Consider the following 230,686-nt stretch of genomic DNA (forward strand, 5'->3'; position numbering starts at 1 on the left):
TGGACGTGTCGTCGTCGGCGATCTTCGCCATGTCCTGCACCGCGTGTCCATACTCGTGGGCGAGGAGGGCGGCGATCGAGGTGTCGCCGAAGAACTGCTGCCCAAGGGGAACCAGAACACCGCGGTCCCAGGCGATCAGGTGGTCCGGCGGACAGAACAGGGCGTTGGGGTTGTCGTACGTCTCGTCGCCGCAAATCTCGGGGCTGGACGGGCTCTCGGAGTTGTAGGACACCAGATCGTCTACGGCGCGGAATGTTCCGTCGAACGTCTGCGAGTAGTTCTGTTCCCAGAACTCGGCGACGTCGTTGACCCCCAGGGTGGCGAGCTTGTCGGCGTCGCCACCGTCACCGTCGTGCACCTCACCCTCGGGTGCTGGACCGCCCGCGCGGATGCCACTGGGACCATCCTGGGCGGGCAGCCCTCCGGCCCGGAACGGGTCGTAGAGCGGCGAGACCGCGAGCCCCTGCGTCGTCGACCCGCACGCGGCGAGCAACACCGCCACGCCCGCCGCCGCCAGCGCCGCCTTCAATCCGCCCATTGGTTGCCGTCCTGCTTCGTCCACGCGGTGAGATCCAACGAAAGGCGAGGGTATACCGGCCCGCAGAACTACGAGAGAACTCCGCGGAGCACCATGTGGGCGAGGTCGTCGGCAGCACGGTCGACGTCGGCAACCCGCCGCACGCACACGGCGTACCAGGCAGCGCCCGCGATCGCGTCCATGACGGTGTCGGCACCGACCTCACCGCTCGCGATGCCGTTCGCCACCGCGTCGTCGAGTTGAGCGGCGAGCTGACTGCGCGCCGCGGCCTCTAGGCGGTCGCTGATCACCCGCCGCAGCCGACGGTCGGACCGCAGATCGACGAGTAGGCCCGGAATTGCCTCGCGCACAACGGGATCGCTGTACATCCGCATGGCGCCGCGACACAAGCGCATGATCTCGGCGGTCAGCTCGCCCTCCGCGGGCTCGGGGCCCAGATCTGGAAAGACCGCCTGGTGCACCAGCTCGGCCTTCGAGCTCCACCGGCGGTAGACGGCGGGGCGGCTCACCCCGGCCGTGGTAGCGATCAGATCGACCGACGTGGCCGCGTAGCCGCGCTCGACGAGCAGCAGGCGGGCCGCCGCGAGCACGGCCGTGTCGATGGACGGATCCCGCCGCGACCCCTGGCTGTGCCTTCGCGCCGGCGGTGCGGACTTCACGATTCGTCTCCTCCGGCCGACCCTTGGTCGATACAGTGTGTCACGACAACCATGGAGGAGGTCTCGGACGGCGGTCCCGTCGACGCGGCAGCTGGCAGGCACGGGCCAGGACGGACTCCACCTCTACACCTGTCCACTGTGTGAAGCCATGTGCGGCTTGGAGATTCAGGTCGTCGACGGCCATGTCGCCAGCATTCGCCCGAACCGCGAAGACACCTGGAGCCGCGGCCACATCTGCCCCAAGGGCGCGTCGCTGGGCGCCCTCCACGAAGACCCCGACCGCATTCGCACGCCGATGATCAAGGTCGACGGCGAATGGCAGGAGGTCGGCTGGGACCAGGCGTTGCGGCGGTGCACCGAACTGCTCGCGCCCATCATCGAGGAGTACGGCATCAGCGCGGTCACCGCGTACACGGGCAATCCGCTCGCGCACTCGTTCTCGTTGGCGCGGTACGCGGGCATCCTCCTCGGCCTGTCCGGGATGCCGATCACGTACTCCCCGGGAACCGTCGACCAGTGGCCCAAGAACTTGTCGTCCCACCTGATGTACGGGGGCTGGTGGAGCTTCCCGGTGCCCGACATCCAACGCACCGATCTGCTGGTCGTGATGGGCGCCAACCCCGCCGCCTCCCAGGGTTCGCTGCTCGCCGCACCGGACGTGATGGGCATCCTGGGCGCAATTCGCAAGCGCGGCAGGGTGATCGTCATCGACCCGGTCCGCACGGCGACGGCCGAACGCGCCGACGAATGGCTGCCCATCACCCCCGGCACCGATGCGGCGTTGCTCCTCGGCGTGACGCACACGCTGTTCGCGGAGGACCTCGTCGACCTCGGCGTCGTGGCGCCGTACCTCGAGGGCGTCGACGCGGTGCGCGACGTCGCCGCCGACTGGCCGCCGGAACGGGTCGCGGCGGCCACCGGAATTGCTGCCGAGCGCATCCGCGAGCTGGCGCGGGAACTCGCCGCCACGCCGCGCGCGGTCGTCTACGGCCGGATCGGCACGTGCAACCAGGAATTCCGCAGTCTCGCCAGCTGGCTGGTCGACGTCGTCAACATCCTCACGCGCCACTTCGACGTGCCGGGCGGCAGCATGTTCCCGACGCCGGCCGCATGGTCGATCACGGTGCAGCCGATCCCGGGTCTCGAAGACGGAGCCGCCGACTTCGGCCGCTACCGCACCCGCGTGCGCGGCGCCAAGGAAGTGCTCGGCCAGGTTCCGGTGTCGTGTCTGGCCGAGGAGATCGCCACCCCCGGCGAGGGTCAACTCAAGGCCCTGATCACCGTCGCGGGCAATCCCGTGCTGTCCACCCCGGGCGGGCACAAGCTCGACGAGGTGCTGCCGACCCTCGAGGCAATGATCTCGATCGACCTGTGGCTCAACGAGACAACGCGCCACGCCGACGTCATCCTGCCGGGATCGTCACCGTTGGAGCAGCCGCACCACGACGATCTCATCCTCAACTTCGCGATCAACAGCATCGCGAACTATTCGGCTCCGGTGTTCGCCAAGGCGGACCCGGACGCGCCGGACGAGTGGGAGCTGTTGATCCGGCTGACCGGGCTGTGTACCGGAACCCCCGCCGAGGACGTCGACGTCGCGGCGATCGACGACGGCTTCTTCGACTACATGTGCTTCACCCAGGGCCTCGACGGCGCGGAGATCCGGGCGCACTACGACTCGAACGGTCCGGCCGGCGGACCGGAGCGCACCCTCGACCTGACGCTGCGGACGGGCCCGTTCGGGGACCGGTACGGCCAGATTCCCGACGGCCTGACCCTGGAGAAGTTGAAGACCGAACCCAACGGCATCAACTTCGGTCCGATGGTGCCCAGGGTGCCCGAGGTACTCGGCACGGCCGACCAGAAGATCAGGTTGGCGCCGCAATATCTCCTCGACGACCTTCCCCGGCTGGCCAAGCGCCTCGAGCGTGCCCCCGAGGAGTTGGTGCTGGTCAGCCGCCGCCACCTGCGGTCCAACAACTCCTGGCTGCACAACGTGGGGCCGCTGATGAAGGGCCGCGACCGCTGCACGCTGCTGATGCACCGCGACGACGCCGAGCGGCGCGGCCTGGTCTCCGGTGACGTCGTGAAGGTCCGCTCGTCGGGTGGTGAGATCCGGGTGCCGGTCGAGGTCACCGACGCGATCAAACCGGGCGTGGTGTCGATGCCGCACGGCTGGGGCCACGGCCAGCCCGGCACCAGGATGACGGTGGCCAACGAGGCGCCCGGCGTCAACACCAACGTGCTGTCACCGCCGGACTTCCTCGATGAGCCGTCCGGCAACGGTGCCCTCAACGGCATCCCGGTGACGGTCATCGCAGCGCAGGCCTGATAGGGATACCGGATGGGTAAGAACGAACGCTCGAAGATCGTGATGAGCGACGACGAGATCGTCGAGTTCATCGATCACAGTCGCACCGCGACCATGGCGACGCTGTCGGCCGCGGGCAGGCCGCACCTCGTCGCGATGTGGTACGCCGTCCTTGACGGTGAGATCTGGTTCGAGACCAAGGCCAAGTCTCAGAAGGCGGTCAACCTGCGTCGCGATCCCCGCCTGACGGTGATGATCGAGGACGGCTCCACCTACGACTCCCTCCGCGGCGTGTCGATCGACGCTGAGGCCGAGATCGTCGACAGCGACCCGGATCTGCTTCTGCGCGTGGGGATCAGCGTGTGGGAGCGCTACACCGGTCCCTACACCGACGACATGAAACCGTTCGTCGACCAGATGATGAACAACCGCATCGCCGTGCGCGTGGTGCCGAGCCGGACGCGAAGCTGGGACCACCGCAAGCTGGGCATGCCGGAGATGCCGCTGTCGGGATCGACTGCGCAGTACCTCGGCTGACTAGGTCGGGGCGAGAACGACTGCCGTTGAAGACGATGGGACATCCCCCGGTGTCACACGCGCCCGTTGCGCTGGTCGTATCGGCGCGCCCGTTCCGAGCGGCCCGCCGGATCGCCGTATCCCCCGCCGCCGGCGGTCTCCACCCGCACGACGGTTCCCGGTTGCAGCGTCAGCGAGGCCTTCGCGGGAAGCCCCGTCATCTCGACGCCATCCGGACCGATCACGGTCACCTTCGTAGCCACCGCGTCGCCGCCTCCCCCTGCACCGCGCGGGACGAAGTCCTCATGCGTCTGCTCCGAGTAGAAGGTGACGCGCTGCGGAGAATCGATGATCTGGTACTCCCGGCGCAGGCCGAGGCCACCATTGTGGGTTCCCAAACCTTGTGATGCCGCTATGAATTCGGTCTTCAGGACCCGGACGCTGTAGTTCGTCTCGACCACCTCGGTCGGCATCACCCCGACATTGGACATGTAGGTGTCGACGCCGTCGATGCCGTCCGACGTCGGCGTCGCCCCGGTGCCGCCGCCGACGACGTCGGCCATCACCGAAGGCTGGCCGGTGACCGGGTTGACCGAGCCGACGTTGATGCAGAAGAAGCTGACGGTGCTGCTTCCGACCCCCTTCTCCGGCCAGATCGCCGCCATCGCCCGGATCAGCGTGTCGGCAAACCGCTGACAGGTGTTGTGTCGCACGGACACCGCCGCGGGCGGCTCGGGGTTCAGCACGATTCCGAGCGGAGCGATGACGTCGACGGCACGCAACAAGCCGTCGTTGGCTCCGAGGTCGGGTGCCACCACGGCGCGTACGGCGTACACGATGCCCGCGCGCGCACTCGCCCACGGCACGTTCATCGCGCCCGCGACCTGCCGGTCGCACCCGGATAGGTCGATGGCGAGGCGGTCCGCCGACTTGCGCACCGTCACATGCACGCGGGTGGGCCGTCCGCCCCGGCCGTCGTCATCGAGGAAGCCCTCGGCCTGACCCTCGCCGTCGGGCAACGCCGCCAACGCATTTCGCACACCGCGCTCGACGGTGTCGAGCATGCGGTCCATCACCTCGAGAACGACCGACGTGCCGTACTGCGATGCGAGTTCTCGTACCCGTTCGTCCCCAAGCCCGCAGGCTGCCCGCTGGGCACGTAGATCACTGACCGTGCTCCGAGGATCTCGGATGTTCTCGGTGAGGATTGCGACCAGGTCTTCGTTCTCGACCCCGGCGATCGACAGGCGCACGGGCGGAAGAACCAGTCCCTCACCGAAGAGGTCCTGCAGTTCCGGGCCTTCGCTGCCAGGGTTCACACCCCCCACGTCGATGTGGTGAGCGGCGGTGCCCGACCAGGCGACTAGCTCGCCGTCCAGGAAGATTGGCGCGATGACGTTGACGTCGGGCAGATGCATGGCGCCCATGTAGGGGTGATTGGAGATGAACGCGTCACCTGGGTTGATCCGGTCGCACCATCGGTCGATGGTCGCCTTGACCACCAGGGACATCGCACCCAACTGGGCGGGGATGTAGTCCGCTTGCGCGACGAGATCGCCCGAGGCTGTGAACAACGCGCAGGAGAAGTCGTCCATGTCGCGGATGATCGGGCTGTAGCTCGACCGTTTCAGGAGCGTCCCCATCTCCTCGGCCGCGGACTGCATCGCTGCGGCGATCACCTCGAAGCTGACGGTGTCGACCGTGTGGCGCCGATCGGTCATTGCCGTGGTCCTTCCGTGATGAGGAGATCGCCGCCCGCGACGACCTCCGCGCGTTGGCCGCCGCACAGCACGGTCGTCGAATCCATCTGCGCGACGATCGCGGGTCCGTCGAACGTGTCGCCGAACTGCAGGAGCGACCGCTCATAGACCGGTACCTCCCGTGCCTCGAATCCGGGAATGCGCACCACCCGGCGGATCACGACCGCCCGTTCGGCATCGAGGTCACTCTCCAGTTCGTCGGGTGTTTCGGGCCTACGGTTCCCGCCCACCGCGGCGATGCGCAGGGTGACGACCTCGACCGGCTCGCCCCTGTTGGCATGCCCGTAGAGTTCTTCGTGTGCACTGTGGAAGAGGGCTGGAATACGTTGAAGCGCATCGTCTTCCCAGCCATCCAGGGTGACATTGAGCTCGAAGCCCTGGCCGAGGTAGCGGCAGTCGGCGGATGCGGCCACCGCGACGTCTGCGCCGGATGAGGCGTCTGCCTCGATCTCCCCGGTGATCCGGTGCGCTGCGTCTCGGAACCACTCGCCAATGGTCTCGACGGCCCCGTCGTCGAACTTGACCAGAACGGTCTGCGCGTCGTCGAGGCGAAGACCGGCGACCAATAGACCGTCGGCGGAGAACAAGCCGGGACGACTTGGCACCAGCACACTGCGCAGACCCAGGTGACGGAGCAGCAGTCCGGCGTGCAGGGGGCCCGCACCTCCGAACGGGACGAGGGTGAACTCGCGCGGATCGAGGCCACGTTCGACGCTGACCTTGCGCACGGCGCGCACCATGTGTGCGAGACCGATCGCAAGAATCGCCTCCGCGGCCTCCTCGGTGTTCGTGCCCAGGGCCGCACCGATCTGGTCCACCGCCGTGATCGCCGCCGCACGGTCCAGTACCAACTCGCCCGCGAGCTGTCCGGTCCCGAGCGTCCCCAGGACAACGTGCGCATCGGTGATCGTGGGCTGCGTCCCGCCGCGCAGATAGCTAGCGGGGCCGGGTACCGCACGTGCCGACTGCGGCCCCACCCGAAGTCGGCCCGTCTGATCCGTCCAGGCGATGCTGCCTCCGCCCGCCCCAATCGTGTGGATGTCCACGGCGGGCGCCAGCAACACGTGATCGCGCAGGGCCTGGGTGGTCGTGAACGGCATGCGGCCGTCGCGCACCAGGCAGACGTCTGTCGAAGTGCCCCCCATGTCCAGGCTGATGACGTTGCCGAGCCCGTGCCGGGAAGCGTTTGCCACCAGCCCCGCAACACCGCCTGCCGGCCCGGACAACACCAGCCGATGGGCGTTCTCCTCGGCCCGTGCCGCGGGCACGCTTCCCCCGTTCGACTGCATGACCAGGAAGGGTGCCGTGACTCCGGACTCGGCGGCAGCCTTCGCGGCTCGTTGCATGTACCCACCGATGACCGGTCGAAGGGCCGCGTTGATCACGGTCGTCGCAGTGCGTGGATACTCGCGAAACTCCCGGGCCACCGCACTCGACAGCGTGACGGGGACTCCGGGCAATGCGCGGCGCAGCGCGTCACCCAATCGGCGTTCGTGTGAATCGTCGAGATAGCTGAACAGCAGGCTGACCGCCACCGCATCTACGTTCAGGGCAGCGACTGCCGCCACGACCCGCTCGACCTCGGTGTCCTCAAGCGGCACGAGCACCTCGCCAGTGCTCGTCAGCCTCTCGGTCACCTCGATGCGGGCGCGGCGCTCGACGAGGTCGTCGGGCCGCTCCGGGGTGAGGCTGTACACAGTCGGCCGGCTGGACTGGCGGTAGCCCATGACATCGCGGAACCCCCGCGTGGCGAGCAGGGCCACCGTCGAAAGGTCGCCCGTGAGAATCGCATTGGTGGCCACGGTGGTGCCGTGACAGAGCAGCCCGACATCGCCGACCGGCATGCCCTGGACCGCGAGGGCGTCGACCGCGTTCGCCAGACCCCGCGACGGGTCATCGGGGGTGGACGCCACCTTCGCCACCAGGACGCGGCCGTCATCAGAGCGCGCCACCGCGTCGGTGAAGGTACCGCCGGCGTCGACGCTCACGGTCCAACGGGGTCGATCCACCTCGGGTACTCCTCGCCCACCACGCGGCCGGATCGCCGCACACCCAGTACACCCAGAGGGCGCGCGGACGTCATGCGTCATTCGACGGACGGGCGGCGTTACGTCGAATGACGCATGTCCCGACAACCACGCCCGACGACAATCACCCAAATGTCAGCAGGATCGAAGAGGGAATGGCCTGGTGGCGCTCCGTTCGCCGCCAGCATCACGTTCGACTTCGACGCTGAAGAGGTATGGCTGGGAGAGGACCCGGCCAACGCGAATCGGCCGGGTGTGCTGTCACAGGGCACCTACGGGCCGAAGGTCGCCATCCCGTTGCTATTGGAGTTGTTGGAGCGCCACGGTGTCACGGCAACGTTCTACGTCCCCGGTGGTGACGCCGAGCGCCATGGCGATCGGGTCCGCGAGATCCTGGCAGCCGGTCACGAAGTCGGTCACCACGGCTATACCCACCGGTCCCCGACCGCCCTGACTCGCGACGAAGAGGAGTCCGAACTGGCGCGCGGCCTAGACATTCTGCGCGGCCTGGGGGCTGAAGTGGTCGGCTACCGTTCGCCGTCGTGGGACTTCAGCCCGCATACCCTGGACTTGTTGTCCACCTACGGTTTCGAGTACTCGTCGAACCTGATGGACGACATCAACCCCTACCGACATCCCGGTGGCATCGTCGAGGTGCCGGTCTCCTGGATCCTCGACGACGCGCCGCACTTCTGGTTCGCCGGCGACACCTGGAACAAGACGATCCGGACGGTTGGCGAGGTGTACGCGCTCTGGAAGGACGAACTCGACGGCATCGCCGCACTCGGTGCGCACTACATGCTCACCATGCATCCGCAATTCATCGGTCGCCCATCTCGGCTGGTCTTGCTCGACCGGCTACTGAACGACATCTCCGCGGCCGGAGCATGGGTCGCGCCCACCCGCGACGTTGCGCGGGTGGTGTCGTGACCACCGACTCACACCGCTGCGCCATCGTCACCGGCGCGGCGCACGGCCTCGGTCGCAGCGTCGCGGCACGCCTGCTCGCCGAGGGCTGGTGCGTCGTCGCCGCAGACGTGAGCGACGACGTGGGCGAGCACTTCGGGGCTGGCGCGTTCGACGGCCGGGTGCGTGCCGCGATTGCCGACATCGCGCTGCCCGACACCGCCGAGGCGCTTGTGCGCACGGCGATGGCGTCGTACGGACGTCTCGACGCCGTCGTGAACAACGCGGGCATCGGCGGACCCAGCGGCGACCTCGACACCGTGGCAATACAGGACGTGGTGCGGACTCTCGACGTCAATCTGCTTGGGCCCGTGCGATTGTGCCGCGCGGCGATCCCGCACCTGAAGGCGCGGGGGTCCGGCCGAATCGTCAACGTCGGATCATTGTTCGCCGACCAGCCGGTCGTCGGTGGAAGCGCCTACATCATGTCGAAGGCCGCCTTGCGCAGCTTGACGCACTGCCTGGCGCTGGAACTGGGTCCGAGCGGTGTCACGGTGAACACCGTCGCTCCGGGCTACATGATGACCCGCATGCACAAGGAGGAGGTCGCGTCGCAGGCCCGCGCGGCGGGGATCGGTCCCGACGACAGAATGTCGCAACTGCGCGAATCCGTACCGCTTCGCAGACACGGCAACGGTGACGACGTCGCAGGTGCGGTCGTCTGGTTGTTGTCCGACGACGCCGCATACGTCACTGGCCAGACGATCGGTGTCAACGGCGGGATCCAGGTCAGCTAGATGACGCGCCGATTGATCGTCACGGGCGCGGCATCCGGGATCGGAGCGGCCGTCGTAGACCACGCCCTTGACGCGGGTTGGTCGGTGATCGGAATCGACCGCGCGTTTGCGTTCCGCACCGAATCACGTCACCGCACGATCACCGCCGACGTCGCGGAACCGGGTGAGGTGACCGCCGCAGTCGATGCCGCGATCACCGGATGGGATGGACCGCCCGACAGTTTGGTGCACTGCGCCGGGATCTACCGCGTGACGCCGAGCGCGACCGCCGACGCGGCGGGATGGGATGACGTCGTCGGCGTGAATGCCAGGGGCAGCTTCCTCATGGCCCAGGCGGTCGCGTCAACGATGATCCATTATGGGACAACGGGTTCCATCGTCCTGCTCGGTTCGGTCGCCGCCGGACGCGGCGATAGGGGCGAGCCGAGTGCGGCCTATGCCGCCAGCAAGGGGGCGGTGTCGTCGATGGCACGCCAGCTCGCCGTCGAGTGGGGTGGGTCGGGGATCCGCGTCAACTGTGTGGTTCCAGGCGTCATCGATACGGCCATGACGACTGTCACCTCCGACGCCGGAGCCGCCGTCGCGCTGCTTCGGCGACTACCGTTGGGACGTCTGGGCACCGCCGGTGAGGTGGCCGCCGCGTGCCTGTTTCTCGCAGGAACCGAGAGCTCCTACATCACCGGAACCGAAATCCTAGTCGACGGAGGTTATCTCGCGTCATGACCGACCACGAACTACCCGTCATCGGTGTGAGCGGCGGCGCCCACGATCGTGGTGCTCAATATGGTGAGCGAGCCGCCTCGCGGGTCCGTCGGACGCGCGACGCCTATGCCGAGGTCTATGGACACTTCGCCACCTGGGATTGGGATCGGGTCCGCGACGAGGCGCGGGCCTTCATCGACCCCATCGAGAGGTTCCATCCGGCGTCACTGTCTGAGATGCGCGGGATTGCCGAGGGCAGCGGTCTGGAGTTCCTCGACGTCTTGGCAATGAATTTGCGTACCGAGATCCTGTTCGCCGCCAAGGTCAGATCGGCGGGAAAGCTCCCGCCCGTCCTGGAGTGCACGTCGTTCTCCTCGCTCACCGAGTCCGGTGAGCGACTTATCGGTCAGACCTGGGACTGGCTCACGTTCTCGGCTGACACTGTGGTGCTCCTCGAGTCAGAGCCCGACGACGGGCCGAGTTTCATGACGGTCGTCGAAGCGGGCCTCCTCGCGAAGTTCGGCATGAACTCCGCGGGTCTGGTCGTGGCCACCAACGCCTTGGTCTCCGGCATGGACGCTGGCGCACCCGGCGTGCCGTACCACGTGATGCTCCGCGCGCTGCTGGGGTGTCGCACGCCGACCGAGGCGGCGACCATACTGCAGTCGGCACCCCGATCGTCGTCGGCCAACTACGTGATCGGCAGCGGCGACGGCCTCGTCGTAGATGCCGAGGCGCGGCCGGGCGGATTCGACGCCATCTCTTGGCAATTGCCCGACGACCGCGGTCTTCTCCTGCACACCAATCACTTCTCCGTGGCTCCGCTGCGCGACCTCGGCGGCACCGACGTGGGCATCGCGCTGATGGCCGACTCGCTGTTCCGGCTGCAGCGCGTCCGAGACCTGCTGCGTGCCACGCCCGATCCCGGGGTCGGCGACTGGCAGCGAATCCTGTCGGACCACGCGGGGAATCCGTCGGGCATCTGTTGTCATCCCGATCCTGACGCGATGCCGTTGGACCAGTGGACGACCGCGACCGGTGTCGTGTTCGAACCCGCCAAACGGCGCGCCCACATCTCCGTGGGAAACCCATGCGAGGGCCGCTGGATTATGCGCGACTACGTTTCGGCCTGGGCGTAGACTCTTCGCCACTGCCTCTCCCGCCGGCCCTCCGCTACGGTCACCAGGGCTCGAAGCGGCGCAAAGGAGATGGATGTCCAGGGTCGTCGCCGAACTCGTCCTCGAGGCGGGGGCGCGCTCACACGCGGCGCCCGAGAACGTTCCAGGGGACGTGCTCCGCTACGCACGGGCGTTCTTCCAAACCACCCGAGACTCCTTGCGATTCCTGTGGCGGCGCGATGACACATGGCTCGCGGTCCACCTCGTCCGTACCCGATACGACCCCGAATTCCCTGCGGCCGTGCGCCGCTCGTCGGCATGGGCGGCCGGTGAGCGGGTTTCGGTGCGGATCGCGGAGGTCGACATGCCGCGTGGCGTCACCGTCCGCGAAGTGGACGTCCTGACCCTCTTGGCGCTCGGGTTGACCAATTCCGGTATCGCCGAACGGCTCGGCACCAGTGCGCGCACGGTCTCCACGCAGATCGAACGGCTGCTGACCAAGCTGGATCAGGGCACCCGGGGTGGGCTGGCGGCGCTCGCAGTCGACTCGGGGTTGTTGCGCCTGCCGATCCCGGGAGGCGTCGACGGCACGCCGGGCATCGGGGTGGTCGAGTTGGAGGCGATCGTCAACAAGGTCCCTCGGGCCGAGGTCGCCCCGCTGCGACCGGCGTATCCACGCAAACGTCCCCTGGTCGTCGGAGCGCTGATCCCGGCCGGAGCCGCCGCAGCCGACGGCGTTGAGGTCTTGCACGGGTCGACGTTGGCGGTCGAGGAACTCAACGCCATGGGTGGTGCGTCGGGACGGCCGGTCGAATTGGTGACCGCCGAAGTGGATCTGTTCAGCTGGGACAGCGTGCAACGCGGTCTCGGCCGACTCTTCGACCTCGAGGTAGACGCGATCACCACCAGCTATGCCAGCGCCGAGAACTCGGCCGTCATCGACATGGTGGCCGACTACGGCAAGCCGTTTCTCCACACCGCGACCTTCGCCGAGCAGGTGGAGCAGACCGAGGCCGACCCGGCCAGATTCGGCGCGGTGCTTCAGACGTGCGCGTCGGAGACGTTCTACGGCGTGGGCCTGGTGCGTCTGCTCACAGACCTCGAACGGCGCGGTCTGTGGCGCCCGCATGGCCGCGGCATCGTCAGCATCGAAGCCGCGACGTCGAGCACCAGGGTCACGAACGAACACTTCTTGGCGACCGCGGGGCGGGCCCGATGGTCGGTGGAGGACCTCATCCGTGTTCCGGTCAGCACCACCGACTGGGCCTCCGTTGCGGCCAGGGTGGCACGGTCGGAACCCGAGGTCGTCATGGTCACCCACTTCCTCGATCAGGAGGTGGCGGCATTCCAGCGAGCGTTCGTGGCGACGGGATTGCCCGCCCTGGTGTATTGCGTGTACGGGCCGTCGATCCCGCGCTTTCAGACCGCGCTCGGCGCTGCTGCCGACGGAGTGATCTGGTCGACGACGACGGGCACATACGACGACGCACTCGGCAGGCGCTTCCGTGGCCAGTACACCGCCAGGTTCGGCCGACCACCGGGATGGTCACAGGCAGGTGCGGCGTACGACCAGGTCAACCTGCTGGCGGCTGCCTGGTCGGCGACGGCCACCCGGGGCACCGAAGACGTCATCCGCTACCTGCGCCGGTGGCCGCACCGCGGGGTCAACGGGGTGTACTACTTCGGCGAACACAAGCACTCGACGCTGTCCTACCCCGACTCGACGCCGGACGCGTCGATGGGCCAGGCCCACATGATCTACCAGATCCAGGACGGCACCCACCACGTGCTTTCTCCTGAGCCGTTCGGGAAGCTGTCGCGGTTCCGGTTGCCTTCGTGGTGCCCGCCCGCCCTGTCGGCCTGAGCAAAGCGAGAGGGGTATCCGTCAATTGACGGATGCATCCCCTGCTGGCTGGCCGATGTACTGACACATACCGGTACGGCGATGCAAAGGAGCACCACGATGCCAGAAACGCCAGCCAAGGACAGACAGCGCGGCGTCTCTCGGCGCAACTTCGTCACGGGGGTCGGGGCAGCGGGCGTAGGGGGCTTGGTGGTCGGTGGCGCGGCCGGGTGGGCCGTCAAGCCGTCGAATGGGGGTGCTTCGACTGCCGCGTCCTCTGGCGACTCGATCAAGATCGGCAGCGTCGCTCCGATCACCGGACCCTATTCGGGTGACGGCGAGGAGATGGTGCGCGGCGCGCAGATGGCGGTCGACGAGGTCAATGCGACGGGCGGTGTCGCCGGCCGCAAGCTCGAGTTGGTCACCGCCGACATCTCCGACCAGGCACCCGAGAACTTCATTCAAGCCGCACAGCGACTGGTGTCCCAGGAGCAGGTTGTCGCGGCGTTCTCGGGCTACACGTCGACGACGTCCGCCGAGTACGGTATCTACGGCGACGCGGGCGTTCCGCTGTTGCACACCAACACCCTTCAGGCCAACACCGATTTCGTCGTCGACAACGGCATCTCGAACGTCTTCCAGTGCTGTCCGACCGAGATTTGGTACGCCGAGGGCTTCATCCAGCTGATGCAAGAGTGGATCCGCACCAAGGCGTGGACGCCGCGCACCAATACGGTCGCCATCATCACGAGCAACGACTCCTACAGCATCTCGATTGCCACCGTCTTCTCCGACGGCATCAAGAAGCTCGGCTGGAACGTGACTCTCAATGATCAAGTCACGGCGCCGAACGCGGACTGGGGCCCACAGCTGGCCCGGATCCGCTCCAATCCCCCCGACCTGATCTTCATCACCGACTACCTCGCCGGTGATCTCGCGGGCTTCGCCACCCAGTTCGCCAGTGCCCCAACGCCGTCACTGCTCTATCAGCAGTACGGTCCGAGCGTTCCGGAGTATCTCGATCTCGCCAAGGGCGCCGCCAACGGAGTGCTCTGGTCCACCACGATCGGCACGCTGCCCGACGAGATCGGCGTGGACTTCCGCGAGCGTTACCAGGCCAAGTTCGGCGCGCCAGCCGGTCTCAGCCAGTCGGGTGCGCAGTACGACACCGTGCGACTCTGGGCCCGCGCTGCTGCGCAGGCCGGTGACCCGACCGACTTCAAGAAGGTCAGTGAGTTCCTCAAGGCCAGCGTGTTTCGCGGGGTCGTCGGCACCTACCGCTTCGACCAGAAGGAACTGACCGCCCTGCCGTACCCGGACAAGGTCAACGATCCCAGTCTGGCCATGCCCCACCTGACCTATCAGATCCAGGACGGCAAGCAGGTCTTGCTCTCACCGCCTCCGTACGCCCAGGGGTCCTTCGTGCTTCCGGCCTGGATCCGCTGAACCCGTGACGGATCCGCTGTTCCAAACCGATGCGTTGACGAAGCGATTCGGTGGCCTGACGGCGGTTGACGATGTCTCGATGTCCGTTCTGCCCGGACAGGTCTTCGGCATCGCCGGACCGAATGGCGCGGGTAAGACGACCTTCTTCGACGTGGTGACCGGCATGACTCGTGCGACGTCGGGCGATGTGAGATTCCGTGGCGAAGTCCTCACCCGTGCCAGCGTCACGCAGATCTGTCACCGCGGTATCGCCAGGACCTTTCAACACCCCGTGGTCTTCGACACGGAGACGGTGCTGGCGAACGTAGTGGTTGGCGCCCACTTCGGTGGCGGGCGACGGTGGTGGAGGGCGATGCGCAAGGACCGTCAAACGCTCGAACGTGCTTGGACGGAACTCGAGTTCGTCGGTCTGGCGGGGCAGGCAGGTGTGAACGCGGGTCCGCTGCCGGTGTTCGACAAGAAGAAGTTGATGATCTCGTCCGCCCTGGCCACCGATCCCGAAATGCTGTTCCTCGACGAACCCTTCGGCGGACTGAGCCTCGCCGAGACCGACGAGCTCATGGTGCTGCTGACCAACGTCAGGGAGCGAGGGGTGACGATCGTGCTCATCGAGCACGTGATGCGGGCGCTGATGGCGTTGTCTGACCGCGTGCTGATCATGAACCAGGGCAGGACGTTGTTCGAGGGCACGCCAGCCGAAGTGGTCGCACACGAAGACGTGGTGCGCGTCTATCTCGGCGAGAGCATGGTCACCACCACTGACGATGGGGCGAACGATGCCTGAGGCCGTCCTCGAGATCAGTGGCCTCCACGCGGGCTACGGGGCAGCCACGGTGGTTCGGGGTGTCGACCTAGTGGTCGCCTCTGGTGAACTCTCGGTGGTGATCGGGCCGAATGGGCACGGCAAGACCACCATCCTGCGCGCTGCCAGCGGACTGATCACCGCCAGCTCTGGTCGAATATCGTTGTCCGGCAAAGACATAACTCGGCTGAGTCCGGAACGAATCGCCGGTCGCGGCCTGGTTCACATCCCGCAGGGCGATTTGCTGTTCCCGGACATGACGGTCCTCGAGAACCTGACCCTGGGGGCGTTCCTCCGCAAGGGTGGCCGCGCTGAACGCGTCGACCGGCTTGACCTGGTGTATGGAATCTTTCCGCGATTGGCGGAGCGGCGGGGGCAGCAGGCCCGCACGTTGTCCGGCGGCGAACGCCGAATGCTCGCGCTGGGACGCGGTTTAATGGCCGACGCCACGATGATGATGATCGACGAACCCAGCCTCGGACTGGCGCCCGTCCTGGTGGACGAGGTGTATCGGCAGATCGTCGAGATCCATCGCTCCGGCATGACGATCCTGCTCGTCGAGGAGAACTTCTCCCGGGTGCGCGACGTCGCCGACCACCTGACCCTCATCGAAAACGGCACAGTCAGAGCGGGCGGCACCGTGGACGCCGTGTTGTCCGATCCTGCGGTCGCCGCCACGTATCTGGGGGTGGAGTCGTGAACCTCGCTCTGCAGACTCTGGTCAGCACCATCGTCCAGGGCTCGATCCTCGCGCTGATCACGATTGGGATGAGCCTGGTGTACGGCACCCTGCGCGTGCTGAACATGGCCCAGGGCGTGATGGTCATGGTCGGCGGCATGGCCGCGTACGTGTTCGTCGCGCAGTGGGGCCTTCCCGTCTGGGCGTCGTTGGCCTTCGCCGCCCTCATCACCTTCCTGCTCGGCATCGCGACGTTCTACGCCGCGGTGCGCCCGCTTCTCGGACGCGCAGGCGTCGACTTCGAGATGACGGCGTTCATCTCGACGTTCGCCATCGCCACCATCATCCAGAGCATCGTGTTGGCAGTCTTCGGACCGCGGCAGAAGCCGTTCCCGGAACTGACCTCCGGCCGTCTCGACCTCGTCGAGGGCGTCTCGATCACCTACCACTCGCTGCTGATGGCAGTGGTGGCGATCGTCGCCCTCGTCGGCCTAGGTATCTTCCTCAGCCGGTCGCGGTACGGCCTCGCGATCACCGCCGTTGCCCAGAACATCGATGCGGCAAGGCTGATGGGGATTCCTGCTCGTCGGGTGTACGTCATCACGATCGGCCTGGCGGCAGCCCTGGCAGGCATTGCGGGTGTGTTGTTGGCACCCATTTACTTCGTGTATCCAAACTCCGGGGACCTCCCGTTGCTGCAAGCCATGATCGTGGCGATCTTCGCCGGGCTTGGCAGTGTGCGCGGCACCATCATCGCCGCCTACATCATCGGATTCATACAAGCGGGGGTGTCGATCTACTGGAGTTCGACGTTCGCACTGCCCGTGCTCTACGCCGTGATCCTCGCCGTTTTGATCGTGCGCCCGTGGGGCATCGACGGCAAGCCGCAGGAGGCTCGTCTGTGAGCATCGAGAACGCGCCGCTCGTCGCGCCAACCAGAAGCTGGTCGGCAGCCGACATGGGCTGGCCGCGCCCACAGTGGATCGCGCTGACGGTGGGGCTGCTTGCCGCCGTGGCACTTCCCTTCGTCGTGCCCAACAGCAGCTGGCTGGTCACCGCAACGCTCGGGGCCATCTGGCTGACCCTGAATCAGAGTTGGAATCTCGTCCTCGGATTCTCGGGCATTTGGCACTTCGGCCAGCTTGCGATCTACGCGATCGGCGCTTACGTGGCGGCTCTGCTGAGCCTGCACACGGCGTTACCCGCGGTGGCGACGATCCTCCTTGGTGGGTTCGCGTCACTGCTGGTGTCGATCCTGCTCGCCCTGCCCGCGTTACGCCTTCGGGGAATCTACGTGGCGCTCATGACATTCGGGTTCGGCGAAGTCGTCAGGCTCCTCATCATCTCCGATCAGACGGGGCTCACCGGAGGGTCCTTCGGGCTATCGGGCTATGCCGGTTTCGGACTTGCCGGCACGAGCGGCCTCGCGAAGGACCGTGCGTCGTACTGGATCGCCCTCGGCGTGGCGGTGGCGACGGGGGTCGTCCTGTACCTCGTCGTCCGTTCCCCTCTCGGCAGCGCACTGGTTGCCCTGCGGGATAATTCGGCGCTCGCCGCGGCGCGCGGAATCAGCCCGCGTACCTACCAGATGGTGGTGTTCGGCCTTTCGGGTTTCTTCGCGGGTATCGCTGGCACGCTGTACGCCTTCGTGTTCGGAGTCGTGTCCCCCAGCATGATGGGCCTGGCGCCGATGACTCTTCTCGTCACGATGCTGGTCGTCGGCGGCCTCGGCACTTTGACCGGGCCGATCGTCGGCACGGTCATCATGACTTTCGTCCAGACGCGGCTGCAGAGTTGGCCCGACTACCGGCTGATCGTGCTAGGCCTCATCCTCCTGCTGATGATCGTGGCGGTGCCGCGCGGTCTCGTCCCCGTGCTGGCGAGCGCGAGGGGCAGGCTCACCGCCTGGATGGACGGGGACGAGGAACCCGCCGATTGAGCGCGGACCCTATGTCGGAGGCCATCATCGAGGAGCTGCAAATCGACGGCCGCCGATCCTATGGCGACATCGGGAAGGCAGTCGGGCTGTCGGAGGCCGCAGTCGGCCAGCGCGTGCGGCGCATGGTCCACACCGGCCTCGTGCAGATCGTCGCGGTCACGGATCCGATGCAGCTCGGCTTCGCACGTCAGGCGATGATCGGCATCCGCTGCACGGGAGACACCAACGATGTCGCCGACGAGCTCGCGGCCGTCGACTCGGTCGTGTATGTGGTGCTGACGGCAGGTTCCTTCGACGTCATCGTCGAAGTGGTCTGCGTGGATGACGACCACCTGGTCGACGTGCTCAACACAGAGATCCGCGCCATCCCGGGGGTGATGACGACCGAGACATTGGTCTATCTCAAACTCGTCAAACAGCAATACGATTGGGGCAGTCGGTAGCAGCACTCCGACGTCCGCGTGACTCGTCTACGGCCACCATCGAGCACGCCGGCATGGTGCGCAGCCGTGCCTCCCGAGTGGCCCATGACCACCGACAAGACGGGTGCGCAGACCACCGTCGTAGGTGCGGCCGACGAAGTTCCACCACATGATCGGCTCCTCGCCGAACGGCGGCCCGCCCTGGAGCAGCACCCGCGCCGGGCCCTGGCCGGTGTTGGTGAGCGCGACCGTGTCATGGCCGGGCGACTGGTACCACAGGTCGGCCACGGCCAGGGCGGTCCCGCCTGCGTCAGGCAGTCAATTCAGCGTTCGCGGGCTGAAGCCCGAGTTGGCGAGGGTCGTGGCGGTGGCCGTGCCAATCTGTCCTCGCTGATCGAACAGGACGGCCGTGCCCGTCGCGATTCCATCGTGACCGGTGAACGTCAATGCGGCGAGGCCGATGTCCGTGCCCTCGGGTAGCCGGCTCAGTGCCAACGTGTAGTCGGCATTGATGTACTGCAAACCCGTTGTGCCGTAGTGAGTCAACGAGCTGGCAACGTCCCCCGCCATGGAGGCGCGGGTGAACGGTGTCGTCGGCACGCCGTCGATGAGTGGCACCAGGTCACGGACCCAGACGAACTTCGGGCCATCGTGCTGCCACTCATTCAGGTCGAAACTGCGGCCCGCGACGTCGGGATCCCGGCCGTAGGCCCAGACGAGCAGTGGTACGCCGGCGGCCAGCTTCGCCGGGGTCGGTGGCACCGCCGGCATCCGCAGCGGTGAGGTCCAGATTTCTCCGGGCGGCTGGTCGCCCCGTCGCAGGAACAACGCCGTCGCCCGCGCCACGGCCCTGTCGTCCTGCAGGAGTTCAGCTTCGACGAGGGTCAGCCGCTTGCCCTGCCGGACGATCGACGACCGGGCGAGCAACGTCGCCATGGCGGCGGGGCGCAGCAGGTCGACGGTCAGACGCGCGGGTTGCAGGCCGGGGTCCTCGACGGCGCGCTCCAGAACGTGGCCCAGGATGCCCCCGACGAAGTTGCCGCCGATCGTGGAGCCCCACGGGCCGTTCGCCATCGCGGTGGGCGCGAAGCCGTCCCCGTCGAGGGTGAAGAACGCCGGCGCCAGTGGTGTGCTCATCGCGACCGACGATATCCGGGTGTCAGACCGTATCGGTGATGTCCTCGTATTCGGGGTGGCGGTCGATGTAGTCGGCCACCATCGAGCACGCCGGAACGATCCGCAGGCCCGCCTCCCGCGTGGCCTGCAGCGCCTCGGCGACCAGGATCGTGGCGAGCCCGCGGCCCTGGAACGCCCGGTCCACCTCGGTGTGCGGGAAGGTACGTCGGCCGTTTCGGTCGGAGTATTCGGCGAGCCCGACGGTCTGACCGTCGACGGCGATGGTGAAGCGGTCGGCCTCGGCCGCGACGATAGTGTCCGCACCCGTCTTGTCGGTGGTCATGGGGCTCCTCGGGTCAGGGGTTGGGTCGGGTCAGGGGTTGGGGCGGGGAAGCACGGTGGTGTTCGGCAGGGGTGGCGCGGACAGGCGTCTACCCGGATAGCCGTCGACGGAACCAAAGCGGTCGTCGTGCTCCTCCCACTGACGGCGGAGCGGACGATCTCGTCGTGGGTCCGGCCGACGAAGTTCCACCACATGATCAGCAGCGCGACCCACAGCTGCACCCCGTGCAGGATCGGCGCGCTGGGGCTGGACACCTCGGAGTGGCAGATTCCGGCGCCCGCCGTCATCAGGTTTGAGGTCACCGGGCAGGACCGTCGCGCGGCAGCGTCCGTCGAACCCGGAGGGCGCGAGGACCACCGAGGGGTACGTCGCGGGGATGCAGCACACCGGTGAAACGCGAAGCCCGACAAGCGACTTGGTCGGGTGCCGCCTCGGTGTTGCTCACCCGGCCAGGGTATCGGGCGTCACCCCGTCATCGCGGTGCGGATCACGTCGAAGTCGTGGTCGTCGATATCGAAGACACCGAACCGGAAGCGGTATCCCCACTGCGCCGGGTTCTCGATGAAGTCGAGCTGCTCGATGAGGGGTCGGATCGGCGTCTCCCGGCAGGCCAGGAACTCGACCCGACGACGCCACGGCTGAAACTGGGGGTCGAAGTCCTCCTGATACACCTCGTCGTCGGATACCCGACCGATCGCCGTGAACGCCTGGAGTGGGTCGCCATCGGGGTAGTCGGTCTTCGGCGAGTAGAAGATGATCCAGTCGTCGCGGGCCATTCTGCGCAGCATGTGGGGCTTGCCGTGGTTGGCCTGGGTGAAGCCACCCGCCACGCCGCGCTGTACATGGCCGCGGCTGACGGTGTTGATCCATTTCGTCATGGGGTCACGGTAGGAGCGGCCCCCGACAGGCGCCGTAGGTTATCCACAGGCCCGGAAAACCACGAAGCCGCCGATGCTAGGCATCGGCGGCTCGGGCGACGGTACCGCCATGGCGCCTCACGGCAAGTGGTCGCTCTAGGCGACGAATTTAGTTGGTACCCGGGGCATGTCCAGCACCGTCGACAACAGTTTAACCGCACACCCGCCCTCGGGTATTCCGAACCGGCGACCCCTCGACGCCGGAAACCGGCCACTGCGCGCCAAGCCCCACGTCAGGGGTCAGGCAGATTCCAGGAAATGCTCGACGAAGATGCGCCGGGCGCGGACGGGATAGCCGTTGCGTTCGGCCAACTCGCGCAGCTGGCGCAGCGCGTGCCCCCGGCCTCGGCCCGCCTCGGGCACCACGATGCCGGCCCAGAGCCCTTCGGCGCGCGGCAGCTCGACGGCTTCTCGGGCGCAGGCCCATCGTCGCGTGCACGCCCGGCAGATGGACTTGGCGTCCTCGTCGGCGGCGGTCGTCCATCGTTCGGGATCTCTGGTGCACTCGCCGAGCGGGAGGCCGTCGAGGCCGATTGGCGTGGTCTCCGCTGGTCTGTTCCCCGCTGCCTTCATGTCGTCACTCCTCGTCGTTGCTTGCGCAGTGGGTGCGCCGCGTTGAGGCGAATCTATATCACTAACCGTAGCGACGCAACGGTTCGAACTGAAGCACCGAGATGTAATTCGGGTTGCCTTGGCAGAGACGATGCCCCGATGCTGCCGGTCGCGCCGTGCCAAAGCCGCCGAGCAAATGGTGAATTTGCAGCTCAGGCACACTCTAGGCACGATTGGGATGCCGTGCGGATGGCCTTGACGTGCTTCCGTAGCGATGAGATGGTTTCTGGGTGGACCGCAGGTCGTCGTGCCGTGCTGCTACGGTTTTCCCTGCAGCCAAGCCATAGCAGTGCATCGAGGGACCAGCAGAGATGACGACCGACGCGCACGACGATGCCGAGCCGCTGGATCCCGGCATGGCCCGGGCGGGTGCGGCCGCCGCGGCCCGTCGGCGCGAGCTCGACATCAGTCAACGCAGTCTGGCCGCCGACGGGATCATCAACGCCGGCGCGCTGATTGCGTTCGAGAAGGGCAGGAGCTGGCCGCGCGAGAAGACCCGGGCGAAGCTCGAGGAAGTGCTGCAGTGGCCGCCGGGAACCATCAACCGGATCAGGACCGGCGCCGACGAGCCGGCGGACGCGGTGCGACGGGAACGGGCCGGTGACGAGGGCTCGTTGATTGCCGAGGCGGTGGTCGCCGCCGTCAACACCCTCGGCTCGACGATCGATTCGTTGCCGCCCGCCGACGACCCCGACTTCATGCCGCGGATCACCACGATCCTGTCCGATCTGCGTCAGCTCGAAGCGGTCACCGCACGGGCGACCCGCATCGGCAGGGTGACCCCGACGCTCATCCGAGCGCTCAGCACGGTGCGGCGGCGGATGGACGAGTTGACGATGTTGGCGGCGACCGCGCCCCGCGCCACCCTGGGCCAGCGACTGTATGCCGCTCGCCGCACCGCCAACCTCACGATCGGCGAGACCGCTCAGGCTGCGGGTGTCGCCGACGACGACGTCGCCCGGGCCGAGGCCGAACAGCCCATCTCGGCGTCGGCGGTGGCCGCCATCGAGACGCTGATCGGACAGCTCGCCTGACGCCGACCCCGCCTACCGGTCGCGCCCGCGATCGTCATTGGCCGGGAAGTGCTCCGCGAGCGCGGCCGCGATCTCGATGAACTTGCGCCGCGTCGGGGCGGACATCTCGGAAGTGCCCTCGATCACACCGCCGGGGCGAAGGTGCGGATCGAAGGGCACCTCGACGACGACCTGTCCCTGACCGGCGAACTGCTGCGCCAGAATCGCGCGAGTGCGCTTGTCCGCGTGACCATCCGAGTCATTGAGCACGACGACCGTGCGACGCAACAGGTTGGTCAGCCCGCGATTGGCCAGCCAGTCCATCGTCTGCCCGGCCGCCGCGGCACCGTCGACCCATGGCGAGGAGACGACGACCAGCGCGTCGAGATCTCGAAGCACCTCCTGGGTGACGGGCGTGTCCATGGTGGAACTGCAGTCGACGATGGTGATGGAGAAGTAGCGGTCGAGGCGAGCGGCCGCCTCCCGGTAGATGGCGGGATCGAGTACCCGCCTGCGGGCGGGGCTGCCCTCACCGGCGAGGACGAACAGTCCGGCGGAGTTGTTGCCCACCCGGCTCCGAACGTCGGCGAACGTCTCGAGGTGCTGGTCGCCGGCCAGCTCCCAGTACGACCCGACGGCCTTCGGATCGACGCGACTCCCCAGCTTTCCGAACGCGGTGTCGGCGTCCAGCGCCACCACGCGGTCCTCCTGCCGAAGCTCGGCGAACACCGATCCGATGCTGGCCGACACCGTCGTCTTGCCGACGCCGCCCTTGCCCATCACGCCGACCTTGTAGTGACCCCGCAGAGCCACCTTGATCCGCGCCTCGAGTTGCGCCTGCCGAATCTCCTCGGGTGACTGACCGGGGTTCACCAGTCCGAATGTCATCTTGTAGACCATGCGGCGCCAGCCCTTGGCAGGCACGATGCGACGGCTGGGCACCAGATCATCGGCTCTTATCCGGTCGGCATAGGACCCCGTCGGTGGGGGCGGTGGGACGCGCGGATCCGGGCCGTACGGCTGCCCCGGCCATTGGCCGTACTGGGGCGCGCCCGGGGGCGGCGGGTTCGGTCGGGGTGGGCGGCCCTGCGGCCACATCTGCTGCGGCGGACCGGGTGGCGGTCCGCCCCACGGCTGCAGCGGCTCGGTCGGGCGGCTGCCCTGCGGCGGTGGCGGTGGACCGAAGCGCTGCGGCGGCGCCGGCGGGGGCGGGGGCGTGAACTGCTGAGGCGGAACGTCCGCGTCGGCGGCAGGTTCCTGCGGTGCGTCCGCAGGCACGTAATCGACGGGAGGGCGCGACGGTGGCGGCGTCGCCGCGGGGGTGACCGTCGGCTCGGCCGGGGAAGGTTCGTAGTCGGATTCCTCTGGGCCGGTCCACCCGAGTTGCCTGCGCAGGGCGTCGTCGCGATCACTCACGGCACCAGGGCTCCATTCCATTGATCAGACGACGCGCCATTCGGCATGCACCCCAGTATCAACCACTGACGACGGTTGCCACCCTGGCGTCGATCGCCGCGAGCCTCTCGCACGTCGCCAGCAAACGAATGTCTAGGTCGCGCACATCGACCGCCGCCGGGGCGGTCTGCGCTGCGTTCGTCGGTGGCCCGTACCGGGGGCCGGCTCGGACGCCGCTGGCGATACGCCGTCGTCAGCGCAGTTCATCCCAGGTGCGATTGCCGCGGAATTGGTGTATCAGAGGTTCTGAAACCGCTGGTACCCTCGTATCGAGCAGAGCTCGGGGACGGTGACGGTCGGCCCCATCACGTGTGGCCCGCGGGCAAATCTCGACGGCCGTCCCCACCCCCACGGTTCCGCGGGGGTGGGTGCCCTAGGAAGATCGGGTAAGAGGGGTTATCGACGTGGTCGGCGAAGTGCGAGCGGGTGTCGTGGCCATCGAGCGGAAGGGGAGGTAGCCGTGTCGGTGCTCTCCAACGGCAGCACCCACATCGACGACGTCGTCGCGGTCGAGGTCACGATCGACGGGATGCTCGTCATCGCCGACCGGCTGCACATGATGGAGTTTCCGCCGTCGCTCGGCATCCGCCCCAACATCCCGCAGCTCGAATTGCGCGACGTCGTCTGGGAGCAGGTCGCCCGCGACCTGACCGCGCAGGGCGTGCTGGACGTGTACGGCACGCCGCATCCCGAGGTCTCCGCGATGGTCGACACGTTGAGCCGCCCCGACCGCACCCTCGAGGGTCGCTGGTGGCGACGGGACGTCGGCGGCAAGATGGTGCGATTCGCCGTCTGCCGCAAGGGCGACCGCCATGTCATCGCCGCGCGTGACGGCGACATGATCGTGCTTCAGCGAATTGCTCCCCAGGTGGGGTTGGCCGGCATGGTGATGGCCGTCCTGGGCTCGGCCATGCCCGCCGACGTCGAACCGCTCACCGGCGTCGCCAGCAAGTTGGGGCAATCGACGACCGCGAACCAGCTGGCCCAGTTCGGCATCGATCCGCCCTCGGCCAGGTTGTACGCGGAGATCACCGCGACCCCCAGCAGCTGGGTAGAGATCACCGCGAACGAACGTCACCCGGGTGGGACCTCCACCCAGGCCGACGTCGCCGCGGGGGTGCTCGACTCCCGTCACGGGCGGATCGTGTCGATACCCCGCCGCGTCAACGGCGAGTTGTATGGCAGCTTCCTGCCGGGTACGCCCGAGAATCTGCAGCGTGCCCTCGACGGTCTGATGGAGTTCCTGCCATCGAAGGCGTGGTTCGACGAGAAGTCCGCCGAATTCGATGGCAGCCGCCCGGACTGAGGAAGGTCTTCTCCTGGTGGACGACTCCACTGCGCCACACGACGCCCCCGAGATCGACTCGGTGACGTTCACCGTGACGAACCCGCCCGCGACGGTGACCGTCTCGGCGTTCATGGACGGACGTGTCCGCCGGATCGACCTTGCACCGCAGGTGATCGCGATGACCGAGACCGACCTCGCCGACGAGATCGTCGTCATCGCGGGGTTGGCCACCAGCGATGCCAGGGCGGCGCAATACGTCCATGTCCTCGACGGCATGAGGCGGCAGGGTCACGACGAGGCCGCCACCCGCGACTTCCTCACCAGAGACCTGGACCTGCCGTCGCCGGAGGAGGCCAGTGCCGCACGCGCGCAGGTGTTTGCGATGAGGTACGCAGGTGACCATGACTGACCAATTGGCCGCCCTCTTCGGCAGCGCCGTCGGCATGCTGCCCACCGCACCTGCGCGCTCGCTGCAGATGTTCACCGAGATCACCGCGATCGACGAGACCGCGTGCGACGCCTGGGTCGGCCGGATCCGTTGCGGTGACACCGACCGGGCCACGTTGTTCCGGGCTTGGTACTCGCGGGGAGGGTTCGGGCAGTTGGCGGGCGCCGCCGAGATCTCGATGAACGGACTCGAGGCGCGCATCGAGATCGGCGGACAGTTCGGCAACATCACCTACCCGATCAATTCCCCGCTGGCCATCACCCTCGGCTTCGCGGTCAACGAGGCCGCGGTCGGCAACTACGCCGACGCCATGGAGGCCCTCGAGGGCGTCCAGGCGAGCGGCGCGGAACACCTCGTCGCCTGGGCCAAGGCGGTCGTCTACGGGGCGGCCGAACGCTGGACCGACGTGACCGACGAGGTCCGCGGGGCGACGACGTGGCCGGACAAGTTCCTCGGGGCCGCCGCAAGCGTCGCGCACGGTGTGGCCGCCGCTCACCTCGGCTTGTTCAACGAAGCGGAACGGCGTCTGACGGAGGCGAATTCGTCACCCGCCGGGGAGGCGTGCGGTCTGGCCATCGCGTGGAACCTCGCCATGACGCGACGCAGTCTGGGCAACGAGGAGTCCGCGGTCGTGCTGCTGGAGTGGTTGCAGGCCACCCATCCCGAGCCGAAGGTCACCGCGGCGCTGCGGGACCCTAGCTACCGGCTCGTCACCACCACGGCCGAGAAGATCGCGTCGCGTCGGGACCCGTGGGATCCCGCCAGCGTGGAGGCCGACACCACCGGTCGGGCCACCCTGCTAGCCGACGCCCAAGCCGAACTGGACCGGCAGATCGGCCTGAGCCGCGTCAAGGAACAGATCGAAAGATACCGGGCGGCAACGCAAATGGCGAAGGTGCGGGCGGCCCGCGGGATGAAGGTCGCCCAGCAGTCCAAGCACATCATCTTCACCGGCCCGCCGGGTACCGGCAAGACCACGATCGCCCGCGTGGTGGCCAACATCCTCGCAGGCCTCGGTGTGATCGCCGAACCGAAACTCGTCGAGACCTCCCGCAAGGACTTCGTCGCGGAGTACGAGGGGCAGTCGTCGGTCAAGACCTCGCGCACCATCGACCGTGCGGTCGGAGGCGTCCTGTTCATCGACGAGGCCTACACCCTGGTGCAGGAGCGCGACGGCCGGGCCGACCCATTCGGCACCGAGGCGCTCGACACCCTGCTGGCGCGGATGGAGAACGACCGCGACCGCCTCGTCGTCATCATCGCCGGGTATAGCGCCGACATCGACCGGCTGCTGGAGAGCAACGATGGCCTGCGGTCCCGCTTCTCCACCCGGGTGGAATTCGACTCCTATGACGCGGACGAAATCGTCGACATCGCGAAGGTGCTTGCAGAGAACAATGATTCGACCCTCAGCGAGGAGGCCGCGAAGAGGGTGCTCGAGGCGGCCACCCTGCTCAGGCAGCGCACGCTGAACGGCAAGCCCGCGCTCGACATCGCGGGCAACGGTCGCTACGCCAGGCAGCTGGTCGAAGCCGGCGAGCAGGCCAGGGACATGAGGCTGGCCCGGTCGGTGGACTTCGAGAGCCTGGACGATCAGCAGCTCAGTGAGATCGACGGTGACGACATGGCGGGTGCCATTCAGGCCGTGCACGCCCGACTGAGCATCGGCGACTGACGCATGGCTGGGTTCCGGTTGACCACCAAGGTCCAAGTCAGCGGCTGGCGGTTCCTGCTGCGGCGCGTCGAGCATGCGATCGTGCGGCGCGACACCAGGATGTTCGACGATCCCCTGCAGTTCTACAGTCGCGCAGTCTCTCTGGGCATCGTGATCGCGGTCGTCATCTGTCTAGGCGCCGCCCTGCTGGCGTACTTCAAGCCGCTGGGCAAGCGCGGGGGCGACACCCTCCTCGTCGACAGGAGCACCAATCAGCTCTACGTCGTGATGCCGGGGAACGGCCAGCTGAGGCCGGTCTACAACCTAACGTCGGCGCGTCTGGTGCTCGGCAACGCCGGCACCCCGAACGCGGTGAAGTCCGAGGAGCTGGACCGGATGCCGAAGGGCCAGCCGATCGGCATCCCGGGTGCGCCCTACGCGACACCCGTTGCGCGCGTGCCGGAGTCGACGTGGACGTTGTGCGACACCGTGACCAAGCCCGAGAGCGTCGCGCGCACCGTGCAGACCTCGGTGATCGTGTTGCCGCTCGTCACCGACGGGTCCGTCGGGCCCATGACCGCGGGGCAGGGGATGTTGGTGTCCTACCAGGATCGGGATTGGCTGGTCACCGACACCGGGCGGCATGCGATCGACCTCTCCGACCGCGCAGTGACCTCGGCGGTGGGCATTCCAGTGACCGCCAAGTCGACGCCGATCTCGGAGGGCCTGTACAACGCGCTGCCGAATGCGGGGCCGTGGATCCTGCCGCAGGTGCCCGCGGGCGGTGCACCCAATACCCTCGGGCTGCCGGCGAACCTGGTGACCGGCAGCGTGTTTCAGACGGTGACGGATTCGGCCGCCCAGCAGTACGTGGTGCTGCCCGACGGCGTGGCGAAGGTCAACGACCCCACTGCGGCGGCGCTGCGGGCGTCCAATTCGTACGGGCTGATCTCGCCGCCGTCGGTGGAGTCCAGCGTCGTCGCAAAGATCACCGAGCAGGTGTTCGGCTCGCCGCTGCCGGATACGCCGCTCGACGTCTTGCTGCGGGAGGACTCCCCGACGCTCTGCTGGGCGTGGCAGCGGGAGCCGGGTGACCAGTCGCCCAAGACGGTGGTGGTGACCGGTCGGCATCTGCCAATCGCCGCGGCATCGATGAACACGGGAATCGACCAGATCGGCGGCGACGCAATCGTGTTCATCGCGGGCGGGCAATACGTACGATTGCAATCGCCGGATCCTCGCTACGGCGAGAGCCTGTACTACGTCGACCCGCAGGGTGTCCGGTACGGCATCCCCAACGAGGATACGGCCAACAAGCTGGGCCTGTCCGCACCGGCGACCGCGCCCTGGCAGGTGGTGGGCCTGCTCGTCGACGGGCCGGTCTTGTCGAAGGAGGCGGCGTTGCTCGAGCACGACACCCTGCCCCCCGATCCCGATCCACGGAAGGTGCCCGACGGCAACCAACCCGTGGGGGCGGGGACGGGGGGCGGCTCGTGACGACGCGGAAGTTCACGCCGATCATCAAGCGCGGGCCGCGGTTGACCCCGGGGGAGATCAACGTGACCCCGCCCGACGACCTCGGGGTGGAGATCCCTCCGTCGGGGATCCAGAAGATCTTGCCGTACGTCATGGGCGGCGGCATGCTCGGCATGATCGCGATCATGATCTTCACCGGCATTCGGCAGCTGTCGCCGTACATGCTGATGATGCCGCTGATGATGGTGATGGGGACCGTCGGATTCATGGCGGGCGGTGGGCCCGGCGGCAAGAAGGTTCCCGAGATCAACGCCGACCGCAAGGAGTACCTGCGCTACCTCGCGGGTCTTCGGACGCGGGTGACGTCGTCGGCGTCGGCGCAGGTGGCGTTCTTCAATTACCACGCACCACATCCCGACGATCTGCTGTCCATCATCGGCAGCAACCGGCAGTGGTCGCGGACGTCGAATGCGGACTTCTACGCCGCCGCGCGCATCGGCACCGGGACCGAGGCCGCCGTCGACCGGCTGCTCAAGCCCAACGTCGGCGGTGAGCTCGCGGGCCCCCAGGCGGCGCCGCAACCTCACCTCGAACCGGTCAGCCACATGTGGGTGACCAAGTTCCTCCGCACGCACGGGCTCATCCACGATTGTCCGAAACTCGTTCAGCTGCGGACGTTTCCGACGATCGCCCTCGGCGGCGACCCGGCAGGCGCGGCTGATCTGCTCCGCGCGATGATCTGCCATCTCGCGGTGTTCCACCCGCCGGATCTGCTGCAGATGCGCGTGCTGACCGACAACCCGGAGGACCCGGACTGGGCCTGGATGAAGTGGTTGCCGCACGTTCAACACCAGACCGACACCGATGCGGCGGGCGCGACGCGACTGGTGTTCACCCGTCCGGACGGGCTCTCGGATCTCACCGCTCGCGGACCGCACACCGCGGACTCCGCGCCCAGCGGGCCATACGTCGTCGTCGTCGACCTGACGGGGGGCCGAGCCGGCTTCCCCGTCGACGGCCGGGCCGGGGTCACCGTGCTCACCCTCGGCAACCATCGATCGGCCTACCGGATCAGGGTCGACCAGGACGGTACTGCCGACGATCGGTTGCCCAATCTGAACTTCCGGCGGGTCACCAGCGACTCCGACCGGATGACCCCCGGTCAGGCGGGCCGCATCGCGCGGAAGCTGGCCGGCTGGTCGATCACCGGCACCATCATCGACAAGAGCACCCGGGTGCAGAAGAAGGTCGCGACGGAGTGGCACCAACTCGTCGGGGCCCAGACCGTCGAGGAGGTCACGCCGAGCCGGTGGCGGATGTTCTCCGACCTCGATCGCGACCGGCTGCGGATCCCCTTCGGTCACGAGCTGAAGACCGGGGAGATCCAATACCTCGACATCAAGGAGGGTGCGGAATTCGGTGCGGGTCCGCACGGGATGCTCATCGGCACGACTGGTTCCGGTAAGTCCGAATTCCTTCGGACCCTCATTCTTTCGCTGGCCGCGACAGACCATCCCGATCAGGTCAACCTGCTGCTGACCGACTTCAAGGGCGGTTCGACGTTCCTCGGCATGGAGAAGCTGCCGCACACCGCAGCGGTCGTCACCAACATGGAGGAGGAAGCCGAGCTGGTCAGCCGGATGGGTGAGGTCCTCTCCGGTGAGCTGGACCGCCGCCAGTCGATCCTGCGTCAGGCGGGCCTTCAGGTGGGTGCGGCGGGCGCCCTGTCCGGCGTCGCGGAGTACGAGAAGCATCGTGAACGTGGGGCCGACTTGCCGCCGCTGCCAACGCTATTCGTGGTGGTCGACGAGTTCGCCGAACTGTTGCAGAACCATCCGGACTTCATCCAGCTGTTCGACCGGATCTGCCGCGTCGGCCGGTCGTTGCGAGTCCATCTGCTGCTCGCCACGCAGTCGTTGAATACCGGTGGCGTCCGCATCGACAAGCTCGAACCCAACCTCACCTACCGCATCGCGCTGCGGACCACCAGCTCGGCGGAGTCCAAGGCGGTGATCGGAACGCCTGAGGCGCAATACATCACGAACAAGGAGAGCGGCGTGGGCTTCCTGCGGGTGGGCATGGAGGACCCGGTGAAGTTCCATAGCGTCTTCACCGGAACCAACTACGTGCCGACCGTGCTGGACGCCGATGTCGGGGACTCGGCGCCGAGGCATACGGCGCAGAGCCCGCTGCGCATCCGGCCGTTCACCGCGGCACCGATCGCGGCGGGAGTCGAGACATGACGGTCCAACCGGAACAACGGGTGTTACGGGAAGTCGTGCTGTCGCAGCTCGGCACGGGTGAGATGCGCGCGTATCGAATGTGGTTGCCCCCGTTGACCGATCCAACACCGGTCAACGAACTCGTCGCACGGGATCGTCGTCAGCCGCTGCGCTTCGGGCTCGGCATCATGGACGAACCGAGGCGCCACCGCCAAGAGGTGTGGGGTATCGACGTGTCGGCCGCAGGCGGCAACATCGCGATCGGCGGCGCGCCGCAGACCGGCAAGTCGATGTTCCTGCAGACGCTGGTGCTGTCCGCGTCGGCGACGCACACGCCGCGTCAGATTCAGTTCTACTGCGTGGACATGGGCGGCGGCGGCCTGATGTACCTCGAGGACCTGCCGCACGTCGGCGGGGTGGCCACGCGGTCCGAACCCGACCGCGTCAACCGGGTGGTCGCGGAGATGAAAGCCGTTCTGCGCCAACGTGAAGCAACGTTCAAGCAATACCGTGTCGGCTCCATCGCCGCCTACCGGCAGATGCGCGAGGACCCCACCAGCCCGGCCGCCGCCGACCCCTTCGGTGACGTGTTCCTGATCATCGACGGCTGGCCGGCGTTCGTCGCGGAGTTCCCCGACCTCGAACCCGTCGTGCAGGATCTAGCTGGTCAGGGTCTGGCCTATGGCGTCCACACGATCATCTCGACCCCGCGCTGGACGGAGCTCAAGTCGCGGGTCCGGGATTACCTCGGCACCAAGGTGGAGTTCCGCCTCGGCGACGTGAACGAAACCCAGGTCGACCGGATGACCCGTGACATCCCCGCCAACCGTGCCGGGCGCGCCATCTCGATGGAGAAGCACCACCTGATGATGGGCGTGCCGCGCTTGGACGGCTTGCACGGCGCCCACGACATCGTCGCCGCAATCTCGGCGGCCGTCGAGCACATCGGGTCGTTGCACACCGATCAGGCGCCGCAGGTCCGCGTGCTGCCGGAACGGGTGTACCTGCACGAGCTCGACCCGAGCCCGCCAGGCCCGGGAAGCGACTACCGCACGCGGTGGACGGTGCCGCTCGGACTGCGCGAGTCGGACCTCTCGGTGGCGTACACGCCGATGCACACGACGCCGCACCTGTTGATCTTCGGGGCGCCGAAGTCGGGCAAGACGCGCATCGCGCATGCGGTGGCGTCGGCGATCTGCGCGCGGAACGACCCGTCGGAGGTCCGGTTCATGCTGGCCGACTACCGGTCGGGCCTGCTGGACGCGGTCCCACAGAGCCACCTGCTGGCCGCTGGTGCGGTCAATCGCAACAACGCGAGTCTCGAAGAAGCAATCAAGGCGTTGGCAGTCAACTTGAAGAAGCGCTTGCCGACGCCGGAGCTCACGACTGCCCAACTGCGGTCGCGGTCCTGGTGGAGCGGGCCCGACGTCGTGCTGTTGGTCGACGACTGGCACATGATCGTCGCGGCGAGCGGCATGCTCTCGCCGATGGCCCCGCTGGCGCCGCTGCTTCCCGCGGCCGCGGACATCGGGCTGCACATCATCGTGACGTGCCAGATGAGCCAAGCGCACCGGGCGACGATGGACAAATTCGTGGGCGCTGCCTTCGGTGCGGGTTCGCCGACCATATTCCTCTCCGGCGAGAAGGCGGAGTTCCCGACGAGCGAGTTCAAGCTCAAGCGTCGACCGCCTGGTCAGGCCCTTCTCGTCTCGCCCGATGGCAAGGAAGTCATCCAGGCGGCGTACGTGGACCCCCCCGACGAAGAAGTGTTCGTACCACCTCTGACGGCCCGGTAATATTCACGTATACGTTCAGCAACGCAGCGTGCAATCCGCTAGCAAAGGAATCGCACCTGATTCCACGGGGGAGCAAGTACCGCTCCGTGTGGGCCATCGGCCCAATTGCATTGGTTAGCAATACGTAGGGGAGTAGTCGCAAATGCAACCACTTGAGCACAACCCGGGCGCCGTAGGAGTCGGGTCGGAGGTCGTCTCGAACGGCGTTCGCGGTCTGGCTACGGGAACTGCCGCAGGTGCCGCGGTCAGCGCACTTGCACCGGCCGGAGCCGAGGAGGTGTCGCTGCAGGCGGCCCTCGCGTTCGCTACCGAGGGCATCCAGGCGATGGCCATCAACGCCCTCGCGCAAGAGGAGTTGTCGCGCGCCGGTGCGGCATACGTCGAAGCCGCCGGCATCTATACGGCGGTCGACGAATCCGGCGCCGCCACGCTTTCGTAAGAGCCATCAGCGAACTTCCGAGTCGACAATTAGGTCCAGCAAACTATGTCCGCAGTGCCCGCAATGCTGGCGATGTTCTACGGAGCATTGCCACCTGAGGTGAACACTGCGCGGCTGATGGCTGGGGCCGGCATCGAGCCGATGTACCAGGCCGCGGCCGGCTGGGAGGCACTGGCGATCTCGCTGGAGACGCAGGCCGAGGAGCTCGCCGGAAGCCTTGCGGCACTTCAGGGTTCATGGCAGGGGTCGGGTAGCGAGCGGGCCGTGCAGGCGACCACGCCGATGGTGGCCTGGCTGCGCACGACCGCGATGCAGGCGCAGAAGCGGGCGATGCAGGCCATCGCCCAGGCGACGGCGTACACCTCCGCGATGGTGACTACCCCGCCGTTGCCGGAGATCGAGATGAACCACGTCACGCACGCGACACTGGAGGCCACGAACTTCCTCGGGGTCAACGCGGTGCCGATCGGGGTCAACGAGTCGGACTACTTCGTGCGCATGTGGAATCAGGCCGCCGGCGCCATGGAGGGTTACCAGGCGGAGACGACGCTCAACACGCTCTTCGAGCCCATCCCGCCGATGACCCCGATCGTCATGCCCGGCGTGGGGGAGAGCACGGTGTCTGGGGCGGTGGCCCAGAACGCTGCCCTGCTGCCGGGGTCGATGATGCGCGAGACGGCGTTCGCGCACGTTACGGCCGACGGGCAACTCCAGTCCGTAGCGCTCAAGGCCGGCAACCTGGCCAGCCAGGGCAACATGGCCGCCCAGCGCGGCGAGGGCCAGGCGCAGAAGGCAGAGAACGCCGGTCAGCAGGGCCAGGGCATGCAGCAGGGTGTCCAAATGGCCACGCAGATGGCCTCGCAGGGCGTCTCGATGATCGGGCAGTTGCCACAGCAGGCGATGCAGCCCATGCAGCAGCTCACCCAACCGCTGCAGCAGGTGACCCAGCTCTTCAGCCAGATGGGCAGCAGTTTCGGCTCGGATAAGGCGCAAGTCGGTCTTATCGGGGCGAGCCCCGTGTCTAGCCACCCGTTGGCTGGCGGGATCGGTGCCAGTTCGGGTGCGGGCCTGGTCCGGGCGGCGTCGCTGCCCGGAATGGGTGGCACGTCGACGCGAAGCCCGTTGATGTCGAGCCTGGTGGGTCCGTCCACGGCACCTCCCTCGGCGGTGCCCGGCGCCGCGGCGGGATTGGGAGGCCCCGGTCTGGCGCCGGTGGGTGGCGGAGGCGGTGGCCCGATGGGCGCGATGGGGCAGAACGGCAAGAGCGGCGGGAGCAGGACGGCGTTGAAGGTCCCCTCCCCGCTGCCGTTGGACGAAGACGACGAAGACGACTGGTAAGCCGTCTGCGCAAAAGGACTTTCCGGCCGGAGGGGGCTGGAAGACTCGCCAACACCTTGGTGAGGACACAGGAGAGAAAAGGTAAACAGCGATGCCCCAGATGAATACCGATGCCGCTGTCCTCGCCAAAGAGGCCAGTAACTTCGAGCGCATCTCCGATGAATTGAAGCAAGTGATCGCCGCGGTCGACATGACCGCCAATTCCCTGAAGGCGCAGTGGACCGGTCAGGCCGGGGTCGCCGCGCAGATGGCTCTGCAGCGTTTCGACGCCGCTGCCGCGACGCAGATTCAGGAGCTCAACGACATCTCGAACAACATCCACACCTCTGGTACCCAGTACACCTCGACGGATGACGACCAGGCCGGCAACCTCGCCCACTTGATGCAGCTCTGACTGCACACAAACGGAATACGGAGAATTTAAATGACTGAACAGACTTGGAATTTCGCGGGAATCGAAGGCGGCTCGGGCGAGATCATGGGCGCCGTCGGCCAGACCGCCGGACTGCTCGACGAGGGCAAGGCCTCCTTGGCGTCGCTCGCCGCGGTATGGGGCGGCACCGGCTCGGAGGCGTACCAGGCGGTGCAGGCCAAGTGGGACCAAACCTCCACCGAGCTCAACGCGGCGCTGCAGAACCTGGCGCAGACCATCAGCGAATCCGGCCAGACGATGGCCCAGACCGAAGCCGGCGTGACCGGGATGTTCACCTGACATCACCTCCCACGATGGTGGGCGGGCCGAGTCCTCGCGCCCGCCCACCGCGTGAGCGCCGGGGTATGCGAAAGTCCCTGGCGCACCCAATACTCAAAGTTGAGAGGTAATCCATGTCGGCCGACTATGACCGGCTCTTCCATTCCTCGGAGGCAGCACAGGCCGGCGAGGAGACCGCGACGGTAGACCGAGACCCGTTGTCTCCGGCGGCTGCGGCACCCAAGTCTCCCGCGCATGGTCGCGACGAGTCGCCGTCCGGCCCGCTTCCGGTCGCGCCCACGCAGGCTCAGTCGGCTCCTGCCCCGACCACGGCGCCGCCGCCCCGGCCCACCGAGGTGACGATGCAGATGCCTCCCACCGCACAGCGGGTGCAGAACGGGATGATGCGCGCGCCGCAGTCCGCGGCACCGACCGGGGCGCGGTACGAGCAGAGGCCCGCTACGCCGGCGCCGCAAGCCCGTCCCACCTCCGCACCGGTGCCGTCGCAGCTGTACGCCGAGGGACAAACGGCGTGGCCGCCGCCACCGCTGCTTGCAGGGCAACCGGCGCCGACCTCCGCAGCCACCATCGGCAACCATCGCGCCATCGATGCGCTGTCCCATGTCGGCGTGCGATCCGCGGTGAAGATGCCGCCGCAGCGCGGCTGGCGTCACCTGATCTATCTGCTGACGCGGATCAATCTGGGGCTGTCGTCCGACGAGCTCTACGAGATGGATCTGCACGCCCGGATCCGCCGGAACGCCCGCGACTCCTATCAGATCGGCGTGTTCGGGCTGAAGGGCGGCGTCGGCAAGACGGCCCTGACGGTGGCGCTGGGCTCGTCGTTGAGCAAGATTCGCGGTGACCGCATCCTGGCCGTCGACGCCGATCCCGATGGTGGCAACCTCGCCGACCGAGCCGGGCGTCAGTCGGCAGCGACGGTGGCAGATCTGTTGTCCGACAAGGACTTGAGCCGGTACAACGACATCCGCGCCTACACGAGCATGAACGGTTCCAACCTCGAAGTGCTCTCCTCGGAGGAGTACAGCGGCGCGCGGCGCGAGTTCAACGACGAGGATTGGAAGGGCGCCGTCGGCATCGTGTCGCGGTACTACAACCTCGTCCTCGCCGACTGTGGCGCCGGTTTGTTCCAGCCCGCCTCGCGTGGCGTGCTTGCCACGGTGTCGGGCCTCGTGATCGTGGCGAGTGCCTCCATCGATGGGGCCCGGCAAGCCGCGGTCACCATGGACTGGTTGCGGCAGAACGGGTATCAGGATCTGCTCGGCCGTTCGTGTGTCGTGATCAACCACGTCGTGCCGGGCAAGCCGAACATCGACGTCGACGACCTGGTGCAGCAGTTCGAGCGCCACGTTTCCGCCGGCCGCGTCATCGTGCTGCCGTGGGACAAGCACATCGCTGCGGGCACCGAGATCCAACTCGACCTCCTCGGCGGGCAGTTCCGCAGGCGCGTCACCGAACTCGCCGCGGCACTGTCCGACGACTTCGACAGGCTCGAACGTCGTTGACCGCCACGGCCGCCGCACCTAGCACGTCGGGCGTGACGCCCGGCAGGCCCGCGACGACCCGGGTGACCATCCTGACCGGGCGGCGCATGACCGACCTCGTGCTGCCTGCGGCTGCGCCGGTCGAGACGTACATCGACGAGACCGTGACGGTGCTCGGCGAGCTGCTGGAGGACACGCCCGCAGATGTGTTGGCAGGGTTCGACTTCAAGGCCCAGGGGGAGTGGGCCTTCGCCCGGCCGGGAGCGCCCCCGCTGAAGGCGGCCGAGTCGCTCGACGACGCTGGCGTCGTGGACGGCTCGCTGTTGACGTTGGTGTCGGTGAGTCGCACGGAGCGGTACCGACCGCTCGTCGAGGACGTCATCGACGCGATCGCCGTGCTCGACGAGTCACCGGAGTTCGATCGCACCGCGTTGAACAGGTTCGTGGGGCTGGCCATTCCCGTCGTCACCGTGGTGGTCTCGATCATCGGACTGGTGAGCTGGTCGAAGACGGGGCACGGCTGGTGGTGGACCCTGGCGCTCGGCCTGCTCGGTGTCGGCGTCCTCGTCGGCAGCATGGTGGCGCGCAATCGATATGACAACCTGAACACTTCGGAGAGCCTGCTGGTTGCGGCGCTCGCGCCCCTCGCGGCGGCGGCCGCGTTGGCGGTTCCTCTGCCCGCAGGCATCGACGGACTGGGCGCACCCAACGTCGCGGGTGCCGGTGCGGTGATCCTGCTAATCGTCCTCGCGACGCGGGGCGGTCCGCGTAAACGTGCGGAGATGGCGTCGTTCCTCGCGATCGCGGCCGTCGCAGTCACCGCGGCGGCCGTGGCCTACGGCTACGGGTGGCAGGCCTGGGTGCCTGCAGGCGCCATCGCCTTCGGCATGATCGTCGTGACCAACGCCGCCAAGCTGACCGTCGCCGTCGCACGGATCGCGCTGCCGCCCATCCCGGCACCCGGTGAGACTGTCGCGAATGATGAACTGCTCGACCCTGTCTCGACCAACGATGCCTCCGACGAGGAATCCCCCACGTGGCAAGCGATCATCGCGTCCGTGCCGGAATCGGCGGTACGTCTGACCGAGCGCAGCCATCTGGCCAAGCAGCTCCTGGTCGGTTTCCTGTCCGCGGGCGCCTCGGTGCTGGCCGCCGGCGCGATCACGGTGGTGGTGCAGGGGCACTTCTTCGTTCACAGCCTGATCGTCGCGGGGCTGGTGACGACGGTGTGTGGCTTCCGCTCCCGGTTGTACGCCGAAAGATGGTGTGCCTGGGCGCTTCTGGCCGCGGCCATTGTCATTCCCACCGGTGTGATGGTGAGGCTCAGCGTGTGGTACCCAGACACCGCCTGGCTGGTGCTGAGCATCTACGTCGCGGGTGTGGTCATTGCGCTGATCCTGGTGGGCGCGACCGAGGGTGTGCGCAGGGTGTCGCCGGTGACCAAGCGCATTCTCGAACTGCTCGACGGTGCGGCGATCGCGGCGGTGATCCCCTTGCTGCTGTGGATCGCGGGAGTCTATGACGTCTTACGGAACATTAGGTTCTGAGCGGAGGGCATGGAATGGGAACGGGTCCTGGCGGACAGCCGCCACTGAAGGTCGATCCAGAGCTGCTGGGTAAGTACGGCAACCAATTGCTTACGGCGGCTGGCGATCTCCCCGATGCGCCCGCCCCGTTCACTGTGGCTGGTGCTGATGCCATCAGTCAGGCCATCGCCGAGAAGCTACCCTCGCTGGAGGGCGCCATCCAGGAGGCGTTGCCAAAGCTCAAGAATGAGGCGTCCACCACGGCGTCCAACGTCGTCGAGGCCGCTGGTCGCTATTCGACCACCGATGCCCAGCTCGCCGCGGAATACGAGAAGCACCAGTTCGATTCGGCGGGCAGTGCCGGTGGCGGTCTGGCGTCCGGCGCGTCGGCTTTGGGTGGGGGTGGCGATTCGATGGGCCAACTGGGCCAGATGATGAGCATGCCGATGCAGATGGCGAGCCAGGCCACCCAGATGCCCGCGCAGGCGATGAGCGCCGTTGGCCAAGTGCCACAAGGCATCATGCAGGGCGTGGAGCAGATCGGTCAGATGGGTGGCGCTGGCGGTGGGCAGGACGCCCGCGACGAAGCGGCGGCGGGCGATGCGGATGCGGAACGGGCGCCGACCGAGGCGCGCGCCGCGACCATAGCGCCGGATCGGACCGTAGACCTATGACCGGACCGGTCCTAAGGGTCGATCCGACGGTACTGCAGGACGCGGGTGCTCGCTTCGGTGAGGCGGGCGACGGACTTGCCGGAATGGCGTCCGGTCAATCGCTGGACGCTGCGGCGGCCGGGGTGTCGCAGCTGACGACCGCGGCAGCGTGTCGGTCTGCGCAACAATCGATTTCGGCAGAGATGAGGGCCGCGGCGGATGGTGCCCGGCAGTTCGGTGTCAGCCTCACTGCGGCCGCCGACCAGTACCTTCGGCAGGACCAGGCCGCGGCGAGCGCCGTCGAGGGTGTCCAGATCTAGGTCGTCGCTCCGTGGCTAGACGGTGGCGTCGGCGCTGATCGCGTCCGACATGAGCACACTGAGGTGCTGCCAGTAGACCCAATCTGCGATGGCCGCGCGCTGAACCTCTGCGTCAAGGGCGTTGTGCGCCTTGTGAAGTGCTAGTTCTTGGGCGTGGTCGGCGTACTGTACGAAGGCCTCGAGGTGCGTGAGCCCGCGGTTGGATGCGGTGCTCATTAGCGGTTTGGTGAGCTCGAACCACAGCATCGCCGACCGGTCGTCGGGCGGTGTCGAGTCGGCGGGGGCGACGGGCAGCAGATCTTGGAGTGCGCCGTCGGCCACGGAGGCGAGGCGGGCGGCGGTCTCGGGGGCGATCACCTCGAGGCGGTTGCGCCCTTCCATCTTGCCGGTCTGCGGGATGTCGTCGCGCTGCAGAACGACTTTCGCGATGCCCGGATCGAAGCTGGCGAATTGTTCGGCGGTCGCGATGACGGCCCGCAACTTTTGGTCGTGTGCCTGCGCCCAGCCCTGGATCGCGAGGATCGGGTAGGTGGCCCACTTGGCGCGTTCGGTCGGTGCGATGGATTCGTCGGCCGAGGCCATCGTGACCTGCGGTGGTAGTTCGACGCCGTCGGGGATGTAGCCGATGCCGTAGCTGTTGGCCACCACGATCGAACCGTCGGCGGTCAGGCCCGTCACCCAGAAGAAGCCGTACTGCGGGGTGCCCATGTTGAGCGCCGCGGCGATGCGGCGTGCGTGAATCAAGGCGGCACTGGAGTTGCGTCGTTGTCGTTGCATGGCTCCCGCGGTGGATGCCGAGGCGACGGTGTCGCGTTCCATGCGAGCCGCCGAGACGGGCATCGGTGCCACTCCCGCGGCGGGGTCGGTCTTGGCGGTCGATGCCGGATTGACCCCGGGGCCCGTGCCGGCGGTTGCGGCGGACTGAGCGGACCCGCTTCCTAGCGGGGGTGGCCCGGCGGGCGGTGGGGTCGCCGGGGGTCCGAGCGGCATGGGTGGTGGTGCGGGAGCGCCGGCGTTCGGCGCGCTGACGGCACCGCCACCGCCGGTGCCACCGCCGGGGACGCCTCCGCCGCTGGATCCCCCCGTGGACCCGGCCGAGTGCTGGACCGGCGCGGCGGCGCTGTGGTCGGGCGTCGGTGTCACGGGTGCGACGGGAGCAGCCGTGGCGGCCGCGGGCGACATGCTGGGTTGCGCACTGCTCTGCGTCGCCGCCAGGCCCTTGGCGAACTGCTCGGTGGGCGCCTTCTCGCCGCCGCCGCCGGCCCCTGCTCGCGCCTGCGCGTTCTTCGGTTCTGCCGCTTCGGCTTTCGTTTGTTGGAAGTCCGACGGAGTCGACGGCTTGGCGCTGGACGATCCCGCGTTGGCCGCCGCCGGGCTAGACGAGCCGCTCGAGGGGGAGGCGCCTCCGGTAGACGGTGCGCCCCCGCCGCCGCCCATGCTGGGCGCGCTCGGGGTGCTCGGGTTCATGGGGCGCGCGGTGGAGGGTGGGGTGGGCTGAGGCGATAAGCCAGCGCTACGGACATTCTGAGGTGTCCTTTGGGCATCAAAGTTGGCGCGTGGCGCGCCTGGCTGATCAGGCGGTGCAGCTGTCGCCGCGCCGCGAGCGGACGTTCCCTCGTCGGCGTTTAGCGGCTGAGCACCCCCCGATGGTTCGGCTGTGCGCACAGCGGCGGCATCGGGGCTCGTCGTTCCCGAGTCCCCTGTGTTGAGCTTGGGAGCGCTGGTGGGTCCATTCATACCGCCGCTCACCGCCCGTTGGACACTCGAAAAGCCCGGAACGTTCTCGTCGAAATTGGGGACGTCGTAGTCCGACACGGGCGGGAATACTTGCCCGGCTGTCACCGCGGTGCCAGCGGCACTTACGACTCCCGTGTTCGCTTGAAGCGCCTGCTCGACGACCGCTTCGATGGCGTCCTCACGCTTCTGCTGGTCGTCCTTGTTCGACAGTGATAGCGAATTTAACTGGTCAATTACTTCTTGAGCAGCATCGCAGTTCGCAAGGATCCGCTCTTTGGCGTTCATAATTGACATGTACGCATTTCGATGGAATCGGATGGCGTTGCCAAGCAATTCGCCGATCGCTTGCATACGCTCCGACGCGCTCAGCACCTTGCTCTTCCCGGCCTCTGATGCCCGTCCTAACCAGGTATGCCCGTCGAAAATCGACGTGTGGGTCTGATCCCATGAAACCGCTGCTTCCGCGAGGTGTAAGCCAATCTTGAGGAGTTCGGCGGCACGCTGCGAATGGATATCTTCATCAGCCTCAGGCCATGCCTCCGGAGGTATAGTCATTTGGCTCTGGTACTTGCCAGTTGGCCTAGGGATGGTCATAGCTTCTCAGCCGACCGCCGCTCGACACGCTCCGAGTACGAGTTGATTTAGCTTCACCGACACGTATGAAAGCCAGCTATCGGCGCTTGTGTAATTGTCGCCGACGGCTACGTAGGCTCGAAGGTAGACGGCCGCCGTCGCGCTAAAATCTTCGAGAACCGGATTTTGGCTGCTTCGCCCGACCTGCTCCATATCGCTTGCCCAGCTACTGAGAAACGGCATCGCGGCTCGTTGAAGGGATCTCTGTTGGGGCGTCCATTGAGCCGCAGAAATGTCGGAATCAAGCTGTTGCCACTCGGCAGTGTCCTCATTGAACTTGTCGGAAAGCTGCTGAAATGATGAGCACGCTTGCTCGTTAGCGGTAATGAATCGTGTGGGGTTACCGGGGTCGCTTACTTCCGCAGGATTAAGTGGCGGTGAAGCAGGGTCTACGGCTAACGAGCGGCCAGCGGACCCGTACGTAATGGCGTTGCAAATTCCGACCAGAGCCGAACTGGCGTTAACGTTCGCTGATGCTAGGCCATTATCGGAAGGTGTGTAGTTTGCCACGTTGTCCGCATAGGCACGGCCGAAGGCAATAAACTGCTGGTATAGCTCGCGAACCACGCGGTGCGGCGTTTGTCTAACGAGTCGAATCATCTGATCGGCCGCATTGCGCGTCGCATTCGCCACTGCTTCAACTTCAGTACGTTGATCTGGGGTCCACTCTGCAACTGGCCCTAGCGCGTTTCGCTGGGCTCCCCAGCCATTCCCCTGAATGTCCGCAAGGCTGTTGTTGATGCCGACAAACGCATCGCACGTCGGCTCGTCCGTAATGATGGTGACCGGCCCAGTGTCATTCGCACTGGCGATATCGCTCGGCGCGCCCGACGTCGAGGTCGTGGTACCACCGCCACCGTTATCTCGGGTAAAGAGAAGCGTCGCGCCGACGGTGATGCCGATGACCAAAAGCACGGCGACCGCGACCAAGAGCCACTTCAGGCTGCCGCCCTTCTGCGGAGGCGGTGTCGGCTGCGGCGACCACGCACCCTGCTGCCAGCCCGGCGGTGGCTGCTGGGGGTTGTATTGCGGCCCGAATGGTTGACCCTGATTGGGCGGCGGACCAGGTTGATTGGGCGGCGGCCAGCCACCCTGCGGAGGCATGCTCATGCGCACCTGCCCGTGGATGGCAAATGCATTACCGCACCCCCGCAAGATCCACTGATCACGCACCGAAGTTTACCGACGCACCTACTGAATGAGCCTAGGACAGAAATCGTCACGCCCCGCGCGGCAGTTTCGCGCTTCAATCGCTACGCCAGCATGACGACGACGGCCGCGGCGATGATCACGACGACCAGCACCACGATCCCGATCAGAAGCAAACGCCCGTTACCGGCCGAGGGCACGGATTCGCCATGGCTGGTCCACGTTCCCTGCTCCCACCCCGGCGGCGGCGGTTGCTGCTTCGGGCTGGACACCGTGGGGTCGAATGGCTGACCGTATGGCCGACCCTGATCGGCCTCCGTGGTCTCCCGATGCTGCGGCGTCGACCACCCGTCTTGAGGAGGCGTGCTCATCCGCGCGCTCCCCCACCTAGCCACTTCATTCGCGCACCCCCACAACGGTCACTCACACGTCGTCTCCACCGTAAGTCCCCGATCGGGGCATCCGGTGCACCAAAACGAGCTCAGTTCCGGTTCTACTCGTTGGCATCGTTGAGTTCCGAGGTGATTTCTGCGACCACCGAGTCGATCCGCTCGCGATCCGCCTCCATCGACGCCGCCGCGCTCGCGCCTGCGTTCTGCAGAGCCTCGTTTACCCTCGCCTCGACCGTCTCGGCGCCCAGCCGCAACAGGCCCTCCTCGATGAACACCTCGGTCAACCAGTGATGCCCGTTCAACGTGACCTCGACGGTCTCGGTCTCGTCGGTCGCGGTGAACGATTCACCGGCCATCTTCTCGAGCTGATCGTCCATCAACGACTGCAGACGCTGCGCCTGCTTCAGCACCGAGGCCACCTGCGGGTGCATGTCCTCGGTCATTTCGAATCCTTCGAATCCTGAACGGTTCTGCGCTTGCGGTCCCCGATGACCTCTTCGGTGTAGTCGCGGTCTTCGACGTAGAGGTCCTCATCCGGCGAGAGCCCCGGCGTCCGGCGCTTCTCCTTGCCGCCCTGGGCCTGACCACCATGCGCGCCACCCATGCCGCCGCCCATCGCGCCGCCCGGTCCGCCTGCCCCAGCGGGCCCGCCACCCGTCCCGCCTGCCGTCGGGCCCGGCGCCACCGACACACCACCAACGTTGGGCTGCAGCGGGATCGACCCGGCGCCTCCGCCCCCGGCGCCACCGCCCGAACCGCCCCCGGCGCCACCGCCTGCGTCAGCCGACGCAGGGTGCAGGCTGGGATCGTCGAGCAGCGCAGGCATGTCCTCCGGTCCGCTACCGGGCAGGCTGGGCATACCGCCGCCCGGTGCTCCGCCGGACGGCGCTCCACCGCCAGACGGTTGGCCCCCGCCAGCACCGGCGCCAGCGCCCGCCGGGGACTCCCCCGTCTGAGGCGCTCCGCCGCCAGCTGGATCCGCACCAAGCGGCGACGCGGTGGGTGGCGACATCGACGGCGGCTGACCACCGCCACCCCCTCCGCCGCCTCCGGTACCACTTCCCGGCGGCGTCTGGAAGTCCGAGCCGGGGCCGGACTTACGCGGCTTGCCGTTACCCGTCACCGGCACGGCCGGCACCCCGCTCGGGGGTGGCGTCGGCGGTGTGACCCGTTGCGGGGCGGCTTCTTTCGAGTAGCCCTCGATGATCTCCTCGGACTGGCGCTGTAGCTCCTCCATCTCGAGGCCGAGGGTGTGCGCGGCACTTCCGCCGTTCGCGATCGCAGCGATCATCTGACTCTTCAGCTGCTCATAGTTCTGATAGACGGGCGTGTGGTTGAGGAGCGCCTTGACGTGGGCGTCCGATATCCGCATTGCCTCGGCCGCCAGCTTCTGCCAGGACTCCCCGAGCTGCGAGAGCCATTCGCCGTAGCTGACGAACTTCGCGTAGGCCTGGTCGGCGGCATCGCCCTCCCAGTTCTCGATCTTCACCTTGAACTGCTGGGACGACGCCTGAAGCGCGTTCCCGTTGGCCATCCACTGCGCTGCCGCTTCGCGCAGCGAGGCGCCATGGTCTCCCGCCGACAGCTGCTGCTGGGCCACTTCGACGTCGCCGATCTCGTCGGCCGTCAGGCCGAGTGGACTCCCCATGGGAGCGGGCATCGTCGGCGCGGGGATGGTGTTCAGCTTGGGCGTCTGAGGGGCGCCGATGCCGTCGATGTTCGCCGCGGCGGAGGCGTCGGCCAGGTCGTAGGCTTCGGCGACCGACTGCAGGGTCTCCGCCAAGCGATCGCCCTCGCGGTCGCCGTAGTCCTGGTTGCGATAGAGGAAGCTGGCGTTCTGATTCAGGTTGTCGACGGCGGTCTTGGAGAGCGTCAGCTGGTCTGGTGGGATCACGAGCGGCTTGCTCATCAGACCGCTGAACTGAATGTTCTCGATCTCGACCGCTTTGGTGCGTAGATCCTGCGTGATGACCTTCACTTCGTCGGCCACGAGCGTCTCCCGTTCATTGCCCCAGCGCCATCTGGTACCGACTCTCCTCGCGCGGGTTGATCAGTCGGATCGGCAGCTGGCGATGGCGGGGGGTGTCGATGAAGTTGTGTCGCAACACGACTCGGCCGACGCCGGGGTGGGGCCCAAGGTAGGTTGTCGAATTCGGCCAGGCGATCTTGGCGACGGATCCCACGCGGGCGTTGATGAACGCGGCGAACTCACGGAACTGCGGGCCGAGGGTGACGATCGCGCCGGCGGCCGCCGAGCGGATGACGAACTGCGTGAACAGCCGGGCATCCCCCAGATTGATGCTGACGTCCACGTCGTCGAACGGCATGTACACCGGATACCGATCGGCCGTCTCGCCGACCAGGACCCCGGCCGAGCCGATCGGCAACTCGTAGTGCCGGTCGGTGGTCGGGCTCTCGCCGTGCAGGGCGGCGCGTTGACCGCCAAACAGGCACGAGAAGCCGCGCGGCGTCGAGGGAACGCCCAGCGTCGTCAGCAGCACCGTCGTCGTCGGGGCGGTGCCGGGACGCACTCGGACGCGGGTGATGGTGTGGTCGGCGCGCGCCGACCACCAGAGGTCGGGCCCTCCGGGCGCGGTGTACGCGGCGGTGAATGCGCTGCGACCCTTGATCAATGACCACGCCTCGCGCTCGAAGCTGATCTCGGTCGCCCGGTCGAAGTCGTCGAAGCTACGACCGCACCGCGCGTCGATGCCCGTGCTGGCCAGGTGATCCGCGATGCGCGTCGTCGACGCCACCAGGTAGCGGGCCAGCCCCGCGACGCCCGCCTCGCGACGCAGGGCCGCCCGACGAGTCTCTTCGGGCTTGGCGCGCAACACGATCCAGGTCCGCCGGTTGGCCGGCGCCGGGTACGGGCCCACGACCTGCTCGTAGAGCGCGACGAGACTTGACGGCGCCGTCTTCCCCACGCGGTAACCCGCCGACACGACGTCGGCCTCGAGGTCGGGGCAGTACGTCGAGATCAACTGCTCGACCAGTTGGGTGTCCATGACGTCGTCGGTGAACGCCTCACCCGAGACGATGACCGTCGGCGTGAACGGGCGGGCGACGAGTTCGATGAGGGAGACGAGGTGCTCGCCCTGCCAGCGCACCGCTACGTGATCGCCCGGCATCACCGTGGCTCCCACCGCCGGTGTCGACGGCGCGGCGGGCGCCACCTGGTGCCGTCGCCGCCAGGAGAACACTGCCGCGACCCAGCCGGTGGCGCGCCGGCCTCGCACGGTGAGAGTCGTTGCGAGGGCGATCAATACGGCCAGCAGGATGCCCAGCCACATGAGGTCCAGATGGGTGAAGAAGACCACGCACGCCGGGATCAGGACAGCTGCCCAGAGTAGATGGCCCGTCGTGATGCGGAGTCCGAACATCGAGAATAGCTTCTTCATCGGCGCCTCAGTGCGCGCCGGGCCAGCGCGATGATGCCGAGCGCGACCGCCAAAACGACCCCCGTCACGACGACCATGGTGATGGGGCCGCGGTCGGGCGGTGGGACGAATACGGGCGGCGGAAGCTGCTGCACCTTGTACGACACCGTCTTGGGCCCAGGTGGGACGTCCCACGTCAGCGCGGCGACGGGGTCGATCACCCCGGCGCCGACGTAGTTGTCCACTCCGCCACCGGGATGCCTTGCCGTGGCGGTGATTCGGTACATGATCTGCGCCGGAGTCAGGTCGGGGAACCGCTGCCGGAGCATCGCGGCCAGGCCGGACACATATGCCGCGGCGAAGGACGTCCCGTTGAGCGGGATGGGCCCGTCCTGGCCCTGCAACGCGTTGACGGGGTTGCCGTCGTAGCCCAGCGCCACGATGTTCTCGGCGGGTGCGGCGGCGCCGACCCACGGTCCGGACATCGAGAAGGTGCTGGGCTGCCCGGTCTGCCCGATGCCGCCGACGGTGAGCACCAGCGGTGAGTACCAGGCCGGGGACACGATGGTCTGGACCTGCTTCCAGCCGCGCGAATCGGCGGGCGTCGCCGCGTCCGGGGGCGGGTTCTGGGTGCAGTCCTGGCCCGTGTTGCCCGCCGCGACGATGATGACCGCACCCTTGGCGTTGACCGCGTATTCGACTGCGGCGCCGAGACTCTTCTCGTCGATCGGTCGGGTGATCTTGTAGCAGGCCGCTTCACTGATGTTGATCACCTGGGCGCCCAGGTTCGCGGCGTGCACGATCGAGCGGGCGAGGCTGCGCAACGAGCCGGCGGTCTGGGTGGTGTTGGGGTCGTTCGGGTCGGTTCGCGCACCCACGGGCTGATAGTTGTCCGATGTCTGCCGCAGCGACAGCAGCCGGGCGTCGGGCGCGACGCCGACGAAACCGTCCGTCGGAGACCGCCGGCCAGCGATGATCGACGCGGTAAGCGTGCCGTGGGAGTCGCAGTCGTTCATGCCGTCACCGGCCTTGTCGACGAAGTCGCCGCCGGGCAGGGCGGGCACGCGAGCCGAGCCGTTCACCCCGGTGTCGATGACGGCGACCGTGACGCCGGCGCCGGTCGCGAACTTCTGCGCGTCGCTGATCCGGAGATAATCATTGGGCCACGGCTTGTCGGCGAAGTTGGCGCCGGGGAAGCTGATTGGCGACGAGCAGACGCGGCGCAGCTCGGTGGGGGAGTCCGGGCCCGTCTCGTCGGGTGGCAGCGCCGCCGGATCGATGGCGGGGGGTTCGGCGGCGAATGCCGGTGGGGCGCTGAACACCGCCAGGAACAGCACGGCCAGCAACATGACGATCTTGCGCATCACCGCGCGTGCCCCTCGCCGAGGCGGACCCGAGGGTCGTGGTCAACGGCGGGGAGCAACACGAGAGCCACCCCCTGGGCGGCGTATCGCCTCACGTCAAGCCCCCTGACCACGTGCACTCCGCAATCCTACGGTGCACCAGAGGTGCCTCATGCACCTTTCTGAACGCGCCCGGAGGAGGCGCACAGTGGCGCCTCCCCCGAGTCGAACGTGCAGGTCTACCTAGGCATCGAGGTCCTGCTGGACGAGGTCGGCGATCAGGTCGAGCGCGGCTTGATCGTCTGAGGCGACCGTGACCTGGGCACCGTTGCCAGCGCCGAGCGTCATGATCATCAGCGCCGAGCCGGCGTCCACCGGGTCACCGCCGTCCAGGGCGAGGGTCACCGGAGCCCCGGCGTTCACGGCGGCTTCGGCGATGATCGCCGCCGGTCGGGCGTGCAGGCCGATCGACGATCCGACGGTGACGGTCTTGGCGGGCATGAGAGTTCTCCTTCTGGTGGTGGGTCGAGGATGTCAGGCGGCGACGAGCTCGGGAGTGGAATCCGCGTCGGTCTTGGGCTTGGCGAGCTGCTTCGCGGTGATCACCGCAAGGGCCGCCACTGCGGTGCCAGCGGCGAGCGCGACGACGAACCACAGCAGGTTTCCAATCGCGAAGAACACGAAGATCCCGCCGTGCGGTGCCTTGAGTGTCACGTCGAACGCCATGATCAACGCCCCGGTCACCGCGCCACCCGCCATCATCGAAGGGATGACCCGGAAGGGGTCTGCGGCGGCGAACGGAATGGCGCCCTCCGAGATGAACGAGAAGCCGAGAAGCCAAGCACTCCAGCCGTTCTCGCGCTCGGGTTCGCTGAACAGGCCCGGACGCAGAACGGTCGAGGCCAGGGCCATCGCCAGCGGCGGCACCATGCCGGCCGCCATCACGGCGGCCATGATGCGCAGTGACGAGGGGTCCGCGATGTTGAGGCCGGCCGTGGCGAACGCGTACGCCGCCTTGTTGACCGGACCGCCGAGGTCGAAGCACATCATCAGGCCGAGGATGACGCCCAGCAGGATGACCGAGCTACCGGACAGCCCACTCAGCCAACTCGTCAGGCCCGAGGTGATGGCGGCCAGCGGACGGCCGAGCAGCAGGAACATCAGCAGGCCGACGACGAGGGACGCGATCAGCGGGATGATGACGACTGGCATCAGGCCCCGCAGCCATCGCGGGACGGTGATGCGGCTGATCCACAGCGCGGTGAAGCCGGCGATGAGGCCACCGACGATGCCGCCGATGAAGCCGCCCCCGACGAAGACCGCGACGGCGCCCGCCGTGAAACCCGGTGCGATGCCCGGGCGGTCGGCGATGGCGAACGAGATGTAGCCCGCGAGCGCCGGGACCAGGAACGAGAACGCGAGCCCGCCGAGAGTGAACAGCACGGCGCCCAGAAACTGGACGAAGCCGCCCGGCGGCAGGTTGGTCAACGAGTTGGTGGTGGCGATGATGTTGCCGAGCGACTGGGTCGCGCCGTCGGGCTTGTTGGCGATGTCGTAGCCGGCGAGCAGGAAGCCGAGGGCGATGAGCAGACCGCCCGCGGCGACGAACGGGATCATGTAGCTGACGCCGGTGAGCAGGATCTGCCGGGTGCGGGTGCCCCAGCCGACGCCGCCCGACGCAGAGGGGGCGGCTGACGAGGCAGCGCCCGCCGTGCCCTCCACCCGAGCGGCGTTCGGATTGTCCGCCGCGGCAAGCGCTTCGGTGACCATCTTGTCGGGCTCGTTGATCGCTCGCTTGACGCCGGACGCGATGACCGGCTTGCCCGCGAATCGGCTGCGATCCTTGACGCCGACGTCGGTGGCGAAGATGACGGCCACGGCCCCCGCGATGGTTTCGGGGGGTAGCGGCGTGCTGCCCGAGGAGCCCTGCGTCTCGACCTGCAGATCGATGCCGGCCTTCTTGCCCGCGGCGACCAACGAGTCTGCGGCCATGTAGGTGTGGGCGATGCCGGTGGGGCAGGCGGTGACCGCGACGATCGTCGTGGTCTTCGCCGGCTCGGCGGGTGCGGCAGGCGCGGCGGGTGCAGCGGACGCGGGAGCCGGGTTGACGACGCCCTCGACGAGTTCGACGACCTCGGCGGCCGACCCAGCGTTGCGTAGCGATTCGACGAACTCCTTGCGCACCAACGCCCGCGCCAAGCTGGACAGCAGCTTCATGTGCTCGGCGCCGCCGGAATCGGGTGCGGCGATCAGGAAGGCGAGATCGGCCGGGCCGTCGGGTGCGCCGAAGTCGACCGGAGGGGACAGCCGGGCGAACCCGATGGTCGCCTGGTCGACGTAGGGGGAGCGGCAGTGCGGAATCGCGATGCCGCCGGGGAGGCCGGTGGCGGACTGCGCCTCGCGGGCCATCGCGGCGGCGACGAGGCCGGCACCGTCGGAGGAACGCCCGGCATCGGCGAGACGAGCGGCGAGCAGACCGATGACGGCCTCCTTGTCGCCGCCTGCGTCGACGTCGATGGCGACGAGCTCGGTGGTGATGATGGACATTCTCTTACTTCCTCTTGTTGGTTACGGACGACTGGATGCGGGTGAAATGGCATACACCCGAACGGCATTGAGGTCGATCTGGGACGGGGTGGGGAGTGCGGAGCCGGGTAGGGCCGCTGCCGCGCTGCCGTAGGCGACCGCCATCTGCAGGCGACGCGGAGGCTCGGCGCCGCCGACCGCTGCCCGAACGTAGCCGGCGAGTGACGAGTCACCAGCGCCGACGGTGCTGCGCGGTGAGATCGGCGGCGGTGCGGCCATCCAGCTGCCGCAGGCGTCGACCAGGATCGCGCCGGCCGCGCCCAGCGTGACGAGGACGGTCTTGGCGCCGCGTTCGATGAGCTGGTTCGCGGCCGCGACCACCGGGGTCGGATCGCCCTGAGCGGCAGCTGCTTCCAGCTCTTCCGGTGACGCGCCGACGAGGCCGGCAAGTTCCTCGGCGTTGGGTTTGATGACGTCCGGTGCCGCCGTGCCGAATCCCGCGGCGAGGGCGGCGAGTGGACGCTCGGAGGTGTCGACCGCGATCTGGCAGGACGCCGACGCGAGCCGCGCGACCACGTCGGCGTACCAGTCGTCGGGAACACCCGGTGGCAAGGAGCCGGAAAGCACGACCCACGAAGCGTTCTCGGCATGCGCGACGACCGTCTTGGTCAGGGCGGCCAGTGCGTCGGCGTCGAGGTGGGCGCCCGGTTCGTTGAGTTTGGTGGTGGTGCCGTCGGCTTCGGTGATCGCCAGGTTGGTCCGCACCACGCCGCTGACCGGCACGGACTCGAAGGTGACACCCGCCATGCGGAGGGCGGTGAGCATCGGATCGTCGTCGGCGGCGGGGAGCACGGCGACCGCGTCGAGGCCCGCGAGGATCAGGGCGCGAGCCACGTTGACACCCTTGCCGCCGGGCTCGCTGATGGCGGAGGTGACACGGTGTACGGCGCCGCGGGTGAGCGGGGTGCCCAGTGCGACGGTCCGGTCGATGCTGGGGTTGGGGGTGACGGTGACGATCATTCGGCGCCTCCCGTCGCGATGACCTCGACGCCGTGGTCGGTGAGGATGCGACGGTCCGCATCGGAGATCTCGGCGTCGGTGATGAGGGTGTCGACGCTGGACAGCGGGGCGAAGCTGACGAAGTCCTCACGGCCGACCTTCGTCGAGTCCGCCGCGACGACGACGTAGTTGGCGCTCGCGACCATGGCGCGTTTCACCGCGGCCTCCTCGCTGTCGGGGGTGGAGAGTCCGTGCCTTGCGCTGATGCCGTTGGTGCCGATGAAGGCGATGTCGACGCGCAGGTTGTCGAGCACGCGGAGCGCCTGTTCGCCGACGGCGGCCTGGGTGATGCCCCTGACCCGGCCGCCGAGCAGTTGCAGGGACACCGTCGGGACCGATGCCAGCCGGGCGGCGATCGGCACGGAGTTGGTCACGACGACGAGTTCGCGATCGGTAGGCAGCAGGTTGGCGATCCGCGCCGTCGTGGTTCCGGCGTCGAGGAGGACGCTGGCGCCGCTCAGTGGGAAGAACTCGCCCGCGGCTTCGGCGATGGCGTCCTTGTAGTCGGCGCGTGTGGTCTCCCGCTCGCCGACGCCCGGTTCGACGAGGTGCAGCGCCCGCGTCGGAACGGCGCCGCCGTGCACGCGGCGAAGCACGCCGGCGCGGTCCAGGACCGCGAGGTCGCGGCGCACGGTCTCGGTCGTGACGTCGTAGGTCAGTGCCAGCTCGGCAACCGAGGCGCGGCCCTGGCTGATCACCATTTCGGCGATCGCTTGCTGGCGCTCCTCGGCGTACATGACACTCCGTCTGTGTGGGTATGTGGTTTTCGAATGTTGATATCGTTGGTTTTACCCCTGAGTGTGTTGACTTGTCAATGTTTTCCTGTAACCTGGTTCACATGAGCACGACATCTTCTGCCACGTCACTCCGATCCGCGGATCTCGCGCCGCCCTCACCAGGAACCGTGCTGCAGGGCATTCCGGCCGTGGGCGGGGTGCAGTACGCCCCCGTGATCCGGCCGGGCACGCGGCCGAGCGTCGACGATGCCACGACCGACGGTGACCTCGCCGATGCCGAGCGGCCCGGTGAGGTCGAACGCTTCACGGCTGCGGCCGCCGCGGTGGCGGACAGGCTGCGGGAACGTGCGGCGAACGCGTCCGGCGCCGCGTCGGAGGTGCTGGCGACCACCGCGAGCCTGGCGCAGGACCGGGCGTGGATCGCAGCCGCCGAGAAGCGGATCTCCGGCGGCAGCCCCGCCGTGCGGGCGGTGACTGGCGCGGTCGAGCAGTTCGTCACCATGTTCACGCAGTTGGGCGGGCTGATGGCCGAGCGGGTGACCGACCTGCGGGACATCCGCGACCGCGTCATCGCCGAGCTCAGCGGCCTGCCCGAGCCCGGCGTCCCGGTCCCCGAGGTTCCCTCGATCCTGTGCGCCGAGGATCTGGCCCCCGTCGACACCGCCGGGCTGGACGCCTCGTTGGTGGTCGCGCTCGCGACGACCCTGGGTGGCCCGACCAGTCACACCGCGATCATCGCCCGCCAACTCGGCATCCCGTGCGTGGTCGCGGTCGACGGACTGGACTCCGTCGCCGCGGGAACGATGGTCATGGTCGACGGCACGGTCGGCACGGTGACGGTGTCCCCGGACGAAGCCGCCGCGACGCGCGCGGTCGAGCTGGCGCGGGGGGAAGCCGACCTCGCGAAGAGCTGGAGCGGTCCCGGTGCCACCGCCGACGGGCACGTCATCGCGATCCTGGCCAACGTTCAAGACGGTGCGGCCGCGCGGTCGGCGCGGGAGACGCCCGCGGAGGGCGTCGGCCTGTTCCGCACCGAATTGTGCTTCCTCAACCGCTCCACGGAACCCTCGGTGGAGGAGCAGGCGCAGATCTACGGCGAGGTGCTCGACGCGTTCGCCGGACACAAGGTCGTCATCCGGACCCTCGACGCCGGATCGGACAAGCCGCTGAAGTTCGTCGGCCATCCCGAGGAGGCGAACCCCGCGCTGGGCGTACGCGGGATCCGCATCGCCGCCGGCAACCCGGGCATCTTGACCAGGCAACTCGAGGGGATCGCGGCGGCGTCGAAGGCGACCGGCAACGCGCCGTGGGTGATGGCCCCGATGATCGCCACGCCAGCCGAGGCACAGGCCTTCGCGGAAGAGACTAGGGCGTACGGACTGGTACCCGGCGTGATGATCGAGGTGCCCGCGGCGGCACTACTCGCCGACCGGATCCTCGAGCATGTCGAGTTCCTGTCCATCGGCACGAACGACCTGACCCAGTACACGATGGCCGCCGATCGGATGTCGGCCGAACTGGCGACGCTCACCGATCCCTGGCAGCCCGCGGTGCTGGCGCTGGTGGCGATGGCGGCGAGGGCTGGCGTGGCGGCCGGCAAGCCCGTCGGCGTCTGCGGTGAAGCAGCCGCCGACCCGCAACTGGCCTGCGTGCTGGTGGGTTTGGGCGTGTCGTCACTCTCGGCAGCCGCAGCGGCCGTCAGCGGCGTCGGGGCCAAGCTCGCCAAGGTCACCCTCGCGCAGTGCCGTGCGGCGGCCGACGCCGCGCTGGCCACGGCCACCGCCGCCGATGCGCGGGCGGCGGCAAGCGCGGTCCTCACCTAGCGCGAGGAATCATTCGGACCGCAGTCCGGTTGATGAGGGTATGCCCGCCATCACCGCCGACACCCTGACTCTTACCCGCATCACCGGGCGCGGCGCGACCGACACCTCGCGTCCGGTCCGGTCGGTGACGACCGGACCTCGGGGTTACGAGGGCGAGGGCTTCCCCGTCGTCCGTGCGTTCGCGGGCGTCAGTGCCGCGGCGCTCGACCCCTTCGTTCACATGGACGAGATGGGCGAGGTCGAATACGAGCCCGGCGAACCGCGCGGCACCGACTGGCATCCGCACCGCGGCTTCGAGACGGTCACCTACATGATCGACGGCCGCTTCGCCCACCAGGATTCACACGGCGGTGGCGGACTCATCACCGACGGCGCCACGCAGTGGATGACCGCCGGCTCGGGCATCCTGCACATCGAGACCCCGCCCGCCGAACTCGTCGAGAGCGGTGGCACGTTCCACGGCATCCAGCTGTGGGTGAACCTCCCCCGCAAGGACAAGTTCGCCACACCGCGGTACCAGGCGATCGAGGGCGGACAGGTCAAGCTGTTGTCCTCCGACGACGGTGGCGCGCTTGTCCGGATCATCGCGGGTGAGATCGACGACCAACAGGGTCCTGGCTCGACGTATACGCCAATCACGTTGGCGCATACCACCATCGCGCCGGGGGCACGCCTGGACGTGCCGTGGAACCGTGACTTCAACGCGCTGGTCTACGTGCTGGCCGGCGAGGGTGCGGTCGGCCCGGTCGGAAAGCCGATTCGGGCGGGTCAGCTCGCGGTCATGGGCCCGGGCGACCGGATCACGGTCGCAGCCAACGCCTCGCAGGATTCGCGCACACCCGCCATGGAGGTTCTGCTGTTGGGCGGCAAGCCCATTCGCGAACCCGTGTTCCACTACGGCCCCTTCGTGATGAACTCCAAGGCGGAGCTGATCCAGGCGATGGAGGACTACAACGCAGGCAAGTTCGGCACCATCCCGCCCAACGCGTTGATGCCGCACACCTCGCTGCGCTAGGAGGCATGCACCGGCTGCGGGTAGAGCAGCTCCAGCTCGCCGAGGTTGGCAGCCACCGTGACCAGCGCCAGCGCAGCCCTGATCGCCAGCTCGTCGTCGATGGCCTCGGCGCGCAGAGCCAGCACGAAGTCGTCGCTGATCGGCCCCAACTCGTGCACCGGGCGTCTGCCGTGCAGACGATCACGGATCGCGCCGGTATGGCGCTCGAGCACGTCGCGCACCTGCGGGTACGCGGCCAGCGGTGGCGGCACCACGTCGGCGATCAGCTCTGCGGCGGTCCGCACCCGGACGGCCTGGTTGGCGGCGCGAATGACCGGCGCACGCTGGTCGGTCGATCCGCCGCTCTCCGAAAGGTATTGGCGGACGGCATCATCCAGCGTCCGTGTGGCCGTCATCGCGGAGTAGCCCAACGAGGAGATGCGGTCGTTGGCCGATTCGGACGCCCCCCGGGTCACCCGCTTGACCGCCGCGGTCAGGTACGTCGCCCCGGCCGCGACGGCGGCGTCCACGGCCCGTGACACCCGTGCGGCCGCGCCCCGGGGCCACAGGAGCAGCGATACGACGGCGCCCACCAACGCGCCCACCACGACGTCCTCCACCCGGATCAGTCCCACCTGCCAACCGCTGGGACTGATCACGTTGAAGATGATCAGCACCATCATCGTGAACATCGCCTGGCCCGCCACGAACGACGCGACCTCCGGCACGTAGGCCGAGCCGAAGGCGACGAGGGGCAACGTCATCCACAGCACGATGGGTTCGACGCCCATCAATTCGATGAAGACCACGCCGAGCAGGAAGCCGATCGTCGTGCCGACGACGGCGCGCACCACCCTCGTTCCCGTGGTCAGTGCACTGCTGCGCAGGACGGACATCGCGCCGAGGACTACCCAGAATCCGTGCTGCACGGGGAAGACGTGGGTGACCCCGACCGCGAGTGCGAGGCCGAGGCCGGTGCGGACGCTGTTGCGCACGACGACGGCCCTGGTGGCAAGGAACCCGCCGAAGAAGGAGGTGAGCGCCTGAGACTCGGACAGGACCCGTTCGGCGGCTCCCGCCTCGGGTAGCCCGCGGCCGAGGACGCGAGCCCAGACCGGGCGAGCGTCGGCCGCGGCGGCGATGCCGATGACCCGGCCCGTGGTCCCCACGCACCCCGATATGGTGCGCCTGGTCAACAATTTTCGCCCCACGCCAATGGCGGTGGCGTCTCGTGGTTCGGCGATCATCTCGATGATGTCGTCGCGGTAGCTGCTCTGCGCGATCAGCCGCTGGAACGCCAGCGCGTCGGCGAGGTCGGCGCGGTGCGCGTCGCGGTCGGCGACTTGGGCGTCTAGGACCAGCGTGCTCTCGCGCAGCACCCGAACGACGGGGTCGCGCATCTCGGCCAACAGATCGCCGCTGGCGTCGGTCACGCGATCGGAGAGCCACTGCAGATCGTCGACCACCCGGACCAGTGCGCGACTCCCCGCGGTCAACCCGACCGGCCGGAAGTCGGCACCGAGGAAGTTGGCGCGCAGCGCACCCATCGCCGACGCCAGATCGTCGGCCGTGGCCCTCCCCTCGAGCCGGTCGGCCAGCGTCCGGCAGACGGCGGCGGCGTGCCTGCGGAGCTCGCCGTGGTGTCGCGGCGGGAGGAGGAACAGCGCGGCGGGCACGGCCAGCGACAGCGCGATGGTCCAGCCGAGGAGGCGCTCCGGGATGGGACCGGGGGGCGTGCACGCGGGCAGCACGAAGGTCAGCAGGGTCGACCGCTGGCCCGCGGCAACGCTCTCACTGAGCACGCCCGAGAACGTCACCGCGACCCCGAGCAGGAACATCGTCAACACGGCCAGCCAGGGGATCGGTGCCACCAGGGATCCCAGGGTGATGAGGATGAAGCCGTTGACCGCGAGGCCGCCGTAGGACAGCGCCCGCGCGGGCCGGTTGCCGGGGAAGTCGACGGTGATCAGCAGTGCCACCGAGCCGAAGATCGCGAATAGCGGTGTCTGCGAACCACTTCCGACCGCGAAGCCGACGGCTGCGGCCAGCGGCAGCACGATCGCCGCCCGTACCGCACGCCGTGCCGCGTCGTGCTCCGGATCGCGTCGTGCGACCCGTTCGACCGCCCTGCGCCAGAGAACGGCCGGGGTCAGCATGCCCCGGATGGTAGACCGCCGGATCAGTCGACGTCCGGCACCGATGCGAACCTGCCGGAATCGAGGGCGGCGAGCATCTGATCGGCCACCCATCTGAGGCCGACGGTGTCGCGGGGCAGCGTCGACTGCTCATAGCCGATCAGCAGATACATGCCCCACGAGGCGAAGACCTGGGCCTGGTGTTCGTGATGCAGAATCTCCTGCGCCGCTTCACGCAGGACGTCGAACCGCCGCCCGTCGACGGTGGACTGCACCGCGAACACCCCCGGGTCGATCGAGCTCCACACGCGGATCGCCGCCTCGGCGCCGTGGGGCAGGGCAAGGGCATGCGCGATGATCGTGTCGATGCGCCGTCGCGGATCGCGTTCGGCGTACGCCACGGCCATCCCCTCCACGCGCTGCTGCAGCCAGTAGTCGACGAGCGCCCTGGTGAACGCCGACCAGCTGGGGAAGTAGTGGTAGAAGGACCCCGTGGTGACGCCGAGGCGTTGACATACGCCGGCGAGTTTGAGGCCGCCGTACCCGAGGTCGGACAGCACGTCGAGGCCTGTCTCCAAATAGGACTCCCGAGACACCGCACCCGCCATGCGAGAACCCTAATGGCCGAAGCCCGAGCGGGCGCTCCGCTGGCGAACGCTGGGGGCGTCCTACTTCCGTAATATTCGCTAGTCCGCGGCGATTGACGGCGCAGTAGGTTTGCTGGATTGCAGGGATTTACGCGCCCGCAACATTTGGGCTTCTGCATCCCTGGACCCGTGTGGCACAATTTGACCGTGCCGTATACCGCAACACGAGGACCTGGCCGCCCGCCTGCAGCGAAGGCGGCTGAGACCCGCGAGCGCATTGTGCGAGCCGCGCGCGAAGTTTTCAGCGAACTCGGTTACGACGCAGCAACATTCCAGGCCATCGCGATACGCGCGGATCTGACGCGCCCGGCGATTAATCACTACTTCGCGAGCAAGCGTGTGCTGTACGGCGAAGTGGTCGAGAAGACCAACGAAATGGTGGTTGCCGCGGGGATGGCCAAGGCCGAGGGTCAGACCTCGCTGCTGAAGCGCCTCTCGGCCTTCTTCTCGGCGGCGATGCAGGCCGAGACGCGTGACCGGTCCGTGGCGGCGTTCCTGGTGACGTCGGTGCTCGAATCCCAGCGTCACCCCGAGCTCAGCCGCGACGAGCACAACTTGCTGAACACCTCCAGGGCCTTCGTCACCTGGGCCGTCACCGATGCGCTTCAGCGCGGCGAGCTCACGACCGATACCGACGTCGCGACCCTCGTAGAGATGCTGGTCGCGGTCATGTGGGGGATGGGTTTCTACGCCGGCTACGTCGGCGGGCACGACGAGCTCACCGCCATCGTGGACAAGCTGGAGCTCCTGTTGGCGAACAAGTTATGGAAGCTCTCCGAGTAGCTCCCTCCGTGGCGGCAACCTTTCGCAGTGACGTAGGCCACACTGCCGTCTAGCACGACTAACATTCTCGGTAGCATTGCGAACGATCATCGACGGCTACCAAACGAACGGCACCCATGAGCTCCTTGCGCACGGACGACGACACCTGGGACATCGCCACCAGCGTCGGTTCCACCGCGGTCATGGTGGCCGCGGCGCGGGCCGGAGAGACCGAGCGGGACACGCCGTTGATCCGGGACCCTTTCGCCAAGATGCTCGTTGCCGGGGCCGGCACGGGTGTCTGGGAGTTCATGCTCGATGACTCCTTCGTCGAGAAGGTTGCCGAGGCCGATCCCGAAGCCGCAGCCGTCTTCGAACACATGGGCAGCTACCAAGCGGTGCGCACGCACTTCTTCGACGCGTACTACGCCGACGCCGCGGCGGCCGGGATCCGTCAGGTCGTGATCCTGGCGTCGGGCCTGGACTCGCGGGCGTACCGACTCGACTGGCCCGCAGGCACCACGGTCTTCGAGATCGACCAGCCCAAGGTGCTCGAGTACAAGGCGACCACCCTGGCAGACCACGGCGTCCGGCCTGCGGCGCTGCTGCACGAGGTGCCCGTCGACCTGCGCGACGACTGGCCGGCCGCGCTGGGGGACGCGGGCTTCGATGCCTCGGCACCGACGGCGTGGCTCGCCGAGGGGCTGCTCATGTACCTACCCGCCGAGGCCCAGGACCGGCTGTTCGCGCAGCTCACCGAATTGAGTGCGCCAGGAAGCCGAGTCGCCGCCGAGACGGTCGGAGTGCAGGCGGAGGACCGGCGGGCCGCGATGCGCGAACGGTTCAAGTTGATCGCGGACAAGTTCGGCATGGAGGACGCCATCGACGTGGGCGACCTGATGTACCACGACGAGGATCGGGCGGACGTCACCGACTGGCTGAACGAGCACGGCTGGTCGGCGTCGGCGGTGACCTCGCGGGACGAGATGCGTCGACTGGGCCGCTGGGTGCTCCCGGAGGACGCCGACCAACGAGCATTCTCCGACTTCGTGGTGGGCGAACGCGGCTGACCGAGGTCTGGTCGCCAACCGGGTGGTTGGTTAGGATCGACCGCATGACCACCGAAGCGCCTGCTCCACCCAGCTCGGGGACCGCCCCGGTCGACATCCCAGCTATCGTCGCCCGCCTGCGCAAGACGTTCGCCACCGGCCGCACCCGCGACGTTGCCTGGCGCAAGCGGCAGCTGGAAGGGTTGGAGAGGCTGCTGACCGACAACGAACCGGCCATCGCCGCGGCGCTCGAACGGGATCTGGGCCGCAAGCCGTTCGAAGCCTGGCTGGCCGACATCGCCAGCACTGCGGGCGAGGCGGCCGACGCCGCCAAGAACGTGGGCAAGTGGACCAAGCGCAAGCACCGCAGGCTCGAGTTGGCCCAGCTGCCCGGCCGCGGCTGGGTGGAGTACGAGCCCTACGGCACGGTGCTGATCATTGGCGCGTGGAACTTCCCGTTCGCGCTGACGCTCGGCCCGGCCGTCGGTGCCATCGCGGCGGGAAACACCGTGGTGCTCAAGCCTTCCGAGGTTGCCCCGGCATCGTCGGCCCTGATGGCCGAGCTGGTGCCCAGGTACCTCGACAACGACGCGATCTCAGTGGTCGAGGGCGACGGTGCGGTCAGCCAGGAGCTGATCGCCCAGGGGTTCGACCGGCTCTGCTTCACCGGTGGCACCGAGATCGGCCGCAAGGTCTACGAGGGTGCGGCCAAGCACCTGACCCCGGTCACCCTGGAACTCGGCGGCAAGAGCCCGGTGATCGTCGCGGCCGACGCGGACATCGCCGTCGCCGCGAAGCGGATCGCGTGGACCAAGCTGATCAACTCCGGCCAGATCTGCATCGCACCGGACTACGTCCTGGCCGACGCCACGATCCGCGACGAGCTGGTCGCCAAGATCGGTGACGCCGTGACGGCCTTCGAGGCGGGCGGCTCCGGTGGCAAGCGCATCGTGAACGAACGCCACTTCGGCAGGCTGACGACGGCACTGGCCGCTACGAAGGGCAACGTCGCCATCGGAGGCGGCTCCGACGCCGCGACCATCGAGATCCAGCCGACCGTCGTCGTCGACCCCGCCCTGGACGAGCCCTTGATGACCGATGAGATCTTCGGGCCGATCCTGCCGATCGTCACCGTCCAATCCATCGACGAGGCAATCGATTTCGTCAACGCGCGGCCCAAGCCGCTGGCGGCCTACCTGTTCACCAAGAACAAGGACGTCCGCGAGCGGGTGATCAAGCAGGTCTCGGCCGGCGGCATGTTGGTCAACCACCTGCTGTTCCAGTTCTCGACCACCAAGCTGCCGTTCGGCGGTGTCGGACCGTCCGGGATGGGCGCGTACCACGGCAGGTTCGGCTTCGAGGAGTTCAGCCATCGCAAGTCGGTGCTGACCAAGCCGACCCGACCCGACTTGAGCGCCATGATCTACCCGCCGTATACAGAGAAGGCGTGGAAGCTGGCGCGCAGGCTCTTCTAGTTCCTCGCCGGCACGACGCGTCAACGACGATCGAGAGAGTAGGAACGCAATGCCCGGAGTGCAGGATCGCGTCATCGTCGTCACCGGCGCCGGTGGCGGTCTCGGCCGTGAGTACGCCCTGACCCTCGCCCGTGAGGGCGCCAGCGTCGTCGTCAACGATCTCGGCGGATCCCGCGACGGGTCCGGTGCCGGGTCCGCGATGGCCGATCAGGTGGTCACCGAGATCAAGGAAGCCGGTGGTCGGGCGGTCGCGAACTACGACTCCGTCGCCGAGGCCGAGGGCGCCGAGAACATCATCAAGACGGCGATCGACGAGTTCGGGGCCGTGCACGGCGTGGTCAGCAATGCGGGCATCCTCCGCGACGGCACGTTCCACAAGATGACCTACGAGAACTGGGACGCCGTCCTCAAGGTGCATCTCTACGGCGGGTACAACGTGCTGCGCGCCGCGTGGCCGCACTTCCGCGAGCAGAGCTTCGGCCGCGTGGTCGTCGCGACGTCGACCAGTGGGCTGTTCGGCAATTTCGGCCAGGCCAACTACGGCGCCGCGAAGCTGGGCCTGGTGGGCCTGATCAACACGCTCGCCCAGGAAGGCGCCAAGTACGACATCAAGGCCAACGCCGTCGCGCCGATTGCGGCCACCCGGATGACGCAGGACATCCTGCCGCCCGAGGTGTTCGAGAAGCTGACGCCCGAGTACGTGGCGCCGGTGGTGGCGTACCTCTGCACCGAGGAACTGCCCGACACCGATTCGATCTTCATCGTCGGCGGCGGAAAGGTGCAGCGCACGGCGCTGTTCCAGAACGACGGCGTGACGTTCGCAGAAGTTCCGTCGGTCGACGACGTGGCCGCCAAGTGGGGCGAGATCACCGACCTGTCGGCAGCGCAGTCGGCCAGCTTCAAACTGGGCTGACCCGGTGAAGGCGCTTGTCGCGCAAGAACTCTCGGGACCGGCCGGTCTGGTCTACACCGACGTGCCAGACCCAGCCGAGCAGGCCGGCGACGGCATGGTCGTCGTCGACGTCGGTGCCGCCGGGGTCAGCTTTCCCGATTTGTTGCTGATCAAGGGCGAATATCAACTCAAGCTCGATCCGCCGTTCGTGCCGGGCACCGAGGTCGCGGGTGTCGTGCGTTCCGCCCCCGCCGACTCCGGTTTCGTCGTCGGCCAACGGGTCTCGGCCTTGACGATGCTCGGCGCGTGGGCCGAGCGGGTCGCGCTGCCGGTGACCAGCGTGACGCCCACGCCCGACGGCGTCGACGACGGATCCGCGGTGGCCCTGCTCGGAAACTACTACACCATGTACTTCGCACTGGTCCGCCGCGCTGCGCTCCTCGCCGGCGAGACGGTCCTGGTGCTCGGGTCGGCGGGTGGCGTCGGCACGGCCGCCGTCCAGGTCGCAAAGGCGTTGGGCGCCAGGGTCATCGCGATGGTGCACCGGACGGGTGCCATGGAGTTCGTGAACTCGCTGGGTGCCGACGCGGTGCTGCCGTTGACGCCGGGATGGGCGCAGGCGGTGCGCGACCTCACCGACGGCCGCGGGGTGGACGTGGTGGTCGATCCCGTCGGCGGAAGCGTCTTCGATGACGCGGTCCGGGTACTGGCGACCGAGGGCCGGCTGCTGGTGCTGGGCTTCGCGTCCGGCGGCGGCATCCCGACCGTCAAGGTGAATCGGTTGCTGCTACGCAATGTCAGCGTGGTCGGGGTGGGCCTCGGCGAGTTCCTCAACCGGGTCCCCGAAGCGCGGGCGGAGATCGGACTGGGGCTGGGCAAGCTCGTCGACGCGGGGCTGCGGCCACCGCCGCCGGTGCGACGTCCCCTCTCCGAGGGGCGGGCGGCGCTGGAGAGCCTGGCGTCCGGTGGCGTCCGCGGCAAGCTGGTGCTCGAGCCGTGACGAGCGCTTGCGCGAGGAACAGATGACACTGACGAGCGCTTGCGCGAGGAACCGATGGCTCTGACGAGCGCTTGCGCGAGGAACCGATGACACTGACGGCGCCTCGGGTATTGGCGTTCGACGTCTTCGGAACGGTCGTCGACTGGCGCTCCAGCATCATCGGTGAACTCGAGATGTTCGGGGAACGGCACGGGGTGGCCGAGGATTGGGCGCGCTTCGCCGATGACTGGCGGGGCGGGTACCCCGCGGCGATGGAGCGGGTCCGCACCGGTGAACTGCCGTGGCTGAAGATCGACGCGCTGCACCGGCTGATCCTCGACGAGCTGCTGGATCGAGCGGGCATCGGAGACATGCCCGACGCCGACGTAACCGAACTGAACCTGGCCTGGCACCGACTGGATCCGTGGCCGGATACGGTGGCGGGTCTGACGCGGTTGAAGCGCCAGTTCGTCATCACGACGCTGTCCAACGGAAACGTCTCCCTGCTGACCAATATGGCCAAACGGGCCGGATTGCCCTGGGACTGCGTGGTTTCCGCCGAGCTGTTCCGCCACTACAAGCCGGACCCCGAGGCCTACCTCGGCTGTGCCGAGCTGCTCGACGTGGCGCCAGGAGAACTGATGCTCGTCGCGGCGCACCCCAGTGACCTACGGGCTGCGCGGGACGCCGGGCTGATGACTGGCTACGTGGCGCGGCCGCTGGAACGTGGACCAGGCCGCCGTCCGCCGCGGGTGGAGGACGGCGAGTTCGACGTCATCGCCGAGGACTTCGTCGACCTTGCTGCCAAACTGGAGGCATGACCACCCTCGAGACCCTGCTCGTCGCGATGGTGATCGCCGTCGGTTTGGTGGGCATCCTGGTGCCCCTGTTACCCGGCAGCGTCCTGGTGTTGGCGGCAATCGCCGTGTGGGCGTACGTCGAGGGGACGACGATCGCGTGGGTGACGTTGGGCGTTGCGACCGCGATCCTGGCGGCGACGCTGCTGGTGAAGTACCTGTGGCCGGCACGCCGGATGAAACGGGCCGACGTCGGCACCTGGAGTCTGTTGGCGGGGGGTGTGCTCGGCATCGTCGGGTTCTTCGTGGTCCCCGTGGTCGGGCTGGTGCTGGGCTTCGTGCTGGGCGTCTTCCTCGCAGAGTTGGCGCTGCGAAGCAACACCAGACTGGCCTGGGCGTCGACCGTGCACGCGATCAAGGGCGTGGCGCTGTCGGTGGGCGTCGAGCTCGCGGGCGCGCTGCTGGCGACGATGGTCTGGGTGGTCGGTGTGCTGCTGGTCTGAGTCGGCCGGGCTTTCCGTCGGGCTCCCAGCAGACGTCCAGCTTGGACCGGCCCGCGGAGTCCCGCGCCGTGGGAACATGCGCAGGTGACGTCGCCGGAGGACCCAGAGCAGCGGATCGCCGAGCTGGAGAAGCAGGTCGCCGACGCACGTCGCATCGCGGATCTCGAAGCGCAACTCGCCGAAGCCCGGTCGCGGCAGATGCCGGTGGCGGGTACGGATCAGATGTCCGATGTCTTCGCCGCGCTCCGCCGTCTTCAACCCGGCATGGGCCGCACCACCGCCGGGCCGCCGGACACCCGTCTGGTCGACCCGCCGCGCCGAATTCCCGTGCGCGTCATGCTGGCCGAGCTGCTGCCGTTCCGGTGGTGGTACGTGTTCGCCCTGTTCATGGTGGCCATCCCGCCGATCATCGTGTGGATCACCAACCCCGAACTGCTGGCCCCGGCGGCGGTGGCCGTTCTCGTCGTGATCTACGGCATCCACTTCTGGACGGCGCGCACCCGCCTGGCACTGCTCAGATGGGGACGCGTCGCGCAGGTCACCGGCGCTGAGGTCATCTCGCGTGGAACGTATTACAGCGGAACGACCTACTCCAACGTGTGGCTGCCGCAGGCACACGGCTGGACGGTGACGCGACAGCTGTGGAGCGGCCCCAGCACCAAGACCAAGGTCACGTATGAGGTCGACGGTCGTCAGGGTGCGCTCGTCGTGAAGGGCCGCTCGTACGACGGTGGCGTCATTCTGGCCGACGCCCGGCATCCGCAACGCGCCTTGTGCGTGAGCTCGTTCGCCTACGACCTGGACCGCGACGAATCGGGTAACTGGACCGGTCGGCTGCGGACCCGACTGATGATCGGGATGGCCGTCTGGGTGCTCATCGTCATCGGCTGGTTGGGCGCGGCGATCGGGATTAGTTCCGGTGCCGTGGGCCGCCTGATGGCAGAACACGCCGCGATCAGGCTCGAGCCGGGCGGCGCCCGCACGGTGACCGACAGCGGCCCCCAGACGGTCTACTGCGACGACGGCCACCTCACCGTGGGGGGTGGCAGTGGGCCGGTCACTGTCCATGGCCACTGCGCCAGCCTGGTCGTCTCGGGGATCGACAGTGCGGTCACCATCGACTCGGTCGACGTCATCACGCTCAATGGGATCGGCAACCACGTCACCTACCACTCCGGTACCCCACGGGTCACCATCGGAGGTATGGGAAATACCGCGGCGCCCGGCTGATCGACTGTGCGGGACGGGCGGACGAGGGGCATGATCAGTCCCATGTCCGAAACCAAGATTACCGTCGTCTACGACAACCCCATTGACCCCGACGCCTTCGAAAGCGCCTACGAAGCACGGCAATTGGACGCCGCCCGCGCCATCCCCGGTCACACCCGCTTCGAGGCGTCCAAGGTGTGGCCGAAGGAGGACGGCTCGCCGACGCCGGCCTACCGGATGATCGACCTCTACTACCCGGACTACGACGCCGCATGCCTCGCGGTCACGACGCCGGAGGCAGGCGCGTTCTTCCAAGCCTTGGGCGAGCTGTCCACCGGCGGCGTGCGCGTGCTGATGTCCGACGTCGAGGTGCCCCAAGGCTAGGTCAGTAGGAACTCCCGCAGCCGCGACACCTGATCCGCCGTCACGCCGACCGCCTCGAGATAGTTGGCCGCCGACCCGTAGTCGGCGTCGATCGAGCGTCGGGCGGCCGCCAGGTACTCCTCGCGTACGCCGAGCACTTCGTCGTTCAGCCGCGCCTCGGCGAACGTGACGATCTCCGGCGTCGTCGACTCCTCGGCCCGATTCCGGATCGACTCCAGGATCCGCTCGCGCAGATGCGACGAAGCCGCATTGCTGCGGAGGAAGTCGGCCACGATCGCATCGTGGGGAACGCCGACGGTCTCCAGCACCAGCGCCACGGTGAAACCGGTGCGGTCCTTGCCTGCGAAGCAGTGCGTGATGACGGATCGGCGATCGGCGAGCAGCGAGATGACCTGACGCACCGCCGTCTGCGCGCCGGGCAGCGACGGGAAGTTGCGGTACTCCTCGGTCATGAAACGCGCCGCGGCGACCGCAACATCCTCATCGTCCGGCTTCGCCGTCATCATCTTCTCGAAGGCGCTCTCGTGCGGCGCGTCCGCCTCGTCGGCGGAGAGCTCGTGGAACGGAAGCAGGTGTACGGCCACGCCGTCGGGTACCTGACCGGGTCCGCGGCGCTCCACCTCCCGCTGCGATCGCAGGTCGGCGACGTCGCCGATGCCCATCCGCGCCAGCGCCGAGCGGCCGTCGTCGTTCAGACCGCTCAGCTCACTGGACCGGAAGAGCCGGCCGGGCCGGATCCCCGTCTCCTCCGCGACATCCCGAAAGTTCCAGGCTCCGGAGAGTTCTTCACCCGTCGAGATCACTACGAGGTCACCGCTGCGGCGAACGCGCTCTTCTCGCGGCCGAGTTCGGCCCGCGCGATCGACCGGATGTGCACCTCGTCGGGACCGTCGAAGAGCCGCATGGCGCGATGCCAACCGTAGAGCCGCGCCAACGGGAAGTCGTCGCTGATCCCCGCGGCGCCGTGCACCTGGATGGCCCTGTCGAGCACGTTGCACGCCATCTGCGGCGCCACCGCCTTGATCATCGCCACCTGGTTGCGGGCCTCCTTGTTGCCATGTTGGTCGATGGTCCACGCCGCCTTCTCACACAGCAGCCGGGCCTGATCGATCTCGTTGCGGGACAACGCCACCTGTTGCTGCACCACACCCTGCGCGGCCAGCGGCTTGCCGAACGCGATGCGCTTGTTCACCCGGTCGACCATCAGCGCGAGCGCCCGCTCGGCGACGCCGATGGCGCGCATGCAGTGGTGGATCCGGCCGGGGCCGAGGCGGGCCTGGGCGATCGCGAACCCGCCGCCCTCCTCACCGAGCAGATTGCTCGCCGGCACCCGAACGTTGTCGAACACGACCTCGGCGTGGCCGTGCTGGTCCTGCCAGCCGAACACCGGAAGCGATCGGACGATCTCCACCCCGGGCGTATCGATCGGCACGAGGATCATCGACTGCTGCTGATGTGAGGCGGCGTCGGGGTTGGTGCGCCCCATCACGATGAGGATCTTGCAGCGCGGATCGTTGGCGCCCGACGTCCACCACTTGCGACCGTTGATGACGTAGTCGCCACCGTCGCGGAGCATCGTGGTCTCGATGTTGCGCGCGTCGCTGGACGCCACCGCGGGCTCCGTCATCGCGAACGCGCTACGGATCTCGCCGTTCAGCAGCGGCTCCAACCACTGCGTGCGCTGCTCCTCGGTCGCGAACAGGTGCAGCGTCTCCATGTTCCCGGTGTCGGGTGCGGCGCAGTTCAGCGCCTCCGGCGCCAGCTCCATGCTCCAGCCCGACAACTCGGCCAGCGGCGAGTACTCCAGGTTGGACAGCCCCGACTCGGCGGGTAGGAACAGGTTCCACAGCCCGCGGTCCCTGGCGAGCTTCTTCAGCTCTTCGACCACCGGTGGCACGGTGTGGTCGTGCTGTCCGGCCTCCAGCCGGTATTGGTCGTAGGAGTGCTCGGCGGGGAACACGAACTCCACCATGAAGTCGGTGAGCCGTTGGTGGTAATCCTGCGCTTTAGCCGACCGTGCGAAGTCCATGACAGCCACGATATGACACGCGTCGATTGAGCCCTCACGCACCGAGCACGGTGACGTCGCCGGTCGCCCCGTCGACTTCGATCAACGTGCCGTTCGCCAGCCGTGCGGCAGCACCCCTGGCGTTGACGACGCAAGGCACGCCGAACTCGCGGGCAACGATCGCGGCGTGGGACGTCGGCCCACCCAGCTCGGTGACCACGGCGGCGGCATACGCGAACGCCGGCGTGTACCCCACGTCGGTCACCTTCGCGACGAGGATCTCTCCGGGCTGGAGGTCGTCGATCGTCTCGGCATGCACGATGCGGACCAGCCCACGCACCCGGCCGCCGGACACCCCGATTCCGTGCAGGACCTCACCGTCGCGGGCGGCGTCCCCCGGCCCGAGCGTCGGGAGCCACTGGCCGCTGAAGGCCTCGGGAGTCACCAGCTCTTGCAACGCCGCCTGTTCGGCCCGGCGGCGGGCGACGATGGCGGGCAGGTCGGGTGGCGCCGCGTCCAACTCGTCGACGAGTAGGTAGAACACGTCGTCGACCTCGTTCAGCGTGCCTGCCGCGACCATTCGCCGACCCTGTTCCCGCAGCAATCGGCGGAGCAGCCAGATCGCCCGCACCATCCGGTCGCGGCGCACCTCGCGCTCGCGGATCTGGCTGGCCGCGGCCACCGCGACCGCCCGCGCCCGCAGCGGCACCTGCGGCAGCACCGGTAGCTCCCGCATCTCCGCGACGAGCGCCTTGGTCACCATGCGGACCAGCAGATCCGGATCGTCTGAGTATGTCGCACAACGCATTTCGACCTCGCCGGGTCCGCGGTGCCCGATCAGCGCGAGCTCGCGGGCGAGGGCCTCGGCGAAGGCCGGGGCCTCGGCGGAGAGGGTGGCGGTGTCGGTCGACGGCTGGGACAGCAGCCGGGCGGCGACCGGATCGCGCCGCGCTGCCGCTGCCAGCCGGTGGACGGCACCGAGCGCCTGCGCGCTGACCAGCTCGTCACCCGCGGCAGGCATGACGTCGCGCCCGCAGAGCAGTCGCATGACCACGCCGTAACCGGCGCACAGCAGGATCGATGCCGACGAGAGCACCCAACCGTGCACGACGTGATCGCGTCCCAGCAGGATCAGCTCCCGCAGTCGGCGATCGGACAGCTCCGCGGGATGCTCGGCCGCCGATTCCAGGCGCGCGACGTCACCGACGTAGTCCTGGGTGTCGCGGTTCGAACCCGCCGACAGGCCGATCAGGCAGTTGGCGAAGGTCAAACCGCCGCGGAGTTGCTTGACGAGGCCGCGGGGCTCGACGGGCGGCAGGTGTTCGCCGAACAACTCGAGACCGTCCTCGGTGTGTCCGAAGAAGCCCGACAGCACCAGGTTGGGATCGATGAACGGCACCGTGTGCGCCATGAAGTGACCGGTCGTGATGCCCGCGTACAGCCGGTGGCCGAAGACGCCGGTGGTCCGGACCGACATCTCGCGCTGGACGGCGCCGCCGGGGCGCAGCCGCTCGGAGATGACCAGACCCGCGGCGCGCGTGCCCAACACCGTCACCGATGCCGACGACGGCGAGAACGGTCCGGCCAACGCCTCGGACAGGTTGGTGGCGATGAACGCCGGGAACCGGGGGTCGATCGGTGTGTCGAATTCGCCGTTGGCCGAACCCCTTCCGGCGGGCACCGGGTCGACGCCGTCGGCCGAGGGGGCGTCGACCGCGGGAATCTCGAGAACCCGTGGTAGCCGCCAGGGGATGTCGTGCACCGTGGTGCCCACCGTGATCCGGCCACGGCAGGCGAGGGCGAAGTCCTCCAAGACCTCGGCGACGTCATGACCGGGGGTGAATTCCCAATCGTCGCGCAAAACGGTCAGGTCTAGCGCCGGTGACCCCGTCGGAGTCCGGCGCGCGAATCGCCGTAGGGGCGAGGGGACTCCGAGCACGGGTCGGCCGACTGCGGCCGCGATGGCGCGCCACGTGGTGTGGCCCTCGGCCGCGACGTCGACGCGACCCGCGGGCAGAGCGTCATCGAGCAACGCCCGGACGAGCACCCGTTCGACGTCGTGGACGTGCACCACCTGAAGCAGCCGGTCGGCGGAGCCGTCGACGTCGATCAGCACCGGCCCGGTGAACCTCTGCAGCACGTCGTCGTCGACGTGCCGACCGAGCACCAGTGCCGTCCTGACGACGATCGTGTTCGGGGACGACGCGATGCCGTCGTCGGACCCGACCGGCGAGACCACGACGAGCCGGCCCAGGTCCGTCGCCGCCATGGCGTCCGTCAGCGGGCCGGGGTCCCCACCACAGTGCAGCACGGCGTCGGCACCTTTCAGCAGGTCCGCGTCATATCGCCGCGAGACCACGAAGTCGACTGCGCCAGGCCAGCTCTCGGGGCGCCGCGCACCGACGCCGACGACGTCGTGGCCCAGGCTCACCAACCGGGCGGCCACTCCGCGACCGACGACACCATCGGCCCCCGTGACGACGATCCTCATGAACGCCTAGGCGTCATCGTCATCGTCATCCTCGCCGAACGCCGCCAGCAGATCCTGGAGGTCCATATCGGCGATGTCCTGGGACCGGGGCTCGCCCGTCGCAGGAGCGTCGCCGGTGTCCACCCCGCTGCCCTGGGCGGCGAGGTTCAGCAGCATGTCCAGCACGCCGGCCTGCCGCAGCCGCTTGACGGGGATGGACGACACGACCCGCTGGAGTTCCTCGTCGACCGCATTCGTCGCAGGCGCCTGCTCGGACGCGCCGACCAGCTGGGTGCGGAAGTACTCCGCGATCGCCGCAGGGTTCGGATAGTCGAAGATCAGCGTCGGCGACAGGGTCAAACCCGTCGCCGCCTTCAACCGGTTGCGGAGTTCGACCGCCGTGAGCGAGTCGAAGCCGTGGTCCTGGAACGCCAGGTCCGGCGCGATTGACTGCGGGTTCGCCAGCCCCAGCACCGTCGCCATGTGCGACCGCACCAGGTCGAGCAGGAGGTCGTACTGCTCGTCGGTGGGTAGACCCGAAAGTCGTTGCGACAGAGCAGATCGCGACTGGGCGGCGGCTAGCGAGTCGCCGACCTGACGACGAGCGGGGCCCGCTATCAGATCGATGAACATCGGCGGCAGCGTGCCCGCAGCGGACTTGGTCCGCAGGGCGACCCGGTCGATGCGCGCGGGCACCAGGAACGGCTCGTCGACGGTGAGCGCCTCGTCGAACAGGGCCAGCGCGTCGTCGACCGCGAGGGCCAGGATGCCGTCACGGTTGAGCCGGGCCAGGTCGACGTCCTGGAGGTGGCCGGTCATCCCGCTGGCCTGCTCCCACAGACCCCAGCCCAGCGACATGCCGGGTAGGCCGTTGGCGCGCCGGTGGGCGGCCAGGGCGTCGAGGTAGGCGTTGGCGGCCGAGTAGTTCGCCTGCCCGGACGCGCCGACGAGGCCCGCCATGGAGGAGAACATCACGAACGCCGACAGATCCAGCTCACGCGTCAGCTCGTGCAGGTTCCACGCCGCATCGACCTTGGCCCGCAACACCGCATCGACCCGGTCGGGTGTCAGCGAGGTCAGCACCGCGTCGTCGATGACACCCGCGGTGTGGATGACCGCCGACAGCGCGTGCTGATGGTCGATACCCGCCAGGCACTTGCCGAGGGCATCCCGATCGGCGGCGTCCGCCGCGACCACCTGGACGTGTGCACCCGCATCGGTCAGCTCGGCGACGAGTTCCGCGGCCCCCGGCGCGTCCGGCCCGCGGCGCGAGAGCAGCACCAGATGGCGCACGCCGTGGTTGGCGACGACGTGCCGCGCCACCGACGAGCCCGCCATGCCGGTGCCGCCGGTAATCAGGACGGTCCCCCCGGCCCAGGCGTCGGGCATGGTCAGCACGACCTTGCCGATGTGGCGGGCCTGGCTCAGGTGCCGCAGCGCCGCGGGTGCCCGTCGGACGTCCCACGTGGTGACGGGTAGCGGTCGCAGCACTCCGGCGTCACTCAACGCCGAGACCCCGGAGAGGATCCGTGCGACGCCGTCGGCGCCCGCCTCGAACAGGTCGAAGGCGCGGTAGCGCACACCGGGATGGGCGGCCGCGATGGTGTCGGCATCGCGAATGTCGGTCTTGCCCATCTCGAGGAACGCCCCGCCGCGCGGCAGCAGGCGCAAGGACGCGTCGACGAAGTCACCCGAAAGCGAATCGAGGACCACGTCCACCCCGCGGCCGCCGGTCACCGTGAGGAACTTCTGCTCGAAGTCCAACGTGCGCGAGTCGCCGATGTGGTCGTCGTCGAAGCCCATGGCCCGCAACGTGTCCCACTTGGGGCGGCTCGCGGTGGCGAACACCTCCAGACCCCAGTGCCGCGCCAGCTGGACGGCCGCCATGCCGACGCCGCCGGTGCCCGCATGGATCAGCACGGACTGCCCCGGTTGGACGTCGGCCAGCCCGCGCAACGCGAAGAACGCCGTCGCGAAGCCGACCGTGAAGCCCGCGCCCTGCGCGTAGCCCCAGTCCGCGGGGATGGGCAGGACGACGCGAGCGTCGGTGGTGGCCAGGGTGCCGGTGCCCTCGGGGAACAGGCCCATCACCCGATCGCCGACGGACACCTCGGTCACGTCGTGGGCGACCTCGACGACGATTCCCGCCGCCTCGATGCCCATCACGCCACCGCCCGGATACAGGCCGAGCGCGATCATGACGTCGCGGAAGTTGGCCCCGATGGCCCGCACCGCGACCCGGATGCGACCGGATTCCAGCGGCTCGTCGGCGTCCGGAATCGCTTGCAGCGTCAGGTCGTCGAACGTGCCCGTGGACGCCTCCTCGGCGACGGTCAGCCGCCACGGCGCACCACCCTCGGGCGGTGACAGTAGCGATTCGGCCGCCCGGCTCGGAAGTACCCGCGCCGTGTGCAGGACGCCGTCGCGGATCACTACCTGCGGTTCGCCGAGGGCGACGATCGCGGCTGCATCCAGCTCGGAGGCCGAATCCACATCGGCGAGCACGACCCGACCGGGGTGCTCGGTCTGGGCCGCCCGCACCAGACCCCACACCGCGGCGCCCGCCAGATCGGTGACGTCCTCACCGGGCAGGGCAACGGCCCCGCGGGTCGTCACCACCAGTGTCGACGGCGCGCTGGCGTCGGAGGCCTCGGCCAGCCAGCCCTGCAGCCGCTCCAGCGCCACGTGCGTGGCGCCGTAGACGTCGGACAGATCGTCGGCTTGGCTTGCGGCAGCGACGGATTCGAAGATCTCGAACGGGGCCTCGGCGGCCACGGCCTCGGCGGACGGCGTCGCGGCGGACCACACCACCTCGAACAGCTCACCGCCGCCGGAACCACCGACCGCTGCCGCCAACTGCTGGGCGGTCACCGGACGGGCGACCATCGCCTCGACGGACAGCACGGGCAGCCCGAGGCCGTCGGCCAGGTCGATCGACATCGAACTGGCGCCGTTGGGGGCCAGTCGCGCCCGGACCGCCGAGGCGCCGGAGGCGTGCAGCGAGACCTTCTGCCAGGAGAACGGCAACGCCATCTCGCCGGCGCCGTCCTCGCGGCTGAGCACCACGGCATGCAGGGCACCGTCCAACAGGACGGGATGCACGCCAAGGCCATTGGCCTGCAGCTCCTGTGGAATGGCCACCTCGGCGAACACCTCGTCACCGCGGCGCCACATTGCCTTCAAGCCGCGGAAGGCCGGCCCGTACTCGTAACCGCGTGCCGACAATTCGGCGTACGCGTCGGTGACGTCGATCTCGCGGGCGCCGACCGGCGGCCAGATCGACAGATCCGCACCAGGTGCAGACGACGCGACGCCCAGCTCGCCCTCGGCGTGCAGGATCCAGCTCGCCGTGTCGTGGTGGGCCCGCGAGAAGATCGACACCACGCGCCCGCCGGCCTCATCGGCCTGGCTCACCACGACCTGCACGGCGACGCCCTCGGCGGGCAGTACCAGCGGGGCGTGCAGCATCAGCTCGTCGACGCTCGAGCACCCCACCTCGTCACCGGCCCGGATCGCCAACTCGACGAAACCCGCACCGGGGAAGAGCACTACGCCAGCGACCGCGTGGTCGGCCAGCCACGGCTGCGACGACGTGGACAGCCGGCCCGTCAGCACCACTCCACCGCTCTCCGGCGATTCGACGACCGCCCCGAGGAGCGCGTGGTCGGTGCCGCCGAGTCCGAGGCCGACGGCGTCGGTCGAACCCGATCCGCCGCCCGCGAGCCAGAAGCGACGCCGCTGGAAGGCGTAGGTCGGCAGGTCGAGGAGTCGACCACCGCCGCACGCCGCTTGCCAGTCGACGTCGATTCCCGACACCGAGAGCTCGGCCAGCGCGGTGAGCAGTGTGGAGGGCTCCGCGCCGTCCTTCTTCAGCGTCGAGGCCGTGACCGGCTCGGACTCGTTGAGCGACAGGGCAATCGAAGCGGTGAGGCCGCTCGCGGGTCCCACCTCGAGGAATCGGGTGACACCCACCGACTCGAGGAACCGGGCGCTGTCGGCGAACCGGACCGCCTCCAGGATGTGCCGCGACCAGTACGCCGCGGTCGCGAAGTCCGGACCCGCCAGTTCACCGGTCAGGTTGGAGATCACCGGAATCGAGGGTTCGGACAGCGTCATGCCGCCCGCGACCGTGCTGAACTCGAGGAGCATCGGCTCCATCAGCGACGAGTGGAACGCGTGTGACACCGAGAGCTGATGCACCCGACAGCCCATGGCGCGCGCGTCCTCGGCGATCGCCAGGACGGCGTCCTCGGGACCGGAGATCACTACGGAGTCCGGCCCGTTGACCGCGGCGATGCCGACGCCGTCGCGGAGCAGCGGTGCCATCTCGGCCTCGCTCGACGAGACGGCCACCATCGCGCCGCCCTCGGGCAGTCGCTGCATGAGCCTTCCCCGGGCCGCGACCAGCGCGGCCGCGTTCTCCAGCGACAGCACCCCCGCGACGTGCGCGGCGGTCAGCTCACCGATGGAGTGACCCAGCACGTAATCCGGCTGCAGGCCGAAGGATTCGAGCAGGCGGAATAGCGCTACCTCGACCGTGAACAGCGCGGGTTGCGCGAACTCGGTGGAGTCGAGCACGGCGGCATTGCTGCCCCACATCACGTCGCGGATCGGCCGCAGCAGATGCCGGTCCAGTTCGCGGGTGACGGCGTCGAACGCGTCGGCGAAGACCGGGAACTCGGCGTGCAGCTCGCGACCCATGCCGAGGGACTGCGCACCCTGGCCGGGGAAGACGTACGCGGTCTTGCCAGAACCAGAGGCGCGGCCGGCGACGGTGCCGGGCCCGCACTGGTCTTCGGCAAGGGCCCGCAGCTCGTCGAGCAGCGTCTGCCGGTCGCCGCCGAGGACCACCGCGCGGTGCGCGAACGCGGCGCGGCCGGCCAGCGTCCAGCCCACGTCGACGGTGTCGAGCTCGGGGTGGGCCTCGACGTGATCGGCGATGCGGCGGGCCTGATCGTGAAGCGCGTCAGGCGATTTCGCGGACAGTGCCCACGGCACGACGGCGGGCGGGCGGACGTCGCCAACCGGAACCTCCGACGCGGGCGCCTGCTCGATGATCACGTGCGCGTTGGTGCCGCTGATGCCGAACGACGACACCCCCGCGCGGCGCGGTGTGCCGTTCTCCGGCCACGGCTGCGACTCGGTCAGGAGGGCGACCGACCCCATCGTCCAGTCGACGTGCGGGGAGGGCTCGTCGACGTGCAGTGTGGCGGGCAGCTGCTCGTGGCGCATCGACTGGACCATCTTGATGATGCCCGCGACACCGGCGGCGGCCTGGGCGTGGCCCATGTTGGACTTCACCGAGCCCAGCCACAGCGGGTGACGGCGGTCCTGGCCGTAGGTCGCCAGCAGGGCCTGAGCCTCGATCGGGTCACCGAGCGTGGTGCCGGTGCCGTGCGCCTCGACGACGTCGACCTCCGACGCGCTGAGCCCCGCGTTGGCCAGCGCCGAGCGCAGGACGCGTTGCTGCGACGGCCCGTTCGGCGCGGTGAGCCCGTTGGACGCACCGTCCTGGTTGATCGCCGATCCGCGCACCAGCGCCAGCACCGGATGGCCGTGACGCTGCGCGTCCGACAACCGCTCGACGACGAGAATGCCTCCGCCGTCGGCGAATCCGGTGCCGTCGGCCGCGCCGGCGAAGGACTTGCACCGGCCGTCCGACGACAGGCCGCGCTGCCTGCTGAACTCGACGAAGATGTCCGGGGTGGCGTTGACGGTGACACCGCCGGCCAGCGCCAGATCGCACTCACCGGTACGCAGGGCCTGCACCGCCATGTGCAGCGCCACCAGCGACGACGAGCATGCGGTGTCGATCGACACTGCGGGACCCTCGAGACCGAGCACGTAGGACACCCGGCCCGACGCCACGCTGGAGGCCTGACCCGTCAGCCGGAAGCCCTCGGCGCCCTCGGCGCCGACGCCGTAACCCTGCGCGTAGACGCCGGCGAACACACCGGTGGCACTGCCGCGTAGCGACGTCGGGTCGATGCCACCGCGTTCGAGTCCCTCCCAGGCGAGTTCGAGGAACAGTCGCTGCTGCGGATCCATGGCAAGGGCCTCGGTCGGGGACACCCCGAAGAAGGCCGGGTCGAAGTCGGCCGCGTCGTAGAGAAAGCCGCCGGTGTTGGCGTAGGACTTGCCTGCGTCGTCGGCATCGGTACTGAACAGGCCGGCGAGATCCCAACCGCGGTCGGTCGGGAAGTCGGATATGACGTCCCGACCCGCTGCGACCATGTCCCACAGGGATTCTGGTGAGTCGACGCCACCGGGATAGCGGCAGGACATGGCGACGATCGCAATCGGCTCGTCGGCGACCGACGAGACCGTCGTGGTGTGCGTCACGTCCTGCGGCGCGCCCGCGAGCTCCTGGCGGATGTAACCGGCCAACGCCACCGGCGTCGGGTAGTCGAAGATGAGCGTCGGCGAGAGCGCGAGCCCGGTCGCCGTCTTCAGCCGGTTCCGGAGTTCGACCGCCGTCAGCGAGTCGAAGCCGTGATCGGAGAAGGCGAGTTCGGCGGTGATGGCCTCGGGCTCGGTGTTACCGAGGACGGCGGCCATGTGCGACCGCAACAGGTCGAGCACCAACGCCTGCTGACCCTGTTCATTGAGACCGTGCAGACGTTGCGCTAGAACGGACTTCGACTTCGCCGCCACCAACGAGTCGTCGACGCGGCGACGGGCGGAGGTGTTGGCGAGCTGCGCGAACATTGGCGGCAACAGGCCTTCGGCCGATCGCGACCGCAAGGCCGCACGGTCGATCCGGACGGGAGCCAGCAGCGGTTCGCCGACCACCAGCGCCGAGTCGAACAGCGCCATCGCGTCGTCGGTCGACATCGCCAGGATGCCGTCTCGACCCAGCCTGGACAGGTCCGCGTCCGCGAGATGACCGGTCATGTCGCTGGCCTGCTCCCACAGACCCCAGGCCAGGGATGTCCCGGGCAGTCCGTGGGCGCGTCGGTGGGCGGCCAGCGCGTCGAGGAAGGTGTTGGCGGCCGAGTAGTTCGCCTGTCCGGAAGAGCCGACGACGCCGGCCATCGACGAGAACATCACGAACGCAGCGACATTCGTCTGGAGGCTGAGCTGATGCAGATTCCAGGCCGCGTCGACCTTGGCCCGCAACACGGTGTCGATGCGTTCCGGCGTCAGCGATCCCACGACGGCGTCGTCGAGAACACCGGCGGCGTGGATGACCCCGGACAGCGGGTGTGCGGTGTCGAGCGCGGCGAGTGCGGTGCGCAGCTCGCCACGGTCGGCGGCATCCGCGGTGAGCACCTGCACGTCGGCACCCGCTGCGGTCAGCTCGGCGACGAGTTCGCGGGCACCGGGGGCGTCGGCGCCACGGCGGGACAGCAGCGCCAGGTGGCGGACGCCGTGATGGGCGACCACGTGCCGGGCCACCGACGCGCCTGCCATACCGGTGCCGCCGGTGATCAGCACGGTGCCACGCGTCCACGCCTCGGGCATGGTCATCACGATCTTGCCGACGTGGCGCGCCTGGCTGAGGTACCGCAGCGCGGCCGGTGCGCGGCGAATGTCCCAGGTGGTCACGGGCAGTGGCGTCAGTATGCCGGCTTCGAACATCCTCGACAGCTCGACGATGTACTCGTGCATCCGCGGACGGCCGGGCTCGAAGAGGTCGAACGCGCGGTAGCGCACCCCCGGATGGGCGGCGGCGACGGTGTCGGCGTCGCGGATGTCGGTCTTGCCCATCTCCAGGAACGAGCCACCGCGCGGCAGCAGACGCAGCGAGGCGTCGACGAAGTCACCCGCCAGCGAGTCGAGCACCACGTCGAAACCGCGTCCGTCGGTGACCTCGGCGAACTTCTGCTCGAAGTCGAGGCTGCGCGAGTCGCCGATGTGGTCGTCGTCGAAGCCCATGGTCCGCAACGTGTTCCACTTCGGACGGCTGGCGGAGGTGAAGACGTCGAGACCCCAGTGCCTGGCCAGCTGCACGGCGGCCAGGCCGACACCGCCCGTGGCGGCGTGGATCAGGATCGACTGGCCGGGCTGCACGTCGGCCAGCTCACGCAGGCCGTAGTACGCGGTGGTGAACACGACCAGCGTCGCGGCGGCCTCGGCGTCCGTCCAGCCGGTCGGGATCGGCGCCACCAGCCGGGCGTCGGCCTGGACGACGGTGCCGGTGCCCTCGGGGAACAACCCCATCACCCGGTCGCCGACGGCGAATTCCGTGACGCCCTCGCCGACCTCGACGACGACGCCCGCGCCCTCGCTGCCGAGCAGCGCGTCGTGGGTGAACATGCCGAGGGTGATCATCACGTCGCGGAAGTTGGCGGCGACGGCGTTCATCTCGACGCGAATGTGGGCCGCTCGCAACGGTTCGTTGGCGTTTGGCACCTCTTCGAGGGCAAGGTTGTCGAACGTGCCCGCCGTCGCGATGCCAAGGCGCCATGGCTTGCCCGTGAGTGGCGGCTGCAGCACGGCGTCGGTCCCGCGGCTGCGCACCACGCGGGCGGTGTGGGGCACACCGGCCCGCAGCACGAGCTGCGGTTCGCCGACGGCCAGGGCGGTGGGGACGTCCAGCTCGCCGATCGCGTCGACGAGGACTATGCGGCCGGGGTTCTCGGTCTGCGCGGCGCGCACCAGACCCCAGACGGCCGCACCCGCCAGGTCGGTGACGTCCTCACCCGGCAGGGCCATCGCCCCGTGCGTCACGACCACCAGCGTCGGCGCGGACTCCTCGGCGAGCCAGGACTGCAGTCGTGCCAGGGCGCGGTGCACCGTCGCGTGGGTGCGCTCCGCCACGTCGGCGGAATCATCTGTGACCGAATGGGATTCGTAAACGGTGAAGGAATCGGCCGTCGGCTGGGAGACCTCGGGCACCGCAACCGGGGACCACTCCACCTCGAACAGTTCGCCGTCGCTGCCTGCGCGACCCACCAGTGCGAGTTGCTCGGCGCTGACGGGCCGCGTGGTCATCGAGCCCACCGACAGGACCGGTAGCCCCAGTCCGTCGGCGAGCTCGATGGACACCGAATTGGGCCCGACGGGCGCGATCCTGGCGCGCACCGACGACGCTCCCGCCGCGTGTAGCGACACCTGCTGCCAGGAGAAGGGCAGTGCCAGTTCGTGATCCGCGGCGGCCAGGGCGATCGCGTGCATCGACGCGTCCAGTAGCACGGGATGTACGCCGAACTCGGCGGCCGCGACGTCCTGCGGGACGGTGACTTCGGCGAAGACCTCGTCGCCGCGTTGCCACACCGCGGTCAATCCGCGGAACGCCGGACCGTACTCGTAACCGCGTGCGGCGAGTCCCTCGTAGGCGTCGCTGACGTCCACCGCCACGGCGCCCGCCGGCGGCCATGCCGACAGGTCTGCCGCGGGCTCACCGCCGCCCGAGCCGACGACGGCTTCGGCGTGCAGCACCCACGGCGATTCGCCGTCGTCGGCTCGGGAGAATACCGACACCGTGCGCGAACCGGACTCCTCGGGGGCACCGACGAGCACGCGGATGGGAACGCCGGACGGCGCCACGACGAGCGGCGCCTGCAGGGTCAGTTCCTCGATGACCGGGCACCCGGCCTCGTCACCGGCACGGATCACCAGTTCCACGAATCCCGTACCGGGGAAGAGGATTACGCCGCCGACGGCATGATCGGCCAGCCATGGCTGAGTCGCCACCGCGAGTCGGCCGGTGAGGACGATCTGACCCGTCTCGGGCACCTCGACGATCGCGCCGAGCAGGGGGTGGGCAGCGCCGTTCAGGCCGAAGCCCGAGGCGTCCGAGGTCCCCGTCCCGCCGCCGGACAGCCAGAAGCGCCTGCGGTCGAACGCGTACGTCGGGACGTCGACCAGCCGGCCACCGTCGCACACGGCGCGCCAGTCCACGGCGATGCCGGAGGTGAACGCCTGTGCGGCCGAGGCCAGGAAGCGATCGAGACCGCCTTCGTCGCGCCCCAGTGTGGGCACCACGACCGGTTGGCCACCGTCGGTGGCGTCGGTGACGGTGTCCTCGACGCCCGCGATGAGGGCGGGGTGCGGGCTGGTCTCGACGAAGGCGCGGTAGCCGTGGCGGCACGCGGCGCGCACGGCCTGGTCGAACTGGACGGTCTGCCGGATGTTGCGGTACCAGTAGCCGGCGTCGAGGGTGGCGCCGTCGACGAGATCACCTGTGACGGTGGAGAAGAATGCCGTGCGGGTCGACTGGGGGTCGATGCCTGCCAGCGCGTCCTGGAGCCGGCCGTCGATGGCCTCGACCTGAGCGGAGTGCGACGCGTAGTCGACGTCGATGCGGCGGGCGCGGATCTCCAGCGCCTCGCACTGCCGGACGAGCGCATCGAGCGCCGAGGACTCGCCGGACACCACGACGGCCGATCGGCCGTTGATCACCGCGATGTCGGCTTGGTCGGGCTGAATGTCGATGCCTGCCAACAACTCCCGGGCACGGTCGACACCGCACGCCAACGACACCATGCCCGCGGAACCGGACAACTCGACCAGCAGCTTGCTGCGCAGCGCCACCACCATCGCGGCGTCGCGAAGCGACAGAATGCCTGCGACGTGGGCGGCGGCGATCTCACCCTGGGAGTGTCCGATGACGGCGTCCGGCGTGACGCCAACCGAACGCCACAGCTCAGCCAGCGACACCATGACGGCGAACAGGGCAGGCTGCACGACGTCGACGCGGTCCAGGCCGGCTGCACCGGCCTCGCCGCGAAGCACGTCGAGCAGTGACCAGTCCACGAACTCCGCCAGCGCTTCGGCGCAGGCCGTCATCTTGTCGGCGAAAACCGTGGAGCTGGACATCAATTCGATACCCATGCCAAGCCATTGACTGCCCTGGCCGGGGAAGACGAACGCCACCTTGCCGACCGGCGTGGCCGTGCCGCGGATCACCCGAGTGATGTCGGCGTCGGACGCCAGCTCCGACAGGCCGGTGAGCAGCTGGTCACGGTCGGCGCCGAGGACCACCGCGCGGTGCTCGAAGGACGTCCGCCCCGCTAGCGTCCATGCCACGTCGCGGCTGTCGAGGTCGGTATGCGTGACGAGATGATCGGTCAACCGGGCCGCCTGCCCGCGGAGCGCGGTCGCGGACTTCGCCGAGAGCACCCAGGGCAGCACGGCGGGCAGCGGCGGCGTCGGCGCTTCCGCCTCGACCTCGACCGGCGGGGCCGATTCGACGATCACGTGGGCGTTGGTGCCGCTGATGCCGAACGACGAGATACCCGCGCGGCGGGGCGTCGGTCCAGCGGGCCACGGCTGCGGCTCCGTCAGCAGCGAGACGGCGCCTGCGGTCCAGTCGACGTGGGGACTGGGGGCGTCGACGTGCAGCGTCACGGGCAGCGTCTCGTGGCGCATCGACATGATCATCTTGATGACACCCGCCACGCCTGCCGCGGCCTGGGTGTGACCCATGTTCGACTTGACCGAGCCGAGCCACAGCGGCTGCGTGCGGTCCTGGCCGTACGTTCCGAGCAGCGCCTGCGCCTCGATGGGGTCACCGAGGGGGGTACCGGTGCCGTGGCCCTCGACGACGTCCACCTGCCCCGTCGACAGGCCGGCGTTGGCCAGCGCGGCGCGGACCACTCGCTGCTGTGACGGCCCGTTCGGCGCCGTCAGCCCGTTCGAGGCGCCGTCCTGGTTGACCGCCGAGCCGCGGACCACCGCGAGGATCGGGTGGCCCAGCCGTTGCGCATCCGAGAGCCGTTCGACGGCGAGCACGCCGCCGCCCTCGGCCCAGCCGACGCCGTCGGCCGCCCCCGCGTAGGGCTTGCAGCGACCGTCGGTCGCCAGCCCCCGATGGCGGCTGAACTCCACGAAGATGGTCGGGGTGGCGTTCACCGTGATCCCACCCGCCAGCGCCATGTCGCATTCGCCGAGCCGCAGCGCCTGCACCGCCATGTGGAGGGCGACCAGTGAGGACGAGCATGCGGTGTCGATGGAGACCGCGGGGCCCTCCAGGCCCAGCACGTACGCGACGCGGCCCGACGTGACGCTCGAGGTCATGCCCGTGAGGCGGTAGCCCTCGATGCTGTCGGAGGACATGCCGTACCCACCCGCGATGACGCCGGCGAACACGCCCGTCGCGCTCCCACGCAGGGACGTCGGGTCGACGCCCGCGCGTTCCAACGCCTCCCACGACAGCTCCAGCAGCATGCGCTGCTGCGGATCCATGGCAAGCGCCTCGCTGGGGGCGATCCCGAAGAACCCGGCATCGAAGTCGGCGACGCCGTCGACGAAGCCACCGGAGCGGGCATAGGACTTGCCCGGTGCGTCCGGATCGGCGTCGTAGAGGCCCGCGACGTCCCATCCGCGATCGTCGGGCATGTCCGACACCACGTCCCGACCGGACGACACCATGTCCCACAGGTCCTCGGGCGAATTCACCCCGCCGGGGAATCGACACGACATGCCGACCACGGCGATCGGTTCACCCGATCGCTCGAGCAGAGCCCGGTTCTGCGTCTTCAACCGGTCGTTCTGGACGAGTGCCCGGCGAAGCGCCTCGGTGGCGTGTGCGAGTTGATCGGCCATACGGTGTGAAACCCCTGTCTGGATCACTGCGAGGGCAGTGACCCCCAAGTATTCGGTACAGCGCGCCGATTCATTACCCGGCGAGCACCCGCTGTCGCTCAGTGGGGCACCTCGAACGCTGCCAGAACATTGTCTCGCCTGCCTTCCACGCGTCGTCACCCGCCTGCTTACACTCGAACATTCTCGAAATGTGAAACGCCCCACCTGGCGAGACGACGGAGCGCAGCGATGACACTCGGCGCAGGTAGCCGACCCGTTCACACCGCGCATCGCCACAGCTCGACGGCACTGGACGGGGACACGAGCAACCCCGTCCTGGCGGTCGTCGGCGGTAAGGGCCGGGCGATCGCGGCGATGGCAAGCCGCGGTCTGCCGGTCCCGCCGGCGTTCTGCGTGACCGCGCAATGGTGTGACGGATGTGCCGAGGACCACATCGCGATCGTCGACCGGTTGTGGCCGGATGTGCTGGACGGGCTGGCGGTGCTGGAGAGGCAGACGGGAAGCACGTTCGGCAGCGGTCCCCGGCCACTCCTGCTGTCGGTCCGCAGCAGCGGTGCGACGTCGATGCCCGGCATGCTCGACACCGTCCTGAACGTCGGTGTGGACGACGCGGTCCTCGAGGCGCTCGGCGACCGGCATTCGGACCGCTTCGCCACCGACATCCGCGACCGGTTCCGCCGGGGCTACCGCCGGGTCGTGCCCGACGAACCCCTCGACCAACTCCGCGGCGCGCTGGTGGCGGTGGTGGCCTCGTGGTCGTCGAGCCGGGTGAGCACCTACCGTGCGCATCACGGCCTGCAGCGGGGCGATATCGCGATCGTGGTGCAGGCCATGGTCTTCGGCAATCTCGATGCCCGGTCGGGAACCGGGGTGCTCTTCACCCGCGATCCGGCGACGGGCGCCTCCGAACCGTTCGGCGAATGGCTGCCCGCCGCCCAGGGCGACGACGTGGTGTCGGGCACCAGCGACTGTGAACCGCTGAGCGCGATGCGGGACCGGCTACCCGACGCCTACCGGGAGCTGATCGAGGCGGGCGCTGTCCTGGAACGGCTCTCCGCCGACGTGCAGGACGTCGAGTTCACTGTGGAGTCCAGCAGGTTGTGGCTGCTGCAGTCGCGGGTGGCGAAACGGTCGCCGCGGGCCGCGGTGCGCCTTGCGGTCGCGTTCCACGACGAGGGGCTCATCGACGAGGCCGAGATGCTGCGCCGGGTGACGCCCGAGCAACTCGAATGGGTCCTGACGGCGCGGTCGGCAAGCGAGCCGTCCGGCCCGCCGCTGGCCACCGGGATGGCGGCCTGTCCGGGAGTCGCGTCGGGTCTGGTCTGCGTGACCAGCGAGGAGGCCATCGCCGCGGCCGACGAGGGACGAGACGTCGTCCTGGTGCGACCGACGACGAGCCCCGACGACGTCGCCGGGCTCGTCAGCGCCAAAGCCGTCGTCACCGAGGTGGGCGGCGCCAGCAGTCACGCCGCGATCGTGGCGCGTGAACTCGGCATACCCGCGGTCGTCGGGTGCGGAGTCGGAGTCACCGCGCGGCTGGCCGGCCAGGTCGTGACCGTCGACGGCGACACCGGTGAAGTGCGCGGCGGGGAGTCGACGCCGTCCGCGCCGGCCGACTCCCCGGACGTGCAGCGGTTCACCGACCTCGTGCGTCACGCCGACGCAGTGCAGGCCGCGCCGTTGCGGGCGGTACTCGTCGCCGCCGGGCGGGCCGCCCGATGAGCGGCGCGGCCGACCTGACCGTCCTGCAGGCGGTCCGGTTGAAGGGCCGGGCCGGACGGGCGGATCTGCCCGATGCCGTCGACGGATTGGTCGCCGCCGGGTTGCTCGTGGACGGGCCGTGGGTGCGGCTGACCGACGACGGTAGGACCCGCCTGGCGGAGCTGCTGGCCGTCGAGCGCGCCGCCGTCGACCCGCGGGCGGTGAACGAGCTGTACGAACGGTTCCTCGTCGTCAACGCCGACTTCAAGCCCCTGATCTCGCGGTGGCAGGTGGCGCGGGATACCGACGCGGGCGACGGCGCGGCCGCCGTGCTGGCCGACCTCGACGAGCTTCACCGCGAGGTGCTGCCGGTGATCGCCGCCGCGGGCGAGCTGATCCCGCGGCTGCACGCCTATGCCGAGCGGCTCGACGCGGCGTTGCGGCGGGCGCAGGGTGGCGACATGTCGTGGCTCACCCGCCCGATGGTCGACAGCTATCACACGGTGTGGTTCGAACTGCACGAGGAACTGATTGGTATGGCCGGCCGGACGCGCGCGGGAGAGGCCTCGTCCGGCAGTGCAGATTGATCTCTCTGTGCCAAGCTGACGGCGTGGCGGGCGAGAAGGTGCGCGTGGTGGTGGGCGACGACCATCCGCTGTTCCGCGACGGCGTCATCCGCGCCCTGTCCGCAAGCGGCACCATCGAGGTGATCGCGGAGGCCGCCGACGGAGTGGCGGCGCTGGCCCTGATTCGTGAGCACGGGCCGCAGGTCGCCCTACTGGACTACCGGATGCCCGGCCTCGATGGCGCGCAGGTCGCCGCCGCGGTCCGTCGCGACCAGCTGCCGACACGGGTCCTCCTGCTTTCAGCGCACGACGAGTCCGCGATCGTCTACAGCGCGTTGCAGGACGGAGCGGCGGGGTTCATCTCCAAGGAATCCAGCCGCGCCGAACTGGTCGACGCGGTGCTGAACTGTGCCGAGGGACGCGACGTCGTCGCACCGAACCTCGCCGCCGGACTGGTCGGCGAGATCCAGCGCCGCAACGTCGCCGACACTCCGACCCTTAGCCCGCGTGAGCGCGAAGTGCTCGGGCACATCGCCAGCGGGCAGACCATCCCCGCGATGGCCAAGCACATGTTCCTGGCGCCGTCCACGGTGAAGACCCACGTGCAGCGGCTCTACGAGAAACTCGGCGTCGGGGACCGCGGGGCGGCCGTCGCGGAGGCGATGCGCCGCGGGCTGCTGGAATAGCGGTGCAGCGCGCCGTTCGGCGAATGGTCGACTACTTCGCCACAGAACCCGTCCGCGTCTCGGCGCTGCTTCGCCTTCCGCTGATCGCACTGATGGGCGTCCTGGTGTGGCTGTGGGAGGTCGACAGCTGGCTGCCGCAGGTCTACACCACGATCCTCGGCGTCTACGCCGTGGCGGCGCTGCTGTGGGCGGTGCTGGTCGTCCGCGGACCCGTGCCGTCGTGGGGCGGATGGCTGTCGACGGGCGTCGACGTGCTAGCCGTCGTATCGCTGTGCGTCGTCTCCGGGGGTGCGACCGCCGCGCTGCTGCCGGTGTTCTTCCTGCTACCGCTGTCCGTCGCATTCGGCGACCGGCCGGTCCTGACGGGCGTGCTGGGGTTGGGCACCGCGGCGTGTTACCTCGGCGCATGGATCGTCTACTCCAAGCGCGACGACCACATCGGCCTGCCGGACGTCGTCTATCTGCAGTTCGGCTTCCTGATCTGGCTGGCGGTCGCCACGACGGCGCTGTGCCTGGTGCTGACGCGGCGCGCGGCCCGGGTCACCGCGCTGCTCGACGTGCGCCGCAGGCTGGTGGCCGAGTCGATGCAGGCCGACGAACGCACCAATCGTGAACTGGCCGAGCATCTGCACGACGGCCCGCTGCAGACTCTGCTCGCGGCGCGCCTGGAACTCGACGAGGTGCGCGAACGCACGCCCGACCCTGCGCTGGACATGGTCTACGCGGCGCTGAACGATACGGCTGCGGGCCTGCGCTCGACGGTGACGGCGCTGCATCCGCAGGTGCTCGCACAGCTGGGCCTCACCCCGGGGATACGAGAGCTGTTGCGGCAGTTCGAGAACCGTGGCGATTTCATCGTCGGCGCCGAGCTCGACGACGTTGGCAAGCCGCTCTCGCAGGCGTTGCTGTACCGCGCGGCACGCGAGCTGCTCACCAACGTCACCAAGCACGCGGGCGCCAGCGAAGTGTCCGTTCGGATGTTCCGCGAGGGCGACCGCGTCGTGCTCACGGTCGCCGACGACGGGGTGGGATTCGAACCGTCGATCGTGGATCAGCGGGTGGCCGAGGGGCACATCGGGCTGGCATCGCTACAAGCCCGCTTCGACTCGATGGGCGGTCGCATGACCATCGACTCCGATGCGGGCCGCGGCACGCTGGTCACCGTGACCTCGCCGCCCGAAGACCTACCGGACTGAAACCTCCAGCACGACAGGTCCCCTCGCCGACCTTCACGACATCGTCCAGCGCGACCAGCAGCAGCCCGCCCTCGACCTCACCCACCGGGGGCTAGCCCGGCCCGTCGGTTGAAACCGCTTGATTACCAACGTCATCGAGGTCCCACCCCTCTTCAGCGAGTTGCCGGTTCTGTTCGCGTTGGCGGGTGATGCAGCGGGCGCGGTCTTGGGCGCGGGTGGTCTTGCGGCGCGGCATGGTCAGCCCCGGTGCGTAACTGGCCGGTGGCTGGGTGGCTCCGGTGACCGGTGCGGTGGGTTCGCAGAGGTCGGGGAACAGCAGCCGACTCCCCGGGGTCGTCACGTGCGTGCGCCCCTCCGGATCGGTCCACTCGACTGTGCCGTCTGGGTATTGCCGGTCTCGCCAGCCGGGCCAGAACGTTTTCAGCAAGTGATGTCGACGGCAAAGCGCTTTCAGGTTGGCGGCTTGTGTAGGGCCGTAGGGCCACGGAATCGTATGGTCCACATCGCAATTGGTGGCCGGTTCGTGGCAGCCCGGGAACCGGCACGTCAGATCGCGGCATCGGACGAAGTCCGCCAACTTCTTCGACGGCCGGTATCGCGGTTCGGGTGGGGCCTGGCCGGGATGGAAGATCTCGGCGATGGCGGCGTTGAGCATGACGCGTCGGAACACCGGGCCGGGCAGAAACCGGCCGCGGGTCGTGATCGCCGGCCGAAGGTGATTCAGGAACCCGGGGGTGCGCGGGACGAGCCCGTCGGTCAGTGGGCGGCCCTCGGGTGGGCGGATGAACACCGGCGGCACGAGCCCGTCGAGGCCTGAGTGTTCCTCGGCAGGCGCGCTATCGCCGGCGCTATCGAGAACGTCGGGGGCATCGGGGCGGGGCCCATCAGGAGGCGGCGGTGGGGGATCCTGGGCGGGGTCGCCGAGGCCGTCCTGGTGCGCGATGACGTAGACGACCACACCGCCGGCGGGTGGGTTCTGCGCGGCGGTGCAGTCCTCCCGACCGCACAGGCATGGCAGGCGGTCCTGGTCGCGGCCCAAAGCGCCGATCGCATCGGAGCGGAGCTGATCCCGCGTCCGCGGATCATGCCGACACACCGTGTCGGCCAACGCGTCCAACCGGGCCTCGAAGGCCTCGGCATCCGGGACGAACAGCGTCGCGAACAACTGCGCCATCCCACTACCGTCGTCGACGGCGATGTCCACCGACCGACCCCGCGCGCGAGTCTGGACGCGGTGCAACGCCAACGGGTCGAGCCGGGCGATGAACTCGTCGATGGTCTTCTCCGTCCGGTCCAGCGACATCGGCTCCCAGCGGGCCACCGCCTCCGCGAGGGCCTCGTCGAGCTGAGCCAGGGTGTCGGGGTCGGTCACCGCCGCCGAGCGGGTCACGATCACCCGGACCTGCGCCAGAGTGAGCAGCCCGGCGGCGAAGATCGCCGCGACCTTCGGGAAGCGTTCCTTCAACGCCACCGCCGTCAACAACAGATTCGAGACCGATCGACCGGTCATCCGCTGCGCCGCACCGACCTGGTCGCAGACGGCGTCCCAGTTGTCGTGACACCACTGGTCGCGGTCCGCGGACCCGTCGAGTGCGTACGCGGCCTCCAGGACCGTGACCATCGCCGCCAACCGACGGGCACATGCCGCGGACTCCACCCGCGCCCACGCACCCACCGCACCGGTGCCATGCATACCGGCCGTCGCTGCCACCAACGAGTCGAACATGCATTCGAATCTAGGGACCGGCTCGGCCGAAATCGTCGAAACTGCGAGCGAGAACCCCGCGTGTTGCCTCACGTCAAGATGCGCGCGTGGGACTCTTCGTTGCCTCATTTGAGCGTGCGCGCTTGTTGATGCTGGCGTCGGCTTTGCTGGTTGTCATGGCGAGAAGTTGTGCGGTCAGGGAGTGGATCTGGCGTTGGACGGCGGCAGGATTGACCATGGAGTAGGTCCGAGTCAGCGCCACGATGCGCTGCACGGGTGTGTTCGGGTGATCGATCGCGCGGTGGAATGGGGTGGTGGCGATGTCGTGCTTCTTGGACACCTTGGCTCCGGTACGGACCTTGGACACGAGTTTCTGCTGCGGGTAGAAGTAGTTGGTCAGCTTGGACTGCAGCTGCCAGATCTCGTTGAGCAACAACAACTCTGATGCCGTGTCGTAGCGGTGATAGCCAACTACCTGCCTAACCACGGCCCAGTTCTTCTGCTCGACGTGGCAGCCGTCGTTCTTGTTTCCTGGCCGCGCCCGGGTGAAGGTGATCTGACGTTGTTCACACCAGGCCAACAAGTGGACGTTGATGAATTCCGATCCGTTGTCCGAATCCACGCCCAGGATCGGGAACGGCATCTTGGCGGCGATGTCGTTCACAGCGGCCAGCACGCATTTGGCTGATTTGCTGGGCACAGAGCGGTTCTCGGTCCAGCCGGTGGCGATGTCGGTGACGGTCAAGGTGAACGCATGCGGGCCGGTGAGGCTTCCCCCGTCGTGGCAGACCAGGTCGATCTCGACGAACCCCGGTCGCCCGTCGTCCCAGTCGGCCCAGGTCCGCACCGGAATCTGACTCTTCAGCAGCGATCCCGGCTTGGTGGTGGCGCGCCCCTTGAGCTGGTGTTTGCGCCGTTCGGGAGCCAGCCGCCGGTCGATGGTGGCCGCCGACATCGACACCAACAGCGTCGCGATGTCCTCATCGAGGACCAACTCCCCAAAATGGCGCAACACCGCAAGCAGTTCGCCCAGCATCGGCGCCAGGCGCTTACCGGCCGGCATCCCCAACACCGTCCAGCACACCGTCAACGCGGCAACGACCTCCGGTCCGTAGGTCGGTGGCCGCGGACGTCTCGGTGTGACCAGTTTGGGCCGTAATGCCGTCGTGAGCGCCTTACGGGCGTGGTTGCGGTGCCATCCCGTGGTGGCGCACAACTCATCCAGAATCACGCCCTTGGCTCGTTTGTCTGCCAGTGAATAACGGATGGCAGTCGTTTCGGTCACTGCCTTGCGCTCGGTCATCGTCAACCCCATCGCTCCGGCCTACCGAGGTCATTGCTGACAGATCACGCAGGCGCGCCGTACGCGCGCATTTCCGGTGAGGCAACGACCCCAGCTTTCGCGGCATCTCGCGCGCATTTCGGCTGAGTCAACGCGCCCCGCCCCTGTGGATGAAACGCCAACTGTGGATAACTCGCTAGGCGATGAACCGGGCTCGGACGTCCGGCGCCGGCAACGCACAGGCGTCCACTCGGCCGAATACGCGGTAGCGGACGGCCGCGAATCGGTCGTACAGGAAGTCGCGGACAGGTGCGGGAATCAGGCCGGCGACCGCCCCGAGAACCCGCCACGGGCCGCCGAGATAGCGGGCCACGCGCAGGGCCGCCTCCGAGCGCACGAGCACCCGTTCTTCGGCGCTCTCGGGGGCCTCGACGTAGACCACGGAGTCCACCCCGGCCAGTTCCGGGTGGCGCTCGCGAACTGCCACGCCAAAGTCGCTCTCGAGCGCGGCGAACTGCATCGTGCCAACCCGGTCCACCCGCAAAACGAACTTCACTGCGCCGTCACAGAACCCGCAGGTGCCGTCGTACAGGAGGATTGCCGGCGCAGTAGTCACTCCTCCGGTCTACACCGTTGCGAGTCCGCGGGCGATGACGAGTCGCTGGATCTGGTTGGTGCCCTCGAAGATCTGCGTGATCTTGGCTTCGCGCATGTAGCGCTCGACGCGGTAGTCGCGGGTGTAGCCGGCGCCACCGAACACCTGAACGGCGTCGGTCGTGACCTTCATCGCCGCATCCGTGCACACCATCTTGGCGATGCTGGCCTGCGAGGAGTACGGCCGCCCCTGGTCGCGACGTCGTGCGGCGTCCAGGTAGGTGGCCCTTGCGCTGCCCACCGCGGCGGCCATGTCGGCGAGCAGGAAGCCCAGTCCCTGATGGTCGATGATCTTGCGGCCGAACGTCGTTCGCTCATTGGCGTAGCGGCAGGCGTCGTCCAGGGCGGCTTGGGCGATACCGGTCGCCACCGCGGCGATGCCCAGCCTTCCCGCGTCGAGCGCACTGAACGCGATGGACAACCCTTGACCCTCGGCGCCAATGAGGCGATCGGCGTCGAGTGCCGCGTTGTCGTAGAACGCCGACGTCGTCGGGATGGCGGAGAGCCCCATCTTCTCCTCGGGCTTGCCGAACGTCAGCCCCGGCAGATCGCTCGGCACCAGGAAGCACGAAATGCCGCGGGAGCCCTCGCCGGTGCGGGCGAACAACGTGTAGAAGTCCGCAATGCCACCGTGGGTGATCCACGACTTCGACCCGTTCAGCACGTAACCCCCGTCGACGGGAACCGCGGCGCACCGCAGCGCCGCCGCGTCGGAACCCGCCTGGGGTTCGGACAGGCTGTACGCACCAATTGAGTTGCCCGACAACATCTCCGGCAACCAGCGCAGTTTCTGCTCGTCGGTGCCGAAGGTCAGCAGCGGGTGCGACGACAGGCTGTGCACACTGACCGCGACCGCGACGGCCGCCCACCGAGCGGCGATCTCCTCGAGCACCTGCAGATAGACCTCGTACGGCTGACCGCCACCGCCCCATTCCTCCGGCTGCGGCAGGCTCAGCAGACCTGCCGCGCCCAACTGCGCGAACACGTCGTCGGGGTAGGTCTCCGACTTCTCGTGCTCGTCGACGATGGGGTTCAGCAGCTTGTCGGCGACGTCCCGGGTCAGCGCGATCAGCTCGTTGGCTTCTTCGGAGGGCAGAAGACGATCGACCGGCATGCTGGAGATCGTAGTTACAGCGCGGCGTTGATGGCGTCGACCCGGTCCTTGGCGTCGCCGAAGAGCATCTGGGTGTTCTCCCGAAAGAAGAGGGGGTTCTGCACACCGGCGTAGCCCGACGCCATGGAGCGCTTGAAGACGATCACGTTGTCGGCGTTCCACACCGTTAGCACCGGCATGCCCGCGATGGGGCTGGTGGGATCGTCGTTTGCGGCCGGGTTGACGGTGTCGTTGGCGCCGATGACGAGGACGACGCTGGTGCCGTCGAAGTCGTCGTTGATCTCGTCCATCTCGAGCACGATGTCGTAGGGCACCTTGGCCTCGGCGAGGAGCACGTTCATGTGACCGGGCAGGCGACCGGCGACGGGGTGGATGCCGAAGCGGACCTCGACGCCGCGCTCGCGCAGCTTGCGGGTCAGTTCGGCGACGCCGTACTGGGCCTGTGCGACGGCCATGCCGTAGCCGGGGGTGATGATGACCGACTTGGCGGAGTTGAGCAGTTCGGCGGCGCCCTCGGCGGTGATCTCGCGGTGTTCGCCGTAGTCCTTGTCGTCGGCCGGTCCGGCTTCGATCCCGAAGCCGCCGGCGATGACCGAGATGAACGACCGGTTCATCGCCTTGCACATGATGTAGGACAGATAGGCACCGGAGGATCCGACGAGCGCGCCGGTGACGATCAGCAGGTCGTTGGACAGCAGGAAGCCCGACGCCGCCGCGGCCCAGCCCGAGTAGCTGTTCAGCATCGACACGACGACGGGCATGTCGCCGCCGCCGATCGAGGCGACCAAATGCCAACCGAGCAGCAGGGCCAGCACGGTGACGGCGATGAGGAGCCACAGCTGCGGCGAGATGACGAACCACACGGTCAGCACGAAGAACAGCACCAGCGCACCGATGTTGAGGAAGTTCTTGCCCGGCAGCATCAACGGTGTGGACTTGATGCGGGCCGACAGCTTGAGGTTGGCCACGATCGAACCCGTGAACGTGACTGCGCCGATGAACACGCCGATGAACACCTCGGCGGAGTGGATGCCCAGCAGGCCCTGGCCGTCGAGTACGCCCGCCTCGGCCCCGGCGAGGTCACCTTCGACGTGTAGGTAGCCGTTCCAGCCGACCAGCACGGCGGCCAGACCGACGAACGAGTGCAGCAGCGCGATCAGTTCGGGCATCCCGGTCATCTCGACCACACGCGCCCGCCACAGCCCGATCGCTGCGCCGATGGCCATCGCGCCGATCAGCAGGCCGATGCCCAGTGGCTCGATGTGGCGGCTGATCGCCAGCGCGATGGTGGCGACGAGCGCCACCGCCATGCCTGCGATGCCGAAGGTGTTGCCGGACCTGGACGTCTCGTGCTTGGACAACCCGGCCAAGGCCAGGATGAACAGGAGGGCCGCGACGATGTAGGCCGCGGTGGCAGTGGTCTCTAGCGTGAACATTCGATCCTCCGATAAGGGGGAGACTCAGGGGAAGGCGAGCGTGGTCAGCTGCGCGAGAACATCGCCAGCATGCGGCGCGTGACCGCGAAGCCACCGAAGACGTTGATGCTGGCAAGCAGGATGGCGACGGTCGCGAGTGCGGTGATTATCGGGTCGCCATGGCCGATCTGCAGCAGCGCGCCGACGACGATGATGCCCGAGATGGCATTGGTCACCGACATCAGCGGCGTGTGCAACGCGTGGTGCACCTTGCCGATCACGTAGTAACCAATCACGATCGCCAGGGCGAAGACGGTCAGGTGCACCTGTAGCGCCGCCGGGGACAGCGCGATGAGCGCGAACAGCACCGCCGCGGCGGCGAACGCGATGCCCAGTCGGCGTCCCGCGGTCATCGGTTCCTTGACGGCCTTGGGCTGGACCGGTGCGGCAGCGGCAGCAGCGGGCGCCGCGGACACCTGAACCGGTGGCGGCGGCCAGGTGGTCTCACCGTCGCGCACGACGGTCACCGACCGCTGCACCACGTCGTCGAAATCTAGGGTGAGCTCCCCGTCCTTCTCCGGGGTGAGGAGCTTGAGCAGGTTCACCAGGTTGGTGCCGTAGAGCTGCGAGGCGGTGGCGGGTAGTCGACCGGCGAGATCGGTGTAGCCGATGATGGTCACGCCGTTGTCGGTGACGATTGCCTGATCCTTGACGGTGCCCTCGACGTTGCCGCCGTTGGCCGCGGCCATGTCGACGATCACGCTGCCCGACTTCATCGAGGCGACCATCTCCGCGGTGATGATGCGGGGTGCCGGCCGGCCCGGGATCAGCGCAGTCGTGATGATGATGTCGGCGTCTCGGGCCTGTTCTGCGTACAACGCCGCCTCGCGGACCTTGTAGTCGTCACCCATCTCCTTGGCGTAGCCGGTAGCGGAGATCTCGGCCATCTCCGGGTCGACGTACAGGTACTCGCCGCCGAGCGACTTCACCTGATCGGCGACCTCGGGCCGCGGATCGGTGGCCAGCACGATGGCGCCCATGCTGCCCGCCGCGCCGATGGCGGCCAGTCCAGCGACTCCGGCGCCCACGACGAGCACCTTGGCCGGCGGGACCTTGCCCGCAGCGGTCACCTGGCCAGTGAAGAACCGGCCGAAGGTGTGCGCGGCCTCGACGACGGCCCGGTAGCCGGCAATGTTCGCCATCGACGACAGCACGTCCAGCGACTGCGCGCGGGAGATGCGCGGAACGGCGTCCATTGCCAGCACCGTGATCGGGCGGGCGGACAGTTTCGCGACCAGCTCCGGGTTCAGTGCCGGGGAGATCAGGCCGACCAACGTGGCGCCGTCCTTCAGCGAGGCGATCTCGCCGTCCGACGGTGCGTTGACCTTGAGTATCACGTCGGCGGCCCAGGTCTGACCGATGTCTGCGCCTGCCTCGACGTAGGCGGCATCGGAGAAGCTGGAGGCGACGCCCGCTCCGGACTCGACGACGACGGAGTAGCCCAGTTTGATGAGTTGTCCGACGGTCTGCGGCGTGGCGGCGACACGCGTTTCACCCACGTGAGACTCGCGCGGTATCCCGATGATCATGCCAAGAGTCTCGCATTTGCTCGCGAGCGACTCGCCAACCCCTCTGGGGGTCAGAGCCAGTCGCGCCTGCGGAACATGACGTACAGCAGGGCGACGGCCGCCAGGATCACGACCGAGCTGGCGATGAAACCCGCAACCGTGTTGATCCCCGGGTACTCGACGTTCTGCCCGTAGAACCCCGTGACGGCGGTGGGGACGGCGATGATGGCCGCCCAGCCGGTGAGCTTCTTCATGACGGTGTTCAAATGGGCGTCCTGCAGCGAGAGGTTCGTCTCGAAGACGGTCGTGACCATGTCGCGCAACGACTCCGTCCACTCCGAGGCGCGCAGCACGTGGTCGTAAAGGTCGTCGTAGAGCGGGTTGAGCTCCGGCGAGGTCTTCGCGTCCATCCGTCGACTCTTGATGGCACTGACCACCTCGCGCATCGGCAACACCACCCTGCGCAGCTCGACGAGGTCCTTGCGGCAGCGAAAGGTTCGCCGCTGCAAACCGTGCCGTGGTCCGTCGTCGGCGAACAGCTCGTCCTCGAGTGACTCGATGTCGTCGTCGAGGGTCTGCACGGCGTCGAAGTGCCCGTCGACCACGACGTCGAGCAGCCCGTGGACCAGTGCGCCGACGCCGTGTTCCTGACCCCCGAGCTCGTCGAACCGCTGCGAGACCTCGTCCATGCCGAAGCCCGGATCGTCGCCCGCGCTCGGTGGCAGTCGAACCGTGATGAGTCCGCGCGGTAGCACGAACGCCGAAATGCGATGCATCACAAGGGATGACGTCGTGTCGTCATCGGGTCCGTTGGCCAGTGACTGCACCGCGTAGACCGTGAAGAAGGTATGCGTCCGGTACACGGTGGCCTTGGTGCGCTCGTTGGGCGCGATGGCATCCTCGACCGCCCAGATGTTCAGTCCCAGTTCGTGTGCCAGCGCGCTGAGCGCATCGTGATCCGGGTCGTAGACGTCGGCCCATACCAGGAGGTCGTCGTCGGCGAGGCAGTCCGAGATGGCCGAGAAGGTGAAGCCCTCCACTGGTTTGCCGGCTTTCCATACCCGTCCGTGCACCTCGGTCATCACGCCATCATCCCGCAGGGCGGCATCTCGATTGGGCACCGATCGCATATCGAGATCCTCGAGCCCGTCGCTCGGACGTCTCTGCGGCGTCACGATGGCCAGCAGTGGAGTTTCCGGGGTTGGAGCTGAGAAGGGCTACTCAATGAGCGTAGTGGTGGAACGTGGACTCGCGCGGTGTCCACGATGCGTCGCGGTCGCGGATTACACGTTCGTCGAATCCGGGCCCAATTCGGTGCGCTACGAGGTGCACTGCGGACGGTGCGGTGAGGCCTACTGCGAAGTCCACAGTCCGATGACACCTGACTTCACGGCGGCGGTCGACGCGTTGGTGGTGCCCCCGCCGCTGGCGCTACCCAGCGTCTTCGAGCTGCGTCGCCGACGGGGCGCGGCATGGTTCGCCGAGACAGTCGCCAGGGTGTCCGCCGCGATCAAGACGGGGTGGGCGCGAATCGTGGACAAGACCAAGACGATTCGGCGGTAGCGACCCCGGCTCGACGAAAAGCGAGGCCCCTCCCCCGGATTCCAGGGAGGGGCCCCATCGGGTGCGGGCTCTACAGCTGGTGGCGTAGCTCCCGCAGGGTCTTCTCCAAGATGCGCGAGATGTGCATCTGGGACACGCCGATCCGGTCGGCGATCTGGCTCTGCGTCATGGACTCGAAGAAGCGCAGGTAGAGCACGGTGCGCTCACGTTCGGGCAGTGCGGCGAGCAGCGGCCGCACGGTCTCCTGATCGGTGATGCGGTCAAACGCGGTGTCGACGTCCCCGACGGTATCGGAGACCATCCTGGGCGCCGAGTCGCCGCTGGACACGGGAGCATCGATGGAGTGGACGCGGTACGCCTCCGCCGCCAGCATGCTGTCGACGATGTCCTCGCGGGTCATCTCGAGGACCTCGGCCAATTGACCCGCAGTGGGCGCGCGCCCGTACTTCTGGGTCAGTTCCATCGTCGCCCTCGTGATGTGCCCATGGCGATCCTTGAGGCGACGGGGCACATGCATCGACCAGCCGTGGTCGCGGAAGTGCCGACGCACCTCGCCCATCATGGTGGGTACGGCGAACGCCACGAAGTGCGAGCCCTTGCTGGGATCGAACCGGTTCACGGCCTTCACCAGGCCGAGTCTGGCGACCTGGGTCAGATCCTCGATGTCCTCGCCGCGCCCGCCGTAGTGGCGCGCGATGCGATCGGCCAGCGCGAGGCACCTGTTGAAGATCGCCTCTCGTTGACGATCGACGTCGCAGTCCGACGGCGTGCGGTGCAGCGCGTCGAACATCTCCATGACGTCGGCGTACTCGTCGACCCGCTCGACCTCGACGACCTCATTGGCCCGAGTCTGCGGTCGTTCCATCTGCATGGTCATGGCGTCATCACCAACGAAGCGGTGATCTCAGCATGTTCGGTTGTGTAGCAACGAAGTTCCACGTTTGGACTCCCTAAGAGGCATCCAAGGGCGCAGCGTCACACCGAGGTCGTCTCAGTGCAGCGCGCAACCCGATCCGTCAATGACGGAACCGGCGACTTGCCGTGGCCACGCGGCGATACAGGGTGCAACCAACGCAGGAGTCTCAACGAAGAGGGCGCTACCCAGAGGAATCGCGGGGCTTGGTGGCCCGCTTGGCACTAAACGGGAATGTCCTTGTGGACACCGACCACCTTACGCCCCCCGGGGGGTGGACTGAAAGGTGGCGACTAAAACTCCCGCTGAGCGCAGCCGTTCCTGGATCTGCTGACAGGGCGGTAAGAACGTCGGGTGACCGCGACATCGCCTGCTGACGCCTGTCGTCGCTGAACGCATACCGTCCAGCTCCGCAAGCAGAAAGTCGCAGGTACATGTCCGTCTTCGTAGACATCGCGCCCGAGTCGCAGGCCGGCTCGTCGGGTGACCGCACCCCGAAGAGCAGCTGGCGCGGCCGTCTGACCAGGGCTGCCCTGCCGCTTCTGTCGGTCATCGTCTTCGGCATCGGGTGGCAGCTCGTCGCCGCGGCGGGCCTCTGGAACCAGACCTTCGTCCCCTACCCGAGCACGGTGTGGAAGGCCTTCATCGACGTCTCGACGACTCACGAAGGGACGCGCGGTTACGCCGGCTACCTGTTGTGGGAGCACCTCTACATGACGCTGCGCCGGGTGCTGGTCGGCGTCGTCATCGGCGTGGGCCTCGGCGTGACGGTCGGCCTCGTCATGGGCTCGGTCGGCTGGGTCCGGAGCGTGCTCGAGCCGTGGCTGACCTTCCTCCGGGCGCTGCCACCGCTCGCGTATTTCTTCCTGCTCGTCATCTGGCTGGGCATCGACGAAGCGCCGAAGATCACGCTGCTCGCCCTCGCTGCATTGCCCCCGGCGGCAGTCGCCACTACGGCCGCGGTCATGGGCGCTCCCGTTGGCCTCACCGAGGCCGCGCGAGCGCTCGGGGCGACGCGCCTGCAGGTGATCCGTGACGTGGTGGTGCCATCGGCGCTGCCCGAGACCTTCACGGGCATCCGGTTGGCGGTCGGGATGGCCTACTCCTCGGTGGTCGCCGCCGAGCTCTTCAACGGCATCCCGGGCATCGGCGGACTGGTCAAGGACGCAAGCAACTACAACAACACCCCCGTCGTGCTGGTCGGCATCTTCGCGATCGGCTTCTCGGGCTTGGTCATCGACGGTCTACTTCGCGCCGTAGAGCGGCGCAGTGTCCCTTGGAGAGGAAAGGTCTAGCAAGATATGAACCTCAAGACGCTCACTGCGGGGGTCGTGTCGACGGTCGTTGCGACGCTTGCCCTGGCCGGTTGCTCGATCGATAATTCCGGCCAGGACGCCAGCAAGCCGACCATTCGCATTGGCTACCAATCGTTTCCCAGCGGCGACTTGATCGTCAAGAACAACAAGTGGCTCGAGGAGGCGCTGCCCGACTACAACGTCAAGTGGATCAAGTTCGACTCGGGCGCCGACGTCAACACCGCCTTCATCGCCAAGGAGCTGGACTTCGGCGCCCTCGGTTCCAGCCCCGTCGCCCGCGGACTGTCGGCGCCGCTGAACATCCCGTACAAGGTCGCCTTCGTGCTCGACGTGGCCGGTGACAACGAGGCATTGGTGGCGCGCAACGGCAGCGGCATCAACACCATCGCCGACCTGAAGGGCAAGCGCGTCGGGACGCCGTTCGCGTCGACCGCGCACTACAGCCTGCTGGCGGCATTGGCCCAGAACAACCTGTCCACCAAGGACGTTCAGCTCGTCGACCTGCAGCCGCAGGCCATCCTCGCGGCCTGGGACCGGGGTGACATCGACGCCGCCTATACGTGGTTGCCGACGCTCGACGATCTTCGCAAGTCGGGTAAGGACCTCATCACCAGCCGCCAGCTGGCCAAGGACGGGAAGCCGACCCTCGATCTGTCCGCGGTGGCCGACGACTTCGCTTCTGCACATCCCGAGGTCGTGGACATCTGGCGCAAGCAGCAGGCCCGCGCGCTGACCACCATCAAGGACGATCCCGACGCCGCAGCGAAGGCGATCGCCTCCGAGATCGGCCTGAGCCCGGAAGGCGTTGCGGGACAGCTGAAGCAGGGTGTCTACCTGACGCCCGCCGAGGTGTCGTCTCCGGAGTGGCTCGGTTCCGAGGGGGCGCCCGGCAACGTGGCGGCCAACCTGGAGAACGCATCGAAGTTCCTAGCCGAGCAGAAGCAGATTCCGGAAGCAGCCCCGATCACGACGTTCCAGGACGCGATCTACACCAAGGGACTGCCCGATGCCCTCAACCAGTGAGAAGGTCGGCGCCGTCCGCGGCGGCGTGCGCATCGAGAACCTCGCGCACCGCTACGGTGACGTCACTGCCGTGGGGCCGGTGGACCTCGACGTCGAACCGGGCGCGTTCCTGGTCCTGGTGGGCGCCTCCGGTTGCGGGAAGAGCACCTTGCTGCGGCTGATCGCCGGCTTCGAGGAGCCGACTGCGGGACGAGTCCGGGTGTCCGGGGCCGCGCCGACACCTGGCGTGACGGCGGGGGTCGTCTTCCAGCAACCCAGGCTCTTCCCCTGGCGGACGGTCGGCGGCAACGTCGACCTGGCCCTCAAGTACGCGGGCGTGGCGCGCGACCGGCGGGCCGAGCGTCGCGACCAACTGTTGCACCGCGTCGGGCTCGAGGGCACCACGGACCGCAAGATCTGGGAGATCAGTGGCGGTCAGCAACAACGGGTGGCCATGGCCAGGGCATTGGCTGCCGAGACGCCGCTCATCCTGCTCGACGAACCCTTCGCGGCGCTGGACGCCCTCACCAGGGAGCGACTTCAGGAGGACGTGCGGCAGGTGAGCGCCGAGACCGGGCGGACCACGGTGTTCGTCACCCACAGCGCCGATGAAGCGGCGTTCCTCGGGTCGCGCATCGTCGTGCTGACGCGCAGGCCGGGCCAGGTGGCGTTGGATCTGCCGGTCGACCTTCCGCGCACGGGTATCGACCCAGACGAACTGAGGCGTTCACCCGAATACACGCGCCTACGCGCGGAAGTGGGACGCGCCGTGAAGGCCGCCGCTGCTTGATCGCCTCGAGGCGTGGCGGGGGCTAGACCGGCGGGTACGCGGGGGGCGGATAGACGCCCCGCAGACCCCACGGAATGAAGTTGAAGAAGTACTCGGCCTCGTCGCTGATGTCGTAGTCCGGATTCGGATCCATGAATACCTCCAAGCGAGACGGTGTTGAGCAAATCGTAGCCCGGATCGTCCCGCGCCGGACAGGGGATCGGACCGATTGCCTAAACTGGCCAACCAGTTGATTGGTACCCGGGGACGGACCCGGCATACATATAGTGAGTCGTCATGTCCACCACCGAGCCAGACTCTCTTCGCGCAAGCGGCTCATCGGCGTCCAACGGCTTGACCCGACGCGAGGAACTGCTCGCTGTCGCCACCAAACTGTTCGCGGCACGGGGCTACCACGGCACCCGGATGGATGACGTCGCCGACGCGGTGGGTCTGAACAAGGCCACGGTGTATCACTACTACGCCAGCAAGTCCCTCATCCTGTTCGACATCTGCAAGAGCGCCGCCGACTTCACGATGGACGCCCTGCACGACGATCCGACGGCGTCGGCGCGCGAGATGATCTACCACTTCACCCGACGGTTGCTGGTCGGCATTGCCAGCGACGTCGAACGCGGCGCCGTCTACTTCCAGGAAGCGCCCTACATCACCGAGTGGTTCACCGAGGAGCAGGTGGCCTACATCCGCAAGGCGGAGAGCACGGTGTACGAGCACGTCCGCGACGTCATCGACCGCGGCATCGCCAGTGGCGAGTTCTACGACTGCGACTCGCACGTGCTGGCCCTCGGATACATCGGCATGACCCTGGGCTCCTACCGCTGGCTACGGCCGCAGGGCCGCCGCACCGCGCAGGAGATCGCCGTCGAGTTCAGCACCGCCCTGTTGCGCGGCCTGATCCGCGACGAAGCCGTGCGTACCGAGGCGCCACTGGGCATCGACCTGCCGGAGACGCCGTGAAATCCACCCTGCTGTCGCGGCGCGACCTCGACTTCCTGCTCTACGAATGGCTCCGTGTCGACGAGCTGACCAAGCGGCAACGCTTCGCCGAGCACTCCCGCGACACGTTCGACGGCGTGCTCGACCTCAGCGAGGAACTCGCCGAGAAGTACTTCGCGCCGCACAACAAGAAGAGTGACGCGCAAGAGCCGACCTTCGACGGCGACCGCGTCATGGTGATCGGCGAAGTGAAGCAAGCCATCGACGCCTTCGCGCAGGCCGACCTGATTGGCGCCAGCATGGACGAGGCCCTCGGCGGCGCCCAGCTGCCGGTCTGCGTGGCCCAGGCGGCGTTCGCCTACGTCTCTGCGGCCAACGTCAGCACCTCGGGATACCTGATGCTGACGGTGGCCAACGCCAACCTCGTCGCGAAGTTCGGTGACGACCAGCAGATCGAGGCCTTCGTCAAACCGATGCTCGCGGGCAGGTTCACGGGCACGATGGCTCTCTCGGAGACACAGGCCGGCTCGTCGCTGGCGGACATCCTGACCCGGGCGGAGCCCCAGCACGACGGCACCTACCGGCTGTTCGGCTCGAAGATGTGGATCTCCGGTGCCGAACACGAGCTGACCGACAACATCGTCAACCTGGTGTTGGCGAAGATTCCCGGCGGGCCGGCCGGCACCAAGGGCATCTCGCTATTCATCGTGCCGAAATACCTCGTCGACCCCGACGGCGCCATCGGAGAGCGCAACGACGTCACGCTCGCCGGGCTGAATCACAAGATGGGCCAACGCGGTATCACCAACACCGTGCTGAACTTCGGCGAGGGCATCCACACGCCGGGCGGTGAACCGGGCGCCGTCGGCTACCTGGTCGGGGAACCCCATCGCGGGCTGATGTACATGTTCCACATGATGAACGAGGCCCGCCTCGCCGTCGGGATGGGTGCGGTGTCGCTGGGCTACACCGGTTACCTGAAGTCGGTCGAGTACGCGCGCGAACGCCCGCAGGGCAGGCTGGTCAAGGATCCGTCGACGCCGCAGGTGCCGATCGTCGAGCACGCCGACGTCAAGCGAATGCTGTTGGCGCAGAAGTCCTATGTCGAAGGCGGGCTGGCGCTCGGTCTGTACTGCACCAAGCTGATCGACCTGCAGCGCACCGCGGAGTCCGCTGAGGAGGCCGCCCACGTCACCGATCTGCTCGACATCCTGGTGCCGGTGGCCAAGAGCTGGCCGTCGCAGTGGTGCCTAGAGGCGAACAGCCTGGCCATCCAGGTCCACGGCGGCTACGGCTACACCCGCGAGTACGACGTCGAGCAGCACTACCGTGACAACCGGCTGAACCCCATCCACGAGGGAACCCACGGCATCCAGAGCCTGGACCTGTTGGGTCGCAAGGTGACTCAGCGCGGAGGCGCCAGTCTCGTCGAGCTCGGCGGGACCGTGTCCGCGACCATTGCGCAGGCGGAGGCCGCCGGGGGCGAGGCAGCCGACCTGGCCTCGTCGCTGACCGCCTCCTGGCAGCGCGTGCTCGACGTGACGGGCGCGATGTTCGCCGCCGGTGAACCCGAGGCAGCGCTGGCCAACAGTGCGATCTACCTGGAGGCGTTCGGTCACGTCGTCATGGCCTGGATCTGGCTGGAGCAATTCCTCGCGGCCGAGAGAGCAGACGGTGACTTCGCCAGCGATTTCTACAATGGCAAGCGCCAAGCCGCGCGGTACTTCTTCCGCTACGAACTTCCGCGCACCGCACCGCAGTGGGATCTCTTGGCGCAGCTGGACCGCACCACGCTCGAGATGCGCGACGCCTGGTTCTAGAACTCGATGATCTGGCGAACCGCGCGGCCGTCGGCGAGCTCGTCCATGCCGCCGTTGATCTGATCGATGCCGATCGTCGCCGACACCAGTGACTCGATCGGCAGCCGGCCTGCGCGCCACATTTCGACGAACCGCGGAATGTCGCGCGCCGGGACCGTAGAGCCCAGATAGCTGCCGATCAGTGACCTACCCTCGGCCACGAAACCCAAGGGCGACAGAGTGATTCGCGCATCGGGATGGGGCAGTCCGACCGTGACAGTGCGGCCACCCGGCGCAGTCAGCGCGATCGCCGTCTCCAGGGCGGCGGGGTGGCCGGCGGCCTCGATCACGATGCGTGCCTTCAGGTCACCCGCCTGATCGGGCGTGACGGCGGTGCACGCGCCGAGGCTCGTCGCGAGCGCGAGCTTGTCCGCGAGTTGGTCGACGGCGATCACGTCGACGTCGTCGTGGGCGAGTGCGGTGATCAACGCGGCCATGCCCACCCCGCCCATGCCGACGATCGCTACGGTGTCACCGGGCCGCGGCTGACCCGCGTTGAGCACCGCCCCGCCACCCGTCAGCACCGCGCAGCCCAACAACGACGCCACCACGGCTGGAACGTCCCGGTCGACCGGCACGACGGAGCGGCGGTCGACCACGGCGTGCGTCGCGAAGGCCGAGACGCCGAGGTGGTGCAGCACCGGCCCTGCGTCGGTGCTCAGTCGCGTGCCGCCGGCCAGGAGGACGCCCTCGGCGTTGGCCGCGCTGCCGGGAAGGCAGGGGGCGAGGCCGTCGGTGGCGCAGGCCGTGCATTCGCCACATCGGGGGAGGAACGTCATGACCACCCGTTGCCCCACCGCGAGGTCACCGACTGCGGCGCCGACCTGCTCGACGATGCCCGCAGCCTCGTGGCCCAGCAGCATCGGCACCGGCCGGACGCGGGAGCCGTTGACCACGGACAGATCCGAGTGGCACAACCCTGCCGCCTCGATGCGGACGAGCAGTTCCGTGTCGCCCGGCGGGGCGAGTTCGAGCTCGGTGATCGTCAACGGGGTGGACTCGACGTAGCGGGGTGGTGCGCCGATCTGGTCGAGGACGGCTCCGCGGATCTTCACGGGTACAGCTTGCCATCGGGAACGAGACCGGCTGAAAGTATGGGGCCATGAGCGCTGGTGAGCGGGAGCTGACGTCGCGGGACTTCCCGGTGCACTGGCCGGTGCTGACCCGTTGGACGGACAACGACATGTTCGGACATCTCAACAACGCGGTGTACTACGAACTGTTCGACACGGCGATCAACGCCTGGCTCAACACCACCATCGGCGTCGACCCGGTGACGGCACCGTGGCTGGGCGTAGTCGCCGAATCCGGCTGCCGCTACTTCGCGGAGTTACAGTTCCCCGATCCGCTCGTCGTCGGACTCGCGGTCACCCGGCTGGGCAACAGCAGCGTCACCTACCGCCTGGCGGTCTTCCGCCCGCCGGAGGCGCCGGATGACGTCGAACCCGTTGCAGCGGTTGGGCATTGGGTGCACGTCTACGTCGACCGTGACACCCGGCGTCCCGTCCCCGTGCCCGACGCCATCCGTAGTCTGCTGGAGACCGTGGCCGACGGGTGACCACCGCGATTTACCCGAACCCGTCGAGCCACTCCGCGATCGCTGCCACGGCGTCGCGGAAGAAGATCCGGTAGGGCCGATCGGCGACGTAACCGAGATGGGGTGTGGCCGTCACGTTGGCCATGGTCCGGAACGGGTGATGCGCGGGCAGCGGTTCGACGTCGAACACGTCGAGACCCGCCCCCGCGATGGAACCGGACCGCAGCGCGGCGATCAGCGCCGCCTCGTCGACGATGGGGCCGCGCGACGTATTGACCAGCAGCGCCGTCGACTTCATCGCCGCGAGTTCGGCGGCACCGACCAGGCCACGGGAGCGCTCGCTGAGCTTGAGATGGATCGTCACCACGTCGGCGGTCGCGAAGAACTCGGCACGGGTCACGTGACGGGCGCCGACTTCGCCAGCCGCCTCCGGCGTGAGGTTTTGGCTCCACGCCACTACGTCCATCCCGAAGGCCGCCCCGATGCGCGCCACCCGGGCGCCGATGCGGCCGACGCCGAGCACCCCGAGGACTCGGCGGTCGAGTTCCCGTCCGACGGTGGTCTGCCAACGTCCCTCGGCGACCGCTTCCCGTTCGGCGACGAGGTGGCGCGCGGTGGCCAGGATCAGCGCCCAGGTGAGCTCGACGGTCGAACCGATGCTGCCGCCCGTGGCGCTGACGTGGATGCCGAGGTCCGCGACCGCAGCCATGTCGATCGAGGCGTTGACGTTACCGGTCGAGGCGATCATCCGGAGTCGGGGAAGCCGTTCGAGGACGTTGCGCGGCAACGGTGTTCGCTCGCGCATCAAGAACACGACGTCGAACGGGGTAAGGCGTGCGACGAGCTCGTCGGGATCGGCGACGTGGTCATTGAAGACGGTGACGTCGGCGCGCACCGTCACCGGTGACCAGTCCGCCAGGCTCAATGCCACGTCTTGGTAGTCGTCGAGGACCGCGACCTGAATCCTTCTGCTCATCGCGCTCCATCGTGTCAGGCCGCGGTCGATATGCTCACCCGATGCCACTCGTGAGCAAGACCGTCGAGGTTGGGGCGTCCGCCGAGGCGATCATGGCGATCGTCGCGGACTTCGAGGCCTACCCGCAGTGGAACGAGGAAGTGAAGGGCTGCTGGATCCTGGCGCGCTACGACGACGGCAGGCCCAGCCAATTGCGCCTCGACACCTCGGTGCAGGGCATGGACGGTACCTATATACAGGCGGTCTACTACCCGGGCGAGAACCAGATTCAGACCGTCATGCAGCAGGGTGACCTCTTCTCCAAGCAGGAGCAGCGCTTCGCCGTCGTCGCGATGGGCCCGACGAGCCTGCTCACCGTCGATCTCGACGTCGAAATCTCGATGCCCGTGCCCGCGATGATGGTGAAGAAGGTCGTCAACGACGCACTCGAACACCTAGCGGACAACCTCAAGACGCGGGCCGAGGCGACAGCCGGCTGACCGCAGTCACTGAGCTCGCCGAGTGTGTGGGTCGTGGATGCGTCGCCCGGGTCGTCCGTGCCGTAAGCCCCACAGTCGGCGGTGAGCGCTAGGTCCAGAGCCCCAGTTCGTCGAGACGCGCCGTGAGCCGACGCGCCCCGTCGGTGAATTGAGCGTCCGTCAGCCGGACCACGGTCTCGACGTCACGACGGCGCAGGGCGGCGATCATCTTGCGGCGGTTGACCACCGCGTGGTGACCCCACTGAGGGTCGTTGGCGTAGATGTGGGGCGGCAGATACCTCGCCGCGTGCAGCAGGAACCACGCCAGCTTGATGCGGCCCGACGCACGGTTGAAGGCGCGATGGAAGGCGAACTCGGCGTCGACCACGTCATCGGTGTGCTGCCGCGCGATCGCGTCGGCCGCCGTCGCGGCCAACCGTTCCAGTTCGTCGATCTGGTCGTCGGTGACCCGTTCGGCCGCGGATCGGGCGAGCTGGCCCGCGATCACGGCTTGCAACCAGAAGATGTCTTCGATGTCGCCGCGGGTGAACGCACTCACTACATGGCCGCGATGCGGCTCCAGTTGCACCATGCCCTCACCGCGCAGCGTGCGCAGTGCCTCGCGGACGGGGGTGATGCTCACCCCGAGGGCGGCGGCAGTCTCGTCGAGCCGGATGAAGGCACCGGGCCGCAGCACGCCCGACATGATGCGGATCCGCAGATGTCCGGCCACCTCGTCGGAGAGTTGCTCGCGACGCGGTTTGGTCGGTGCGTTCACGGTATTCGAGCTCTCACGGGTCCCCACTGTCGTGTTGCTGGCGTGGGTTGTCCCCGAGCCGCCGAGGCCATAGTGTGACCGGGGCAACACCATGTTTGATCAAATATCAACGCCGCGCAACCCGCGCAAAGTGAACAGCAGGGAGCCGCCGACGTTGATCGCCACGCCACCTCCGCCGGGACCCGCCGGGCAGCCGTACCTGGCCCGCAGGCAGAACTGGACCAACCAGCTCGCCCGCCACGCCATGATGCAGCCCGACGCGACGGCACTGCGCTTCCTCGGCCGGACGACGACGTGGCGCGAGCTCGACCATCGCGTCACCGCCCTCGCGGGCGCGTTGAGCCGCCGCGGTGTCGGATTCGGCGACCGCGTGCTGATCCTGATGCTCAACCGCACCGAGTTCATCGAATCGATGCTGGCGGCGAACCTGCTCGGCGCGATCGCCGTACCGGTGAACTTCCGGATGACACCACCCGAGATCGCCTTCCTGGTCAGCGACTGCGACGCCCGCGTCATCGTCACCGAGCCGGTGCTGGCGGCCGTCGCGACTGCCGTCCGTGAACTCGAACCGACGCTGGCCGACGTCATCGTCGCGGGGGGGACCACCGAGGACGGGTTGCTCGGGTACGAGGAGCTGCTCGAAGAGGAGGGTCAGCAGCCGGCAGCGGTCGACATTCCCAACGATTCGCCTGCGCTGATCATGTACACCTCGGGCACCACCGGCCGGCCCAAGGGCGCCGTGCTCACTCATCTGAATCTCTCCGGCCAGGCAATGACCAACCTGTTCACCACCGGTGCGGACCTCAACAACGACGTCGGCTTCATCGGCGTCCCGCTGTTCCACATCGCCGGTATCGGCAACACCATCACCGGCCTGCTGCTGGGACGACCCACCGTGCTCTATCCGCTCGGCGCCTTCGATCCCGGCACGCTGCTCGACGTCTTGGAGAGCGAGGGTGTCACGGGTGTCTTCCTGGTACCCGCGCAGTGGCAGGCGGTGTGCGCCGCCCAGCGGACCAGGCCGCGCGACCTGAAACTGCGGATGTTGTCGTGGGGCGCCGCCCCGGCGTCCGATACCCTCCTGCGGGACATGGCCCAGACCTTTCCCGGCACAGAGATCCTTGCCGCCTTCGGGCAGACCGAGATGTCGCCGGTGACCTGCATGCTGCTCGGTGACGACGCCATCAGAAAGCTGGGCTCGGTGGGCAAGGTGATCCCGACCGTCGCCGCGAGGGTCGTCGACGAGGACATGAACGACGTCGCGCGAGGGCAGGTGGGAGAGATCGTGTACCAGGCGCCGACGCTGATGGCGGGCTACTGGAACAACCCCGCCGCCACCGCCGAGGCCTTTGCCGGTGGCTGGTTCCACTCGGGTGATCTAGTTCGCCAGGACGACGAGGGCTACGTCTGGGTCGTCGACCGGAAGAAGGACATGATCATCTCCGGAGGCGAGAACATCTACTGCGCCGAGGTCGAGAACGCACTGGCCGCGCATCCGTCCATCGTCGAAGCCGCCGTCATCGGCCGGCCACACCCGAAGTGGGGCGAGGTACCCGTCGCGGTCGTGGCCCTGGCGGCGTCCGGGCACTTGGGCCTCACGGTCGAGGCACTCGGCGAATTTCTGACCGAACGGCTCGCGCGGTACAAGCATCCGAAGGTGCTGGAAGTCGTCGAGACATTGCCCCGTAACCCCGCGGGTAAGGTCCTCAAGACGGAACTGAGGGTGCGCTTCGGATCGGCCGAAAACTTTGACGCCGGCGAAAGTTCTTCTGCTCCAACGGTTTCAGCCAGCGCGGCGAAGGGCTGACCAGCGATGTTGAGTTTGCCAAACGGCGAGATGACAATCCTGCGGATGCGGTGCAACGCGCCGATCCCATCGGGTACTCTCCTGTGGTCCGTCTTACTACCCATGAGTAGGGAGACAGTGGTCACACACACGGAGCTGGGGCAAGGAGGAGGCGTGCGACAGATTCTGCCGTTGCGCCGGAGTGGTTGCGGCCTGCCCGATCATCAGACCGGGTGCGAGATCACGGGAACCCGTCGGTGACGGCCCAGACGTCAGGCTTCGCCGACTCCGTTCGCGACAGGGTCCGACCAGGGCTGCTCGCCGTGGGTGGCTTCGTCAAGATGTGCGTGCTGACGGGCAAGGCGCTGTTCCGCCGCCCGTTCCAGACCCGCGAGTTCATCCTGCAGGGCTGGTTCCTGATGCGGGTGGCGTTCCTGCCGACCATCGCGGTCGCGATCCCGTTGACCGTGCTGATCATCTTCACGCTCAACATCCTGCTGGCCGAGTTCGGTGCCGCCGACATCTCCGGCGCCGGCGCGGCGCTGGGTGCGGTGACCCAGCTCGGGCCCCTGGTGACCGTCTTGGTGGTTGCCGGCGCGGGCTCGACCGCCATTTGCGCGGACATCGGCGCACGCACCATCCGCGAGGAGATCGACGCACTCGAAGTCCTCGGCATCGACCCGATCCACCGCCTCGTCGTCCCCCGCGTAATTGCCTCGACGCTCGTCGCATTCCTCCTCAACGGCGCCGTGATCACCATCGGGCTGGTCGGCGGCTTCGTCTTCGGCGTCTACATCCAAAACATCTCCGCGGGCGCCTATGTGTCGACGCTCACGCTGGTCACCGGACTCCCGGAGGTGCTCATCTCGGTGATCAAGGCGCTGATCTTCGGCATGATCGCGGGACTGGTGGGCTGCTACCGCGGCCTGACGGTCTCCGGTGGCGCGAAGGGCGTGGGCACCGCGGTCAACGAGACCCTGGTGCTCTGCATCATCGCGCTGTTCGCGGTGAACGTCATCATGACCACCATCGGCGTTCGATTCGGAACGGGGCGCTGACATGTCGACCACTGCAGTACTGAAATCGCGGTTCCCCCGCGCCCTCGCGGGCGGCGAGCGGCTCGCGAGTTCACCGGCCCGCTTCCTCGACAGCATCGGTCACATCGCCTGGTTCGTCGTGACCGCCGTCGGCTCGATCGGCCACGCGTTCCGCTTCTACCGCAAGGAGATGCTGCGACTGGTCGCCGAGATCGGCATGGGCACCGGCGCCATGGCGGTCATCGGCGGGACCGTCGCCATCGTCGGCTTCGTCACCCTCTCGGGTGGCTCGCTGATCGCCATCCAGGGCTTCGCGTCACTGGGCAACATCGGTGTCGAGGCGTTCACCGGCTTCTTCGCCGCGCTGGTCAATGTGCGCATCGCCGCGCCGGTCGTCGCCGGCCAGGCCCTGGCCGCTACCGTCGGTGCTGGTGCGACCGCTGAACTGGGCGCCATGCGCATCAGCGAGGAGATCGACGCGCTCGAGGTGATGGGCATCAAGTCGATCTCGTACCTCGTCTCGACCCGCCTAGTGGCCGGCTTCGTCGTCATCATCCCGCTCTACGCGATGGCGATCATCATGAGCTTCCTGGCGGCTCAAGCCACCACGACGCTGTTCTACGGTCAGTCGACCGGCACCTACGAGCACTACTTCCGGACGTTCCTGCGGCCCGACGACGTGGCCTGGTCGTTCGTACAGGCGATCATCATCTCGGTGATCGTGATGCTCAACCATTGCTACTACGGCTTCTACGCCAGCGGCGGCCCGGTCGGCGTCGGCGAGGCCGTGGGCCGCTCGATGCGCGCGTCGCTGATCGCCATCGTCCTAGTCGTCCTATTCGCATCGATGGCGCTTTACGGCACCGACGCCAACTTCAACCTGACGGTGTAGCCATGACTGCTCCAGGACAGATGCAATCACCCATCAACGAGCCGCGTACGCCGCCGTACAAGGTGGCCGGGCTCATCCTGTTCCTCGTCGTCGCGGTCATCGTCGCGCTGGTGTGGACGCAGTTCCGCGGCGGGTTCGCCAATCCCGAGAAGCTCACGTTGATCTCGTCGCGGTCCGGTCTCTCGATGGACCCGGGTTCGAAGGTGACCTTCAACGGGGTCGAGATCGGTCGGGTGGCCGGCGTCTCGGCCATCGACCAGAACGGCGAGCCCCGGGCCGAGGTCGCCCTCGACGTCGATCGCCAGTTCACGAATTTGATCCCGTCGAACGTGGATGCCCAGATCAAGGCGACCACGGTGTTCGGCAACAAGTACATCGCGTTCTCCTCGCCGAAGGACCCGTCCAAGGAGCGCATCAGCTCCTCGACCCCGATCCAGGTCTCCGGCGTCACGACCGAGTTCAACACGCTGTTCGAGACGGTCGTGTCGGTGGCCGAGAAGGTCGACCCCATCAAGCTGAACCAGACCCTGACGGCGGCCGCGCAGGCCCTCGACGGACTGGGTGAACGGTTTGGACAGGCGCTCGAGAACGGCAACACGATCCTGGCCGACGTCAACCCCCTACTGCCTCGACTCCAGCAGGACAACCAGCGCCTGGCCCAGGTTGCCGACATCTTCTCGGATGCTGGCCCCAACCTGTTCGACGGGCTGGAGAACGCCGTCACCACGGCGAAGGCGCTCAACGATGAGCAGGGCAACATCGATCAGGCGTTGATGGCTGCCGTCGGCTTCGGCAACACTGGTGGCGAGGTCTTCGAGAAGACGGGCCCGTATCTGGTCCGCAGCTCCGCCGACCTGCGTCCGACCACCGCGCTGCTCGACGAGTACAGCCCGATGCTGTTCTGCATGATTCGCAACTACCACGACGTCGAGCCGAAGATCGCCTCCTCCCTGGGCGGCAACGGCTACTCGCTCAACACCCATTCCCAGATTCTCTTTCCGGGCAACCCCTACGTGTACCCCGACAACCTGCCGCGGGTTAACGCCCACGGCGGACCCGAGGGAAGGCCGGGGTGCTGGCAGCCCGTCACCCGTGACCTGTGGCCCAACCCGTATCTGGTGATGGACACCGGCGCCAGCATCGCTCCGTACAACCACCTCGAACTCGGTCAGCCCATCGCCATCGAGTACGTCTGGGGACGCCAAATCGGGGAGAACACGATCAACCCATGAGAATCACCGGTACAGCGATCAAGCTCGGCGCACTTTCTCTGGTGCTGCTCCTGTTCACCGCGCTCATCATCGTGGTGTTCGGTCAGCTGCGGTTCGACCGCACCACGGGATACTCCGCGATCTTCAAGAACGCCAGCGGCCTCCGGGCGGGGCAGTTCGTCCGCGCCTCGGGCGTTGAGGTCGGCAAGGTCTCCAAGGTCGAACTCATCAACGGCGGCAACGAGGTCGAAGTCAACTTCGCCGTGGACCGATCGCTGCAACTGTTCCAGGGCACGACGGCCTCGATCCGTTACCTGAACCTGATCGGTGACCGCTACCTCGAACTCAAGCGCGGTGACGACAACGCCAAGATGCCGGCCGGCGGCACCATCCCGGACACCCGTACCGAACCCGCTCTCGACCTGGACGCGCTCATCGGCGGGTTCCGGCCGCTGTTTCGGTCGTTGGAGCCGCAGAAGGTCAACGACATCGCCCAATCGATCATCACGATCTTCCAAGGTCAGGGCGGCACCATCAACGACATCCTCGACCAGACCGCGTCGCTGACCTCTGCGCTTGCCGACCAAGACCAGGCCATCGGTGAAGTGATCAAGAATCTCAACACCGTCCTGGCCACGGCGGTCAAGCACCAGCAACAGTTGGACGAGACACTGCAGAACTTCGAAACGCTCGTCACCGGACTCAAGAACCGCGCCGACCCGATCGCGGCGTCGGTCGCCGACATCAGCAATGCGGCAGGCTCGATCGCCGACCTGCTCGGGGACAACCGTCCGCTGCTGCAGAAGACGGTCACCAACCTCGAGATCCTCCAGCAGCCGCTGGTCGACCAGAAGGAACAGTTGAACGACACTCTCATCAAGATTCCCGCCGCCCTGAAGATCATCGGGCGCGCCGGTGGCATCTACGGCGACTTCTTCAACTTCTACGCCTGCGACGTGACCCTCAAGTTGAACGGTTTGCAGCCGGGTGGCCCAGTCCGCACGGTCAAGGTCTGGTCTCAGCCATCGGGTAGGTGCACACCGCAATGAGGAGTATCGAAGGCGACAACCGGATTCGCAACGGGTTCGTAGGCATCATCATCTTGACCCTGGTGATCGGTGTGGGCCAGAGCTTCGCCAGCGTGCCGATGATCTTCGCGCAGCCGATCTACTACGCGCAGTTCGCTGACACCGGCGGCCTCAACCCCGGCGACAAGGTGCGCATCGCAGGCGTCGATGTCGGCCAGGTTCAGTCCGCGGAAATCGACGGCGACAAAGTCGTGATCGGGTACACCCTCGACGGCACGAAGGTCGGTACCGACAGCCGGGCCAACATCCGCACCGACACCATCCTCGGGCGGAAGAACCTCCAGATCGAGCCGAGGGGTTCGACGGCGCTCCGAGCGAACGGTGTGCTGCCAATCGGCCAGACCACGACGCCGTACCAGATCTACGATGCGTTCGCCGACCTCACCAAGGCGGCGTCCGGCTGGGACACCCAGTCGGTGAAGAAGTCGCTCAACGTGTTGTCCGAGACCATCGACCAGACCTATCCGCACCTGAGCGCGGCGCTGGACGGGGTCGCGCGGTTCTCCGACACGATCGGCAAGCGCGACGAGGACATCCAGAAACTGTTGGCGAACGCCAACAAGATCGTCGGAGTGCTCGGCACGCGTGGCGGCCAGATCAACCAGCTCGTGGTCAACGCCAATACCTTGTTGGGGGCAATCAACGAGCGGTCCTACGCGGTTGACATGCTGCTCGAGCGGGTCAGTCGATTCTCAACGCAGGTCAAGGGTTTCGTCGACGACAACCCGAACCTGAATCGCGTGCTGACGCAACTGAAGACCATCAGCGACGTCCTGGTGGCGCGCAAGTTCGACCTGGCGGACACGCTGACCTCGCTCAGCAAGTTCACCGCCTCACTGGCGGAGGCCATCGCCTCGGGCCCGTTCTTCAAGGTCATGTTGGTCAACCTGCTGCCGTACTGGATCCTGCAGCCGTGGGTCGATGCCGCCTTCAAGAAACGTGGCATCAGCCCCGAGGAGTTCTGGGGTAACGCCGGCCTGCCGTCCTTCCGGTACCCGGACCCAAACGGCCAACGCCAGGCCAACGGCGCACCGCCGCCGGCGCCGACGCCGCTGGAGGGGACGCCCGAGAATCCTGGTCCCGCCGTCATCGCCGGCTCGCCGTGCTCGTACGCACCTGCGCCCGGGAACTACCCGACGCCGGGCAACCCCCTGCCCTGCGCGAGCGCCGAGAACGGGCCGTTCGGCCCGAACCCGTACGGCGCCAACAACTACGGACCGCCGGACGTCCTCGGTGCGCCTGCCGACCCGAATGCGCCCCCGCCGGCGCCGGGTGTGCCGAGCGCCGCGTTCCCCGGCGAGTTCTCACCGCCGGTGCAGGGCACCCCCGCGCCGCCGTTCGCACCGGGTCCCCCCGGGGCCAGGACCGTTCCGGCCACACCGGGTCCGTCGGACCCCTACATCGCTCCGGGATCGCTACAGGGTGACGGCACCTCGCCGTTGCCGCCCGCGCTCGTCGGCCCGATCCCGCCTCCAGGGCCGGGGCCACAGGTCGGCGGCGCAGGCGAACCGCTGCCCGGCAATCCGCCGTTCCTTCCACCCGGATCACAAGGTTAGGGGGCAGCAGAGATGTCGGCTATGCGAAACATGAAGATGCCCGCGATGACCAAGACCGCGCTGATCGTCGGTTCGCTGATCGTGGTCGCAGCGCTGGTGGCCGGGTTCTTCGGCTGGCAGCTCTACAAGAAGCTGACGACGAACACCGTCGTGGCCGAGTTCCCGCAGGCGCTGGCGCTGTATCCGGGCGACAAGGTCGAGATCATGGGCGTGCAGGTCGGCAAGATCGACAAGATCGAGCCCGTCGGCGACAAGATGCGGGTGACCTTCAACTACCAGTCCAAGTACAAGGTCCCCGAGAACGCCACCGCGTCCATCCTCAATCCCAGCCTGGTCGCCTCGCGCACCATCCAGCTGGCGCCGCCCTACACCGGTGGCCCGGTGATGGAGAGCGGCGCGGTCATCCCGCTCGACCGCACGCAGGTCCCGGTCGAATACGACGAACTACGCGACTCGCTGAGTCGCCTCCTGACCGACCTCGGCCCCACCAAGGAACAGCCCAAGGGCCCCATCGGTGACGTGATCGAGTCGTTCTCCGACGGTCTCGCCGGCAAGGGCAAGCAACTCAACACGACGCTGAACAACCTGTCCGAGGCGTTGAGCACGTTGAACTCGGGTCGCGGCGACCTCTTCGGCGTCGTCAAGAGCCTGGCGTTGTTCGTGAACGCGCTCTACAAGAGCGATCAGCAAATCGTTGGGCTGAACGACAATTTGGCGCAATTCACCAACTCCTTCTCCAATACCGACCGTGAAGTGGCGAACGCGGTCAAGGACCTCGATCAGTTGCTCTCCACCACGCGGGGCTTCCTCGACGAGAACGCCACCGTGCTGACCCAGGACGTCAACAACCTGGCCGACGTGACGAACGCGATCCTGCAGCCCGAACCGCGCAAGGGCTTGGAGACGGGTCTGCACGCCTACCCGAACCTCGCGGCCAACGTCGTCAACATCGCGTCGCCGAACGCCGGCGGCATCGTCGGTCTGCCGACCATCAACAACTACGCCAACCCGATGCAGTTCCTCTGCAGCGCGATCCAGGCGGGTAGCCGCCTGGGTTACCAGGACTCGGCCGAACTGTGCGCGCAGTACCTGGCGCCGATCCTGGATGCCACCAAGTTCAACTACCCGCCGTTCGGCCTCAACCAGATCGGCGGGGCGATGACGCTGCCCAAGCAGATCGCGTACTCCGAGAACCGGTTGCAGCCGCCTCCGGGGTACAAGGACACGACGGTTCCCGGCGTCTTCTCGAGGGACACCCTGTTCTCGCACGGCAACCACGAGCCGGGGTGGACCGTCGCACCGGGGATGCAGGGTGTCGAGGTGCAGCCGTTCACGCAGAACATGCTGACGCCGGAATCGCTGTCCGAACTGATGGGCGGCCCGGACATCGTGGCGCCGCTCGCGCCACCGGCATTCGGGGTGAACGACGGCAGGCTGCCGGGCCCGCCAAACGCCTACGGCGAGAACAGCCCACTGCCCCCGCCGTGGTACCCGCAGCCCGGTCCCCCGCCGGCGCCAGCACCCGGCGTGCTCCCCGGCGATCCGCTGGGCGCCATCACCCCGGCGGCCGGACCCGCGCCTGCCGCCGCACCCGCGCCGGCCGGACCACCGTTGCCCGCTGAAGCAGGAGCTGGCTAATGATGATGTCGAAGCGGCTCAACCTGAGGACCGTCGTCAAGCGTGGTGGAGCACTGCTCGCCGCGGGGTTGATCCTGACGTCGTGCGGCTGGAAGGGCATCGCGAACGTTCCGGTGCCCGGTGGCGCAGGCACGGGTTCGGACAGCATGACGATCTACGTGCAGATGCCGGATACGTTGGCGCTCAACGTGAATAGCCGCGTCCGCGTGGCCGACGTCTTCGTCGGCAGCGTGCGGGCCATCGAGCTGAAGAACTGGGTCGCGACGTTGACCCTGGACGTGCAGCCCGATCTGAAGCTGCCCGCCGACACCAGGGCCGCGATCGGACAGACCTCGCTGCTCGGCTCGCAGCACGTAGAGCTCAATCCGCCGGCAGACTCCTCGGGTCGGATGCTGAAGAGCGGCGACACGATTCCGCTCGACCACGCGAGCGCGTTCCCGACGACGGAGCGCACGCTCGCGAGCATCGGCACCATCCTCAGCGGGGGTGGCATCCCGAACCTCGAGGTGATCCAGAACGAGGTCGCCAACCTCCTCACCGGTCGCGGTGATCAGATCCGCGAGTTCTTGGGGCGTCTGGACACGTTCACCGCGGAGTTGAACAACCAGCGCCAGGACCTCACTCGCGCGATCGACTCCACGGACCGGTTGCTGGCCATCGTGGCGCAGCGCAACGACACCCTCGACCGCGTACTGACCGAGTTCCCGCCGCTGATCAAGCACTTCGCGGAGACCAGGGATCTGTTCGCCGATGCGGTGATCGCACTTGGTCGCGTCAGCAAGGCAGCAGACGACGCGCTGTCGCAGGCCAATCCGGACATCACTGCCAACCTGAAGAATCTGCAGCGCCCGCTCGTTCAACTAGGCAAGGCGTCCCCCTACCTGCTCGGTGCGCTAAAGGTGATCGGAACCGCGCCGTTCAGCATCGAGAACGTGCCGAAGGCGATCCGCGGCGACTACATCAACGTGTCGCTGAACGTGGATCTGACGCTGTCGGCAATCGACAACGGAGTCCTCAGTGGCACGGGCATTTCCGGCCTGCTTCGGGCGCTGGAACAGTCGTGGGGCCGCGATCCGAGCACGATGATCCCGGACGTGCGGTTCACGCCGAACCCGCACAATGCACCGGGCGGACCGCTGGTCGAGAGAGGTGAGTGAGCGATGCTGACCCGCTTCGTCAAGATTCAGTTGGTGGTCTTCTCCATCCTGACGGTCATCGCGCTGGCCGTACTCGGCGTGTACTACCTGCGGTTGCCGAGTGTGGTCGGGATCGGGCAGTACGAGTTGAAGGCGGAGCTGCCCCGATCGGGTGGCCTCTACTCGACGGCCAACGTGACCTACCTCGGCACGCAGATCGGCAAGGTGACCGACGTCCGGCCCACCGAGCGCGGCGTGCTCGCCACCATGAGCATTGACAGCAACTACAAGATTCCCGCCGACGCCAGCGCGAACGTGCACTCCGTGTCCGCCATCGGTGAGCAGTACCTGGACCTGGTGTCGACGTCGGACAAGCCGGGGCAGTACCTGGCCGCGGGATCGACGATCACCAACAGCACGGTGCCGGCCGAGGTCGGGCCCGCGCTGGACGCCGCCAACAATGGTCTCGATGCCCTGCCAAGGGAGAAGATCGACTCACTGTTGACCGAGACGTCTGAGGCGATCGGCGGTCTCGGCCCCGCCCTGCAGCGATTGGTGGAGTCGACGTCGGCCATCGCGAGCGACCTCAAGGACAACCTGGGGCCGGTGAACGACATCGTCAACAACCTCACGCCGATTCTGGACAGCCAGGTTCAGTCGGGTGATGCGATCTCGCAGTGGACGCGCAACCTGAACACCATCACGTCGCAGACCGCCGAGCAGGACCAGGCATTGCGCAGCGGGTTGCAGCAGGCCGCGCCGACGGCGGATCAGCTCAACGCGGTGTTCGGCGACGTGCGCGAAGCGCTGCCGCAGACGATCGCGAACATCGCGATCGTGGCCGACCTGCTGAAGCGCTACAACAAGGGTCTCGAACAGGCGTTGGTGATCCTGCCCCAGGGTGCAACGGTCGCCCAGGCGGGCACCATCTTCCCGGGGGAGGGTCTGCTGCACTTTGGGCTGTCGATCAACCAGCCGCCACCCTGCCTCACGGGCTTCCTGCCGGCCGCGCAATGGCGGTCGCCCGCGGACACCAGCACGCAGCCGCTACCGGATGGGCTGTACTGCAAGATCCCGAAGGACTTCCAGGGCAATGTCGTCCGAGGAGCGCGTAACTACCCGTGTGCGGACGTGCCGGGTAAGCGTGCGGCCACGCCGGAGGAGTGCCGGAGCAACACGCCCTACGAGCCGCTCGGGACCAACCCCTGGTACGGCGACCCGAACCAGATCCTGACGTGTCCTGCGGCTGGGGCGCGCTGCGACCAACCGGTGAAGCCCGGTTACGTGGTACCTGCTCCGACGATCAACAACGGGCTGAACCCGTTGCCCGCCGATCAGTTGCCGCCGCGACCGTCGCCGCTGAGTGACCCGCTTACGGCCCCTGGCCAGGGCACGGTCGCCTGCAGTGGCCAGCAGCCCAATCCATGCATCTACACTCCGGCAGCAGGCCCTGCCGCGGTCTACACCCCGTCCAACGGCCAAGTCGTCGGACCCGACGGAGTTCAGTACTCCGTCACCAACTCAAGTGATCCAGGAGAAAACGGATGGAAGGAGATGCTGGCGCCAGCCGGCTGAACCCCGAAGACATCCCTCGCGAACCCGACGCGTCGGAGGAACCCGACGCTCAATCCGAAGAACTGACGCGCCGCCCCGAGCGGCTCGGACGCGGTTGGCTGGTAGCCATCTGTCTGGCGTTGCTCCTCACGACCGCGGGTGTGGCGGTGGGCGGTTATTTCGCGCTCAAGTCCCACGACCAGAGCAAGGACATCGCGCAGGAGGACGCGCTCGCGCTCGCCAGGGCCAAGGACTGCGTCGCGGCCACCCAGGCCCCGGACGTGGCGGCCATGACCGCTAGCCAGACCAAGGTCATCGAGTGCGCGACCGGCGACTTCGGCGTGCAGGCCAACCTGTTCGCCAGCATGCTGGTCGAGGCATACCAGGCCGCGAACGTGTCGGTGCAGGTCTCCGACATGCGCGGGGCGGTCGAGAAGCACAACGAGGACGGGTCGGTCGACGTCCTCGTCGCTCTCCGGGTGAAGGTGTCGAATTCGCAGGCCGCCGATCAGGAGCAGGGCTACCGACTCCGGGTCAACATGGCGCCCGCCGACGGCACCTACAAGATCAACAGACTGGATCAGGTCACCTCGTGACGGCACTGCTCGACGAAGACGCCGACGTCCGTACGGCGGAGGAGACCGCGATCCGGTGTGCCTCCTGGCCGGCGCGGGCCGGGGCGATCGCACTGGACGTCCTTCCCGGGGCCGCCGTGATCACGACGGTGGCCGTGCTCGCCTACGCCACGTCCGTCGGCAGCTGGCTGTGGTGGGTATTCATGGGGATCCTGGCGGTGGCCGTGCTGGCCACGCTCGTGAACCGGTGGCTACTACCGCCGCTCATCGGATGGACCATGGGCCGCGCAGTCTTCGGAATACGCGTGACGGCGTCCAGTGGTGAGGGCGTGGGCAGCGTGCGGTTGTTCGCGCGTGACCTGGCCCATCTGCTAGACACCGCGGCGCTGTGCGTCGGATGGCTGTGGCCGCTGGGGGACAAGCGTCACCGGACGTTCGCAGACCTGTTGGCGCGCACCGAAGTTCGCGTGGTCGGAGCCGGTGACGCACCTCGTCGCGACGTGCGGCGCATCACCGCCGGTGTGCTGGTCGCCGCGGCCGTGGTGGGCGCGGCGGCGAGCGGGCTGGGCTATCTGCAGGTGTACCGGCAGGATCGCGCGCTCGAACAGGCCAGAACCGAGATCGCCGAGCAGGGACCGCGCATCGTGGAGCAGCTGCTGAGCTACGGCAGCCAGACCGTAGTCGAAGACTTCGCCAGAGCGCAGACGATGGCCACCGACGGCTACCGTCCGCAGCTCGTACAACAGCAACAGGCCGTGCAGAAGTCGGGGGTCACCGACAACGAGTACTGGGCGGTCAGCAGTGCAGTGCTCTCGGCGACCACGGACCGGGCGGCGATGCTGCTGGCGCTGCAGGGCCAACGTGGGTCCGACCCGAACAACCTGAAGTTCATCACCGCGACGGTGCGGGCGGACTTCGAGAAGGCCGACGGCCGTTGGCAGGTCGCCGTTCTCACCGTGCTCAAGAAGCCGCTGACGGGCCAGAGCCAGGCGGGTCCGCAACCGCCACAGCCGCCGCAGCCACCCCAGCCGCCGCCCCCGGGAAGGGAGCCCGGACGATGAGCCCGCGACGCAAGGTCGACGAGCAGGCCCGCAACTTCTTCGCCGCGAACGCGACCGAGTCGAAGGTTCCGCTGCGGTGGGGCCTTCCGCTGACCGCCATCCTCGCCTTCGTGCTCGCGGCCGTCGCGATCGCGGGCAGCATCTTCACCCTCGCCGGGCATGTGAGCTACGACCGCACGGAGGCCAGGGACGCCTCGGCGCTCTTCTACGTCCGTGGCTTCATGACGGAGTACACCTCACTGGATCCGTTCCACGCGAACGACTATGCGGACCGGATCCTGGCGCAGGCGACGGGCGACTTCCAGAAGTCGTTCAAGGAAAAGCTGAACGAAATCGCCGTCCAGGTCGCGCGTGCCGAACCCACCACCGGCGTCGTGCAGGAGGCCGGCGTGCAACGGTGGAACGACAACGGCAGTGCCGACATCCTGGTGGCCACCAACGTCAAGTCGACGGGCCCGGACGGCAAGACCCCCATCGAAAGCGGAACACGTTGGGTGGTAACGACTATCGAGGAGGGACAGCAGTGGAAGATCAGTCAGCTGATTCAAGTGATCTGACCACCGACGCTGCCGACGCCTCCGTCCCGCAGGGCAAGGCGGCGCGCAATCGCCACCGGTTGCCGCGGCACAAGGTGGCGCATGTCGATCAGACCGAGGACGCCGAGAGTCCGGCGGTCGAGCCGGTCACCGACGAAGACCCAGCCCCGGACCCGGCTCCCATCGAGACGACCGACGAGACGCCCGACGAGGCAAGCGACGCGGCGCCCGATGCAGACGTCGAGCGCCCGCGCCGCCGCCTGCCGTGGCGACGCGGCAAGGCCGTCGCCGAGGTGGAGGCACCCGTCGACCCGGCCGACCCCGTCGACCCCGTCGACCCGGCCGCGGTGCTGGTGCCGCATCGGACCGCCGGCCGGGGGCTGAAGATCGCTGCGGTGGCTGCGGGCGCCTTGTTCGTCGCCGCCGCCGCGTTCGCGGGTGCGACGCTGCAGCCCTACCTGGCCGACCGGGCCGCGGTGCACACCAAGTTCGTCATCGCCGAGACCGCGGCGAGCGCCATCACCACCCTGTGGACTTACACGCCCGAGGACATGGACAAGCTGCCGGACCGGTCGGCGAAGTACCTCGGTGGCGACTTCGCCTCGGACTACAAGCGCTACATCGATGCGATCGTCGCACCGAACAAGCAGGCCCAGGTCACGAACAACACCCAGGTCCTCGGGGCGGCGGTCGAGACGCTGACGCCGACGGAGGCCACCGCGATCGTGTACACCAACTCCGTGGCGACCAGTCCCGTGACCAAGGGCATCCCCTCGCTGCGCTATCTGTCCTATCGCCTGACGATGAAGCCGCAGGACGACCGGTGGCTGATCACCCAGATGGTCGCCGTCACGAAGCTAGACCTCACACCGCGGCTGTAGACCGCTCCGATGGCCGTCGAATCCCCTGTATCGCAACGTCTGACGGTCACCGCGCTGTTGTTGCTGACGTTCGCCACCGGCTTGGTCGACGCCGTCAGCGTTCTGGTCTTGGGGCATGTCTTCGTGGCGAACATGACGGGCAATGTGATCTTCCTGGGCTTCTGGTTCGTGGACCACTCCGGCGTCGACATGGCCGCCGCAGTGGTGGCGTTCATCAGCTTCGTCACCGGCGCCGTGGTCGGTGGCCGGCTCGCCCGGCACCTCGACGCCAGGGTCCGTCGCTGGCTGGTCGTCACCTTCGGCCTCGAAGTGGTTACCCTGTCCAGTCTTTCGATACTGGCGGGCGCCGGGGTGCTGCAGTACCACGGTGGGGGGCGGCTCATCCTGATCGCGGGGCTCGCCGTCGCCTTCGGCATCCAGAACGCCACCGCGCGGCAGTTCGGTGTGCAGGAACTCAGCACGACGGTGTTGACGCAGACCATCGTCGGCATCGGTTTCGACAGCAGACTCGCGGGCGGGACGGGCCAGCGGGAGAAACTGCGCTACGGCGTCATCCTCACCATGTGCAGCGGCGCCGTCATCGGGGCCACCCTGAGTCGATGGACGGTGGCCCCCGTGATCGGCATCGCGGCAGCGGTGGTGGCGTCGAGTGCGGCGATCTTCGCGTTCGGTCCCGCGAAGAAGGCGTCGGTCGTCAACGAGGCTCGGCCGTAAGACCCCGGCGGTGGACGACTACGTCAAGCGAAACCCGAACGCGCCAAGGGACTTCTTCACGTGCGAGGCCGCCGGGCTGCGGTGGCTGGACGCTGCGGTGGCCGGCGTGCCGTGCGTGCGGGTGATCGATCACGATGCCACCACCCTGACGCTGCAACGGCTGCACTCAGTGGAACCCCAGCGCGGGCACGCCTACGACTTTGGTCGCCGGCTGGCCCGCACGCACGCCGCGGGGGCGACCGCGTTCGGGGCGCCGCCCGACGGATTCTCGGGCCCCGGTTACTTCGGCCCGATGAGCCATCCTCTGCCGATGGAGCTGAACGCATGCGCCCGGTGGGGCGAGTTCTACGCCGACACTCGGCTGGCGCCGATGGCCGAGCTGGCCGGAGTGCAGTTGGGCGGTCGCACCAGGGACGCGCTCCAACGCGTCATGAGCCGTTGCCGGGACGGTGACTTCGACGACGACACCGCCCCGGCGCGCGTACACGGCGATCTGTGGAGCGGCAACGTCATGTGGACCTCCGAGGGGGCGGTCCTCATCGATCCGGCCGCCCACGGCGGACATGGGGAGACCGATCTGGCCATGCTCGCACTCTTCGGCTGCCCGCACCACGACGCGGTGCTGGCCGGATATCTCGCCGAGCGCCCACTGCGCGCCGGCTGGCGGCAGCGGGTGGGTCTGCACCAACTGTTCCCGCTACTGGCGCACGTCGTGCTGTTCGGCTCCAGCTACCTCGAGTCGACGTCGGCGGCAATCGTCGGCGCACTGACAGCTGATTCATAGCCGGTGGTGGGTCCGGCCAGGTGCACGCAGATGTGCAGGGGTTCGCACGGCTGGCAAATTGCGCGTCGGGTGCAGTAGCCGGACGCGAGCTTACATAGGTGGCCTTAGTTGCTCACGATGTCTAAAATTTGCGTGCGCGTCAATCTCGGAATGGCCTGGTGGCACGGTGAATTGACGAAACCGAGTACTAGACGGCCGGCCCGCGGTGATGGCCAGCAATGTGCAATTTGCCGCGTCCGTAGATGTTAGCGTCTTGTGACTCAGCGCACATCCGCGTGGAAAGGACAGGTCAGATGGCGGGTATGCACCGCACCAGAAAGCGGCGTCGGATGAGCGTGGCGTTGTTCAGCGCCGCCACAGCGACTGCCACGGCCCTGACGGTCGGCGTCGAACCGCCCCCCGTGCCCATCAACCGCGTCACCGCCGAGAACGTCGATCTGGCCGCCGCCGTAAGGTTGCTACCCAACCACGATCAGGTACCCGACATCACCGGTGGGCTGGGTACCGCCGTCTACGACGGCGGGCAGGCGTTGGCCGACGTGGTCATCAGGGCGGTCGTCAACGGGATCAACCTGTCGGCGTTCGCGCAGGCCGCTGGGGTCGATCCGCAAAGCCTCTTGACCGGGCTGCTCGCCGATCTGCCGGCGAACCTACTGCCAGGGATCTTGGCCAGCCTCTCCCTCGACGTGCCCGTGCTGGGCCCCGTCCTCGACCAGCTCAGCGGCGGAGATCTCGCCCTCCTGACCAGCATCCTGGACCTGTTGGGAGTCGACGAAGTCACCAACGGCGCGTTGACCGGGGTCCTGGCGCTGCTCGGCCTCAACCTCGCCGATCCGCTGAACCTCGGCGGCTTGGACGTCCCCGGCGTGAACGTCGTCACCGCGGGCCCGACGTTCACCGCGCTGAAGCTGTTTGGCCTGGATCTCGGTTGGGTGCCCGCGCTGCCCAATTCGGTGGCCAACGCGATCAACGGGACGGAGTACGCGCGCTTGGGCCTGGACGGCGTCCTGGACGAGCTGCTGGGCCGGCTGCAGGAGAGCACCATTCCCGGCGCGTCGGCCCTCCTCGCCCCGCTCGTGGCGTTGATCGCGAGCATCACCGATCCGCTGACCAGCCAGCTCCCCGACGTCATCGACGTCCGCGTCACGCCTACCGTCGGCGTCGGCCTTGGCGCGTTCGCCGCAGCGATGGCATACCAAAAGGTGCTCGCGGACCTCTCGATGCAACCCGGTGGGCTGAACCACGTCTTCGGCACCGATCCGATTCTCGGCAGCCTGACCATCCTGCCGCTGATCCTGATCAACAACCCCGCCCGGCCCGACGGTGGCGCCTTCGCGCGCCTCGGTCCACTGGCCGCCCTGTTCGGCATCGACACGGTCAACCCGACGACCAAGGCCAGCAGTAGCGGGGATGGCACGGGCGTCGCGATTCCGGTGATCGGAACCGGTGTGACGCTGGGCAATGCGAACATCCTGCCGATTCTGGTGGACGCCACCTACGAGTATCAGCCGCTGTCGGATCTGGCGGCGTGGCCCAATCCCGTGACGCTGGTCAACAACCTCACGGCGGCGCTGTTGCCGACCTACATGCTGCGGGGGTTGAACCTGGACCTCGACGGCCTCACCGGCCAACTCCTCGAGAGCGTCACGAACGCGGTGGACGGCATTGATCCGACCGACCCCAATTCGGCTCTGGCGCTGAACATCTACCTCACCCTGCACTCGGCGACCCTGCCGCTTCTCGAACCGCTGTACCTGGCGTCGGACTTCCTGAACCTAGTGGGCCTGAGCCCGCTGGCCCAGATCCCGATGCGACTGGCGAATGCGCTCGCGCCCGCACTGGGGATCCTCAACGACGTCGGCTACTCCAACGTCATCCGAAACGCCGACGGCACCTACACCCGGGACTTCTCGCAGGCGGGCGTGGAGACGCCGTTCCTGTCCTTCCCGAACCTCGATCCCGGTCTCGTGCTGAGCGACACGTTCAACGCGTTGATCGCCGGATTCCAGAAGGAACTGGGGCCCAACCCGACGCCGAATACGCCAAACGTCCTCGCCAACCTGCTCAATGCGTTTTTCAGCGGCGACCTGCTCGGCGGTGTCACCGGCGGTCTAGCGGCGCCGCTCGCCGCCACCACTCCGGTGTCGAGCCTGTCGAAGACGGCGGCGGGGGACGTTCCCGCACCCAACGCCCCGCTGGTCGGCATCGCAACGGCGGAGAGTACGACATCATCCGGCGGCGCTGAGACCAAAGATGCCATCGCGCAACGGGAATCGACGCCCACTGCCGACCCCGTCGACGAGATGCCGGACGCGGTGGACGCGGTGGGCGAAACCCCGGCCGCCCCCGCTGATCAGACCCCGGCCGCGGACGCCGACCCGGCGGCAGCCGAGGGGACCGACGCGGAGACCACGAAGCCACCGAAGCACGCCAAGCCGATCACCAACGAAACCCGCGACACGGCCAACGACTTCTCACCCAAGACCGTCGACAAGCCGGACACCGCCGCTGCGAAGGGCAGCGACGCCGGAAGTCCGGCCACCGCGGATGCGGACACGGGCGCTGCGTCGGACACGGGCGCCGCGTCAGACGCGGGCGCTGCATCGGACGCGGCGGCCTGAGGTCAGCTGAAGGCGAGCCAACTCGGGAGGGCTCGCTCACGCGAGTCGCAGAGCACCTCCATGGTGTCGCAGGAGCCCTTCGGCACCCCGGCACCCGCCCACATGCCGCCGGTGTCGCGGCGCAGGACGATCGCCGACGAGCCGCCGCCGTCCAGCAGGACGGCGGTGTCGCTGCCGAGTCCCCGGAAGAGGTCCTGGATCTGGTCTGGGGTGTAGCTGCCGCCCTGGAAGACGTACATCTCGTCCCGGTCGCGGGCGTACCCGATCGCCGTGCGGGCGGCGCTGGGGCCGACGTCGTTCAGCTGGCCGGTGTCACCGGGCGCCAGCAGTCCAAGGCCACTGACCGCGACGAATCGGGTGCCCTTGTCCATCAGGTCCTTGATCACGGGTGAGGCGGCGTCGTAGTCGTCCGGTGCGCGGGGTGACACCACGAAGGGGGCGCCGCCGACCGGCAAGATCATCGTGGTTAGCGCCGTCCACACTTCGTCGCCGCCCGACAGCGCCTGTTTGCCCGCGTAGGCGATGGTTCCGGTGAGCGGGACGTTGGCCTTGCCCTGGCCGCGGGTGGTGTCGACGTAGGCGCCCAGGGGTGAACTGCAGCCCGTCGTCTTCCAGGAACCACCCTTCTGTCCGCGCACGTCGAAGAAGTTCGCGTTGATCGCAATGGTGGGCTGCCCCAACGCCTTCCACGCCTGGATCGGTGAGTACGTCTCCGAGGCCTGCCAGAGTCCTTCACCGGTACGGGCGCCGGGCGTGCGCTCGCACCGGGCCTGGTAACCGGTGTGGGAGTCCACGAGCAGGCGTGGGGTGAGTCGCTGGGATGCGGACTTGATGATCATCAGATGGCCGCCGCTGCCCATCTCGTACCAGCTGCCTGCGGCGTTCAGCATCGGTGCGGGGTTGTTGCCGCCGAAGTTGTAGACGAGGTACGAACCGCGGGTGTTCGCCATCGCGTTGGCCAGCAGCTCGCGTCCGTCGGCGGCGTGTGCGGCGGGGGCGACCGTCATCGTCGCCAACACCGCACCGAGTGCCAGCACCGTCGCCGAGGCGACGAACCGCCGGACGTTCGCTGTGGTCGTTGGCACGCTGGCCCCCATCGATGAGTTGCTGGACGGCGTGAAAACGCCCTCACAGCCATCACAGCGGACGCACAGTCGACTTTGGTCACGGCGCAATGACGATTGCGCATCGACCGACGTCAGCTCTCCGGAGAAGCGTTTGCCGGAGTCGCTCTCAGCGACCGGGAGGTGCCACCCGGTAGATGGCATCCGCGGCGTCATCGGTGACGTAGATGGCGCCGTCCGGGCCCACTACCGCCGCGACCGGCCTGCCCCATCGGGATCCGTCGTCGGCCTGGAAGCCGCCAACCAAGGTCTGCTGATTGCCGAGGGTGCCGTTCGTCCAGGGGAAGAACGAGACCTCGGGGGCGCGCGGTGGTTTGCGATTCCACGAGCCGTGCACCCCGACCAGGGCTCCGCGAGCGTACGGCTCGGGCAGTGCGCCGTCGACGAAGTTCATGCCCAGGGGAGCGGAGTGCGCGCCCATGCTCTGCTCGATCGGTGGCAGGGCGGCGCAGTCGAGCTTGGACCCGTCGGCGTTGGTCTGGACGTCGCGGATCAGCGGTAAGTTGGTCGGGCCGCCATCGGGATTGCAGTAGGGCCAACCCAATTCGCGTCCGGGGGTCAGCTTGGCGACGGACTCGGGCGGGTGGTCGTTGACGTACTCGGGCACCACCTGGCCGTAGGACGGTCCCTCATCGGGGATCTCGACGTTGTCGCGGTTGTTGACCGCCGTCCACACCGTGCCGTCGGGGGCGATCGCCAACCCGGTGCCGTTGCGCACTCCGGTCGCGAAGGGGGCATAAGGCCCGCCGCCGGGTGGGACGCGCATGACGGTCGCCCGCTGCGGCGTCGCGGTACGGTCCTCCGCGGAGACGTTGCCCGTCGACCCGATCGAGAAGTACACCGCCCCATCGGGTCCCACCGCCACGCTCTTGAGGGCGTGGGCGTAGGCGCCGCCCAGGTCGGGACTTCCCGCGTCGGGCAGGTTTGCGGCGACGGTGCGCAGCGGCGCGGCCTTGGCGTCGGCGTAGTCGAATGCGTCGACCTGATCGCTCTCGGCGATGTAGAGCGTCGAGCCCTGGAACGCGAGACCGTGCGGCTGGTTCATGCCGTTGACGAGTAGCTGCATCTGCGGTCCCAGGCCCGATGGTTCGATGCGGACCACCTGGCCCGCACTGGGAATCGACACCAGCAGGGCGCCGTCGGGTGCCCAGGTCGCCAGGCGGGGTTTGGGGAGCCGCGCCCATACCGACATCGTCCAACCGTTGGGCACCAATGCCTTTCGCGGTTCGTCGAACGGCGCGGCGGCGAGGTCGCCGGGCACGTCGACCGTCACCTCGGTGAGGCCCACCTCCGCAGGCGGGCGGCTACTCGTCGTGGACTCCGACGCCTGCGGGGTGCTCGATGAGCACCCCGCCAGGAGAAGGACGCCGACCAGCCCGAGGGCCGCGGCGGTTCGGTGTCGCTTACGCTGCAGCCAAGCTCGCATGCATCTCCCAGACCAGGATTTCGGAGGGTTCGGTCGCGGTCACTTGCTGGCCGCCCGATGCCGTGAAGCGCACGGCGTCGCCTTCGTGCAGGGGGCCCGCACCTTCGAGCACGACCTCGCCGCGGGGGACGAACAGGTGCAGATACGGCGCCTGTGGCAGTTCGATGGTGTCGCCGGGTTGCAGCCGCGCACCGCGCAGTGCGGCGTACTTGTTGCTGATGGTGATGGCGGCGTCATCGGCATGCTCGGGCATTCCCGAGGCGATCGTCACCAGACCACCGCGCAACATCTCGTCGTCGATCTCGAGCTGCTGATACCCCGGCGTGATGCCTGCTTCGTCCGGGACCACCCACATCTGCACGAAGTGCACCGGTTCGGAGTGCGAGGGGTCACCCGTCAGCGTCCACGAGTCGTTCTTCTCGGAGTGCAGGATTCCGCGACCCGCCGACATGCGTTGTGCCAAGCCGGGATAGATGACACCGGAGTGACCGGTGGAGTCCTGGTGCACCAGCGATCCGCGCAGCACCCAGGTGACGATCTCCATGTCGCGGTGCGGGTGGGTGTCAAATCCCTTGCCCGGCTTGACCAAGTCGTCGTTGTTGACCAGCAGTAGCCCGTGGTGAGTGTTGGCGGGGTCGTAGTTGCCGCCGAACGAGAACGAGTGCTTGGAGTCGAGCCAGGAGATCTTGGTGGCGGCACGATCCTGTGCGCGCCGGATGTCGACGGTGTCGGTGGGGGTCATGCGATCACTCCTTGCGGATCATGGCCAGCCTAGGTGGCTATCACTAGACACGGCAACTTAAATGATGTGTCATATATTCCATGTGGCTCTCCGAGGAACAGCAAGGGGTGTGGCGCGACTATCTGGCGATGAGTGGCTCGCTGCAGGCCGCGATGAACCGGCAACTGCAGCGTGACTGCGGGCTCTCCCTCTCCGACTACGACGTATTGGTCGCCCTCGACGAGCGCGAGGTGTGCCGGGTGAACGAGCTCGGCGAGCGACTCGGCTGGGAGCAGAGCCGCCTGTCCCACCAATTGCGGCGCATGCGGTCGCGGGGCCTCGTCGACAGGCGCGGAGCCGACGATGACCGGCGCGGTGCCACCGTCGAGCTCACGACCGCAGGCCGCGCGGCACTGGAGTCGGCGGCCGCCGGCCACGTCGCGCTGGTTCGGGACATGGTGTTCGACGGGATGCGGCCGGCCGATGTCCGCGCAGTGGGCCGGTGGACGTCGACGGTGCTGGAGCGGCTGCGCGAGCGCGAACACCCGTCGGCTTAATCTGTTCGTCGTGGACATCAACGGAGCTAGTGCAATCGTCACCGGTGGCGCGTCGGGTATCGGCGCCGCCTCGGCCCGCCTCTTGGCCGACAGGGGAGCGCGGGTCGTCGTCGCCGACCTGCAGGCCGATCGCGGGCAGGAACTCGCCCACGAGATCGGCGGCGTCTTCGTCAGCGTGGACGTGACCAACACCGAGCAGATCGAAGATGCCGTCAACACGGCCGCCGATCTGGGCCCACTGCGGGCGCTGGTCAACTCGGCAGGCATCGGCTGGGCGCAGCGCACCATCGGCAAGGACGGTGAGTTCGCGTCGGCGCACAACCTCGACGCCTACAAGAAGGTGCTGGCCATCAACCTGGTCGGCACCTTCGACTGCATCCGGCTGGCCGCCACCGCGATGAGCCGAAATGAGCCCACCGACACCGGCGAGCGGGGTGCCATCGTCAACATGACCAGCGTGGCGGCGTTCGACGGGCAGATCGGGCAGGCTGCGTACTCGTCGTCCAAGGGCGGCGTCGTCGGCTTGACCCTGCCGGTCGCCCGCGACCTCTCCGCCGTGGGCGTCCGCGTCAACACCGTCGCCCCCGGCCTGATCGACACCCCGATCTACGGCGAGGGTGAGGCATCCGAGGCGTTCAAGGCCAAGCTGGGCGAATCGGTGCTCTTCCCGCACCGCCTCGGCAAGCCCGAGGAGTTGGCGTCGATGGTCGTCGAGCTCATCACGAACTCGTACATGAACGCCGAGGTGGTCCGGGTCGACGGCGGCATCCGGATGCCTCCCAAGTAGCACCCCCCGTCGAGTGGCCACTCATCGCACGGATTCTGGGCGATCGCGTGCCATAGGTGGCCACTCGCGGGTCAGAGCGTGGCGGGCAAACCGAAGCGGTCGAACAGCTGGGCGTCGGCGTGGAAGGCCACCACATGCGAGATGCCACCCGGTTGGACGGACAGCACGTGCAGCTGGAACGCCTCGTGCGCACCCGTCTCGCGGTTGAGCATGTACAGCGCCGCGGTGGGTTGCCCGTTCGCGGTGGTGGCGACGAACCGCATGTCGCCGGCGCCCTCGGCGGGACAGTGCACCGTCGACAGCGTGACGATGTCCGCCGGCCCCTGGTACCACCCGTCGAACGGCGGCATCTCGAAGATCGCCTCGTCGGTGAACAGCGTGACGAGCTTGTCCATGTCGTAGGTCTCGAACGCGGTGATGTACTTCGCCAGCATCTCCTGCGCCTCCGGCGACTCGGGCTCGGCGATGTCGTCGTCCTGGCTGGGCTGGACGTCGTTCAGCTGCGCGCGCGCCCGCTGCAGCAGGCTGTTGACGGCCGCGGTGGATACCCCGATGGCCTCGGCTACCTCGGCGGCCCTCCACTGCAGCACCTCGCGCAGCACCAAAACCGCCCGCTGACGCGGTGAAAGATGTTGCAGCGCAGCGATGAACGCCAATCGCACCGACTCGCGCGACTCCACGATGACCGAGGGATCGGTCGGATGGTCGCGCGGCGAGTCCGGCAGCGGCTCCAGCCAGGTGACCTCGGGGTGCTGGGCGATGTCGGCGGTGGGGTCGGAGTTCGGCGCGCCGAGTCCGGTGGGCAGCGGGCGGCGCTGGCGGCCCTCCAGCGCGGTCAGGCTTGCGTTGGTCGCGATCCGATACAGCCAGGTCCGGATCGACGATCGCCCTTCGAACCCCTCATAGGACTTCCACGCGCGGAGATAGGTTTCCTGGACCAGGTCCTCGGCGTCGTGAATCGACCCCGTCATGCGGTAGCAGTGCGCCAACAGTTCCCGCCGGTAACGCTGCGCATCGGCGAGGAAGGCGTCCTTCGAGTCGAAATTTTCAGCCAGCACGCTCACGGATTGGAGCCTACCGAGAAGGTGTGACAGGCGACACCGTCGTCGTCCCGGTCATTCAGCCCGGCCCGCTACTCTCCCCTGATGGCCACCACCCGCAGCGAACGCAGTTTCGACGGTGTCGGCGGAGTTCGCATCGTCTACGACGTGTGGACTCCAGAGGGCAGGAGCGGAGCGAACGGGGGATCAGCACAGCGCACCGATGCCACCGGCGTGGTGATCCTCTGCCACGGCTACGCCGAACATGCCCGTCGATACGACCACGTTGCCCAGCGGTTCGGCGAGGCCGGGCTGATCACCTATGCCCTCGATCTCCGCGGACACGGTCGTTCCGGCGGCAAGCGCGTCTACCTCAAGGACATCTCCGAGTACACCGCGGACTTCCACCACCTCGTCGGGATCGCCACCGCGGCGCACCCCGAACTCAAGCGCGTCGTGCTCGGCCACAGCATGGGCGGCGGGGTCGTCTTCACCTACGGCGTCGAGCACGCGGGAGACTTCGCCGCGATGGTGCTATCCGGGCCCGCCGTATACGCCCAGGACGCCGTGTCGCCGGTGATGATCAGGGTCGCCGGCGCGCTCGGCAGCATCCTGCCCGGACTGCCCGTCGAGAACCTGCCCGCCAGCGCGGTGTCCCGTGATCCGCAAGTGGTCGCGGCCTACGAGGCCGATCCGCTGGTGCATCACGGCAAGCTGCCCGCAGGCGTCGCCAAGGCGCTGATCCGCGTCGGGCAGACGATGCCTCGACGCGCCGCCTCGCTGACGGCGCCGCTTCTCGTCGTGCACGGTGGTCAGGACAAGCTAATTCCCGTCGACGGCAGCCGCCGACTGATCGAGTGCGTCGGCTCGACTGACGTCAACCTGAAGGTGTACCCCGAGCTGTACCACGAGGTGTTCAACGAGCCCGAGCGCGAAGTGGTGCTCGACGACGTGGTGTCGTGGATCGAGGTGAACCTGTGAAAACCGTTGCGCGAAGCTTCTTCTGGTTGATCGCGGTGGTGCTGCTCGCCGTGGGCTGCTCATCCGGGGGTGGTGGTGACGCGGCCCCGCAACGGCAGGGCTGGGTCGAGGACGACGTCAGCTTCACCGCCGACGGGTTGACCATCTACGGCACCTACCGGCATCAGGCGGACGCCGCACCCGGCCCGGCGGCCCTGCTGATCTCCGAGAGCGGCAATACCGATCGCAACGGTGACAATGCGGTCGCAGGACCCGTCGGCAACATGCGACACCTCGCGGAGTATCTCTCCGGCAAGGGCATCGCCACCCTGCGCTACGACAAGGTGGGCACCGGGAAGACCGGACTCGGCCCGTACGCACTGCGGCCCGCCGACGTCGGCAGCGCGATCTACGACCTGGGTGCCAAGGCCGCCATCCGTGACCTCGCCGGCCGACCGGGCACCGACCGGGCGGGCCTCTCCGTCTACGCGATCGGGGAGGGCACCGTGCACGCCATGTCGCTGGCCAACGACACCGCACCCGATGCACCGAAGATCCACTCGCTCGGGCTCTTTCAGCCTCTTGCGGGCCGATACCTCGACATCATCACCGGACGCGTGCGGACCGGACTCGACGCCGACGTGGCCGCCGGCGCCAAGACGCGTCAGCAGGCCGACGAGGTGCTGACGACGTGGAATGCCGCCGTCGACGAGGCACGCACCAAACGGACCGCGCCCGCGAAGCTGCCCGAGGGTCTCGGGGCCATCCTCAACCCGTCCAACGTCGGCGCCGTGGTCGAGGCCGACGCCATCGACCCGCTGACGTCGGCGGCCGCCCTGCCGGCCGGTATGCCGGTGCTGGCCACCTGTTCTGACTCCGACAGCCAGGCGACGTGCCCGGCCGACCAGCCGCTCTTCGACTCGCTCGCCCACACCGCGCTGACCGTCGTCCGGATGACGGGCGTCAACCACGTGCTGCGCGACGACCCGACCGACAACGTCGGCAACTACGCCAGGCAGGACCCGCTGTCACCTCAGCTGTTGACCGCGCTCGACGGCTTCGTCGACAAGTAGTGACTAGACTCGCGCCCATGACGAGAACAGTGGTCGCCACTGCCTACGGCGGGCCGGAAGTCCTTGCGGTGCAAGACATCGAGCTGCCCGCACTCGGCGAGGGGCAGGTCTACGTCGACGTCCGGGCCGCGGGCACCAACCCCGTCGACTACAAGCTGTACGGCGGCGAGATGGGCAACGACCCGGCCAGCCTTCCGATGCCGATCGGGTTGGAGGTGGCAGGTGTCGTCGCGGAGATCACGCCCGGCGCCTCGGGATACACCGGACCACTGACAGTCGGTGACGAGGTGGCGGTGACCAACATCAGCGGTGGCTACGCAGACCGCGTCATCGCCGACGCCGCTGACGTGGGCCACAAGCCTCCGTCGCTCAGCTTCGAGCAAGCCGCGGGACTCCTGCTCGCCGGCGGCACCGCGTGGCACCTGTTGACGAACACGCGGGTGGGGACGGGCGACACCGTGCTGATCCACGGGGCCAGTGGCGGCGTGGGGCTGTTGGCGGTGCAGCTCGCGGTGGCGCGCGGCGCGAAGGTGATCGCGACGGCGAGCCCATCGCGGCACGATCAGCTGCGCGGATACGGTGCCGAACCGATCGCGTACGGCGAGGGACTGGCCGACCGGGTGCGTGCGATCGGCCCCGTCGACGCGGCGCTGGACCTGGTCGGCACCGACGAAGCGCTGGACACGTCGGTCGAACTCGTCGCCGACCGCAGCCGCATCGCCACGATCGCCGGTTTCGGGCGAGCGGCGGAGCTGGGGATTGCGGCGCTGACCGGCGCCGACGGCGGCCAGGCCATCCGGGATGCCGCCCGCGTCGAACTGATCAGGCTCGCGGCGACGGACGGGCTGGACGTGACGGTGGACCGGGTGTTTCCACTCGATGAGGCGGCTGAGGCCCACCGCTATCTGCAGACCGGGCACGCCCGCGGCAAAGTCGTACTGGTGCCCTAACTTGAGCGCATGAGTGACAAGCGAGTAGCGGAGCGGATCCGCGCATGAGGTCCCAGCGAGTAGCGGAGCGGATCCGCGCATGAGGTCCCAGCGAGTAGCGGAGCGGATCCGCGCATGAGTGACGACAAGATGCTGGCGCGGATCGCCGCGCTTCTCCGCCAAGCCGAGAACACCGACAACGCCCACGAAGCCGAAGCGTTCATGTCGGCCGCGCAACGGCTCGCGACCACCACGTCGATCGACCTCGCCGTGGCCAGGGCGCACGCGTCGAGCCGCACGCCCGCGCAGGCGCCCGTCCAACGCACGGTCACCATCGGGGACGCGGGCAGCAAGGGCTTGCGCACCTACGTCCAACTGTTCGTCGCGATCGCGATGGCCAACGACGTGAAGTGCGACGTCGCGTCCAACTCGACGTTCGTCTACGCCTACGGTTTCGCCGAGGACATCGACGCCACCCATGCGCTGTACGCCAGCCTGGTGGTGCAGATGGTGAAGGCGTCCGACGCCTACATCGCGACGGGCGCGCACCGGCCCACCCCGACCATCACGGCACGCCTGAACTTTCACCTGGCGTTCGGGGCGCGCATCGGGCAGCGGTTGTCGGAGGCGCGCGACGAGGCCAGGCAGGAAGCCACCACCGGTCGCGATCAGCAGCCGGGAACGGCAATCGCGTTGCGCAACAAGGAGCTCGAGTTGAAGGGCTTCTATCGTCAGGCATCGAAGGCGCGGGGTACCTGGCGTGCCTCCAGCGCGTCGGCGGGCTATTCGTCGGCAGCCCGCCGCGCCGGTGATCGGGCCGGACGCCGAGCCCGGCTCGGGCCGAGCACCGAATTCGCCGGGGCGCGAAAGACCTTGGACCGGTAACGGGCCGGATGCCGCGGGACGCGCAGCGCTCGAAGGTCTACGCCGCAGAGCAGTTCGTGCGGACGCTCTTCGACCGGGCGGCCGAGCGGGGCAGTCGGTCCGTGGACTTCTTCGGTGCGCAGCTGACCCTCCCCCCGGAGGGGCGGTTCGCCTCGGTGGACTCGGTCCGGCGCTACGTCGACGACGTGACGCGCCTGCCATCCGTCCGGACGCGGTGGCCCACCGCCGAACCGCTGGCGGTGCGGGCCCGTCGCGGTGTCACCGCCGCGCACTACGAGTACGACCGCAGCGTCGCCACCATCGCGGTGCCCGATCGCCACAGCACGTGGGCGCTGCGAGAACTGGTCGTGCTGCACGAGATCGCCCACCACCTCAGCCGGGCGGCGCCGCCGCATGGTCCGGCGTTCGTCGCCGCGTTCTGCGAGTTGGCCGAGGCGGTGATGGGTCCGGAGGTCGGCCACGTGCTGCGGGTGGTCTACGCGAAGGAGGGCGTGCGGTGAGGTGGACCCGCTAGCGTGGATCGGGTGAACGACGCGGACCCACAGGCGCTCGACGCCATGTTCGGCGAGCTGCTGCACACCGAGGACGACGTCCTGGCCGCGGCGCGGTCGGCCGCCGACGCCGCGGGGATGCCGAAGATCGAGGTCTCGGCTCAGCACGGCAAGCTGCTGTCGCTGCTGGCCACGGTCACGAAGGCGACCCGCGTGCTCGAGATCGGCACCCTGGCCGGCTACAGCACGATCGCCCTGGCGCGCGGCGTGGGACTCGGGGGTCGCGTGGTCACGCTGGAGTACGAGCCCAGACATGCGGAGGTGGCCATGGCCAACCTGGTGGCGGCCGGTGTCGAGACCCGCGTGGAGATCATCGTCGGCGCCGCCCTCGACACGTTGCCGAGGCTGGCCGAGCGCGGTGACCGGTTCGACATGTTCTTCATCGACGCCGACAAGGAGAACAACGCCGCCTACGTGCAGTGGGCCGTCGAACTCGCGACGCCCGGCGCGGTCATCGTGATCGACAACATCGCTCGCATGGGGCGCGTCCTGGATCCTTCGCCCGACGACCACCAAGCCCGTGCCGTCAAGGACATGTTCGCGATGATGGGCGAGCACCCGCGACTGGACACCGCGGCGATCCAGACCGTCGGCACCAAGGGGTGGGACGGGTTCGCCGTCGCGGTCGTGCGCGAGGATCCCCGCGCATGACCGCCGCAGTCGCGTAGCGTCGGCCTGGTGCAGCCTCGGGGGAGGACACGCAGTATCGCTCCCGTGACCGTCCTGGTCGCGCTCCTCTTCATGGCCGCGGCCGCCCTGCGGGGATACGTCCCAGGCGCCGAACCCGCTCCGCGCGAACCCGCTGGCGACGACCCGGTGGCCCTCGTCGTCGTCATGGTGCTGCTGGTGGCGGCGGTCGCCGTCGTCGCCGTCGCGGTGATCACCCGGCTGCGCCACCGCGGCGAGGCACCGCCACGGGTTACCGCGAGACCCGACTGGCTGCGCGGGGACCGCGGCCGGCCGACGTGGCGGATCGCGATCATTGCGTTCGCCCTGCTCCTCGGCTGGCTCCTGCTCTCAGTGCTCCTCGGCCAACTGGGCGGCGGCACCGCGGGCGATGCGGACACTCCCGGTGCGACGCCGGACGCCGCCGACGCGCCGGACGCGAGTGGATCTCCGTCGACGTTGCCGACCGAGCCGGACGGCGGCTCCGATCTGCTCGGGTACTTCTACGGCGCGACCGTGATCTTCCTCGTCGTCATCGTGGTCGGGTCGATCATCGCCGCGCGCAGACGACCCCCTCCCGCGGGGTCCAACCCACTCGCGCCGCACGACCCGACCTCCGACCCGGCGGACGGATCCGAATCCCTGGCTCGCGCAGCCGAAGTCGGGCTGGCGGAGGTCGGCGACCTCACCCGCGAGCCGCGCAAGGCGATCATCGCGTGCTATGCCGCCATGGAGCGGCAGCTGTCACTCCTGCCGGACGCCGCGCCGCGGGACTTCGACACGGCATCGGAGGTGCTGGCTCGCGCGGTCGAGCACCATGCGCTGGCCCCCGACAGTGCGACTCAACTTGTCGACCTGTTCGAGGAGGCCCGGTTCAGCCGGCACGTGATGAACGAGGGGCACCGTGATGCGGCGGTCGCCGTCCTCACCCACGTGCTCGACGAGCTTCGGAGTCACGCGTGAAGAAGCTGGCCGCTGCGGCGTTCGTGACGATCCTCGGCGCCCAGCTGATGGCGCTGTCGCACCCCGACCGGCGCGTCGTGCTCTGGGCGGGTGCCGCGGCCGCCGTTGTCGTCCTCCTGGTGCTGCGCTGGTTCCTGGTGCGCAGCGCCGGGTTCACCGTCGACGACTCCCGCGCCCGCGATCCGGCCGAGTCGTTGCGCCGGTGGCGATCGAAGACCGAGATCCTCGTCGCGCGCGCCGACTCGACCCGGCTGGACTGGGACAAGTACCTGCGCCCCATGCTCGCGCGGCAGTTCGAACTCGCGACGGGATCCCGAAAGGCCAAGGATCCGAAGGCCTTTCGGGCGACCGCCGTCAGCCTGTTCGGTGAGCAGCTGTGGTATTGGGTGGATCCCGACAACGTATCGCGCAGCGGAGCCGAAGAACCCGGTCCCGGGCGCGCCGTGCTCGACGACGCCCTGCAACGCCTGGAGGCGATATGACCCAGTCGGTCACCACGACCGCTGCTCAGAGCGAGGCGGTGCTCGACGAGATCCAGCGCGTCGTCGTCGGCCGGCGCCCTGCGCTCACGCTGATCCTCACCGCGCTACTCAGCGGCGGGCACGTCCTCATCGAGGATCTCCCCGGTCTTGGCAAGACGCTGATCGCCCGGTGCTTCGCCGCTGCGCTCGGGTGCCAGTTCAAGCGGGTGCAGTTCACGCCCGACCTGCTGCCGGCCGATCTGCTCGGCTCGACCATCTACGACATGCAGTCCGGTCGATTCGAGTTCAGGCCCGGGCCGATCTTCGCGAATCTGCTTCTCGCCGACGAGATCAACCGCACACCGCCCAAGACCCAGGCCGCTCTGCTGGAGGCGATGGCCGAGCACCAGGTCAGCATCGACGGTGTCACCCACCCCCTGCCGGACCCGTTCATCGTGCTGGCCACCGACAACCCGATCGAGTACGAGGGCACCTATCCGTTGCCCGAGGCGCAACTCGACCGGTTCGCGATCAGGCTGGAGCTCCGCTATCTGACCGAACGGGACGAGGCGTCGATGCTGCGGCGGCGGCTGGACCGCGGCTCGGCGGAGCCGGCCGTCGAACGCGTCGTCGACGCCGGTGAGCTCCTGGCGATGCGCGAATCGGTGGAGCAGGTCACCGTGCACGAGGACGTCCTGCAGTACGTGGTGTCCCTGGCAGTCGCCAGCCGTCAGCACGCGCAGGTGGCGGTCGGTGCCAGCCCGCGTGCCGAATTGGACCTGGTGCAGCTGGCCCGCGCCCGCGCCCTTTTGGCAGGCCGCGACTACGTCATCCCCGAGGACGTCAAGGCGCTGGCCGTCCCGGCGATGGCGCACCGGATCAGTCTGCGCCCCGAGATGTGGGTCCGGCAGGTGCGGACCGCCGACGTCGTGGAGGAGTTGCTGCGGCGGATCCCCGTGCCGCGGGCGCGTGGTGTGACGTGATCGAAGTGCGCACCACCGACGTGGAGATGCGTTGGCGCCCATCGCCTCTCGCGCTATCGATCGCCACGTGCGCGGCGGTGGCACTCGCGGTCGCGCTGGTCGGGTCGCGATGGCAGCTGATCCTCTTCGCCGCACCGCTGCTCGGGGCGCTGGTGTCCCTGCGCTGGCAGCGTCCGCCGCCCAGCGTGCAGGTGCACGCGGAGCCGGCGATGGTGCGCTGCTTCGAGGCTGAAACGGTCCGGTTGGAGTTGTGGGCGACGGCTGATGACGGCACGCCGGTCGAGCTGACGGTCGGCACGGCGACGGGTGCGGTGCTGAAGGTAGTCGGATCCCCGTCGGGGCGGATCGAACTGGAGTTGTCCGCCGAGCGGTGGGGCCGGTATCCAATCACGGTGCGGGTCGACGTCGTCGGGCGGGGTGGTCTGCTCGCGGGGAGAGCTGCGGGGGATTCGACGGTGGCGGCCGAGGTGTTCGTATTCCCCGTCGCCCCAGCGCAATCCACCGCATTGCCGCGCACCGAACTGCTGGATCGACTCGGCACGCACATGACGCGGCACGTGGGAAGGGGTGTCGAGTACGGCGGTATTCGCGGCTACGTGCCGGGTGATCAGTTGCGGACGGTCAACTGGCCCGTCAGTGCACGCCGAGGCACCCTGCACGTCACCGAGCGACTGAGCGAGCGGGCCGTCGACGTGGTCGTCGTCGTCGACACCTACGACCAACCGCCGGGACCGGCCACCGAAGCGACCGAACGCACGGTGCGCGGAGCCGTCCAAGTGGTTCAGAGCGCCTTGCGCAACGGGGACCGGGCGGGTGTCGTCGCCCTCGGCGGTCAGCCACGCTGGTTGGGTGCCGACATCGGCCGCCGCCAGTTCTACCGGGTGCTCGATGCCGTACTCGGTGCGGGTGATGGGCACGAGAAGACTACTGGCACCTTGGTTCCGCGGGCGGCCGTCCCGCCGGGAGCCATCATCGTGGCGTTCTCGACGTTGCTCGACACGGACTTCGCGCTGGCGTTGATCGAGCTGTGCAGGCGGGGACACGTCGTGGTGGCGGTGGACGTACTCGACGGTGCGCCGTTCGACGATCTGGACGACCCGCTGATCGCGCGTATGTGGACCATGCAGCGCGCCTTCATGTATCGCGACATGCGCACGATCGGTGTCGACGTCGTCGGGTGGTCGACCGACGGCAACCTCGATCAGGTGATGGGCCTGGTGCCGCGCCGCCGTCGTCGCGCGTCGGCGCGGAGGTGACGAGATGCGCTCACTCTCGGCGGCATTCGGGTTGCTGATGGTGGCGGCGGCCACCGTGCAGTCCGGTGGGCCTGCGCTCGTCGCATCGGCGGCGGGGCTGCTCGCCGTCGCGGTGGGACTGTTCTGGCGTGTGGCGGCCACGCTCGCCGTGGCGGCCACGGCCATGGCGCTGGCACTTTCGCAGCCGTCGCCGGTGCTCGCCGCGATCGCCGGGGTGGCGGCGACGCTCTACCTGGTGATGCGTCATGCCGGCGGAGGTGACGCCGCAGTGGGACTGACGGCGCCGACCGTGGTGGGAACCCTCGGGCTCTCGGCCGTCGCCATGGTCGGCACCGCCGTCCCGCTCGGGCTGCCGTGGATTCCGTTGGTGGCACCTCTGGCGGTGGTCGTCGGGTACGTCATCGTGGTCGCGCCGTTGGTCGGCTAACGACCGGCCCGCTAGGGTGAACCCTCGATGACAGGTGTCAAGTTCGAGCGGCCGAGCTGGATCGCCCGACTGCTGGACTTCCAGCGCGTCGGTGACGACGTCTTCGTGGCCCCACAAGCACCGCCAGGCCCCAGCAGCCGACTCTTTGGCGGGCTGATCGCCGCGCAGGCGTTGGGGGCGGCCGGCGCGACCGTCGAACCCGACAAGCATCCGCAGTCATTGCACCTCTACTTCGTCCGCGGTGGTCAGTACGGCGTGGACGTCGAACTGAACGTCGTCCGGACGCGCGACGGGCGATCGTTCGACACGCGTCAGGTCACCGCGGTGCAGAACGGCAAGGCGATCCTGGAGATGACCGCGTCGTTCCACCGGCCGGAGGAGGGCGCCGACTGGCACCCGAGTCCGGCGCCGGGTGTCGAGTTCGACGATGCGGTGCCGAAGCACCCCGACCTCGGCTTCGCGGGACGATTCGACATCCGCACGATGGCTACCGACGATTCGCCATTCGTGTTGCCGCCGTTCTGGATTCGTACCAGGGACCGGATCGAGGACGCCCCTCTGATGCGCGCCTGCGCCCTGACCTTCATGTCCGACTTCGGGCCGGTCCCCGCGGCGCGGCCGCCGGGGACACCGACCGGACCCGGCGTCGGCTATGCGGCGAGCCTCGACCACGCGGTGTGGTTTCACCGCCCGTTCGTGCCGCACGAATGGCATCGCTACGAAGTTGGGCCGTTGAACAACAGCGACGCCCTCGGCCTCGTCGTCGGGTCGATGTACGACCTGTCCGGGTCGTTGGTGGCCAGCACCACCCAGCAAGCGTTGTGGCGCTTCTAGGGCGGGTCACTGCACTGGGCTGGGACACTGTGAAGTGTGAGCACACCCAGTACGCCTAGCGCGCCCGCGGCTCCGCCGAGCTGCTATCGGCACCCCGGCCGGGGGACCTACGTCAGTTGCACCCGCTGCCAGCGCTACATCTGCCCCGACTGCATGCGCTCGGCCGCGGTGGGCCACCAGTGCGTCGACTGTGTGAACGAGGGCGCCAAGTCGGTACGGCAACCCAGGACCGCCTTCGGTGGCAAGCCGGTGGGCATCCCGTACGTCACCTATGTGCTGATCGCCGTGAACGTCGTCATGTTCATCCTGCAGAAGGCCGTGCCCGGAATCTACGAGGCGCTGGTGCTCTGGCCGGTCGGGATCGCCGGGCGGGGGGAGTGGTGGCGCCTCGCGACGTCGGCCTTCCTGCACGCCGACATCATGCACATCCTGTTCAACATGTGGGCGCTGTGGGTGATCGGTCCGGCGCTGGAGCGCTGGCTGGGCCGGACCCGCTTCATCGTGCTCTACGCGTTGGGTGGGCTCGGCGGCTCGGTCTTGGTGTACCTGCTCACGCCCATCAACGTGCCGACGCTCGGCGCCTCGGGTGCCATCTTCGCGCTCTTCGGCGCCACGTTCATGCTGGCCCGACGGCTGAACTTCGACGTGCGGTGGATCATCGGGCTCATCGTGATCAACCTGGTCATCACGTTCATCGTGCCGTCCATCAGCTGGCAGGGCCATATCGGCGGCCTGCTGACCGGGGCGGCCCTGGGCGCGGTGTTCGCCTACGCGCCGCGGTCCAATCGTGTCGTGATCCAGACGGTGTTCTCCCTCGCCCTACTGGCGGTGTTCGCGGCCCTGGTGTGGTGGCGAACCGAGAGCATCCTCGCGATGTTCGTCTAGCGGCGGTTACGGGCTGGGCGGTGCGCCGCAACGGTTCTTGAGGTCGAGCAGCGGCTGGCGGATGCCGGTGATGTCGTTCTTGGTGTCCGGGTGAACGTTCAGGTAGTCCTTCATCTGCGACGACACCTGATCCTTCGGAATGCCTTCGAGACTGGTGACGAAGTAGTTGTAGTCCGGGTGGGTGAACAGGTAGGCCGACGTGGATGCGTCGACACCCGCCTTCACGCCCTCGAGGTCTGCTGCGCTGCAGTTGGGCGGATTGAGCGCCGGGTCCTCGTAGGCGAAGGCGGACGGCAGATTTCCCAGCAGGGTCGCGCCGATCAGCCCTCCGGCGAGGACGGCACCGCCGGTGAGGCGACGCGCGAGGCGGCCCATTGATGGGGTTGCAGATGATCCAGTTACTGACATGGACGTACTCCTTCGGTGTGTGAAATGAGTTTGCCGTTGTGGGCCCCGGATCGCATGCCCCACGAGTCGATTCACAGGTGATTGGCGCACGGCTCACAGCGGCCACGCGGGCGGCTCCCATGTCTCGATGCGTCGTCGTTCGCGAAACAGCTTGATAACGAGCCGAATACACGTGCGTGGGCGCCACGGCGTGCCGTCAGCGCGCTGCTAACTTCCCGATGACCGCAAGCGCGAAAGAAGGGGATCCAGCCGTGTTGGCGACGATCGTTGGTGGGTTTCGACGCGGGTGGCCGCGGCTGATGGGGTGCGCGCTCGTCGTCGCCATGCTGCCGGGTCTGATGGGCGCGGTCGGGCTGACGCCAACGGCGTCGGCGTTCTCGCGGGAAGGTTTGCCCGTCGAGGGACTGCAGGTGCCGTCGGCCTCGATGGGCCGCAACATCCTCGTCTCGTTCCAGGGCGGCGGGCCGCACGCGGTGTACCTGCTCGACGGTCTGCGCGCGCAGGAGGACTTCAGCGGCTGGGACATCAACACCCCTGCCTTCGAGTGGTTCTACCAGTCCGGGCTCTCGGTGGTGATGCCCGTCGGCGGGCAGTCCAGCTTCTACACCGACTGGTACCGGCCCGCGAAGGGCAGCGGCGGGACCAGCACCTACAAGTGGGAGACGTTCCTGACCCAGGAACTGCCCGCGTATCTCGCGGCGAACAAGGGCGTCGCGCCCACGGGCAATGCGGTCGTGGGGCTGTCGATGTCCGGCGGTGCGGCGTTGAACCTGGCCGCGTACTACCCGACGCAGTTCGTCTTCGCCGGGTCGCTGTCGGGCTTCCTCAACCCGTCCCAGGGCTTGTGGCCGACCATGATCGGCTTCGCGATGAAGGACGCCGGAGGCTACAACGCGACCGACATGTGGGGTGTTTCGAGCGACCCCGCCTGGCGACGCAACGACCCGATGGTGAACATCCCGACGCTGGTGGCGAACAACACCGCCATCTGGATCTACTGCGGTAACGGGCGAACCTCCGACCTGGACCTGCCCGGGGACTTCGGAGTCAAGTACAGCGCGCAGTTCCTGGAGAACATCACCATCAACACCAACAAGGAATTCCAGAAGGCCTACCTCGCGGCCGGCGGACGCAACGCGATCTTCAACTTCCCGGCGAACGGCACGCACAGCTGGGGCTACTGGGGCTCGCAGCTGCAGGCGATGAAACCCGATCTGCTGAGGGTGCTCGGCGCCACACCGCCGCCGGCGTGACGCAATTACGGTTGACGGAGGCCCCCGCAGGGTAGAAACGGGCATGGCCAGTGTCGACGTATCAGTGACCTCGAACCTCTCGCCGGACAAGGCGTGGAAGCTGGCGTCGGACCTCGGGCGCTTCGACGAGTGGCTGACCATCTTCGGCGGGTGGAAGAGCGCGATCCCCGACGTCATCGAGAAGGGGACCACCGTGTCCTCCTTGATCAAGGTCAAGGGCTTTCGCAACACCATCCACTGGGAAGTGACGAACTACGACGAGCCCAACCGCATCGAGATGTGCGGCAGGGGCTTCGGGGGCGTGCGGATCTCGCTGTTCACCGACATCGCCGACAACGACACCGGCACCACGTTCCACCTGGTGGCGCGGCTTAGCGGCGCCGTGCTGAACGGCCCGGTGGGCAACCTCGTCGCGCGGGTGATCAAAGGCGACGTCGAGCGGTCGGTGCAGAACCTCGCGCACCTCAGCTGAATCGCTCAGTCGTCGAGGAACGTGACGTTGTCGGCGAGCGGACTGCGCGGTACGTCGAGCGAATTGGCCGGGAAGTCCGGATCCGGGTAGCCGATCGACACACCGCACAGGATGCGCATGTCGTTCGCGATGCCGAGCTGCTCGCGGATGACGTCCGGATAGCCGGCGATCGATACCTGCACGCAGCTGCCGACGCCTCGCGCGGTCAGCGCCAGCATGAAGGTCTGGAGGAACATGCCGACCCCGAGGGCGTCGGCGTAGTCCAGGTCGCGATGCATGGACACGATGGCGCCGAGCGGGGCGCGAAAGAACTCCCAATTGCGCAGTACGGCAATGCGTCTCGCCTCCGTGTCGTGGCGGGGTACGCCCATGGTGCCGTAGAGCCTCGCGCCGAGGTCACGCCGGAAGTGAGCGAACTCGTCGGGCAGCGGCGGTACGCGTGGATCGCCATTCGCCGCCTTCTCGAGTAGCGCCTCGACCAGGCGGTCGCGGGCCGGCCCGGAGGTGAGCACCACCCGCCAGGGTTGGATGTTCGAGTTCGACGGCGCCCGAACGGCCAGCTCGAGGGCTTCGGTCACCAGCTCCCTGGGTACCGGCATGTCCCGCAGGAACAGCCGCGTCGACCGCCGGTCGAGGATGACCCGTTCGAGGTCGTACATCGTCGTCTCCCGTCACGAGTCCCGGATGACCAGGACCGTCTTGCCTGACCGCCGGGGCTCCTGGTCTCGGCTCTCGAAGGCTGCTCGGCCCCGCTCCAGCCCGAAGGTTCCGGCGACCGCGACGTGCAGTCGGCCGTCGTCCACGTACCTGGCCAGTCTGGCGAGTTGTCCTAGATCGGGGACGACGATGAAGAACGTCACCTCGACACCGAATTGATCCGCCATCCCCGCGGGCGGGGGCGCTGACAGCGTGACCAGCCTGCCCCCGGGGCGCAGCACGGTGAATGATCTGACCAGGGTGTCCCCACCGACGGTGTCGACGACCACGTCGTACGGCTGGCCGGGGGCGTCGAACGCGGTGGTGCGAGTGTCGATCACGTGGTCGGCGCCAAGCTCGCGCATCAGCTCGTGGGCGTCGCTGCGCACCGTCGCGGTGACGTCGGCACCGAGGATGGTGGCCAACTCGACGGTCAGTGCGCCGACGCCACCTGCCCCGCCGTGCACCAGAACACGTTCTCCCGGCTGCACTTTGGCGTGCTCGACGAGTGCCTGCCAGGCCGTCAGTCCGGCCAGCGGCAGGGCGGCCGAGGTGACGTGGGACACCGAGGTCGGGCGCGCGGCCAGGTCCGCGGCGGGCACGCTGACGTACTCGGCCGCTGCTCCGTCCCGGTCGAACCGGATCAGCCCGTAGACCTCGTCGCCGACTGCTGGGTCGGTGACACCGGGAGCGACGGCCGCCACGACGCCGGAGACCTCGTGCGACGGGATGATCGGCGTCCTGTCGATGCCGTCGCGCAGCCACGTCTCGTCCCACGTCAGCTCGTCGAAGGTGATGCCCGCCGCATGGACGGCCACCAGCACCTCGCCCTCGGCGGGGACGGGAACGGGCGCCTGCTCGACGGTCAGCACCTCGGGGCCGCCGCGACGGTGCGCCCGGAGCGCGGTCATGTTCGGCATCGGTGCTCAGAATCCCTTGGCCGCGAACCAGTCCAACGCGACGTCCGCGACGTCGCTCCAGCCGTGGTCGATCGTCAACGAATGGCCGCGGCCCTCGAACTCGTGAAACTCGGTGTCGGATTGACCGTGCGCGTACTTTCCGAACACTTCCCTGGTGACCTTCAACGGCACGGTGTGGTCCTCGGTGCCCGACGTCAGAAGCAGCGGGCCCCGATCGGCGAGGTGCGTGTCGACCGCGGCGGGGGAGTGCTTCGAGAAGTTCGCCGCGGCGTCCTCGAACAGCGGTAGCCCGGGGCCGGGGATCGTCCAGCGGTCGTGCAGCTCGTTGGACTCCTCCTCGGTGAGCGCGTTGCCGAAGGCGTACCGAAACTGCTTGGCGTTCAACGACACGGTGCGGCGCCGGTTCGCCGGGTTGCCCAACACGGGGAACGCCGAGCGCAGCTGCGCCAAGGGCAGCGCCTTGACGCCCTTGATGGGAGCGGGGTCGATCGCCACGGCGGCCGCGGCGAGGCCGGTGGCCAATAGCTCCTGGGCGATCAGCCCACCGAAGGAGTGTCCGACGATGATCGGCTTGGCTTCGTGCCTGCCTTCGGCGGATCCGATCAGCGACGCGTAATGGTCGACGATGGCCGCGATCCCGACGTCATTGAGGGCGTCGGCGTTCTCGCGGGTGTCGGCGACGGTGTCGCCGTCCCCCGGCCAGCCGGGTGCGGACACCGCGTAGCCGCGCTCGGCGAACAGGTCCAGCCACGGCTGCCACGCGCTGGCGTGGATCCAGAGGCCGTGGATGAAGATGACGGGATTGGTCTTGGTGCTCATCTACATTTCCGTTCGTGGGGGGTTAGACGGTCGGGACGTAGCCGCCGTCGATGCGGACGTCGGCGCCGGTGGTGTTGCCCGAGCGGCTGCTGGCCAGGAACACGGTCAGGTCGGCCACCTCCTGGGGGGTGGTGAAGCGACCCGTCGGAGCACCTGCGGACACCGAGGCGACGACGTCGTCGGCGGTGGCGCCGCTGGCCGCGGCGAATTTGGCCGCCACCCCGTCCTCGGCGAGCCAGAGGTCGGTGCTCACCGGGCCCGGGCTGATCGTGTTGACGCGAATACCCTTGGGGCCGAACTCCTTCGATAAACTCTTGGCATAGTTCGCCAAGGCGGCTTTGGTGGCGCTGTAGTCGACGATGTTCGGTTCGGGCAGCGTCGCGTTGACCGACCCGATCATCACGATGGCGCCGCCACCGCGGGTCAGCATCTGGGGGATGGCTTCGCGGGTGGCGCGGACGGCCGACAAGAAGTTCACCGACAGCGCTGCCGCCCACTCCTCGTCGGTGACCGACAGGATGCCCCCGAAGCGGGTCGCCACCGCGCCCGCGTTGTTCACCAGGACGTCGACGCCCCCTCGCTCGGCAGCCGCGGCCAGGAGGGTGCGCGGGCCCTCGGCGGTGGCGAGGTCGGCGGCGATGAAGGTGGCCGAACCAGCGGCCTCGAGGGCCTGAAGCTCGGGGCTGTTGTGCCGGGCGCCGGCGATGACGAAGGCTCCCGCTGCGGCGAAGGCCTGGCTGACGGCGAGACCGATGCCCTTGCTCGCGCCGGTGACGACGATGACTGCGTTGGTGAAGTTCGTGTCCATGCCATGACTGTCCACCCGAGGTACTGCGACGAACATCGGTCAAATGACTCAACCGGAAGGGCAGTAGCGAAGCGACCCGGGATTCGGCGCAGTGACGTACAACGATGAGGTGCGTGCGGAGATCGGTCTGATCGGCCGTGACGATGAGTTGGCCGCGCTGACTCGATTCCTCGGCGTCGCCGGCCCCGGCGCCTTGGCGATCAGGGGTGAGCCAGGCGTCGGCAAGACCGCGTTGATCGGGGAACTCTGCCACCGTGCCGAGGCCGACGGCTGGCGGGTGCTACGTGCCATCGGGGTGGAGGCCGAACGACCCTTCACGCTGGGCGGTCTCAACCAGATGGTGTGGGGCCTGCGCGCGTCACTGGCCCGGCTGGACGCCCCGAGCCGCGACGCGCTGGCACCGGTATTGGGGGCGGATCCCGGACGACCGCCGTCGCCGATGCCATTGGCGATCGCCCTGCTGGATCTGCTGAGCGTGACCGCGGCGGAGCGTGAGGTGCTGCTGGTGGTCGACGACGCCCAGTGGCTCGACGAGATGAGCGCGGCCGTCCTGAGCGCGGCGGGACGGCGGGCGTCGGACCCCAGGGTGCGGATCGTCACCACCCAGCGGCCGCACTCGGGTGCGGAGTTCTCCACCGCGGGCTGGACCGAGTTGACGTTGGGTCCACTCGAGGCGGCCGACGCGGCGTCGATCGTCGATCGACTGAATCCGTCATTGAGCGCGGGGACGCGGCAGACGATCCTCGATTCCGCCGAGGGCAATCCACTGGCCCTGCAGGAGCTGCCGCGTCACGCCGATCAGATCGACGCCTGGTCTACCGACGCGACGGGGCTGCCACTGACCGAGCGTCTGGTGACTGTATTCGGCGGCCGCCTCCGGCAGCTGGACGCCCGCGTTCGCACCGAACTGCTGCGCGCCGCACTCGACGGCGCGCGGGCGAACACGTCGACTGACTCCGGCTCGCGATACGCCATGGTTGACGTCCAAACCGGGATCGACCAGGCGCTGCTGACGGTGGATCCGTTGGGAGTCGTCGTCTTCCGTCATCCCCTGGTCCGCGCAGCCGTGATCCACCAGGCGAGCGCTGCCGAACGGCGTGACGCGCACGCTCATCTCGCGGGGCTGTACGGCGACGTGCTGGTTCGTCGGGCAGCCCATCTAAGCGCGGCGACGACCGGCCCCGACCAATCCGTGGCAGACCTTCTCGACGATGCGGCGCGAATGTCGATTCGGCGCGGCGGGGCGGCCGTGGCGGTCGACTGGTTGCGCCGGGCAGCCGAATTGTCGACGGTGCCGGCGCGGCGCGACGCATTGCGAGGTGAGGCGGCGTTCGTCGCGGCCCAGGCGAGCCGGTTCGACGACGCGCAGGCCATCGCCGATGAGGCGGAGTCGGTGTCGTCGGTGCTCGCCGGTTCCTACCTGGCGCTGTACCGCGACGGCGAGGTCCTGGACACGCACCGTCGAATCCTGTTGGCAATCAAGGCCGCCGAGGGCCTCGATGACGCGACCATGTCGCGGTTGGTCAAGCTGCTGCTGGCGATCACTCAATACGCGGCGGACCCGGCGCTCTGGCAGCAGACCGACGATGCGGTCGACCGCGTGGCCGACCGCATCGATTCCGCGGCGCTGCTGTACCGCGACGCGTGGGGCGACCTCGCGCGTCGCGGTCACACCGTCCGCGCCAGACTCCTCGAGCACCGCGATGCGCTGTCGGCTCTCGAACCGTGGGAGGTGATGCGGCTGGGCGTCACGGCCTACTACGTGGACGGACTCGCCGACTTTCGCGTCACCCTCACCCGGCTCTTCGAGCGTGAACGGGACCGCGGTGCCGTGACGAACGCGATGACGATGTTGCACCTTCTCCTGCTCGACCAGATCGCCTGCGGACGATGGCATGCCGCGCGGGAGTCGGCGCGGTTGGGGGCCGAACTGACGGCGGCCCACCACAATGAGCTGTTCCGTCTGCAGTTCGTTGCCTACGACGGACTGCGCGCGGCCAGCGCGGGTGACGTCGACACCGCACGGCGCCTTGCAGCCGAGGTCACCGGATGGGCCGGGCCGCGGCGGATCGGACTGCTGCTGGGGTTCGCCAGGCGCATCACGGTCCTGGTGGCACTCGCCGAGGCCGACTATGACGCGGCGTACGCGGCGGCGGTGCGCATCGGGCCCGCCGGCGAGTTCCCGCCCTACGCGCACCAGGCCGTGGCCGGCATCCTCGACATGGTGGAGGCCGCCGTGCATTCCGGGCGTCTGGACGAAGCGCGGGCGCATACCGACGCCGCCGGCCGGCTGCGACTGGCCGAGAACTCGCCACGCCTCGACGCATTGATCACCGCCGCCCGCGCGATGACCGCGGCCGACGAGGACGCGGGTCCGCTGTACGAGACGGCGTTGGCACACCCTGCGTTTGTCGACTTCCCGTTCGAGCACAACAGGATTCGGCTTGCCTACGGTGCGTGGTCGAGACGGCGACGGCGGCCCACCGTGGCGCGGGAGGCGCTGCAGCTCGCGACCGCGGGCTTCGACGCGTTGGGCGCAGCTCCCTGGGCCCACCGTGCCCGCGCCGAACTTCGGGCAGCGGGCGCAACGGTCAAGAGGTCAGGCGGTGGCACTGTCGTGCTGACCGCCCAGGAGCGCAAGATCGCCGAACTCGCCGCGGCCGGGCACTCCAACAAGCAGATCGCCGCGCAGCTGTACCTCTCACCGCGAACGGTGGGCGCACACCTTTACCGCATCTTCCCGAAGTTGGGGGTCACCAGTCGCGCCGGCCTTGGCCAGGCGATGCGGGAGTTGGGCGGCCCCTGACCCCGGCTCCTGCGATGATGACCACATGGGTGTGAAGGGAGCGGCGAGGCCGACGAAGGCCGACGTGGCGCGCCTCGCCAAGGTGTCACCCGCGACGGTGACCTACGTGCTCAACGACGTCGTCGGCCAGACGATCTCGGCCCAGACCAAGGCGGCGGTGCATGCCGCGGCGAAGGAACTCGGCTACCGGCCCAACCTTGCAGCGCGCAATCTCGCGGTCGGCGGCAGCGGCGTGGTCCTCTACGTCGTGCCGCGGATCTCGCTCGGTGATCTGCTGATCGAAGTCGGTAGCCGCCTCACGACCGCACTGGCCCGCCACGGTGTCGTCCTCTCGCTGCAGTTCGAGACCGACGACGGCCGCAACGTCGTCGACGCGATCGCCGACCTCAACCCGATCGCGGTGACGAGCGTGTTCCCGTTGAGCGGGCCGGCGCTGGACGCCGTCACCGAGGCGCGCGTCCCGCAGATCCATCTCGGCAGCGCTCAGCTGCACGCCATGGGCGAGTTGCACGAGACGATCGGCGAGCTGCGCGTCGAGCACCTCCTGGCGAGGGGGCACCGTCGCCTGGCGTTCGCGTTCTCCGACGTCGAGCAGGTGCGGCCGTTGGGCGAGTACTGGCTGGCGGGTCTGCGCACCGCGGCCGCCCGCCACGAGCTGCCCGACCTCGTCGTCGGCACGGTCGCCAGGGACGGGACCGATGCCGCCGAGGTGGTGCGCGGCTGGGTGGCCGATGGTGTCACCGCGGTGTGCGCGGACAGTGACGAGACGGCGATGGTGTGCTTGCACGGCGTCCGCGAAGCCGGGTTTCGGTGCCCCGACGACCTCGCGGTGATGGGCGTCGACGCCAGACCACTCGGCGCGGTCAGCGGGCCACCTCTGACGTCGGTCGCGTTCGACGCCGAGACCATCGTCGACGTCTCCACGGCGGCGATGATGACCGAGCTCGGCTATCCGCCCGTGCGCGAGCCGAGCAGTGACGACGTGGCGCGGCTGATCCAGCGCGCGTCGACCTGATCGATGCTTGTCGAGCGTTGGCCTCGCGGTGTAACTTACGCGTGTAAGTAGACTTCCCGGTATTCGAGAGAGGCAGATCCGTGACGGTCGGCGCCCCCAGTGACGTGTACTTCGACCCCTACGACGTCGGCATCAACGCCGACCCGTACCCGACATTTCGACGGCTGCGGGAGGAGGCGCCGCTGTACTACAACCCGCAGCACGACTTCTACGCGTTGAGCCGCCACGCCGACGTCAACAAGGCGATCGTCGACCACGGCACGTTTAGCTCGGCGCGCGGCGCCATCATCGAATTGATCAAGGCGAACATTCCCATTCCTTCCGGCGTCCTGATCTTCGAGGACCCGCCGATCCACGACATCCACCGCAAGCTGTTGGCCCGGATGTTCACCCCCCGCAAGATTGCCCTGCTGGAGGAGAAGATCCGCGGCTACTGCGCCCAGAGCCTGGACCCCGTCGTCGGCACCGGCTCGTTCGACTTCGTCACCGACCTGGGCGCCCAGATGCCGATGAAGACCATCAGCGCGCTGATCGGCATCCCCGAGGCCGACCAGGAGGCCGTGCGCGACCACGTCACCGGTCAGATGCGGACGGAGGCCGGCAAGCCGATGAAGGCCGCCGAGGAGGGTCTGGTCACCGGCGATATCTTCGCCGACTACATCGACTGGCGGGTCGACCATCCGTCCGACGACATCATGACCGAACTGCTGAACGTCGAGTTCGTCGACGAGGCGGGCACCACCCGCAAGCTGACCCGCGAAGAACTGCTCACCTACCTCAACGTGGTCGCCGGCGCAGGCAATGACACCACTACCCGCCTAATCGGTTGGGCGGGAAAGGTTTTGGCGGAGCATCCCGATCAACGCCGCCAGCTGGTGGAGGACCCGTCGCTGATCCCAAGGGCCGTCGAGGAACTCGTCCGGTACGAGCCGCCCGCCCCGCACGTGGCGCGCTACGTCACCCGCGACGTGGAGTACTACGGGCAGACCGTGCCGGAGGGCGCCGTGATGATGATGCTCATCGGCGCGGCCAACCGCGACCACCGCCAGTTCGGGCCGGACGCAGACGAATTCGACATCAACCGCGAACCGCGCGCTCATCTTGGCTTCAGCGTCGGTGCCCACTTCTGCCTCGGTTCGTCGCTCGCCCGCCTCGAGGGCCGCGTCGCGCTGGAGGAGATCTTGAAACGCTTCCCGGAGTGGGAGATCGACCTGGCCGGCGCCGAGTTCTGCCCGACGTCCACGATCCGCGGCTGGGACAAGATGCCGGCGATCGTCGCGTGACCGCCGCCCTGGCGGTGCCCAAGGACTGGGACCAGGTCACGCCCGACTGGATGACGACGACGCTCGCCGAACACCATCCCGGCGCCGTCGTCGAGAACGTTGGCGTGGACATGCGCGACGACGGCACCAACCGTCGGGCCAGGTTCGCGCTGACCTATTCGGCGGGTTCGGGTCCGGCGACCGTCTTCGTGAAGGCCGTGGACCCAGAGCACAAGGCAATGATCAAGATGACGAGCGGCCTGCTGCACGAGCCGCGCCTGTTCAATTCGAAACGGGCTCTGCCGCTTGAGCATCCACTCGTCTACGCGGCCGTGATCGACGAGGCCGAAGAGGACTTCGTGCTCGTCATGGAGGACCTCACCGCGCGTGGCGCCGATCCGCGCGACGCCACCCGGCCGCTCACCCCGCTGCAGGCGGCCAACGGCGCCCGCGGCCTAGCCCGCCTGCACAGTCGGTTCTGGAACCATCGCGTCGAGCAGCCAGAGCTCGACTGGCTCGAACCGTTCGTGCCGTGGGATGGCATGCAGTACGCGCCGCTGCCCGCCGCGCTAGACCGCCTCGGCGCCGACGCCCCGGACTCGGTGCACGCGCTGGGCATCGACGACCTGATCGAGAAGGTCTGGAAGCCCTACATCCGCACGCTCACCAGCTCATCGATGACGCTGTTGCACGGCGACGCCCACATCGGCAACACCTATCTACTGCCGGATGGTGAGGTCGGATTCCTCGACTGGCAGGTGGCACGGCGCGGCAACTTCGCCTTGGACCTTGGGTACTTCCTGCAGGGAGCGCTGACCACCGAGGACCGCAGGAGTCACGAGCGCGCGATCCTTGCCGAGTACCGCGATGGCCTGGACTTGCCCAAGGACGAACTGCCCTCCCCCGACGAGATCTGGCTGCGCTACCGCGCGTCCGTCGCGCATGGGCTGACGCTGTGGCTGTGCACCGCGAGCGCGGGCGAGCTGTGGCAGCGGCCCGACATCGCCCTCGCGCTGGCGCAACGCTATTCGGCGGCCTACGAGGACCTGCGGACCGCGGAGGCGCTGGCCCACCTCGCGTGACGTGGCGACCGTCCAGATCGACCGACCGTCTGGCACGTGGTCCGCGAGCCTGCGCGACGCGGCGGTGAGTCGTGTCGACGACGCGGTAGTGAAGGTCAGCGATCTCATCGATCGCGCGGCAGGTCAGGACACTGAGGACGGCGCTCGAGTCGAGGCACACTGGCGACACCTCTACGGTGGTGATGACGGGGAATGTCGAATCACCACTGAAGGGTGTCGAGGACGTTGTTGGGCCACGGATTGGTCGTCCTCTTCGCGCTGTGCTCGGCCGTCTGCATGGCCATCGGCATCGTGGTGCGGCAGCGCGCCACCATGGACGTGCCTTCCGACCAAAGCGTGAGCGCGCGCATGTTCGCCACGCTGCTGCGGCGGCCGATCTGGTGGGCGGGTACCGCAGTGGCCGTCGCCGGCTACGTGTTCCAGGCCCTCGCGCTGGTGAAGGGTTCGTTGATCGTCGTGCAGCCGCTGCTGGTGTCGGCGCTGCTGTTCGCCCTGCCGCTCAGCGCCCGGCTCGCCGGTCGCCGTGTCTCGCGTCGGGAGTGGCTGTGGGCGGGACTGCTCACGATCGCATTGGCGATGTTCGTCCTGCTGGCCCATCCCGGGCCGCCCGATCGGCCGGCGACGTGGTTGGTGGCGACGATCGTCGGTGTCGGTTGTCTGCTGCTCATCGTCGGCTGCTTCGTGGTGGCGCGGCGTGTCGAGGGTTCACGGCGAGCGGTGTTGTTCGCGGTGGGCGTGGGTGTGCTGTTCGGCGTGGTCGCGGTCGTCACGAAACTCGTCATGCATCTGCTCGACGAGCGCGGCGCCCTCGGGCTGCTGGCGACCCCCGCGCCGTACGCCTTGATCATCCTCGGCGTCGTCGCCACGCTGTTGCAGCAGTCGGCGTTCCATGCGGGCGCGTTGCAAACGTCGGTGCCGGCGATGCTGGTGCTGGAACCCATCGTCGCCGTGTTCCTCGGGGCCGTCGTGCTCGGTGAGGAACTCGACGTCAACACCTATGAGCTCGCCGCGCTCGTGGTCGCCGCGGTGGCCATGACGGCGGCGACCTTCTCCCTGGGCCGCGGCGAGGGTGCCTACGCGGCCGAATTGGACATGGAGGCGGCGCGCGCCACGGTGTGACGAGCGTGCGTCGACTCCGATTTCTGCGCGGCGTTTCGCCCGCAGACACGCACGCTCGCGGCAGGGGGCGGCAGAGAGGGCTCCAGCTAGGCGCGGGTCGAGGTGTAGTAGGTCACGCCGTTCATCGTGGGCTGGTCGTCGCCGGTCTCGGGGATCGCGTCGAAACCATGGGCGGCCAACAGGTCTCCCATCGGCGTGGCGACCGAGGTCCAACCCCTGGCGTCGAGGTACACCCCGACGTCGTGGCGGTCACCCTCGAAGGTCAGGTCGGTGAAGTCGAGCTCGAAACCGTGCTCCCGCCACTTCGCCGTGGCGTCCCGCATCCGCTCGCGCGCCTCGTTGGAGTTCACGTCCGCGTTGGTCGGTACGGCCTCGCTGCCCAGCCGACTGCCGGGCGCGCTGAGCGCGGTGACGGCGTCGAGCAGACGGTCCTGTGCCTCCGGGGGCAGATAGCCGTAGAGGCCCTCGGCGATCCAGGCGGACGGCTCGGTGGTGTCGAACCCGGCGGCCTTCAGCGCGGCCGGCCAGTCCTCGCGCAGATCGATGGCCACCGTGCGCAGGTCTGCACTCGGCTCGGCGCCAAGGCCCGACAGCGTGGTCGTCTTGAACTCGATGACGGCCGGTTGGTCGATCTCGAAGACCGTCATCCCCGCCGGCCAGTCCAGCCGGTAGGCACGGGCGTCGAGACCCGAGGCCAGGATGATCGCCTGGCGAATGCCCGCGGCGGCTGCGTCAGCGAAGAACCGGTCGAAGTAGCGCGTCCGCGCCGCCATCGCGGCGGGCATCTGCGCCAGCCCCCAGCTGGTCCCCTCTTGGTCGACGTCGGCGGACGTCAGCTCACCGGTCGCCCAACGTGTGAGGAAGTCCACACCGACGGCTCGTACCAACGGCGCGGCGAACGGATCGTCGATCACACCCTCGTCGGTCGCGATTGCCCGGGCCGCAGCCACCATGGTCGCGGTGGTTCCTACGCTGGTCGCGAGGTCCCAGGTGTCGTCATTGGTACGTGTCATCGTCTACCTTCCGTGGATTACTTAGTAAGCATAACCAACGATCTCCCCGAAGCCTTCCTTCACAGGAAACTCCCAGCTCAGGCGTTTGGGGCATATCTTTAGTTTTGCTAACGTTGTGTCGATTGGTGCGGCAATGACGCCCGCCCGCCAGCTCTTCTCGATGTACCTAGGGGAACCTTCATGTCAATCGAAACCCGCGACGCGCGCCTGCAGCGCCGCATCGCCGACCTCTACTCGAACGACGCGCAGTTCGCCGCCGCAAAGCCAGACGACGCCGTCAGCGCGGCCGCCGCCGACTCGGGCCTGCGGCTGGCCGACGTCGTCCGCACCGTGATCGAGGGCTATGCCGATCGTCCTGCCCTCGGCCAGCGCGCCGTCGAATTCGTCACCGAAGGTGGCCGCACCACGGCCGCCCTGGCATCGCGCTTCGACACCGTCAGCTACGGCCAGCTCTGGGAGCGGGTGCAGGCCTTCACCGCGGCGCTGCACCGCCGTCCCGTCGAGCCAGGTGACCGGATCGCCATCCTCGGCTTCACCAGCGTCGACTACACCGTCGTCGACACCGCCACCACCCAACTCGGCGCGGTGTCCGTCCCATTGCAGACCAGTGCCCCGCAAGCGCAGCTGCAACCGATCATCGCCGAGACCGAGCCCACCCTGATCGCGTCGAGCATCGACTTCGTCGACGACGCGGTCGACCTGATCCTCACCGGGCCCGCGCCGGCCGGCCTAATCGTGTTCGACTTCCAGCCCGAGGTCGACGATCACCGCGAGGCGCTCGACGCAGCCAAGACGCGGTTGCAGGGCACCGCCGTCGTCGTCGAGACGATGGCCGAGGTGCTCGCCCGCGGCCGTGTCCTCCCGGCCCCGCCGTCGGTGGTCGGCGACGGGAACGATCCCCTGGCGCTGCTCGTCTACACGTCTGGCAGCACCGGCGCTCCGAAGGGTGCGATGTACCCGGAGTCCAAGGTCGCGAACATGTGGCGCACTGCCGCCAACTCGCACTGGGACGAGAACCAGGGCGTGCTGCCCGCGATCGCCCTCGCGTTCCTGCCGATGAGTCACGTGATGGGCCGCGGTGTCCTGTACGGAACCCTGGCCAGTGGCGGCACCGTCTACTTCGCCGCCCGCAGCGACCTGTCCACGTTCCTCGACGACCTCGCGATGACCCGGCCGACGCAGCTCAACTTCGTCCCGCGCATCTGGGACATGGTCTATCAGGAATACGTCAGCGAGACCGATCGCGGCGCCTCCACCGACGAGCTTCGCCAAAGCCTGCTCGGCGGTCGCTTCGTCTCCGCCATCACCGGTTCGGCGCCCATCTCGCCCGAACTCAAGTCGTGGGTCGAGGAGTTCCTCGACATGCATCTGGTGGAGGGCTACGGCTCGACCGAGGCCGGCGCGGTGTTCGTCGACGGTGTCATCCGGCGCCCACCGGTGATCGACTACAAGCTGGTCGACGTGCCCGAACTGGGATACTTCGGCATCGACGTGCCACATCCGCGCGGCGAGCTCCTCTTGAAGTCCGACATGCTGTTCCCCGGGTACTACAAGCGGCCCGACGTCACCGCGGAGGTGTTCGACGCCGACGGCTACTACCGAACCGGTGACGTCGTCGCCGAACTCGGCCCCGACCAGCTGAAGTATCTGGACCGCCGCAACAACGTGCTCAAGCTGTCCCAGGGTGAGTTCGTCACGGTCTCCAAGCTCGAGGCGGCCTTCACCGACAGCCCGCTGGTGCGCCAGATCTACATCTACGGCAACAGCGCGCGGCCCTACCTGCTGGCCGTCGTGGTCCCCACCGACGACGCCCAATCCCGTTACGGCGCAGACGAACTCAAGGCCGCCGTCAGCGCTTCGTTGAAGGACGCGGCCCGCGCTGCCGATCTGCAGTCCTATGAGATCCCCCGCGACTTTCTCGTGGAGACCGACCCATTCACGCTGGAGAACGGTCTGCTGACCGGTGTTCGCAAGCTGGCGTGGCCACGGCTCAAGGAACGCTATGGCGCCCAACTCGAACAGCTCTACGTCGACCTGGCCTCCGGTCAAGAAGGCGAGCTGCGCGCGCTACGCCAGAGCGGCTCCGACCGGCCGGTGCTAGAGACCGTCAGCCGGGCGGCCACTGCGCTGCTCGGTGCGGCCGCCGCCGACGTGCAGCCCGACGCTCAGTTCACCGATCTCGGTGGAGACTCGTTGTCCGCGTTGACCTTTGCCAACTTGTTGCACGAGATCTTCGGCGTCGACGTACCGGTCGGCGTGATCGTCAGCCCGGCCAGTGACCTGGCGTCGATCGCGGCCTACGTGGAGGCGGAACGAACCGGCGGCTCCAAGCGGCCGACGTATGACGCCGTGCACGGCCGCGACGCCACCGAGGTGCACGCCCGCGACCTGACGCTGGACGAGTTCATCGACGCCGAAACCCTCTCCGCGGCTTCGTCGTTGCCCGGACCGACCGCCGAGGTGCGGACCGTGCTGCTGACCGGTGCCACCGGCTTCCTCGGTCGCTACCTGGCGTTGGAATGGCTCGAGCGGATGGACCTGGTCGACGGCAAGGTGATCTGCCTGGTGCGGGCCAAGTCCGACGAGGCCGCGCGGGCTCGGCTCGACGCGACCTTCGACAGTGGTGACCCGCAATTGCTTGCCCACTACCGCGAACTGGCCGCCGAGCACCTCGAGGTGTTCGCCGGTGACAAGGGTGAAGCCAACCTTGGTCTGGACGACGCGGTCTGGCAGCGGCTGGCAGACACCGTCGACCTGATCGTCGACCCGGCCGCGCTGGTCAACCACGTGCTGCCGTACAGCCAGCTGTTCGGGCCGAACGTGCTGGGCACCGCGGAGCTACTGCGCATCGCCCTCACGACGAAGATCAAGCCGTTCGTCTACGTGTCGACGGTGGCCGTCGGCGCGGGGATCGACCCGAGCGACAACACCGAGGACGCCGACGTCCGTGTGGTGAGCGCGACCCGCACGGTCGACGACAGCTACGCCAACGGCTACGGCAACAGCAAGTGGGGCGGCGAGGTATTGCTGCGCGAGGCCAACGAGCAATACGGCCTACCCGCCTCGGTGTTCCGCTGCGACATGATTCTGGCCGATACGACGTACGCCGGTCAGCTGAACCTGCCCGACATGTTCACCCGCATGATGCTCAGTCTGGTCGCGACCGGCGTTGCGCCGCAGTCGTTCTACCAGCTGGACGCCAAGGGTGACCGGCAGCGGGCGCACTACGACGGTCTGCCGGTGGAGTTCATCGCCGAGGCCATCTCGACGCTGGGCGTGCACGTGCAGGACGGTTTCGAGACGTATCACGTGATGAACCCGTACGACGACGGTATCGGCATGGACGAGTTCGTGGACTGGCTGATCGAGGCCGGCTACCCGATCCGCCGCGTCGAGGGCTACGCCGAGTGGCTGCAACGCTTCGAGACCACACTGCGGCAGCTCCCCGAGAAGCAGCGGGCCGCGTCGCTGCTACCGCTGCTGCACAACTATCAGTCGCCGGAACACCCGGTCAACGGGTCGATCGCCCCGACGGACCGGTTCCGGGCGGCGGTGCAGGACGCAAAGATTGGCCCCGACAAGGACATTCCGCACCTTACCTCCGAGGTGATCGTCAAGTACGTCACCGACCTGGAGCTGCTCGGCCTGCTCTAACCCCCGCGATTTCGGCGCGGAAACGTTCGCTCAACGAACGTTTCCGCGCCGAAATCACTCAGTTGCCGAAGCCGATCAGGCTGTGCACCTGCGGGAGGGTGGCCGTCGTCGCGAAACCCGGTGCGGCCGCACACACCGCGGGCACGGCGTTGAGCACCTGCATGCCCGTCGCGACGTTCGCCGAGTTGACGTGCTCGAGCATCGACACGTCGCGTTCGAAGCTCGCCAGCGACAGGAAGTGCGCGCGCATCGACGGATCGCCCTCGATGGTCAACGTCCAGCCGTGCTGCGGTTTCGGCCAGTGCGACGGGTACTCGTTGCCGACGGTCCACAGCGTCTCGATCTCCACCAGGGGGCGGCCCTGCCGTCGCCCGACCCAGTTCCACCGTTGACCCGACGTGGTTCCGGCGCGCAGAACGTGGTCGAAGATCTCGTGATCGTGCTCGGCGGCGACGGCCTCGACGTCCGCCGTCACCTCGTCGATGCCCGCGTGCAGCGCATCGGCCAGCAGCCACACCTGTTCGGTGAATATCGAGCTGTTGAAGGCGAGGAAGTCGTTGGCGGTGACGCTGATCTCGTCGACGGGTTGCCCGAAGCGCATGTTGTCGAAGGTGATCGCGGTGCTGTCGTACACCGACCAGTCGGCCCGCTCCTGGAGCTTCAGCGTCTCGATGGTGCGACTCATCCCCGACAACGCCAGCGGAAGCGCGCCCGACAGGTTGCCGGGGTTGAGCCCGCACCCGTGCACGCTGGTCCCGCCCCGAAGGCACGCGGCCAGCACCCGGTCGCGATCGCGAAGCCGAATGCGGTTGGGGTGGAACAGGAATGCCGTCGTGACGACGTTCTTGCCGCTGGCGAGGATCGCGCACACCTCGCTGATCGACGTGAGGCGCGGGGTGTACACGACGCAGTCCGCCTCGATGGCGAGGGCCTTATCGGTGTCCTTCGTCGCAATCACCCCCACGGGCTCGCGGCCGATTAGCGTGCCCGCGTCGACCCCGTCCTTGTCGTCGGAATACGCCTTGACGCCGACCAATTCGAGCCCGGAGCGCGGATCGAGGACCGTTGCCAGAACTTCCTTGCCGACCGCGCCGGTGCCCCACTGGATGATGCGATGTGCCATGCCCTCACAGTCGCACGTCGACCGACGGCGCGTCCGCCGATCGCGTCACGCGTGCCAGGACGACCAGCGGCTCACTGCCACGGTGACCACCGGGCCGTCGAGAGCGACCCGTTCGTACTGGGGATACTTGCGCCTCAGCTCCGCGTATCCGATCGCCATCTGCTCACCGCTGCCGTGCACGGTGGCCACCCCGTCGGCGCGGACCCACCACAGTTGCGCCCAGTCGGCGTCGTAGTGGTCGACCAACAGGCTCACCCTCGGGTTTGCGGCGATGTTCGCCAATCGTCGCAGGCGATGGGTCGACTTTCGCTTGGCGTCGACCGCGGTGTAGACGAATGCGTCCGCACCGACGACCCGCACCGCGAAGACCACCGGCACCACGTGCGGTACGCCGTCTGCACCGACTGTCGCGAGCGCCGCGACGGGTGCCTCCGCGAACTGGGCGGCCGCGTCCACGGTCACCGGGATGGCTTCTGCGGGCTCACGCTCAGCGGCGAGCGGGTGACGTTGATCTCCGGTTTCTTGGTGGGCCGTGGCGGTCGGCGCTCGGCGACCGGCGCACGCTGGATCTCCGAGGCCGACGGCGGCGGTGGCGGTGGCGGTGGCGGCGGCGGCAGGGGCACGTTCCGCGTGGTCGACGGAGCCGTGGAAGGGGTCGGCGCCGTCGAGGTATCCCGGGTGGGGACGGGCTCGTCGTTGGAGGGGCCGCGGAATGCGAGCAACACCCCAGAGACGACGAGGGTGATCGCCGCCAACGACACGACGACGAGCACTGCCAGCGACTTCCCCGTCCGATACCACGGTGTCGGCATGGGTTTGAAGTTCCAGGTGCTGGCATCGAAGGCGTTGAAGGCGTCGACGGTCCGCTCCTGCGACTGCATGGGCGGCGCCGATTCGACCCACTCCGGGCCGTCGCGCACCTCGGCGGCCGCCACCTCGTCGGGCTCGTCGAACAGGTAACCGAAGTCGCCGTCCGCGGCCGGGGCCTCGACGTCGCCGGGTTGGTCAACGGCCAACTGATCCGTGTCGACGGTGTCGTCGACAGGATCATCAACCCTGGCTTCCCCCGAGGCCTCGCTCTCAGCCACCCCCTGATGCTAGGGGTCCACCTGCGCAAATGTGCGACCGAATGCCGAATTCGCCCGGCGCGTCGACGAACCTGCGACGTCGTACTCGAACCGCTGCCGCGGTACGGGCCCACCGGTAAGGTCCCAGGCGAGTCCATTGGTTCACGGTCGCGACCCAGCGGCGCCACCTCCGCGTCACCGTCACGCCACCCGCCCAGCAGAAGGTTCGCCCATGAAGAAAACTCGGCTCACCAGCGCCCTGGTCCTCCTGCTGGCGAGCGGTCTCGTCGCCTGCGCCCCACCCGAATCCAAGGACGCGGGCGAGAAGACCGACTCGGGCGTGAACGCCAGCGAGGCGACGTCGGCGGCCGACTTCGGCGGGTCCGACCTGTCCGGCCTGATCGACGCGGCGAAGAAGGAAGGCGCACTCAACGTCATCGCGTTGCCGCCGGACTGGGCCAACTACGGCGCCATCATCAAGGCGTTCGGTGACAAGTACGGCATCAAGGTCAACTCCGCCCAGCCCGACGCCGCGAGCCAGGAGGAGATCAACGCCGCCACACAGCAGAAGGGCAAGTCGACCGCGCCCGACGTCTTCGACCTCGGACAGGCCGTCGCCCTGGCCAATACGGCGATGTTCGCGCCGTACAAGGTGGCGACGTTCGACGACATCTCCGCGGACATGAAGGATCCGGACGGCGCCTGGGTCAACGACTACGGCGGCTACATGTCGATCGGTTACGACTCGGCCAAGGTGCCGGAGATCAAGGGCGTCGACGACCTCCTCGGACCGGACTTCAAGGGCAAGGTCGCGCTCAACGGCGATCCGACGCAGGCAGGCGCCGCGTTCTCCGGCGTCATGATGGTGGCCCTGAGCCAGGGTGGTTCGCCCGACGACATCGCCCCCGGGGTGGAGTTCTTCGGAAAGCTCAAGCAGGCGGGCAACTTCCTGCCCGTCGACCCGACCCCGGCCACCGTCGAGTCGGGCCAGACGCCGGTCGTCATCGACTGGGACTACCTCAACGTCGCGGAGACCAAGAAGCTGCCGTCGTGGAAGGTGGTCATTCCGCCGAACGCCGCGCTCGCGGGCTATTACTACCAGGCCATCAACAAGGACGCGCCGCATCCGGCCGCCGCTCGCCTGTGGCAGGAGTTCCTCTACAGCGATGAGGGCCAGAACCTGTTCCTGCGGGGCAGCGCCCGCCCGGTACGGGCCGACAGCATGGTCACCGCGGGCACCATCGACCTGGCCGCCTACAAGCAGCTGCCGCCCGTCGACGGGGCCGCGACCTACGTCTCCGAGCAGCAGAGCGACGCGGCGAAGAAGTACCTCGAGGCCAACTGGGCGAAGGCGATCGGCTGACCGTCCTGCGCCGTCTCCGCCAGGCCCTGCCGCTGCTGCCGTTCTTTGCAGTGGTCGGGATCTTCCTGATCGTCCCGACGGTGACCGTCGTCGCGAGCGCGATGACCGAGGATGGCCGGTTCTCGCTGACGCGGCTGGCCGCGTTGTTCTCCGAGACCGCACTCACCGCGCTCGGCAGGAGCGTGTTCCTGTCGGCGAGCACGGCGCTGCTCGGTGCGGTGTTCGGCGCGCTGCTGGCCTGGTTGATCGTGTCGCGGCCCGCGACGTCGATGATCCGTCGCGGAGTCATCTCGTTGTGCAGCGTGCTGGCCCAATTCGGTGGCGTCGCATTGGCTTTCGCGTTCCTCGCCACGATCGGCCTGAACGGCGTGCTCACGCTCTGGGTGCAGGAGTACCTCGGCTGGAATCTCGCCGGTTCCGGCTGGCTGTACGGGGTGCCGGGACTGGTGTTGGTGTACACCTACTTTCAGATCCCGTTGATGGTCATCGTCTTCCTACCCGCGCTGGAGGGGCTGCGAGCGCAGTGGCGCGAGGCCGCCGTCAGCCTCGGGGCGTCCACGTGGCAGTACTGGCGCCAGGTCGCCGTCCCGTTGCTGACGCCGGCGTTCCTCGGTGCGGTACTCCTGTTGTTCGCCAACGCCTTCGCGGCCTATGCGACCGCGGCGGCACTGGTCAGCCAGGGCAGCCCCATCGTGCCGCTGCTGATCCGCTCAGCGCTCACCAGTGAGGTCGTCTTGGGCCAGTCCGGCTTCGCGTACGCGCTGGCGCTGGAGATGATCGTCGTGGTGGCGGTGGTGATGGGCGCCTACAGCCTGCTGATCCGTCGCACCTCGCGGTGGCTGCGATGACGCGGGCATTCAGGGGTGCGCTGTGGGTGGCGTTCGGCCTGTTCTTCCTCTTCCCGCTCTACGCCATGGCCGACTTCTCGACCCGCAACCTGCTCAAGGGCGGCCGGACGATGCAGGCCTGGTCCAACCTGGTGACCGACGATGCGCTCTATCAGTCGATCGTCACCTCGCTCTTGCTAGCGGTGCTGACGGTGGTGGCCATGCTGCTCCTCCTGGTGCCGACGATGATCTGGGTGCGACTGCGGACGCCGTGGGCGAAGGGCGCCGTCGAGTTCCTGTGCCTGCTGCCGTTGACCATTCCCGCGCTGGTGGTCGTCGTCGGGCTGAAGAACGTCTACCTCTGGGTGACGTACTTCCTCGGCGAGTCGGCGCTAACGCTGACGTTCGTCTACGTGGTGGTGGTCCTGCCGTTCGCGTACCGGTCGATCGATGCGGCCCTGTCGGCGATCGATCTCGAGACGCTGTCGGAGGCGGCCCGTTCGCTCGGCGCCGGCTGGACGACGACCATCGCCCGCGTCGTCGTGCCCAACATTTGGTCGGGTGTGCTGTCGGCGGCGTTCATCTCGGTGGCCGTCGTCCTCGGTGAGTACACGATTGCTTCATTGTCTGGCTATCAGACGTTGCCCATTCAGATCGTCGCGCTCGGCAAGACCGACGGGCCCACCTCCGTCGCGGCCTCTCTGGCGACGTTGCTGTTCGGATTCGTTCTGCTGCTTGCCCTTTCACTCGTTACCCGACGGAGGCGTCACGCATGAGTACCACGGGCGTCAGCGTCGAACTGACCGATCTCACCAGGATCTACGGCACGGTCAAGGCGCTCGACGGTCTGACGCTGAAGATGGAGCCGGGTGAATTCGTCGCGCTGCTCGGCCCGTCGGGCTGTGGCAAGACCACCGTGTTGCGCATCCTCGCCGGCCTCGACCAGGCCACCTCGGGCACGGTGACCGTCGACGGCCGCGATCTCACCAACGTGCCTGCCAACAAACGCGACATGGGCGTGGTCTTCCAGGCCTACAGCCTCTTTCCGCATCTGACCGCTTCGGAGAACGTCGAGTTCGGGCTGAAGATGCGCGGCGGTGCGAAGGGGGACCGAGGCAAGCGCGCCGCCGAGATGCTCGACCTCGTCGGGCTTTCCGAACACGCCCACAAGTACGCCTCCGAGATGTCGGGTGGTCAGCAGCAGCGGGTCGCGTTGGCGCGCGCACTGGCGATCCGCCCGCGGGTGCTGCTGCTCGACGAACCGTTGTCCGCGCTCGATGCGAAGGTGCGCGCCCAGCTCCGCGACGAGATCCGTCGCGTGCAACTCGAGGTCGGGACGACGACGCTGTTCGTCACCCACGACCAGGAGGAGGCCCTGGCCGTCGCGGACCGGGTCGGCGTGATGAGCCAGGGCCGCCTCGAGCAACTCGCGCCGCCCGCCGAGGTGTACGCCAACCCGGCGACTCCGTTCGTCGCGGAATTCGTCGGGCTGAATAATCAAGTGCCTGCCCAGGTTTCGTCGGGACGTGCCCACGTGTTCGGCGAGGAGCTCCCCACCCTGGCGGGGTCGATCACCTCGGGCTCGGGCACCGCGATGGTGCGTCCGGAATCGGTGACGGTGACCGCCGACGAGGCGGGCGCTGCGACGGTCAGGTCGGTGGCCTTCCTCGGACCGATCTCGCGGGTCTACGTCGAGGTGGGCGACGGCGCCGTCGTCCACGCTCAGCTGAGCAGCTCCCAGGCCAGGCAGTTCGCCACCGGGCAGCGGGTGACGGTGGGCGTCCAACCCACCGACGTGCTCGTCGTCCCCGCGCCCTAGACGGCGCGACGAGTGTGGGCGCCATGCACGCGATTGCGTCGGCGAATTCAGGCGGTCGATGCAACAGTTGGCGGTTTTGAGAGTAGTTCGTTGAGTGCTTCGGCGGGTGTTCTCCAGTTCAGGGTTTCGCGGGGACGGCCGTTGAGTTCGGCTGCGACATTGTCCAAGATCCCGGGACCGTGCAGCGATAAGTCGGTTCCCTTCGGAAAGTATTGACGCAGAAGCCCATTGGTGTTCTCGTTGGTGCCCCGTTGCCAAGGAGAGTGCGGATCGCAGAAATAGATGTCGAGATCGGCTGCGACGGCGATGGCAAGGTGATTGGCCATCTCCTTGCCCTGATCCCAGGTCAAGGAACGGCGTAGATGCTCGGGCAGCTCGGTCATCTTCTCCACGATGGCGTCCTGAACCGCGACCGCACCGTGGTTGTCGGGCAGATGCAGCAGCATCACGAAACGGGTGGAGCGTTCCACCAGGGTGCCGATCGCCGATCCCGATGTGGTGCTGCCGATGATCAGGTCACCCTCCCAGTGCCCGGGTACCGCGCGATCGGCGACCTCGGCCGGGCGTTCACTAATGTTGACCATCCCCGGAATGCGGCCGCGCCGGGTCCCGGGCTGATGCCGAGGCCGGCGGATCGCTCGCTTGGTCCGCAAGCACTGGTGCAATTCCCGGCGCAGCGACCCCCGCCCTTGAACGTAAATGGCCTGGTAGATGGCTTCGTGTGACACCCACATCTCCAGATCGTCGGGAAAGTCGATGCGCAACCGCCTGGCTATCTGGCGCGGACTGTGACGCAGCTCCAACCGAGTCTGCACCTCATCACGCAACGTGTCAGCGACGGCGAACTTGCGCACCTTGGGGCGCCGCGCCCGCCTCGCGGCTGACCGTTCACCTGCCAACGCGTCGTAACGCACCGTCGAGCTGATGCCTGTTAACGACGGTCTAAACGTAGGCCAGGAGCGACGGTGAAAAGTAGGCCACGTGGTCGTGGTTTATTGTGCCGTGTTGTCGGCTCGGGCGGAGGGCAAGGTGTCTATTCCGGTGTCTTTGAGGCGGTAGCTGGATCCCTTCAGTGTGAGGACGTCGGCGTGGTGGACGATGCGGTCGATCATTGCCGCGGCGACGACCTGGTCGCCGAACACATCACCCCAGCGGGCGAACGGCAGGTTCGAGGTCAAGATCAGCGAGGCATGTTCGTAGCGGCTGGAGACCAGCTGGAAGAACAGGTTCGCGGCGTCCTGCTCGAATGGGATGTAGCCGACTTCGTCGACGACGAGCAGTCCGATGCGCCGCAGCTTGGCCAACTCGGCGGGCAAGCGACCCGCGTTGTGGGCGGCTTTGAGGCGGGCGACCCAGTCCACTGCGGTGGCGAACGCGATCCGGTGCCCGGTCTGGGCGGCTTTGATGGCCAGGCCGGTCGCGAGGTGAGTCTTGCCGGTGCCCGGCGGGCCGAGGAGCACTACGTTGCGGGCCTTGGCCAGAAAGACACCGGTACCGAGGTGGGCGATCATGTCACGGTTGAGAGCAGGTTGGTGATCGAAGTTGAAGTCCTCCAGTGACTTACGCGTCGGGAACCCTGCTGAGCGGATACGGGTCGCTGCACCGGAGGCTTCGCGGGCGGCGACTTCACGGGACAGCACCGCAGCGAGATACTCCTCATGACTCCAGCTGGCTTCACGGGCTTGCTCGGCCAACCGGGCTGCCGCATCCCTGATTCGTGGCGCCTTCAGCGCTTGCGCGTAGTGCAAGATGTCCTTGATCGGATCCTCCGCCATCTCAGGCCACCTCCCCGTCGAATCCGGTTGCACTGCTGGTGAAGTCGACACCGAAGGCACGGTCGTACTCGGCCAAGTCCCGCGCCAGATGCTCGCCTGCCAGTGGAGCCGGGCCCGTCTGGAATTGGCGGCGCATCGCCGCGGCGGTCGCGACGTGGGCCGGGTCGGTCAGGGTTTGACGTGCCGCCCAGCAGCGGTCATGAGCCGCCAGCAGATGCCCGGATCGGCTCACCGTCACCTGGGCCAGGGTGGTGCGAACGTCGACGAGTTGACCGATCGCCGTCGGATCCACCGAGTAGTCATTGCCGGCCACCCGGACGTAGTAGTCCCGTCCCAGCCGTTGGTGCGCCACGGTGTCGATCACCGGAGGCACGGGTGGCAGGACCAGCATCTGAGCTCGATCACGATCCAGGAAATCAACGGGACGCCCGTCGAGGACACGCACATGACGACTGTTGGCGGTCGGAAGCCATTGCCCCAGTTGACTATTGAAGTCGTGCGGGGAGTCGAAGCTGCGTCCGGGCAGGAACGAGGTCTCCAGGTAGCGGTTGGCTCGTTCCACCATTCCCTTCGATTCGGGGTCATAGGGTTTGAGTTGCACCATCCGCGATCCCAGCGTGCCCATCAACGCAGTCACCGGATCGGCCAACCGGCCCCGACGTCCGATCCCGGCTTCGTTGTCCCACCACAACTCGTGCGGCACCGCGGCGAAGCTGCTCGCCAGCAGCTGCCACATCCCGGCCACCAGATCCATCGTTTGGCGCGACGGCAGCATCACCGCGGCGATGAACCTTGAGAACGCCGCCACCATCACCAAGACCGGCAGCATCGCCTCCTGACCGAACCCCACCGCGATCTTGGGCGCCGGGAACCACAGATCGCACTGCGCCACCCGACCGGGCGGATGCTCGAGGCGATCCACCGGATCAGCGGGCAGGTACTCCGGGCGAACCGCCCGGACCCGCTCCCGAAACCACGAGATCGAACCCGTCCACCCAATCCGCTCCGCGATCACCGTCGCCGGCATCCCGGGATAGGCCGACAACAAAGCCCGAATCCGTGGCTCCACGGTATCGATCGCCGGCGTCACCGCCCGCCGCTCATATTTCGGTGGGACGTCGCTGGCCAACGCCCCAGCCACAGTGTCGCGCGCAATACCCATCTGCCGTGCGATAGCCCGCTGCGACAGACCCTCGCTGCGGTGAAGATGCCGAATCAAGGCCCAATCTTCCAAGGAGATCACCCATCCAATCTGTATGGGTGGCCTACTTTTCACCGTCGCGACTGGCCTAGATTTCAACCGTCGTCAACAGATGCCGCTTTGACGGGCTCCGAAGGCCTCCTTGCGTCGATAACCCGACGCACGTCCGTCGTAGCGGTTCTCGACGTTGCGATCCAACTCGCGTTTGATCGTCGAGGCTGGCCTATGCAGTCGTCGCCCCATCGAGCGAAGGGACTCATTGCGGCCCACACCGACCTGAATTTCGATCCGTTCCGACACGGTCAGTCGGGGTCGTGGCCCATCCGTCTTGGGTTCGTGCACACGTGGTTTCACGCCACCAGCGTCGGTCAACCATTTCCGCGCCGCCCCGAGCGACACGCCGACAATGACCGCAGCCTCAGCCGGACCAAAACCCAGCCGAACCTGCCCCCAAAACGCACTCACCGTCACCGGCTGAATCGCATGAGATCCCATCACAACACTCCTCGAGCAGAAGGGTGTTGCATCGATCCCTTGAAACCGCCGTCGTTCTGCGTGCACGACCCCCACAGTCGGCAGCCGAGCTAGACGTCCTTGACGGGTTCGATCCCCAAGTCGCGGTAGGTGACGAGCGCCGCGAACGGCACGTCGCGACGAGCGAACCGACCGGCGGCCACGTTGCCGCGGTCCACCATCGGGATGACACCGGTCACGACGGCACCCGCCGCGACGACCCGGTCGAAGGCGATCTCGGTGGAGCCGCCGGTGCTGATGACGTCGTCGACGAGCAGCACGCGCATGCCCGGCTCGATGCGGGTGCCCTCGATCCACTGCTCGCGGCCGCGCTGCTTCTGCTCCTTGCGAACCGAGAACCACGCACTTCCGGTGACCATTGCGATGCCGTGGGCGAGCGGATCGGCGCCCATCGTCAGGCCGCCGACGGCGTCGAACTCGATGCCGGTGGACGCGGCGAGGTCGGCGACGGCCCGGCTGACCGTGGTGAGCCGCTCACCGGTGTCGATCGCATACTTGCCGTCGATGTAGTCGTGGCTCAGCTGACCGCTGGCCAGCTTGAACGGCTCCTCGCGGTGTTCGTACCCGCGGGTGCGAATGAGGTCGAATGCGGCTTGCCAGGTGTCGGGGCGGTCGGGCACGCAGCGATCGTATGACAGATCAGACGGAGCGGGCCCGTCTGGTCAGTTCCGCGGCTGCCGACCGCAATTGGTCGGCCGAGTCGAGTCGGTCGAGGTACCCGACGCGCGGATACGCGATCCCGCGCTCGGTGGTCACCTTGAGGTCGAGGCCGTAGCGGTCGACCCCGGTGCAGACCGCGGCGATGGCGTCGGGGTAGCCGGCGAGCGTCCTGGCCATGGCGGTCAGTGACTCGGCATGGTCGGCGTTGAGGTGTTCGATGGCGCCGGCCGCCATCGCCTGCACCGGATCCGGCTCGGCGGCGGCGTAGTCGACGCCCGTGGCCGAGTCCATGCGGCCGTAGCCACCCACCCAGCGGACCCGGTCGACGCGCAGCACCCACAGGGTGAAGTCGCTGTAGTCCACGTAGTACTTCGCGGCGGGGACGGCATCGAGGTGAGCCTGCCGGGCGGTGGCGAACTCGTCACCCGTCGGCTTCTCGACGACCCCGGCCAGTGTGATCCGCGAGTTGGCCAGTGGGTCGCTGTCGGTGGCGGCGGCGACGATCGCAATGCTGGCTCTCGGGTCCCCGGCCAGGTTGCGGCCATGCTCCGCGAGGTTGGACACGCACAGCACCGGCGCACCGCCGAGCAGACCGTAGGTGACGAACGAGGCCCATGGGTCGCCGGCGGCGGTCAGCGTTGCCAGCGTCCCGGTGTTGGTGGAGGCCGCGATCGTGCGGGCCTCCTCGGCCGCCGTGGGGCGAGTCGTGGCGGCGGGTGCGATCAATGGGGGCGGGATCGACGGGGCGTCGCCAGGGTCGCCGTGGTCGCGCAACGAGTCACTGGATGCCACCTGCGAAACCCTACCGCTGGCGTCACCGGACCGTCGATCGTGGTCGTAGGATCCCTTCACCGAAACCCAATCGAGAACGGCGAATTCATGGGCGCAGCGATCGTCGATCCCGACGGAGTCCCGTGGACGGTCCGCCGTCGGTGGTATCCGTGGCGGCGGGCATTGTCACTACGCGACCTCTTGTCGTCCACGCCCGGCACCAAGAAGGCGGACGCCAGCGAGTCCTCGGAACCGGACGACACCGCACTGCCCAGGAACGTCCTCCTCAAGGTGCTCTTCGTGGTGGCCGCCGCGATCGTGTGGGTCGTGTACAGCGTGGGCAAGGTGCTGTTCTACGTCGCGGTCGTGGTGCTGTTCCTCGTCGGGTCGGTCGTCGAACTGTGCCTGGCACTGGTGGTCATGCCAATCACGTTGTTGCTCAGAGTTATTGGACGGAGTCGGTGGCCCGTGGAGATCGGCAGGCAGGGTGAGCACGTCGCGACGCGTCACGCCCACGACTTCGCCGCGGCCGGGGCTCTTCGCGATGCGACGATCGCCGAGATCGAGCGCGGTGTGCTGCCCATGGAACCAGTGGAACGAACGGCCTGATTCAAACGGGCGCACCATGGGTAGTTTCGAACACTGATGACTGAGGCGATGAAACTTCCGTTCGACCAGTGGCTGCCGACGCAACGGTGGTACGCCGGACGTGGCCGCGAACTGACCGACGTGCGGACCGACGAGGTGGTCTCCCTACGCGACGGTCTGGATCTGATGCTGCTCGACGCCGACTACACCGACGGCACGTCGGCCCGCTATCAGCTGCTGGTGCGGTGGGCCGACGACGGCGCCGGCGGTGCCGGAACCGCCGCGATCGGAGTCTCGGGAACCCGCACGGCGCACGATGCCCTGTACGACCCGGCGGCCGCGCAGTACCTGCTGTCGCTCGTCGACGAGTCGGCCTCGGTCGGACCGCTGCGCTTCGGCAAGGAGCCCGCGGCCCAGCTGCCGATGGATGCGGTGGGTCGGGTGATCGGGGCCGAGCAGAGCAACACCAGCGTGGTGTTCGGCGACGCCGCGATGTTCAAGGTGTTTCGCCGCGTCACGCCGGGGATCAACCCCGACATCGAACTCAACCGCGAACTGGCCAGGGCGGGCAATCCCCACGTCGCGCGTCTGCTCGGGTCCTACGAGGCGACCGTCGCCGGCGAGTCGTACTCGCTGGGCATGGTCACCGAATTCGCGGCGAACTCGGTCGAGGGCTGGGACATGGCCACCGCGAGCACCCGCGACCTGACCGCTATCGAGGCGGGCATCGAATTCGCCGAGGAGTCGCGGCAGCTGGGCGCGGCGGTCGCCTCCGTGCACCGGACACTTGCCGACGCGCTGGGCACCACCCGCGAGCCGTTCCCCGCGGACACGCTGCTGCGGCGGCTGCACGAGGTCGCGGCCATGGTGCCCGCCGTCGAGCGCTACCGGGAGTCGATCGAGGAGCGCTACCGCGCGCTCGCCGCTGGCGCGGGTGACGGGATCACGGTGCAACGCGTGCACGGCGACCTCCACCTCGGCCAGGTGCTGCGGACGCCGGAACGGTGGCTGGTGATCGACTTCGAGGGTGAACCCGGACAGCCGCTCGACGACCGGCGTCGGCCCGACTCGGCGCTCAGGGACGTGGCGGGTGTGCTGCGGTCCTATGAATACGCCGCCTATCAGCGCCTCGTTGGGGGCGGCGCGGAGGCCGACGACCGGTTGGCCGTCGGCGCCCGGGAATGGGTCGACCGCAACTGCGCGGCCTTCTGCGACGGCTACGCGACCGAGGCGGGGGCCGACCCGCGGGACTCGGCCGGGTTGCTGGCGGCCTACGAACTCGACAAGGCGGTGTACGAGGCCGGCTACGAGGCCAGGTACCGGCCCGACTGGCTGCCGATTCCGATGGCGTCGATCGCCCGGCTCGTCGGCTAGCCCCGCGCCTCTATGCGAGCGCCTGCACCGCCGCCTGGGCGGGTTTCGGCGTCCAATCCGACCGGTACAGCCCGAACGTGTCGTCCGGGGCGCCGCTGCCGGTATTGCGGTCGCGGGTGGTGTAGACGTAGGCCGGGCCCGCGTAGGGCAGGGTGCGCCACGTGGCGAGGAAGTCGGTCAGGTACGCGGCCTGGGTGGCCTCGTCCGCGCTGGAGGTCGGCTCGCCGTACTCGGTGGCCCAGATCTTCTTGCCGCCGTCGCCGTTGGCCGACATCCGGTCGTGGATCGCCGCCACTTGCAGGATCGGCGAGTTGGCCAGGTTGCCACCCGCCGAGAACATGGTCGTGTACTGGTACGGGTGGTACGACAGGGCGTCGAATGAACCCTTCGCTCCCGCCGCGTACATCTGCTCGATGAACGTCACCGGATCCATCGTCAGCGAGAAGAACGACACGACGGCTCCGACGACGCCGCCGAGGACCAGGGCCGACGGGTCGGCACCCTTGATCTTCGGGTAGGCCGCCTTGAGCAGACCGGCGTACACGGCGGGTTCGGGACCCTGCGGACCGGACGTCCACGACATCGCGGCGTTGGGCTCGTTCCAGATCTCGTAGGCGGCGACGCGGCCGCGGAAGTGGCTGGCCGTGGCTCCGGCGAAGTCACCGTAGGTGCCCGCCGAGGCAGGCGGGCTGGAGACGGCGGGCAAGCCGGGCTCGACGGCCCACCCCGGGGACGACACCAGCGTGCCCAGCACCGACATCCCGCGGGCGTTGGCCGCGTCGACCATGAGGTCGACCTGGCCAAAGTCGTACTGCCCGGGATTGGGTTCCATGCCGGCCCACGGCATCATCACTCGTACGTTGCGGATGCCGGTGGCCGTCATCAGGTCGAAGGTCCGGTTCACGTCGTCGGGTGACATGCCGTAGATGTCGGAATCGGAGATGCCGACCGTGCTGCCGGAGGTGTTGATCGACGCCGTCTCGATGAACGGCAGGGTCCGCGACTCGGGGTGGATCACCGCGGTCGCGGTCGCCGATACGACGGCGACGGTCGCGACGGCAGCGACGATCTTGAAGACGTTGCGCACACTTCCCCCTCTTGGGCCCAGCCTCGAGACTTGAACCTAACAAAGTCCAGTCCTAGACACTTCGTCAGCGCGGTGGCCTGGCGTTACCTACCGCACCAGACGGCACAGCAGCATCGAGGCGCTGAAGACGCCCAGCGCCGCGGCGACGAGCAGCACGGTGACGTCAAGCCACGTGTTGCCGGGCGTCCCCAGCAGCAGGGCCCGAAGCGCGTTGACCTCGTAGCTGAGCGGGTTGACCGCGGACAGCCAGCGCAGCCACTGCGGCATGAGATCGACGGGGTAGAGGGCGTTGGACGCGAAGAACAGCGGCATGGTGATGGCCTGGCCTATCCCCATCTGCCGGTCGCGGTTGCGCACCAGCCCCGCCAACGTCATCGACAGGCAGGCGAAGAACGCCGAGCCGAGCACCACGACGCCCATCGCGGCGAGGATCCTCAGCGGGTTGGCGGTGAGATGGATGCCCATCAGGTAGGCGATCACCATGACGCCGACGACCTGGGCGACCGACCGCACCCCTGCCGCGAACGCCTTGCCGGTGATGAGCGCCGACGCTGGCGCCGGGGTGACCATCAGCTTGGCGAGGATTCCGGCGTCGCGGTCCCACACGATCTGGATGCCGTAGAAGATCGAGATGAACAGCGCCGACTGGGCGATGATGCCGGGGGCCAGGAACGCCAGGTAGGGCACGTCACCGGTGTCGATGACGTGCAGCCGCGAGAACGTCTGCCCGAAGATCAGCAACCACAGGGCGGGCTGCACCATGCGGGTGAGGAGTTCGCTGCGGTCGTGGGACAGCTTCTGCAATTCGACGAGTGCGAACGCGCCCATGCGGCGCAGCAATCCGTTCACGCGACCGATGCCGCGCGGGGCGCGGATCAGCTCGACGGTGACTGCATCAACTGACACGGCGGGCCGTCCTTCTGCTGGAACGGATCTCACTTAGTTGGCGGCGCGCGGTATCTCCGGTGAGGGTCTCACCTGCGTAGTGGCGGAACACGTCCTCGAGCGTTGCGTTCGGGGCGGCGTCCGAGCTGAGGGCGGACTTGAGATCCTGTGGCGACCCCACGGCCCGTAGCGCGCCATGGTGCATGAGGGCGACGCGGTCGCACAGCGCGTCGGCCTCCTCCATGTAGTGGGTGGTCAGCAGGACCGTCATCCCGTACTCCTCCTGCATGTCGGCCACCTGCGACCACACCGCGTCGCGCGCAATGGGATCCAGGCCCACGGTGGGCTCGTCGAGGATCAGCAGCGAGGGCCGGTTCACCAGCGCCTGCGCGAGTTCCAGCCGTCGGACCATGCCGCCGGAGTACGTGCTCGCGAGATTCTCGGCGACGTCGAGCAGGTTCATCGCCGAGAGGGCCTCGTCGACGCGGCCGCGGCGTTGCCGGCGGGGAACGTCGTACAACCGGGCGAACAGGTCGACGTTCTGCCGGCCCGTCAGGGCTGACTCGATCGAGAGTTGTTGCGGGACATAGCCAAGGTTGTGGCGGATGTCCATGGTGTCGCGCCGGGCGTCGAGACCGAAGATGCGTACCTCACCGTCCTGGACGGGGGTGAGCGTGGTGAGCACCCGCACCACGGTGGTCTTGCCCGCACCGTTGGGGCCGAGCAGGCCCACGGTCTCGCCGGCGCGGACCTCGAGGGTGAGGTCGTCGACGGCGGTGAAGTCGCCGTAGCGGTGGGTCAGGTTCCGGCAGTCGATCGCCGGGGGCCTCGCTGCGGGTGGCTTCATGCGGGCTCCTCGTGTAGTAGGCGGGTGACTTCGGCGAGCACGACGAGACCCTCGCTGAGCCGGTCGCGCTGATCGGGATCGAGTCGGGCGAGCGCGGCGCCGAGGGTGGCCCGTCGGGTAGCGCGGGATTCGTCGGCGATGCGCTGTGCCGGTGCGGTGAGCCGGAGCCGGCCGACCCGCCGGTCGTCGGGGTCCGCGGTGCGGATCAGCAGGCCGTCGGCGGAGAGTCGTGACACCAGGGTCGAGGCCGTGTTGGGTGCCAGGCCGAGTTCCGTCGCGGCTTCCCGCACCGAGATGCCGGGCTGGCGACCCACCAGTCGCAACAGCTCCGCCTGCGACTCGGGGAGCCCGGTGCCGATCCTCGGCCCGCCGCCGGCCCGGCGCACGTGGCGGCGGAAGCGGCCGGCAGTGGCCAGGAGTTCACCGGCGAGATCGGTCTGGGTGTGCACCCGCTCCACAGTACCTCTGTTACAGAGCTAACTATCGCGACTTCGGCGCGCACACCGTCGCTCACCGAACGTTCCCGCGCCGAAATCGCGGGGGTGGGGTGGGCGTCGGGCAAGATGGCAGCATGTCCACATCCGATTTCGACGACTTCCCGCTGTCACAGTCCGAGGAGCTCGACTCCGACGAGATTCGCAACGCGGACGGTGATGAGGTAGTCGACCCGCCCGAACGCTGGATCCCGGCCAAGGACGACGAAACCCTCGACGAGCGACTGTCCGAGGAGGAGCCCGACGTCACCGCCGACACGGAAGCCGGTGCCGACGGTGCGGACGAGGATGATGCGACCGAAGCGCACGACTCCGACGCCGGCGGTGGCCTCGAGGTCGTCAGCGGTGACGAACTCGACCACCTCGACACTCAACGCCATGGTGTCGAGAAGGGTCAGATCGACGGGACTCCGGAGGACGGCGCCTCGTTCTTCGACGTCATCGAGTAACGGGGGCTACTCGGCTTCGGCCGCCTGAAGCACGACGACGGACCGCGCCTGGACAGTCAGTGTGGCCTTGGCGGAAACGGGACTGAAGGCCGCAGGCTCCGCCCCCTCCACCGTGTAGATGACCGGCTGCCACGCTGCGCCGAATTCCTCGGGCGGCAGGTTGAAGTCGATGGGCTCGTGGTGGGCGTTGAAGCACATGACGAACGAGTCGTCGGTCACGCGCTGCCCGCGGGGATCGAGGTCTGGGATGCCCTGGCCGTTGAGATAGACGGTGATGGACTTGCCGAAGCCGGAGTCCCAGTCCTCGTCGCTCATCTCCGAACCGTCGGGCGCGAACCACGAGATGTCCGGCAGGCGCTCCGACCCGCGAACGCGGACCGGACGCCCGTCGAAGAACCGTCGCCTGCGGAAGATCGGATGCGCCGCGCGAAGGGCGGCGACCGACTGGGTGAACTCGATCAAGGCGGCGTCGGCGGTGGCCCAGTCGATCCAGGTGATCTCGTTGTCCTGGCAGTAGCCATTGTTGTTGCCACCCTGGGTACGTCCCAACTCGTCGCCGTGACAGATCATCGGAACGCCCTGGCTGAGGATGTTCGTGGTCAGGAAGTTGCGCACCTGCTGAGCCCGCAATGCGCGGATCTCCGGGTCGTCGGTCTCTCCCTCGACGCCGCAGTTCCAGGAACTGTTGTTGCTCTCCCCGTCGTTGTTGCCCTCGCCGTTGGCCTCGTTGTGCTTGTCGTTGTAGGACACCAGGTCCCGCAACGTGAAGCCGTCGTGTGCGGTGACGAAGTTGATCGACGCGACAGGCCTGCGCGCCGTGTGCTCGTACAGGTCGGCCGACCCGGTGAGCCGGGATGCGAACTCGCCGAGGCTGGCATCCTCACCTCGCCAGAAGTCGCGGACGGTGTCGCGGTACTTGCCGTTCCACTCGGTCCACTGAGGCGGGAAGTTGCCGACCTGGTATCCGCCGGGGCCGACGTCCCATGGCTCCGCGATCAGCTTCACCTGGCTGACGGTCGGATCCTGCTGGACCAGTTCGAAGAACGTCGAGAGCTTGTCGACGTCGTAGAACTCGCGGGCGAGGGTGGACGCCAGGTCGAAGCGGAACCCGTCGACGTGCATCTCGGTCACCCAGTAGCGCAGCGAGTCCATGATCAACTGCAGCGCATGCGGATGGCCGGCGTTCAGGCTGTTACCGGTGCCGGTGTAGTCCATGTAGTAGCGCTTGTCGTCGTCGACCAGCCGGTAGTACGCCGCGTTGTCGATACCGCGCATCGACAGCGTGGGACCCATGTGGTTGCCCTCGGCCGTGTGGTTGTAGACCACGTCGAGGATGACCTCGATGTTCGCCTCGTGCAGCGCCCGCACCATGGCCTTGAATTCTTGGACCTGACCGCCGGGGGTGGCGCTGGCACCGTACTTGGAGTCCGGCGCGAAGAAGCCGATGGTGTTGTAACCCCAGTAGTTGGACAGCCCCTTGTCGATCAGCGTGGAGTCGTTGGCGAAGTGGTGCACCGGCATCAATTCGATCGCCGTGATTCCCAGGTTCTGCAGGTGCTCGATGATGGCGGGGTGGGCGATGGCCGCGTACGTGCCGCGGCTGCGCTCCGGGATGTCGGGATGCGTCTCGGTCAGGCCCTTGACGTGCGCCTCGTAGATGATCGAGTCGGCGTACTCGTGCTGCGGCGGTCGGTCGGTGCCCCAGTCGAAGAACGGGTTGATGACCACCGACTTCGGCATGCTGGCTGCGGAGTCCTCGTCGTTACGGCTGTCGGGATCGCCGAAGTCGTAGGCGAACAGCGACTGGTCCCAATGGAACGCGCCGTCGATGGCCTTGGCATAGGGATCCAGCAGCAGCTTGTTGGGGTTGCAGCGCAGTCCCGACGGCGGGTCGTGCGGGCCATGCACGCGATAGCCGTACCGCTGGCCCGGCTCGACGTCGGGGACGAAGCCGTGCCAGACGAAGCCGTCTACCTCGGGGAGCTTGAGCTTGGTCTCGGTGCCGTCGGCGTCGAACAGGCAAAGCTCGACCATCTCCGCGACCTCACTGAACACGGCGAAGTTGCTGCCCGACCCGTCATAGGTGGCGCCCAGCGGGTAGGCCTTGCCGGGCCACATCTCCCAATCCATGGGGATCGTTTCCTTGTCAACGGCATCGGGTTGCGAGGCCGGCATGACGGGAGACGTTGCGGTGTCCTTGGAACTGGAGGCGGGGGTGGCGGGGGTCAAGTCAAACCCTTCTGGTGAAGCTGGTGAATGGATCAAGACGACGATATGGCACGACGGGGTGGGGCACCATGGCGGGCGAGTGGCTCGACATGGAGGTACGCGGTTTTGTTTACCGGCCCTGAACTGCCCGTTTACCGCACGCTGCAAACCACCGTGTCCGGTCCAGTGGTGACCATCACCCTGAACAGGCCCGATGTTCGCAATGCGATCGGCGACGGCATGCGCGAGGAATTGGCCGACGCCTACCTGCGCTGCAACCGGGCCGACGCGGTCCGGGTGATCGTCCTGACGGGCGCCCCGCCGGCGTTCTGTGCGGGTGCCGATCTCGGCGCAGGCGACCGCACGTTCGCCGCTCCTGGATCCGGTTTCAGCGCCGCGGGTATCGACGTGCCCGCGTGGACACTCGACAAGCCGGTGATCGCGGCCGTCGACGGACATGCGCTCGGCCTGGGGTTGACGCTGGCGCTGCAGTGCGACATCCGCCTGTTCGCGGCCGACGCGAAGTACGGCGTCGTGCAGGTGCGGCGCGGGGTGGTCGGTGACGCGTACTCCCACTGGATGCTGCCGCGGCTGGTGGGGATCGCCAACGCCGCGGAGGTGCTGTTGACCGGTGCCACGTTCGACGGGCGCCGTGCCGTCGAGCTGGGCCTGGGCAGCCGGGTGCTCGACGCCGATGCCGTCCTGCCGGCCGCCCTCGAGATCGCCCACGACATCGCCGAGAACACGGCCCCGATGTCGGTCGCGGCCAGCAAGCGGCTGCTGTGGGATTCGTTCGATCTCGACCGTGCGGCGGTAGGCGCCCGGGAGACCGACATCCACCTGCGGTTGATGGCACACGACGACGCCAGGGAGGGCGTGCGGGCGCATCTGGCGGGCCGCCCGCCGCAGTGGACCGGCCGCCCCGCCGACCCCACCCGCTGAGTGACTTCGGCGTGATCGGTCGCGGTGCGCGCGACCGAACACGCCGAAATCGTCAGGCGATGGCGACGCCGGAGGCGCGGAGCGACGCGACGGCCTCGGCGGTCGTCGTCGGTGCCACCCCGGCGGTGAAGTCCAGCAGCACCCGGGTGGTGAACCCGGCGGCGATCGCATCGTCCGCCGTCGCCTTCACGCAGTAGTCCGTGGCGATGCCGACGACGTCTACCGTGTCGACGTCGCGCTGGCGCAGCCAGTCGGCCAGCGTCGTCCCGGAGTCGTCGGTGCCCTCGAAGCCGCTGTAGGCCGCGGAATACTCGCCCTTGGTGAAGACGGCCTCGACGGCCGCCGGGTCGAAGTCCGGATGGAAGTCCACGCCGTCGGTGCCGACCACGCAGTGTGGCGGCCACGACTCCCGGTAGTCGGGTTGGTCGGAGAAGTGTGACCCGGGGTCGACGTGGAAGTCCATCGTCGCGACGACGTGGTCATAGTCGTGATCGGCGAGCATGTCGGTGATCCTGCTGGCGACGGTCGCACCGCCCTCGACGGCCAAGGAGCCGCCCTCGCAGAAGTCCCTCTGCACGTCGACGATGATCAATGCGCGCATGGGTTCAAGGCTATCCGCCGAAGAGCAGGTACAGCCCGGTGAAGGTGTAGCCGACCATCACCAGCATCATGGCGAGCTGCCCGGTGACCTGATGCCGTTTGGGCAACAGGGACAGCGCCCGGTCGTGCGCGGCGATGACGCCGGCGACGTGTCCACTCACGACGAAGCCGACTTTGAGGGTCGCGAGCACCGACGGATGTGCCGACAGCAGGTAGTACGGCTGGACGTCGGGCAGGCCGACGAGCCGCAGCACGGTCTGCTGGCCGCGCTCGACGAGATAGGTCAGGTAGTGCGCGAAGACGTAGCCGATCACGATCGGGATCAGCGAATGGGCCATCAGCCCAGGCAGTTCGCGGCGGCGCTGGGCGTCGACGCCGCCGGTCGCCCTGGCCGCCAGCGAGAACGTCACCGCCACCACCGTCGCGAAGAGCAGCAGTCCGGCGGTGCGCAACAGCACGGCGACCGTTGTCGAACTGCCGGACAGATCGTCGACGAGGTTGCGCCACTGCGGCATTGCCGAGAAGCTGTCGAACGCCGTCGAACCCAACAGGATCGCGAGCACCGCGACGGTACCCGCGCGCACCGGCATCGACGGCAGATGGTCGAACGGGTTGCCGACCGCGATGTGCCCGTCGGCGTTGCGGCGCAGCGGTGACAGTCGCGACGCCACCACCCCGTACACCTCGAAGGGGTCGGCCCTGGCGTTCCAGCGGGGGCCGAAGACGCACGCCCCCGCGAGCGTCACCATCACGTACGTCGCAAGCCAAATCTCAATGGCGACAAGCGATCCCGGATCATGGCTGGCGAGCTCGAGCCACACGAACGCAAAGAGCCCGACGGCCGCGGGCCAGTAGCCCCATGCGCGCGGGTACTGCCGTGGCGGAGGTCTGCGCGACGGTGGCAGCACACGGTAGACGGTCCGCACGGGCGACAGCACGCGCCACACCGGGCCGAACGCCAACGAGACTGCTGCCAGCCCCACCCACATCAGCACGTAGAACACGCCGGGCAAGGCGTTCTCGTCATCCTGCGGGCCAAAGACGGCGGCGACCGTCACCCACAGCGCGAACAGCAGCCCGGCCACGGCCGCGGCCAGGCGCGTCGCGGGCGCGTCCACCGCCCTCGTCACCCATTGCGGTAGCGGGTGGCCCGCCCTCGCCGGGTCGAACCGCGGCGTCCTCCAAGCGAGCACCACGACGGCGAAGGTGAACGTCAACGCCCACGCCGCGCCGATCAGCGCATAGGTGTACGGAATCGGCAGATCGCCTGAGCCGCCCAGGCCGTGCGCGAGGATCACTGCACGGCGATGGAGGCGACCGTTCGACTCAGTTGGTGCAGCTCCACGTCGACCTTGCCGGGGACGGTGACGGTGAACTGGAACGACTGACCGGACTTCGGCTCGATGTCGAAGGTGTGCTCGGGGTTGGAGTGCACGTGCAGCTGGTCGGCCACGTCGCTGTTCACCCGCACGACGATGGGATCGCCGACCTTGGCCTGGAGCTGCTCGTTGGTGGGCGTCACCTCGCCACCGGCAATGGTGACGTCGACGATCAACCGTTCCGGGGGCGCCTGTTCGTCGGACATCTGCGGGACGCCGGTCGAGCTGGGGCCGGCGGACGGGCTGCTCGCGGCGTCGTCGGAGCCGTTCGATCCGCCGCAACCCGCGACGAGCAGGGCGGTGGCGGCCAGGGCCACGAAGGTCTTCGAAGTCGTCGGCGTCATCACGGGGAACCATCTTCGCCGGTGGATCCTGGACGCTCACTGTGGGTCTCGTCGTCCTCGTCGTCGGGCATACGGCGGTCGCGCCGAGCGACCCAGATGACCACGGCCACCACCAGGATCGCCGGTGCGAACGCCGGGATCGCCAGCAGCGCCGAGTGGTCGGCGAGGACTTGGACGTGGGGCGCGGCGAGGGTCGTCGTCATGCCTGCGCTGAGGGCTCGAACTCAGCCTCGGTCTTCGTCGGCTCGTTCTTGTTGAGCCGGCCCGCACCCCAGGCGAGTCCAGCGATCATGACCAACGTGCCTGCGAGGACGGTCAGGCAGCCGATGAGCCACAGCACCTGCGGCGTATCGGGGTTGCGCTCCCGCTGCAGGATGGTGATCTCCGAGACGAACGGCCTCGTCATCTGCGCCTCGGCGGGCACTTCCGCCGCCCCGATGCCTGGATCTCCGTGGAGGTAGATCGGGACCGCGGTCAGGGTGCGTCCATCGTGGATTCGCAGCAGCGTCTTCCACTGGCCCGACACGGGCATGGGCGCGGTCGACCGGTAGTGGCCGGGGCCCAGCTTCTCGAGGTGATCGACGAAGATGCCGCGCTGGTTCGCCAGACCGCCCTGCCAGCCCAGCACCGACACCCAGTTCGGGTCATCGCTGATCAGGTCCGGCGGGTTGATCCGGATGTCGGCGGTCACCATGCGCTGATCGCCGACGCTCGGTGCCTCGGTCAACGTGAAGGACGCGGTGGCGTTCTGTGGGACGTCGTAGCGCAGGCCGTTGGCGGTCGCGCCGCCGATGGCGATGACGGCGAGCGTCACGATGCCGATGGCGATCCCGCGGCTGGGGAGCTTCTGGTTGGTCAGCACCATGCCGACCATCGCGCCGCACACGCCGACGAGAGCGGCGACCGGCACCGCCATGGCCAGCGCCTCGGGCCAGATGCTGGTCGGCCACGAGTACCGGTAGACGGCGTCGATCCAGAACGACTCCAGCCACAGGCCGAGGGTCGCGACGCCTATGCCGCCGACGAGGCCGAACAGCAGGGGCTTCCTGATGAGTGGGGTCAGAGCGAGCAGCTCGATGACCACGGCGGCGCCCACGTAGACCGGGAACCAGTTGATCGGCGCGCCGAGGACCGGCCCCACGATGAGCGCGACCAGGCCGCGCAGTGCGAGCGCCAGCACTGCCGCGATGATGGCGGCACCTCGGCCGAGCATCATCCGTCCGGCCACGAGTGCGAAGGACCCCGCGGCGGCAATCAGCATCGGCTCGAACACCTGGCGGAACTGCATCACGCCGAAATCGAACTCCACCTGGAAGACGGACAGGCCGATGACGATGCCGCCGAACGCCAGGTACTGGATGAACTTGATGCCCGGCCCGTCCTTCGGCTTGTCCTCGCCGACGGCGCGGCGGCCCTCGTGCTCGAGGTACAGCGCGCACAGCGTGGAGAAGCCAGCGCCGCCGATCAACATGAGGTGGGTGGAGCCCCACAGCGTGACGTCTTGCCCGAAGATGCGGTGCCAGACGTCGTCCAGCGGGAAGCCGATCAGCGCGTAGAGACCGCAGCCGGCCATCAGGATGCCCCCGACCGGGGCGTACCAGTGTCGGGTGATCCGGACCGCCGACGGTCCCGGCTTGTCGTAGGGCAGTACGCAGGCCAGGCAACCCGCGACGAAGAGGATGAACAAGCCGAACAGGATGAAGTAGTGCGCGGGGTTCGCCAGCGGGCCGGGGTCGCGCCCCTTGCCGATGTGCAGGCTGACGTCCCAGATGAACCCGAAGAGCGCACTGATGATGGTGGTGATGAACAGCGCGACGGGCAGTGCGACCCAGGCCGGCCGGTTGAACTTGCGCCCGGCCCACTCGCCCAGATCGTGAAGCCACGTGATCTTGCGCATCCTGTGTAGGTAGCCGATCCAGATCAGCGCTACGCCGACGACCAACCCACCCACGGACAGGCCAATGATCTCGTTGAGTGCGGCTCCACCGCCCTCGGTACCCGCCGCGACGAATTGCAAGGACCCCGTCGTCATCGCCTGACTCCCCTCCACCATGTAGAGCAACCAACGTTACCGGCGAGTAATATTGCCAGAAACGCGTATGTGAAACCAGTGGTACCGGGTGACAAGTGCACCAACTGTCGGTGAGGTACCCACTCCGGCGCATTCACCACCGTGGAATCTTCGCCGCCGGTTACTTCTGCGGAGGCCTCGGGCCCCGTCTGCGACAGGTCCCGGCCTACCCTCGGACGCGTGAAGCTCGCCGCGCTGCGCCTCCGCCAGCGCGACGGCGTGTCGTGCGGGCCCGCGGTCGCCGTCGTGGCGGGCGCGATGCTCGACGCCGACTATGGCGCCGGTCTCGAGGACGCTCGCTGGTTCGACCGCGAGCAGAACAGGGTGCACCTGGCGGCCAACCTGATCTGGCCACGCACCCTGGGCACCACGCCGTGGGGCATGGCGCGCACGATCTCCGGACACAGTGCGAGACACGGGGTGAGGTACGGCTGGCGCCTACCGCGCTGCCGGGACGCCTTTGCCGACGTGCAGCGCGCTGTTGGGGCGCACTGGCCGGTCGCCGTGCTCATCGGCAGTGACCTTCCATGGGTGATCCCGCGGCACTGGGTGCTCATCGTCGCCGGTCACGGCGAGACTTGGGACTGCTACGAGCCGTCGTCCGGTCAGGTGCTCCCCGTGTCTACGGCGGCGGTCCGAGGCGCGCGGCTGGGCGCGCTCGGGTTCCCACGGGCCTTCGCGTTCGTGCTTCCGCGGTACCGCTTGCCGCACCCTTGATCGAACATATGATCGAACGATGGGCGAGATGCAGTCGATCGGCTATCACGGTCAGCCGGTGCAACAAGCCTTCCGCCGCGTCGATCCGCCCGTGTCCGTGTTGATCGACCTCGCCGCGGTGTTCCCCCGCGAACCGCACCGGGCAGGCGGCTATCAGCCGGCCGGTTTGCAGATGCATGCGATCGTCGAGGGTCTGCTCAGCTACTGGGGGATGTGTGAGCAGGGTTTCTGGTGGGGGTTGGTCACCTACGAGATCGCCTACGGCGCCCACCGCAAGGCCGTCACCCACTGGATTCCGTCCTGGACGCTCAAGCGGAAGTGATGGGCGCCGCCGGACAGTTCCACTCGTTAGGGTGGACCGATGGCACGCAAGCTGGCTACCGCCGATGCCGTCGACCGGGCGGCGCTGCTCGACTTCATCAGACCCAGGCATCAGATGGTGTTGACGACCTACCGTTCCGATGGCTCGCTTCAGAGCTCGCCGGTGACCGGCGGCGTGGACGACGAGGGCCGGATCGTCATCGCGAGCTATCCGCAGCGGGCCAAGTCGGCGAATCTTCGCCGCGATGCGCGCGCGAGCGTGACCGTGCTGTCGGACGAGTTCAACGGGCCGTACGTGCAGGTCGACGGTGACGCAGAGGTCATCGAGCTGCCCGAGGCGGTCGAGCCGCTGGTGGATTACTTCCGCTCGATTGCGGGCGAGCACTCCGATTGGGACGAGTACCGACAGGCCATGATGGATCAAGGTAAATGCCTGATCAGGATCGCTGCGGTGCGATGGGGACCGGTGGCGACGGGTGGCTTCCCGCCGAGCTGAACCGTCCGTCGGCCGCGGACCCGGTTAGCCGGCCGCGGTGGCCGCGTTGCGGCGGCTAGCTCGTCAAACTATAGTCTGGACACATGTCCAGAGAGAAGATTCCGACTCTGGCCGCGGTGAATTAGCCATGCGAATTGCCCTGCTTTCATACCGAAGCAAGACGCATTGTGGTGGGCAGGGCGTCTACGTCCGCCATCTGAGTCGCGGTCTCGTAGAGCTTGGCCACGACGTCGAGGTCTTCTCCGGCCAGCCCTATCCCGAGGGTCTCGACCCCCGGGTGCGCCTTACCAAGGTGCCGAGTCTCGACCTCTACCGCGAGCCCGATCCGTTCCGCGTCCCGCGGCCCAGCGAGATCCACGACCGCATCGATCTGCTCGAACTGCTGGCGACGTGGACGGCTGCATTCCCCGAGCCCAAGACCTTCTGCCTGCGCGTGGCACGGATCCTGGCCGAACGTCGCGGGGAGTTCGACGTCGTCCACGACAACCAGAGCCTGGGCGACGGTCTGCTGACGATCGCCGACCTCGGCCTGCCCGTCGTGGCGACGGTGCACCACCCGATCACGCGCGACCGCGTGCTCGACGTCGCCGCCGCGAAGTGGTGGCGAAAGCCGTTGGTGCGCAGGTGGTATGGCTTCGCCGAGATGCAGAAGCAGGTGGCGCGCCAAATTCCGGAGCTGCTGACCGTGTCATCCTCCTCTGCGGTCGACATCGCCGAGGACTTCGCCGTCGAGCCCGATCAACTGCACGTGGTGCCCCTCGGTGTGAACACGGAGTTGTTCCGGCCCAGCGAGCACCGCGTGCGCAACCGCATCATCGCGATCGCCAGCGCGGACGTTCCGCTCAAGGGTGTCAGTCACCTGCTGCATGCGGTCGCTCGGTTGCGGGTCGAGCGCGACCTCGACGTGCAGCTGGTCTCGAAGCTCGAGCCCAACGGCCCGACCGAGAAGCTGATCGCCGAGCTCGGCATCTCCGACATCGTGCACAGCTCGAGCGGACTGAGCGACAGGGAACTGGCCGATCTGCTGGCCAGTTCCGAGGTCGCCTGCATCCCCTCGCTGTACGAGGGCTTCTCGCTCCCGGCCGTCGAAGCGATGGCCAGTGGTACGCCGATCGTCGCCAGCCGGGCGGGGGCGCTGCCGGAAGTCGTCGGCGACGACGACGTGTGCGCGCGCCTCGTCCGTCCCGGCGACGTGGACGACCTGACCAGGGTGCTGGGTGAGCTGCTGGACTCACCGCTGGAGTTGCGTCGGCTCGGGGCCAACGGCCGGAAGCGGGCCGTCGACGTATTCAGTTGGGAATCCGTTGCCGCACAGACGGTTACGGTGTATGAACGGGCGATGAAACGGGTGAAGGCATGCTGACGGTCGACTTCGACAAGCTTGGCGTCGGCGCAGGCAGCAGTGTCATCGACGTGGGTTGCGGCGCGGGCAGGCACTCCTTCGAGGCGTTTCGCCGAGGTGCCGACGTCATCGCGTTCGACCAAGACGTCGCCGAACTCAACAACGTCGACGCGATCCTGCAGGCCATGCAGGAACAGGGCGAGGCGCCCACTTCTGCGAAGGCCGAGGCCGTCAAGGGCGACGCGCTCGACCTGCCCTACGACGACGGCAGCTTCGACTTCGTGATCGCCTCCGAGATCCTCGAGCACGTCCCCGCGGACGACCGCGCGATCGGCGAATTGATCCGCGTGCTCAAACCCGGCGGACGATTGGCCGTCACCGTGCCACGCTGGCTGCCCGAGAAGGTGTGCTGGGCGCTGTCGGATGAATACCACGCCAACGAGGGTGGCCACATCCGGATCTACCGCGCCGACGAACTGCGCGACAAGATCACGGCCCGCGGGCTGCAGTTCGACCACCGCCATCACGCGCACGCGCTGCACGCGCCCTTCTGGTGGCTGAAATGCGCTGTTGGCATTGACAAGCCGGATCATCCGTTGGTGGCGGCGTATCACAGGATGCTGGTCTGGGACATGATGTCGCGGCCGTGGTTGACCCGCAATGCGGAGTCGCTGCTCAACCCGTTGATCGGAAAGAGCGTCGCACTGTATTTCGAAAAGCCACCCACTTCCCCAACCCTGGCAACCTGAATGCTGCGGCGTCACGAAATCCCGGGTGTAGCAGGCATCTTGACGCCGGACCAGTGCCGGCAAACAGCTGAGTCGATTGCCGCCACGCAGGAGTCGTCGGGGGCGTTGCCGTGGTTCTCCGGCGGTCACACCGACCCGTGGGATCACGTCGAGAACGCCATGGCGCTGACGGTGGCGGGGCTGTGGGAGGAGGCGCGGGCCGCCTTCGACTGGTGTCGCACGGTACAGCGAGCCGACGGGTCGATGCCGATCCAGATGCGCAGCGGCGTGCTCGAGGATGGCAACAGCGATAGCAATTTCTGCGCCTACGTGGCCACCGGCGTATGGCATCACGTGCTCGTCACCGGCGATCGTGGCTTCGCCGAAGCCATGTGGCCGGTCGTCAGCCGAGCCATCGACTTCGTGCTGACACTGCAGCTCGATGGTGGCGAAATCGCTTGGGCGCGAAGTGATTCCGGTATCCTCCCCGAGGCGCTGCTGACCGGTTGCGCCAGCATCTATCACAGCATCCGGTGCGCGCTGGCCCTGGCGAACTACATGGGCGAATCACAACCCGAGTGGGAGGTCGCCGTCGGGAGCCTGGGCCATGCGATCGTCGAGCATCCGGAGTCGTTCAACCTCAAGGACGACCACGCGATGGAGTGGTACTACCCGGTGCTCGGTGGTGCCCTACGCGGACCTGCCGCCACGGCGCGCATCGACGATCGGTGGGAGCGCTTCGTCGTGCCCGGTCTGGGCATCCGCTGCGTCGACCACCGGCCGTGGGTGACGGGCGCCGAGACGTGCGAGCTGGTGATGGCCCTGGACGCCATCGGCGACACCGGGAGGGCGCGCGAGCAGTTCGCCGCCATGCACCATCTGCGCGAGCACGACGGCTCGTACTGGACGGGGCTGGTCTTCGCCGACGGCAAGCGTTGGCCGGTGGAGCGCACCACCTGGACCGGCGCGGCGATGATCCTCGCGGCGGACGCCCTGTCATCGACCACCGCGGCCAGCGGAATCTTCCGCGCCGACGAACTCCCGCGCGGCCTGGAGGGCCAGTTCGACTGCGCCTGTGCGGCCAGCGGCCGCTGACGAGGAGTCTGTCAGTAGGCTCGATCGTGGTGGTGAAACCCGTTGCCGCCGCTGCGCTTTGCCTGATACATCGCGTTGTCGGCCGCACCGATCAGGTATTCCAGCAGTGGTTTGTGCTGTCGGGCCGGGACGCCGTCGAGTGGAGCACAGGCAGTGCCGACGCTCGCGGTGACCGAGATCGGCAACTCGGCGATCGCCTCGCAGATCCGGTTGGCGAGCGGAGCGGCGTCCCCGGTCCTGGACGTGTCGGCGACGATGAACTCCTCCCCACCGCTGCGGGCGATGACCGCGGTGTCGTGCGTGCTCGCGCGCAGGGCGCTCGCCACCTCCACCAGCACGCGATCGCCGACCAGATGACCGTGACTGTCGTTGATGTTCTTGAAGTCGTCCAGGTCGATGACGGCCACCAGAATGAACATGTCTGGCGACGGTCGGGCCACGAGCAGACCGAGCACCTCCAGGTGGAACGCCCTCCGGTTGCAGAGATTGGTCAGCGGATCCAGGTGGGCGTGCACGAGGTCATTGCCCAACGCGCGGATCACCACCTGGATGGCGAGTGGCAACGCGATGTTGACCTGCAGGACCAGGAACAGGTCGACGCCGGCGAGCGCGACATGTCCCTGCTCCGCCATCCGCACCGCCGCGTAGACGGCGACGACGGCCGCGACGGCGAAGTTGTAGACGACGAACTTCGAGGTGTGGAAGAAAGCGATGTAACCGCCTGAGGTCGCGAACGCGATGCAGCCGACGAGCGAGGCCATCGGATCCGGGTACGCCAGGCAGGCCAGGGCGATCGAGGCGTTGGTGACGAGGGCGAAGGCCACCGATTGCTGGGGCGTCGGCCATCGCAGCGTCCACAGGATCGCACCGGCTACCCCGCCTATGAAGGCCATGCCCATCATGGCCACCGGGAGGTGCGCCCGCGGCCCGTCCGAGCCGGCCAGAAGCGCCACCAGACACGCCGCGAGCGATCCCGCGATGGATGCCATCATGGTCCGCGTGGCGCCACTCATACCGCGTGCACCGAGGTAGCCGCTCAGCCAGTCGTAGTGGCTGGGCTGCAGCCACCATCGAGTGAATGCTCCCGCCACGTGCGCTCCCCGGTGTTGGTGAGCAGATTATGCCCGACTGTTACTTCGCCGATGAGCGGATTAGCTGTCAGCCTAACGATGAGCAGGAAGGGAGCCGATGAGCATGCACGAGTCCAAGGGGCGCAACCTGTGGGAGCTGTGGACGTGCGGGCGCCGAGGGCACGTCACCTACGCGCCCGACGACGACGCCCTCGCCGAGCGGCTCAGCGGCACCACCGGGCTTGGTGAGGTGTGGCGCTGCCTGCGTTGCGGCGACTTCACCGTGGGCCCGCCGCACGGCAGGGGGGCCGCGGAGGACGCACCGTTGGTGATGCGCGGCAAGGCTCTGCGCCAAGCGATCATCCTGCGTGCGCTTGCCGTGGAACGCTGGTTTCGCGCCGTGCTGATCGCGTTCGCTGCGGCGGCGGTATGGAAGTTCCGCGGCGCGCAGGGATCGATCCAGGCCGCGTTCGACCGCGATCTGCCGCTGCTGCGCACCTCCGGGCTCAAGGTCGACGAGATGACGGTGATCCACGAACTGGAGAAGGCGTTGACCGCCAAGCCGTCCACCCTGGTATTGCTGGCGCTCGCGCTGGTCGTCTACGCGGTGCTAGAACTCGTCGAAGGCATCGGACTGTGGCTGCTCACCCGCTGGGGCGAGTACTTCGCGGTCATCGCGACCTCGATCTTCCTCCCGCTGGAGCTGTACGACCTGAGTCGAGGTATCACCACGACCCGCATACTGACGCTGGCGATCAACGTGGCCGCCGTGATCTATCTCCTGATCTCGAAGCGGCTGTTCGGACTTCGCGGCGGTCGCGCGGCGTATGACGCCGAACGTCGTGGCGAGCAGCTCCTCGACGTCGAGAGGGCCGCCGCGGGTTAGTCCAGGGCGTCGCCGGGGGTGCCTGTCGTGCGCTCGAGGATCCGCATGGAGCCCATCGCCGACACCTCGCGGAACGCGCCGGTGTCCAGCGCGCGCCGGTACACCCGGTAGGGAGCCTGCCCGCCGTCGTCGGGGTTGGGGAACACGTCATGGATCACCAGTGCGCCGCCGACCGCGACCCACCGCGCCCAGCCGTCGAAGTCCTGCTGCGCGGCGGCGTCGGTGTGCCCACCGTCGATGAACAACAGCTGCAACGGAGTTCGCCACGATCGTGCCACCAGTGACGACTTGCCGACGATGGCGACGACGTTCTCGTCGAGTCCCGCGGCGTCGAGGGTGTGCCGCAGTGTCGGCAGGGTGTCGAAGAGGCCCGTCACCTCGTCCACCATCGAGGTGTCGTGGTATTCCCAGCCCGCCTGGTGTTCCTCGGACCCGTGGTGGTGGTCGATCGTGAAGAGCACCGCGCCGGTCTGCTGAGCCGCGGCACCCAGCATCACCGTCGACTTGCCGCAGTACGTCCCGATCTCGACGCCCACGCCGTCGTGCAGGTACGCGATCGCCGCGTCGTAGAGGGCGCGGCCCTCGTCGGCGGGCATGAACCCGATGACCTGCTCGGCGAGTTCGAAGAGGCGCGCGGCGGAGGGTGGCAGGGCAGTCTCGGTTGAGCTCATGACGGCCAACCTACCGTTGCCGGTGGATGCCAGTTGTAGTAGCGTCCGGACACGTGTCCGATCCGGCTCGGGAGTCGACTCGGCGCCGTCTGACCGCAAAGCAGGCCGACACCGTGGAACGCCTCGGTCGAGCCGCCGTCGACATCCTGCACCGGGATGGATTCGCCGGCCTCACCGTGCGTCGCGTCGCCGCCGAGGCGGGCGTGGGAGCCGCCACCGCCTACACCTACTTCTCGTCGAAGGAACACCTCGTCGCCGAGGTGTTCTGGCGCAGGCTCGCCGGAGCGCCACCGGTTCCCCACGAGTCCGACGATCGGGCGACCCGCGTCATCGACGTCCTGCAGCACATCTCGCTCCTGGTCGCCGACGAGCCGGAGTTCGCCGGAGCCGTGACCACCGCGCTGCTCGGCCGCGATCCCGACGTCGAGGCGCTGCGTCAGAGGATCGGCCTCGACATCAGGGCGCGGTTGGTCGCGGCGCTGGGCCCGGAGGTCGACGAGGACGTCATCGACTCGCTGGAGATGCTGTACTCCGGCGCGCTGGTGCGGGCGGGGATGGGCTACGCCTCCTACGAGGAGATCGTGCAGCGCTTGGAGAAGTCGGCGCGCCTCATCCTGCACTAGGCAGGCCGAGGAGGGCGCGCGCCGCGGTGACCGCGGGCTCGACGACACCCCGGACGTCTCGGTCGTCCTCCACGAGGAGTGCGGTGAGCTCGCGGAGTCCGCCCAGCAGGATGAGGGCGAGCTGTCGCGAAATCGGCTGCAGCCCAGCGTCGACGAACCCGGGACTGGTACTGATGTCGACGAGCATGTCGGTGAGGTGTTGCATCGCAAGCCGATTCAGCGGTCGGGCCAGATCGCCCAGCGCGGGTGCCTCGCGAATCCAGCTCAACGTCATGGCGGGCCGTGACTCGATGTGCTCGACGTAGGCCTCGACCGCGGCGCGTACCTGGTCATCGGGTGCGGCCTCGGCGTCGACTGCCGTCGTGATGCGGGCGATCATGTCGTCGTTGTTGGCCGACAACAGTTCGATGAAGCACTCCTCCTTGCTGGCGAACTCGTCGTAGAAGGTGCGCTTGGAGGTCTTGGCGCTACGGACGACGTCGGCGACGGTGGTCGCACGGTAGCCACGCTCGGCGATGGAACCGGCGAGGCCGTCGAGGAGGCGGCGCCGGAATGCGGTGGCACCCGCGGCCTCCGTGGTGTCCGCGTCCGCGGCAGGAGGCCCGCTGCTCAACTCGACGTCCGTCCTCCGAACCTTGCGCAAATCCGGTACTAGGCGGTACCGTACTACACGACGGCCCGGTACGGCGTAGTACCACGACAGTCTGGAGTGCTCGATGAGCGAAACGACGATCGCAGGACCATCTCGCGGATCCGCGGTGGACGGCGCCGCTGCCGTGCACATGCCGCCGCGGTCAGGCCTGCCCAGCGTCGTCGAGGCGGCCGGGTTCGTGCTGTCGCGCCGCCGCATGGTCGAGCACATGACGCGTCGCCACGGCGGGGTCTTCCGCCTCAAGGTGCCGGTGTTCGGCAACATGGTGACCGTTGCCGACCCGCAGATCGCCAAGCAGCTGTTCGCCGCCAACACCGATGACGTCGGCAACATCCAGCCGAACCTGAGTCGCATCCTCGGTTCGGGTTCGGTGTTCGCGCTCGACGGCTCGGAGCACAAGCGGCGTCGCAAGCTGCTCACGCCGCCGTTCCACGGCAAGAGCATCAAGAACTACGAGGTGATCTTCGAAGAGGAGACGCTGCGGGAATCGGCGTCATGGCCCGAGGGGCAGCAGTTCGAGTCGCTCGAGCCCATGATGCGGATCACGCTGAACGCCATCCTGCGCGCCGTGTTCGGTGCCGACGGCGAGCAGTTGGACGACCTGCGGCGGATCATCCCACCGTGGGTGACCCTTGGCTCGAAACTAGCCGTGCTGCCGTCACCGTCGCGCACCTACGGGCGTCTGAGCCCGTGGGGCCGGCTCGCGGCCTACCGGCGCGACTACGACGCGATCGTCGACCGGCTGATCGACACGGTCAAGGCCGACCCCCACTTCGACGACCGGGATGACGTCCTGACGCTGCTGCTGCAAAGCTCCTACGAGGACGGCTCGGCGATGTCGCGCCGTGACATCGCCGACGAACTGCTGACCCTGCTGGCGGCCGGACACGAGACGACCGCCGCCACGCTGGCCTGGGTGCTGGAGCGGGTCTCGAGGCATCCGGAAGTGTTGCGCCTCCTCGAATCCGAAGCCGCGACCGAGGGCAACGAGTACCGCCAGGCCACGATCCTCGAGACGCAGCGGGCGCGCACCGTCATCGACTTCGCCGGGCGGCACGTGTATGCGCCGACGTTCGAATTGGGTGAGTGGGTGATCCCCCGGGGGTACTCGATCTTCGTCGCGATCGACCACATCCATTCCCGCGCAGAGGATTTCGACGACCCGAAACGCTTCGACCCGCAACGCTTCATGGGCAAGCGGCCGTCGGTCTCGGCGTTCATCCCGTTCGGTGGCGGTACCCGCCGCTGTGTGGGAGCGGCGTTCGCCAATGTGGAGATGGACGTCGTCCTACGAACGGTGTTGCGCCACTTCGCGATCGAGACGACGACCGCACCCGACGAGAAGGTCCACTCACGCGGAGTGGCCTACACGCCGAAGGCCGGCGGGCGCGTGGTGCTGCACCGTCGGCCGACGCCGCTCGCCTAGCCCCCAGCCCCCAGCGCGAGCAGACGCAAAAGGCCCTGAATCGCGGGGATTCAGGGCCCTTTGTGTCTGCTCGCGGAGGGGGTGGGGCTACTGCGAGGCGGTCTCGCGCCTCGGCAGCTTCCAGCCCGCCCGCGGGAAGTGGCAGGTGTATCCGTTGGGGAACTTCTCCAGGTAGTCCTGGTGCTCTGGCTCGGCCTGCCAGAAGTCGACCGCCGGAGTCACCTCCGTGACGACCTTGCCGGGCCACAGACCCGAGGCATCCACGTCGGCGATGGTGTCCAAGGCGACGGCCTTCTGGTCGTCATCGGAGTAGAAGATCGCCGACCGGTAGCTGCTCCCGACGTCGTTGCCCTGGCGGTCCTTCGTCGTCGGATCGTGGATCTGGAAGAAGAACTCGAGCAGCGCGCGATAGTCGGTCTGCGCCGGGTCATAGGTGATCTCGATGGCCTCGGCGTGCCCCGGATGGTTGCGGTAGTTGGGGTTGGCGTTCTTGCCGCCGGTGTAGCCGACGCGCGTCGACACGACACCGGGTTGCTTGCGGATCAGATCCTGCATGCCCCAGAAGCAGCCGCCTGCCAGGATCGCGGTCTTGGTAGTCATGCCTGTGCCTCCTGAATTGGTGAAGAGCGTCGTGTACTCGCCGTAACCCTCGGCTTCGAGGTCGTCGAGATGGATGAATCTCAGAGAAGCGGAGTTGATGCAGTAGCGCAACCCTCCTGCCTCCCGCGGGCCGTCCTTGAACACGTGCCCGAGATGGCTGTCGCCATTGTTCGAGCGGACCTCGGTACGCAGCATCAGGTGGCTGAAGTCGCGCTTCTCGACGACGTGGGCCGTGCCGTTCGGCTCACGAATGGGCTGAGTGAAACTCGGCCAGCCCGACCCGCTCTCGAACTTGTCGGTGGAGGCGAACAGGGGCTCACCGGATACCACGTCGACGTAGATACCGGGCTCGTGGTTGTCCCAGTACTCGCCGGTGAACGGCCGCTCGGTGCCGTTCTTCTGGGTCACCTGGTACTGCTCCGGCGAGAGGGCGTTCACTGCCGCTGGGTTCTTGTCGTAGGTCTTCGCCACGTGTCCTCCTAGGGGTTGACACTCCTACAACCTCAGGCGGTGTTGCGTTAGTTCCCGGTACGGACCTCGTCGACCACCGTCATGATCTCGTCAGCAATGGCCCGAGGTTCGTACAGCATCTGGTTGTGGCCGGTGCCCGGAATCACGACGTTCGTCGTGCCGAGGGCCGCGGCCAGCATGTCGTTCGACTGACGGATCTGCGCCTGGGTGTAGTTGTCCGGCTTCAGCGTCGACGGCGCCGGGAACTTCTCCGCGCTCAGCACGATCGCCGGCACGCGAGGCAAGGGTGGGGCGTCGGCGATGGCCGCGAAGGCGTCCTCGGCCAGGATCGCCTCGTCGCCGGCGGGGCCCGCGCGGCCGTCGGCGTCGAACGCCGCGTCCTTTTCGGGCGTTCCGATGCCCCAGATGAACTCCGAGGTGGGTTCAGAGAACACCAGCCCGCTGACCAGGTCCGGGTGCTGGCGCGCGAGCAGGTCGAGGATCAGTCCGCCGTAGGAATGCGCGACGAACACCATCGGCGTCGGAAGCTGCGCGGCGTCGACGAGGCGGACCACGTCGTCGACGTCGGATTGCAGGGTGTGCGGCTGCGGCACCGGCGTGGACAGCTCGGTGCCGTCGGGCCGGGTGTTGGGCCGGTCGTAGACGCAGATCCGCGTCGTCTGGGCCACGATCGGTTGGGCGGACTCCGGGTCGAGCGCTAACTGCGCCTGGTCGATGACGTCGTAGGGCGACGAGCGGATCGGGTCATCGGGCGGAACGGCCGCATTCCAGGCTTCGGCGTAGCTGCCCTTGCCCGGGATGACGAACACGGTGGGTGAGCCAGGAGGGGCGTTGCCCTGGCAGTTCAGATAGAGGCTGCGGCCGCCGCCGATGTCGACGAGCCCCGCGACGTCGTCCGCCGAGGCGCTGGGGGCCGTGACCAACGCCATGTTGAAGGCGAGGGCCATACCGACTGCCATCGCTGGCAAGACGTTCATCCAGGGAGGATACGGCGGCTCGACAAACTCAGGTAGAACGTGTTCTAGTTCTGGGTGTGACGGGCACCACCTTCGGCCGCGACGAGCTGACCGCGGCATTCGCCGGCTTCGAGGCCACGGTGGCCCGGGCCGCCCAGACGCGCGACTGGGATCCCTGGGTTGACCAGTACACCGACGACATCACCTACGTCGAGCACGCGGCGGGCACGATGCACGGGCGCGAGCAGGTACGCCCCTGGATCTGGAAGACGATGGAGAACTTCCCCGGCAGCTACATGACGTCGTTCCCATCGCTGTGGACGGTGATCGACGAGGCCACCAACCGCGTGCTCTGCGAGCTGGACAACCCCATGCGCGACCCCGGCGACGGGACGATCATCAGCGCCACCAACATCTCGATCGTCACCTACGCCGGCGACGGCAAGTGGTGTCGGCAGGAAGACGTCTACAACCCACTGCGGTTCGTGTCGGCGACGGTGAAGTGGTGCAAGAAGGCCGAGGAGCTGGGCACGCTGCCCGACGAGGCCGCCGCGTGGATGCGCCGGTTCGGGGGCGGTTCGTGACCGCGCTGGTGATCGGCGGCAACGGCTACCTCGGGTCGCACGTCACCCGGCAGCTGGTCGCCGACGGGCAGGACGTTCGCGTGATGGTGCGGGCCGGCGCCAACACCGTCGGAATCGACGACCTGGACGTCACGCGGTTCATCGGTGACATCTGGGACGACGCCGTGCTGCGCGAGGCGATGACGGGCTGCGACGTCGTCTACTACTGCGTCGTGGACACCCGCGGGTGGCTGAAGGACCCCGCTCCGCTCTTCCGCACCAACGTCGAGGGCACCCGCAACGTGCTCCAGATCGCGAAAGACGCTGGGCTACAGCGCTTCATCTTCACCAGCAGTTACGTGACCGTGGGACGCAAACGCGGTCGCATGGCCACCGAGGACGACGTGATCGAAGACCGGCGGCTGACGCCGTATGTCCGGTCGCGGGTCCAGGCCGAGAACCTCGTCATGCAGTACGTCCGCGATCACGGTTTGCCCGCCGTCGCGATGTGCGTGTCGACGACCTACGGCGCGGGCGACTGGGGGCGTACGCCGCACGGGGCGATCATCGCCGGAGCGGCGTTCGGCAAGTTGCCCTTCGTAATGAGTGGCATCGAGTTGGAGGCCGTTGGGATCGACGACGCCGCAAGGGCTTTGGTCCTGGCGGCACAGAAGGGACGCGTCGGCGAGCGCTACCTGATCTCGGAGAAGATGATCTCCAATGCCGAGGTGGTTCGCATCGCCGCGGATGCCGTCGGGGTGCCGCCGCCAGCGAAGTCCCTGCCGCTGGCGATGTCGTGGGCGTTCGCGGTGCTCGGCAGCGCCAAGGCGCGACTGACGGGGACCGACGAGCAGCTGTCGATTGGCTCGTTGCGGCTGATGCGCGCGGAGGCGCCGGTCGACTGCACCAAGGCCAAGCGCGAACTCGGTTGGCAGCCAGGGCCCGTCGAGGATTCGATCCGGGAGGCCGCCACGTTCTGGGTCCGGCTCCGAGACACAAAGCGCAGGAGCAAGCAGGCTGGTTGAGGAACGGGCAGGATGGTGCCCGCGCAACACCGTGCACCGCCACCGGACGGAGACTCGACTTGTCGGATCCAGGGACGGCGGTAACCCTCCGCGGCGTGCTGACCGCAACCGTGACGCCGCTGGCATCCATCCTGGGGTCGGGGCTCCTCATCATCGTCCCGGTGCTCGAGCGGACGCTTGGTGCCCTGGCGGTGCTGGGAGCCATCGCCGTGTCGGCCGTCGCCTGGTGGGCGGGCACCGCGATCCGGCACTGCGTGCGGGTGGTCGAGCCGCTGGACGAATCCGGCGAGCTGGACAAGGTCACCGATCGTCTCGGCTGGTTGGGCGACGCCGTGATCGTCATCGCGTACGTCATCTCGGTGGCGCTGTACCTGCGCATCATGGCGGTCTATCTGGTCGACTACGTCGTCGACGGGGGATCGCCTATCGCCCAGCGCGTAATCGCTTGCACAGCAGTGGTATTGATCGTCGCCATCGGTATCGTGCGCGGTTTCTCCGGGCTCGACAAACTCGACCGGGTCACCCTGTGCGCCGTGCTCGCCTTGACCACGGTGCTCGGCGCGACGTTGCTGCTCCACGACGGCCGTTTGCTGCTCGGGGATTCCGGGTTGACGTTCCCGCCGGTGGCCGCGATGGGTATTCTGCAGACCCTGCTGGTGCTCGGCGGCATCGTCATCACCGTGCAGGGATTCGAAACCGTGCGCTACCTCGGCGACGAGTTCAACGCCGAGACCCGCGTCTGGGCTTCACGGTTGGCCCAGGGCATCGCAGCGTCGATCTACATCGGCTTCGTGGCGGTGGCGACGCCCGTGATGGGCTTGGGCACCGATGCGGGCGTCGATGACACCTTGCTGAACATCACCGCCCGAGTCGCACCCTTCCTGGCTTTGCCGCTGGTCGTGTCGGCGGTTCTGAGCCAGTTCAGTGCGGCGGTGGCCGACACCGCCGCCGCCGACGGCGACCTGCGCCGGCTGTCCAGCGGGATGCACGGACCCCGACCGTTCCTGTTCAGCGGGGTCGCTGCCGTAGCGCTCGCCGCCACCGTGGACACCTACGTGATCGTGGCCATCGCCTCTCGGGCCTTCGCCGCGTACTACGCGATTCAGGCGGTCATCGCGCTGCGCACCACGAAGTCGGTGCCGAAGAAGCTCGGGTACGGCGCGCTCGCCGCGGTCATGTGCGCCATCACGCTGTTCGCCGAGCCAGCCGGCTGAGATCTGCCGGGTCCCGACGGATCTCGGTGCAAGGAGCGGTAGACCGCGATGAGGCCGTCCTCAGGCCTCGAGCCGGCGGCGGACGGCTGAAATCCGCTGCCGTAGTTCGCCTTCGGAGATGACTCCCCGCGCCATCAGGGAATGGGCCAACGACACCAGCTGGTTCTCCGGGTAGGGAAGCTCGGAGTACACCGTCGACGACAGCGCGTCCTCCTCGTCGCGTCGCTCCTTGAAACTCGGTGCGTTCGCCTCACACGAGGCCCGGTCCAGCGCATCGCAGAGGCCGTCGAGGCTGGTCTTCCACGGCGGCACGGGATTCTCGACGCCGTACTTCGCGGCCATCCTCGGCCATACCTGGTTGCGGTCGACGATGGTCCGAAGGACGTCGCCGTCCAACTCATTCACGTCATTCTCCGGTCGGGTGCATCGCGGCGCGGGTCGCGGTGATGACGTTGGTCGTCACGCCCGGCTTCGGCAGTGCAACGCCGATCAGGCAGTCGCGCGTGATGATCTCGACTAGCTGATCCTCGGTCCAGCCGTCGGTTCCGGCCGGCCGCATGGGCATCACCATGAAGCGGTGCTTCTGGTTGGAGTCCTGCACCCGGACCTCGACGTCGTCGCCGAGGTAGAGCCCGAACTCCGAGAGCACCTGACGCGGCCAGCGGACGAGTCGCCTGCGGTAGTTGGGCGTGCGATACCACTCGGGGGAGTTCCCGAGGATCGGCCGCGGGTAGCACGAGCAGAGCGCGCACACGATCACGTGGTGCACCGTGGGGGTGTCCGCGAGGATCTGGAAGGCCGTGAAGTCACTGGGGGTGCCGAATCCGGTCGGCTCGAGCCAGTCGACGCCGACTTCCTTGCTGGCGGTCATCGGTTCGTCGAGTGCTAGCCGATGGAAGTCGGGATCGAGCCACGCGCGGGCCACCAACCGGGCTGCCGGAGTGGGGCCGATCTGCTCGGCGAACTCCGTGAACAGCCGGTGCTCCTCGGCGGTGAAGATGCCCTTCTCGATGCACAGCTCGCGGAGCGCGATCTCGAGGACTTCGAAGTCGGTGACCTCGTCGACCATGGGCTTGACGGTGCGATCGTGATCGTGGTCGTGATCATGGGCGTGATCGGTCATGTGCGTCCGTTCAGTTGGCGGCTTGCAGCCAGCGCTCGGGGATCTCGGTGCGGAGGCTGTCGGTGGCCGGACCGTTGAAGTCGTCCCACAGCTCGGCCATGCTGAACTGCACGACGTAGAACCACTCCGGTTTGGCGTCGGGGATGTCCCAGGTCTCGTCTTCGGCCGCAGGGCTCTCGTAGGCCACGGCGGCGATCTCACCCCGTGCGCCGCGCACGTATTCGGGTGTGCGCGTATAGAACAGCACCGGCAGCTCACGTACGACGACCGGGTCGCCCACGCTGAACTTGGGCTCGTCCGCCTTGCCGGCATAGACCTGCGGATCACCCTTGCCTCGAGCGTGCACGATGTGGCTGTTGCGCTTGACCTGAGATCCGTCGCCTTGGAACCGGGGGTGCGCCGCCAGGGTCTTGCCCGCGAGCCCGCCGGCGTAGCGATCCTGGACTTCGGCCATCCGCTCGGAGAGCTCGGTCAATCCGATGTGATGCTTCTCGACCAGCACGCGTGCCACCGATAGCAGCCATCGGCCGTAGTACGGAAGGCCGAGATACATGGCGCGCTGCACGTCGACGTTGCCAATGCGTCGCCGCTCCTCGGACAACCAGATGCCGCGCCAGGCAAGGACTTCGCACATCACGTAGGTCATGTGCTCCCAGTACTCGTAACCCTTGTTCTCGTACTTCATCGGCGCGTCGGGCTCACCACCGACGTCGTGCACGGGCTTCGTGTACGCGACGAACCGGCCGTGGTCGACGAGGTCGGGGGTAGGTGCGTCGGGAAGCTCGGGGTACGACGACTTCAGCCGCGCGACGAGTTCCAGTTGGGTGGCACGTTCAGCCGCGTTGCTCATTGGCGGTCCTTCGCTGTCCCGGCCAGTTTGCCGAGCTCCCTAAGGACCGGAGATTAGCATCGGCGCAGATGGGGGGCAATGGTCACGATCGACCCCAGCCGGGTCTCAGCCCGCGGTGATCCACTGACGTGCGGCCTCGACGTCTCCGGCGGGGAAGTGTCGGATCTCAGCCGAGATGAAGTGGATCGCCAGATACTCTGCGACGTCCCCCAGGTGGGAATCGGTGACGACGGCGATCTTCTTGACGTCCTTGTGATGGTCACGAACGAAGCGGATGTGGGTGACCATCGCGCCGAAGCTCTCCCAGCCCGGGAACTTCGGCGCATCGATGATGAGACCCGACAGGCCACCGACCGTCTCGATGAAGGGATCGACGATCGTGGCGAGCCGCGTGAAGTCACCTTCCTCCAGCGAGGATTCCGGCCTGATGTGCAAGATCGCGTGCTCGGTATCCAAGTCGACGTCAATCATGTTGCGCTCCTCCACTAATCGATTACTGGCAACGCATCTTCATGTCATGAAGGGGCTGCCGGATTCCGGCGAGCTCGGCTTTCGTCTGCGGGTTGGCGTCGAGGTAGGTGACCGCCTGGTCGCGACTCTGCTCCCGCGGCTCACCCTTGAGGCTGGAGAAGAACGCATTGACGTCGGGATGGGTGAACATGTACACCGAGGTGGCCGCAGCTACCCCGGCGGTGATCTGCTCGAAGTCCCCTACCGAACACCCGGGGACCGGCGGCGGTGGGTCGGCGAACGCGGACGGGCCAGCGACGACGAGCGTCGCTCCCGCGATCGCACCGGCTCCAATCGCGGTGGCTAGTGCGCGGCGCACGGAATGCGTTGGTGACGACATGTCTCGATCTCCTAGAGTCGTGAGCCCAAGGGGCAAGCGGTGATTGGCGTTGAACCGATGCGGACGTCAGCGGCGTCCACCGCCACCACCGCCACCGCCGCCACCGCCGCCACTGCTGGAACCGCGGTCGGTCTGCAGCGCCGTACTGCCGCCGGCGGGATTGAAGTACCACTCGTTGTCATAGGGGTATTGCTCGTCCGGAGCGGACACCGTCGGCGAGTAATCCGCTGAGCTGCCACCTGATTGGACGTCACCTGATTGAGCGTCGCCGCCCTGACAGACGGTGACCGCGGGATCGCAGGAGTCCGCGACTGCGCCCGGCGAAGCGAGGAGTGCCGCCGCGGCACCCGCAGCACTGAGGGCCGCCACCCCAAACCGTTGGATTCGCACGATGAACCCCTCCCCTCGTCGGCCACGATGTCTAGCAACGCGGTCAACGTTGCCCACGCCGCGGCCGACTGGACAGGGTATTTCTCCCCTAACTGCGCGGCGAACGCCCCTAGCTCGGGGTCAGTCTCTGCGCCCGGCGTCCTCCACGCGCAGCACCGCGACACCCTCCTCGTCGGATGCGGTCAGGTCCACCACGACGTCCAAGCCCCAATCATGGTCTCCGGCAGGGTCGTCCAGGATTTGACGCACGTTCCACACGTCGGGTTGACGGTCGATGATCAATAGCGCCGGTCCACGCGCGTCTGCGCCGGTACCGACGTCGTCGTGCTCGTCGTAGTACTCCCGCCCGACCTCGGCCCAGCGTTCCGACGTCCAACCGGAACCGCCGTCCAGCTCCCCGAGGTCGTACCAGCGGCCGCGGGCGAACAACTCCACCCGACGGAAGAGCGCGTTGCGGACCATCGCGGTGAACGCCCGCTCGTTGCCGGTCATCGGACGAGGGCGGGCGGGCACGGCCACCGGCGCGTCCAGCGGCTGATCCGGACTGGTCAGCTGCTCCCATTCGTCGAGCAGGCTCGAGTCCACCTGGCGGACGAGCTCGCCGAGCCATTCGACGACGTCGGTCACCTCCTCGGTGCGTGCCGCCGCAGGGACGCCGGACCGCAGCGCCTTGAACGCATCGGAGAGGTAGCGCAGGACGGCTCCCTCGGAGCGGGTCAGCCCGTAGACGCTGACGTACTCACGAAAGGTGAAGGCCCCCAGCCACATCTCGCGCACGATGGACTTCGGCGACAGCTGACCGTCCGCGGCCCACGGGTTGCTCTGCAGGTACAGCGCGAAGACGTGTTCGAGCACGTCCGCGAGAGGTTTCGGATAGGTGACCTCGTCGAGCAGCGCCATCCGTTCGTCGTACTCGATGCCCTCGGCCTTCATCGCGGCCACGGCCTCGCCCCTGGCCTTCTTCAACTGTGCAGACAGGATCTGCCGCGGGTCCTCCAGCGTCGCTTCGATCACCGAGACGACGTCCATCACATAGGTATCCGACGCGGGGTCGAGCACGTCGATCGCGGCGAGCGCGAACGTGGACAGCGGCTGGTTCAGGGCGAAGTCCGGCGGCAGGTCGACCGTCAGCCGGTAGCGGCGTCCGTCGGCCTCGGGCTCGTCGAGCCGTTCGAGCACTCCGGCCTGCAGCAGCGAGCGGGCGATGCCGACCGCCTCGCGGATGTGCCGCAGTTGTCGCTTGCGTGGTTCGTGGTTGTCGGTGAGCAGTCGCCGCATCGCGACGAACGGGTCGCCGGGACGGTCGACGACGTCGAGGATCATCGCCGTCGAGACCCGCATGTTGCTGGTCAACGGTTCGGGGGTGGCCTCGACGAGCCGTAGTTGAGTCTTCTCGCTCCACGGCACCATACCCTCGGGTACCTTGCGGCGCACCAACTTCCGGCGCTTCTTCGGATCGTCGGCAACCTTGGCGAACTGTTTGAGATTCTCCACCTCGTGCTCGGGTGCCTCGACGACGACGGTGCCGGCGGTGTCGTAGCCGGCCCGTCCGGCACGGCCCGCGATCTGGTGGAATTCGCGGGCGTTGAGCAGTCGCGTGCGGGTGCCGTCGTACTTCGACAACGCCGAGAAGACGACGGTCCGGATGGGCACGTTGATGCCGACGCCGAGGGTGTCGGTACCGCAGATGACCTTGAGCAGCCCGGCCTGTGCCAGCTGCTCGACCAGTCGGCGGTACTTGGGCAGCATTCCGGCGTGGTGCACCCCGATGCCGTGTCGCACCAACCGCGACAGGGTGGACCCGAAGGCCGACGAGAAGCGAAAGGCACCAATGAGTTCGGCGATCGCCGCCTTCTCCTCCTTGGTGCTGACGTTCACGCTCATCAGCGCCTGCGCCCGCTCGAGTGCCGACGCCTGGGTGAAGTGGACGACGTAGATCGGCGCCTGCTTGGTGTCGAGGAGGTCCTGGATCGTCTCGTGCATCGGCGTCGTCGCGTAGTAGTGGTGCAGCGGAACGGGGCGCTCGGCGTTGGCGACCAGCGCCGTCGGCCGGCCGGTGCGGCGGGTGAGGTCATCGCGCAGGAACGTGACGTCACCGAGCGTGGCGGACATCAAGAGGAACTGGGCCCTCGGGAGTTCGAGGAGCGGGACCTGCCAGGCCCAGCCGCGGTCCGGGTCGCCGTAGAAGTGGAACTCGTCCATCACGACCAACCCGATGTCGGCGGACGCGCCCTCGCGCAAAGCGATGTTGGCAAGCACCTCGGCGGTGCACGCGATGATCGGCGCTCCGGCGTTGACGCACGCGTCCCCGGTGAGCATGCCGACGTTGGCCGCGCCGAACACGTCGCACAGGGCGAAGAACTTCTCGCTGACCAAGGCCTTGATGGGTGCGGTGTAAAAGCTGCCGCCGTGCCCTGCAGAAGAGCGAGCCAGCGCGGCGTACAGCGCGCCGGTGGCCACCAGGGACTTGCCGGAACCGGTCGGGGTGGCCAAGATGACGTTCGCGCCGCTGACCAGCTCGATCAGCGCCTCCTCCTGCGCCGGGTAGAGCACCGTGCCACTGGCCTCCGCCCAGGCGGCGAACGAGGCGAACAGGTCGTCGGCATCGGCGCCCTTGGCGCGCAGCGCCGCCAGGTCGGTGGGGTCCAGCAGGGGAGGGGCCATCGTCATCGTGAGGACCAGCCTGCCCGATCGCCGTCGCGGGCGTGTCGGTCAGCCCTCGGGAGCGTCTCCCGGAGGGGAGGAGTCCGCCTCGTCGCGCTCCTCCTCCAGCCGTTCCTTGCTCCGTAAGAGCCGCAGGAGTGTGACCAGGCCGAGGCCGCCGAGCATGTTGCCGAGCAGGTTGTACCAGAACCAGCTCAGCCAATCCAGATAGCCGAACGGGGCGTCACCGGTGAACAGTGCGCCGAAGATCAGCAGCGAGTCCAAGATCGAGTGGAACATCTGCAGACCGGCCAGGAGGAAGGCGCCGGCGACGGCGGCGGCGATCTTGCCGACCATCGAATCGGTGCCGTGCTGCATGCGGGTCATCAGCGTGATCACCATGCCGCCGAGCAACGTCAGGGCGACGGTCTGCGCCGTGATGGGCGCCGCAATGAAGTGCGTGGCCGACTCGACGGCCTCGTCGTGCAGCTTGGGGAACCCCGTCATGATCAGCCACATGATCACCCAGCCACCGAGCAGGTTGGCCAACAACGTCCCGGACCATAGTTTGGCCAGCTGAGCGACGCTCGCGCGCTTGGCCACCACGGTGGTGACGGGGATCAGGAATCCCTCGGTGAACAATTCGCTGCGGCCCAGCAGCAGCGCGAGGAAACCGATGGAGAACGCCAACCCGGCCAGCAGCGGGTCGTGGGTCGCGTACGAGACCGAGAGGTAGGCCAGCACCCCCATGGCGACCTCGGTGCCGCCGACGAATCCCGTCACCAGCACCTCGCGCCACGTCCGGTGCAAACGCTGGGTGCCCTCGCCGATCATGCGGACGAAGGCGTCCTCGAGCTCGTCCTCCAGGGGACTGTCGGTGGCCCCGAGGTCACGGTTGTTCGTCTCACCCACCCGGGAGAAATACCCGGTCCGGGCGGTTCCGAAGCCGCGGGGTGCGGACGATGTCGCCGCCCTGCCAGACTCTTGGGGTGTCTCCCGTGAACGGTCACATCTCGCACTGGTTCGACAAGATGCCCTCGCCCCGGTCGTGGCTGCCCGGCGACCGCGACGCCGACGTGTGCATCGTCGGGGCCGGCTACACCGGGCTGTGGACCGCCTACTACCTCAAGCGGGCCGACCCCTCGCTGCGCATCACCATTCTCGAAGCGCGGTTCGCGGGCTTCGGCGCCTCGGGTCGCAACGGCGGCTGGCTGTCGGGGCTGGCGCCCGGTGACCGCCACGCCATGGCTCGCCAGCATGGCCGCCAGAGCGTGCTCGACTGGCAGCGGGCGCTCAACGACGCGGTCGACGAGGTCGCGGACGTCGCTGCGCGCGAGGGGATCGACGCAGGCATCGTCAAGGGCGGCACCATGCAGATCGCCCGCAACCCCGCCCAGGCGAAGCGGCTCGCCGCCGAGCTCGCCGAGGAACGCGAATGGGGTGTCGACGGGCTCACCGAGCTGACGACGACCGAAGCGGCGCAACGGATTCGGTTCTCCCGCGTGGTGGCGGCTTATCACACGCCGCACTGCGCCCGGATCCAGCCCGCAGCGCTGGCGAGGGGACTCGCCGACGTCGTCGAGGCGCTCGGCGTGCAGATCTACGAGCAGACGCCGGTCACGGAGATCGCCCCGGGCCGAGCCACGACTGCCAGGGGCACCGTCAAGGCGCCCATCGTGTTGCGCGCCACCGAGGGCTTCACGGCGGCGCTGCCCGGCCTGAAACGGCGGTGGCTCCCGATGAACAGCTCGATGATCGCCACCGAGCCCATCAGCCCCGAGGTGTGGGACTCCATCGGCTGGGACGGCCGCGAAACGGTCGGCGACATGGCGCACGGGTTCTTCTACGCCCAGCGCACCGTCGATGACCGCATCGCCATCGGCGGGCGCAGTGTGCCCTACCGCTTCGCCTCGCGGACCGACGTCGACGGCAAGGTTCCCGGCCGTACGATCCGGCATCTCGCCGAGGTGTTGCACGACGTCCTGCCGCAGGTGCGCGACGTACCGATCGCCCACGGTTGGTGCGGTGTACTCGCCGTCCCGCGGGACTGGTCGGCGGGTGTCGACCTGGACCGGGCCACGGGTCTCGGCTGGGCCGGTGGCTACGTCGGCCACGGTGTCACCGCGACCAATCTGGCCGGGCGCACGCTCGCCGATCTGGTGCGCGAGGAGAAGACGCCGTTGACCGAGATGCCCTGGGTGGCTCACCGTTCGAAGACCTGGGAGCCCGAACCGTTGCGGTGGCTCGGCGTCCGCAGCCTCTACGTCGCGTACAAGGTCGCCGACCGACACGAGTCCGGCGGCCGCGCCACCACGTCGCCGATCGCCGGTGTCGCCGACCTGATCACCGGGCGGCCCTGAACTCGGTATCTCAGGCGGTCTCGGCCCTGGTCTTCAGACGCTGGAGCGTGACCTCGATGTGCTTGGCGTTCGCGCCGGTGCGGTCGCTCACCCCCGTGGCCAGTCCGGCGGGCTTGCGGAACCACGCGGGCCGGCGGTCCCACGTCTGCTCGGTGACGCGGCACCCGCCGTCGACGGGCTCGATGTCGTACCGCCAGTGGGCCACCGGGATGATGGCGCTCTTGACGTCGAACGCGAACACCCGGCCGGGCTCGGCGTGGGTGACCGTGCACTTGGTGGTCCACGACTTGCCGCCGTTGTTGTTACGACCCTTGAACACCGCGCCGGGGCGGGCGGCGTCACCGTCGACCCACTCCATCGCGGAGGTCTCCTCGGCGAGCGTCGCCATCGTCGGGAGATCGGTGATGATTGCGTAGACGTCGGCGCAGCTTGCGGCGATGGTGACCGAGGCCTGGGCCGAGGGTTCGCTCATGCGGTGATCGTAGCCAGCCGTTCCCGTATTCGGGTCGCTCCGGACCAGGAACCAGGGCCCGCTCCGCGTACGTTGGCCTTACATGACCGATCGCACCGTTCACGAGCCCACCGCCAGCCATCCCATCACCGTCACGCCGACCGGCCGACACGTCGTCGTCCGGGTGAACGGCGAAGTCGTCGCCGAGACCGACGCCGCGTTGACCCTGCAGGAGTCGACGTACCCCGCGGTGCAGTACGTACCGCTCGCCGACGTCTCGCCGACGGTGCTGACGCGCAGTGACACCACCACCTACTGCCCGTACAAGGGCGAGGCCAAGTACTACGACGTGGACGCCGCGGGAAACACCGTCGCCGATGCGATCTGGACCTACGAGCAGCCCTACCCGGCGGTCGCCGAGATCGCCGGTCACGTGGCGTTCTACGCGACCAAGGCCGACGTCACCGTCGCCTGAGCCCGATCCGGCCTAACCTTTGGCGGTGCCCAGTTCCACCGGCGTGACGCGCAGCGTCGACTTCGGTGCGGATCGGAGGGGGCCCGCCAGCCCGGCGATGACGCTGTCACCGCAGCGTCGCGGCGCCGGTGACCCCTGCTACCAACTGGTCGAGGGCGCGATCTGGAAGACCAGCCTGCTGCCCAGCGGACCGGTGACCGCGCGAATGGTGACGTCGGGCCGCGTCACCGTCGACTGCGAGGCGTGGGGTGACGGGGCCGAGGAGTTCGTCGAGCGCCTGCCCGCGCTGTTGGGCATGCACGACGACGCGGCCGGGTTCATGCCCGAGGAGCCGACGATCGCGGCCGCGTACCGTCGCGTGCCCCATCTACGCCTCGGCCGTACGGACCGCGTCATGGAAGCCCTGGTGCCCGCGATCCTCGAGCAGCGGGTCGCGGGCAAGGACGCGTTCCGGGCCTGGCGCCTGCTGGTGGCGAAGTTCGGTACGCCCGCTCCGGGACCCGCTCCGGCCCGCATGCGCGTGCCCCCTCCCGCCGACGTGTGGCGGCGCATCCCGTCGTGGGAGTTCCATCTCGCCAACGTCGACCCCGGCAGGGCGCGGACGGTGGTCGCCTGCGCGCATCGCGCGGACTCGCTCGAGCGGCTGTCGTCCCGCCCCGCCGCGGACGCTAGGGCGGCGTTGATGACGCTGCCGGGGGCCGGGGTGTGGACCGCCGCCGAGGTCGCGCAGCGGGCCTGGGGTGACGCCGACGCGCTGTCGATCGGCGATTACCACCTCTCCAACGTGGTCGGCTCGACGCTTCTGGGCCACCGGATCGACGACGAGGAGATGGTCGAGCTGTTGGAACCGATGCGACCACATCGGTACCGCGCCGTGCGATTGCTGGAGGTCAGCGGCCTGGCACGCAACCCGCGCTTCGGTGCGCGGCGGTCCATCCCGGATCTGCGCAGCCTCTAGCGAGGGTTAATCGCCGCCCCGGGCGGGTAGGACATCGGGGAGTCAAATCGAAGGAGCTTAACCATGACCCAATTCACCGTGCCCGGAATGTCGGCCAAAGAGGGCAAGGACGTTGCCACCCTGCTGCAGAAGCAGTTGAGCGCCTACAACGACCTGCACCTGACGCTCAAGCACATCCACTGGAACGTCGTCGGCCCGAACTTCATCGGCGTTCACGAGATGATCGACCCGCAGGTCGAGCTGGTCCGCGGTTACGCCGACGAGGTTGCCGAGCGGATCGCCACCCTCGGCGGGTCGCCGAAGGGCACGCCCGGCGCGATCATCAAAGACCGCACCTGGGATGACTATTCGATCGAGCGGGACACCGTGCAGGCGCACCTCGCCGCGCTGGACGTCGTCTACAACGGCGTGATCTCCAGCACTCGTGAGGCGATCGAGGCCACCGACGAGCCCGACCCCATCACCAACGACATGCTCATCGGGCACGCCGCCGAACTGGAGAAGTTCCAGTGGTTCGTGCGCGCGCACCTGGAGAACTCGGGTGGCCAGTTGATCACCGAGGGTGAGACCACGGAGAAGGGCGCGGCGAAGTCCGCCAAGAACGGCCGGAGCGCCCGAAACGGCAAGTCGAAGTAACCCGAATTCCTGATCGAGGCCCGCACCGAGAGGTGCGGGCCTTCGTCATTCTGCGGCCGCCTCGTCCAGGGCGTCGTCGCGGACGGGGCGATCGGCCAGTTCCTCGTTGCGGCCGAACAGGTATGGATAGGCCACCCCCGCGATCGCCGCGCCGACCAACGGGGCCAACCAGAACAGCCACAGCTGGGCCGGTGCCCCGTCGCCGTTGAAGAAGGCCACCCCGGTCGAGCGCGCGGGGTTCACCGAGGTGTTGGAGATCGGGATGGAGATCAAGTGGATCAGCGTCAGGGTCAATCCGATTGCCAAGCCCGCGAAGCCCTTTGGGGCCCGATCATCGGTGGCGCCGAGGATCACCAGAAGGAAGATGAACGTTAGTAGTACCTCGGTGATCAACACCGCGACCATCGAGTAGCCGAACGGCGAGTGCTCGCCGTAGCCGTTGGCCGCCATGGCGCCCGTGGGTTCGAAGTCCGCCCGGCCGTTGGCGATCACGTAGATCACGAGCCCGGCGAGCAGCCCGCCGACGACCTGGGTGATCCAGTACGCGGGCAGGGCCTTCCACTCCACCCGCTTGGCCAGCGCGGCGCCCAGCGTGACGGCCGGGTTGAAGTGTCCGCCGGAGATGGTGCCGAACGCGTACACGCCGGTGAGCACGGTCAGGCCGAAGGCGAGCGAGACGCCGAGGAACCCGATGCCCACCGACTTGTCACCGGCCGGGTCGGCCGCGAATACCGCAGCGCCACAACCGCCGAGGACCAACCAGAACGTCCCGATGAGCTCCGCTGCCAGGCGATGGAACATCGTTGGTGTTGTCATGACCACGAGCCTCCCTTGGCGCCTCTGAACTGAAGCGTCCGAGCAGAGGATCGCATGGCGTGGCGCCGAAGTGAGGCGTGTTCGGTGAATCTTGATCTTGTCGTCATCCAAGGCGTGCGCTGAGCCAGTCGACCAGCGGCCGGGTGGCCGTCCAGTCCGCGCGCACGGCACCGAGGAGGTCGGCGCTATGAATGATCGGCTCGAAGCCGTATTCCTTGCCGACCGTCAGGGAACGGTGCCGCAGCAACTCGATGCGTGGGTGGTCGGCGTCGTATCCGCGTGGTGCGGTCTTGAGCCGGTCACCGCCGACGGTGAAGCCGGCCTTCGTCAGTTTGGTCAGGATCCGTTGCAGCTGCTTGCCACCGGACTCGTCGACGATCGACGCCCGGATGCGGGCGAGGTCATCCCTGCTGGCGTCATAGAAACCGGCACCGGTGCGGACGCCGCGGGCCGCGATCTCGACGTACCAGCCGCAGGCGGGGCCGGCTCCGACGAAGGCACCCTGATGCGTCTTGTACGGCGTCTTGTCCTTGGCGAACCGGACATCGCGAAATGGGCGAAAGACCTTGGCGGGGCCGAACTCTGATTCCAGACCGGCACACAGCGCGGTCATCGGCGCCTTCACGCACCGTACGTAGACGTCCTGGTTCGCCGTCCAGAACGACTTGGTGTTGTCGACCTCGAGGTCGTCGTAGAAGTCGAGCGCGGTCTCGGGGAAGCCATCGAACACGGGCACCGGTTCGGTCATCTACTCGAACTCGTCCCTGGTGATCCGCGGCTCACCCCGCCGCTCGGCTTCGGCACTCTCCCGATTCAGCCGTTGGGACTGGTAGATCGACACGCTGCTGCGGGTGATCAGGAGGTAGGCGATGCCGACGGTGATCATTGCCCCGGGGAGGACTGAGAAGGACCCGGTCATCTCGGCCACCATGATCATCACCGCGAGGGGCGCATGCGCGACGCTGCCGAAGCAGGCCATCATCGCCACGACCACGAATACCCCTGGGCCAGAGGGAATCCCGGGCATACCGGCGAGATCGGCCAGCCTCCAGATAGCGGCGCCGACGAACCCGCCGATCACCATCCCGGGGCCGAAGATGCCACCGGAACCGCCGGTGCCGATGGACAGCGAGGTGGCGAGGATCTTGGCGAACGGCAGGATCAGCACGATCCAGAGCGGAATCGCCGCGAGGGTGTCCTCTGCCGACGCCAGCTGCACCCAGCCGTAGCCGCTGGACAGGATCTGCGGAATGGGCAGAGCCAGCAGGCCGACCAGCAGGCCTCCGATCGCGGGCTTGATCACCTTGTTCCCTGGCAGGCGGCGCGTCAGTGCCACGGTGCCGTAGAACACCCGCGCATAGAGGTAACCGACGGCCGCGGAGATGATTCCGATGACCAGGAACCATCCGAGTTGGGTGGGATTGAACCGATAATCGGGGGCGACGAAGCCGAACAGCGGGTCATAGCCGAGAAAGGCGCCGTAGATGGCGTACGCGGTGCCCGAGGTGATGAAGCCGGGGATTAGCGAGCGATAGTCGAAGTCCTCGCGGTAGACGATCGACGCGGCCAGCACCGCGCCGCCCAATGGCGCACCGAAGATGGCGCCGATACCCGACCCGATGCCCAACGACACCGCGACGCGCCCGTCGACGTCCGAGAGGTCCAGACGCCTGGCGAGGAGTGAACCGAAGCCGGCGGAGATCTGCGCGGTCGGTCCCTCACGGCCCGCTGATCCGCCGGAGCCGATGGTCAGCGCGCTGGACACCATCTTGACGAGCACCGCACGCGCCCGGATGGACCGCGGGTCGGTGTGCACCGCCTCGATCGCACTGTCGGTGCCGTGCCCCTCGGCCTCCGGTGCGAACTTGGCGACGATGAAGGCCGACACCAGCGCGCCGCCAAAGGTCACCAGGGGGATCGCCCAGGCCCGGTCGAAACCCGTCGACCCTCGATCGCCACCCTCGGCGGCAGCGGTGGGCGGTCGGTAGCCGCCGAGGTCGCCGAGCAGGAAGCGGCCCGCGTAGTCGAGGGCGAGGTAGAACACCACGGCACCGAGCCCGGCGATGACGCCGATGGAGATGCCGAGGATCAACCACTTGCGCAGGTAGCCCGAGTTGCGGACGAAGGCGCCCACCCAGCCGCCGGTGTCGCGCGCCATGGGCATTTGCGGATGCTAGCAGCGGTACGCGGTCAACCGCGCGACGATGGCGACCTTGCCGTCGCTGCCGACGGCCTGCGCGTCGGCCACTCCGCTGCGACGTCCCACCCGCAATGCGGTTCCGACGTAACGGGATTGGTCACCTGCGAAGAACTGCCGCAGGAAGTTCACGCGCAGCGACGCGGTGGCCAGCGGGTCGGCGGCACGATCGGCGTTGACCGCCGCCGAGGCGACGGCTTCGAGTCCGGCCGAGGCGATCCCGCCGTGGATGACGTCGATGCTGTTGTTCAACGCCGGGTCGAAGCCCTGCGGCAGCACGTGAGCGGCGCCCTCCCGGTAGGGGCCCCCGGTGGCCATGATCGCGGCCAGCCCGGTCTTGACGGCCTCCCCGCCGTCATCGGTCGGCCACGCGGCGAGCCGAGCCGGCGCTTGAACGTAATAGGACCGCACGGTCCCGGTCCCGACGATCGTTGCGCCGACGGCCAGGTCGCATTCTCCGAGCGCGGTCACGGACCTGGAACCGACCGGCCGGGCGGTGCCGATCACCGGCGTGTCCGGGTGGTCGGCGATCGTCGCCGCGCAGGTGGGCGTCAGTTCCAGCGACAGCTCACTGGTGACGGTCCACTCGTCGTCGGTGCGTCGGAAGTGGTTGACCAGCCCGGCCACGTGATCGACCAGCACGGCCAGGGGGCCCAGTCCCTGGGTTCCGGTGAGGGGGTTTGCCAGCCCGGACACGGGCAGGCTCGCCACGCAGCGGGCGGGTGTCTCCTCGTCGGTCTCGATCCGGAACCTGCCGATGGGAGTGTTCGTTGGGTGGCGCATCGCCGATCAGCTTCCCTCGTGCGCGTGGGCGCTGCGCAGGGGGTGCGACGGCAATCCGCACCCGGCCGTCACGGCGCCGGTGGTGGAGCGGTCAGCGCGTCACGCGGTGCGCCGCGGGAAATCTGCTGTTGGGCAACACCGTACGGCCCGCCGGGCTCCTCGTCGTCGACCGTGGGCGCCTCGATGGTCGGCGCGAGGTGAAGTACGTCGCCCGGCTGGCGGCACAGCGGGGCGCGATCGCGATGCCTAAGAATCCGATCAGGCTTTGCAGCAAATTCTCGCAGAGCTGTATGAGCAGCTCACGGCGCTGGATACTGGGTTATGGCAAATCAGACGTAAGGATCATGGCAGTACGGTGAAATCGACGCCGAGAGGCTTCGGGGTCCGGATGCACGCCACTGATTCACCCCAACAACGGATTTCGTCGTCGTCACCGATCCCGGGGACCGTCCTGCGGCACGTGCCCTCGGGGCCCGGTTAGGGTTGACTAAGTTGGCATGTCAGGCGGGGTTTGTCATATCGTTTCACCACTCGTGGCGAGTGGAGCAAGTTCCGTCGTTCAGTGCTGCACGCAGACAGACCCATCGCCCGCCGGCAGCAACCGTCCACGACGGTTGCCAGCATCAGGCTTCCCGTGAGGTGTGGCAGAAGAGGGTAGGTGGGAATGGCGCCGAGCGACCATGGACTTGGGCAGGGTCTCTACAACCCTGCTTATGAGCACGACTCCTGTGGCGTGGCGATGGTGGCCGACATGCATGGCCGACGCAGCCGCGACATCGTCGACAAGGCCATCACCGCGCTGCTCAACATGGAGCACCGTGGGGCCCAGGGCGCAGAACCGAACACCGGCGACGGCGCCGGGATCCTGCTGCAGGTCCCCGACGACTTCCTCCGCGCGGTAGTCGACTTCGAGCTTCCCGAACCGGGCAGCTACGCCACCGGCATCGCGTTCCTGCCGCAGTCGTCGCGCGATGCGGCCGCGGCGTGCGAGTCGGTGCAAAAGATCGTCGAGGCCGAGGGTCTGACCTTCATCGGCTGGCGCGACGTGCCCATCGACGACTCCTCGCTCGGCGCCCTGGCACGCGACGCGATGCCGACGTTCCGCCAGGCGTTCATCGGCCATGGCGAGGGGGCGAGCGCCGACCCCATGGACCTCGAGCGTCGCGCCTACGTGGTGCGCAAGCGCGCCGAACACGAGCTGGGCACCAAGGGCCCGGGTCAGGACGGGCCGGGGCGCGAAACCGTCTACTTCCCAAGCCTTTCGGGCCAGACGCTGGTCTACAAGGGCATGTTGACCACGCCGCAGCTGAAGGCGTTCTACCTGGACCTGCAGGACGAGCGGCTGACCAGCGCGCTGGGCATCGTGCATTCGCGGTTCTCGACGAATACGTTCCCGTCGTGGCCGCTGGCGCATCCGTTCCGGCGCGTCGCCCACAACGGTGAGATCAACACCGTCACCGGTAACGAGAACTGGATGCGAGCGCGCGAGGCGCTCATCCGGACCGACGTCTTCGGGTCTTACTCCGACGTCGACAAGATCTTCCCGGTCTGCACCCCTGGCGCGTCGGACACCGCCCGCTTCGACGAGGTGCTCGAACTGCTGCATCTCGGCGGCCGCAGCCTGCCCCATGCCGTGCTGATGATGATCCCCGAGGCGTGGGAGCGACACGAGTCGATGGACCCCGCCCGCCGGGCCTTCTACGAGTACCACTCCTCGCTGATGGAGCCGTGGGACGGCCCCGCGGCGGTGTGCTTCACCGATGGCACCGTCATCGGCGCGGTGCTCGACCGCAACGGTCTGCGCCCGTCCCGGATCTGGGTCACAAAGGACGGCCTCGTCGTGATGGCGTCGGAGGCCGGCGTGCTGAACCTGGATCCGTCGACGGTGGTGCGCAAGATGCGCCTGCAGCCCGGTCGCATGTTCCTGGTGGACACCGCGCAGGGCCGCATCGTCTCCGACGAGGAGGTCAAGGCCGAGCTGGCGGCCGAGAAGCCTTACCAGGAATGGCTGGACAAGGGACTGTTCCATCTCGGAGACCTGCCGCCCGGTGACTACGTGCGCATGCCGCACCACCGCGTGGTGATGAGGCAGCAGGCGTTCGGCTTCACCTACGAGGAGCTCAACCTGCTGGTCGCGCCCATGGCGCGCTCCGGGGCCGAGGCTCTCGGCTCGATGGGCACCGACACCCCGGTCGCCGTGCTCTCCGCGCGGCCCCGGATGCTCTACGACTACTTTCAGCAGCTGTTCGCGCAGGTGACCAACCCGCCGCTGGACGCCATCCGCGAAGAGGTCGTGACCAGCCTGCAGGGCACCGTCGGCCCGGAGGGCGACCTGCTGAATCCGAACGCGGACTCGTGCCGCCAGATCGTGTTGTCGAACCCGATCCTGCGCAACGCCGAACTGTCGAAGCTCATCTGCGTCGACCCCGACCACGAGATCCGCGGTCACAAGCACGGGCTGCGCGCGGCGGTCATCCGTTGCCTGTATCCGGTCGCCAGGGGCGGCCAGGGGCTGGGAGAGGCGCTCGCCGACGTCCGCGCGAAGGTGTCGGCCGCCATCCGCGACGGCGCCCGCATCATCGTGCTGTCCGACCGCGAGTCCAACGAGTCGCTCGCGCCGATCCCTTCGCTGCTGAGCGTGTCGGCCGTGCATCACCACCTGGTGCGCGACCGCACCCGCACCCAGGTCGGGCTCGTCGTCGAGGCCGGCGACGCCCGCGAGGTGCACCACATGGCCGCACTCGTGGGCTTCGGAGCCGCTGCCATCAACCCGTACATGGCCTTCGAGTCCATCGAGGACATGGTGGACAGAGGTGTCATCGCCGACATCAGCAGTGATCAGGCCAAGGCCAACTACACCAAGGCCGCGGGCAAGGGCGTGCTGAAGGTGATGTCCAAGATGGGCATCTCGACGCTGGCGTCCTACACCGGCGCGCAGCTGTTCCAAGCGATCGGCATCAGCCAGTCGGTGCTCGACGAGTACTTCACCGGGTTGAACTGCCCGGTCGGCGGCATCGATCTCGACGACATCGCCGCCGACGTCGAGACCCGCCACGCGCTGGCCTATCTGGACCGCCCGGACGAGCGCGCGCATCGCGAGCTCGAGGTCGGCGGCGAGTACCAATGGCGTCGTGAGGGCGAGTATCACCTCTTCAATCCCGACACCGTCTTCAAGCTGCAGCACGCCACGCGCACCGGCCAGTACTCGATCTTCAAGGAGTACACCAAGCTGGTCGACGACCAGAGCGAGCGGTTTGCCTCTCTGCGCGGCCTTTTCAAGTTCCGCGACGATTTCCGCCCGTCGGTGCCGTTGGACGAGGTCGAGTCCGTCGCGGAGATCGTGAAGCGGTTCTCTACGGGCGCAATGAGTTACGGCTCGATCTCGGCCGAAGCCCATGAGACCCTTGCCATCGCGATGAATCGCCTCGGTGGGCGATCGAACTCGGGCGAGGGCGGCGAGTCCGTAGATCGCTTCGACCGCGAACCGAACGGCGACTGGCGCCGCAGTGCCATCAAGCAGGTGGCCTCGGGTCGGTTCGGGGTCACCAGTCACTACCTGACCAATTGCACCGACATCCAGATCAAGATGGCACAGGGAGCGAAACCCGGTGAGGGCGGTCAGCTTCCAGGTCACAAGGTGTACCCGTGGGTCGCCGAGGTGCGGCACTCCACGCCGGGCGTCGGGCTGATCTCGCCGCCCCCGCACCACGACATCTACTCGATCGAGGATCTCGCGCAGCTGATCCACGACCTGAAGAACGCCAATCCCAGTGCGCGCGTGCACGTCAAGCTCGTCTCCGAGAACGGGGTCGGCACGGTTGCCGCAGGCGTGTCCAAGGCGCACGCCGACGTGGTGCTGATCTCAGGCCACGACGGTGGGACCGGCGCTACCCCGCTCACCTCGCAGAAGCATGCTGGCGCCCCTTGGGAACTGGGTCTGGCCGAGACGCAACAAACGTTGCTGCTCAACGGACTTCGCGACCGGATCGTGGTGCAGGTCGACGGCCAGCTGAAGACCGGCCGCGACGTCGTCGTCGCCGCGTTGCTCGGTGGCGAGGAGTTCGGCTTCGCCACCGCACCGCTGGTGGTCGCGGGCTGCATCATGATGCGGGTATGCCACCTCGACACCTGTCCGGTGGGCGTGGCCACGCAGAACCCCCTGCTGCGCGAGCGGTTCAACGGCAAGCCGGAGTTCGTCGAGAACTTCTTCAAGTTCATCGCTGAAGAGGTGCGAGAATTGATGGCGCAGTTGGGCTTCCGCACCGTCAACGAGATGGTCGGGCAGGTGGGGGCGTTGGACACCCAGCGGGCGGCCGAGCATTGGAAGGCCCACAAGCTGGACCTGTCCCCGGTGCTGCACGAACCCGAGTCGGCGTTCATGAACCAGGACCTCTACTGCAGTTCGCGTCAGGACCACGGGCTGGACAAGGCGCTCGACCAGCAGCTCATCGCGCAGTGTCGGGAGGCCCTGGACTCGGCCACGCCGGTGCGGTTCCACACCACGATCGCCAACGTCAATCGGACGGTCGGCACCATGCTCGGCCACGAGCTGACCAAGATCCATGGCGGCCAAGGGCTTCCGGACGGAACCATCGACATCACGTTCGAAGGGTCGGCGGGCAATAGCTTCGGCGCGTTCCTTCCCAAGGGCATCACCCTGCGGGTGTACGGCGACGCCAACGACTACGTCGGCAAGGGCCTGTCTGGCGGACGGATCGTGGTGCGCCCGTCCCAGGACGCCCCCGAGGAGTTCGTGGCAGAGGACAACATCATCGCGGGCAACGTGATCCTCTTCGGCGCCACCAGCGGGCAGGCGTTCCTGCGGGGTCAGGTCGGCGAGCGTTTCGCGGTCCGCAACTCCGGCGCCCATGCCGTGGTGGAGGGCGTCGGTGATCACGGCTGCGAGTACATGACCGGTGGCAAGGTGGCCATCCTGGGGCCCACGGGTCGCAACTTCGCCGCGGGAATGTCCGGCGGCATCGCCTACGTCTACGACCTGCACGGCACGTTGTCCGACAACCTCAACACCGAGATGGTGGAACTCGAGCACCTGGACGACGATGACGTCGACTGGTTGCACGGGATGCTCGTCGCGCAAGTCGATGCGACCGATTCCGCTCCTGCTCAACGCATTCTGTCCGATTGGGAGTCTCAACTGAAGCACTTCGTGAAGGTCATGCCGCGGGACTACCGGTCGGTCCTGGCCGCCATCGCCGAGGCTGAACGAAACGGTGAAGACGTCGACACCGCGATCATGGCGGCGGCTCGTGGCTGATCCGCGCGGCTTCCTGAAGCACACCCACCGCGAGACCCCGCAGCGGCGGCCGGTGCCGCTGCGCTTGCGCGACTGGAAAGAGGTCTACGAGGACTTCTCCCACGACACCCTGCAGGATCAGGCCGCACGGTGCATGGACTGCGGAATCCCGTTCTGCCACAACGGCTGCCCGCTGGGCAACCTGATCCCCGAGTGGAACGACCTGGTGTTCCGGGATCGCTGGCGCGACTCCATCGAGCGGCTGCACGCCACCAACAACTTCCCGGAGTTCACCGGGCGGTTGTGCCCCGCCCCGTGCGAGGCGTCGTGCGTGCTCGGCATCAACCAGGATCCGGTGACCATCAAGCAGGTCGAGGTCGAGATCATCGACAACGCCTTCGCGGAGGGCTGGGTGGTCCCGCTGCCGCCGGATCGCCTCACCGGCAAGAGCGTCGCCGTGGTCGGGTCGGGTCCGGCGGGTCTGGCCGCCGCGCAGCAGCTGACGCGGGCGGGACACGACGTCACCGTCTTCGAGCGCGCCGATCGCATCGGTGGACTGCTGCGGTACGGCATCCCCGAGTTCAAGATGGAGAAGCGCCACATCGACCGTCGCCTCGAGCAGATGGAGGCCGAGGGCACGAAGTTCCGGACCGGGGTGGACGTCGGCGTCGACGTCACGGCGGAGCAGTTGCGCAACGACTTCGATGCCGTGGTGCTGACCGGCGGCGCGACGGACTGGCGGGACCTGCCGATCCCGGGCCGCGAGCTCAGGGGCATCCATCAGGCGATGGAGTACCTGCCCTGGGCCAACCGGGTGCAGCAGGGCGACCCCGTCGTCGGCGATGACGGTGAGCCACCGATCACGGCCAAGGACAAGCGGGTCGTCATCATCGGCGGAGGCGACACGGGTGCCGACTGCCTGGGCACCGCGCACCGTCAGGGTGCGGCCAGCGTGTACCAGTTCGAGATCATGCCGCGGCCGCCCGAGGAGCGGGCGTCCTCGACGCCGTGGCCCACCTACCCGCTGATGTACCGCGTGGCCTCGGCCCACGAGGAGGGCGGCGAGCGCATCTTCTCGGTCAATACGCAGGAGTTCGTCGGCACCGATGGCCACGTGCAGTGCCTCAAGGTGCACGAGGTCGAGATGCAGGACGGCAAGTTCGTCAAGGTCGAGGGCAGTGACTTCGACCTGGACGCCGATCTGGTGCTGTTGGCGATGGGCTTCGTCGGCCCCGAGAAGCCAGGTCTGCTTAGCGATCTTCGGGTGGAGCTCACCGATCGCGGCAACGTCGCGCGCAAGGACGACTTCCAGACGTCGGTGCCCGGCGTGTTCGTGGCCGGTGACATGGGTCGCGGACAGTCGCTCATCGTGTGGGCGATCGCCGAGGGCCGCGCCGCCGCTGCTGGCGTCGACCGGTATCTGATGGGCGAGACGGCGTTGCCTGCGCCGATCAGGCCCACGGCGGCGCCCCAGCGATAGCTCGAACGGGGGCAGCTACTCGATCGGTTCTCGTCGCGAGTGTGCGTTCCCATACGCCGCTGACGGCGAGTCTCGGATGAAACCGCACAGTCGGTGGGGCTGCTGGGGCGCCTGAACGCTTCAGAAACCACACCAGCCACACCAGAAACATCGGACGTTTATTCGGCGCGTCGCATTGTGTTAGCCAGATCGCAGGTGTCTAATGGTGGCCGGGGTTAATGCGCTAGTGTTTCCCCACGGTGAGCCAGTCGAACCGCAGGAGTGAACACCGTGTATACCAACCCGATCGTCAGGTCCCGCATGGGCCGTATGGCCTGGTCACTGCTACGTCACCCCGTCCGGAGTCGTGACTTTCCGGCCAAGCACGAGCGTCTGGTCACTGCCGCCGACCTCGTCAGATATGGCGTCTAGCTCGCCGTTTCCGGATCGAAATCGACCGGCGCGAAAGTTTGCTTAGCCAGCATATCTACGTCGGCGCCAGTTACCGCATCGCGCGCTCGTGACTCCGCAGCGACTCACCGCTCGTGGCATCGAAGAAGTACGTGCGCTCCGGCGGTAGCGACAACCCGATGCGGGTCCCCGGCTCCAACGCCGTGCCCGCCTCGGCTTGCACGACCATCCGGGTGTCACCGTCGACCAGCGCGGTGAGCAGCGCGTGGCTCCCGAGCGGCTCGACGAAGTCGACGCGCGCAGGGACCATGCCGTGGACGCAGGTGGGGTGAAACCGCAGGTGCTCCGGTCGGACGCCGACGGTGACCGGACCGTCCGGCATGGCGACCTCGGTCGTTGGCGTCTCCCCGACAAGGAGCGTCCCGTGCCGAACGACGGCAGGCAACAGGTTCATCGGCGGACTACCCATGAAGGCCGCGACGAAGGTGTTCGCCGGCCGGTTGTAGATGTCGTCGGTCGTGCCGATCTGCTGCACCTCGCCACCCGACATGACGCACAGCCGGTCCCCGAGCGTCATGGCCTCCACCTGGTCGTGGGTGACGTAGATGGACGTGACCGGCAGTTCGCGGTGTAACCGCTTGAGGTCACCGCGCACCTGATTGCGGAGCTTCGCATCGAGATTCGACAAGGGCTCGTCCAGCAGGAAGGCCTGCGGCTTGCGCACCAGTGCGCGTCCCATCGCCACCCGCTGACGCTGCCCGCCCGACAGTTGGCCGGGCTTGCGGTCCAACAGTTCGCCGATCTCGAGCAGGTCGGCCGTCTCGCGGACCCGGCGGTCGATCTCCGCTCGCGGGGTCCGGCGCTGGCGCAGGCCGTAGGCGAGGTTGCGGTACACCGTCATGTGCGGATAGAGAGCATAGTTTTGGAACACCATCGCGATGTCGCGCTCACCGGGCGCCAGGCCGTTGACCACCGAACCGCCGATCCTGATCTCGCCCGACGTCGGCTTGTCCAGGCCGGCGAGCAGACGCAAGGCGGTGCTCTTGCCGCAGCCCGACGGCCCGACCAGGATCAGGAACTCGCCATCGGCAACGGTGAGATTGAGGCCCTTGAGCGCCACGGTGTCACCCGATCGCCCACCCGGATAGCGTCGCACCACGTCTCGAAACTCGACTTCTGCCAATGTCTTTGCTCCTCAACCCTTGATGCCGGTACTGGCGACCGACTGCACGAAGTATCGCTGGGCACCGACGAACACCAGCAGCATCGGTAGCAGGCTCATCACGTTCGCCGCCATCAGCAGTGGCCACTTGACCCGGTGGGCGCCCTGAAAGTAGCTCAGCCCCAGGGGAATCGTCATCTGATCCTGCGAGGTGATGACGATCAAGGGCCACAGGAAGTCGTTCCACGACGTCAGGACGGTCAGCGCCGCCAGGGTCGACATCGCCGGCAATGAGAGCGGAAGCACGATCTTGAACAGCACGCCCAGTCGTGACGTCCCGTCCACGCGGGCGGCCTCCTCCAACTCCACCGGTACCGTCTGAAAGAACTGCCTCAGGAAGAAGATGCCGAATGCCGTCGCCAGATTGGGAAGCATCAACGCGCCGAGGTGATCGATGCCGAGGCCCTGGGCGACGTTGTCACCAAACCACTTGACGATGAGGAACACCGGAATCATCGTCACCTGGAAGGGCACCATCAGCGTGGCCATCAGCGTGACGAACAGAGCGCCACGACCCAGGAACCGGAGGCGGGCAAAGGCGTATCCCGCGAGGCTGCACACGATCAGGTTGCTGACGAGCACCACCGACGTGACGAGCAGGCTGTTGATGAAGAAGTGGCCGAACGGCGCCGCGGCCCACGCCTCGGTGTAGTTCTCGAATCGCGGGCGCTCGGGCAGCAGGACCGGCGGGAAGCGGTTGGTCTCACCCTCGGTCTCCAACGACGTGACCAGCATCCACAGCAGCGGCACGATCAAGATGAAGGTCATCGGGATGAGCACCAGATGCCATGGGCTGAAGGGCAATCGAAGCCGGGGTAGTCGACGGCGGCGCGGCGGTGGCGGCGGCGGTGTGGTGGTGGTCTCGCCCACCGGCAGTCGTGTCGTCGTCACGGCTGGTACGCGTACTTCCTGGCGAGCCGAAACTGCACGGCGGTGATGATCAGGATGACGACGAACAACGCGTACGCCATGGCCGCGGCGTACCCGGCGTCGAAGTGCACGAAGGCGCGGTCCCACAGGTAGTAGACGATGACGGTGGTGGCCCGCAGCGGTCCGCCGCGGGTGGTGGCATACACCTCGTCGAAGAGTTGCAACGCGTTGATGGTCAGCCAGACGAGGAGGAACAGGTTGGCCGGACCGAGCAGTGGCACGGTGATGGTGCGGAAGCGGGTGAACGCGGTCGCGCCGTCGATCATCGCCGCCTCGTGCAACTCGACCGGAACACCCTGCAGCGCAGCGAGGTACACGATCACCGAGAAGCCCGTCCACCCCCAGATCGTCATCGCCACGATCACGAACAGGGCTTGCGACGGCGACGCGAGGAACGGCTGGGATGGCACCCCGACGGCGTTGAGGCCGGCATTGACCAAGCCGTAGTCACGGTCGGTCAGCCACAGGAAGATGATTCCCTGCGAGATGGTCGACACCGCCATGGTGATGTAGGCGGCCGTGCGGTACACCGAGATGAAGCGCACCGACCGGTTCATTGCCGCGGCAACGAGCAGGCCGACGATCATGGTGCCGGGAACGAACAGCGCCGTGTAGACGATGGTGTGCTTGATCGCCTCCACGAAGACGGGGTCCTGAGCCAGCTTTCGATAGTTCTCGAGACCCACCCACGGTGTCTGCGGTCGAAGCAGATCCGACTTCTGGAACGACAACTGCAGCGACATGAATACCGGCAGCAGGCCGAAGATGCCGATCAGCACCGCCGCGGGACTCGCCAGTGCCCACCCCGCTGCGGTATCCGAGCGGCCAAGTCGTCGCAGCAGTGCCGGCACGTCGCGGGTTACTTCTCGGCCAGTGCGGCGTCAGCGGCCTGGGCGGCGGCGTTCAGTGCGTCCGCGGGCTGATCCTTGCCGAGCATGACCGACACGATGGCCTGCCCCAGCGCCTCGGACACGTCGGGGTACTTCTCGACGGTGGGCCTGACCTTCTCCACGTTGGACAGGTTCTCGACGAAGGTCGCCGTGCCCGGCACGTTCTCGTTCAGTTTGGTGAGCACGGACTGATCCTGGCCCACCGAGGTGCGGATGGGTAGATCCCCGGTCCCCAACGAGAATGCCTTGACCTGCTCGGGCGCCGACAGCCACTTGACGAAGTCGACGGCGGCACGCTTCTTCTCGTCGCCGTTGTCGAAGACCACCCAGTTGTCCGGGCCTGCGATCGTCTGATGGCCGCCGTCGGATCCGGCGAAGGTGGGCATCACCTGCACGCCGTAGGAGATGTCGGGAAGCTGGCTAAGATCCCACGGTCCGGTGATGAGCATGGCGACCTTGCCGCTGTTCATCAGCTTGGGTCCGTTCTCGTTGGTCGTGTCGAGATACAGCGACTTGTCGGTCACCGCCATCTGCTGCAGGACCGTCAGGGCCTTGACACCGGCCGGTGAGTTGAACGCGGCGTGTTCGTCGTCCGGGGTGAGAATGTCGCCGCCGGCCTCCCAAAGCATCGGAAGGTAGTGCCAGACGGTGTCCTCGCTGCCGTCGGCGGGAATCAGCCAGCCGTACTGGCCCTTCGACGGATCGGTCAGCTTCGCGGCCGCCGCCCGGAAGTCGTCCCACGTCCAGTTCGGCGTCGGGGGTGCGACTCCCGCATCGGCGAACAGCTTCTCGTTGTAGACGATCGCCAGATTGTCCACCAGGGCGGGCACGCCGACGACCTTGTCGCCCACCGTGGCGGCCTCGCGTTCGGCGGGATAGAAGTCGTCCCACTTCCAATCGGGCTGCGACACCTCGTCGGCCATGTCGACGACCTGCGGTATCTGGGCGATGTTGGGTGACCACGAGCCGAACATGTAGGCGACGTCGGGTGCGCTGCCGCCTCGCACGGCGGTCAGGACCTTCTGCAGCACCAGGTCGTTGCTGGAGTACAGCTCGCTGACCTTCACGTCGGGGTGGTCCTTGTTGTACTGGTCGATCAGGCCCTTGAAGACCTCACCCTCGGTGTCCTGGTAGCCGTGCCACACCGCGATCTCGGTCGGGCCGGATGGTGCGGAGTCTCCGCCGCCGCACCCCGTCATGACGAAGGCGAGGATGGCGGCCAATGCAATACAGAGCCGTGATCGGATCATTGCGGACACTCCTTGTTCGGTTCTCATGGCACGAGCGTGGTTCGGAGCGCTTCGGGCAGGAGATCGCCGTGCGCGATCGTCAGGTCGTCGCACAGATCCCAGATCTGATCGACGGTCAGGGTGGCGGCGGTATTCGGGTCGACCATGGCCGCCGCGCGCACCAGGCGGGGATCGCCGTCGACGGCGGCGCGGACCGCGAGCTCGACCGGGTTGAGGAAGCCCCGGTTCAACGCAGCACACTGCGGCGGAAGGTCGCCCACCTTCGTGGGGTGGGCGCCGAGGGCGTCGAGCAGGGTGGGCACTTCGACGGCCACCCCGTCGGGCAGGTTGGTGATCAGGCCGTCGTTGACGACGTTGGCGGAGATGACGCGTGGCGTCCCCGTCTCGAACGAGTGGATCACCTGCGGGGCGTACTCCGTGGACTCGGTGTCGATGCCCAGGGTCTCGGTCCCGGCGAGTTCGGAACGGACCCTTGCGTACTCGGCGAGGTTGGCCTCGCTGATCCGGACGTAGGCGCCGACGTCGAGCCGCAACCGCTCGACCTCACCGGGGTGGCGCAGATACCACGGAACGTACTCGCTCGAGTGCTCGCTGGTCTCGGTCGGGTAGTAGCCGAGCCTGCGGTACATGTCCACCCTGACCCGTCGGCGGAGTTCCGGATCGGCGGAGATGCGTTGATCCAGAAGCGGATACAGGTTCTGACCGCCCCGCTCCCAGCGCAGTACCCAGGCCTGGTGATTGACCCCGGCCGACCAGTAGGACACCTCGTCGAACGGGACGTCGATGAGCTCGCACAACCCCACCATGGTCCAGTGCACCGAGTGACACAGCCCGAGGACCTTCAGCTTCGGTGCGACGTGCCGCAGGTAGGTGACGTTCATGGCCATCGGGTTGGTGTAGTTGAGCAGCCACGCGTCGGGACACACCTCCTGCATGTCCGCGGCGATTCCGGCGAGGACGGGGAACGTCCGCAGGCCGCGGAAGATGCCGCCGATGCCGATCGTGTCGCCGATGGTCTGATGCAGGTCGTACTTCTCGGGAATCTCGAAGTCGCGCAACGTCGCCGCGTGCATGCCGACCTGGATGACGTTGATGACGTAGTCGGCGCCGGCGAGCGCGCGCCGGCGGTCGGCGTGCACGACCACCTCGGGTTGGGCCCCCGCCGCGCTCGCGGTGGCCCGTGCGATCGCCTCGGCCGTCTCGAGGCGTTCGGGATTGATGTCATGGAGCACCACGCGAACCGAGGTCAGTTCGGGAAACGAGAAGATGTCCCCGAGCAGCTCGCGGGTGAACTCGACGCTGCCCGCGCCGATGATGACGATCGTTGGCTTCACGTGCGGCTCTTGGTTTCGGCGGGGGTCGGGTCGAGCACCGCTTCGGTCAGTGCCTCGCCCCGCTTCTCGTCGCTGTACACCATGAGAGTCGAGCCGACCAGGGCCAGCACGATGCCCGCCGCCCCGTAGGGAGTGGGCAGGGTCTGGTAGGCGATCAGCGAGATGATGACGGTGAGCGCAGGCGCGAGTGCGTTCGTCGTCGGGGCCACGATGGAGGCCTTACCCCTAGCGAGGGCCATCAAGAGGAAGAGTGCACCGATCGCGTTGAGCACCTGGGTGCCTGCGGTCAATGCCGGTGCCTGCCAGGGGAAGTCGGTGGGGATACCACCCAGGGAGATCAACGCAACGGGAATGAGTAGCAGCCCACTGATCGTCATCCATCCGAATGTCGTCGCCTCGTTGACGCCGATGGTCGCGGTCTTGCGCATGAAGTACGCCTGCACGCCCCAGGCCACGCAGATCAGGATCGCCAGCAGCAGCCACGGACCCGACGAGCCCTCGGATTCACCACCGGTGATGGTGAACAACACGATGGCTGCCAGCGCCAAGACGAGGCCGACGACTGCCAGCGGTGCAAGTCGTTCGCGCAGCAGCACCATCGCCATCACCACGGTGATCACGGGAGAGATCGAGATGATCGGGAAGATGAGGTAGGCCGGACCCATCGTCAGCGCCTGGAAGAGGAGGAGTTGGCCACCGGCTCCCGTGAGCCCGATCAGCAGGCCGTAGATCGTTGCGGCCGGGCGTCGGTCCCAGCGTTGGCCGCGAAGTACGAACACCGCAGGAATGATCATCGTCAGCGCCCAGATGCAGTAGATCATCTCGTCGGGGTAGCCGTACTTCGTCGCGGGGAGTGCCGAGAAGGCACCCCACACACCCCAGAACAGGATGAGCAGCGTCGCGTAGAAGATCCAACTGCGGGTATGCCCAGTGGCTTGGGTATCGGTCATGGTGTCCTCACCTCTTTGAAAGTCTCGGTGTCGGCGGCAAGCCGACTAACGGATGCGTGGCTGAGCGGCTCGCCCCGATGCTTGGCGGCGTACAGCGCGGCGCCCACGGCGGGATCGAGCAACGGGCGTTGCAGGTCGTACTTGGCCGGCAGCCCGTTCAGTGCGGTGACGAAGAGTTCCCGGAAGGCGTCGTCGGAGAACATCCCGCCCGAGTAGGACACCGGCACGACCTCGGCCTCGGTGAAGCCGATCAGCGATCGGGTGGTATCGACCAGCGTGACGAGTTCGGCTGCGGCAGAGCGGAGAATGTCAGAGGCGACGCCGTCCCCCTTGCGGGCGGCTTGGCAGACCGTCGTAGCGAGCGCGGCGACCGAGGTGCGATTGCCGCTCCACGTGTCGATCACCAGGCTGACCACGTCGAGGTCGCCGGTGAGCTGCAACCGTTCCTTCAGCAGGGTGTAGAGCGGGCCGCGGTCCAGCCGGCCATCGCTCATCCGACTGAAGGCGTTGAGACCCTGCGTGGCAATCCAATACGCCGATCCCTCGTCGCCGAACAGCTCACCCCAACCGCCGGCGCGGTGTCCCTTGCCCTGGCGCTCGCCATAGGTCATGGAGCCGGTACCGCTGATGACGTTGATACCGTCCTCGCCAGCGAGCGAACCCGCCCAGCCGCAGACCATGTCGTTGTCGCAGCTGTACCGGTCGTGGCCGAGGACCCGACTCGGAACGGCGTCGAGCTTCGCCACGTCACCGCTGGCCTCGCCGTATCCAGGAAGGCCGAAGAAGGCCGCCGTGATCTCCGACGGGTCGATGTCCGCCTGTCCGCAGACCTCCGCGATGCCCTGCGCCAGAGCAGCTTCCACCACGTCGAAGTTGGAGTTGAAGTAGTACGACGGTGGCGCCTTGGCACGAGCCAGGACGTGACCGGCGGAGTCGATGAGGGCGAACGCGGTCTTCGACCCGCCTCCGTCGACGCCCAGGTATGTCTTCGCGGAAGCGGTCATCGTGGCTCCATCGGATGAATGGTGACGCCCTTGACGACCCTGCTGACTTCGCCCGACGGGAACGGGTTGTCGGGTGTCTTGCGGTATTCCAACGAGGTGAACAGCGCCAGGTACTGGGCGAACACCAGGTAGGACAGCGCGACCATGGCGTCGTCGAGCCCCTCGAGTCCGGGGAGGACGACGGCGGGACCGAGGTGGGCCGGAATGGGTTCGGTGCTGAGGACGGTTACAGCGTCCTCACCGAGTTGGGTGCGGAGCTCCGCGACGATGTCGAGGTCGTAGAGGCGGGTGTGGGGATCGTTGGAGAGGTAGACGATCACCAGCGTGTCCGCGTCGAGGACCGACTTGGGGCCGTGGCGGAACCCCAGGGGGGAGTCGAAGTACGTCACCACTTCACCGGCGGTCAACTCGAGCAGTTTGAGGGCCGACTCCTGGGCCAGCCCCTGCAGGGAACCGCTGCCGAGATAGACGAACCGTTGCTTCTTCCGTCGGGCCAGCGCCCGGATGTCCCGTTGGAGGTCCACCACGTGCTGGGCGGCGGCGGCGAGGGCGTCCCCGTCGCGGGGCTCGGCAGGTCCCAGTAGGAGCAGGCAGGACAACAACATCGACGTCAGGCTCGACGTCATCGCGAAGCCGACGTCGTTGGTGCGCTCCGGCATGTAGACGACCAACGAGTTCTCGCGGTCGGCGTGAGCGCGCCCCAGCTTCCCGTCGCGGTCGCAGGTGAGGACGAGATGCCAGACTTCGTCTATCAGTTCGTCGGCCAGTGCGGTGGTCGCGAGGCTCTCGGGGCTGTTGCCGGACCGCCCGAATGAGACTAGGAGCGTGGGGGTGTGGCGCTCGAGGTAGTCGAGGGGGTTGGCGACGATGTCGGTGGTCGCGACGGCATCGACGCGTCGGTCGAGGTGGCGGCGCAGGGCCGGTGCGGCAATGTCGCCGGCGAACGCCGAGCTACCCGCACCGGTCAGGACGATCCGAAGATCTGGCCGGGCGACGAGCGCGCCGAGGAAGTCGGCGGCCTGCCGGTCTGTGCGCCCGGCGACCTCGCGCCAGGCGTCGGGCTGCTGTCCGATTTCGAGAATCGTTGCGCCGCCCTCTTCTTGGGCGGGAACTCGTGCGCTAGTCATCGGCTGCTCCAGTAGTCGAGTCGGGTCGTTCGCGGTCGGTGGTCTGACATGCCCGGGCGTATGGCCGCAGGACGTCGCGGATGCGGTCCATGACCAGGTCCTGGGCGACGGGCGCTACCAGGCCGGCCCGGATCCGGTCGTACTGTTGGGGCAGGAACTGGCTGATCAGGGGCAGCGGGATACCGGTGCGGTCGAGGTTGTCCAGCAGGGTTCGCCTGGCGGCGTCGACCTCGTCGTCGGCCCAGTAGTAGCGCAGGCGATCGCTGTAGCTGTACCGGCGAGCGGTCCGCTGTGCCCGCGGGTCACCGTGGTAGTAGTCCTGCCAGTATCCGGGTTCGGCCAGCATCCTGCGTTCGACGACCTCGATCAGGTTCGACCGCGAGGTGCGTGCGACGAGCTCCGACTCGATCATGGCCAGGGCGAAGAGCGCTTCCCGCATCGCGAACGTCAAGGCCGGGCCCACCTTGAGGATCGCCCAGTGATCCTCGACGAGCTCCCGAAGATGTTGGGGCCGTTGATAATCGGTGGAGTGCGCTTCGAAGACGAGGCCGTCCTCGGCGTCGAGCACGTGGCGTAATTCGTCGGTGGCTGCGCGGTCGTAGTCGATCACGTTGAGGTGATCGAACTCGACGCCGGGTTGGACCACCAGCGCGATGACGCGGGGCCAGGCGTACGCGAGCCCGAGTTCGTCGAAGGCGGCCCGGTGCGCGGCGATGGTCCGGCGCGCCCGGTCGGCCGGTGTCGGTACGAGGTGCTCGAGGGTCTCGTGGGCGCCGCCGGGGACGGGCACCTCGGTCCCGATGACGTATACCGGTCCGTCGGAGCCGATTTCGTGCGCGGTGTTCTCCGCGACGCGCATCAGCCGGGCGGACCTACTGGCGACGACCTCGTCGGGGAGGACGGTGGGATCGTCGGCACACGACATGCTGCAGTCCAGATGGATCTTGGCGTACCCCGCCTCGACGTAGGCGGCGACGAGGACCTCGGCCTTCTGCATTGCCGCAGAGGACGATTCATGCTGCCAGCGGTTGGGTCCGAGGTGGTCACCGCCGAGGACGATGCGGTCGCGGCCGAACCCGCGGTCGTCGGCGATGCGGTGCACCAGATCGCGGAACTCCGGCGGGCGCAGCCCGGTGTAACCGCCGAACTGATCGACCTGATTCGATGTGGCCTCGATGAGGACGTAGTCACCGTCGGTCGCCGCCTGAACGATGGCGGCCTCGAGCACGGTCGGATGTGCCGAGCACACCGAGTAGATGCCGGTCGG

210 protein-coding genes and 3 pseudogenes (2 of these 213 only partly in view) are annotated in these 230,686 nt (G+C 67.9%); 117 read left to right on the forward strand and 96 right to left on the reverse strand.

The genetic code is table 11. The features are described 5' to 3' along the window. A protein-coding gene (locus QUE68_RS00270) for a neutral zinc metallopeptidase (protein WP_284232043.1) crosses the window boundary here: on the reverse strand, window positions 1-538 show its start. The gene continues 887 nt to the left of window position 1, outside the view; 538 of the gene's 1,425 nt are visible here — the first part of the coding sequence; it begins with the start codon at window positions 536-538; the stop codon falls past the left edge of the window. Window positions 539-606: 68 nt separating this feature from the next. After that, window positions 607-1,200 carry a TetR/AcrR family transcriptional regulator gene (locus QUE68_RS00275; RefSeq protein ID WP_284234642.1) on the reverse strand — a complete coding sequence of 198 codons (594 nt, stop codon included), beginning with the start codon at window positions 1,198-1,200 and terminating at the stop codon, window positions 607-609. Between the two features lie 145 nt (window positions 1,201-1,345). On the opposite strand from QUE68_RS00275, the gene QUE68_RS00280 reads away from it, so the two are divergent. Both QUE68_RS00280 and QUE68_RS00285 read left to right on the forward strand, forming a co-directional pair. Further along, window positions 1,346-3,529, forward strand: coding sequence for a molybdopterin-dependent oxidoreductase (locus QUE68_RS00280; protein WP_286274975.1), 2,184 nt, complete (start codon window positions 1,346-1,348; stop codon window positions 3,527-3,529). Between the two features lie 12 nt (window positions 3,530-3,541). Then, window positions 3,542-4,045, forward strand: a complete 504-nt coding sequence (locus QUE68_RS00285; protein WP_286274976.1) for a pyridoxamine 5'-phosphate oxidase family protein — start codon at window positions 3,542-3,544, stop codon at window positions 4,043-4,045. Window positions 4,046-4,098: 53 nt separating this feature from the next. Here the strand turns inward: QUE68_RS00285 and QUE68_RS00290 are convergent, their stop codons facing one another. Together QUE68_RS00290 and QUE68_RS00295 are read right to left on the reverse strand one after the other, a co-directional pair. After that, window positions 4,099-5,745: a hydantoinase B/oxoprolinase family protein gene (locus QUE68_RS00290; protein WP_286274977.1), complete on the reverse strand. Its 1,647-nt coding sequence runs from the start codon at window positions 5,743-5,745 to the stop codon at window positions 4,099-4,101. Further along, window positions 5,742-7,793 (reverse strand): hydantoinase/oxoprolinase family protein, encoded by a 2,052-nt coding sequence (locus QUE68_RS00295; RefSeq protein ID WP_286274978.1) that lies wholly within the window; start codon window positions 7,791-7,793, stop codon window positions 5,742-5,744. Before QUE68_RS00295 ends, QUE68_RS00290 begins: the two co-directional genes overlap by 4 nt. A gap of 150 nt (window positions 7,794-7,943) precedes the next feature. On the opposite strand from QUE68_RS00295, the gene QUE68_RS00300 reads away from it, so the two are divergent. The 11 genes from QUE68_RS00300 (at window position 7,944) to QUE68_RS00350 (ending at window position 18,486) form a co-directional block, all read left to right on the forward strand. Next, a complete protein-coding gene (locus tag QUE68_RS00300; RefSeq protein WP_286274979.1) occupies window positions 7,944-8,741 on the forward strand; it encodes a polysaccharide deacetylase family protein in 798 nt (265 codons plus the stop codon). Continuing rightward, window positions 8,738-9,514, forward strand: coding sequence for an SDR family NAD(P)-dependent oxidoreductase (locus QUE68_RS00305; RefSeq protein ID WP_286274980.1), 777 nt, complete (start codon window positions 8,738-8,740; stop codon window positions 9,512-9,514). Before QUE68_RS00300 ends, QUE68_RS00305 begins: the two co-directional genes overlap by 4 nt. Further along, window positions 9,515-10,237 (forward strand): SDR family NAD(P)-dependent oxidoreductase, encoded by a 723-nt coding sequence (locus QUE68_RS00310; protein WP_286274981.1) that lies wholly within the window; start codon window positions 9,515-9,517, stop codon window positions 10,235-10,237. Then, window positions 10,234-11,355, forward strand: a complete 1,122-nt coding sequence (locus QUE68_RS00315; protein ID WP_286274982.1) for a C45 family autoproteolytic acyltransferase/hydolase — start codon at window positions 10,234-10,236, stop codon at window positions 11,353-11,355. Before QUE68_RS00310 ends, QUE68_RS00315 begins: the two co-directional genes overlap by 4 nt. Before the next feature lie 73 nt (window positions 11,356-11,428). Beyond that, complete coding sequence (locus QUE68_RS00320; RefSeq protein ID WP_286274983.1) at window positions 11,429-13,198, forward strand: ABC transporter substrate-binding protein; 1,770 nt, start codon at window positions 11,429-11,431, stop codon at window positions 13,196-13,198. A gap of 99 nt (window positions 13,199-13,297) precedes the next feature. Further along, window positions 13,298-14,623, forward strand: coding sequence for an ABC transporter substrate-binding protein (locus tag QUE68_RS00325; RefSeq protein WP_286274984.1), 1,326 nt, complete (start codon window positions 13,298-13,300; stop codon window positions 14,621-14,623). 4 nt (window positions 14,624-14,627) lie between these two features. After that, on the forward strand, window positions 14,628-15,407 hold the full coding sequence (locus tag QUE68_RS00330; RefSeq protein ID WP_286274985.1) for an ABC transporter ATP-binding protein: 780 nt from the start codon (window positions 14,628-14,630) through the stop codon (window positions 15,405-15,407). After that, the gene (locus QUE68_RS00335; RefSeq protein WP_286274986.1) at window positions 15,400-16,125 is read left to right on the forward strand and encodes an ABC transporter ATP-binding protein; all 726 of its coding nucleotides are present in this window, start codon (window positions 15,400-15,402) and stop codon (window positions 16,123-16,125) included. The genes QUE68_RS00330 and QUE68_RS00335 overlap by 8 nt, the downstream gene beginning before the upstream one ends. After that, entirely contained in the window at window positions 16,122-17,009 is an 888-nt protein-coding gene (locus QUE68_RS00340; protein ID WP_286274987.1) for a branched-chain amino acid ABC transporter permease, read from the forward strand. Before QUE68_RS00335 ends, QUE68_RS00340 begins: the two co-directional genes overlap by 4 nt. After that, a complete protein-coding gene (locus QUE68_RS00345; RefSeq protein WP_286274988.1) occupies window positions 17,006-18,043 on the forward strand; it encodes a branched-chain amino acid ABC transporter permease in 1,038 nt (345 codons plus the stop codon). The genes QUE68_RS00340 and QUE68_RS00345 overlap by 4 nt, the downstream gene beginning before the upstream one ends. An 11-nt stretch (window positions 18,044-18,054) precedes the next feature. Further along, window positions 18,055-18,486: an Lrp/AsnC family transcriptional regulator gene (locus tag QUE68_RS00350; protein WP_286275974.1), complete on the forward strand. Its 432-nt coding sequence runs from the start codon at window positions 18,055-18,057 to the stop codon at window positions 18,484-18,486. Between the two features lie 27 nt (window positions 18,487-18,513). Here QUE68_RS00350 and QUE68_RS29450 read toward each other — a convergent pair whose 3' ends face one another. The 6 genes and pseudogenes from QUE68_RS29450 to QUE68_RS00380 form a co-directional block, all read right to left on the reverse strand. After that, the gene (locus QUE68_RS29450) at window positions 18,514-18,753 is read right to left on the reverse strand and encodes a pirin-like C-terminal cupin domain-containing protein (RefSeq protein ID WP_353507021.1); all 240 of its coding nucleotides are present in this window, start codon (window positions 18,751-18,753) and stop codon (window positions 18,514-18,516) included. A gap of 30 nt (window positions 18,754-18,783) precedes the next feature. Further along, window positions 18,784-19,602 carry a thioesterase family protein gene (locus QUE68_RS00360; RefSeq protein ID WP_284232047.1) on the reverse strand — a complete coding sequence of 273 codons (819 nt, stop codon included), beginning with the start codon at window positions 19,600-19,602 and terminating at the stop codon, window positions 18,784-18,786. A 22-nt stretch (window positions 19,603-19,624) separates the two neighbouring features. Beyond that, window positions 19,625-19,924, reverse strand: a complete 300-nt coding sequence (locus QUE68_RS00365) for a GNAT family N-acetyltransferase (protein WP_284232049.1) — start codon at window positions 19,922-19,924, stop codon at window positions 19,625-19,627. A 30-nt stretch (window positions 19,925-19,954) separates the two neighbouring features. Further along, window positions 19,955-20,369 (reverse strand): annotated as a pseudogene (locus tag QUE68_RS00370) (pirin family protein). A gap of 19 nt (window positions 20,370-20,388) precedes the next feature. Further along, window positions 20,389-20,802, reverse strand: a complete 414-nt coding sequence (locus tag QUE68_RS00375; protein WP_284232051.1) for an EVE domain-containing protein — start codon at window positions 20,800-20,802, stop codon at window positions 20,389-20,391. Between the two features lie 279 nt (window positions 20,803-21,081). After that, the gene (locus QUE68_RS00380; protein ID WP_286274989.1) at window positions 21,082-21,414 is read right to left on the reverse strand and encodes a WhiB family transcriptional regulator; all 333 of its coding nucleotides are present in this window, start codon (window positions 21,412-21,414) and stop codon (window positions 21,082-21,084) included. Between the two features lie 350 nt (window positions 21,415-21,764). On the opposite strand from QUE68_RS00380, the gene QUE68_RS00385 reads away from it, so the two are divergent. Beyond that, window positions 21,765-22,487 carry a transcriptional regulator gene (locus tag QUE68_RS00385; protein WP_284232053.1) on the forward strand — a complete coding sequence of 241 codons (723 nt, stop codon included), beginning with the start codon at window positions 21,765-21,767 and terminating at the stop codon, window positions 22,485-22,487. Between the two features lie 12 nt (window positions 22,488-22,499). Here QUE68_RS00385 and QUE68_RS00390 read toward each other — a convergent pair whose 3' ends face one another. Beyond that, entirely contained in the window at window positions 22,500-23,882 is a 1,383-nt protein-coding gene (locus QUE68_RS00390; protein ID WP_284232055.1) for a MinD/ParA family ATP-binding protein, read from the reverse strand. A gap of 568 nt (window positions 23,883-24,450) precedes the next feature. Here QUE68_RS00390 and QUE68_RS00395 point away from each other — a divergent pair. The 14 genes from QUE68_RS00395 (at window position 24,451) to QUE68_RS00460 (ending at window position 39,277) form a co-directional block, all read left to right on the forward strand. Further along, on the forward strand, window positions 24,451-25,227 hold the full coding sequence (locus tag QUE68_RS00395) for an ESX secretion-associated protein EspG (RefSeq protein ID WP_284234644.1): 777 nt from the start codon (window positions 24,451-24,453) through the stop codon (window positions 25,225-25,227). After that, window positions 25,208-25,618 carry a YbaB/EbfC family DNA-binding protein gene (locus QUE68_RS00400; protein WP_454786410.1) on the forward strand — a complete coding sequence of 137 codons (411 nt, stop codon included), beginning with the start codon at window positions 25,208-25,210 and terminating at the stop codon, window positions 25,616-25,618. The genes QUE68_RS00395 and QUE68_RS00400 overlap by 20 nt, the downstream gene beginning before the upstream one ends. Continuing rightward, window positions 25,611-27,332, forward strand: a complete 1,722-nt coding sequence (gene eccA, locus QUE68_RS00405; protein WP_286274990.1) for a type VII secretion AAA-ATPase EccA — start codon at window positions 25,611-25,613, stop codon at window positions 27,330-27,332. Before QUE68_RS00400 ends, eccA begins: the two co-directional genes overlap by 8 nt. A gap of 3 nt (window positions 27,333-27,335) precedes the next feature. Continuing rightward, entirely contained in the window at window positions 27,336-28,808 is a 1,473-nt protein-coding gene (gene eccB, locus QUE68_RS00410) for a type VII secretion protein EccB (RefSeq protein WP_286274991.1), read from the forward strand. After that, window positions 28,805-31,030: a type VII secretion protein EccCa gene (gene eccCa / locus QUE68_RS00415; RefSeq protein WP_286274992.1), complete on the forward strand. Its 2,226-nt coding sequence runs from the start codon at window positions 28,805-28,807 to the stop codon at window positions 31,028-31,030. The genes eccB and eccCa overlap by 4 nt, the downstream gene beginning before the upstream one ends. Beyond that, complete coding sequence (gene eccCb, locus QUE68_RS00420; RefSeq protein ID WP_286274993.1) at window positions 31,027-32,805, forward strand: type VII secretion protein EccCb; 1,779 nt, start codon at window positions 31,027-31,029, stop codon at window positions 32,803-32,805. Before eccCa ends, eccCb begins: the two co-directional genes overlap by 4 nt. Before the next feature lie 142 nt (window positions 32,806-32,947). Beyond that, complete coding sequence (locus tag QUE68_RS00425) at window positions 32,948-33,244, forward strand: PE family protein (protein ID WP_284232065.1); 297 nt, start codon at window positions 32,948-32,950, stop codon at window positions 33,242-33,244. A 45-nt stretch (window positions 33,245-33,289) separates the two neighbouring features. Next, window positions 33,290-34,582, forward strand: coding sequence for a PPE family protein (locus QUE68_RS00430; protein ID WP_284232066.1), 1,293 nt, complete (start codon window positions 33,290-33,292; stop codon window positions 34,580-34,582). Between the two features lie 91 nt (window positions 34,583-34,673). Beyond that, a complete protein-coding gene (locus tag QUE68_RS00435; RefSeq protein WP_284224006.1) occupies window positions 34,674-34,976 on the forward strand; it encodes a WXG100 family type VII secretion target in 303 nt (100 codons plus the stop codon). A 30-nt stretch (window positions 34,977-35,006) separates the two neighbouring features. After that, the gene (locus QUE68_RS00440; protein WP_284232068.1) at window positions 35,007-35,294 is read left to right on the forward strand and encodes a WXG100 family type VII secretion target; all 288 of its coding nucleotides are present in this window, start codon (window positions 35,007-35,009) and stop codon (window positions 35,292-35,294) included. A gap of 113 nt (window positions 35,295-35,407) precedes the next feature. Next, window positions 35,408-36,799 (forward strand): MinD/ParA family ATP-binding protein, encoded by a 1,392-nt coding sequence (locus tag QUE68_RS00445; protein ID WP_284232070.1) that lies wholly within the window; start codon window positions 35,408-35,410, stop codon window positions 36,797-36,799. Beyond that, complete coding sequence (eccD, locus tag QUE68_RS00450; protein ID WP_284232072.1) at window positions 36,796-38,325, forward strand: type VII secretion integral membrane protein EccD; 1,530 nt, start codon at window positions 36,796-36,798, stop codon at window positions 38,323-38,325. The genes QUE68_RS00445 and eccD overlap by 4 nt, the downstream gene beginning before the upstream one ends. Before the next feature lie 14 nt (window positions 38,326-38,339). Beyond that, entirely contained in the window at window positions 38,340-38,978 is a 639-nt protein-coding gene (locus QUE68_RS00455) for a hypothetical protein (protein ID WP_284232073.1), read from the forward strand. Beyond that, window positions 38,975-39,277 (forward strand): type VII secretion target, encoded by a 303-nt coding sequence (locus QUE68_RS00460; RefSeq protein ID WP_284232075.1) that lies wholly within the window; start codon window positions 38,975-38,977, stop codon window positions 39,275-39,277. The genes QUE68_RS00455 and QUE68_RS00460 overlap by 4 nt, the downstream gene beginning before the upstream one ends. Before the next feature lie 15 nt (window positions 39,278-39,292). Here QUE68_RS00460 and QUE68_RS00465 read toward each other — a convergent pair whose 3' ends face one another. Next, window positions 39,293-40,267 (reverse strand): secretion protein EccK, encoded by a 975-nt coding sequence (locus QUE68_RS00465; protein ID WP_286274994.1) that lies wholly within the window; start codon window positions 40,265-40,267, stop codon window positions 39,293-39,295. Between QUE68_RS00465 and QUE68_RS00470 the strand changes: the two genes are divergently transcribed. After that, on the forward strand, window positions 40,266-40,775 hold the full coding sequence (locus QUE68_RS00470; protein WP_284232079.1) for a hypothetical protein: 510 nt from the start codon (window positions 40,266-40,268) through the stop codon (window positions 40,773-40,775). The two genes, QUE68_RS00465 and QUE68_RS00470, sit on opposite strands and share 2 nt — an antisense overlap. An 839-nt stretch (window positions 40,776-41,614) precedes the next feature. Here the strand turns inward: QUE68_RS00470 and QUE68_RS00475 are convergent. The 10 genes from QUE68_RS00475 to QUE68_RS00520 all read right to left on the reverse strand — a co-directional run bounded on the left by QUE68_RS00475 (window position 41,615) and on the right by QUE68_RS00520 (window position 52,233). Continuing rightward, a complete protein-coding gene (locus QUE68_RS00475; protein ID WP_286274995.1) occupies window positions 41,615-42,757 on the reverse strand; it encodes a hypothetical protein in 1,143 nt (380 codons plus the stop codon). Between the two features lie 143 nt (window positions 42,758-42,900). Beyond that, window positions 42,901-43,167 (reverse strand): hypothetical protein, encoded by a 267-nt coding sequence (locus QUE68_RS00480; protein WP_286274996.1) that lies wholly within the window; start codon window positions 43,165-43,167, stop codon window positions 42,901-42,903. Between the two features lie 122 nt (window positions 43,168-43,289). Further along, window positions 43,290-43,631: a YbaB/EbfC family nucleoid-associated protein gene (locus tag QUE68_RS00485; protein ID WP_284224014.1), complete on the reverse strand. Its 342-nt coding sequence runs from the start codon at window positions 43,629-43,631 to the stop codon at window positions 43,290-43,292. Further along, a complete protein-coding gene (locus QUE68_RS00490) occupies window positions 43,628-45,178 on the reverse strand; it encodes a PPE domain-containing protein (protein WP_286274997.1) in 1,551 nt (516 codons plus the stop codon). The genes QUE68_RS00485 and QUE68_RS00490 overlap by 4 nt, the downstream gene beginning before the upstream one ends. Window positions 45,179-45,191: 13 nt before the next feature. Next, on the reverse strand, window positions 45,192-46,589 hold the full coding sequence (eccE, locus tag QUE68_RS00495; RefSeq protein ID WP_284232088.1) for a type VII secretion protein EccE: 1,398 nt from the start codon (window positions 46,587-46,589) through the stop codon (window positions 45,192-45,194). Next, window positions 46,586-47,932: a type VII secretion-associated serine protease mycosin gene (gene mycP / locus QUE68_RS00500; protein ID WP_286275975.1), complete on the reverse strand. Its 1,347-nt coding sequence runs from the start codon at window positions 47,930-47,932 to the stop codon at window positions 46,586-46,588. The genes eccE and mycP overlap by 4 nt, the downstream gene beginning before the upstream one ends. Before the next feature lie 222 nt (window positions 47,933-48,154). Next, complete coding sequence (locus QUE68_RS00505; RefSeq protein ID WP_284232092.1) at window positions 48,155-48,412, reverse strand: HPr family phosphocarrier protein; 258 nt, start codon at window positions 48,410-48,412, stop codon at window positions 48,155-48,157. Between the two features lie 33 nt (window positions 48,413-48,445). Then, complete coding sequence (locus tag QUE68_RS00510; RefSeq protein ID WP_284232094.1) at window positions 48,446-50,458, reverse strand: PTS fructose transporter subunit IIABC; 2,013 nt, start codon at window positions 50,456-50,458, stop codon at window positions 48,446-48,448. A 21-nt stretch (window positions 50,459-50,479) separates the two neighbouring features. After that, window positions 50,480-51,457 carry a 1-phosphofructokinase family hexose kinase gene (locus QUE68_RS00515; protein WP_286274998.1) on the reverse strand — a complete coding sequence of 326 codons (978 nt, stop codon included), beginning with the start codon at window positions 51,455-51,457 and terminating at the stop codon, window positions 50,480-50,482. Next, entirely contained in the window at window positions 51,454-52,233 is a 780-nt protein-coding gene (locus QUE68_RS00520; protein ID WP_286274999.1) for a DeoR/GlpR family DNA-binding transcription regulator, read from the reverse strand. Before QUE68_RS00520 ends, QUE68_RS00515 begins: the two co-directional genes overlap by 4 nt. Window positions 52,234-52,334: 101 nt before the next feature. Between QUE68_RS00520 and QUE68_RS00525 the strand changes: the two genes are divergently transcribed. Together QUE68_RS00525 and QUE68_RS00530 are read left to right on the forward strand one after the other, a co-directional pair. After that, window positions 52,335-54,056, forward strand: coding sequence for a phosphoenolpyruvate--protein phosphotransferase (locus QUE68_RS00525; protein WP_286275000.1), 1,722 nt, complete (start codon window positions 52,335-52,337; stop codon window positions 54,054-54,056). A gap of 40 nt (window positions 54,057-54,096) precedes the next feature. Beyond that, on the forward strand, window positions 54,097-55,071 hold the full coding sequence (locus QUE68_RS00530) for a pirin family protein (RefSeq protein WP_286275001.1): 975 nt from the start codon (window positions 54,097-54,099) through the stop codon (window positions 55,069-55,071). Here QUE68_RS00530 and QUE68_RS00535 read toward each other — a convergent pair. Together QUE68_RS00535 and QUE68_RS00540 are read right to left on the reverse strand one after the other, a co-directional pair. After that, the gene (locus QUE68_RS00535) at window positions 55,068-57,206 is read right to left on the reverse strand and encodes an FUSC family protein (protein WP_286275002.1); all 2,139 of its coding nucleotides are present in this window, start codon (window positions 57,204-57,206) and stop codon (window positions 55,068-55,070) included. The genes QUE68_RS00530 and QUE68_RS00535 overlap by 4 nt on opposite strands. A gap of 23 nt (window positions 57,207-57,229) precedes the next feature. Next, a complete protein-coding gene (locus QUE68_RS00540; RefSeq protein ID WP_286275003.1) occupies window positions 57,230-57,793 on the reverse strand; it encodes a TetR/AcrR family transcriptional regulator in 564 nt (187 codons plus the stop codon). A gap of 186 nt (window positions 57,794-57,979) precedes the next feature. Here QUE68_RS00540 and QUE68_RS00545 point away from each other — a divergent pair, with 186 nt between their 5' ends. From QUE68_RS00545 to QUE68_RS00585, 9 genes are all read left to right on the forward strand, one after another. Continuing rightward, a complete protein-coding gene (locus QUE68_RS00545) occupies window positions 57,980-58,615 on the forward strand; it encodes a TetR/AcrR family transcriptional regulator (protein WP_284232104.1) in 636 nt (211 codons plus the stop codon). A gap of 116 nt (window positions 58,616-58,731) precedes the next feature. After that, window positions 58,732-59,664, forward strand: coding sequence for a class I SAM-dependent methyltransferase (locus QUE68_RS00550; protein WP_284232106.1), 933 nt, complete (start codon window positions 58,732-58,734; stop codon window positions 59,662-59,664). A 44-nt stretch (window positions 59,665-59,708) separates the two neighbouring features. Next, window positions 59,709-61,118 carry an aldehyde dehydrogenase family protein gene (locus QUE68_RS00555; RefSeq protein WP_284232108.1) on the forward strand — a complete coding sequence of 470 codons (1,410 nt, stop codon included), beginning with the start codon at window positions 59,709-59,711 and terminating at the stop codon, window positions 61,116-61,118. 49 nt (window positions 61,119-61,167) lie between these two features. Next, entirely contained in the window at window positions 61,168-62,031 is an 864-nt protein-coding gene (locus QUE68_RS00560; protein WP_284224029.1) for an SDR family oxidoreductase, read from the forward strand. 4 nt (window positions 62,032-62,035) lie between these two features. Then, window positions 62,036-63,010: an NADPH:quinone oxidoreductase family protein gene (locus QUE68_RS00565; RefSeq protein WP_284224030.1), complete on the forward strand. Its 975-nt coding sequence runs from the start codon at window positions 62,036-62,038 to the stop codon at window positions 63,008-63,010. An 86-nt stretch (window positions 63,011-63,096) separates the two neighbouring features. Next, the gene (locus QUE68_RS00570) at window positions 63,097-63,810 is read left to right on the forward strand and encodes a haloacid dehalogenase type II (RefSeq protein WP_284232110.1); all 714 of its coding nucleotides are present in this window, start codon (window positions 63,097-63,099) and stop codon (window positions 63,808-63,810) included. Next, window positions 63,807-64,289 carry a DUF456 domain-containing protein gene (locus QUE68_RS00575; RefSeq protein ID WP_284232111.1) on the forward strand — a complete coding sequence of 161 codons (483 nt, stop codon included), beginning with the start codon at window positions 63,807-63,809 and terminating at the stop codon, window positions 64,287-64,289. The genes QUE68_RS00570 and QUE68_RS00575 overlap by 4 nt, the downstream gene beginning before the upstream one ends. Window positions 64,290-64,373: 84 nt before the next feature. Next, entirely contained in the window at window positions 64,374-65,519 is a 1,146-nt protein-coding gene (locus QUE68_RS00580; RefSeq protein ID WP_284232113.1) for a DUF3060 domain-containing protein, read from the forward strand. Between the two features lie 42 nt (window positions 65,520-65,561). Beyond that, window positions 65,562-65,882 carry an EthD family reductase gene (locus QUE68_RS00585; RefSeq protein WP_284232115.1) on the forward strand — a complete coding sequence of 107 codons (321 nt, stop codon included), beginning with the start codon at window positions 65,562-65,564 and terminating at the stop codon, window positions 65,880-65,882. Here QUE68_RS00585 and QUE68_RS00590 read toward each other — a convergent pair. The 4 genes from QUE68_RS00590 to QUE68_RS00605 are packed head-to-tail and all read right to left on the reverse strand — an operon-like array spanning window position 65,879 to window position 82,852. Continuing rightward, on the reverse strand, window positions 65,879-66,685 hold the full coding sequence (locus tag QUE68_RS00590) for a tyrosine-protein phosphatase (protein WP_284232117.1): 807 nt from the start codon (window positions 66,683-66,685) through the stop codon (window positions 65,879-65,881). The genes QUE68_RS00585 and QUE68_RS00590 overlap by 4 nt on opposite strands. Continuing rightward, window positions 66,685-67,911 carry an acyl-CoA dehydrogenase family protein gene (locus QUE68_RS00595; RefSeq protein WP_284232119.1) on the reverse strand — a complete coding sequence of 409 codons (1,227 nt, stop codon included), beginning with the start codon at window positions 67,909-67,911 and terminating at the stop codon, window positions 66,685-66,687. Before QUE68_RS00595 ends, QUE68_RS00590 begins: the two co-directional genes overlap by 1 nt. 34 nt (window positions 67,912-67,945) lie before the next feature. Next, a complete protein-coding gene (locus QUE68_RS00600) occupies window positions 67,946-70,381 on the reverse strand; it encodes a PEP-utilizing enzyme (RefSeq protein WP_284232121.1) in 2,436 nt (811 codons plus the stop codon). 6 nt (window positions 70,382-70,387) lie between these two features. Continuing rightward, on the reverse strand, window positions 70,388-82,852 hold the full coding sequence (locus tag QUE68_RS00605; RefSeq protein WP_286275004.1) for a type I polyketide synthase: 12,465 nt from the start codon (window positions 82,850-82,852) through the stop codon (window positions 70,388-70,390). A 228-nt stretch (window positions 82,853-83,080) separates the two neighbouring features. Here QUE68_RS00605 and QUE68_RS00610 point away from each other — a divergent pair, with 228 nt between their 5' ends. The 4 genes from QUE68_RS00610 to QUE68_RS00625 are packed head-to-tail and all read left to right on the forward strand — an operon-like array spanning window position 83,081 to window position 87,001. Next, window positions 83,081-84,574: a pyruvate, phosphate dikinase gene (locus QUE68_RS00610; RefSeq protein WP_284232125.1), complete on the forward strand. Its 1,494-nt coding sequence runs from the start codon at window positions 83,081-83,083 to the stop codon at window positions 84,572-84,574. Next, on the forward strand, window positions 84,571-85,140 hold the full coding sequence (locus tag QUE68_RS00615; RefSeq protein ID WP_284232126.1) for a MarR family transcriptional regulator: 570 nt from the start codon (window positions 84,571-84,573) through the stop codon (window positions 85,138-85,140). The genes QUE68_RS00610 and QUE68_RS00615 overlap by 4 nt, the downstream gene beginning before the upstream one ends. A 23-nt stretch (window positions 85,141-85,163) precedes the next feature. Continuing rightward, window positions 85,164-85,805: a response regulator transcription factor gene (locus QUE68_RS00620; RefSeq protein ID WP_284232128.1), complete on the forward strand. Its 642-nt coding sequence runs from the start codon at window positions 85,164-85,166 to the stop codon at window positions 85,803-85,805. A gap of 23 nt (window positions 85,806-85,828) precedes the next feature. Then, window positions 85,829-87,001: a sensor histidine kinase gene (locus QUE68_RS00625; RefSeq protein WP_284232129.1), complete on the forward strand. Its 1,173-nt coding sequence runs from the start codon at window positions 85,829-85,831 to the stop codon at window positions 86,999-87,001. A 91-nt stretch (window positions 87,002-87,092) separates the two neighbouring features. Here QUE68_RS00625 and QUE68_RS00630 read toward each other — a convergent pair whose 3' ends face one another. The 7 genes from QUE68_RS00630 to QUE68_RS00660 form a co-directional block, all read right to left on the reverse strand. Then, complete coding sequence (locus tag QUE68_RS00630; RefSeq protein ID WP_284232130.1) at window positions 87,093-88,727, reverse strand: HNH endonuclease signature motif containing protein; 1,635 nt, start codon at window positions 88,725-88,727, stop codon at window positions 87,093-87,095. Between the two features lie 73 nt (window positions 88,728-88,800). Continuing rightward, on the reverse strand, window positions 88,801-90,021 hold the full coding sequence (locus QUE68_RS00635; RefSeq protein WP_284224044.1) for a DDE-type integrase/transposase/recombinase: 1,221 nt from the start codon (window positions 90,019-90,021) through the stop codon (window positions 88,801-88,803). 163 nt (window positions 90,022-90,184) lie between these two features. Next, the gene (locus tag QUE68_RS00640; protein WP_284232131.1) at window positions 90,185-90,604 is read right to left on the reverse strand and encodes a thiol-disulfide oxidoreductase DCC family protein; all 420 of its coding nucleotides are present in this window, start codon (window positions 90,602-90,604) and stop codon (window positions 90,185-90,187) included. Window positions 90,605-90,613: 9 nt separating this feature from the next. Next, window positions 90,614-91,756, reverse strand: coding sequence for an acyl-CoA dehydrogenase family protein (locus tag QUE68_RS00645; protein WP_284232132.1), 1,143 nt, complete (start codon window positions 91,754-91,756; stop codon window positions 90,614-90,616). Between the two features lie 14 nt (window positions 91,757-91,770). Next, a complete protein-coding gene (pntB, locus tag QUE68_RS00650) occupies window positions 91,771-93,192 on the reverse strand; it encodes a Re/Si-specific NAD(P)(+) transhydrogenase subunit beta (RefSeq protein ID WP_284232133.1) in 1,422 nt (473 codons plus the stop codon). A gap of 44 nt (window positions 93,193-93,236) precedes the next feature. Then, window positions 93,237-94,760 carry a Re/Si-specific NAD(P)(+) transhydrogenase subunit alpha gene (locus QUE68_RS00655; RefSeq protein ID WP_284232134.1) on the reverse strand — a complete coding sequence of 508 codons (1,524 nt, stop codon included), beginning with the start codon at window positions 94,758-94,760 and terminating at the stop codon, window positions 93,237-93,239. A gap of 50 nt (window positions 94,761-94,810) precedes the next feature. Then, complete coding sequence (locus QUE68_RS00660) at window positions 94,811-95,821, reverse strand: magnesium transporter CorA family protein (RefSeq protein ID WP_284234645.1); 1,011 nt, start codon at window positions 95,819-95,821, stop codon at window positions 94,811-94,813. 142 nt (window positions 95,822-95,963) lie between these two features. Here QUE68_RS00660 and QUE68_RS00665 point away from each other — a divergent pair, with 142 nt between their 5' ends. Continuing rightward, on the forward strand, window positions 95,964-96,302 hold the full coding sequence (locus QUE68_RS00665) for a hypothetical protein (protein WP_286275005.1): 339 nt from the start codon (window positions 95,964-95,966) through the stop codon (window positions 96,300-96,302). 70 nt (window positions 96,303-96,372) lie between these two features. Here the strand turns inward: QUE68_RS00665 and QUE68_RS00670 are convergent, their stop codons facing one another. Continuing rightward, a complete protein-coding gene (locus QUE68_RS00670; RefSeq protein ID WP_286275006.1) occupies window positions 96,373-97,179 on the reverse strand; it encodes a SigB/SigF/SigG family RNA polymerase sigma factor in 807 nt (268 codons plus the stop codon). A gap of 470 nt (window positions 97,180-97,649) precedes the next feature. On the opposite strand from QUE68_RS00670, the gene QUE68_RS00675 reads away from it, so the two are divergent. Genes QUE68_RS00675 through QUE68_RS00685 form a run of 3 tightly spaced genes read left to right on the forward strand, consistent with a single transcriptional unit; the run spans window position 97,650 to window position 100,323 of the window. Further along, the gene (locus tag QUE68_RS00675; protein WP_286275007.1) at window positions 97,650-98,510 is read left to right on the forward strand and encodes an ABC transporter permease; all 861 of its coding nucleotides are present in this window, start codon (window positions 97,650-97,652) and stop codon (window positions 98,508-98,510) included. Between the two features lie 6 nt (window positions 98,511-98,516). Continuing rightward, the gene (locus QUE68_RS00680; protein ID WP_286275008.1) at window positions 98,517-99,554 is read left to right on the forward strand and encodes a taurine ABC transporter substrate-binding protein; all 1,038 of its coding nucleotides are present in this window, start codon (window positions 98,517-98,519) and stop codon (window positions 99,552-99,554) included. After that, window positions 99,538-100,323, forward strand: a complete 786-nt coding sequence (locus QUE68_RS00685; protein ID WP_286275009.1) for an ABC transporter ATP-binding protein — start codon at window positions 99,538-99,540, stop codon at window positions 100,321-100,323. Before QUE68_RS00680 ends, QUE68_RS00685 begins: the two co-directional genes overlap by 17 nt. A 22-nt stretch (window positions 100,324-100,345) precedes the next feature. On the opposite strand, the gene QUE68_RS00690 is transcribed toward QUE68_RS00685, so the two are convergent. Continuing rightward, entirely contained in the window at window positions 100,346-100,456 is a 111-nt protein-coding gene (locus QUE68_RS00690; RefSeq protein ID WP_140690056.1) for a hypothetical protein, read from the reverse strand. Window positions 100,457-100,599: 143 nt separating this feature from the next. On the opposite strand from QUE68_RS00690, the gene QUE68_RS00695 reads away from it, so the two are divergent. Further along, window positions 100,600-101,280, forward strand: coding sequence for a TetR/AcrR family transcriptional regulator (locus QUE68_RS00695; protein ID WP_286275010.1), 681 nt, complete (start codon window positions 100,600-100,602; stop codon window positions 101,278-101,280). Then, entirely contained in the window at window positions 101,277-103,079 is a 1,803-nt protein-coding gene (locus QUE68_RS00700; protein ID WP_286275011.1) for an acyl-CoA dehydrogenase, read from the forward strand. Before QUE68_RS00695 ends, QUE68_RS00700 begins: the two co-directional genes overlap by 4 nt. Here QUE68_RS00700 and QUE68_RS00705 read toward each other — a convergent pair. Next, window positions 103,076-104,173, reverse strand: coding sequence for an alcohol dehydrogenase catalytic domain-containing protein (locus QUE68_RS00705; protein WP_284232138.1), 1,098 nt, complete (start codon window positions 104,171-104,173; stop codon window positions 103,076-103,078). The two genes, QUE68_RS00700 and QUE68_RS00705, sit on opposite strands and share 4 nt — an antisense overlap. Before the next feature lie 47 nt (window positions 104,174-104,220). On the opposite strand from QUE68_RS00705, the gene QUE68_RS00710 reads away from it, so the two are divergent. After that, window positions 104,221-104,676 carry an acyl-CoA thioesterase gene (locus tag QUE68_RS00710; RefSeq protein ID WP_284232139.1) on the forward strand — a complete coding sequence of 152 codons (456 nt, stop codon included), beginning with the start codon at window positions 104,221-104,223 and terminating at the stop codon, window positions 104,674-104,676. Between the two features lie 10 nt (window positions 104,677-104,686). On the opposite strand, the gene QUE68_RS00715 is transcribed toward QUE68_RS00710, so the two are convergent. Further along, entirely contained in the window at window positions 104,687-105,631 is a 945-nt protein-coding gene (locus QUE68_RS00715) for a D-2-hydroxyacid dehydrogenase family protein (RefSeq protein ID WP_284232140.1), read from the reverse strand. A gap of 41 nt (window positions 105,632-105,672) precedes the next feature. Between QUE68_RS00715 and QUE68_RS00720 the strand changes: the two genes are divergently transcribed. Next, window positions 105,673-106,110: an SRPBCC family protein gene (locus QUE68_RS00720; RefSeq protein WP_284232142.1), complete on the forward strand. Its 438-nt coding sequence runs from the start codon at window positions 105,673-105,675 to the stop codon at window positions 106,108-106,110. 88 nt (window positions 106,111-106,198) lie between these two features. Here QUE68_RS00720 and QUE68_RS00725 read toward each other — a convergent pair whose 3' ends face one another. Next, on the reverse strand, window positions 106,199-106,867 hold the full coding sequence (locus QUE68_RS00725) for a GntR family transcriptional regulator (RefSeq protein ID WP_284232144.1): 669 nt from the start codon (window positions 106,865-106,867) through the stop codon (window positions 106,199-106,201). Window positions 106,868-107,111: 244 nt separating this feature from the next. On the opposite strand from QUE68_RS00725, the gene fadD5 reads away from it, so the two are divergent. From fadD5 to QUE68_RS00805, 16 genes are all read left to right on the forward strand, one after another. Next, window positions 107,112-108,674 (forward strand): fatty-acid--CoA ligase FadD5, encoded by a 1,563-nt coding sequence (gene fadD5 / locus QUE68_RS00730; protein ID WP_286275976.1) that lies wholly within the window; start codon window positions 107,112-107,114, stop codon window positions 108,672-108,674. 236 nt (window positions 108,675-108,910) lie between these two features. Then, window positions 108,911-109,711, forward strand: a complete 801-nt coding sequence (locus QUE68_RS00735; RefSeq protein WP_284234646.1) for an MlaE family ABC transporter permease — start codon at window positions 108,911-108,913, stop codon at window positions 109,709-109,711. 1 nt (window position 109,712) lies between these two features. Then, the gene (locus tag QUE68_RS00740) at window positions 109,713-110,582 is read left to right on the forward strand and encodes an MlaE family ABC transporter permease (RefSeq protein WP_284224064.1); all 870 of its coding nucleotides are present in this window, start codon (window positions 109,713-109,715) and stop codon (window positions 110,580-110,582) included. Between the two features lie 2 nt (window positions 110,583-110,584). Continuing rightward, entirely contained in the window at window positions 110,585-111,814 is a 1,230-nt protein-coding gene (locus QUE68_RS00745; protein ID WP_454786195.1) for an MCE family protein, read from the forward strand. Beyond that, window positions 111,811-112,842 carry an MCE family protein gene (locus QUE68_RS00750; RefSeq protein ID WP_284224065.1) on the forward strand — a complete coding sequence of 344 codons (1,032 nt, stop codon included), beginning with the start codon at window positions 111,811-111,813 and terminating at the stop codon, window positions 112,840-112,842. Before QUE68_RS00745 ends, QUE68_RS00750 begins: the two co-directional genes overlap by 4 nt. Next, window positions 112,839-114,437, forward strand: a complete 1,599-nt coding sequence (locus tag QUE68_RS00755) for a virulence factor Mce family protein (protein WP_284224066.1) — start codon at window positions 112,839-112,841, stop codon at window positions 114,435-114,437. The genes QUE68_RS00750 and QUE68_RS00755 overlap by 4 nt, the downstream gene beginning before the upstream one ends. Window positions 114,438-114,482: 45 nt before the next feature. Beyond that, window positions 114,483-116,075, forward strand: a complete 1,593-nt coding sequence (locus QUE68_RS00760; protein ID WP_284232147.1) for a virulence factor Mce family protein — start codon at window positions 114,483-114,485, stop codon at window positions 116,073-116,075. A 5-nt stretch (window positions 116,076-116,080) separates the two neighbouring features. Beyond that, window positions 116,081-117,232 (forward strand): virulence factor Mce family protein, encoded by a 1,152-nt coding sequence (locus tag QUE68_RS00765; RefSeq protein WP_284230546.1) that lies wholly within the window; start codon window positions 116,081-116,083, stop codon window positions 117,230-117,232. Window positions 117,233-117,235: 3 nt separating this feature from the next. Next, window positions 117,236-118,786 carry an MCE family protein gene (locus tag QUE68_RS00770; protein ID WP_284224068.1) on the forward strand — a complete coding sequence of 517 codons (1,551 nt, stop codon included), beginning with the start codon at window positions 117,236-117,238 and terminating at the stop codon, window positions 118,784-118,786. After that, window positions 118,756-119,361: a hypothetical protein gene (locus QUE68_RS00775; protein ID WP_284232149.1), complete on the forward strand. Its 606-nt coding sequence runs from the start codon at window positions 118,756-118,758 to the stop codon at window positions 119,359-119,361. Before QUE68_RS00770 ends, QUE68_RS00775 begins: the two co-directional genes overlap by 31 nt. After that, window positions 119,358-120,401 carry an RDD family protein gene (locus QUE68_RS00780; protein ID WP_454786411.1) on the forward strand — a complete coding sequence of 348 codons (1,044 nt, stop codon included), beginning with the start codon at window positions 119,358-119,360 and terminating at the stop codon, window positions 120,399-120,401. The genes QUE68_RS00775 and QUE68_RS00780 overlap by 4 nt, the downstream gene beginning before the upstream one ends. Then, window positions 120,398-120,958, forward strand: coding sequence for a mammalian cell entry protein (locus QUE68_RS00785; RefSeq protein WP_284224070.1), 561 nt, complete (start codon window positions 120,398-120,400; stop codon window positions 120,956-120,958). The genes QUE68_RS00780 and QUE68_RS00785 overlap by 4 nt, the downstream gene beginning before the upstream one ends. Further along, window positions 120,925-121,818, forward strand: coding sequence for a mammalian cell entry protein (locus QUE68_RS00790; RefSeq protein ID WP_284232151.1), 894 nt, complete (start codon window positions 120,925-120,927; stop codon window positions 121,816-121,818). Before QUE68_RS00785 ends, QUE68_RS00790 begins: the two co-directional genes overlap by 34 nt. A 9-nt stretch (window positions 121,819-121,827) precedes the next feature. Continuing rightward, window positions 121,828-122,532 carry a YoaK family protein gene (locus QUE68_RS00795; RefSeq protein WP_284224072.1) on the forward strand — a complete coding sequence of 235 codons (705 nt, stop codon included), beginning with the start codon at window positions 121,828-121,830 and terminating at the stop codon, window positions 122,530-122,532. A gap of 10 nt (window positions 122,533-122,542) precedes the next feature. Then, a complete protein-coding gene (locus QUE68_RS00800; protein WP_284224073.1) occupies window positions 122,543-123,316 on the forward strand; it encodes a fructosamine kinase family protein in 774 nt (257 codons plus the stop codon). A 329-nt stretch (window positions 123,317-123,645) separates the two neighbouring features. Beyond that, window positions 123,646-125,937, forward strand: coding sequence for a hypothetical protein (locus QUE68_RS00805; protein WP_284224074.1), 2,292 nt, complete (start codon window positions 123,646-123,648; stop codon window positions 125,935-125,937). A gap of 2 nt (window positions 125,938-125,939) precedes the next feature. On the opposite strand, the gene QUE68_RS00810 is transcribed toward QUE68_RS00805, so the two are convergent. The 3 genes from QUE68_RS00810 to QUE68_RS00820 form a co-directional block, all read right to left on the reverse strand. Beyond that, window positions 125,940-127,022: a phosphodiester glycosidase family protein gene (locus tag QUE68_RS00810; protein ID WP_454786197.1), complete on the reverse strand. Its 1,083-nt coding sequence runs from the start codon at window positions 127,020-127,022 to the stop codon at window positions 125,940-125,942. Window positions 127,023-127,170: 148 nt separating this feature from the next. Beyond that, on the reverse strand, window positions 127,171-128,487 hold the full coding sequence (locus tag QUE68_RS00815; protein ID WP_284224076.1) for a PQQ-dependent sugar dehydrogenase: 1,317 nt from the start codon (window positions 128,485-128,487) through the stop codon (window positions 127,171-127,173). Continuing rightward, a complete protein-coding gene (locus QUE68_RS00820; protein WP_284224077.1) occupies window positions 128,465-129,229 on the reverse strand; it encodes a pirin family protein in 765 nt (254 codons plus the stop codon). The genes QUE68_RS00815 and QUE68_RS00820 overlap by 23 nt, the downstream gene beginning before the upstream one ends. Window positions 129,230-129,300: 71 nt before the next feature. Here QUE68_RS00820 and QUE68_RS00825 point away from each other — a divergent pair, with 71 nt between their 5' ends. Both QUE68_RS00825 and QUE68_RS00830 read left to right on the forward strand, forming a co-directional pair. Next, window positions 129,301-129,765, forward strand: a complete 465-nt coding sequence (locus QUE68_RS00825; RefSeq protein WP_284230550.1) for a MarR family winged helix-turn-helix transcriptional regulator — start codon at window positions 129,301-129,303, stop codon at window positions 129,763-129,765. Window positions 129,766-129,775: 10 nt separating this feature from the next. Further along, entirely contained in the window at window positions 129,776-130,552 is a 777-nt protein-coding gene (locus QUE68_RS00830) for an SDR family NAD(P)-dependent oxidoreductase (RefSeq protein WP_284224078.1), read from the forward strand. A gap of 71 nt (window positions 130,553-130,623) precedes the next feature. Here QUE68_RS00830 and QUE68_RS00835 read toward each other — a convergent pair whose 3' ends face one another. Next, entirely contained in the window at window positions 130,624-131,646 is a 1,023-nt protein-coding gene (locus tag QUE68_RS00835) for a sigma-70 family RNA polymerase sigma factor (protein WP_284230552.1), read from the reverse strand. 51 nt (window positions 131,647-131,697) lie between these two features. Here QUE68_RS00835 and QUE68_RS00840 point away from each other — a divergent pair, with 51 nt between their 5' ends. The 13 genes from QUE68_RS00840 to QUE68_RS00900 all read left to right on the forward strand — a co-directional run bounded on the left by QUE68_RS00840 (window position 131,698) and on the right by QUE68_RS00900 (window position 142,465). Further along, on the forward strand, window positions 131,698-132,573 hold the full coding sequence (locus QUE68_RS00840) for an alpha/beta hydrolase (RefSeq protein ID WP_284224079.1): 876 nt from the start codon (window positions 131,698-131,700) through the stop codon (window positions 132,571-132,573). Next, window positions 132,570-133,625: an alpha/beta fold hydrolase gene (locus QUE68_RS00845; protein WP_454786198.1), complete on the forward strand. Its 1,056-nt coding sequence runs from the start codon at window positions 132,570-132,572 to the stop codon at window positions 133,623-133,625. Before QUE68_RS00840 ends, QUE68_RS00845 begins: the two co-directional genes overlap by 4 nt. 17 nt (window positions 133,626-133,642) lie before the next feature. Further along, on the forward strand, window positions 133,643-134,575 hold the full coding sequence (locus QUE68_RS00850; RefSeq protein ID WP_284224080.1) for an NADP-dependent oxidoreductase: 933 nt from the start codon (window positions 133,643-133,645) through the stop codon (window positions 134,573-134,575). A gap of 114 nt (window positions 134,576-134,689) precedes the next feature. Beyond that, window positions 134,690-135,439, forward strand: a complete 750-nt coding sequence (locus QUE68_RS00855) for a DUF2786 domain-containing protein (protein ID WP_284224081.1) — start codon at window positions 134,690-134,692, stop codon at window positions 135,437-135,439. Between the two features lie 8 nt (window positions 135,440-135,447). Further along, complete coding sequence (locus QUE68_RS00860; protein WP_284224082.1) at window positions 135,448-135,939, forward strand: TIGR04338 family metallohydrolase; 492 nt, start codon at window positions 135,448-135,450, stop codon at window positions 135,937-135,939. A 57-nt stretch (window positions 135,940-135,996) separates the two neighbouring features. After that, window positions 135,997-136,641: an O-methyltransferase gene (locus QUE68_RS00865; protein ID WP_454786329.1), complete on the forward strand. Its 645-nt coding sequence runs from the start codon at window positions 135,997-135,999 to the stop codon at window positions 136,639-136,641. Between the two features lie 63 nt (window positions 136,642-136,704). Beyond that, on the forward strand, window positions 136,705-137,619 hold the full coding sequence (locus QUE68_RS00870; RefSeq protein WP_284224084.1) for a DUF4129 domain-containing protein: 915 nt from the start codon (window positions 136,705-136,707) through the stop codon (window positions 137,617-137,619). Continuing rightward, window positions 137,616-138,101, forward strand: coding sequence for a hypothetical protein (locus tag QUE68_RS00875; RefSeq protein WP_284232153.1), 486 nt, complete (start codon window positions 137,616-137,618; stop codon window positions 138,099-138,101). The genes QUE68_RS00870 and QUE68_RS00875 overlap by 4 nt, the downstream gene beginning before the upstream one ends. Continuing rightward, on the forward strand, window positions 138,098-139,063 hold the full coding sequence (locus tag QUE68_RS00880) for an AAA family ATPase (RefSeq protein ID WP_286275012.1): 966 nt from the start codon (window positions 138,098-138,100) through the stop codon (window positions 139,061-139,063). Before QUE68_RS00875 ends, QUE68_RS00880 begins: the two co-directional genes overlap by 4 nt. Window positions 139,064-139,089: 26 nt before the next feature. Further along, window positions 139,090-140,319: a DUF58 domain-containing protein gene (locus QUE68_RS00885; protein ID WP_284230556.1), complete on the forward strand. Its 1,230-nt coding sequence runs from the start codon at window positions 139,090-139,092 to the stop codon at window positions 140,317-140,319. Between the two features lie 4 nt (window positions 140,320-140,323). Then, window positions 140,324-140,746, forward strand: a complete 423-nt coding sequence (locus tag QUE68_RS00890; RefSeq protein ID WP_284224087.1) for a hypothetical protein — start codon at window positions 140,324-140,326, stop codon at window positions 140,744-140,746. 27 nt (window positions 140,747-140,773) lie between these two features. Continuing rightward, window positions 140,774-141,580, forward strand: a complete 807-nt coding sequence (locus tag QUE68_RS00895; protein ID WP_284224088.1) for an acyl-CoA thioesterase — start codon at window positions 140,774-140,776, stop codon at window positions 141,578-141,580. 36 nt (window positions 141,581-141,616) lie between these two features. Next, complete coding sequence (locus QUE68_RS00900) at window positions 141,617-142,465, forward strand: rhomboid family intramembrane serine protease (protein WP_284224089.1); 849 nt, start codon at window positions 141,617-141,619, stop codon at window positions 142,463-142,465. 6 nt (window positions 142,466-142,471) lie between these two features. Here QUE68_RS00900 and QUE68_RS00905 read toward each other — a convergent pair whose 3' ends face one another. Continuing rightward, window positions 142,472-142,840, reverse strand: a complete 369-nt coding sequence (locus QUE68_RS00905) for a heme-binding protein (protein ID WP_284224090.1) — start codon at window positions 142,838-142,840, stop codon at window positions 142,472-142,474. A 332-nt stretch (window positions 142,841-143,172) separates the two neighbouring features. Between QUE68_RS00905 and QUE68_RS00910 the strand changes: the two genes are divergently transcribed. Both QUE68_RS00910 and QUE68_RS00915 read left to right on the forward strand, forming a co-directional pair. Beyond that, window positions 143,173-144,126 (forward strand): esterase family protein, encoded by a 954-nt coding sequence (locus tag QUE68_RS00910; RefSeq protein WP_454786330.1) that lies wholly within the window; start codon window positions 143,173-143,175, stop codon window positions 144,124-144,126. Window positions 144,127-144,169: 43 nt separating this feature from the next. Continuing rightward, window positions 144,170-144,598 (forward strand): type II toxin-antitoxin system Rv0910 family toxin, encoded by a 429-nt coding sequence (locus QUE68_RS00915; protein ID WP_284224091.1) that lies wholly within the window; start codon window positions 144,170-144,172, stop codon window positions 144,596-144,598. 5 nt (window positions 144,599-144,603) lie between these two features. Here QUE68_RS00915 and QUE68_RS00920 read toward each other — a convergent pair whose 3' ends face one another. The 4 genes from QUE68_RS00920 to QUE68_RS00935 are packed head-to-tail and all read right to left on the reverse strand — an operon-like array spanning window position 144,604 to window position 147,841. Further along, window positions 144,604-145,257, reverse strand: a complete 654-nt coding sequence (locus QUE68_RS00920) for a nitroreductase (protein ID WP_286275013.1) — start codon at window positions 145,255-145,257, stop codon at window positions 144,604-144,606. A gap of 12 nt (window positions 145,258-145,269) precedes the next feature. Continuing rightward, window positions 145,270-146,205, reverse strand: coding sequence for an NADP-dependent oxidoreductase (locus tag QUE68_RS00925; protein ID WP_284224093.1), 936 nt, complete (start codon window positions 146,203-146,205; stop codon window positions 145,270-145,272). 15 nt (window positions 146,206-146,220) lie between these two features. Further along, window positions 146,221-147,033, reverse strand: coding sequence for an alpha/beta hydrolase (locus QUE68_RS00930; protein WP_284224094.1), 813 nt, complete (start codon window positions 147,031-147,033; stop codon window positions 146,221-146,223). A gap of 22 nt (window positions 147,034-147,055) precedes the next feature. Then, complete coding sequence (locus QUE68_RS00935; RefSeq protein ID WP_284224095.1) at window positions 147,056-147,841, reverse strand: SDR family NAD(P)-dependent oxidoreductase; 786 nt, start codon at window positions 147,839-147,841, stop codon at window positions 147,056-147,058. A 91-nt stretch (window positions 147,842-147,932) separates the two neighbouring features. Between QUE68_RS00935 and QUE68_RS00940 the strand changes: the two genes are divergently transcribed. From QUE68_RS00940 to QUE68_RS00960, 5 genes are all read left to right on the forward strand, one after another. Continuing rightward, the gene (locus QUE68_RS00940; RefSeq protein ID WP_284224096.1) at window positions 147,933-150,647 is read left to right on the forward strand and encodes a helix-turn-helix transcriptional regulator; all 2,715 of its coding nucleotides are present in this window, start codon (window positions 147,933-147,935) and stop codon (window positions 150,645-150,647) included. A 25-nt stretch (window positions 150,648-150,672) separates the two neighbouring features. After that, entirely contained in the window at window positions 150,673-151,662 is a 990-nt protein-coding gene (locus tag QUE68_RS00945) for a LacI family DNA-binding transcriptional regulator (protein ID WP_284224097.1), read from the forward strand. A gap of 80 nt (window positions 151,663-151,742) precedes the next feature. Further along, window positions 151,743-152,945 carry a cytochrome P450 gene (locus QUE68_RS00950; protein WP_284224098.1) on the forward strand — a complete coding sequence of 401 codons (1,203 nt, stop codon included), beginning with the start codon at window positions 151,743-151,745 and terminating at the stop codon, window positions 152,943-152,945. A gap of 50 nt (window positions 152,946-152,995) precedes the next feature. Next, window positions 152,996-154,006: a phosphotransferase gene (locus QUE68_RS00955; protein WP_284234649.1), complete on the forward strand. Its 1,011-nt coding sequence runs from the start codon at window positions 152,996-152,998 to the stop codon at window positions 154,004-154,006. Window positions 154,007-154,231: 225 nt separating this feature from the next. Next, window positions 154,232-155,125: a DMT family transporter gene (locus QUE68_RS00960; protein WP_284234650.1), complete on the forward strand. Its 894-nt coding sequence runs from the start codon at window positions 154,232-154,234 to the stop codon at window positions 155,123-155,125. An 86-nt stretch (window positions 155,126-155,211) separates the two neighbouring features. Here QUE68_RS00960 and QUE68_RS00965 read toward each other — a convergent pair whose 3' ends face one another. Further along, window positions 155,212-156,138, reverse strand: coding sequence for a class I SAM-dependent methyltransferase (locus tag QUE68_RS00965; RefSeq protein WP_284232155.1), 927 nt, complete (start codon window positions 156,136-156,138; stop codon window positions 155,212-155,214). A 180-nt stretch (window positions 156,139-156,318) separates the two neighbouring features. Here QUE68_RS00965 and car point away from each other — a divergent pair, with 180 nt between their 5' ends. Then, on the forward strand, window positions 156,319-159,792 hold the full coding sequence (car, locus tag QUE68_RS00970; RefSeq protein ID WP_284232157.1) for a carboxylic acid reductase: 3,474 nt from the start codon (window positions 156,319-156,321) through the stop codon (window positions 159,790-159,792). Window positions 159,793-159,850: 58 nt separating this feature from the next. Here the strand turns inward: car and QUE68_RS00975 are convergent, their stop codons facing one another. The 3 genes from QUE68_RS00975 to QUE68_RS00985 are packed head-to-tail and all read right to left on the reverse strand — an operon-like array spanning window position 159,851 to window position 162,003. Then, window positions 159,851-160,915, reverse strand: a complete 1,065-nt coding sequence (locus QUE68_RS00975) for a dihydrodipicolinate reductase (RefSeq protein WP_284232159.1) — start codon at window positions 160,913-160,915, stop codon at window positions 159,851-159,853. Between the two features lie 45 nt (window positions 160,916-160,960). Further along, on the reverse strand, window positions 160,961-161,371 hold the full coding sequence (locus QUE68_RS00980; RefSeq protein ID WP_454786449.1) for a TIGR03668 family PPOX class F420-dependent oxidoreductase: 411 nt from the start codon (window positions 161,369-161,371) through the stop codon (window positions 160,961-160,963). A gap of 2 nt (window positions 161,372-161,373) precedes the next feature. Then, window positions 161,374-162,003, reverse strand: a complete 630-nt coding sequence (locus QUE68_RS00985; RefSeq protein WP_284232163.1) for a hypothetical protein — start codon at window positions 162,001-162,003, stop codon at window positions 161,374-161,376. A gap of 211 nt (window positions 162,004-162,214) precedes the next feature. Between QUE68_RS00985 and QUE68_RS00990 the strand changes: the two genes are divergently transcribed. From QUE68_RS00990 to QUE68_RS01005, 4 genes are read left to right on the forward strand one after another with little or no spacing between them, the layout of a single operon-like run. Next, the gene (locus QUE68_RS00990) at window positions 162,215-163,345 is read left to right on the forward strand and encodes an ABC transporter substrate-binding protein (RefSeq protein WP_284232166.1); all 1,131 of its coding nucleotides are present in this window, start codon (window positions 162,215-162,217) and stop codon (window positions 163,343-163,345) included. Next, entirely contained in the window at window positions 163,342-164,193 is an 852-nt protein-coding gene (locus QUE68_RS00995; protein WP_284234651.1) for an ABC transporter permease, read from the forward strand. The genes QUE68_RS00990 and QUE68_RS00995 overlap by 4 nt, the downstream gene beginning before the upstream one ends. After that, window positions 164,190-164,948 (forward strand): ABC transporter permease, encoded by a 759-nt coding sequence (locus QUE68_RS01000; RefSeq protein WP_284224105.1) that lies wholly within the window; start codon window positions 164,190-164,192, stop codon window positions 164,946-164,948. The genes QUE68_RS00995 and QUE68_RS01000 overlap by 4 nt, the downstream gene beginning before the upstream one ends. Next, entirely contained in the window at window positions 164,945-165,991 is a 1,047-nt protein-coding gene (locus QUE68_RS01005) for an ABC transporter ATP-binding protein (RefSeq protein WP_284224106.1), read from the forward strand. The genes QUE68_RS01000 and QUE68_RS01005 overlap by 4 nt, the downstream gene beginning before the upstream one ends. A gap of 47 nt (window positions 165,992-166,038) precedes the next feature. Here QUE68_RS01005 and QUE68_RS01010 read toward each other — a convergent pair. The 6 genes and pseudogenes from QUE68_RS01010 to QUE68_RS01035 all read right to left on the reverse strand — a co-directional run. Next, a pseudogene (locus QUE68_RS01010) lies at window positions 166,039-166,914 on the reverse strand (IS30 family transposase); the annotation flags it as partial. A gap of 69 nt (window positions 166,915-166,983) precedes the next feature. Then, the gene (gene istB, locus QUE68_RS01015) at window positions 166,984-167,766 is read right to left on the reverse strand and encodes an IS21-like element helper ATPase IstB (protein WP_286274579.1); all 783 of its coding nucleotides are present in this window, start codon (window positions 167,764-167,766) and stop codon (window positions 166,984-166,986) included. Between the two features lies 1 nt (window position 167,767). Continuing rightward, entirely contained in the window at window positions 167,768-169,009 is a 1,242-nt protein-coding gene (gene istA, locus QUE68_RS01020; RefSeq protein WP_284226727.1) for an IS21 family transposase, read from the reverse strand. 72 nt (window positions 169,010-169,081) lie between these two features. Then, a pseudogene (locus QUE68_RS01025) lies at window positions 169,082-169,462 on the reverse strand (helix-turn-helix domain-containing protein); the annotation flags it as partial. Between the two features lie 89 nt (window positions 169,463-169,551). After that, window positions 169,552-170,121: an orotate phosphoribosyltransferase gene (locus QUE68_RS01030; RefSeq protein WP_286275015.1), complete on the reverse strand. Its 570-nt coding sequence runs from the start codon at window positions 170,119-170,121 to the stop codon at window positions 169,552-169,554. A gap of 19 nt (window positions 170,122-170,140) precedes the next feature. Then, entirely contained in the window at window positions 170,141-170,953 is an 813-nt protein-coding gene (locus tag QUE68_RS01035; protein WP_284224108.1) for a HugZ family pyridoxamine 5'-phosphate oxidase, read from the reverse strand. Between the two features lie 87 nt (window positions 170,954-171,040). On the opposite strand from QUE68_RS01035, the gene QUE68_RS01040 reads away from it, so the two are divergent. After that, window positions 171,041-171,541 carry a hypothetical protein gene (locus QUE68_RS01040; RefSeq protein WP_284224109.1) on the forward strand — a complete coding sequence of 167 codons (501 nt, stop codon included), beginning with the start codon at window positions 171,041-171,043 and terminating at the stop codon, window positions 171,539-171,541. 48 nt (window positions 171,542-171,589) lie between these two features. Then, window positions 171,590-172,894 (forward strand): maltokinase N-terminal cap-like domain-containing protein, encoded by a 1,305-nt coding sequence (locus QUE68_RS01045; protein ID WP_286275977.1) that lies wholly within the window; start codon window positions 171,590-171,592, stop codon window positions 172,892-172,894. 10 nt (window positions 172,895-172,904) lie between these two features. Here the strand turns inward: QUE68_RS01045 and QUE68_RS01050 are convergent, their stop codons facing one another. The 4 genes from QUE68_RS01050 to QUE68_RS01065 all read right to left on the reverse strand — a co-directional run bounded on the left by QUE68_RS01050 (window position 172,905) and on the right by QUE68_RS01065 (window position 176,162). Next, window positions 172,905-173,981 (reverse strand): cellulase family glycosylhydrolase, encoded by a 1,077-nt coding sequence (locus tag QUE68_RS01050; protein ID WP_286275016.1) that lies wholly within the window; start codon window positions 173,979-173,981, stop codon window positions 172,905-172,907. Window positions 173,982-174,068: 87 nt separating this feature from the next. Further along, window positions 174,069-174,887 (reverse strand): ABC transporter permease, encoded by an 819-nt coding sequence (locus QUE68_RS01055; RefSeq protein ID WP_286275017.1) that lies wholly within the window; start codon window positions 174,885-174,887, stop codon window positions 174,069-174,071. After that, window positions 174,877-175,713, reverse strand: coding sequence for an ATP-binding cassette domain-containing protein (locus QUE68_RS01060; protein WP_286275018.1), 837 nt, complete (start codon window positions 175,711-175,713; stop codon window positions 174,877-174,879). The genes QUE68_RS01055 and QUE68_RS01060 overlap by 11 nt, the downstream gene beginning before the upstream one ends. Further along, window positions 175,710-176,162: a MarR family winged helix-turn-helix transcriptional regulator gene (locus tag QUE68_RS01065; RefSeq protein ID WP_286275019.1), complete on the reverse strand. Its 453-nt coding sequence runs from the start codon at window positions 176,160-176,162 to the stop codon at window positions 175,710-175,712. Before QUE68_RS01065 ends, QUE68_RS01060 begins: the two co-directional genes overlap by 4 nt. A gap of 122 nt (window positions 176,163-176,284) precedes the next feature. Here QUE68_RS01065 and QUE68_RS01070 point away from each other — a divergent pair, with 122 nt between their 5' ends. Next, window positions 176,285-176,656 carry a hypothetical protein gene (locus QUE68_RS01070; protein WP_286275020.1) on the forward strand — a complete coding sequence of 124 codons (372 nt, stop codon included), beginning with the start codon at window positions 176,285-176,287 and terminating at the stop codon, window positions 176,654-176,656. A gap of 6 nt (window positions 176,657-176,662) precedes the next feature. On the opposite strand, the gene glgX is transcribed toward QUE68_RS01070, so the two are convergent. Next, window positions 176,663-178,831, reverse strand: a complete 2,169-nt coding sequence (gene glgX, locus QUE68_RS01075) for a glycogen debranching protein GlgX (RefSeq protein ID WP_286275021.1) — start codon at window positions 178,829-178,831, stop codon at window positions 176,663-176,665. Window positions 178,832-179,053: 222 nt separating this feature from the next. Between glgX and QUE68_RS01080 the strand changes: the two genes are divergently transcribed. Further along, on the forward strand, window positions 179,054-179,806 hold the full coding sequence (locus QUE68_RS01080; protein ID WP_284224112.1) for an enoyl-CoA hydratase/isomerase family protein: 753 nt from the start codon (window positions 179,054-179,056) through the stop codon (window positions 179,804-179,806). Window positions 179,807-179,858: 52 nt separating this feature from the next. Here QUE68_RS01080 and QUE68_RS01085 read toward each other — a convergent pair whose 3' ends face one another. Genes QUE68_RS01085 through QUE68_RS01105 form a run of 5 tightly spaced genes read right to left on the reverse strand, consistent with a single transcriptional unit; the run spans window position 179,859 to window position 184,161 of the window. Then, the gene (locus QUE68_RS01085; protein ID WP_286275022.1) at window positions 179,859-180,407 is read right to left on the reverse strand and encodes a nicotinamidase; all 549 of its coding nucleotides are present in this window, start codon (window positions 180,405-180,407) and stop codon (window positions 179,859-179,861) included. Window positions 180,408-180,417: 10 nt separating this feature from the next. Then, window positions 180,418-181,704 carry a hypothetical protein gene (locus QUE68_RS01090; protein ID WP_286275023.1) on the reverse strand — a complete coding sequence of 429 codons (1,287 nt, stop codon included), beginning with the start codon at window positions 181,702-181,704 and terminating at the stop codon, window positions 180,418-180,420. Next, window positions 181,701-182,129 carry a hypothetical protein gene (locus tag QUE68_RS01095; RefSeq protein WP_286275024.1) on the reverse strand — a complete coding sequence of 143 codons (429 nt, stop codon included), beginning with the start codon at window positions 182,127-182,129 and terminating at the stop codon, window positions 181,701-181,703. The genes QUE68_RS01090 and QUE68_RS01095 overlap by 4 nt, the downstream gene beginning before the upstream one ends. Further along, window positions 182,129-182,332, reverse strand: coding sequence for a hypothetical protein (locus QUE68_RS01100; RefSeq protein WP_286275025.1), 204 nt, complete (start codon window positions 182,330-182,332; stop codon window positions 182,129-182,131). The genes QUE68_RS01095 and QUE68_RS01100 overlap by 1 nt, the downstream gene beginning before the upstream one ends. Continuing rightward, window positions 182,329-184,161, reverse strand: coding sequence for a hypothetical protein (locus tag QUE68_RS01105; RefSeq protein ID WP_286275026.1), 1,833 nt, complete (start codon window positions 184,159-184,161; stop codon window positions 182,329-182,331). The genes QUE68_RS01100 and QUE68_RS01105 overlap by 4 nt, the downstream gene beginning before the upstream one ends. 219 nt (window positions 184,162-184,380) lie before the next feature. Between QUE68_RS01105 and QUE68_RS01110 the strand changes: the two genes are divergently transcribed. The 6 genes from QUE68_RS01110 to QUE68_RS01135 all read left to right on the forward strand — a co-directional run bounded on the left by QUE68_RS01110 (window position 184,381) and on the right by QUE68_RS01135 (window position 188,899). After that, window positions 184,381-184,917: a hypothetical protein gene (locus QUE68_RS01110; protein WP_286275027.1), complete on the forward strand. Its 537-nt coding sequence runs from the start codon at window positions 184,381-184,383 to the stop codon at window positions 184,915-184,917. 19 nt (window positions 184,918-184,936) lie between these two features. Next, on the forward strand, window positions 184,937-185,239 hold the full coding sequence (locus QUE68_RS01115) for a hypothetical protein (RefSeq protein ID WP_286275028.1): 303 nt from the start codon (window positions 184,937-184,939) through the stop codon (window positions 185,237-185,239). A gap of 39 nt (window positions 185,240-185,278) precedes the next feature. After that, window positions 185,279-185,734, forward strand: a complete 456-nt coding sequence (locus QUE68_RS01120) for a PPOX class F420-dependent oxidoreductase (RefSeq protein WP_286275029.1) — start codon at window positions 185,279-185,281, stop codon at window positions 185,732-185,734. A 127-nt stretch (window positions 185,735-185,861) separates the two neighbouring features. Continuing rightward, window positions 185,862-187,097, forward strand: coding sequence for a glycosyltransferase family 4 protein (locus tag QUE68_RS01125; protein WP_286275030.1), 1,236 nt, complete (start codon window positions 185,862-185,864; stop codon window positions 187,095-187,097). Beyond that, on the forward strand, window positions 187,091-187,825 hold the full coding sequence (locus QUE68_RS01130; RefSeq protein ID WP_286275031.1) for a class I SAM-dependent methyltransferase: 735 nt from the start codon (window positions 187,091-187,093) through the stop codon (window positions 187,823-187,825). Before QUE68_RS01125 ends, QUE68_RS01130 begins: the two co-directional genes overlap by 7 nt. After that, window positions 187,826-188,899 carry a glucosidase family protein gene (locus QUE68_RS01135; protein WP_286275032.1) on the forward strand — a complete coding sequence of 358 codons (1,074 nt, stop codon included), beginning with the start codon at window positions 187,826-187,828 and terminating at the stop codon, window positions 188,897-188,899. An 11-nt stretch (window positions 188,900-188,910) separates the two neighbouring features. On the opposite strand, the gene QUE68_RS01140 is transcribed toward QUE68_RS01135, so the two are convergent. Further along, window positions 188,911-189,990, reverse strand: a complete 1,080-nt coding sequence (locus QUE68_RS01140; RefSeq protein WP_284232174.1) for a GGDEF domain-containing protein — start codon at window positions 189,988-189,990, stop codon at window positions 188,911-188,913. A gap of 97 nt (window positions 189,991-190,087) precedes the next feature. Here QUE68_RS01140 and QUE68_RS01145 point away from each other — a divergent pair, with 97 nt between their 5' ends. Continuing rightward, on the forward strand, window positions 190,088-190,855 hold the full coding sequence (locus tag QUE68_RS01145) for a DUF2127 domain-containing protein (RefSeq protein ID WP_284232176.1): 768 nt from the start codon (window positions 190,088-190,090) through the stop codon (window positions 190,853-190,855). Here QUE68_RS01145 and QUE68_RS01150 read toward each other — a convergent pair. Further along, entirely contained in the window at window positions 190,852-191,526 is a 675-nt protein-coding gene (locus QUE68_RS01150; RefSeq protein ID WP_284232178.1) for a class I SAM-dependent methyltransferase, read from the reverse strand. The two genes, QUE68_RS01145 and QUE68_RS01150, sit on opposite strands and share 4 nt — an antisense overlap. 53 nt (window positions 191,527-191,579) lie before the next feature. On the opposite strand from QUE68_RS01150, the gene QUE68_RS01155 reads away from it, so the two are divergent. Next, window positions 191,580-192,149, forward strand: a complete 570-nt coding sequence (locus tag QUE68_RS01155; protein ID WP_284232181.1) for a TetR family transcriptional regulator — start codon at window positions 191,580-191,582, stop codon at window positions 192,147-192,149. Here QUE68_RS01155 and QUE68_RS01160 read toward each other — a convergent pair. Then, window positions 192,136-192,762, reverse strand: a complete 627-nt coding sequence (locus QUE68_RS01160) for a TetR/AcrR family transcriptional regulator (RefSeq protein ID WP_284232182.1) — start codon at window positions 192,760-192,762, stop codon at window positions 192,136-192,138. The genes QUE68_RS01155 and QUE68_RS01160 overlap by 14 nt on opposite strands. Before the next feature lie 103 nt (window positions 192,763-192,865). On the opposite strand from QUE68_RS01160, the gene QUE68_RS01165 reads away from it, so the two are divergent. Beyond that, window positions 192,866-194,227, forward strand: a complete 1,362-nt coding sequence (locus QUE68_RS01165) for a cytochrome P450 (RefSeq protein WP_284232184.1) — start codon at window positions 192,866-192,868, stop codon at window positions 194,225-194,227. An 87-nt stretch (window positions 194,228-194,314) separates the two neighbouring features. On the opposite strand, the gene QUE68_RS01170 is transcribed toward QUE68_RS01165, so the two are convergent. Both QUE68_RS01170 and QUE68_RS01175 read right to left on the reverse strand, forming a co-directional pair. Beyond that, entirely contained in the window at window positions 194,315-195,298 is a 984-nt protein-coding gene (locus QUE68_RS01170; RefSeq protein ID WP_349816652.1) for a bifunctional methionine sulfoxide reductase B/A protein, read from the reverse strand. 47 nt (window positions 195,299-195,345) lie between these two features. Next, the gene (locus tag QUE68_RS01175) at window positions 195,346-196,275 is read right to left on the reverse strand and encodes an alpha/beta fold hydrolase (protein WP_284232185.1); all 930 of its coding nucleotides are present in this window, start codon (window positions 196,273-196,275) and stop codon (window positions 195,346-195,348) included. Window positions 196,276-196,331: 56 nt separating this feature from the next. Here QUE68_RS01175 and QUE68_RS01180 point away from each other — a divergent pair, with 56 nt between their 5' ends. The 3 genes from QUE68_RS01180 to QUE68_RS01190 all read left to right on the forward strand — a co-directional run bounded on the left by QUE68_RS01180 (window position 196,332) and on the right by QUE68_RS01190 (window position 199,056). Then, window positions 196,332-196,838 (forward strand): nuclear transport factor 2 family protein, encoded by a 507-nt coding sequence (locus tag QUE68_RS01180; RefSeq protein ID WP_284232187.1) that lies wholly within the window; start codon window positions 196,332-196,334, stop codon window positions 196,836-196,838. Beyond that, window positions 196,835-197,842, forward strand: a complete 1,008-nt coding sequence (locus QUE68_RS01185; RefSeq protein ID WP_284234652.1) for an NAD-dependent epimerase/dehydratase family protein — start codon at window positions 196,835-196,837, stop codon at window positions 197,840-197,842. The genes QUE68_RS01180 and QUE68_RS01185 overlap by 4 nt, the downstream gene beginning before the upstream one ends. A 95-nt stretch (window positions 197,843-197,937) precedes the next feature. Next, window positions 197,938-199,056 (forward strand): hypothetical protein, encoded by a 1,119-nt coding sequence (locus QUE68_RS01190; protein WP_284232189.1) that lies wholly within the window; start codon window positions 197,938-197,940, stop codon window positions 199,054-199,056. Between the two features lie 60 nt (window positions 199,057-199,116). On the opposite strand, the gene QUE68_RS01195 is transcribed toward QUE68_RS01190, so the two are convergent. The 8 genes from QUE68_RS01195 to QUE68_RS01230 all read right to left on the reverse strand — a co-directional run bounded on the left by QUE68_RS01195 (window position 199,117) and on the right by QUE68_RS01230 (window position 205,824). Beyond that, window positions 199,117-199,398 (reverse strand): thiocyanate hydrolase, encoded by a 282-nt coding sequence (locus tag QUE68_RS01195; RefSeq protein ID WP_284230571.1) that lies wholly within the window; start codon window positions 199,396-199,398, stop codon window positions 199,117-199,119. A gap of 64 nt (window positions 199,399-199,462) precedes the next feature. After that, window positions 199,463-200,179 (reverse strand): thiocyanate hydrolase subunit gamma, encoded by a 717-nt coding sequence (gene scnC, locus QUE68_RS01200; protein WP_284232191.1) that lies wholly within the window; start codon window positions 200,177-200,179, stop codon window positions 199,463-199,465. Between the two features lie 10 nt (window positions 200,180-200,189). After that, a complete protein-coding gene (locus QUE68_RS01205) occupies window positions 200,190-201,029 on the reverse strand; it encodes an SH3-like domain-containing protein (RefSeq protein WP_284224134.1) in 840 nt (279 codons plus the stop codon). 105 nt (window positions 201,030-201,134) lie between these two features. Beyond that, window positions 201,135-201,500, reverse strand: coding sequence for a SpoIIAA family protein (locus QUE68_RS01210; protein ID WP_284224135.1), 366 nt, complete (start codon window positions 201,498-201,500; stop codon window positions 201,135-201,137). A 22-nt stretch (window positions 201,501-201,522) separates the two neighbouring features. Beyond that, window positions 201,523-201,879: a heme-binding protein gene (locus QUE68_RS01215; RefSeq protein WP_284224136.1), complete on the reverse strand. Its 357-nt coding sequence runs from the start codon at window positions 201,877-201,879 to the stop codon at window positions 201,523-201,525. A gap of 66 nt (window positions 201,880-201,945) precedes the next feature. Further along, complete coding sequence (locus QUE68_RS01220; RefSeq protein WP_284224137.1) at window positions 201,946-202,269, reverse strand: hypothetical protein; 324 nt, start codon at window positions 202,267-202,269, stop codon at window positions 201,946-201,948. Between the two features lie 120 nt (window positions 202,270-202,389). Then, window positions 202,390-204,933, reverse strand: a complete 2,544-nt coding sequence (locus QUE68_RS01225) for a DEAD/DEAH box helicase (RefSeq protein ID WP_284234653.1) — start codon at window positions 204,931-204,933, stop codon at window positions 202,390-202,392. 48 nt (window positions 204,934-204,981) lie between these two features. Continuing rightward, window positions 204,982-205,824 (reverse strand): formate/nitrite transporter family protein, encoded by an 843-nt coding sequence (locus QUE68_RS01230; RefSeq protein WP_284232194.1) that lies wholly within the window; start codon window positions 205,822-205,824, stop codon window positions 204,982-204,984. A 77-nt stretch (window positions 205,825-205,901) separates the two neighbouring features. On the opposite strand from QUE68_RS01230, the gene QUE68_RS01235 reads away from it, so the two are divergent. After that, complete coding sequence (locus QUE68_RS01235; protein WP_284224139.1) at window positions 205,902-207,272, forward strand: NAD(P)/FAD-dependent oxidoreductase; 1,371 nt, start codon at window positions 205,902-205,904, stop codon at window positions 207,270-207,272. A 10-nt stretch (window positions 207,273-207,282) separates the two neighbouring features. Here QUE68_RS01235 and QUE68_RS01240 read toward each other — a convergent pair whose 3' ends face one another. Further along, on the reverse strand, window positions 207,283-207,744 hold the full coding sequence (locus QUE68_RS01240) for an SRPBCC family protein (RefSeq protein ID WP_284224140.1): 462 nt from the start codon (window positions 207,742-207,744) through the stop codon (window positions 207,283-207,285). A gap of 82 nt (window positions 207,745-207,826) precedes the next feature. Here QUE68_RS01240 and QUE68_RS01245 point away from each other — a divergent pair, with 82 nt between their 5' ends. The 3 genes from QUE68_RS01245 to QUE68_RS01255 all read left to right on the forward strand — a co-directional run bounded on the left by QUE68_RS01245 (window position 207,827) and on the right by QUE68_RS01255 (window position 209,792). Continuing rightward, a complete protein-coding gene (locus tag QUE68_RS01245) occupies window positions 207,827-208,198 on the forward strand; it encodes a DUF427 domain-containing protein (protein ID WP_284224141.1) in 372 nt (123 codons plus the stop codon). 97 nt (window positions 208,199-208,295) lie between these two features. Continuing rightward, window positions 208,296-209,156 carry a DNA-3-methyladenine glycosylase family protein gene (locus QUE68_RS01250; RefSeq protein ID WP_284230575.1) on the forward strand — a complete coding sequence of 287 codons (861 nt, stop codon included), beginning with the start codon at window positions 208,296-208,298 and terminating at the stop codon, window positions 209,154-209,156. Between the two features lie 63 nt (window positions 209,157-209,219). Continuing rightward, window positions 209,220-209,792: a Dps family protein gene (locus QUE68_RS01255; RefSeq protein WP_284224142.1), complete on the forward strand. Its 573-nt coding sequence runs from the start codon at window positions 209,220-209,222 to the stop codon at window positions 209,790-209,792. Between the two features lie 45 nt (window positions 209,793-209,837). Here QUE68_RS01255 and aqpZ read toward each other — a convergent pair whose 3' ends face one another. The 4 genes from aqpZ to QUE68_RS01275 all read right to left on the reverse strand — a co-directional run bounded on the left by aqpZ (window position 209,838) and on the right by QUE68_RS01275 (window position 213,588). Beyond that, complete coding sequence (gene aqpZ, locus QUE68_RS01260) at window positions 209,838-210,608, reverse strand: aquaporin Z (RefSeq protein WP_284224143.1); 771 nt, start codon at window positions 210,606-210,608, stop codon at window positions 209,838-209,840. A 103-nt stretch (window positions 210,609-210,711) separates the two neighbouring features. Then, window positions 210,712-211,356, reverse strand: coding sequence for a DUF2461 domain-containing protein (locus QUE68_RS01265; protein ID WP_284224144.1), 645 nt, complete (start codon window positions 211,354-211,356; stop codon window positions 210,712-210,714). Further along, window positions 211,357-212,772, reverse strand: coding sequence for a chloride channel protein (locus QUE68_RS01270; protein ID WP_284224145.1), 1,416 nt, complete (start codon window positions 212,770-212,772; stop codon window positions 211,357-211,359). Between the two features lie 9 nt (window positions 212,773-212,781). Continuing rightward, window positions 212,782-213,588, reverse strand: coding sequence for a PaaI family thioesterase (locus tag QUE68_RS01275; protein WP_284224146.1), 807 nt, complete (start codon window positions 213,586-213,588; stop codon window positions 212,782-212,784). A 664-nt stretch (window positions 213,589-214,252) separates the two neighbouring features. Here QUE68_RS01275 and gltB point away from each other — a divergent pair. After that, window positions 214,253-218,863 carry a glutamate synthase large subunit gene (gltB, locus tag QUE68_RS01280; protein ID WP_286275033.1) on the forward strand — a complete coding sequence of 1,537 codons (4,611 nt, stop codon included), beginning with the start codon at window positions 214,253-214,255 and terminating at the stop codon, window positions 218,861-218,863. Next, window positions 218,856-220,322, forward strand: a complete 1,467-nt coding sequence (locus QUE68_RS01285) for a glutamate synthase subunit beta (RefSeq protein ID WP_286275034.1) — start codon at window positions 218,856-218,858, stop codon at window positions 220,320-220,322. The genes gltB and QUE68_RS01285 overlap by 8 nt, the downstream gene beginning before the upstream one ends. A 481-nt stretch (window positions 220,323-220,803) precedes the next feature. Here the strand turns inward: QUE68_RS01285 and QUE68_RS01290 are convergent, their stop codons facing one another. The 9 genes in view from QUE68_RS01290 to QUE68_RS01330 are tightly spaced (at most 23 nt apart) and all read right to left on the reverse strand, a layout consistent with a single transcriptional unit that may run on beyond the window. Beyond that, window positions 220,804-221,895 (reverse strand): ABC transporter ATP-binding protein, encoded by a 1,092-nt coding sequence (locus QUE68_RS01290; protein ID WP_286275035.1) that lies wholly within the window; start codon window positions 221,893-221,895, stop codon window positions 220,804-220,806. Window positions 221,896-221,907: 12 nt separating this feature from the next. Then, entirely contained in the window at window positions 221,908-222,825 is a 918-nt protein-coding gene (locus QUE68_RS01295; RefSeq protein ID WP_286275036.1) for a carbohydrate ABC transporter permease, read from the reverse strand. Next, a complete protein-coding gene (locus QUE68_RS01300) occupies window positions 222,822-223,715 on the reverse strand; it encodes a carbohydrate ABC transporter permease (protein ID WP_284224151.1) in 894 nt (297 codons plus the stop codon). Before QUE68_RS01300 ends, QUE68_RS01295 begins: the two co-directional genes overlap by 4 nt. A gap of 8 nt (window positions 223,716-223,723) precedes the next feature. After that, window positions 223,724-225,004 carry an ABC transporter substrate-binding protein gene (locus QUE68_RS01305; protein WP_284232208.1) on the reverse strand — a complete coding sequence of 427 codons (1,281 nt, stop codon included), beginning with the start codon at window positions 225,002-225,004 and terminating at the stop codon, window positions 223,724-223,726. Window positions 225,005-225,027: 23 nt separating this feature from the next. Further along, on the reverse strand, window positions 225,028-226,338 hold the full coding sequence (gene melA / locus QUE68_RS01310) for an alpha-galactosidase (RefSeq protein WP_284232210.1): 1,311 nt from the start codon (window positions 226,336-226,338) through the stop codon (window positions 225,028-225,030). Next, a complete protein-coding gene (locus tag QUE68_RS01315) occupies window positions 226,335-227,288 on the reverse strand; it encodes a DMT family transporter (protein ID WP_284232211.1) in 954 nt (317 codons plus the stop codon). Before QUE68_RS01315 ends, melA begins: the two co-directional genes overlap by 4 nt. Continuing rightward, window positions 227,285-228,292 carry an N-acetylglucosamine kinase gene (locus QUE68_RS01320; RefSeq protein WP_284232213.1) on the reverse strand — a complete coding sequence of 336 codons (1,008 nt, stop codon included), beginning with the start codon at window positions 228,290-228,292 and terminating at the stop codon, window positions 227,285-227,287. The genes QUE68_RS01315 and QUE68_RS01320 overlap by 4 nt, the downstream gene beginning before the upstream one ends. Further along, window positions 228,289-229,419 carry an SIS domain-containing protein gene (locus QUE68_RS01325; protein ID WP_284232214.1) on the reverse strand — a complete coding sequence of 377 codons (1,131 nt, stop codon included), beginning with the start codon at window positions 229,417-229,419 and terminating at the stop codon, window positions 228,289-228,291. Before QUE68_RS01325 ends, QUE68_RS01320 begins: the two co-directional genes overlap by 4 nt. Next, a protein-coding gene (locus tag QUE68_RS01330; protein ID WP_284232215.1) for a D-tagatose-bisphosphate aldolase, class II, non-catalytic subunit crosses the window boundary here: on the reverse strand, window positions 229,412-230,686 show its 3' portion. It continues 75 nt past the right edge of the window; only the last 1,275 of its 1,350 coding nucleotides appear in the window; its start codon lies off the right edge, out of view; it ends in the stop codon at window positions 229,412-229,414. Before QUE68_RS01330 ends, QUE68_RS01325 begins: the two co-directional genes overlap by 8 nt.

Source organism: Mycolicibacterium sp. TUM20985, assembly GCF_030295745.1.
Taxonomy (GTDB): domain Bacteria; phylum Actinomycetota; class Actinomycetes; order Mycobacteriales; family Mycobacteriaceae; genus Mycobacterium.

Coding starts and splice junctions, on each gene's coding strand:
- QUE68_RS00280 (WP_286274975.1), top strand. CDS start 1,346: ATGTGCGGCTTGGAGATTCAGGTCGTCGACGGCCATGTCGCCAGCATT.
- QUE68_RS00285 (WP_286274976.1), top strand. CDS start 3,542: ATGGGTAAGAACGAACGCTCGAAGATCGTGATGAGCGACGACGAGATC.
- QUE68_RS00290 (WP_286274977.1), bottom strand. CDS start 5,745: ATGACCGATCGGCGCCACACGGTCGACACCGTCAGCTTCGAGGTGATC.
- QUE68_RS00300 (WP_286274979.1), top strand. CDS start 7,944: ATGTCAGCAGGATCGAAGAGGGAATGGCCTGGTGGCGCTCCGTTCGCC.
- QUE68_RS00310 (WP_286274981.1), top strand. CDS start 9,515: ATGACGCGCCGATTGATCGTCACGGGCGCGGCATCCGGGATCGGAGCG.
- QUE68_RS00315 (WP_286274982.1), top strand. CDS start 10,234: ATGACCGACCACGAACTACCCGTCATCGGTGTGAGCGGCGGCGCCCAC.
- QUE68_RS00320 (WP_286274983.1), top strand. CDS start 11,429: ATGTCCAGGGTCGTCGCCGAACTCGTCCTCGAGGCGGGGGCGCGCTCA.
- QUE68_RS00325 (WP_286274984.1), top strand. CDS start 13,298: ATGCCAGAAACGCCAGCCAAGGACAGACAGCGCGGCGTCTCTCGGCGC.
- QUE68_RS00335 (WP_286274986.1), top strand. CDS start 15,400: ATGCCTGAGGCCGTCCTCGAGATCAGTGGCCTCCACGCGGGCTACGGG.
- QUE68_RS00350 (WP_286275974.1), top strand. CDS start 18,055: ATGTCGGAGGCCATCATCGAGGAGCTGCAAATCGACGGCCGCCGATCC.
- QUE68_RS00360 (WP_284232047.1), bottom strand. CDS start 19,602: ATGAGCACACCACTGGCGCCGGCGTTCTTCACCCTCGACGGGGACGGC.
- QUE68_RS00365 (WP_284232049.1), bottom strand. CDS start 19,924: ATGACCACCGACAAGACGGGTGCGGACACTATCGTCGCGGCCGAGGCC.
- QUE68_RS00375 (WP_284232051.1), bottom strand. CDS start 20,802: ATGACGAAATGGATCAACACCGTCAGCCGCGGCCATGTACAGCGCGGC.
- QUE68_RS00380 (WP_286274989.1), bottom strand. CDS start 21,414: ATGAAGGCAGCGGGGAACAGACCAGCGGAGACCACGCCAATCGGCCTC.
- QUE68_RS00385 (WP_284232053.1), top strand. CDS start 21,765: ATGACGACCGACGCGCACGACGATGCCGAGCCGCTGGATCCCGGCATG.
- QUE68_RS00395 (WP_284234644.1), top strand. CDS start 24,451: ATGCTCGTCATCGCCGACCGGCTGCACATGATGGAGTTTCCGCCGTCG.
- QUE68_RS00400 (WP_454786410.1), top strand. CDS start 25,208: ATGGCAGCCGCCCGGACTGAGGAAGGTCTTCTCCTGGTGGACGACTCC.
- eccA (WP_286274990.1), top strand. CDS start 25,611: ATGACTGACCAATTGGCCGCCCTCTTCGGCAGCGCCGTCGGCATGCTG.
- eccB (WP_286274991.1), top strand. CDS start 27,336: ATGGCTGGGTTCCGGTTGACCACCAAGGTCCAAGTCAGCGGCTGGCGG.
- eccCb (WP_286274993.1), top strand. CDS start 31,027: ATGACGGTCCAACCGGAACAACGGGTGTTACGGGAAGTCGTGCTGTCG.
- QUE68_RS00425 (WP_284232065.1), top strand. CDS start 32,948: ATGCAACCACTTGAGCACAACCCGGGCGCCGTAGGAGTCGGGTCGGAG.
- QUE68_RS00430 (WP_284232066.1), top strand. CDS start 33,290: ATGTCCGCAGTGCCCGCAATGCTGGCGATGTTCTACGGAGCATTGCCA.
- QUE68_RS00435 (WP_284224006.1), top strand. CDS start 34,674: ATGCCCCAGATGAATACCGATGCCGCTGTCCTCGCCAAAGAGGCCAGT.
- QUE68_RS00440 (WP_284232068.1), top strand. CDS start 35,007: ATGACTGAACAGACTTGGAATTTCGCGGGAATCGAAGGCGGCTCGGGC.
- QUE68_RS00445 (WP_284232070.1), top strand. CDS start 35,408: ATGTCGGCCGACTATGACCGGCTCTTCCATTCCTCGGAGGCAGCACAG.
- QUE68_RS00455 (WP_284232073.1), top strand. CDS start 38,340: ATGGGAACGGGTCCTGGCGGACAGCCGCCACTGAAGGTCGATCCAGAG.
- QUE68_RS00460 (WP_284232075.1), top strand. CDS start 38,975: ATGACCGGACCGGTCCTAAGGGTCGATCCGACGGTACTGCAGGACGCG.
- QUE68_RS00470 (WP_284232079.1), top strand. CDS start 40,266: ATGGGTGGTGGTGCGGGAGCGCCGGCGTTCGGCGCGCTGACGGCACCG.
- QUE68_RS00465 (WP_286274994.1), bottom strand. CDS start 40,267: ATGCCGCTCGGACCCCCGGCGACCCCACCGCCCGCCGGGCCACCCCCG.
- QUE68_RS00475 (WP_286274995.1), bottom strand. CDS start 42,757: ATGAGCATGCCTCCGCAGGGTGGCTGGCCGCCGCCCAATCAACCTGGT.
- QUE68_RS00480 (WP_286274996.1), bottom strand. CDS start 43,167: ATGAGCACGCCTCCTCAAGACGGGTGGTCGACGCCGCAGCATCGGGAG.
- QUE68_RS00485 (WP_284224014.1), bottom strand. CDS start 43,631: ATGACCGAGGACATGCACCCGCAGGTGGCCTCGGTGCTGAAGCAGGCG.
- eccE (WP_284232088.1), bottom strand. CDS start 46,589: ATGAAGAAGCTATTCTCGATGTTCGGACTCCGCATCACGACGGGCCAT.
- mycP (WP_286275975.1), bottom strand. CDS start 47,932: ATGCGCAAGATCGTCATGTTGCTGGCCGTGCTGTTCCTGGCGGTGTTC.
- QUE68_RS00505 (WP_284232092.1), bottom strand. CDS start 48,412: ATGCCCGCCAAGACCGTCACCGTCGGATCGTCGATCGGCCTGCACGCC.
- QUE68_RS00510 (WP_284232094.1), bottom strand. CDS start 50,458: ATGTCCATCATCACCACCGAGCTCGTCGCCATCGACGTCGACGCAGGC.
- QUE68_RS00515 (WP_286274998.1), bottom strand. CDS start 51,457: ATGATCGTCACCGTCACCCCCAACCCCAGCATCGACCGGACCGTCGCA.
- QUE68_RS00520 (WP_286274999.1), bottom strand. CDS start 52,233: ATGTACGCCGAGGAGCGCCAGCAAGCGATCGCCGAAATGGTGATCAGC.
- QUE68_RS00525 (WP_286275000.1), top strand. CDS start 52,335: ATGAGCACGACATCTTCTGCCACGTCACTCCGATCCGCGGATCTCGCG.
- QUE68_RS00530 (WP_286275001.1), top strand. CDS start 54,097: ATGCCCGCCATCACCGCCGACACCCTGACTCTTACCCGCATCACCGGG.
- QUE68_RS00535 (WP_286275002.1), bottom strand. CDS start 57,206: ATGCTGACCCCGGCCGTTCTCTGGCGCAGGGCGGTCGAACGGGTCGCA.
- QUE68_RS00540 (WP_286275003.1), bottom strand. CDS start 57,793: ATGGCGGGTGCGGTGTCTCGGGAGTCCTATTTGGAGACAGGCCTCGAC.
- QUE68_RS00550 (WP_284232106.1), top strand. CDS start 58,732: ATGAGCTCCTTGCGCACGGACGACGACACCTGGGACATCGCCACCAGC.
- QUE68_RS00555 (WP_284232108.1), top strand. CDS start 59,709: ATGACCACCGAAGCGCCTGCTCCACCCAGCTCGGGGACCGCCCCGGTC.
- QUE68_RS00560 (WP_284224029.1), top strand. CDS start 61,168: ATGCCCGGAGTGCAGGATCGCGTCATCGTCGTCACCGGCGCCGGTGGC.
- QUE68_RS00570 (WP_284232110.1), top strand. CDS start 63,097: ATGACACTGACGGCGCCTCGGGTATTGGCGTTCGACGTCTTCGGAACG.
- QUE68_RS00575 (WP_284232111.1), top strand. CDS start 63,807: ATGACCACCCTCGAGACCCTGCTCGTCGCGATGGTGATCGCCGTCGGT.
- QUE68_RS00585 (WP_284232115.1), top strand. CDS start 65,562: ATGTCCGAAACCAAGATTACCGTCGTCTACGACAACCCCATTGACCCC.
- QUE68_RS00595 (WP_284232119.1), bottom strand. CDS start 67,911: ATGGACTTCGCACGGTCGGCTAAAGCGCAGGATTACCACCAACGGCTC.
- QUE68_RS00600 (WP_284232121.1), bottom strand. CDS start 70,381: ATGAGGATCGTCGTCACGGGGGCCGATGGTGTCGTCGGTCGCGGAGTG.
- QUE68_RS00605 (WP_286275004.1), bottom strand. CDS start 82,852: ATGGCCGATCAACTCGCACACGCCACCGAGGCGCTTCGCCGGGCACTC.
- QUE68_RS00610 (WP_284232125.1), top strand. CDS start 83,081: ATGACACTCGGCGCAGGTAGCCGACCCGTTCACACCGCGCATCGCCAC.
- QUE68_RS00615 (WP_284232126.1), top strand. CDS start 84,571: ATGAGCGGCGCGGCCGACCTGACCGTCCTGCAGGCGGTCCGGTTGAAG.
- QUE68_RS00625 (WP_284232129.1), top strand. CDS start 85,829: ATGGTCGACTACTTCGCCACAGAACCCGTCCGCGTCTCGGCGCTGCTT.
- QUE68_RS00630 (WP_284232130.1), bottom strand. CDS start 88,727: ATGTTCGACTCGTTGGTGGCAGCGACGGCCGGTATGCATGGCACCGGT.
- QUE68_RS00635 (WP_284224044.1), bottom strand. CDS start 90,021: ATGGGGTTGACGATGACCGAGCGCAAGGCAGTGACCGAAACGACTGCC.
- QUE68_RS00645 (WP_284232132.1), bottom strand. CDS start 91,756: ATGCCGGTCGATCGTCTTCTGCCCTCCGAAGAAGCCAACGAGCTGATC.
- pntB (WP_284232133.1), bottom strand. CDS start 93,192: ATGTTCACGCTAGAGACCACTGCCACCGCGGCCTACATCGTCGCGGCC.
- QUE68_RS00655 (WP_284232134.1), bottom strand. CDS start 94,760: ATGATCATCGGGATACCGCGCGAGTCTCACGTGGGTGAAACGCGTGTC.
- QUE68_RS00660 (WP_284234645.1), bottom strand. CDS start 95,821: ATGACCGAGGTGCACGGACGGGTATGGAAAGCCGGCAAACCAGTGGAG.
- QUE68_RS00665 (WP_286275005.1), top strand. CDS start 95,964: ATGAGCGTAGTGGTGGAACGTGGACTCGCGCGGTGTCCACGATGCGTC.
- QUE68_RS00670 (WP_286275006.1), bottom strand. CDS start 97,179: ATGACCATGCAGATGGAACGACCGCAGACTCGGGCCAATGAGGTCGTC.
- QUE68_RS00675 (WP_286275007.1), top strand. CDS start 97,650: ATGTCCGTCTTCGTAGACATCGCGCCCGAGTCGCAGGCCGGCTCGTCG.
- QUE68_RS00680 (WP_286275008.1), top strand. CDS start 98,517: ATGAACCTCAAGACGCTCACTGCGGGGGTCGTGTCGACGGTCGTTGCG.
- QUE68_RS00685 (WP_286275009.1), top strand. CDS start 99,538: ATGCCCTCAACCAGTGAGAAGGTCGGCGCCGTCCGCGGCGGCGTGCGC.
- QUE68_RS00690 (WP_140690056.1), bottom strand. CDS start 100,456: ATGGATCCGAATCCGGACTACGACATCAGCGACGAGGCCGAGTACTTC.
- QUE68_RS00695 (WP_286275010.1), top strand. CDS start 100,600: ATGTCCACCACCGAGCCAGACTCTCTTCGCGCAAGCGGCTCATCGGCG.
- QUE68_RS00710 (WP_284232139.1), top strand. CDS start 104,221: ATGAGCGCTGGTGAGCGGGAGCTGACGTCGCGGGACTTCCCGGTGCAC.
- QUE68_RS00715 (WP_284232140.1), bottom strand. CDS start 105,631: ATGAGCAGAAGGATTCAGGTCGCGGTCCTCGACGACTACCAAGACGTG.
- QUE68_RS00720 (WP_284232142.1), top strand. CDS start 105,673: ATGCCACTCGTGAGCAAGACCGTCGAGGTTGGGGCGTCCGCCGAGGCG.
- fadD5 (WP_286275976.1), top strand. CDS start 107,112: ATGATGCAGCCCGACGCGACGGCACTGCGCTTCCTCGGCCGGACGACG.
- QUE68_RS00740 (WP_284224064.1), top strand. CDS start 109,713: ATGTCGACCACTGCAGTACTGAAATCGCGGTTCCCCCGCGCCCTCGCG.
- QUE68_RS00745 (WP_454786195.1), top strand. CDS start 110,585: ATGACTGCTCCAGGACAGATGCAATCACCCATCAACGAGCCGCGTACG.
- QUE68_RS00750 (WP_284224065.1), top strand. CDS start 111,811: ATGAGAATCACCGGTACAGCGATCAAGCTCGGCGCACTTTCTCTGGTG.
- QUE68_RS00755 (WP_284224066.1), top strand. CDS start 112,839: ATGAGGAGTATCGAAGGCGACAACCGGATTCGCAACGGGTTCGTAGGC.
- QUE68_RS00760 (WP_284232147.1), top strand. CDS start 114,483: ATGACCAAGACCGCGCTGATCGTCGGTTCGCTGATCGTGGTCGCAGCG.
- QUE68_RS00765 (WP_284230546.1), top strand. CDS start 116,081: ATGTCGAAGCGGCTCAACCTGAGGACCGTCGTCAAGCGTGGTGGAGCA.
- QUE68_RS00770 (WP_284224068.1), top strand. CDS start 117,236: ATGCTGACCCGCTTCGTCAAGATTCAGTTGGTGGTCTTCTCCATCCTG.
- QUE68_RS00775 (WP_284232149.1), top strand. CDS start 118,756: ATGGAAGGAGATGCTGGCGCCAGCCGGCTGAACCCCGAAGACATCCCT.
- QUE68_RS00785 (WP_284224070.1), top strand. CDS start 120,398: ATGAGCCCGCGACGCAAGGTCGACGAGCAGGCCCGCAACTTCTTCGCC.
- QUE68_RS00795 (WP_284224072.1), top strand. CDS start 121,828: ATGGCCGTCGAATCCCCTGTATCGCAACGTCTGACGGTCACCGCGCTG.
- QUE68_RS00805 (WP_284224074.1), top strand. CDS start 123,646: ATGAGCGTGGCGTTGTTCAGCGCCGCCACAGCGACTGCCACGGCCCTG.
- QUE68_RS00815 (WP_284224076.1), bottom strand. CDS start 128,487: ATGCGAGCTTGGCTGCAGCGTAAGCGACACCGAACCGCCGCGGCCCTC.
- QUE68_RS00820 (WP_284224077.1), bottom strand. CDS start 129,229: ATGACCCCCACCGACACCGTCGACATCCGGCGCGCACAGGATCGTGCC.
- QUE68_RS00840 (WP_284224079.1), top strand. CDS start 131,698: ATGGCCACCACCCGCAGCGAACGCAGTTTCGACGGTGTCGGCGGAGTT.
- QUE68_RS00850 (WP_284224080.1), top strand. CDS start 133,643: ATGACGAGAACAGTGGTCGCCACTGCCTACGGCGGGCCGGAAGTCCTT.
- QUE68_RS00855 (WP_284224081.1), top strand. CDS start 134,690: ATGAGTGACGACAAGATGCTGGCGCGGATCGCCGCGCTTCTCCGCCAA.
- QUE68_RS00860 (WP_284224082.1), top strand. CDS start 135,448: ATGCCGCGGGACGCGCAGCGCTCGAAGGTCTACGCCGCAGAGCAGTTC.
- QUE68_RS00865 (WP_454786329.1), top strand. CDS start 135,997: ATGTTCGGCGAGCTGCTGCACACCGAGGACGACGTCCTGGCCGCGGCG.
- QUE68_RS00880 (WP_286275012.1), top strand. CDS start 138,098: ATGACCCAGTCGGTCACCACGACCGCTGCTCAGAGCGAGGCGGTGCTC.
- QUE68_RS00885 (WP_284230556.1), top strand. CDS start 139,090: ATGCGTTGGCGCCCATCGCCTCTCGCGCTATCGATCGCCACGTGCGCG.
- QUE68_RS00890 (WP_284224087.1), top strand. CDS start 140,324: ATGCGCTCACTCTCGGCGGCATTCGGGTTGCTGATGGTGGCGGCGGCC.
- QUE68_RS00895 (WP_284224088.1), top strand. CDS start 140,774: ATGACAGGTGTCAAGTTCGAGCGGCCGAGCTGGATCGCCCGACTGCTG.
- QUE68_RS00905 (WP_284224090.1), bottom strand. CDS start 142,840: ATGGGCCGCCTCGCGCGTCGCCTCACCGGCGGTGCCGTCCTCGCCGGA.
- QUE68_RS00910 (WP_454786330.1), top strand. CDS start 143,173: ATGGGGTGCGCGCTCGTCGTCGCCATGCTGCCGGGTCTGATGGGCGCG.
- QUE68_RS00915 (WP_284224091.1), top strand. CDS start 144,170: ATGGCCAGTGTCGACGTATCAGTGACCTCGAACCTCTCGCCGGACAAG.
- QUE68_RS00920 (WP_286275013.1), bottom strand. CDS start 145,257: ATGTACGACCTCGAACGGGTCATCCTCGACCGGCGGTCGACGCGGCTG.
- QUE68_RS00925 (WP_284224093.1), bottom strand. CDS start 146,205: ATGACCGCGCTCCGGGCGCACCGTCGCGGCGGCCCCGAGGTGCTGACC.
- QUE68_RS00930 (WP_284224094.1), bottom strand. CDS start 147,033: ATGAGCACCAAGACCAATCCCGTCATCTTCATCCACGGCCTCTGGATC.
- QUE68_RS00935 (WP_284224095.1), bottom strand. CDS start 147,841: ATGGACACGAACTTCACCAACGCAGTCATCGTCGTCACCGGCGCGAGC.
- QUE68_RS00945 (WP_284224097.1), top strand. CDS start 150,673: ATGGGTGTGAAGGGAGCGGCGAGGCCGACGAAGGCCGACGTGGCGCGC.
- QUE68_RS00955 (WP_284234649.1), top strand. CDS start 152,996: ATGACGACGACGCTCGCCGAACACCATCCCGGCGCCGTCGTCGAGAAC.
- QUE68_RS00965 (WP_284232155.1), bottom strand. CDS start 156,138: ATGACACGTACCAATGACGACACCTGGGACCTCGCGACCAGCGTAGGA.
- car (WP_284232157.1), top strand. CDS start 156,319: ATGTCAATCGAAACCCGCGACGCGCGCCTGCAGCGCCGCATCGCCGAC.
- QUE68_RS00975 (WP_284232159.1), bottom strand. CDS start 160,915: ATGGCACATCGCATCATCCAGTGGGGCACCGGCGCGGTCGGCAAGGAA.
- QUE68_RS00990 (WP_284232166.1), top strand. CDS start 162,215: ATGAAGAAAACTCGGCTCACCAGCGCCCTGGTCCTCCTGCTGGCGAGC.
- QUE68_RS01000 (WP_284224105.1), top strand. CDS start 164,190: ATGACGCGGGCATTCAGGGGTGCGCTGTGGGTGGCGTTCGGCCTGTTC.
- QUE68_RS01005 (WP_284224106.1), top strand. CDS start 164,945: ATGAGTACCACGGGCGTCAGCGTCGAACTGACCGATCTCACCAGGATC.
- istB (WP_286274579.1), bottom strand. CDS start 167,766: ATGGCGGAGGATCCGATCAAGGACATCTTGCACTACGCGCAAGCGCTG.
- QUE68_RS01040 (WP_284224109.1), top strand. CDS start 171,041: ATGGGCGCAGCGATCGTCGATCCCGACGGAGTCCCGTGGACGGTCCGC.
- QUE68_RS01045 (WP_286275977.1), top strand. CDS start 171,590: ATGAAACTTCCGTTCGACCAGTGGCTGCCGACGCAACGGTGGTACGCC.
- QUE68_RS01060 (WP_286275018.1), bottom strand. CDS start 175,713: ATGAAGCCACCCGCAGCGAGGCCCCCGGCGATCGACTGCCGGAACCTG.
- QUE68_RS01070 (WP_286275020.1), top strand. CDS start 176,285: ATGTCCACATCCGATTTCGACGACTTCCCGCTGTCACAGTCCGAGGAG.
- glgX (WP_286275021.1), bottom strand. CDS start 178,831: ATGCCGGCCTCGCAACCCGATGCCGTTGACAAGGAAACGATCCCCATG.
- QUE68_RS01085 (WP_286275022.1), bottom strand. CDS start 180,407: ATGCGCGCATTGATCATCGTCGACGTGCAGAGGGACTTCTGCGAGGGC.
- QUE68_RS01095 (WP_286275024.1), bottom strand. CDS start 182,129: ATGACGCCGACGACTTCGAAGACCTTCGTGGCCCTGGCCGCCACCGCC.
- QUE68_RS01100 (WP_286275025.1), bottom strand. CDS start 182,332: ATGACGACGACCCTCGCCGCGCCCCACGTCCAAGTCCTCGCCGACCAC.
- QUE68_RS01105 (WP_286275026.1), bottom strand. CDS start 184,161: ATGACGACGGGGTCCTTGCAATTCGTCGCGGCGGGTACCGAGGGCGGT.
- QUE68_RS01115 (WP_286275028.1), top strand. CDS start 184,937: ATGGGCGAGATGCAGTCGATCGGCTATCACGGTCAGCCGGTGCAACAA.
- QUE68_RS01120 (WP_286275029.1), top strand. CDS start 185,279: ATGGCACGCAAGCTGGCTACCGCCGATGCCGTCGACCGGGCGGCGCTG.
- QUE68_RS01125 (WP_286275030.1), top strand. CDS start 185,862: ATGCGAATTGCCCTGCTTTCATACCGAAGCAAGACGCATTGTGGTGGG.
- QUE68_RS01130 (WP_286275031.1), top strand. CDS start 187,091: ATGCTGACGGTCGACTTCGACAAGCTTGGCGTCGGCGCAGGCAGCAGT.
- QUE68_RS01135 (WP_286275032.1), top strand. CDS start 187,826: ATGCTGCGGCGTCACGAAATCCCGGGTGTAGCAGGCATCTTGACGCCG.
- QUE68_RS01145 (WP_284232176.1), top strand. CDS start 190,088: ATGAGCATGCACGAGTCCAAGGGGCGCAACCTGTGGGAGCTGTGGACG.
- QUE68_RS01150 (WP_284232178.1), bottom strand. CDS start 191,526: ATGAGCTCAACCGAGACTGCCCTGCCACCCTCCGCCGCGCGCCTCTTC.
- QUE68_RS01165 (WP_284232184.1), top strand. CDS start 192,866: ATGAGCGAAACGACGATCGCAGGACCATCTCGCGGATCCGCGGTGGAC.
- QUE68_RS01175 (WP_284232185.1), bottom strand. CDS start 196,275: ATGAACGTCTTGCCAGCGATGGCAGTCGGTATGGCCCTCGCCTTCAAC.
- QUE68_RS01195 (WP_284230571.1), bottom strand. CDS start 199,398: ATGGCCGCGAAGTACGGCGTCGAGAATCCCGTGCCGCCGTGGAAGACC.
- scnC (WP_284232191.1), bottom strand. CDS start 200,179: ATGACCGATCACGCCCATGATCACGACCACGATCACGATCGCACCGTC.
- QUE68_RS01205 (WP_284224134.1), bottom strand. CDS start 201,029: ATGAGCAACGCGGCTGAACGTGCCACCCAACTGGAACTCGTCGCGCGG.
- QUE68_RS01210 (WP_284224135.1), bottom strand. CDS start 201,500: ATGATTGACGTCGACTTGGATACCGAGCACGCGATCTTGCACATCAGG.
- QUE68_RS01215 (WP_284224136.1), bottom strand. CDS start 201,879: ATGTCGTCACCAACGCATTCCGTGCGCCGCGCACTAGCCACCGCGATT.
- QUE68_RS01225 (WP_284234653.1), bottom strand. CDS start 204,933: ATGGCCCCTCCCCTGCTGGACCCCACCGACCTGGCGGCGCTGCGCGCC.
- QUE68_RS01240 (WP_284224140.1), bottom strand. CDS start 207,744: ATGAGCGAACCCTCGGCCCAGGCCTCGGTCACCATCGCCGCAAGCTGC.
- QUE68_RS01245 (WP_284224141.1), top strand. CDS start 207,827: ATGACCGATCGCACCGTTCACGAGCCCACCGCCAGCCATCCCATCACC.
- QUE68_RS01250 (WP_284230575.1), top strand. CDS start 208,296: ATGACGCTGTCACCGCAGCGTCGCGGCGCCGGTGACCCCTGCTACCAA.
- QUE68_RS01255 (WP_284224142.1), top strand. CDS start 209,220: ATGACCCAATTCACCGTGCCCGGAATGTCGGCCAAAGAGGGCAAGGAC.
- aqpZ (WP_284224143.1), bottom strand. CDS start 210,608: ATGACAACACCAACGATGTTCCATCGCCTGGCAGCGGAGCTCATCGGG.
- QUE68_RS01265 (WP_284224144.1), bottom strand. CDS start 211,356: ATGACCGAACCGGTGCCCGTGTTCGATGGCTTCCCCGAGACCGCGCTC.
- QUE68_RS01270 (WP_284224145.1), bottom strand. CDS start 212,772: ATGCCCATGGCGCGCGACACCGGCGGCTGGGTGGGCGCCTTCGTCCGC.
- QUE68_RS01275 (WP_284224146.1), bottom strand. CDS start 213,588: ATGCGCCACCCAACGAACACTCCCATCGGCAGGTTCCGGATCGAGACC.
- gltB (WP_286275033.1), top strand. CDS start 214,253: ATGGCGCCGAGCGACCATGGACTTGGGCAGGGTCTCTACAACCCTGCT.
- QUE68_RS01305 (WP_284232208.1), bottom strand. CDS start 225,004: ATGATCCGATCACGGCTCTGTATTGCATTGGCCGCCATCCTCGCCTTC.
- QUE68_RS01315 (WP_284232211.1), bottom strand. CDS start 227,288: ATGACCGATACCCAAGCCACTGGGCATACCCGCAGTTGGATCTTCTAC.
- QUE68_RS01320 (WP_284232213.1), bottom strand. CDS start 228,292: ATGACCGCTTCCGCGAAGACATACCTGGGCGTCGACGGAGGCGGGTCG.
- QUE68_RS01325 (WP_284232214.1), bottom strand. CDS start 229,419: ATGACTAGCGCACGAGTTCCCGCCCAAGAAGAGGGCGGCGCAACGATT.